The 224,949-nt window shown below is 65.6% G+C and carries 211 protein-coding genes, 6 pseudogenes and 2 riboswitches (2 of these 219 cut by a window edge); of the genes and pseudogenes, 134 read left to right on the forward strand and 83 right to left on the reverse strand.

Going from position 1 to position 224,949, the window contains the following annotated elements; translation table 11 throughout:
* From tgt to ACYX4P_RS08250, 3 genes are all read right to left on the reverse strand, one after another.
* Positions 1-208 carry the beginning of a tRNA guanosine(34) transglycosylase Tgt gene (tgt, locus tag ACYX4P_RS08240; RefSeq protein ID WP_248119826.1) on the reverse strand. Its footprint begins 908 nt before the window's first position, so only the first 208 of its 1,116 coding nucleotides appear in the window; the start codon lies at positions 206-208; its stop codon lies off the left edge, out of view.
* A complete protein-coding gene (locus tag ACYX4P_RS08245; RefSeq protein WP_248119639.1) occupies positions 205-678 on the reverse strand; it encodes a hypothetical protein in 474 nt (157 codons plus the stop codon). Before ACYX4P_RS08245 ends, tgt begins: the two co-directional genes overlap by 4 nt.
* A gap of 67 nt (positions 679-745) precedes the next feature.
* Positions 746-1,504 (reverse strand): tRNA1(Val) (adenine(37)-N6)-methyltransferase, encoded by a 759-nt coding sequence (locus ACYX4P_RS08250; protein WP_248119641.1) that lies wholly within the window; start codon positions 1,502-1,504, stop codon positions 746-748.
* Between the two features lie 196 nt (positions 1,505-1,700).
* Between ACYX4P_RS08250 and ACYX4P_RS08255 the strand changes: the two genes are divergently transcribed.
* Both ACYX4P_RS08255 and ACYX4P_RS08260 read left to right on the forward strand, forming a co-directional pair.
* Complete coding sequence (locus ACYX4P_RS08255; RefSeq protein WP_374321720.1) at positions 1,701-2,642, forward strand: polyprenyl synthetase family protein; 942 nt, start codon at positions 1,701-1,703, stop codon at positions 2,640-2,642.
* Positions 2,643-2,644: 2 nt separating this feature from the next.
* Positions 2,645-3,292 carry a squalene/phytoene synthase family protein gene (locus ACYX4P_RS08260; RefSeq protein ID WP_248119645.1) on the forward strand — a complete coding sequence of 216 codons (648 nt, stop codon included), beginning with the start codon at positions 2,645-2,647 and terminating at the stop codon, positions 3,290-3,292.
* A gap of 1 nt (position 3,293) precedes the next feature.
* On the opposite strand, the gene ACYX4P_RS08265 is transcribed toward ACYX4P_RS08260, so the two are convergent.
* Positions 3,294-3,785 (reverse strand): MarR family winged helix-turn-helix transcriptional regulator, encoded by a 492-nt coding sequence (locus ACYX4P_RS08265; RefSeq protein ID WP_248119647.1) that lies wholly within the window; start codon positions 3,783-3,785, stop codon positions 3,294-3,296.
* Between the two features lie 66 nt (positions 3,786-3,851).
* Between ACYX4P_RS08265 and ACYX4P_RS08270 the strand changes: the two genes are divergently transcribed.
* Complete coding sequence (locus ACYX4P_RS08270; protein WP_248119649.1) at positions 3,852-5,057, forward strand: MFS transporter; 1,206 nt, start codon at positions 3,852-3,854, stop codon at positions 5,055-5,057.
* A 65-nt stretch (positions 5,058-5,122) separates the two neighbouring features.
* Positions 5,123-5,434: a hypothetical protein gene (locus tag ACYX4P_RS08275; RefSeq protein ID WP_248119651.1), complete on the forward strand. Its 312-nt coding sequence runs from the start codon at positions 5,123-5,125 to the stop codon at positions 5,432-5,434.
* On the opposite strand, the gene trmFO is transcribed toward ACYX4P_RS08275, so the two are convergent.
* The gene (gene trmFO, locus ACYX4P_RS08280) at positions 5,427-6,833 is read right to left on the reverse strand and encodes a methylenetetrahydrofolate--tRNA-(uracil(54)-C(5))-methyltransferase (FADH(2)-oxidizing) TrmFO (protein WP_248119653.1); all 1,407 of its coding nucleotides are present in this window, start codon (positions 6,831-6,833) and stop codon (positions 5,427-5,429) included. The genes ACYX4P_RS08275 and trmFO overlap by 8 nt on opposite strands.
* A gap of 73 nt (positions 6,834-6,906) precedes the next feature.
* Here trmFO and ACYX4P_RS08285 point away from each other — a divergent pair, with 73 nt between their 5' ends.
* On the forward strand, positions 6,907-7,701 hold the full coding sequence (locus tag ACYX4P_RS08285; RefSeq protein ID WP_312571571.1) for a hypothetical protein: 795 nt from the start codon (positions 6,907-6,909) through the stop codon (positions 7,699-7,701).
* A 14-nt stretch (positions 7,702-7,715) separates the two neighbouring features.
* On the opposite strand, the gene ACYX4P_RS08290 is transcribed toward ACYX4P_RS08285, so the two are convergent.
* Entirely contained in the window at positions 7,716-8,366 is a 651-nt protein-coding gene (locus tag ACYX4P_RS08290) for a 3-oxoacid CoA-transferase subunit B (protein ID WP_248119656.1), read from the reverse strand.
* 2 nt (positions 8,367-8,368) lie between these two features.
* Positions 8,369-9,094 (reverse strand): CoA transferase subunit A, encoded by a 726-nt coding sequence (locus ACYX4P_RS08295; RefSeq protein WP_248119657.1) that lies wholly within the window; start codon positions 9,092-9,094, stop codon positions 8,369-8,371.
* A gap of 337 nt (positions 9,095-9,431) precedes the next feature.
* Here ACYX4P_RS08295 and ACYX4P_RS08300 point away from each other — a divergent pair, with 337 nt between their 5' ends.
* The 7 genes from ACYX4P_RS08300 (at position 9,432) to ACYX4P_RS08330 (ending at position 16,704) form a co-directional block, all read left to right on the forward strand.
* Positions 9,432-10,457, forward strand: a complete 1,026-nt coding sequence (locus tag ACYX4P_RS08300) for an SAM-dependent methyltransferase (RefSeq protein ID WP_248119658.1) — start codon at positions 9,432-9,434, stop codon at positions 10,455-10,457.
* Positions 10,458-10,467: 10 nt separating this feature from the next.
* Positions 10,468-10,881: a DUF2177 family protein gene (locus ACYX4P_RS08305; protein WP_248119659.1), complete on the forward strand. Its 414-nt coding sequence runs from the start codon at positions 10,468-10,470 to the stop codon at positions 10,879-10,881.
* A gap of 119 nt (positions 10,882-11,000) precedes the next feature.
* Positions 11,001-12,233, forward strand: coding sequence for an oligosaccharide flippase family protein (locus tag ACYX4P_RS08310; protein ID WP_248119660.1), 1,233 nt, complete (start codon positions 11,001-11,003; stop codon positions 12,231-12,233).
* On the forward strand, positions 12,217-13,365 hold the full coding sequence (gene glf / locus ACYX4P_RS08315) for a UDP-galactopyranose mutase (RefSeq protein WP_248119661.1): 1,149 nt from the start codon (positions 12,217-12,219) through the stop codon (positions 13,363-13,365). Before ACYX4P_RS08310 ends, glf begins: the two co-directional genes overlap by 17 nt.
* Positions 13,362-14,279: a glycosyltransferase gene (locus ACYX4P_RS08320; RefSeq protein WP_248119662.1), complete on the forward strand. Its 918-nt coding sequence runs from the start codon at positions 13,362-13,364 to the stop codon at positions 14,277-14,279. The genes glf and ACYX4P_RS08320 overlap by 4 nt, the downstream gene beginning before the upstream one ends.
* Entirely contained in the window at positions 14,264-15,499 is a 1,236-nt protein-coding gene (locus ACYX4P_RS08325; RefSeq protein WP_248119668.1) for an O-antigen ligase family protein, read from the forward strand. The genes ACYX4P_RS08320 and ACYX4P_RS08325 overlap by 16 nt, the downstream gene beginning before the upstream one ends.
* Complete coding sequence (locus ACYX4P_RS08330; RefSeq protein ID WP_292046803.1) at positions 15,496-16,704, forward strand: glycosyltransferase; 1,209 nt, start codon at positions 15,496-15,498, stop codon at positions 16,702-16,704. Before ACYX4P_RS08325 ends, ACYX4P_RS08330 begins: the two co-directional genes overlap by 4 nt.
* On the opposite strand, the gene ACYX4P_RS08335 is transcribed toward ACYX4P_RS08330, so the two are convergent.
* From ACYX4P_RS08335 to ACYX4P_RS08345, 3 genes are all read right to left on the reverse strand, one after another.
* Entirely contained in the window at positions 16,644-17,705 is a 1,062-nt protein-coding gene (locus ACYX4P_RS08335; protein ID WP_292046804.1) for a glycosyltransferase family 4 protein, read from the reverse strand. The two genes, ACYX4P_RS08330 and ACYX4P_RS08335, sit on opposite strands and share 61 nt — an antisense overlap.
* Complete coding sequence (locus ACYX4P_RS08340; RefSeq protein ID WP_248119673.1) at positions 17,698-18,795, reverse strand: glycosyltransferase; 1,098 nt, start codon at positions 18,793-18,795, stop codon at positions 17,698-17,700. The genes ACYX4P_RS08335 and ACYX4P_RS08340 overlap by 8 nt, the downstream gene beginning before the upstream one ends.
* A 72-nt stretch (positions 18,796-18,867) precedes the next feature.
* The gene (locus ACYX4P_RS08345; protein ID WP_248119675.1) at positions 18,868-19,329 is read right to left on the reverse strand and encodes a peptidylprolyl isomerase; all 462 of its coding nucleotides are present in this window, start codon (positions 19,327-19,329) and stop codon (positions 18,868-18,870) included.
* A gap of 108 nt (positions 19,330-19,437) precedes the next feature.
* Here ACYX4P_RS08345 and ACYX4P_RS08350 point away from each other — a divergent pair, with 108 nt between their 5' ends.
* A complete protein-coding gene (locus ACYX4P_RS08350) occupies positions 19,438-20,112 on the forward strand; it encodes an RlmE family RNA methyltransferase (RefSeq protein ID WP_409514513.1) in 675 nt (224 codons plus the stop codon).
* 28 nt (positions 20,113-20,140) lie between these two features.
* Here the strand turns inward: ACYX4P_RS08350 and ACYX4P_RS08355 are convergent, their stop codons facing one another.
* The gene (locus tag ACYX4P_RS08355) at positions 20,141-20,653 is read right to left on the reverse strand and encodes a DUF2061 domain-containing protein (protein WP_476070245.1); all 513 of its coding nucleotides are present in this window, start codon (positions 20,651-20,653) and stop codon (positions 20,141-20,143) included.
* Between the two features lie 125 nt (positions 20,654-20,778).
* On the opposite strand from ACYX4P_RS08355, the gene guaB reads away from it, so the two are divergent.
* From guaB to guaA, 5 genes are read left to right on the forward strand one after another with little or no spacing between them, the layout of a single operon-like run.
* The gene (gene guaB / locus ACYX4P_RS08360; RefSeq protein WP_248119681.1) at positions 20,779-22,236 is read left to right on the forward strand and encodes an IMP dehydrogenase; all 1,458 of its coding nucleotides are present in this window, start codon (positions 20,779-20,781) and stop codon (positions 22,234-22,236) included.
* Between the two features lie 4 nt (positions 22,237-22,240).
* Positions 22,241-22,642: an MAPEG family protein gene (locus ACYX4P_RS08365; RefSeq protein WP_248119683.1), complete on the forward strand. Its 402-nt coding sequence runs from the start codon at positions 22,241-22,243 to the stop codon at positions 22,640-22,642.
* A 1-nt stretch (position 22,643) separates the two neighbouring features.
* Positions 22,644-23,945 (forward strand): RsmB/NOP family class I SAM-dependent RNA methyltransferase, encoded by a 1,302-nt coding sequence (locus ACYX4P_RS08370; RefSeq protein WP_248119685.1) that lies wholly within the window; start codon positions 22,644-22,646, stop codon positions 23,943-23,945.
* Positions 23,942-24,649 (forward strand): 5'-methylthioadenosine/S-adenosylhomocysteine nucleosidase, encoded by a 708-nt coding sequence (locus ACYX4P_RS08375; RefSeq protein WP_248119687.1) that lies wholly within the window; start codon positions 23,942-23,944, stop codon positions 24,647-24,649. Before ACYX4P_RS08370 ends, ACYX4P_RS08375 begins: the two co-directional genes overlap by 4 nt.
* On the forward strand, positions 24,646-26,208 hold the full coding sequence (gene guaA, locus ACYX4P_RS08380; RefSeq protein ID WP_312572523.1) for a glutamine-hydrolyzing GMP synthase: 1,563 nt from the start codon (positions 24,646-24,648) through the stop codon (positions 26,206-26,208). The genes ACYX4P_RS08375 and guaA overlap by 4 nt, the downstream gene beginning before the upstream one ends.
* 171 nt (positions 26,209-26,379) lie before the next feature.
* On the opposite strand, the gene ACYX4P_RS08385 is transcribed toward guaA, so the two are convergent.
* Both ACYX4P_RS08385 and ACYX4P_RS08390 read right to left on the reverse strand, forming a co-directional pair.
* Entirely contained in the window at positions 26,380-26,973 is a 594-nt protein-coding gene (locus ACYX4P_RS08385; protein WP_066629161.1) for an alpha-ketoglutarate-dependent dioxygenase AlkB, read from the reverse strand.
* A gap of 4 nt (positions 26,974-26,977) precedes the next feature.
* Positions 26,978-27,241, reverse strand: coding sequence for a DksA/TraR family C4-type zinc finger protein (locus ACYX4P_RS08390; protein WP_066629162.1), 264 nt, complete (start codon positions 27,239-27,241; stop codon positions 26,978-26,980).
* 94 nt (positions 27,242-27,335) lie between these two features.
* Between ACYX4P_RS08390 and ACYX4P_RS08395 the strand changes: the two genes are divergently transcribed.
* Positions 27,336-27,707, forward strand: coding sequence for a hypothetical protein (locus ACYX4P_RS08395; protein ID WP_292046618.1), 372 nt, complete (start codon positions 27,336-27,338; stop codon positions 27,705-27,707).
* A gap of 9 nt (positions 27,708-27,716) precedes the next feature.
* Complete coding sequence (locus ACYX4P_RS08400) at positions 27,717-28,037, forward strand: hypothetical protein (RefSeq protein ID WP_066629165.1); 321 nt, start codon at positions 27,717-27,719, stop codon at positions 28,035-28,037.
* A 72-nt stretch (positions 28,038-28,109) separates the two neighbouring features.
* On the opposite strand, the gene ACYX4P_RS08405 is transcribed toward ACYX4P_RS08400, so the two are convergent.
* The 3 genes from ACYX4P_RS08405 to ACYX4P_RS08415 form a co-directional block, all read right to left on the reverse strand.
* Positions 28,110-28,712 carry a DUF4142 domain-containing protein gene (locus ACYX4P_RS08405; RefSeq protein WP_292046617.1) on the reverse strand — a complete coding sequence of 201 codons (603 nt, stop codon included), beginning with the start codon at positions 28,710-28,712 and terminating at the stop codon, positions 28,110-28,112.
* Between the two features lie 769 nt (positions 28,713-29,481).
* On the reverse strand, positions 29,482-29,733 hold the full coding sequence (locus ACYX4P_RS08410; RefSeq protein WP_244878395.1) for a hypothetical protein: 252 nt from the start codon (positions 29,731-29,733) through the stop codon (positions 29,482-29,484).
* Complete coding sequence (locus ACYX4P_RS08415) at positions 29,730-29,912, reverse strand: hypothetical protein (protein ID WP_066629178.1); 183 nt, start codon at positions 29,910-29,912, stop codon at positions 29,730-29,732. The genes ACYX4P_RS08410 and ACYX4P_RS08415 overlap by 4 nt, the downstream gene beginning before the upstream one ends.
* A gap of 120 nt (positions 29,913-30,032) precedes the next feature.
* On the opposite strand from ACYX4P_RS08415, the gene ACYX4P_RS08420 reads away from it, so the two are divergent.
* From ACYX4P_RS08420 to ACYX4P_RS08440, 5 genes are all read left to right on the forward strand, one after another.
* On the forward strand, positions 30,033-30,434 hold the full coding sequence (locus tag ACYX4P_RS08420) for a DUF6766 family protein (protein ID WP_066629181.1): 402 nt from the start codon (positions 30,033-30,035) through the stop codon (positions 30,432-30,434).
* Entirely contained in the window at positions 30,427-32,523 is a 2,097-nt protein-coding gene (locus ACYX4P_RS08425) for a glycoside hydrolase family 65 protein (RefSeq protein WP_314136598.1), read from the forward strand. The genes ACYX4P_RS08420 and ACYX4P_RS08425 overlap by 8 nt, the downstream gene beginning before the upstream one ends.
* Before the next feature lie 47 nt (positions 32,524-32,570).
* A complete protein-coding gene (locus tag ACYX4P_RS08430) occupies positions 32,571-32,741 on the forward strand; it encodes a hypothetical protein (RefSeq protein ID WP_157076477.1) in 171 nt (56 codons plus the stop codon).
* A 79-nt stretch (positions 32,742-32,820) separates the two neighbouring features.
* Complete coding sequence (locus tag ACYX4P_RS08435; protein ID WP_066629196.1) at positions 32,821-33,324, forward strand: YciE/YciF ferroxidase family protein; 504 nt, start codon at positions 32,821-32,823, stop codon at positions 33,322-33,324.
* A 66-nt stretch (positions 33,325-33,390) separates the two neighbouring features.
* A complete protein-coding gene (locus tag ACYX4P_RS08440; RefSeq protein ID WP_476070246.1) occupies positions 33,391-33,936 on the forward strand; it encodes a cysteine hydrolase family protein in 546 nt (181 codons plus the stop codon).
* Between the two features lie 12 nt (positions 33,937-33,948).
* On the opposite strand, the gene ACYX4P_RS08445 is transcribed toward ACYX4P_RS08440, so the two are convergent.
* From ACYX4P_RS08445 to ACYX4P_RS08455, 3 genes are read right to left on the reverse strand one after another with little or no spacing between them, the layout of a single operon-like run.
* Entirely contained in the window at positions 33,949-34,929 is a 981-nt protein-coding gene (locus ACYX4P_RS08445; protein WP_476070247.1) for an ATP-dependent DNA ligase, read from the reverse strand.
* Positions 34,930-34,939: 10 nt separating this feature from the next.
* The gene (locus ACYX4P_RS08450; protein WP_066629202.1) at positions 34,940-36,118 is read right to left on the reverse strand and encodes a zinc-dependent alcohol dehydrogenase; all 1,179 of its coding nucleotides are present in this window, start codon (positions 36,116-36,118) and stop codon (positions 34,940-34,942) included.
* 41 nt (positions 36,119-36,159) lie between these two features.
* Complete coding sequence (locus tag ACYX4P_RS08455; protein ID WP_292046921.1) at positions 36,160-36,732, reverse strand: SRPBCC family protein; 573 nt, start codon at positions 36,730-36,732, stop codon at positions 36,160-36,162.
* Positions 36,733-36,994: 262 nt separating this feature from the next.
* Here ACYX4P_RS08455 and ACYX4P_RS08460 point away from each other — a divergent pair, with 262 nt between their 5' ends.
* Both ACYX4P_RS08460 and ACYX4P_RS08465 read left to right on the forward strand, forming a co-directional pair.
* Complete coding sequence (locus ACYX4P_RS08460) at positions 36,995-37,663, forward strand: SDR family NAD(P)-dependent oxidoreductase (protein ID WP_476070248.1); 669 nt, start codon at positions 36,995-36,997, stop codon at positions 37,661-37,663.
* A 278-nt stretch (positions 37,664-37,941) separates the two neighbouring features.
* Positions 37,942-39,867: a hybrid sensor histidine kinase/response regulator gene (locus ACYX4P_RS08465; protein ID WP_292046918.1), complete on the forward strand. Its 1,926-nt coding sequence runs from the start codon at positions 37,942-37,944 to the stop codon at positions 39,865-39,867.
* Between the two features lie 685 nt (positions 39,868-40,552).
* Here ACYX4P_RS08465 and ACYX4P_RS08470 read toward each other — a convergent pair.
* From ACYX4P_RS08470 to ACYX4P_RS08480, 3 genes are all read right to left on the reverse strand, one after another.
* Positions 40,553-40,849: a helix-turn-helix transcriptional regulator gene (locus tag ACYX4P_RS08470; RefSeq protein WP_066629210.1), complete on the reverse strand. Its 297-nt coding sequence runs from the start codon at positions 40,847-40,849 to the stop codon at positions 40,553-40,555.
* Positions 40,850-40,957: 108 nt separating this feature from the next.
* Positions 40,958-41,146: a hypothetical protein gene (locus ACYX4P_RS08475; RefSeq protein ID WP_183195817.1), complete on the reverse strand. Its 189-nt coding sequence runs from the start codon at positions 41,144-41,146 to the stop codon at positions 40,958-40,960.
* Positions 41,147-41,318: 172 nt separating this feature from the next.
* Complete coding sequence (locus ACYX4P_RS08480; protein WP_248119773.1) at positions 41,319-41,831, reverse strand: hypothetical protein; 513 nt, start codon at positions 41,829-41,831, stop codon at positions 41,319-41,321.
* Between ACYX4P_RS08480 and ACYX4P_RS08485 the strand changes: the two genes are divergently transcribed.
* The 5 genes from ACYX4P_RS08485 (at position 41,818) to ACYX4P_RS08505 (ending at position 43,796) form a co-directional block, all read left to right on the forward strand.
* Complete coding sequence (locus ACYX4P_RS08485) at positions 41,818-42,477, forward strand: hypothetical protein (protein ID WP_248119776.1); 660 nt, start codon at positions 41,818-41,820, stop codon at positions 42,475-42,477. The two genes, ACYX4P_RS08480 and ACYX4P_RS08485, sit on opposite strands and share 14 nt — an antisense overlap.
* A gap of 53 nt (positions 42,478-42,530) precedes the next feature.
* Positions 42,531-42,701: an EAL domain-containing protein gene (locus ACYX4P_RS08490; RefSeq protein WP_244878404.1), complete on the forward strand. Its 171-nt coding sequence runs from the start codon at positions 42,531-42,533 to the stop codon at positions 42,699-42,701.
* A 219-nt stretch (positions 42,702-42,920) separates the two neighbouring features.
* Entirely contained in the window at positions 42,921-43,124 is a 204-nt protein-coding gene (locus ACYX4P_RS08495; protein ID WP_157076479.1) for a hypothetical protein, read from the forward strand.
* 41 nt (positions 43,125-43,165) lie between these two features.
* Positions 43,166-43,456 carry a hypothetical protein gene (locus ACYX4P_RS08500; protein WP_066629222.1) on the forward strand — a complete coding sequence of 97 codons (291 nt, stop codon included), beginning with the start codon at positions 43,166-43,168 and terminating at the stop codon, positions 43,454-43,456.
* Positions 43,457-43,517: 61 nt separating this feature from the next.
* The gene (locus ACYX4P_RS08505; RefSeq protein ID WP_084375439.1) at positions 43,518-43,796 is read left to right on the forward strand and encodes a DUF6766 family protein; all 279 of its coding nucleotides are present in this window, start codon (positions 43,518-43,520) and stop codon (positions 43,794-43,796) included.
* Here ACYX4P_RS08505 and ACYX4P_RS08510 read toward each other — a convergent pair.
* From ACYX4P_RS08510 to ACYX4P_RS08525, 4 genes and pseudogenes are all read right to left on the reverse strand, one after another.
* Positions 43,747-43,983, reverse strand: a pseudogene (locus ACYX4P_RS08510) (PAS domain S-box protein); the annotation flags it as partial. The gene ACYX4P_RS08505 and the pseudogene ACYX4P_RS08510 sit on opposite strands and share 50 nt — an antisense overlap.
* 49 nt (positions 43,984-44,032) lie before the next feature.
* On the reverse strand, positions 44,033-45,274 hold the full coding sequence (locus ACYX4P_RS08515; RefSeq protein ID WP_292046909.1) for an AsmA family protein: 1,242 nt from the start codon (positions 45,272-45,274) through the stop codon (positions 44,033-44,035).
* A 185-nt stretch (positions 45,275-45,459) separates the two neighbouring features.
* Entirely contained in the window at positions 45,460-46,083 is a 624-nt protein-coding gene (locus ACYX4P_RS08520; RefSeq protein WP_248119781.1) for an AsmA family protein, read from the reverse strand.
* A 92-nt stretch (positions 46,084-46,175) separates the two neighbouring features.
* A complete protein-coding gene (locus ACYX4P_RS08525) occupies positions 46,176-47,183 on the reverse strand; it encodes a L,D-transpeptidase family protein (protein ID WP_248119794.1) in 1,008 nt (335 codons plus the stop codon).
* A 274-nt stretch (positions 47,184-47,457) separates the two neighbouring features.
* Between ACYX4P_RS08525 and ACYX4P_RS08530 the strand changes: the two genes are divergently transcribed.
* The 4 genes from ACYX4P_RS08530 to ACYX4P_RS08545 all read left to right on the forward strand — a co-directional run bounded on the left by ACYX4P_RS08530 (position 47,458) and on the right by ACYX4P_RS08545 (position 51,172).
* Positions 47,458-48,759, forward strand: coding sequence for a mechanosensitive ion channel (locus tag ACYX4P_RS08530; protein WP_066629233.1), 1,302 nt, complete (start codon positions 47,458-47,460; stop codon positions 48,757-48,759).
* Positions 48,760-48,825: 66 nt separating this feature from the next.
* Positions 48,826-49,452: an OmpA family protein gene (locus tag ACYX4P_RS08535; RefSeq protein ID WP_248119796.1), complete on the forward strand. Its 627-nt coding sequence runs from the start codon at positions 48,826-48,828 to the stop codon at positions 49,450-49,452.
* 62 nt (positions 49,453-49,514) lie between these two features.
* Complete coding sequence (locus ACYX4P_RS08540; protein ID WP_248119799.1) at positions 49,515-49,901, forward strand: DUF3597 family protein; 387 nt, start codon at positions 49,515-49,517, stop codon at positions 49,899-49,901.
* Complete coding sequence (locus ACYX4P_RS08545; RefSeq protein ID WP_248119801.1) at positions 49,901-51,172, forward strand: serpin family protein; 1,272 nt, start codon at positions 49,901-49,903, stop codon at positions 51,170-51,172. The genes ACYX4P_RS08540 and ACYX4P_RS08545 overlap by 1 nt, the downstream gene beginning before the upstream one ends.
* A 560-nt stretch (positions 51,173-51,732) precedes the next feature.
* Here ACYX4P_RS08545 and ACYX4P_RS08550 read toward each other — a convergent pair.
* Positions 51,733-51,984 (reverse strand): SDR family oxidoreductase, encoded by a 252-nt coding sequence (locus tag ACYX4P_RS08550; protein WP_248119805.1) that lies wholly within the window; start codon positions 51,982-51,984, stop codon positions 51,733-51,735.
* 373 nt (positions 51,985-52,357) lie between these two features.
* Here ACYX4P_RS08550 and ACYX4P_RS08555 point away from each other — a divergent pair, with 373 nt between their 5' ends.
* The 4 genes from ACYX4P_RS08555 (at position 52,358) to ACYX4P_RS08570 (ending at position 55,572) form a co-directional block, all read left to right on the forward strand.
* Positions 52,358-52,969, forward strand: coding sequence for an SDR family NAD(P)-dependent oxidoreductase (locus tag ACYX4P_RS08555; RefSeq protein WP_476070249.1), 612 nt, complete (start codon positions 52,358-52,360; stop codon positions 52,967-52,969).
* Positions 52,970-53,078: 109 nt separating this feature from the next.
* The gene (locus tag ACYX4P_RS08560; protein WP_066629275.1) at positions 53,079-53,372 is read left to right on the forward strand and encodes a putative quinol monooxygenase; all 294 of its coding nucleotides are present in this window, start codon (positions 53,079-53,081) and stop codon (positions 53,370-53,372) included.
* Between the two features lie 461 nt (positions 53,373-53,833).
* Positions 53,834-54,973, forward strand: a complete 1,140-nt coding sequence (locus ACYX4P_RS08565) for a glutathione-independent formaldehyde dehydrogenase (protein WP_066629245.1) — start codon at positions 53,834-53,836, stop codon at positions 54,971-54,973.
* 209 nt (positions 54,974-55,182) lie between these two features.
* On the forward strand, positions 55,183-55,572 hold the full coding sequence (locus ACYX4P_RS08570; RefSeq protein WP_248119828.1) for a DJ-1/PfpI family protein: 390 nt from the start codon (positions 55,183-55,185) through the stop codon (positions 55,570-55,572).
* Between the two features lie 258 nt (positions 55,573-55,830).
* On the opposite strand, the gene ACYX4P_RS08575 is transcribed toward ACYX4P_RS08570, so the two are convergent.
* From ACYX4P_RS08575 to ACYX4P_RS08590, 4 genes are all read right to left on the reverse strand, one after another.
* A complete protein-coding gene (locus ACYX4P_RS08575) occupies positions 55,831-58,491 on the reverse strand; it encodes an excinuclease ABC subunit UvrA (RefSeq protein WP_292046900.1) in 2,661 nt (886 codons plus the stop codon).
* 392 nt (positions 58,492-58,883) lie between these two features.
* Positions 58,884-59,993, reverse strand: coding sequence for an S-(hydroxymethyl)glutathione dehydrogenase/class III alcohol dehydrogenase (locus ACYX4P_RS08580; RefSeq protein WP_248119807.1), 1,110 nt, complete (start codon positions 59,991-59,993; stop codon positions 58,884-58,886).
* A 215-nt stretch (positions 59,994-60,208) separates the two neighbouring features.
* The gene (locus ACYX4P_RS08585; protein WP_248119809.1) at positions 60,209-60,499 is read right to left on the reverse strand and encodes a metal/formaldehyde-sensitive transcriptional repressor; all 291 of its coding nucleotides are present in this window, start codon (positions 60,497-60,499) and stop codon (positions 60,209-60,211) included.
* 286 nt (positions 60,500-60,785) lie between these two features.
* Entirely contained in the window at positions 60,786-61,775 is a 990-nt protein-coding gene (locus ACYX4P_RS08590; protein WP_248119810.1) for a zinc-dependent alcohol dehydrogenase family protein, read from the reverse strand.
* Positions 61,776-61,871: 96 nt separating this feature from the next.
* Between ACYX4P_RS08590 and ACYX4P_RS08595 the strand changes: the two genes are divergently transcribed.
* The 3 genes from ACYX4P_RS08595 (at position 61,872) to ACYX4P_RS08605 (ending at position 65,415) form a co-directional block, all read left to right on the forward strand.
* Positions 61,872-62,492, forward strand: a complete 621-nt coding sequence (locus ACYX4P_RS08595; protein WP_248119813.1) for a TetR/AcrR family transcriptional regulator — start codon at positions 61,872-61,874, stop codon at positions 62,490-62,492.
* A 251-nt stretch (positions 62,493-62,743) separates the two neighbouring features.
* Positions 62,744-63,574, forward strand: coding sequence for an aldo/keto reductase (locus tag ACYX4P_RS08600; RefSeq protein ID WP_248119815.1), 831 nt, complete (start codon positions 62,744-62,746; stop codon positions 63,572-63,574).
* Between the two features lie 941 nt (positions 63,575-64,515).
* Complete coding sequence (locus ACYX4P_RS08605) at positions 64,516-65,415, forward strand: tyrosine-type recombinase/integrase (RefSeq protein WP_476070250.1); 900 nt, start codon at positions 64,516-64,518, stop codon at positions 65,413-65,415.
* 97 nt (positions 65,416-65,512) lie between these two features.
* Here ACYX4P_RS08605 and ACYX4P_RS08610 read toward each other — a convergent pair whose 3' ends face one another.
* Positions 65,513-65,665, reverse strand: coding sequence for a helix-turn-helix transcriptional regulator (locus tag ACYX4P_RS08610; protein ID WP_476070251.1), 153 nt, complete (start codon positions 65,663-65,665; stop codon positions 65,513-65,515).
* Between the two features lie 154 nt (positions 65,666-65,819).
* Here ACYX4P_RS08610 and ACYX4P_RS08615 point away from each other — a divergent pair, with 154 nt between their 5' ends.
* The 3 genes from ACYX4P_RS08615 to ACYX4P_RS08625 all read left to right on the forward strand — a co-directional run bounded on the left by ACYX4P_RS08615 (position 65,820) and on the right by ACYX4P_RS08625 (position 67,549).
* Positions 65,820-66,107, forward strand: coding sequence for a hypothetical protein (locus ACYX4P_RS08615; protein ID WP_292046897.1), 288 nt, complete (start codon positions 65,820-65,822; stop codon positions 66,105-66,107).
* Positions 66,108-66,296: 189 nt separating this feature from the next.
* Complete coding sequence (locus tag ACYX4P_RS08620) at positions 66,297-66,719, forward strand: hypothetical protein (protein ID WP_292046895.1); 423 nt, start codon at positions 66,297-66,299, stop codon at positions 66,717-66,719.
* A gap of 266 nt (positions 66,720-66,985) precedes the next feature.
* Positions 66,986-67,549, forward strand: coding sequence for a glutathione S-transferase (locus ACYX4P_RS08625; protein WP_409514502.1), 564 nt, complete (start codon positions 66,986-66,988; stop codon positions 67,547-67,549).
* Between the two features lie 18 nt (positions 67,550-67,567).
* On the opposite strand, the gene ACYX4P_RS08630 is transcribed toward ACYX4P_RS08625, so the two are convergent.
* On the reverse strand, positions 67,568-68,125 hold the full coding sequence (locus ACYX4P_RS08630) for a TetR/AcrR family transcriptional regulator (protein WP_292046892.1): 558 nt from the start codon (positions 68,123-68,125) through the stop codon (positions 67,568-67,570).
* A gap of 356 nt (positions 68,126-68,481) precedes the next feature.
* On the opposite strand from ACYX4P_RS08630, the gene ACYX4P_RS08635 reads away from it, so the two are divergent.
* The gene (locus ACYX4P_RS08635) at positions 68,482-69,342 is read left to right on the forward strand and encodes a ParB/RepB/Spo0J family partition protein (protein WP_312571630.1); all 861 of its coding nucleotides are present in this window, start codon (positions 68,482-68,484) and stop codon (positions 69,340-69,342) included.
* A gap of 225 nt (positions 69,343-69,567) precedes the next feature.
* Here the strand turns inward: ACYX4P_RS08635 and ACYX4P_RS08640 are convergent, their stop codons facing one another.
* Positions 69,568-69,975, reverse strand: a complete 408-nt coding sequence (locus ACYX4P_RS08640; protein WP_045318677.1) for a MerR family transcriptional regulator — start codon at positions 69,973-69,975, stop codon at positions 69,568-69,570.
* 77 nt (positions 69,976-70,052) lie between these two features.
* Here ACYX4P_RS08640 and ACYX4P_RS08645 point away from each other — a divergent pair, with 77 nt between their 5' ends.
* The 6 genes from ACYX4P_RS08645 to ACYX4P_RS08670 all read left to right on the forward strand — a co-directional run bounded on the left by ACYX4P_RS08645 (position 70,053) and on the right by ACYX4P_RS08670 (position 75,040).
* Positions 70,053-70,448, forward strand: a complete 396-nt coding sequence (locus ACYX4P_RS08645; RefSeq protein WP_021696242.1) for a mercuric transporter MerT family protein — start codon at positions 70,053-70,055, stop codon at positions 70,446-70,448.
* 12 nt (positions 70,449-70,460) lie between these two features.
* Positions 70,461-70,790, forward strand: coding sequence for a cation transporter (locus ACYX4P_RS08650; RefSeq protein WP_021696243.1), 330 nt, complete (start codon positions 70,461-70,463; stop codon positions 70,788-70,790).
* A gap of 153 nt (positions 70,791-70,943) precedes the next feature.
* Positions 70,944-71,186, forward strand: a complete 243-nt coding sequence (gene merF, locus ACYX4P_RS08655; RefSeq protein ID WP_476069267.1) for a mercury resistance system transport protein MerF — start codon at positions 70,944-70,946, stop codon at positions 71,184-71,186.
* A gap of 65 nt (positions 71,187-71,251) precedes the next feature.
* Entirely contained in the window at positions 71,252-72,607 is a 1,356-nt protein-coding gene (locus ACYX4P_RS08660; RefSeq protein WP_021696245.1) for a dihydrolipoyl dehydrogenase family protein, read from the forward strand.
* A gap of 67 nt (positions 72,608-72,674) precedes the next feature.
* Positions 72,675-74,159 carry a mercury(II) reductase gene (gene merA, locus ACYX4P_RS08665; protein ID WP_021696246.1) on the forward strand — a complete coding sequence of 495 codons (1,485 nt, stop codon included), beginning with the start codon at positions 72,675-72,677 and terminating at the stop codon, positions 74,157-74,159.
* Between the two features lie 254 nt (positions 74,160-74,413).
* A complete protein-coding gene (locus ACYX4P_RS08670; RefSeq protein ID WP_313015478.1) occupies positions 74,414-75,040 on the forward strand; it encodes a tyrosine-type recombinase/integrase in 627 nt (208 codons plus the stop codon).
* 71 nt (positions 75,041-75,111) lie between these two features.
* Here the strand turns inward: ACYX4P_RS08670 and ACYX4P_RS08675 are convergent, their stop codons facing one another.
* From ACYX4P_RS08675 to ACYX4P_RS08710, 8 genes are all read right to left on the reverse strand, one after another.
* On the reverse strand, positions 75,112-75,867 hold the full coding sequence (locus tag ACYX4P_RS08675) for a CPBP family glutamic-type intramembrane protease (protein ID WP_476069271.1): 756 nt from the start codon (positions 75,865-75,867) through the stop codon (positions 75,112-75,114).
* Positions 75,868-76,049: 182 nt separating this feature from the next.
* The gene (locus ACYX4P_RS08680) at positions 76,050-76,589 is read right to left on the reverse strand and encodes a hypothetical protein (protein WP_476069273.1); all 540 of its coding nucleotides are present in this window, start codon (positions 76,587-76,589) and stop codon (positions 76,050-76,052) included.
* Complete coding sequence (locus tag ACYX4P_RS08685) at positions 76,586-76,897, reverse strand: PadR family transcriptional regulator (protein ID WP_476069275.1); 312 nt, start codon at positions 76,895-76,897, stop codon at positions 76,586-76,588. The genes ACYX4P_RS08680 and ACYX4P_RS08685 overlap by 4 nt, the downstream gene beginning before the upstream one ends.
* 183 nt (positions 76,898-77,080) lie before the next feature.
* Positions 77,081-78,457 (reverse strand): transposase, encoded by a 1,377-nt coding sequence (locus ACYX4P_RS08690; RefSeq protein ID WP_476069277.1) that lies wholly within the window; start codon positions 78,455-78,457, stop codon positions 77,081-77,083.
* Between the two features lie 287 nt (positions 78,458-78,744).
* A complete protein-coding gene (locus ACYX4P_RS08695; protein ID WP_476069279.1) occupies positions 78,745-79,323 on the reverse strand; it encodes a rhomboid family intramembrane serine protease in 579 nt (192 codons plus the stop codon).
* Positions 79,324-80,108: 785 nt separating this feature from the next.
* Positions 80,109-80,582 carry an alpha-ketoglutarate-dependent dioxygenase AlkB gene (locus ACYX4P_RS08700; RefSeq protein ID WP_292049184.1) on the reverse strand — a complete coding sequence of 158 codons (474 nt, stop codon included), beginning with the start codon at positions 80,580-80,582 and terminating at the stop codon, positions 80,109-80,111.
* A gap of 42 nt (positions 80,583-80,624) precedes the next feature.
* On the reverse strand, positions 80,625-80,888 hold the full coding sequence (locus tag ACYX4P_RS08705) for a DksA/TraR family C4-type zinc finger protein (RefSeq protein WP_292049180.1): 264 nt from the start codon (positions 80,886-80,888) through the stop codon (positions 80,625-80,627).
* 214 nt (positions 80,889-81,102) lie between these two features.
* The gene (locus tag ACYX4P_RS08710; protein ID WP_374323115.1) at positions 81,103-81,396 is read right to left on the reverse strand and encodes a DUF4142 domain-containing protein; all 294 of its coding nucleotides are present in this window, start codon (positions 81,394-81,396) and stop codon (positions 81,103-81,105) included.
* On the opposite strand from ACYX4P_RS08710, the gene ACYX4P_RS08715 reads away from it, so the two are divergent.
* Both ACYX4P_RS08715 and ACYX4P_RS08720 read left to right on the forward strand, forming a co-directional pair.
* Entirely contained in the window at positions 81,397-81,900 is a 504-nt protein-coding gene (locus ACYX4P_RS08715) for a YciE/YciF ferroxidase family protein (protein WP_066629196.1), read from the forward strand.
* A 6-nt stretch (positions 81,901-81,906) separates the two neighbouring features.
* The gene (locus ACYX4P_RS08720; RefSeq protein ID WP_374322939.1) at positions 81,907-82,512 is read left to right on the forward strand and encodes a cysteine hydrolase family protein; all 606 of its coding nucleotides are present in this window, start codon (positions 81,907-81,909) and stop codon (positions 82,510-82,512) included.
* A gap of 15 nt (positions 82,513-82,527) precedes the next feature.
* Here the strand turns inward: ACYX4P_RS08720 and ACYX4P_RS08725 are convergent, their stop codons facing one another.
* From ACYX4P_RS08725 to ACYX4P_RS08735, 3 genes are read right to left on the reverse strand one after another with little or no spacing between them, the layout of a single operon-like run.
* On the reverse strand, positions 82,528-83,508 hold the full coding sequence (locus ACYX4P_RS08725) for an ATP-dependent DNA ligase (RefSeq protein ID WP_313432181.1): 981 nt from the start codon (positions 83,506-83,508) through the stop codon (positions 82,528-82,530).
* 11 nt (positions 83,509-83,519) lie between these two features.
* Positions 83,520-84,698, reverse strand: a complete 1,179-nt coding sequence (locus ACYX4P_RS08730) for a zinc-dependent alcohol dehydrogenase (RefSeq protein ID WP_292047106.1) — start codon at positions 84,696-84,698, stop codon at positions 83,520-83,522.
* Between the two features lie 41 nt (positions 84,699-84,739).
* The gene (locus ACYX4P_RS08735) at positions 84,740-85,312 is read right to left on the reverse strand and encodes an SRPBCC family protein (RefSeq protein ID WP_292047104.1); all 573 of its coding nucleotides are present in this window, start codon (positions 85,310-85,312) and stop codon (positions 84,740-84,742) included.
* Between the two features lie 120 nt (positions 85,313-85,432).
* On the opposite strand from ACYX4P_RS08735, the gene ACYX4P_RS08740 reads away from it, so the two are divergent.
* The 7 genes from ACYX4P_RS08740 (at position 85,433) to ACYX4P_RS08770 (ending at position 91,557) form a co-directional block, all read left to right on the forward strand.
* Positions 85,433-86,236 (forward strand): SDR family NAD(P)-dependent oxidoreductase, encoded by an 804-nt coding sequence (locus tag ACYX4P_RS08740; RefSeq protein ID WP_312571109.1) that lies wholly within the window; start codon positions 85,433-85,435, stop codon positions 86,234-86,236.
* Positions 86,236-86,805, forward strand: coding sequence for a YbhB/YbcL family Raf kinase inhibitor-like protein (locus tag ACYX4P_RS08745; protein WP_292047101.1), 570 nt, complete (start codon positions 86,236-86,238; stop codon positions 86,803-86,805). Before ACYX4P_RS08740 ends, ACYX4P_RS08745 begins: the two co-directional genes overlap by 1 nt.
* Before the next feature lie 48 nt (positions 86,806-86,853).
* Complete coding sequence (locus ACYX4P_RS08750) at positions 86,854-87,945, forward strand: catalase family protein (protein WP_292047099.1); 1,092 nt, start codon at positions 86,854-86,856, stop codon at positions 87,943-87,945.
* A 224-nt stretch (positions 87,946-88,169) separates the two neighbouring features.
* A complete protein-coding gene (locus ACYX4P_RS08755) occupies positions 88,170-88,571 on the forward strand; it encodes a DUF4142 domain-containing protein (protein WP_292047097.1) in 402 nt (133 codons plus the stop codon).
* A 43-nt stretch (positions 88,572-88,614) separates the two neighbouring features.
* Positions 88,615-89,028, forward strand: coding sequence for a hypothetical protein (locus ACYX4P_RS08760; RefSeq protein ID WP_292047095.1), 414 nt, complete (start codon positions 88,615-88,617; stop codon positions 89,026-89,028).
* Between the two features lie 60 nt (positions 89,029-89,088).
* Entirely contained in the window at positions 89,089-89,715 is a 627-nt protein-coding gene (locus ACYX4P_RS08765; protein ID WP_476069286.1) for an alpha/beta hydrolase, read from the forward strand.
* Between the two features lie 69 nt (positions 89,716-89,784).
* On the forward strand, positions 89,785-91,557 hold the full coding sequence (locus ACYX4P_RS08770; protein ID WP_312571112.1) for a YbhB/YbcL family Raf kinase inhibitor-like protein: 1,773 nt from the start codon (positions 89,785-89,787) through the stop codon (positions 91,555-91,557).
* A 21-nt stretch (positions 91,558-91,578) separates the two neighbouring features.
* Here ACYX4P_RS08770 and ACYX4P_RS08775 read toward each other — a convergent pair whose 3' ends face one another.
* Both ACYX4P_RS08775 and ACYX4P_RS08780 read right to left on the reverse strand, forming a co-directional pair.
* Positions 91,579-91,719: a hypothetical protein gene (locus ACYX4P_RS08775; protein ID WP_292047091.1), complete on the reverse strand. Its 141-nt coding sequence runs from the start codon at positions 91,717-91,719 to the stop codon at positions 91,579-91,581.
* 102 nt (positions 91,720-91,821) lie between these two features.
* The gene (locus ACYX4P_RS08780) at positions 91,822-92,022 is read right to left on the reverse strand and encodes a hypothetical protein (protein ID WP_292047089.1); all 201 of its coding nucleotides are present in this window, start codon (positions 92,020-92,022) and stop codon (positions 91,822-91,824) included.
* A gap of 138 nt (positions 92,023-92,160) precedes the next feature.
* Here ACYX4P_RS08780 and ACYX4P_RS08785 point away from each other — a divergent pair, with 138 nt between their 5' ends.
* Both ACYX4P_RS08785 and ACYX4P_RS08790 read left to right on the forward strand, forming a co-directional pair.
* A complete protein-coding gene (locus tag ACYX4P_RS08785; protein ID WP_313441487.1) occupies positions 92,161-93,198 on the forward strand; it encodes a hypothetical protein in 1,038 nt (345 codons plus the stop codon).
* 229 nt (positions 93,199-93,427) lie between these two features.
* Positions 93,428-93,637: a hypothetical protein gene (locus tag ACYX4P_RS08790; RefSeq protein WP_312571115.1), complete on the forward strand. Its 210-nt coding sequence runs from the start codon at positions 93,428-93,430 to the stop codon at positions 93,635-93,637.
* Between the two features lie 233 nt (positions 93,638-93,870).
* Here the strand turns inward: ACYX4P_RS08790 and ACYX4P_RS08795 are convergent, their stop codons facing one another.
* The gene (locus ACYX4P_RS08795; RefSeq protein WP_476069289.1) at positions 93,871-95,271 is read right to left on the reverse strand and encodes a sensor histidine kinase N-terminal domain-containing protein; all 1,401 of its coding nucleotides are present in this window, start codon (positions 95,269-95,271) and stop codon (positions 93,871-93,873) included.
* Positions 95,268-95,930 (reverse strand): response regulator transcription factor, encoded by a 663-nt coding sequence (locus ACYX4P_RS08800; protein ID WP_292047081.1) that lies wholly within the window; start codon positions 95,928-95,930, stop codon positions 95,268-95,270. Before ACYX4P_RS08800 ends, ACYX4P_RS08795 begins: the two co-directional genes overlap by 4 nt.
* Before the next feature lie 182 nt (positions 95,931-96,112).
* Here ACYX4P_RS08800 and ACYX4P_RS08805 point away from each other — a divergent pair, with 182 nt between their 5' ends.
* The 11 genes from ACYX4P_RS08805 (at position 96,113) to ACYX4P_RS08855 (ending at position 113,820) form a co-directional block, all read left to right on the forward strand.
* Positions 96,113-97,099: an ABC transporter substrate-binding protein gene (locus ACYX4P_RS08805; RefSeq protein WP_248121147.1), complete on the forward strand. Its 987-nt coding sequence runs from the start codon at positions 96,113-96,115 to the stop codon at positions 97,097-97,099.
* Between the two features lie 206 nt (positions 97,100-97,305).
* A riboswitch (glycine riboswitch) is annotated at positions 97,306-97,393 on the forward strand.
* 173 nt (positions 97,394-97,566) lie between these two features.
* A complete protein-coding gene (locus ACYX4P_RS08810) occupies positions 97,567-100,266 on the forward strand; it encodes a TonB-dependent receptor domain-containing protein (protein WP_248121145.1) in 2,700 nt (899 codons plus the stop codon).
* Positions 100,267-100,344: 78 nt separating this feature from the next.
* Positions 100,345-102,291, forward strand: coding sequence for a S9 family peptidase (locus ACYX4P_RS08815; RefSeq protein ID WP_248121143.1), 1,947 nt, complete (start codon positions 100,345-100,347; stop codon positions 102,289-102,291).
* A 15-nt stretch (positions 102,292-102,306) separates the two neighbouring features.
* Complete coding sequence (locus ACYX4P_RS08820) at positions 102,307-103,314, forward strand: amidohydrolase family protein (protein WP_476069293.1); 1,008 nt, start codon at positions 102,307-102,309, stop codon at positions 103,312-103,314.
* A gap of 154 nt (positions 103,315-103,468) precedes the next feature.
* Complete coding sequence (locus ACYX4P_RS08825; protein ID WP_248121139.1) at positions 103,469-104,023, forward strand: RNA polymerase sigma factor; 555 nt, start codon at positions 103,469-103,471, stop codon at positions 104,021-104,023.
* 68 nt (positions 104,024-104,091) lie between these two features.
* On the forward strand, positions 104,092-104,961 hold the full coding sequence (locus ACYX4P_RS08830; protein ID WP_248121138.1) for a FecR family protein: 870 nt from the start codon (positions 104,092-104,094) through the stop codon (positions 104,959-104,961).
* A gap of 103 nt (positions 104,962-105,064) precedes the next feature.
* Positions 105,065-108,094, forward strand: coding sequence for a TonB-dependent receptor (locus tag ACYX4P_RS08835; protein ID WP_248121136.1), 3,030 nt, complete (start codon positions 105,065-105,067; stop codon positions 108,092-108,094).
* Between the two features lie 79 nt (positions 108,095-108,173).
* A complete protein-coding gene (locus ACYX4P_RS08840; RefSeq protein ID WP_248121134.1) occupies positions 108,174-109,292 on the forward strand; it encodes a pectinesterase family protein in 1,119 nt (372 codons plus the stop codon).
* A gap of 143 nt (positions 109,293-109,435) precedes the next feature.
* The gene (uxaC, locus tag ACYX4P_RS08845; protein ID WP_248121132.1) at positions 109,436-110,851 is read left to right on the forward strand and encodes a glucuronate isomerase; all 1,416 of its coding nucleotides are present in this window, start codon (positions 109,436-109,438) and stop codon (positions 110,849-110,851) included.
* 20 nt (positions 110,852-110,871) lie between these two features.
* Positions 110,872-112,317 (forward strand): mannitol dehydrogenase family protein, encoded by a 1,446-nt coding sequence (locus ACYX4P_RS08850; RefSeq protein WP_292047073.1) that lies wholly within the window; start codon positions 110,872-110,874, stop codon positions 112,315-112,317.
* Positions 112,318-112,320: 3 nt separating this feature from the next.
* Positions 112,321-113,820, forward strand: coding sequence for a UxaA family hydrolase (locus ACYX4P_RS08855; protein ID WP_312571123.1), 1,500 nt, complete (start codon positions 112,321-112,323; stop codon positions 113,818-113,820).
* 89 nt (positions 113,821-113,909) lie between these two features.
* On the opposite strand, the gene ACYX4P_RS08860 is transcribed toward ACYX4P_RS08855, so the two are convergent.
* The 9 genes and pseudogenes from ACYX4P_RS08860 to kduD form a co-directional block, all read right to left on the reverse strand.
* Positions 113,910-116,687 (reverse strand): TonB-dependent receptor, encoded by a 2,778-nt coding sequence (locus ACYX4P_RS08860; protein ID WP_314136775.1) that lies wholly within the window; start codon positions 116,685-116,687, stop codon positions 113,910-113,912.
* Positions 116,688-116,897: 210 nt separating this feature from the next.
* Positions 116,898-118,349: an oligogalacturonate lyase family protein gene (locus ACYX4P_RS08865; protein WP_248121126.1), complete on the reverse strand. Its 1,452-nt coding sequence runs from the start codon at positions 118,347-118,349 to the stop codon at positions 116,898-116,900.
* Positions 118,350-118,377: 28 nt separating this feature from the next.
* Positions 118,378-120,660 carry a hypothetical protein gene (locus tag ACYX4P_RS08870; RefSeq protein ID WP_248121124.1) on the reverse strand — a complete coding sequence of 761 codons (2,283 nt, stop codon included), beginning with the start codon at positions 120,658-120,660 and terminating at the stop codon, positions 118,378-118,380.
* Positions 120,660-121,925 carry a sugar MFS transporter gene (locus tag ACYX4P_RS08875; protein ID WP_248121122.1) on the reverse strand — a complete coding sequence of 422 codons (1,266 nt, stop codon included), beginning with the start codon at positions 121,923-121,925 and terminating at the stop codon, positions 120,660-120,662. Before ACYX4P_RS08875 ends, ACYX4P_RS08870 begins: the two co-directional genes overlap by 1 nt.
* An 84-nt stretch (positions 121,926-122,009) precedes the next feature.
* Positions 122,010-122,309: pseudogene (locus ACYX4P_RS08880) on the reverse strand (SDR family oxidoreductase); the annotation flags it as partial.
* Positions 122,299-122,787: pseudogene (locus ACYX4P_RS08885) on the reverse strand (fumarylacetoacetate hydrolase family protein); the annotation flags it as partial. The pseudogenes ACYX4P_RS08885 and ACYX4P_RS08880, both read right to left, overlap by 11 nt.
* 212 nt (positions 122,788-122,999) lie before the next feature.
* Positions 123,000-124,628, reverse strand: coding sequence for a pectate lyase (locus tag ACYX4P_RS08890; protein WP_476069299.1), 1,629 nt, complete (start codon positions 124,626-124,628; stop codon positions 123,000-123,002).
* 168 nt (positions 124,629-124,796) lie between these two features.
* Positions 124,797-125,855, reverse strand: a complete 1,059-nt coding sequence (locus ACYX4P_RS08895) for a sugar kinase (protein WP_248121118.1) — start codon at positions 125,853-125,855, stop codon at positions 124,797-124,799.
* Positions 125,856-125,875: 20 nt separating this feature from the next.
* Complete coding sequence (kduD, locus tag ACYX4P_RS08900) at positions 125,876-126,634, reverse strand: 2-dehydro-3-deoxy-D-gluconate 5-dehydrogenase KduD (RefSeq protein WP_248117979.1); 759 nt, start codon at positions 126,632-126,634, stop codon at positions 125,876-125,878.
* Positions 126,635-126,776: 142 nt separating this feature from the next.
* Here kduD and ACYX4P_RS08905 point away from each other — a divergent pair, with 142 nt between their 5' ends.
* Entirely contained in the window at positions 126,777-127,439 is a 663-nt protein-coding gene (locus ACYX4P_RS08905) for an RpiB/LacA/LacB family sugar-phosphate isomerase (protein WP_248121116.1), read from the forward strand.
* Between the two features lie 42 nt (positions 127,440-127,481).
* Here the strand turns inward: ACYX4P_RS08905 and ACYX4P_RS08910 are convergent, their stop codons facing one another.
* Complete coding sequence (locus ACYX4P_RS08910; protein ID WP_292048379.1) at positions 127,482-128,531, reverse strand: LacI family DNA-binding transcriptional regulator; 1,050 nt, start codon at positions 128,529-128,531, stop codon at positions 127,482-127,484.
* Between the two features lie 135 nt (positions 128,532-128,666).
* Between ACYX4P_RS08910 and ACYX4P_RS08915 the strand changes: the two genes are divergently transcribed.
* From ACYX4P_RS08915 to ACYX4P_RS08925, 3 genes are all read left to right on the forward strand, one after another.
* Positions 128,667-129,503: a 2-keto-4-pentenoate hydratase gene (locus tag ACYX4P_RS08915; RefSeq protein WP_248121112.1), complete on the forward strand. Its 837-nt coding sequence runs from the start codon at positions 128,667-128,669 to the stop codon at positions 129,501-129,503.
* A 90-nt stretch (positions 129,504-129,593) separates the two neighbouring features.
* Positions 129,594-130,880 (forward strand): MFS transporter, encoded by a 1,287-nt coding sequence (locus tag ACYX4P_RS08920; RefSeq protein WP_248121110.1) that lies wholly within the window; start codon positions 129,594-129,596, stop codon positions 130,878-130,880.
* A gap of 82 nt (positions 130,881-130,962) precedes the next feature.
* Positions 130,963-131,961: an alpha/beta hydrolase gene (locus ACYX4P_RS08925; protein WP_248121108.1), complete on the forward strand. Its 999-nt coding sequence runs from the start codon at positions 130,963-130,965 to the stop codon at positions 131,959-131,961.
* Between the two features lie 142 nt (positions 131,962-132,103).
* On the opposite strand, the gene ACYX4P_RS08930 is transcribed toward ACYX4P_RS08925, so the two are convergent.
* Positions 132,104-133,657 carry a carboxylesterase/lipase family protein gene (locus ACYX4P_RS08930; protein ID WP_248121106.1) on the reverse strand — a complete coding sequence of 518 codons (1,554 nt, stop codon included), beginning with the start codon at positions 133,655-133,657 and terminating at the stop codon, positions 132,104-132,106.
* 328 nt (positions 133,658-133,985) lie between these two features.
* Here ACYX4P_RS08930 and ACYX4P_RS08935 point away from each other — a divergent pair, with 328 nt between their 5' ends.
* On the forward strand, positions 133,986-136,847 hold the full coding sequence (locus ACYX4P_RS08935) for a TonB-dependent receptor (RefSeq protein WP_248121104.1): 2,862 nt from the start codon (positions 133,986-133,988) through the stop codon (positions 136,845-136,847).
* Between the two features lie 86 nt (positions 136,848-136,933).
* The gene (locus ACYX4P_RS08940) at positions 136,934-137,623 is read left to right on the forward strand and encodes a LamG domain-containing protein (RefSeq protein WP_248121102.1); all 690 of its coding nucleotides are present in this window, start codon (positions 136,934-136,936) and stop codon (positions 137,621-137,623) included.
* Between the two features lie 14 nt (positions 137,624-137,637).
* Here ACYX4P_RS08940 and ACYX4P_RS08945 read toward each other — a convergent pair whose 3' ends face one another.
* Positions 137,638-139,902 carry a glycoside hydrolase family 88 protein gene (locus tag ACYX4P_RS08945; protein ID WP_248121100.1) on the reverse strand — a complete coding sequence of 755 codons (2,265 nt, stop codon included), beginning with the start codon at positions 139,900-139,902 and terminating at the stop codon, positions 137,638-137,640.
* A gap of 169 nt (positions 139,903-140,071) precedes the next feature.
* Here ACYX4P_RS08945 and ACYX4P_RS08950 point away from each other — a divergent pair, with 169 nt between their 5' ends.
* The 12 genes from ACYX4P_RS08950 (at position 140,072) to ACYX4P_RS09005 (ending at position 156,289) form a co-directional block, all read left to right on the forward strand.
* On the forward strand, positions 140,072-141,475 hold the full coding sequence (locus ACYX4P_RS08950) for a glycoside hydrolase family 28 protein (RefSeq protein ID WP_248121098.1): 1,404 nt from the start codon (positions 140,072-140,074) through the stop codon (positions 141,473-141,475).
* 29 nt (positions 141,476-141,504) lie between these two features.
* Positions 141,505-142,806, forward strand: a complete 1,302-nt coding sequence (pelA, locus tag ACYX4P_RS08955; protein ID WP_476069306.1) for a pectate lyase — start codon at positions 141,505-141,507, stop codon at positions 142,804-142,806.
* Positions 142,807-143,028: 222 nt separating this feature from the next.
* The gene (locus ACYX4P_RS08960; protein ID WP_248121094.1) at positions 143,029-143,589 is read left to right on the forward strand and encodes an RNA polymerase sigma factor; all 561 of its coding nucleotides are present in this window, start codon (positions 143,029-143,031) and stop codon (positions 143,587-143,589) included.
* Complete coding sequence (locus ACYX4P_RS08965; protein WP_248121092.1) at positions 143,589-144,584, forward strand: FecR family protein; 996 nt, start codon at positions 143,589-143,591, stop codon at positions 144,582-144,584. Before ACYX4P_RS08960 ends, ACYX4P_RS08965 begins: the two co-directional genes overlap by 1 nt.
* Positions 144,585-144,676: 92 nt before the next feature.
* Positions 144,677-147,181: a TonB-dependent receptor gene (locus ACYX4P_RS08970; protein ID WP_248121090.1), complete on the forward strand. Its 2,505-nt coding sequence runs from the start codon at positions 144,677-144,679 to the stop codon at positions 147,179-147,181.
* 472 nt (positions 147,182-147,653) lie between these two features.
* Positions 147,654-147,743: a potassium-transporting ATPase subunit F gene (locus tag ACYX4P_RS08975; protein WP_196066341.1), complete on the forward strand. Its 90-nt coding sequence runs from the start codon at positions 147,654-147,656 to the stop codon at positions 147,741-147,743.
* 18 nt (positions 147,744-147,761) lie between these two features.
* Positions 147,762-149,471, forward strand: coding sequence for a potassium-transporting ATPase subunit KdpA (gene kdpA / locus ACYX4P_RS08980; RefSeq protein ID WP_248121088.1), 1,710 nt, complete (start codon positions 147,762-147,764; stop codon positions 149,469-149,471).
* A gap of 18 nt (positions 149,472-149,489) precedes the next feature.
* Positions 149,490-151,556 (forward strand): potassium-transporting ATPase subunit KdpB, encoded by a 2,067-nt coding sequence (kdpB, locus tag ACYX4P_RS08985; RefSeq protein WP_248121087.1) that lies wholly within the window; start codon positions 149,490-149,492, stop codon positions 151,554-151,556.
* 23 nt (positions 151,557-151,579) lie between these two features.
* Entirely contained in the window at positions 151,580-152,326 is a 747-nt protein-coding gene (locus ACYX4P_RS08990; RefSeq protein ID WP_248121085.1) for a TorF family putative porin, read from the forward strand.
* Between the two features lie 10 nt (positions 152,327-152,336).
* Entirely contained in the window at positions 152,337-152,915 is a 579-nt protein-coding gene (kdpC, locus tag ACYX4P_RS08995) for a K(+)-transporting ATPase subunit C (protein WP_248121084.1), read from the forward strand.
* Positions 152,916-152,996: 81 nt separating this feature from the next.
* Positions 152,997-155,600, forward strand: a complete 2,604-nt coding sequence (locus tag ACYX4P_RS09000) for a DUF4118 domain-containing protein (RefSeq protein WP_248121083.1) — start codon at positions 152,997-152,999, stop codon at positions 155,598-155,600.
* A complete protein-coding gene (locus tag ACYX4P_RS09005) occupies positions 155,600-156,289 on the forward strand; it encodes a response regulator (protein ID WP_248121081.1) in 690 nt (229 codons plus the stop codon). The genes ACYX4P_RS09000 and ACYX4P_RS09005 overlap by 1 nt, the downstream gene beginning before the upstream one ends.
* A 176-nt stretch (positions 156,290-156,465) precedes the next feature.
* On the opposite strand, the gene prpB is transcribed toward ACYX4P_RS09005, so the two are convergent.
* Genes prpB through ACYX4P_RS09020 form a run of 3 tightly spaced genes read right to left on the reverse strand, consistent with a single transcriptional unit; the run spans position 156,466 to position 159,016 of the window.
* Entirely contained in the window at positions 156,466-157,389 is a 924-nt protein-coding gene (gene prpB, locus ACYX4P_RS09010; RefSeq protein ID WP_248121079.1) for a methylisocitrate lyase, read from the reverse strand.
* Between the two features lie 27 nt (positions 157,390-157,416).
* Positions 157,417-158,574, reverse strand: a complete 1,158-nt coding sequence (prpC, locus tag ACYX4P_RS09015) for a bifunctional 2-methylcitrate synthase/citrate synthase (RefSeq protein ID WP_248121077.1) — start codon at positions 158,572-158,574, stop codon at positions 157,417-157,419.
* A gap of 16 nt (positions 158,575-158,590) precedes the next feature.
* The gene (locus tag ACYX4P_RS09020; protein ID WP_248121075.1) at positions 158,591-159,016 is read right to left on the reverse strand and encodes an acyl-CoA thioesterase; all 426 of its coding nucleotides are present in this window, start codon (positions 159,014-159,016) and stop codon (positions 158,591-158,593) included.
* Between the two features lie 250 nt (positions 159,017-159,266).
* On the opposite strand from ACYX4P_RS09020, the gene acnD reads away from it, so the two are divergent.
* From acnD to ACYX4P_RS09060, 8 genes are all read left to right on the forward strand, one after another.
* Entirely contained in the window at positions 159,267-161,891 is a 2,625-nt protein-coding gene (gene acnD / locus ACYX4P_RS09025; protein ID WP_248121073.1) for a Fe/S-dependent 2-methylisocitrate dehydratase AcnD, read from the forward strand.
* Entirely contained in the window at positions 161,891-163,099 is a 1,209-nt protein-coding gene (gene prpF / locus ACYX4P_RS09030) for a 2-methylaconitate cis-trans isomerase PrpF (protein ID WP_248121071.1), read from the forward strand. Before acnD ends, prpF begins: the two co-directional genes overlap by 1 nt.
* Positions 163,100-163,224: 125 nt before the next feature.
* The gene (locus tag ACYX4P_RS09035; RefSeq protein WP_248121069.1) at positions 163,225-164,631 is read left to right on the forward strand and encodes a short-chain fatty acyl-CoA regulator family protein; all 1,407 of its coding nucleotides are present in this window, start codon (positions 163,225-163,227) and stop codon (positions 164,629-164,631) included.
* 71 nt (positions 164,632-164,702) lie between these two features.
* Positions 164,703-164,918, forward strand: a riboswitch (cobalamin riboswitch).
* A gap of 106 nt (positions 164,919-165,024) precedes the next feature.
* Entirely contained in the window at positions 165,025-166,011 is a 987-nt protein-coding gene (locus ACYX4P_RS09040) for a DUF1852 domain-containing protein (protein WP_248121067.1), read from the forward strand.
* A gap of 28 nt (positions 166,012-166,039) precedes the next feature.
* Positions 166,040-167,068 (forward strand): methionine synthase, encoded by a 1,029-nt coding sequence (locus ACYX4P_RS09045; RefSeq protein ID WP_248121065.1) that lies wholly within the window; start codon positions 166,040-166,042, stop codon positions 167,066-167,068.
* Between the two features lie 91 nt (positions 167,069-167,159).
* Positions 167,160-167,687, forward strand: coding sequence for a flavin reductase family protein (locus ACYX4P_RS09050; RefSeq protein WP_248121063.1), 528 nt, complete (start codon positions 167,160-167,162; stop codon positions 167,685-167,687).
* 120 nt (positions 167,688-167,807) lie between these two features.
* Complete coding sequence (locus ACYX4P_RS09055) at positions 167,808-168,527, forward strand: cytochrome c oxidase assembly protein (RefSeq protein WP_282438988.1); 720 nt, start codon at positions 167,808-167,810, stop codon at positions 168,525-168,527.
* Complete coding sequence (locus tag ACYX4P_RS09060; protein ID WP_248121059.1) at positions 168,524-169,243, forward strand: cytochrome b; 720 nt, start codon at positions 168,524-168,526, stop codon at positions 169,241-169,243. The genes ACYX4P_RS09055 and ACYX4P_RS09060 overlap by 4 nt, the downstream gene beginning before the upstream one ends.
* Positions 169,244-169,250: 7 nt before the next feature.
* Here ACYX4P_RS09060 and ACYX4P_RS09065 read toward each other — a convergent pair.
* Positions 169,251-169,709, reverse strand: a pseudogene (locus ACYX4P_RS09065) (c-type cytochrome); the annotation flags it as partial.
* 232 nt (positions 169,710-169,941) lie between these two features.
* Between ACYX4P_RS09065 and ACYX4P_RS09070 the strand changes: the two are divergent.
* Genes ACYX4P_RS09070 through ACYX4P_RS09085 form a run of 4 tightly spaced genes read left to right on the forward strand, consistent with a single transcriptional unit; the run spans position 169,942 to position 174,152 of the window.
* A complete protein-coding gene (locus tag ACYX4P_RS09070; protein WP_292048484.1) occupies positions 169,942-170,340 on the forward strand; it encodes a c-type cytochrome in 399 nt (132 codons plus the stop codon).
* Positions 170,330-171,307, forward strand: coding sequence for a cytochrome c oxidase subunit II (coxB, locus tag ACYX4P_RS09075; RefSeq protein ID WP_248121056.1), 978 nt, complete (start codon positions 170,330-170,332; stop codon positions 171,305-171,307). Before ACYX4P_RS09070 ends, coxB begins: the two co-directional genes overlap by 11 nt.
* Complete coding sequence (gene ctaD / locus ACYX4P_RS09080) at positions 171,304-173,850, forward strand: cytochrome c oxidase subunit I (protein ID WP_248121054.1); 2,547 nt, start codon at positions 171,304-171,306, stop codon at positions 173,848-173,850. Before coxB ends, ctaD begins: the two co-directional genes overlap by 4 nt.
* Positions 173,847-174,152: a hypothetical protein gene (locus ACYX4P_RS09085; RefSeq protein WP_292048491.1), complete on the forward strand. Its 306-nt coding sequence runs from the start codon at positions 173,847-173,849 to the stop codon at positions 174,150-174,152. The genes ctaD and ACYX4P_RS09085 overlap by 4 nt, the downstream gene beginning before the upstream one ends.
* Positions 174,153-174,165: 13 nt before the next feature.
* Here the strand turns inward: ACYX4P_RS09085 and ACYX4P_RS09090 are convergent, their stop codons facing one another.
* Genes ACYX4P_RS09090 through ACYX4P_RS09100 form a run of 3 tightly spaced genes read right to left on the reverse strand, consistent with a single transcriptional unit; the run spans position 174,166 to position 177,714 of the window.
* The gene (locus tag ACYX4P_RS09090) at positions 174,166-175,215 is read right to left on the reverse strand and encodes a copper resistance protein B (protein ID WP_248121051.1); all 1,050 of its coding nucleotides are present in this window, start codon (positions 175,213-175,215) and stop codon (positions 174,166-174,168) included.
* Positions 175,212-176,942 (reverse strand): copper resistance system multicopper oxidase, encoded by a 1,731-nt coding sequence (locus ACYX4P_RS09095; protein ID WP_248121048.1) that lies wholly within the window; start codon positions 176,940-176,942, stop codon positions 175,212-175,214. The genes ACYX4P_RS09090 and ACYX4P_RS09095 overlap by 4 nt, the downstream gene beginning before the upstream one ends.
* A 25-nt stretch (positions 176,943-176,967) precedes the next feature.
* Positions 176,968-177,714 (reverse strand): glutaredoxin, encoded by a 747-nt coding sequence (locus ACYX4P_RS09100; RefSeq protein WP_248121047.1) that lies wholly within the window; start codon positions 177,712-177,714, stop codon positions 176,968-176,970.
* A gap of 70 nt (positions 177,715-177,784) precedes the next feature.
* Here ACYX4P_RS09100 and ACYX4P_RS09105 point away from each other — a divergent pair, with 70 nt between their 5' ends.
* Positions 177,785-178,180, forward strand: a complete 396-nt coding sequence (locus tag ACYX4P_RS09105) for a MerR family DNA-binding protein (protein ID WP_248121045.1) — start codon at positions 177,785-177,787, stop codon at positions 178,178-178,180.
* Here ACYX4P_RS09105 and ACYX4P_RS09110 read toward each other — a convergent pair.
* Together ACYX4P_RS09110 and ACYX4P_RS09115 are read right to left on the reverse strand one after the other, a co-directional pair.
* Positions 178,170-178,496, reverse strand: coding sequence for an energy transducer TonB family protein (locus ACYX4P_RS09110; protein ID WP_248121043.1), 327 nt, complete (start codon positions 178,494-178,496; stop codon positions 178,170-178,172). The genes ACYX4P_RS09105 and ACYX4P_RS09110 overlap by 11 nt on opposite strands.
* 99 nt (positions 178,497-178,595) lie before the next feature.
* Positions 178,596-179,486: a LysR family transcriptional regulator gene (locus ACYX4P_RS09115; protein WP_248121042.1), complete on the reverse strand. Its 891-nt coding sequence runs from the start codon at positions 179,484-179,486 to the stop codon at positions 178,596-178,598.
* 117 nt (positions 179,487-179,603) lie between these two features.
* On the opposite strand from ACYX4P_RS09115, the gene ACYX4P_RS09120 reads away from it, so the two are divergent.
* From ACYX4P_RS09120 to ACYX4P_RS09185, 14 genes and pseudogenes are all read left to right on the forward strand, one after another.
* Positions 179,604-181,106, forward strand: a complete 1,503-nt coding sequence (locus tag ACYX4P_RS09120; RefSeq protein WP_248121039.1) for a CoA-acylating methylmalonate-semialdehyde dehydrogenase — start codon at positions 179,604-179,606, stop codon at positions 181,104-181,106.
* A 143-nt stretch (positions 181,107-181,249) separates the two neighbouring features.
* Positions 181,250-182,386 carry an isobutyryl-CoA dehydrogenase gene (locus ACYX4P_RS09125; protein ID WP_248121037.1) on the forward strand — a complete coding sequence of 379 codons (1,137 nt, stop codon included), beginning with the start codon at positions 181,250-181,252 and terminating at the stop codon, positions 182,384-182,386.
* On the forward strand, positions 182,383-183,432 hold the full coding sequence (locus ACYX4P_RS09130; protein ID WP_248121035.1) for an enoyl-CoA hydratase/isomerase family protein: 1,050 nt from the start codon (positions 182,383-182,385) through the stop codon (positions 183,430-183,432). The genes ACYX4P_RS09125 and ACYX4P_RS09130 overlap by 4 nt, the downstream gene beginning before the upstream one ends.
* Before the next feature lie 29 nt (positions 183,433-183,461).
* Entirely contained in the window at positions 183,462-184,364 is a 903-nt protein-coding gene (mmsB, locus tag ACYX4P_RS09135; protein ID WP_248121033.1) for a 3-hydroxyisobutyrate dehydrogenase, read from the forward strand.
* 379 nt (positions 184,365-184,743) lie between these two features.
* A complete protein-coding gene (locus ACYX4P_RS09140; RefSeq protein ID WP_248121032.1) occupies positions 184,744-185,808 on the forward strand; it encodes a LacI family DNA-binding transcriptional regulator in 1,065 nt (354 codons plus the stop codon).
* A gap of 50 nt (positions 185,809-185,858) precedes the next feature.
* A complete protein-coding gene (locus ACYX4P_RS09145; protein ID WP_248121030.1) occupies positions 185,859-187,451 on the forward strand; it encodes a TonB-dependent receptor in 1,593 nt (530 codons plus the stop codon).
* Between the two features lie 36 nt (positions 187,452-187,487).
* Positions 187,488-188,867, forward strand: coding sequence for a TonB-dependent receptor domain-containing protein (locus ACYX4P_RS09150; RefSeq protein ID WP_292048537.1), 1,380 nt, complete (start codon positions 187,488-187,490; stop codon positions 188,865-188,867).
* A gap of 74 nt (positions 188,868-188,941) precedes the next feature.
* Positions 188,942-190,408, forward strand: coding sequence for a glucoamylase family protein (locus tag ACYX4P_RS09155; RefSeq protein ID WP_292048541.1), 1,467 nt, complete (start codon positions 188,942-188,944; stop codon positions 190,406-190,408).
* 137 nt (positions 190,409-190,545) lie between these two features.
* A pseudogene (locus ACYX4P_RS09160) lies at positions 190,546-191,210 on the forward strand (extracellular solute-binding protein); the annotation flags it as partial.
* Between the two features lie 100 nt (positions 191,211-191,310).
* Positions 191,311-191,409, forward strand: a pseudogene (locus ACYX4P_RS09165) (hypothetical protein); the annotation flags it as partial.
* Between the two features lie 51 nt (positions 191,410-191,460).
* Complete coding sequence (locus tag ACYX4P_RS09170) at positions 191,461-191,673, forward strand: hypothetical protein (RefSeq protein WP_248121155.1); 213 nt, start codon at positions 191,461-191,463, stop codon at positions 191,671-191,673.
* Between the two features lie 17 nt (positions 191,674-191,690).
* Positions 191,691-192,608 (forward strand): carbohydrate ABC transporter permease, encoded by a 918-nt coding sequence (locus tag ACYX4P_RS09175; protein WP_313441499.1) that lies wholly within the window; start codon positions 191,691-191,693, stop codon positions 192,606-192,608.
* A complete protein-coding gene (locus ACYX4P_RS09180; RefSeq protein ID WP_248121015.1) occupies positions 192,605-193,420 on the forward strand; it encodes a carbohydrate ABC transporter permease in 816 nt (271 codons plus the stop codon). The genes ACYX4P_RS09175 and ACYX4P_RS09180 overlap by 4 nt, the downstream gene beginning before the upstream one ends.
* Before the next feature lie 45 nt (positions 193,421-193,465).
* Positions 193,466-196,675: a discoidin domain-containing protein gene (locus ACYX4P_RS09185; protein WP_248121013.1), complete on the forward strand. Its 3,210-nt coding sequence runs from the start codon at positions 193,466-193,468 to the stop codon at positions 196,673-196,675.
* Positions 196,676-196,708: 33 nt separating this feature from the next.
* Here the strand turns inward: ACYX4P_RS09185 and ACYX4P_RS09190 are convergent, their stop codons facing one another.
* Entirely contained in the window at positions 196,709-197,797 is a 1,089-nt protein-coding gene (locus ACYX4P_RS09190) for an ABC transporter ATP-binding protein (RefSeq protein ID WP_248121011.1), read from the reverse strand.
* Positions 197,798-197,969: 172 nt separating this feature from the next.
* Here ACYX4P_RS09190 and ACYX4P_RS09195 point away from each other — a divergent pair, with 172 nt between their 5' ends.
* The 3 genes from ACYX4P_RS09195 (at position 197,970) to ACYX4P_RS09205 (ending at position 203,540) form a co-directional block, all read left to right on the forward strand.
* The gene (locus ACYX4P_RS09195; RefSeq protein WP_248121009.1) at positions 197,970-200,591 is read left to right on the forward strand and encodes a TonB-dependent receptor domain-containing protein; all 2,622 of its coding nucleotides are present in this window, start codon (positions 197,970-197,972) and stop codon (positions 200,589-200,591) included.
* A gap of 64 nt (positions 200,592-200,655) precedes the next feature.
* Positions 200,656-201,375 (forward strand): hypothetical protein, encoded by a 720-nt coding sequence (locus ACYX4P_RS09200; protein WP_248121008.1) that lies wholly within the window; start codon positions 200,656-200,658, stop codon positions 201,373-201,375.
* A 788-nt stretch (positions 201,376-202,163) separates the two neighbouring features.
* On the forward strand, positions 202,164-203,540 hold the full coding sequence (locus tag ACYX4P_RS09205; protein WP_476069327.1) for a transposase: 1,377 nt from the start codon (positions 202,164-202,166) through the stop codon (positions 203,538-203,540).
* A gap of 516 nt (positions 203,541-204,056) precedes the next feature.
* Here ACYX4P_RS09205 and ACYX4P_RS09210 read toward each other — a convergent pair.
* Complete coding sequence (locus tag ACYX4P_RS09210; protein WP_292048560.1) at positions 204,057-204,497, reverse strand: hypothetical protein; 441 nt, start codon at positions 204,495-204,497, stop codon at positions 204,057-204,059.
* A 191-nt stretch (positions 204,498-204,688) separates the two neighbouring features.
* Between ACYX4P_RS09210 and ACYX4P_RS09215 the strand changes: the two genes are divergently transcribed.
* Positions 204,689-204,889 carry a hypothetical protein gene (locus ACYX4P_RS09215; RefSeq protein ID WP_248121006.1) on the forward strand — a complete coding sequence of 67 codons (201 nt, stop codon included), beginning with the start codon at positions 204,689-204,691 and terminating at the stop codon, positions 204,887-204,889.
* 1,275 nt (positions 204,890-206,164) lie between these two features.
* Positions 206,165-206,512 (forward strand): ArsC family reductase, encoded by a 348-nt coding sequence (locus tag ACYX4P_RS09220; RefSeq protein ID WP_248121234.1) that lies wholly within the window; start codon positions 206,165-206,167, stop codon positions 206,510-206,512.
* On the opposite strand, the gene ACYX4P_RS09225 is transcribed toward ACYX4P_RS09220, so the two are convergent.
* Positions 206,505-207,314 carry an endonuclease/exonuclease/phosphatase family protein gene (locus ACYX4P_RS09225; RefSeq protein ID WP_248121236.1) on the reverse strand — a complete coding sequence of 270 codons (810 nt, stop codon included), beginning with the start codon at positions 207,312-207,314 and terminating at the stop codon, positions 206,505-206,507. The genes ACYX4P_RS09220 and ACYX4P_RS09225 overlap by 8 nt on opposite strands.
* A 7-nt stretch (positions 207,315-207,321) precedes the next feature.
* Positions 207,322-207,561, reverse strand: coding sequence for a hypothetical protein (locus ACYX4P_RS09230; protein WP_248121238.1), 240 nt, complete (start codon positions 207,559-207,561; stop codon positions 207,322-207,324).
* Positions 207,562-207,737: 176 nt separating this feature from the next.
* Between ACYX4P_RS09230 and ACYX4P_RS09235 the strand changes: the two genes are divergently transcribed.
* The 8 genes from ACYX4P_RS09235 to ACYX4P_RS09270 all read left to right on the forward strand — a co-directional run bounded on the left by ACYX4P_RS09235 (position 207,738) and on the right by ACYX4P_RS09270 (position 214,430).
* Positions 207,738-208,127, forward strand: coding sequence for a DUF6249 domain-containing protein (locus tag ACYX4P_RS09235; protein WP_248121240.1), 390 nt, complete (start codon positions 207,738-207,740; stop codon positions 208,125-208,127).
* A gap of 25 nt (positions 208,128-208,152) precedes the next feature.
* Positions 208,153-208,707 carry an RNA polymerase sigma factor gene (locus ACYX4P_RS09240; protein WP_248121241.1) on the forward strand — a complete coding sequence of 185 codons (555 nt, stop codon included), beginning with the start codon at positions 208,153-208,155 and terminating at the stop codon, positions 208,705-208,707.
* Positions 208,697-209,098 carry a hypothetical protein gene (locus ACYX4P_RS09245; RefSeq protein WP_248121243.1) on the forward strand — a complete coding sequence of 134 codons (402 nt, stop codon included), beginning with the start codon at positions 208,697-208,699 and terminating at the stop codon, positions 209,096-209,098. The genes ACYX4P_RS09240 and ACYX4P_RS09245 overlap by 11 nt, the downstream gene beginning before the upstream one ends.
* Before the next feature lie 59 nt (positions 209,099-209,157).
* A complete protein-coding gene (gene panB / locus ACYX4P_RS09250) occupies positions 209,158-209,994 on the forward strand; it encodes a 3-methyl-2-oxobutanoate hydroxymethyltransferase (RefSeq protein ID WP_248121245.1) in 837 nt (278 codons plus the stop codon).
* A 127-nt stretch (positions 209,995-210,121) separates the two neighbouring features.
* Positions 210,122-210,844, forward strand: coding sequence for a tetratricopeptide repeat protein (locus ACYX4P_RS09255; protein WP_282438993.1), 723 nt, complete (start codon positions 210,122-210,124; stop codon positions 210,842-210,844).
* A gap of 23 nt (positions 210,845-210,867) precedes the next feature.
* Positions 210,868-212,247 carry a PQQ-binding-like beta-propeller repeat protein gene (locus tag ACYX4P_RS09260; RefSeq protein ID WP_248121249.1) on the forward strand — a complete coding sequence of 460 codons (1,380 nt, stop codon included), beginning with the start codon at positions 210,868-210,870 and terminating at the stop codon, positions 212,245-212,247.
* A gap of 31 nt (positions 212,248-212,278) precedes the next feature.
* Positions 212,279-213,898 (forward strand): ribosome biogenesis GTPase Der, encoded by a 1,620-nt coding sequence (gene der, locus ACYX4P_RS09265; RefSeq protein ID WP_248121251.1) that lies wholly within the window; start codon positions 212,279-212,281, stop codon positions 213,896-213,898.
* Between the two features lie 4 nt (positions 213,899-213,902).
* Entirely contained in the window at positions 213,903-214,430 is a 528-nt protein-coding gene (locus ACYX4P_RS09270) for an NUDIX hydrolase (RefSeq protein ID WP_248121253.1), read from the forward strand.
* A gap of 3 nt (positions 214,431-214,433) precedes the next feature.
* Here ACYX4P_RS09270 and ACYX4P_RS09275 read toward each other — a convergent pair whose 3' ends face one another.
* The 4 genes from ACYX4P_RS09275 to radA form a co-directional block, all read right to left on the reverse strand.
* The gene (locus ACYX4P_RS09275) at positions 214,434-215,186 is read right to left on the reverse strand and encodes an SDR family NAD(P)-dependent oxidoreductase (protein ID WP_248121255.1); all 753 of its coding nucleotides are present in this window, start codon (positions 215,184-215,186) and stop codon (positions 214,434-214,436) included.
* Between the two features lie 74 nt (positions 215,187-215,260).
* Positions 215,261-216,766, reverse strand: coding sequence for an amidophosphoribosyltransferase (purF, locus tag ACYX4P_RS09280; RefSeq protein ID WP_248121256.1), 1,506 nt, complete (start codon positions 216,764-216,766; stop codon positions 215,261-215,263).
* Positions 216,767-216,793: 27 nt separating this feature from the next.
* Entirely contained in the window at positions 216,794-217,390 is a 597-nt protein-coding gene (locus tag ACYX4P_RS09285) for a CvpA family protein (RefSeq protein ID WP_248121258.1), read from the reverse strand.
* A 31-nt stretch (positions 217,391-217,421) separates the two neighbouring features.
* A complete protein-coding gene (radA, locus tag ACYX4P_RS09290; protein WP_248121260.1) occupies positions 217,422-218,792 on the reverse strand; it encodes a DNA repair protein RadA in 1,371 nt (456 codons plus the stop codon).
* Positions 218,793-218,985: 193 nt separating this feature from the next.
* Here radA and ACYX4P_RS09295 point away from each other — a divergent pair, with 193 nt between their 5' ends.
* Positions 218,986-219,624 carry a Yip1 family protein gene (locus ACYX4P_RS09295; RefSeq protein WP_248121262.1) on the forward strand — a complete coding sequence of 213 codons (639 nt, stop codon included), beginning with the start codon at positions 218,986-218,988 and terminating at the stop codon, positions 219,622-219,624.
* Here the strand turns inward: ACYX4P_RS09295 and alr are convergent.
* The 5 genes from alr to ACYX4P_RS09320 all read right to left on the reverse strand — a co-directional run.
* Positions 219,618-220,679: an alanine racemase gene (alr, locus tag ACYX4P_RS09300; RefSeq protein ID WP_248121264.1), complete on the reverse strand. Its 1,062-nt coding sequence runs from the start codon at positions 220,677-220,679 to the stop codon at positions 219,618-219,620. The two genes, ACYX4P_RS09295 and alr, sit on opposite strands and share 7 nt — an antisense overlap.
* Before the next feature lie 76 nt (positions 220,680-220,755).
* Entirely contained in the window at positions 220,756-221,442 is a 687-nt protein-coding gene (locus ACYX4P_RS09305; RefSeq protein WP_248121266.1) for a phytanoyl-CoA dioxygenase family protein, read from the reverse strand.
* A gap of 4 nt (positions 221,443-221,446) precedes the next feature.
* Positions 221,447-222,934 carry a replicative DNA helicase gene (locus ACYX4P_RS09310; RefSeq protein ID WP_248121268.1) on the reverse strand — a complete coding sequence of 496 codons (1,488 nt, stop codon included), beginning with the start codon at positions 222,932-222,934 and terminating at the stop codon, positions 221,447-221,449.
* 128 nt (positions 222,935-223,062) lie between these two features.
* Positions 223,063-223,443, reverse strand: coding sequence for a hypothetical protein (locus tag ACYX4P_RS09315; RefSeq protein WP_248121270.1), 381 nt, complete (start codon positions 223,441-223,443; stop codon positions 223,063-223,065).
* Between the two features lie 150 nt (positions 223,444-223,593).
* On the reverse strand, positions 223,594-224,949 hold the 3' portion of the coding sequence (locus ACYX4P_RS09320) for a TonB-dependent receptor plug domain-containing protein (protein WP_248121271.1). 1,095 nt of this gene lie beyond the right edge of the window; only the last 1,356 of its 2,451 coding nucleotides appear in the window; its start codon lies beyond the right edge, outside the window; the stop codon is at positions 223,594-223,596.

Consider the following 224,949-nt stretch of genomic DNA (forward strand, 5'->3'; position numbering starts at 1 on the left):
GGCCGGGACGCAGCATCAGGTGATAGGTGTTGCCCAGCAGGATGTCGGCGCCGGTCGCCTTGACCTGATCCACCGTCATCGCCTTGACCGTCGCGGCGGTGCCGACCGGCATGAAGGCGGGGGTGCGGATGTTGCCGCGCGACGTCTTCAGCACGCCGGTGCGGGCGCGGCCCTCGGTGGCGGAAATCTCAAACGGTAAGGGCATCAGGCGATCAGTCGTTCAAGCTGCTCGACGCGCGCCAGGTCCTTGGGGCGGCCGAACAGGCGGTAAAGGGCGATGTGATCCCGGACATCGGGCACGAACAGCGCCGTGTCCTCCACAAAGACCTGACGGCGCGAGGCGAAGGCGGCCGGCGCCCAGTCGCCGCCGTCGCGCACCTCCAGTCCGGCCATCACCTCGATCAGGATCGGCTGGTCCGGCGCGCGGCCGAACACGGCGGATCGGAACAGGCCCTCGCCAGGATCGGCCACCACATGACCGTCCAGCGACGCCAGCAGGGCGCGGGCGTCGCGCGGCGCGCACAGCACGTCGATGTCGGGCACATGGATCTCGTCCAGGCCGTATAGCGCCATGGCCGCCCCGCCGAAGATCCACCACGGCGACTTCAGGTCGCGCGCGGCCTCTCCGACGGCGATCAGGCCTTCCTTGAGGTCGTCGGGCAAATGATCGGCGGGCACGTCGGATAGTCTTTCTGCTGAAGGGGAGGGCGCATTTAGGAGGTCTGGCGGCGAATGACCACCCGGCTCACCAATCCAGGGCCGTCTCGCCGCGCAGGATCGCCTCGGCTTGGGGGCTGTGTTTGCCGCCCTCTCGGTCGTGCAGCACCAAGGGCGGCAGCAGGCGCAGCGGCGCCCGTCCGGTCTTGATCGCCTGGACCAGCACCCGCTTCGCCGGTTTGTCCGCAAACGGATGAATGGGCCGGATGGCGAACGATCCCGCCTTGTCGCCGAGCAGGGCCAACAGGTCCGCCAGCCGATCCGCGCGGTGGATCACCACGATCCGCCCGCCCTCGCGCACCGCCTTCAGCAGAAAGCCGGTCCAGGCTTTCAGCCCGTCTTCGGCCATCCAGGCGCCGCGCTTGCCCTCGGCAGGGGCGCGCAGGCCGGCGGGGTCGTCGAAGAAGGGCGGATTGGACACGGCCCAGTCGCCTGGCGCCGCGTTCAACGCCCGAAAGCCCGCCGCCACGTCGCCGGGGTGGATCGTGGTCGTCGCCGCCACGCGGTTGAGGGCCGCGTTCTCGACCGCCAGTGCCGCCATGGCCGGATCGCGCTCGATCCCCATAAGCCGCACGCCCGGTCGTCGCGCCGCGATCTGCATCAGAACCGCGCCCGCGCCGCAGCCGGCCTCGATCACCGTCTGCCCCGGCAGGGCCGGAACGGCGGCCGCCAGCAGGGCCGCGTCCATGCCGGCGCGATAGCCGCGCGCGGGCTGGCGCAACCGCACCCGTCCGTTCAGCAGGCCGTTCTCCACGATCTGCGGCGGCGTCGTTTCGACCGCGTTCAAGCCTCAATCTCCTTGACCCTCAAGGGGGCGAACATCATTGTGCGCCGCAGTGCGCCGGGGCAAGTCGAACCGGCCGCCTAATCCTTCGACGCGGTCCGCCGCGCCAGTGAAAGAGTATCTCTTGGAAGTCGCTCTCGCCGCCGCTCCCCGCTCCAAGGGCGACGTCAACGCTCTTGTCCGGCTGGCCGAGCGCGACATGGCCGCCGTGGACGCGCTGATCCTGGATCGGATGCAGTCGGACGTGCCGATCATACCCAAGCTGGCCGAGCATCTGGTGTCGGCCGGCGGCAAGCGCCTGCGTCCCCTGCTGACCGTCGCCGCCGCGCGCGCGGCGGGCGCCGCCGATGAGATTCTGTCGCCCAAGAAGCTGGCCGCGGCGGTGGAGTTCATCCACACCGCCACCCTGCTGCACGACGACATCGTCGATGCGTCGGAACTGCGTCGCGGCAAGGTCGCGGCCCATCTGATCTGGGGCGCGCCCACCAGCGTCCTGGTCGGCGATTTCCTGTTCGCCCGCGCCTTCGAGCTGATGGTCGAGACGGATTCGCTTCGGGCGCTGGGTATTCTGGCCTCGGCGTCGCGCGTGATTTCGGAGGGCGAGGTGCTGCAGTTGACGCGCGCCCATGACCTGAACCTGGACCAGGCCACCTATCTGCAGATCATCTCGGCCAAGACCGCCGAACTGTTCGCCGCCGCCGCCGAGGCGGGCGCGGTCGGGGCCGGGGCTTCGGCCGAGGCCGTCACGGCGATGCGCGATTACGGCATGGCGTTGGGCATCGCCTTCCAGCTGGCCGACGACGCTCTGGATTACGGCGCCACGGCCGAGGCCCTGGGCAAGAACGCCGGCGACGACTTCAACGAGGGCAAGGCCACCTTGCCGCTGCTGCTGGCGGTCGCCCGCACCAGGGGGCGCGAGGACGCTTTCTGGGATCGCACCGTGACCAAGGGCGAACGCACACCCGAGGATTTCGCCCGCGCCCGCGAACTGGTGGTGGGCTCGGGCGCCATCGGCGCGACGTTGGATCTGGCCGGCGAATACGCCGACGCCGCCAAGGCCGCCCTGTCGGTCCTGCCCGCCGGCGACTGGCGCGCGGCGCTGGAGGACCTGGCCGATTTCGCGGTGTCGCGCGCGGCCTGACCGTGACCCAAGCCGCCCCGGCCCCCGCCGACACCCTGGACCAGCAGGTCCGCGCCGCCGATCAGGATCGCTGGTTGTCCAGCCGCCTGGTCGCGCAGCCCGCCGCGCGCGCCGACCTGATCACGCTCTACGCCTTCGAGGCCGAGTTGATGGCCATACCGACCCGCGTGACCCAGCCGCTGTTGGCCGAGATGCGCTACACCTGGTGGGCGGAACAGATGGACGGCGTCTTCGCAGGCGCGCCGCGCAAAGGCCATCCGGTGCTGGAGGCCCTGACCGATCTGGTTGCGCGTCACGGCCTGGACCGCGCGCCGTTCGACGCGCTGATCGAGGCCCATATCGGGCGCGTGCGCGAAGAGCCGCACGACCTGGACGCCTTCTACGTCGGGCCGATGCAGGTCGGGGTGCGTATCCTGGCGGGCGAGGGCCATGACGCGGCCGTCGCGGATGCGGGCCGTGTCCGGGGCCTGACGCAGACGGGCCGGGGCCAAGAGGCGACCGCCCTGCGATCCACGGCCAATGCGGCTTTGAAGCGCCTCCCGCCCGTCGGCTTCCCCGCCGTGGCCCACGCCGCCTTGGCCGACCCCGAACGGCCCGAGCCGTTGAAGCGGTTGCGCCTGCTTTGGGCTGTGCTTCGGGGGCGTATCTGACCTAGCCGTTCAGCCCGGCGATCAGGCGCGCCAGCAGGACGTTCAGCGTCTTCTGTTCCTCGACAGACAGACCCGAAAGCGCCTCTTGCGCCGTGTCCTGATGGCTGGGCATGATGGCGTCGATCAGGGCGAAGCCCTTGTCCGTCAGGCGGACCAGCGTGGCGCGTCGGTCGCTGGGATGCGGACGACGCTCGACCAGGCCCGCCTTCTCCAGCCTGTCGATCCGCGCGGTCATGCCGCCCGAAGACATCATCGCCGCCTCGAACAGGGCGGTCGGCGTCAGGCCGTCGCGCTCTCCCGAGCGACGCAGCGTGGCCAGGACGTCGAACTCGCCATGCTGCAGGCCGTGGCGCGCGAATAACGGTGTCTGACGCTCGCGGATCACCAGGTGCGACGCCTCGTTCAGCCGGCCCAGCACCTCCATCGGCAGCATATCCAGATCGGGGCGTTGCACAGCCCATTGGGCGGCGGCGCGAGAAGCTCTGTCGGGCATGGTTATCTTGACATCGAGATACTTGAGGTCGAGAGACTAACGCGAATTCCAGTGGGAGTCTTGACCATGAGCGTACGATCCGGCGCCGCGCCGACGCGCGGCGCGTCGCTGCTGTTGCTGGCGGCCATCGTGGCCCTGGCGCTGAACCTGCGTCCGGCGATGGCGGCGGTCGGACCTTTGCTGGACCTGATCGAACGGGCGACGGGCATGGGTTCGACCGCCGCCAGCCTGCTGACCACCTTGCCGGTTCTGATGATCGGTCTGGGCGCTCTGTCGATCCGGCCCCTGCGGCGGCGGCTGGGTGAGCGGCGCGGGGTCCTGCTGGGCGCGCTGCTGATCGGCGGGGCCTGTCTGGTGCGGGTTACGCTCAAAGATACGGCGGGGCTGATCGCCAGCGCGGCGGTCGTCGGCGTCGGCGTCGCATTGATCCAGGCCCTGGCGCCGGTCGTCATCAAACGGGCCTTTCCTGCCCGGTTCGGCACGGTCATGGCGCTATACACGACCGGCATCATGGGCGGCGCGGCGATCGCGGCGGCCACAGCGGCGGGTTTGGCCGAAACGGTCGGCTGGGCCGGGACGCTGGCGCTTTGGAGCGTGCCAGCCTTCGTCGCCGCGATCATCTGGCTGGCGGCGTCGCGCGATCCGGCGGCCGAGGAGCCGAACCGCGCGGCCCTGGTCGAGGCCACGGACCCGGAACTGCCTTTTTGGCGTCAGGGGCGGGCGTGGCGGCTGATCCTGATCATGGGGCTGGGGACGTCGGCCTATACGCTGGTGCTGGCCTGGCTGCCGCCCTTCTACATCGACCTGGGCGAGCCCCGGGCCACGGCCGGCTATCTGCTCAGCGGCATGACCGGCGCAGAGGTCGCGGCGGGCCTGCTGGTGTCGATGACCATCGGCCGCTTCCCGGATCGACGCGGACCGATCCTGACGGCGCTGGTCCTGGCCCTGCTGGGTCTGGCGGGGCTGGTGGTCGCACCGATCAGCCTGGCGGTTCCGGTGGTGCTGGTCCTCGGCCTGGGGATCGGGGCGATCTTCCCGCTCAGCCTGATCCTGGCGATGGATCAGATCGAAGATCCCGCGCGGTCGGGCGACCTGCTGGCCTTCGTCCAGGGCGGCGGATACATCATCGCCAGCCTGTCGCCGCTGGGCGCCGGCCTGCTGCGCGATCACATGGCCGACCTGACCCAGGCCTGGGTGCTGATGGGCGTCGGCGTGGTCCTGCTGGGCGTGATGACGCTGGGCTTCCGGCCGGGCCTGCCCAAGCTGCGCTGAAGGGCTTGTTCGCCTTTAGACAACGTGAATAGTAGTGCGAGACCTCTAAACGATGGGACAAGCATTTGGCGATGGCGCCCTATTCTCGGGATTACTGGCGAAATCCAGCGCTTGTCATTCTCGCGGTCGCGACCTTGTTCGGGCTGTTTGGAACATATGTCGCGTCGCTTGCCGTGCTTTTCGCGTTGGACGATCTCGAAAAAGGCGAAAGGTTCGGTTCGTCACTCGTTTTCGTGATCTTCTACGTTCTACTACTGGTCTGTCCGCTGGCAGGGTGGGTGACTTTTATTTTACGACGTTATCGCGTCGCCATAATGATCGCCATTGCGCCGTTGCTGTTGGTGATCATTTCAGGCTTAGTCTCAATCATTAACTAGAGACCGCTGCGTCGCGCCAGGCTTTCAGGCTTTCCATCGCGCGAATGCTCATCAGCCGCTTCTTGGCGCGGCCGCGTTCCTTGGGATGGATGCGCTTGCCGTCCTCGTCGACCTTGGGCGCCTCCAGCGGCGGCAGCAGGCCATAGTTGATGTTCATCGGCTGGAACTTTGCGCCTTCCAGATGGCCGCCGGTGATGTGTTCGACCAGGGCGCCGATGGCGGTTTCGGGCGGCGGGGCGGACAGGTCGCGACCCAGCGCCTGCGCGGCGGCGAGGCGGCCGGTCAGCAGGCCCATGGAGGCGCTTTCGACATAACCCTCCACCCCCGTCACCTGACCGGCGAAGCGCAGGCGCGGCATGGCTTTCAGGCGCAGCTGCTTGTCCAGCAGTTGGGGGCTGTTCAGATAGGTGTTGCGGTGCAGGCCGCCCAGACGCGCGAACTGGGCGTTCTGAAGCCCCGGGATCATGCGGAAGGTCTCGGCCTGCGCCCCATGTTTCAGCTTGGTCTGGAAGCCGACCAGGTTGAACAGGGTGCCCAGGGCATTGTCCTGACGCAGCTGGACGATGGCGTGCGGCTTGACCGTCGGGTCGCGCGGATTGGTCAGGCCGACAGGCTTCATCGGGCCGTGGCGCAGGGTCTCGCGCCCGCGCTCAGCCATGACCTCGATGGGCAGGCAGCCGTCGAAATAGGGGACGTTTTCCCAGTCCTTGAACTCCGCCTTGGGCCCGTCCAGCAGGGCGTCGATGAAGGCGTCGTACTGGGCCTTGTCCATCGGGCAGTTGACGTAGGCGGCGGCGTCCCCTCCGGGGCCTTCCTTGTCATAACGCGACTGACGCCAGGCGATGTCGAAGTCGATACTGTCGGCGTGGACGATGGGGGCGATGGCGTCGAAGAAGCTCAAGGACTCCTCGCCGGTCGCCTTCAGGATGGCCTCGGCCAAGGCGGGCGAGGTCAGGGGGCCGGTCGCGACGATGACATTGTCCCAGTCCGTCGGCGGCAGGCCCGCGATCTCCTCTCGGACGATGGTGACGAGAGGATGGGCCTCCAGCCTGGAGGTCACGGCGGCGGAAAAGCCCTCGCGGTCCACGGCCAGGGCGCCGCCGGCCGGCACCTGATGGGCGTCGCCGCAGGCCATGATGATCGAATCCAGCGCCCGCATCTCGGCATGCAGCAGACCCACGGCGTTGTACTCCCAGTCGTCGGATCGGAAGGAGTTGGAGCAGACCAACTCCGCCAGGCCATCGGTGTGGTGAGCGTCGGTCTTGACGCCGGGGACGCCGCGCATCTCGTGCAGGATGACGGGCACGCCGGCCTGGGCGATCTGCCAGGCGGCCTCGGAGCCGGCCAGGCCGCCGCCGATGACGTGAATGAGCGAGGGGGAGGGGGAGGAAGCGGTCATCGCGGCCTTCTAGCCACTGGCTGGCGCGGTGTCATGGTCCCCTGCTATATCCGCCGCCGGCAATCGGGGGCGGGTGTTGGACGGACGTCGGATTCTGCGACTGGGCGAGACGCTGTCGGCGGCGGGATCGGCCCTGCCTCGGCTTTGGCGGGGCGCCTGGGGCGCGATCCTGCTGGCGGCCGTGGTCTGGGGCGTCCAGCCGCTCGCGGCGGGCATGGCGGGGCTGGTCTGGGCGCCGTTCGCTCTGGCCGGGACGCTGGCGCTGGTCGGCGCATTGGCGCGGATTTCGATCGCCGATGACCTGATGCAGGCGCGCGGGCTGGGTCTGGGGCCAGCGGGGTTGCAGTTCGGGCGGCCGGAGATGCGACTGCTGGGCGCGGGCCTGCTGTGCGCGGTGTTCATGGCCATGATCCTGTCGGTCGTCGCCCTGGTCCTGCTGGCGGTGTTCGGCATGGCCGAGTTGAACGCTCAGGCCATCGAGATGCGCCGGTGGGGCGCGGTCGGGCCGGCTTGGAAGCTGACCCTGCTGGCGGTCGTCACGGCCTTCGCCCTGTTCGCAGTTGTGGCCTTCAGCGCGCGGCTGTCGCTGTTCGCGCCGGCGACGGTCGGGCGCGGCCACATGGTGTCCCTGAACAGCATGACCATCGCGCGCGGGGCATTCCTGTCTTTGCTGGCTGGTCTGATCGTGACTGGCGCGCCCGAGATGGGCCTGGTGCTGCTGTGGGGCGCAGGCCTGTTGTCCGGCGTGGCGGGCTGGGTCGTGTTCGTCGTGGTGCTGACCGCAATCCAGGCGCCGCTGACGATGGCCTTCGTCGGCGCCGCCTATCGCAGGCTGGATGGCTGGACGCCGCCCCAGGACCCAGCCTGAGGCGGCTGGTCCGATCAGGCGAGGCCGGCCGCGACCGAATAGGCCGCCTCGGTCTTGGCGGCGACCTCGTCCAGGGTGACGCCTTCGGCCAGTTCGACCAACTCCAGACCTGCGCCGTTCGGCTTGACGTCGAAGGTGGCCAGGTCCGTGATGATGCGGCTGACGACGCCGGCGCCGGTCAGGGGCAGGGTGCAGGCTTTCAGCACCTTGGACTGGCCGTGCTTGTTGGCGTGCTCCATGACCACGACCACGCGCTTGACGCCCGCGACCAGGTCCATGGCGCCGCCCATGCCCTTCACCAGCTTGCCGGGGATCATCCAGTTGGCGATGTCGCCGTTCTGGGCCACCTCCATCGCGCCCAGGATCGACAGGTTGATGTGGCCGCCGCGGATCATGGCGAAGCTGTCGGCGCTGCTGAAGTAGGACGACTCCGGGATCTCGGTGATCGTCTGTTTCCCGGCGTTGATCAGGTCGGGGTCTTCCTCGCCCTCATAGGGGAAGGGGCCCATGCCCAGCATGCCGTTCTCGGACTGCAGGGTGACGGTCATGCCCTCGGGGATGTAGTTGGCCACCAGGGTCGGGATGCCGATGCCCAGGTTCACGTAGAAGCCGTCCTGCAGTTCCCGGGCGGCGCGTTCGGCGAGTTGTTCGCGGGTGCGGGGCATGATCAGACCTCCGATCCGGCGGCGGCGCCGGCGGCACGTTGACGGACTGTGCGCTGTTCGATGCGCTTTTCGGACACGGTCTGGATCAGACGGTCGACATAGACGCCGGGCGTGTGGATGTGGTCGGGGTCGAGCGAGCCGACGGGAACGATCTCCTCCACCTCGACGACCGTGACCTTTCCAGCCGTGGCCATCATCGGGTTGAAGTTGCGGGCGGTCTTGCGGAACACCAGATTTCCGCGCTCGTCGGCCTTCCAGGCCTTTATGATCGACAGGTCAGCGACCAGGCCGGTCTCCATGACGTATTTGCGGCCGTCGAACTCGCGCACTTCCTTGCCTTCGGCGACCAGAGTGCCGACGCCAGTAGCGGTGAAGAAGGCCGGGATGCCTGCGCCGCCTGCGCGGATGCGCTCGGCCAGGGTGCCCTGAGGGTTGAACTCCAGCTCCAACTCACCGGCCAGATACTGGCGCTCGAACTCCTTGTTCTCGCCGACGTAGGACGAGATCATTTTCGCAATCTGGCGGGTGCCCAGCAACTGCCCCAGGCCGAAGCCGTCCACGCCTGCGTTGTTCGAGATGACCGTCAGGCCCTTCACGCCGCTGTCGCGCAGGGCGGCGATCAGGTTCTCGGGGATGCCGCACAGGCCGAAGCCGCCGGACATGACCGTCATGCCGTCGAAGGTCAGCCCCTCAAGCGCGGACGTGACGTCAGCGTAGATCTTTCCCATCGCTCTCCCTTTTTTCATCGCCTGGTGAATATCGGCTGTTGACCACGCCTAACGCGGGGGCGGGCGGGGGGCAAGTCGCGCCGTGGATCGAGTGTCGCGATTTTCAGACCCACCCCTTGTGAAAAACAGGGTGCAATTGGTGCACTTCGTCCAGAATTCACCCCGCATCGGCGTCAAAAAAACAGGGTGCAAAGTGTGCACTTGGTCCGAAATCGCGCCGCTTCGGACCTGATGTCGGCATCGGGGGCGCCGTGTTCAAGGGTGGATGCATCCGGCGGAGGCGAGGCGGCGTATTCCCCGAGACCTGCAAGCTTCGCCTGATCGCCAAGGACGCCCGATGAACTTGACCAATGTCGCCATTCGCCAGCTTCAGGATGCGCCCTTTCCCGACTTCATCACCCGTCCGGCGATCGACAGCCTGGTGACGGAGGCCAGGAAGCGGCTGGATCGCGACAGTCCGCATGACGAGGCGGCGTTCGCCCGAGACATGGCTCAGCGCGCCATCGCCGAGCATACGGAAGCGGCGAACCAGCAGCATTACGAACTGCCGCCCGAGTTCTTTCAGCTGTGCCTGGGGGAACGGCTGAAATATTCCTGCTGCCTGTATCCGACCGGCGCGGAAACCCTGGATCAGGCTGAGGCGGCGGCGCTGGCCGAGACCTGCGCCCATGCCGATCTGATGGACGGTCAGACGATCCTGGAGATGGGCTGCGGCTGGGGATCGCTGTCGCTGTGGATGGCCGAGACCTATCCCAACGCCAGGATCACGGCGGTGTCGAACAGCCACGGCCAGCGCGGCCATATCGAGGCCCAGGCGGCGGAACGGGGCCTGACCAATCTGACGGTCATCACCCGCGACATGAACGCCTTCGAGACCGACCAGCGGTTCGACCGCATCGTCTCGGTGGAGATGTTCGAACATATGGCCAATTGGCGCGCCCTGCTGACCAAGGCGCGCGGCTGGCTGAAGGCGGACGGGCGGATGTTCATTCACGTCTTCACCCACCGCGAAGCCCCCTATCGGTTCGACCATACCGACAGCGACGACTTTATCGCCCAGCACTTCTTCACCGGCGGCGTCATGCCCAGCCACGGCCTGATCCGGCAATTCCCCGACCTGTTCGCGGTGGAGCAGGAATGGACATGGAACGGCGGCCATTACGCCCGGACGGCCAACGACTGGCTGGCCAACATGGATCGGAACGCCAAGCGGGTCGCGGTGTTGATGCGCCAGACCTATGGCGACGACGCCAGGCTGTGGACCCGTCGCTGGCGGCGGTTCTACCTGGCGACGGCCGGCCTGTTCGGCAACGACGAAGGGCGGACGTGGGCGGTCAGCCATTACCGACTGAAACCTGTTTGAGGACACGAGCATGATCAAATATGTCGCGGCCTATCTGGGGGCCGGCCTGACCTTCGCCGCCATCGACTTCGTCTGGCTGACCACCATGACCGACCGGCTGTATCGGCCCGTGCTGGGGCCGATCATGGCCGACAGGCCAGACATGAAGGCGGCGGTGCTGTTCTATCTGATCTCCATCGCCGGGACGGTCTATCTGGCCGTCGCGCCCGCGCTGAAGGACGGCAACTGGACGCGGGCGGCGTTGAACGGGGCGGTGCTGGGGTTCGTGGCCTATGCGACCTATGATCTCACGAACCAGGCGACGCTGGCGGCGTGGCAGACGAGGCTGACGGTGATCGACCTGATGTGGGGCACGGTGCTGACCGCGACATCCGCGACCGGCGGCTATTTCGCCGCGCGCTGGGCCGAGGGCCGGTTCGGCTGAACCCAAGGCCGGGGTCGCACTTGCGGGGCTACGCGGTGCGTGTGTAACGTCGCGCCGGGGTTGAGTGTCGGGGGCGACAGGTGGGGCGAAACCGACGGCGAGGGCTGTCTGCGCGGAGCGTGGCCGACGCCGGTTGGCTGTATGTCGCCCACATCGCGCGGTACGCCGCGCCGCTGCTGATCTATCCGGTCCTGACGCGAAGGCTGGGGGTCGAGGGGTTCGGCGTCTATGCGGCAGGTCTGTCGCTGGCGCTGATCGTATCGGTGATCGTCGATTACGGTCTGTCGGTGTCCGGCCCGCGCGACATCGCGGCGGGCTGTGCGGACCGGGGCCGGATCATCGGTGAGGCGGTGGTTTTGCGGGCGGTGCTGATCCTGCCCGCGATCGGTGCGGGTCTGTGTCTGGCGAGCCTGACCCCGGCGCTGAGCGGGGCGGCGGGGGCGACGGCCATCGCCATCCTGCTGGGCGTCGGGCAGGGTGCCGGCCTGCTGTGGTATTTTCAGGGAGTCCGGGATCCGGCGCCGATGGCGATGCTGGAGGTCGGCTTCATGCTGGCGGCCGCCCTGTCGATCCTGGCGTCGCCGGGCCTGGGCGTGGCGGGGGCGCTGGCGATACAGGCGGCTGGCGTCTGGAGCGGGGCGGCGGTCGGCGCCGCGCGGGTCTGGCGACGCGAGCGTATCGCGTGGCCGTCACGGGCGTCCGTGGGCCGGGCGTTGCAAGACGGCGGACCGCTGTTCCTCAGTCGCGCGGTGATCGCGGCCTACACGGGAGCGGGGGTGTTCGCGGTCGCCGCCCTGGCCGGCCCGGCGCAGGCGGCGCTGTATGGGGTCGCGGATCGGCTGGTTTCGGCCGCCGGGTCGCTGATGCGGCCGCTGGCGGGGCTGATCGCGCCTCGGATCGCCGGCCTGCTGACCCATGATCCGGGCGCGGCCTTTCGCACCGCCCGCTGGACGCTGGCCAGCGCCTTTGCGGCGTCGACAGCTGTCTGCATCGGCCTGATCGCGGGGGCCCCGATCCTGGTGCGCGGCCTGTTCGGCGCGGCCTTCGTGGAGGCGGAGGCGAGCCTGCGGCTGCTGGCCGCGACCCTGCCGCTGGTGGCGGTCAGCCAGGTGATGGGCCTGCATCTGATGACCTCGCTCAGGATGGACGGCCGGTTCGCGGCGATGACGGCGGCGGGTTGCGCGGCGACCCTGGCGGCGGCGTGGTCTCTGGCTCCGGCGTTCGGCGCGACCGGCATGGCCTGGGCCAGGATCATGGGCGAGGCGGTGGTCGTCCTGATCTGCGTCGGGTGCCTGAAAGGCCATTGGGCCGCGCTGTTTCCCGCACGGAGCCGTCATGTCGCGTCGGTATGACTGGCTGGTCGTGGGGGCGGGCTTCACCGGGGCCGTCGTGGCCGAGCGACTGGCGCGCGGCCTGGATCAGCGTGTGCTGCTGATCGACCGGCGCGATCATGTCGGGGGCAACGCCCATGATCGCCGCGACGAAGGCGGGCGGCTGATCCACCCCTATGGCCCGCACGTCTTTCACACCAACAGCGCGCGGATTTTCAACTATCTGAGCCGCTTCACGGCCTGGCGACCCTATGAGCATCGGGTGCGGGGATGGATCGACGGGCGGCTGGTTCCGCTGCCTTTCAATCTGACCTCCCTGCGGCTGCTGTTCCCGGAGGCGACGGCGGCGCGATTGTCCGAGCGGCTGGTGCAGGCGTTCGGCCGCGACGCCCGGCCGACCATCCACGACCTGAGGGCGGCGGCCGATGATCCCGATCTGCGGCGCATCGCCGACTATGTGTTCGACAGGGTCTTCGCCCCGTATTCGGCCAGGCAGTGGGGCGTGCCGGTCGGGGCGCTGGACGCCTCGATCCTGGCCCGGGTGCCGGTGGTGGTGGGAGAGGACGACCGCTATTTCACCGACCGATATCAAGTAATGCCGCGCGACGGCTATTCGGCCCTGTTCGAACGGCTGCTGGATCACCCGAACATTCATGTGTCGCTGAACACGGCGATGGCGGGGGTCGAGCCGGCGACGTGGGACCGGATGGTCTATTGCGGGCCGCTGGACGACTATTTCGGGCGGTCGGCGGGCGCCTTGCCCTATCGCAGCGTTCGGTTCGCGCATAGGGCGGTGGATGTTCGCGAGGGCCTGCCGGTCGGGACGGTCAACCATCCGCAGGCGCCCGACTTCACCCGCGTCACCGATTTCCGCCATCTGACGGACGAGGCGGGCCCGACGACCGCCCTTGTCACCGAATATCCGACGGCCCATGCGCCCGGCGTGACCGAACCCCATTATCCGGTCCTGTGCGAGGCGTCGGGGCGGCTGGCGGACGACTATCGGGCGATGGCGCGGACGCTGGCGGGCAAGGTGTGGTTCGCGGGACGGCTGGCCGACTTCCGCTACTACAACATGGACCAGGCGGTGGGGCGGGCCCTGAGCCTGGTCGACAAGACGCTGGCGCCGGCCGTGGCGGGGATGGCGGCATGAGGTCGCCGGCTGTCTTCGCCGTGGTGGTGACATGGAACCGTCGCGCCCTGTTGGAACAGTGTCTGGCGCATCTGGCGGCCCAGACGCGGCCGTGCGACGGCCTGATCGTGGTGGACAACGCCAGCGACGACGGCACCGCCGAGATGCTGGCCGACGCCTGGGCAGGACGGGCGACGGTGGTGCGGATGGCGACCAACACCGGCGGGGCGGGCGGATTCAACGCCGGGGTGCGCGCCGCCATGCAGGGGGGCGCCGAGCGGCTGTGGCTGATGGACGACGACGTGATGGCCGCGCCCGACGCACTGGAGGCCCTGCTGGCGGCGGAAGCGTCGCTGGCCGGCGACGGCGCGTCGCCGGCCTTCCTGTGTTCCAGCGTCCGCTCGCCTGAGGGGCATCTGACCAACACGCCCGAGATCGACCGGCGGGAGAACGCCCTGGGCTATCCGGACTGGGGCGAGCGTCTGGATCGGGGGTTGATGCCAGTGCGGCAGGCGACCTTCGTGTCCCTGATGGTGGGGCGGGCGGCGGTCCTGCGGAACGGCCTGCCGCTGGCGCCGATGTTCATCTGGGGCGACGATACGGAATATACGCTGCGGCTGTCGCGCGACGGGCCAGGCCATCTGGTGGCCGCCAGCCGGGTGGTCCACGTCCGCGCCGCACCGGGGCGATTGAGCATCGAGACCGAGCCTGACGCCGAGCGCGAGCGGCTGCACCGCTATCTGACCCGCAACGTCATCCTGGCCAAACGAAGGCACGAAGGAGCGGGATCGGCGCTGCGCTATGCGGCGTCGCGGCTGAGGATGGCGGGCGGCCTGGCGGTGAGGGGGCGATGGCGGAAGGCTGGAGTTCTGGTCGCCGGAGTCCTGGACGGCGCGCGCTTCGATCCCGAGGTCGAGTTTTGCACGGGGTTGTAGCGGCCGGGCGGGCGCGCGGTCTGCGGTGGTCGCAGGTCAGGGCGGCCTATGGGCGGACGTGTCTGGTCCTGCTGGGCCTGGGAACGACGGCGCCCTTGTTTCTGACGCCAGGACCACTCAGCGGCCCGCGCCTGGGCGATCTGGCGCTCTTGACGGCGTTGCCGATGGCCGTGGTGGAGTTCAGGCGGATGACGCGGCCGCTGCGCGCGATAGGGTGGATCGCCGCCTTCGTTCTGACGGTCACGCTGCTGGTTCAACAGTCGGCGATCGGGGCGGGGTTCGATGCGGGGGACGCCGCCTTCTGGTTTCGCTGGATCGCCGCCAGTCTGGTCGCGCCGCCGGTGGCAGGGCTGCTGGTGCGGGATGCGACGTGCAGGCCGTTGTTCTTCGCGGCGGTCCTGGCGGGCGCGGCGGTTCATGTGGCGACGTCGGGGCTGTCGCTGCTGATCGGGCGCGAGGCGTTGCAGGCTGTCGGGCTGGCCTCGCCGCGCGCCATGGTCACGACCGTCGCGGCCCAGGTGCGGATCACCACCCTGGCCGAACATCCGAACGCCGCCATGGCCATGATCGGTCTGGCGGTTCCGGCGGGGATCGCCCTGGCGCGGGGGCGGTGGACGCGGGGCGTTGCGACTTGGGTGGGGGTCGGTCTGGCCTTGGCGGGGTTCGTGGGCACGCTGTCGCGGGCCGGTCTGGCGGCGGCGGGCGTCGCCTGGCTGGCCCGGATCGCGGTGGGCTGGCGATGGCGCGAGCGGTTCAACGTCCTGGGCGCGGTGCTGGCGCTGTGCGTCGTCGCCGCGGGCGTGCTGACGCTGCAAGGCGGCGCCGATCTGGACGACATGCGCTTCGCCGAGCGGTTCGACCGGTCGGCGCTGGCGGACAATCTGGCGGGCCGGGTCGAGACCTGGCGGCGCACGCTGGATCAGGTGGCGGTAGGACCCTGGGGTGCGGGCTGGACGACGGCCCGGGAAATGGGCGCCGATCGCGCGCTGTCGGTCAGTCATAACGGTTATCTGTTCATGGCGCGGACCGTAGGGATGGCGGCGGCGGTCGTGCTTTTCGCGCTGCATCTGGTTTCGGCGGCGCGGATGGACGTCTTCACCCCGCTGTCCGCCTATCTGCTGACGGCGATGTTCGCCGAGGACCTGACGCAGGGGGCGGGGTTCGTCTTTCTGTGTTGCCTGGTCGCGGCCCTGGCCTGGCGAGGGGCGACGCCGCCATGAGGGTGTTGATCGTCAACACCCTGTATCCGCCAGAGGACGTCGGCGGGGCCGAACGCAGCGTGGCGCAACTGGCCCAGGGTCTGGCGGCCGCGGGCGTCGAGACGTCGGTGCTGACGCTGTCGCCCAGCGATGTCGCGAAGCAGACCATCGGGGGCGTCGCCGTTCATCGGCGGCGGCTGAAGAACCTGTATTGGCCCTATGACGGCGAGCCCCGCGCGGCGGCGAAACGGGCGCTGTGGCATGGGCTGGAGGCGGCCAATCCGCTGATGGACGACGGGGTGGACCAGGTGGTGGCGCAGGTTCGGCCCGATCTGATCCATCTGCATCTGACGACCGGGTTTTCGCAGTCCGTTCACCGGGCGGCGGCGCGGCGGGGCCTGCCGCTGGTCCAGACGCTGCGGGACTGGTCGATGATGTGCGCGCGGGCGTCGCTGTTTCGACGGGGGCGGCGCTGCACGCGGCGGTGCGCGTCGTGCGTCGTCCTGACGGCCGGCAAGCGGGCGCGGTCGCAAGGGGTCGATCATGTGATCGGGCTGAGCGGCCCGGTTCTGGAGGCGCATCGGAGCGCCGGCTATTTTCGGCCTAGCGCCGGCTCGGTCATCGGCAATGCGGCGGCCCTGACGACGCCCAGCCGGCGGCCGGCCTGGTCGCAGGAGCCGAGATTGACCTTTGGCTTTCTGGGGCGGGTCGAGCCGGAAAAGGGGATCGAAACCCTGCTGCGCGCGACGACGCAGTTGAAGGGAGACTGGCGGCTGAGGATCGCGGGGCGCGGCGATCCGGCCTATGTGGCGCGGCTTCGGACCGGGTTTCCCGATCCGCGCATCGTCTGGCTGGGGCAGGTCGAAGCCGTCGATTTCTGGCCGATGGCGGATGTGCTGGTCGCGCCCGCGCTGTGGGCCGAACCGTTCGGGAGGGCGGCGGCGGAGGCGGTGCAGCAGGGGCGGGGCGTGATCGCTTCGCGTATCGGCGGCCTGCCCGAGGCGACGGACGGCGCCGGCGCGCTGGCGCTGATCGAAGCCGGCGATGTCGCGGCCCTGGCGCGAGCGATGCAGGGGGCGATGTCTGAGCCCGAACGCTGGCGGTTCGCCGCGTCGCGACCGCCGCGCTGGACCCAGGCGGCGGTGGTTCAGGCCCATCTGGAGCTCTATGACCAGGTGCTGTCCAGAAGGGCGTCGAGGATGGCCGCCGAACGGGACCAGCTGTAGAGGTCGGCGCGGCGTAGGCCCGTTTCGATACGCGCGGGGTTCGGGCCTTTCAACAGCGTCCCCATCCGATCGGCCAGGGCGGCGTCGTCGGTCGGGTCGAAATAGAGAGCGGCGTCGGCGCAGACCTCTCTCGTCGCCGGGATGTCGGAGGCGATCACGGGGCAGCCCTGAACCATGGCCTCCAGCGGCGGGATGCCGAAACCTTCGTACAGGCTGGGGAAGATCAGCCCCGCCGCGCCGCGCAGCAGGGCGGCGACCTCCGGGTCCGTGCGGCGACCGGCCAGAATTACGCGCGGGTCGTCGGGCGTCGGGGCGGCGCTGACCACGCCGGTCAGGCGGGCCCCGACGAACACCAGCCGCAGGTCTGGATCGGGAAGACGGATCAGGGCGCGGGCCGCGACGGCGAGGTTCTTGTTGGGCGTCAGATTGCCGACGGCGACGAAGTAGCGGCGTTCGAGCAGGTCCAGCGCCCGCAGGATGTGCGTGTCGGGCGGGATGTTCCGCAGATGATCGGCGCTGTTCGGCGCCACGGCTATGGCGTCGGGCGCCAGGTTCAGCACGGCCGCCAGTTCGCCCTGGGAGAACCGCGAGACCGTGGCCAGTCGCGCTCGTTTGGCCAGCCGTCGATCCAGAATCCGATGCGCCAGGGCGTAGCGGGGTCTGAACAGGTCGGGGCGACGAAAGACTGCGGCGTCGTGGATCACCACCAGCTGGCGCGAATGTCCAACCGGCCCGGCGCCGCACAGGGACAGCAGGCGATGGCTGTGCGTCGCATCCGCCAGGCGGACCTGCTCCCACAGATGGCCGCCGGGGCCGGACAGGCGGAATGTCTGAATCCGGTCCAGGGGCAGGGGATCGGCGCCGCTGGGGACCATCAGCCGATAGCGAAGGCCGGCGTGCGGCAGGCGGTCCAGGGCGCGGACGATCTCGCGAGCGTAGCGCTGCACGCCGCTGAGGGGCTGGGTCAGGAACCGCCCGTTTATCAGGATGGGTTCAGCCACCCAGTCGGCGCCGCTGGAAGGCTCGGCGATAGATGTCCGCCGTCTGCGCCGCCATCTGCGCGGCCGAGGGCAGGGTCGCCGCCGCGCATAGCCTGGGCGGGCGAGCCAGGGCGGCCAGCATCGCCTGGGCCAGATCTTCGGCGGGCGCATCCACGGGCAGGCGGTCGATCCGCGCGCCGGCCGCCATCAGCCGGCTGGTTCCGCCGACCTCGGTCGCGACGATGGGCAGGCCCAGGGCGGCGGCCTCGATCAGGGCGTAGGCGTCGGCCTCGTATCGGCTGGTCAGGGCGAACAGGTCGAATCCGGCCATCAGTCCGTTCGCGTCCGCCGCGCCCAGCAGGCGCACGGCCGCGCCGCCCGCGCTCGCCACGGCGGCCGCCAGATCGCCCTGCCCGATCATGACGCCCAGCAGGCGGGGATTGCACCGCTTGGCCAGCCGCACGGCCCTGGCGAAGCGCACTGGGTCCTTCTGGCGACACAGGCGGCCGACGAAGCCGACGATCTGGGCGTCATCCAGCGCGCCCATGGTTCCGCGGGCGGCGGCGCGGTCGGGCCGGGGAGGGGCGGCAAGACCATTTGGCACGACGTGCAGGCGGTCGTTCGGAAGGCCCCATTTGCGGGCCACGGCCGCTTCCTCGGTCGAGACGGCGACGACGGCGTCGGTCGATGCGTGGGCCAGGGCGCATTCCGCGGCGCCGGCCACGACCCTGGACAAGCCGGCGGCGCCCATCATCGGCAGGGCATGGGGGGTGTAGATCCTGGCGGCGCCGGGCGCCTGGGCCAAACGGACAACCGCCCCGGCCTTGGCGCTGTGGCCGTGCAGGATTTCGAACGGCCCCCGTCGGGCGATCAGTCGGTTCAGCGCCTTGAGGGCGGAAACGTCCCAAGGACCGACCGCGCGGCGCATGATCAGTCGATCGACGGCGGTGAAAGGCACGTCCGCGACCTCAGCCTCAAAACGCGGTTCCGCGCGCAGGGGCGAATAGGCCAGGGCGACCGAATGGCCGGCGTCGATCAGGGCGGCGCTCAGATCGATGACATGGCGTCCCGAGCCGCCGCTGGACGGCTCGATGACCTGAAGAATACGCACGCCAGCCGTCCCCCGACGATGGGTCAGTTTCGCAACTGAAGGCCATCGTCGGAAAACGTCAAGATTGTATTCCTAGTTGACCGTCGCCTTGATGATCTTGCCGGGGGCGCGCGGCGGCTCGCCCTTGGGCAGGGCGTCGACGTGTTCCATGCCCGATTCGACCTGGCCCCAGACGGTGTACTGGCGATCCAGGAAGGTGGCGTCGTCGAAGACGATGAAGAACTGCGAGTTGGCGCTGTTGGGGTCCGAGGTGCGGGCCATCGAGCAGACGCCGCGCACGTGCGGCTCGGCCGAGAACTCCTGCTTGAGGTTCGGCTTGGTGGAGCCCGAGGTGCCGGTGCCGGTGGGGTCGCCGCCCTGGGCCATGAAGCCCGGAATCACGCGGTGGAAGACCACGCCGTCGTAGAAGCCTTCCGAAGCCAGTTCAGTGATGCGGGCGACGTGGCCGGGGGCCAGGTCGGGGCGCAGCTTGATGACCACGTCGCGGGCTTCGCCGTCGCCGGTGTCCAGGGTGAAGGTCAGGGTGTCGGCCATTTCGGTCGTCCTCTTGGGGTTGATTTGAGGCGGGACATAGCCCGCAACGCCGGTCGGGGCTATGTGGGAACGATGAGCGACGACGAACAGCCCCAAGAGCGCCGACGGATGGTGCGTCCCCCCACGGGCGGGACCGCAGCCGGGCGCGGCATGGGCACGAAGATGAAGACGGCCGACACCAAGTCGATGTCCAGCCAGCAGTGGATCAAGCGCCAGCTGTCGGACAAATGGTCCGAGAAGGCGCGCGCCGAGGGCTGGCGGTCGCGCGCCGCCTTCAAGCTGATCGAGATCGACGATCGTTTCCGGCTGATCAAGCGGGGGTCGAAGGTCATCGACCTGGGCGCCGCGCCCGGCGGGTGGGTCCAGGTGGCGCTGGATCGCGGGGCCGGGGCGGTAGCGGGCGTGGATCTGCTGATGATCGAGCCGATCCCCGGCGCGACCCTGTTGCAGGCGGACTTCACCCATCCGGGCGTGGATCAGCAATTGATCGACGCCATCGGGGGGCGGCCGGACCTGGTGCTGTCGGACATGGCGCACAACACCGTGGGTCACCGTCAGACGGACCATTTGAAGATCATCGCCCTGATCGAGATCGCCGCCGATTTCGCTATCCGCACCCTGAGGCCGGGGGGAAACTTCGTGTCCAAGAACTTCCAGGGCGGAGACGCCGGCGGGGTTCTGGCGCGGCTGCGCGAGGAATTCGAGACGGTGAAGTACGTCAAGCCCGCATCCAGCCGCAAGGACAGCGCCGAGGTCTTCCTGGTGGCGCTGAATAAGCGCTGAGGCCTCAGGCGGCCGCCACCTGGGCGCGTCAGGCCTCGATCCGGGACCAGATACGATCGTGCAAGGTGAAGAAGCCCGTCTGCACCAGCGGTTCGATCATGCCAATGGCCAGGGCCGTGCGGATGTCGTGGGTCAGGGCGAAGGCGACGGTCACGGCCACGGTGAAATGCATGACGCCGTAGGTCAGCGTCTTCATCGCGATCTGCCGCAACGACCGGGGCAGGGCGTGGCTGTGGCCCGCGTGATCGTGGACCCGCGCCTGTTCGTCCGGCGACATGACGTCCAGACGCGCGGCGACGGCCTCGGTCGCCTCTTCCAGTCCCGAGGCTAGGCGACGCCGTTCGATGCGGTGCCAGACGCGGTCGTGGATGGAATAGGCCAGGGTCTGGAAGATCGGCTCGACAACCCCGACCGCCAGGGCGATGCGCCAGTCGCGCGTGATGACGAAGGCGGTCAGAATGGCCACCACCAGATGCATCAGCCCATAGCTGGCGATCTTCATCGCCAGTTTTCGCGCTGTGCTGAGGATCACGCCGACCATGCGATCAGAATGGTGAGCCGTCGTTACGGTTGCAAAGCAATAAAATCTATCCCGGTCATAAGCGCGGGCCTTGCCCCGCCCCCCCGCATCCCGTTATACGCGGCCCGCAAAACGGAGACTCCCCTATGGAGATACGCGAAGGACTGACCTTCGACGATGTTTTGCTGGAACCCGGCCCGTCCGAGTTCATGCCGGCGATGGTCGATGTCTCGACCCAGCTGACGCGCGACATCAGACTGAACATCCCCCTGCTGTCGTCCGCCATGGACACGGTGACGGAAAGCCGACTGGCCATCGCCATGGCCCAGTCCGGCGGCCTGGGCGTGCTGCACCGCAACATGACCATCGAGGAGCAGGCCGATCAGGTACGCGCCGTCAAACGCTATGAGAGCGGAATGGTGGTCAATCCGGTGACGGTCGGCCCCCGGACGACGCTGGGCGAGGTGCGCCAGATCGTCGAGGCCAAGAAGATCACCGGCTTCCCCGTCGTCGATCCGGCGACCGGAAAACTGGTCGGGATGCTGACCCACCGGGACATGCGGTTCGAGAGCGATCTGAACGTCACGGCCGCCTCGCTGATGACCACGGGCGACCTGATCACGGTGCGCGAGGGCGCCAGCCGTGAAGAGGCGCGCGAACTGCTGCGGACCCGCAAGATCGAGCGGGTCATCGTGGTGGACGAGGATTACCGCGCCGTCGGCCTGATCACCATGAAGGACATCGAGAAGGCCCAGGCCTTCCCGACCGCCGCCAAGGACGAGCAGGGCCGCCTGCTGGTCGGCGCCGCCTCGACCGTCGGCGACGCCGGTTACGAGCGGGCCATGGCGCTGGCGGAGGCGGGCGTGGACGTCGTGGTGATCGACACCGCCCACGGCCATTCCGCCTCGGTCGCCCAGGTGGTGGAGCGGATCAAGCGCGAGTCGAACCGTCTGCAGGTCATCGCCGGAAACGTGGCCACCTATGACGCGACGCGCGCCCTGATCGACGCCGGCGCCGATGCGGTGAAGGTGGGGATCGGTCCAGGCAGCATCTGCACCACCCGCATCGTGGCGGGTGTGGGCGTGCCGCAACTGACGGCGGTGATGGATGCGGCGCGCGCCGCCCGGGGCACGGGCGCTTCGGTCATCGCCGACGGCGGCATCAAATATTCGGGCGATCTGGCCAAGGCCATCGCGGCCGGCGCCAATGTGGCCATGATGGGTTCGATGTTCGCCGGCACGGACGAAAGCCCCGGCGAGGTCTTCCTGTACCAGGGCCGGTCCTACAAGTCGTACCGCGGTATGGGTTCGGTCGGGGCGATGGCGCGCGGCTCGGCCGACCGCTATTTCCAGAAGGAAGTCTCGTCCGAGAAGCTGGTGCCCGAGGGCATCGAGGGCCAGACCGCCTACAAGGGGCCGATCGCGCCGGTGCTGCACCAGCTGGTCGGCGGGCTTCGCGCCTCCATGGGCTATGTCGGCGCGGGCACGATCACCGACTTCCAGGAGCGCGCGCGCTTCGTGCGCATCACCGGCGCGGGCCTGCGGGAAAGCCATGTCCACGACGTGATGATCACGCGCGAGGCGCCGAACTACAGACAGGGTTGAGGCCATGACGACCGAACTGACCTATCTGGCCCTGACGCTGATCCTGGCGCTGGTGCAGGTCTTCCTGCCGGCGGGGGCGCGGACGGTCGAGTTCGGTTCGAAATGGAATGCAGGCGCTCGCGACACGACGCCGGCGGCGACGCGCCCGCTGACCGGCCGTCTGGAACGCGCGCAGGCCAATCTGTTCGAGACCCTGCCGCTGTTCATCGGCGCCGTGTTGATCGCCCATGTTATCGGTGCGGAAAGCCCCCTGACCCTGTGGGGGACGGCGCTCTATTTCTGGGCGCGCGTCGTCTATGTGCCGCTCTACGCCTTTGGCGTTCCCTATGTTCGGTCGCTGGTCTGGCTGGTCTCGCTTGCGGGACTGGTCATGGTGCTGGCGTCCCTGTTTTTCCTGAAAGCCTGACTTGACCCCAGCCGCCCGTCTCGCCGCCGCCGCCTCCATACTGGACTCCATCGCCCAGGGTCGCCAACCGGCCGAGGCCGTCCTGAAAGCCTGGGGCGGCGCCAATCGCTACGCCGGGTCCAAGGATCGTCGCGCCGTCGCCGACCGCGTCTACAAGGTGCTGCGCGCGCGCGGTCGCCTGTCGTGGATCATGGGCGGGCGCGAGGATGGGCGCGCCCTGGTGATCGGCTCGCTGCACGCCATCGACGGCCTGCCTCTGGAAGAGATCGAGGCGCTGCATTCGGGCGACGGCTATGGCCCGCGTCCGCTGTCGAAACAGGAGCGCAGCCGCATCACGGCCGGGCAGGGCGAACTGCCCGGCTGGGTCGCAGCCGGTCTGCCCGAGTTCGTGGTCGAGGATTTCAAGGCTGTCTTCGGCGAACGCTGGGCCGAGGAAGCCCACGCCCTGATGGCGCCGCGCGCGCCCATCGATCTGCGCGTCAACGGGGCGGTCGCCACGGTGCAAGAGGTCGAGACAGAGTTGCGCGAAGCCGGTCTGGACGTGTCGCGCACGCCGTGGTCCGAATGGGGCCTGCGCGTGCCGTCCGAGCCGCCCCCCAACATTCAGGCGCTGGAAGGGTTCAAGGCCGGCAAGTTCGAGATCCAGGATGAAGGCAGCCAGGTCGTCTGCTGGCTGGCGGGCGCCGAACCCGGCACGACGGTTGTGGATTACTGCGCGGGCGGCGGCGGCAAGACCCTGGGTCTGGCCCAGGCCATGGGCGGGCAGGGGAAACTGGTCGCCTCCGATGTCGTGAACAAGCGTCTGGAGAACATCCGTCCGCGTCTGCAACGCGCGGGTGTCGAGGCGGATCTGGTCCTGATCGGTCAGAACGGCGGCGGTCTGGAGGCCCTGAACGGTCAGGCGGATCTGGTGTTCGTCGATGCGCCCTGTTCGGGCTCCGGCACCTGGCGTCGTCGCCCCGAGGACGCCTGGCGTCTGACGGCGGAAGAGGTCGAAAAACTGCACGGCCTGCAGGTCCGCATCCTGGGGCAGGCGGCCAAGCTGGTGAAGCCGGGCGGCCGTCTGATCTATGTCACCTGCTCGATGCTGGCGCGTGAGAACGAGGCCAGCGTGGATGCGTTCGAGGCCGCCAACAGCGAGTTCAGTCCGGTCGCCGCGCCTGAGCTTCTGTCGGCAGGTCAACTGACCGACGCAGCGCGCGCGAAGTTCGCCGAACTGACGTCCGGCGCGCGTCTGAGGCTGTCGCCCCTGTCCGCCGACACCGACGGCTTCTTCGCCGCCGTTTACGAGCGCACGGCGTGAGGACGGGACGCCAGGAGCGATACGGCGACGTCTCGGTCCTGTGCGTCATGGCGGCCCCGGCCGAGTACGGCGAAGACCTGCGCGCCCGCATCCAGCCCCTGATGACCGGCGTCGGCCCCGTCGAGGCGGCGGTGGTGCTGAGTACGGCTCTGGCGCGGCTGGAGGCGGCGGGCGACCTGCCGGACCTGATCGTATCGCTGGGGTCATGCGGATCACGGGTGCTGGAGCACGCCGTCGTCTATCAGACCTCGTCCGTCGCCTATCGCGACATGGACGCCAGCCCGCTGGGCTTCCCCAAGGGCGTGACGCCGCTGCTGGATCAGCCTGCGGTCCTGCCCCTGCCGTGCCCCATCCCCGGCGTGCCGGTCGCGCGCCTGTCGACCGGCGGCGATGTCGTGTCCGGCGCCGCCTATGACGCCATCGACGCCGAAATGGTGGACATGGAGACCTGGGCCCTGGTCCGAGCCGCCCAGACGTTCGGCGTGCCGCTGATCGCCCTTCGCGGCGTATCGGATGGCCGCGCCGAGCTGAAGGCGCTGGAGGACTGGACCTCCACCCTGCATCACGTCGATCGGAACCTGGCCGTCGCGCTGGATCGCCTGATCGCGGTGCTCGAGACCGACGGCCTCGCCGCCCTTGAACTTTCGGCCTTACCCGGCCAAGACCCCGCGCAACTTCCCGCCCCGGATTCGATCACGCCATGACCACGCCGCAAGACCACCAAAAGGTCCTCATCGTCGATTTCGGCAGCCAGGTGACGCAACTGATCGCGCGCCGCCTGCGCGAGGCCAGCGTCTATTGCGAAATCCATCCGTTCCAGAAGGCCGAGGCCGCCCTGGCCGCCATGAACCCAGCCGCGGTCATCCTGTCGGGCGGCCCCGAAAGCGTCCACGAGGAAGGCAGCCCCCGCGCGCCGCAAGGCGTGTTCGAGGCCGGCGTGCCGGTGCTGGGCATCTGCTACGGCGAGATGACCATGTGCGAGCAACTGGGCGGCAAGGTCGAGGGCGGCCACACCCGCGAGTTCGGCCGCGCCGAGATCACGGTCGAAAAGGCCTCGCCCCTGCTGGCGGACCTGGCCCCCGTCGGCGAGAACGAAGAGGTCTGGATGAGCCACGGCGACAAGATCGTCGCGATCCCCGAAGGTTTCGACGTCGTCGCCTCCTCGGACGGTTCGCCCTATGCGGTGATCGCCGACGAGGCCCGCCGCTTCTATGGCGTGCAGTTCCACCCCGAGGTGATGCACACCCCGCGCGGCCATCAGATGCTGAAGAATTTCACGCACGGCATCGCGGGTCTGAAGGGCGACTGGACCATGGCCGCCTATCGCGACGAAAAGATCGCCCAGATTCGCGAACAGGTCGGCGACGCCAAGGTGATCTGCGGCCTGTCGGGGGGCGTGGACTCCTCGGTCGCCGCCGTTCTGATCCACGAGGCCATCGGCGACCAGCTGACCTGCGTGTTCGTGGACACCGGCCTGCTACGCAAGGACGAGGCCACCCAGGTCACCACCCTGTTCCGCGAACACTACAACATCCCGCTGGTGCATGTTGATGCATCGACGGAATTCCTGGGCGAGCTGGCCGGGATTTCCGACCCGGAGACCAAGCGCAAGGCCATCGGCCGCTTGTTCATCGAGGTGTTCGACCGCGAGTCCGCCAAGATCGAAGGCGCCGAATTCCTGGCCCAGGGCACCCTCTATCCGGACGTGATCGAGAGCGTCTCTTCGTCCAGCGGCAAGGCCCATGTGATCAAAAGCCACCACAATGTCGGCGGCCTGCCCGACTATATGAAGCTGAAACTGGTCGAGCCCTTGCGCGAACTTTTCAAGGACGAGGTTCGCGCCCTTGGCCGCGAACTGGGCCTGACCGACGCCTTTGTCGGGCGCCACCCGTTCCCCGGACCGGGCCTGGCCATCCGAATCCCCGGCGAGATCACGCCGGACGCCGTGGCGACGCTTCAGGACGCCGACGCCATCTATCTGGACGAAATCCGCAAGGCCGGCCTGTACGACGACATCTGGCAGGCGTTCGCGGTGCTTCTGCCGGTCAAGACCGTCGGCGTCATGGGCGACGCCCGCACCTACGAAAAAGTCCTGGCCCTGCGCGCCGTCACCTCCACCGACGGCATGACCGCCGACTTCTACCAATTCCCCTGGGACGTCCTGGCCAAGACCGCCACCCGCATCATCAACGAAGTCCGCGGCGTGAACCGCGTCGTGTACGATGTGACGTCCAAGCCGCCGGGGACGATCGAGTGGGCGTGAGGGTGACGGGCATGGAGGTACGGCTCTTTGGCGAAGGAGCGTTGATGACCCGGTGACATTAGCGGGCGGATTCGGACAGGACGACCCCGTATCCCTACGGTGGGACAACGGGTGGAAAGGCTGGACGTTTTCCGTTTGTGGCGCGACGCAGCTGGCGGACGGGTTGGAGCCTCACTGCGCCGGCCGGCGCAGCGTCCGGAAGGTCACCGAGTATCGGAGCAGATCGCCCGGAGCGATGCTGTGCTGCCAGTTGTCGCGGGCAGGACCGTCGAGGAGATAGGCGGAGCCGGGACGCAGGATCTGGGAGGCCCGTCGCCAACCGCCGGCTTCGGGACGCCTGAAACGGAGCACGCAGTGGGAGACAAACGACAAGCCGACGACCTTGCCGTACTCGGGGCGATCTCGATGCCAACCGATGCCGGCGCCTGGCGTGTACTCGGTGACGAGGGCCTGGACGAGTTCGGCCTCGGGGATGTCTGCGAAGCCCGCCGCCGCGGCCCGAAACGGGGTCAGCCAGTCGGGCAGAGGATCGGCGTATGCAACCCGGTTGAGTGTGAAGTCGTAGCGGGAGCCGAACGAAACCGTCCGGCGATTGCCTTTAAATCCCCGAAAGTCAAAAGGGGCGAAGTCGAACGTGCGGGCCCGATCGACCAAATCCTCCTGGACCTCCGGCGAGATGACGGCGTCAGCGTAACGCAGACCGCGCGGCTCGTGCTGGCTCGGCACGGGACCCGGCTCGGGGAAGAGCGCGAGGGTGTCGGTCATGGCTTCAGCGCAGTTGGCTGTCCTTGCTGCCGCGCCGGTTGATGCCGGTGACGACGACGCGGCTGTCACGGCCGGATTGGCAGGGCACGCAGGTGGTAACGCCAGGAATCGCCCGACGGCGCGCCTCGGGGATGGGATCGCCGCATTCGATGCAGTCCTCGGTCCCTTCGCCGGCGGGCATGCGGGCGCGAGCGGTCAACACGCCGTCGAGGATGGTGTCGTCGATTTGATCCAGGACCGCTCCGTCTCGGGTCCAACCTCCAGCCATGTGGGGCTCCGTGTTCGTCCGTTGAAACAACGAGATAGGAAATCCGGCGGCCAAACCAAGCGTTGCCGCCGGCGGAACGCGCGAGGGGTTTCTGGTGAATGTGGCTGATCGGCTGATCACCGGCTGGGGCGCTGGGCGATCCATTTGGCAACTCCGCCATGTGGAACGCCGTGCTCAAGCCGTCGATTTCCTCAGCACGGCATTAAGCCGTGAGGAAACCAACATGCCCGAGAAGAACGACAGCACTGAACGATGGGGCGGACCAGGGGCGAGCCACGAAGACCGTTCGAAACCGAAACCGGATGCCGTCGTCAAGGACGCGGACGCCCCCGATCATCTTTCCCCAAGGAGCCAGGTCTCCTCTGGCGGCGAGCGGGATATCCACCATGGCCATTCTCCGGAGGCCAAAGGCGCCCGGCAGGCGACCAGCGAAGAGAAGCGCCACGAGCGCGACAACCGGCACTAGGAGCGACCGATGGCTCATCAAAACACCACCTCATCGTCGGCGACCGCCCAAAACGCCGCAACCGATCCGCTCGCGCCGGGTGACAAATCGCGTGACGGCGAGCGCGGGGCCGAACCCCGGAGCTATACCGACGGCACGCCGGAAACATCCGCCGTCGCGCCGCCTGCCGCTGGTGAACTCGCGGACTATGCGGACGAGGGCGAGGCGCTGTCTGCGGACGACGTACAGCAGGGCCAGACCCACGCGGATCGGGCTGACCGGTTCGAACGGCAGTCTCCGCAGGGGCCGAAAACCGTCGCCGCCAACCGGGACAGGCTGAAAGGGGAATAGAGCGAAACGACCGGCCTGGCGGAAGGCAGGCCGGTCGTTTGCTTCAAGCGCCGCGATGGCTTTGGGCGAGCGTCAGTGCGGCCGATCCGCATCCGCCTCGTCGGCCTGATCCACCATTTCCTGGTGGGCGCGGACCACCGGCAAGGTCTTGGCGGCCCAGCCCTTGAGTGCGTCGTTGCCGCCCACTCGGCCGTAGGTTTCCAGCAACGCCGCCGTCTCGTTGTGGGCCGCCTCCTGCTGCTGCAGGTAGACGCGGTCGAAGTCCTGATCCGTCGCGCCGCGAAGGTTGTCGATCAGGCCTTGATGACGTTGGTCGAGCGCTGTCGGTACAGTGAGGCCGGCCGCCGTGGCGATCGGTTTGAGCTCGTCGCCGGCCTTGGTGTGATCGGTGACCATCATCTGGCCGATGCGCTTGATCGCCGGATTGGCGGACCGCTCCGCCGCGATCCTGCCGGCTTCGACCTCATACATACCGCCGATGGCGGCATTGGCGACGAAGCCGTCGTCGGTCGTGGCGCCGGCCGGACCGGCCGCTGTGCCGACGACGCCGGCGGCGTGATCCTGGGCGGCGTTGACGGCCTGGTTCTGCTGGTCCGGCGCGCCGCCGGTTTCTTGCTGACACGCTCCGGTGAAGAGGGCCAAGCCGCAGGCGCCAGCGAAGAGTATTCGTTTCATGGTGTCCTCCCTTTAGATGTGTCCAAAATGCGTGTCGTCAAACGGCGTTCCAAGCCGTCACCCCGTCCGTTCAGGCGACTCCATTCGGCGCCGGGATATGAATCGGCCGGCTGACGCCTGGGCTTTTGGTCATCACCTGACCGCTCCGCCGATCGAGTCAGGGCAGGCAGTAGGCATCTGGTGAAGCGGCCCGCTGCGGAGAGATCAGAACCCCTCGGCGAGCCGTGGAACCTTAGCCATACATGGTCGTTTTTCCCGCCGTATTTTGCGGGGAGAGGGCGTTATGCCGACCTATGTCTTCCATCTGCACGATGGACCCGAAACCCGCCACGGACGGAGACCGTGGAGGCAAGTGACGATCAGGAGGCCCGGTCTCTGGCCGAACTTCGGCTCACGCTGAGCTCGGCGTTCAAGCATGTTGAAGTCGAGCGGGACGGCGTCGAACTCGTTCGACTGCACCGCGACAGCGAGCAGCCACGCGAAGTCTGAGGGTCGCGTTTCGGATCGCGAGACTGTGAGTTGCGCCAAAATCGTCCCAGGCGTTTTTTCCCGCGCGGGAGGAAAGGAAATGAACACAGAGACGAAATCCGCATCCGGGTCTGAGTTCGGTCCCGACGACATGGAGCTGTTGAGTCGGCAACTCGCCGAGCGCGGCTTTTACGTTCTCGGGCGCATGTCGGCCGCAAACTGGAAGCCCGCGCCTTCGAGGATTCAGGGCTCCCGGTCCAACGCGCGCCATAGGCCTTGAGCCCGCGCTTCGACACTGGTTTTAGTGGTCAGGGGCCGCCGCGGCTCCGGGCGTAACCGGAGCCAGCTCGGCCGCCTGGGACTTGGCCGGCGGCCCATCGACGATGACTGTACCGTCGTCCTCGATCTCTTCGATGGAGAGGATCGACTCGCCTGCGCTCATCAGCGGAGCGGCGGCGTCTCCGGCCTGGACATCGGTCTCGGACATCACGTGGACTTGGCGGGAAGACCCGCCATCCCGTCCCAGCGCAACCTTGTAGAGGCGCAGGCTCATGTGCCGGTCCCGAAACCGTCGGGGCCGCCGGCGCCGGCCGCGCCTTCGCCGCCGCTGGCCGGGCTTTCTGGCGTCTGGCCGGGCTGGTTCGTGCCGCCTTGGTCAGGCCGGCGAACCCCGGCTCCGCTATCGTCGTCCGGGCCGTTCTCGTCGGGACGGTGGGTACTGGTATCGGTCATGGCGACTCTCCTCTGTGTCCAGAAGAAAGCGGGCGAGCCGACGCAGGTTCCAGTGTCGGCAAGCGAATGAAGAAACCCCGAACGTTCTTCAGCATTGAGCCAACGACCACGGAGGGATCGATGAAACGCTACGCCTATGCCTGGATCACCCTGGGCTTCTTCGCCGTCTCCATGATCGGCCACTGGCTGTTCGGCTGGTTCACGTTCGTCGACGACGCTCGCGAGCACGGCCAAGCGGTCGAGCTAACGCCCTATCTGATGATGATGGGTCGCGACACCTTCGAGAACTGGCAGTCCGAGTTCCTGCAACTGCTGTGGCAGGTCGTCGGTCTGGCCTACTTCCTCTATGTCGGCTCGCCCGCGTCCAAGGAAAACGACGACCGCACCGAGGCCAAGCTGGACGCCCTTTTGCAACTGGTCGGCAAGGAGCGAGGCGAGGCCATCATCCGCGAGATCGACGAGACCCATGAGCGGCGCGGGGGTCACGCCAGGATCCATGTGGACCCGCCCTTCAATGCCTAGGGCGCCTATTTCCGAGGCGACGACGCCGATCAATCCGCCCGCTGCGCGTGGCCCTCGAAACTGCGATCTACCGGCCTATGTCGGGAACGGACTGATTGGGCTGCGCGTGCGCGAACAGCCGCTGCAGGCCGGCATGACGATCGTCAGCGGCTTCGCGGGAGAACATCCGGAGCGCCGGATCGAGGCTGCTGCCCCGGCGCCCTATCCGCTGGCCGGCGATCTCGCCCTCAACAACGTCTGGCTCAGCGACCAGCCGTCGGCGGTCTCGAACCTGGTCCAGGCCTATGATTTCGCCACCGCGGAGTTGACCAGCAGCTTCCGCTACGAGGCGGCGGGCGTCGTCGCCGAGGTCGAGGTCGTGACCTTCGCCAGCCGGTCGGCGCCGTCCATCGTGTTGCAGGAGATCAGTGTGCGGGTCGACCAAGCCTGCGACCTCGCCCTGCGCGCCGTGGTCGAGACCAGCGGTTTGAGGGGACGGGTGATCCGACGCCGAACCGATACCCCGGGAGAGCCGGAGCCGGCGTGCGACGGTTCGATCCTGTGGGAGTCGGAGGGCGGACATAGCACTTGCGGCTTCGCCCTGGCCACGGAGCTGACGGGAGGTGAGGCGGAACGGTCGGTGCAGACCTGGGATATCTCCGGACCGCTGCGCACCGAGTACAGGGTACGGGCGCGATCTGATCGGCCCGTGCGGCTCCGCCAGCTGGTCGCCGTCCTGCCCTCGGTCCTGCACGACCGGCCCGACGAGGAAGCCGTCCGCCGCGTGGCTCGCGCCCAGGCCAGCGGCTTCGAGACCCTGCGCGGTCGCAACCGCGAGGCCTGGGCCGAGATATGGAAAGGCCGGATCGTCGTGCACGGGGCTGACCGCGAGCATCAGGCCCTAATCGATGCGGCCGTCTTCTACCTGAACTGCTCGACCCATAAGGCGTCGCCGTCCGCGACCTCGATCTTCGGCCTCGCGACCTGGCACGACTACAACTACTACTTTGGTCACGTGATGTGGGACGTGGACGCCTTCTGCGTCCCGCCTCTGCTGTTCTTCCAGCCCGATGCGGCGCGCGCCATTCTCGACTTTCGCACCCGAGGGCTCGACGCGGCCCGGTCCAACGCCCGGCTGTCCGGGCGCGACGGCGTGCAGTTTCCGTGGGAGGCGGCGCCGCTGTCGGGGCAGGAGGCCTCGCCCGGAGGCGGGGACGGGGCCGCCCATGAGGATCATGGATCCCTTCACACGGCGCGCGCCTTCGGCCTCTACGCCGACGTCACCGGCGACGAAGCCTTCCTGAACGAGGACGCCTGGCCGGTGCTGTCCGGCGTCGCCGACTGGATCGTCAGCCGCACGACCCGCACGAAGCGGGGGCTGGAAATCCTGCGCGCCACCGGGCCGGCCGAGGTGCCCGAGCCCCCGAACAACGACGCCTTCACCATCATGGCGGCGATCCAGGTCCTGCGCCGCGCCGTCCGGGCGGCCGAACAGACGGGACGCACGGTCCCGACGGAATGGGCGGCGACCGCCGACGACCTGTATCTTCCTGTGCGGTCGGACGGGGTGATCGCCGCCCACGACGACTTCCGTGTGTCGGAGCCCAAGGGGGCAACGCCGTCCCCGCTGGCGGGGCTGTTTCCCTATGATCATCCCGCTTCGGAGCGAGAGCGGCGCAACACGTTCGACTTCTATCTGAAGCACTGGGCCGAGTACGTGGGGGCGCCGATGTTCCCGGCGCTCTACACGACTTGGGCCGCCATGGCGGGCGATCGCGGCCTGTCGCTCAAGCTCTTCGAGGAGGGGTACGCCGCCTACGATCAGGGGCGCTTCCACCAGTGTCTCGAGTATCGCCCCGACCATCCCGACAGCCAGGTGAAGGCCGGCCCCTTCTTCGCCAATCTCGGCGGCATGTTGCTGGGCCTGATGCTCGGGCTGACGGGGATGGTCGTCGATGATGGCGATCCCCAGGCCTGGCCACGACGCCCCGTCGTTCTGCCAGGGGGCTGGACCGCGATCGAGATCGGACGGGTCTGGGTGCGGGGGCGTCCGATGAGACTGCTGGCGAGCCAAGGCGCGGACCGGGCCGAACTGACGCTGGCAGCCTGAACCGGAACCGGCATGGCCCACCTGGTTTTCCCATAGAGGAGAGCGAGATGAACCAGACCCCGACATCCCCGGAAACCTTTCCTGCGGCGGAGAAGCCGGCCGAAGCCACCCCGGCGCCCTTGTCGGACGAGGAGGCTCATCGTCTGGATGTGAAGACCGAACGGGATGCCCGTCGACAGGCCGAGGTCGGCCAGATCGTGCGTGGCGGCGGCGGTTGATCGCGTCCGGCATCGGACATTGGAACGCTGTGGCGGCGAACGTTTTTTATGGGCTCAACCTTCAACGTGGAGAGCCCAGATGGCTGAGAAGACCCTCGACAACCTGTTCTACGACACGCTCAAGGACATCTACTACGCCGAGCGGAAGATCGTGAAGGCGCTGCCCAAGATGGCGCGCGGCGCGAACTCGCCCGAGCTCAAGGCGGCGTTCGAAAAGCACCGCGAAGAGACAGAAGGGCAGATCGAACGCCTGCAGCAGGTGTTCGAAATCATCGGCAAGCGCGCCATGGGCAAGACCTGCGACGCCATCGAAGGCATCCTCGCCGAAGGCGACGAGATCCTCGAGGAATATGCCGGGACCGACGCTTTGGACGCCGGCCTGATCGCCGCAGCCCAGGCGGTCGAACACTATGAGATCACCCGCTACGGCACGCTCAAGCGCTGGGCGACCCTGCTCGGCTTCGACGACGCAGCGGCGCTGCTGGACGAGACCCTGCAGCAGGAGTCGGCGACCGACGAAAGCCTGACGGCCCTGGCCGACGCCGCCGCCAACGCCAAGGCCCAAGGCGCGGCGGCGGCCTGATCCGCGATGGCGGACGGGCTGATCCGCGGCGCGATCCCTGAGACCGCGGTCCATCTCTGCATCGACATGCAGCGGATGTTCGCCGAGGACACCCCTTGGCGAACGCCGTGGATGGAGCGGGTGCTGCCGGTCGTGGTCGGGCTCTGCGAACGCAAGCCGGAGCGGACGTGGTTCACCCGCTTCATCCCTGCTGCCGAGGTCGGCGAGGGGTGGGGCACCTGGCGCGGCTATTGGGAACGCTGGCCGGAGATGACGATCGAGCGGCTGGGGCCAGAGCGGATCGACCTGATCCCGGCGCTCGCCGCCTTCGTCCCGCCCGCCCGCGTGCTGGACAAGCGCATCTATTCGCCGTGGCCGGGCACCGGGCTCGACGACGCCCTGCGCGCCGGCGGCGTCGACACCCTGGTCATCACCGGAGCGGAGACCGACGTCTGCGTGCTGGCCGCCGTTCTGGGTGCGGTCGATCTCGGCTATCGGGTGATCGTGGTCACGGACGGGCTGTGCAGCTCGTCCGACGAGAGCCATGACGCCCTGCTGGGGCTGTACCGTGACCGCTATGGACAGCAGGTGGAAACGGCGGAGAGTGCGGAAGTCCTCGCCAACTGGGCCTAGGGCGGCGCCCGGCTAGCTCTCCAGCTGCTCCATGCGGCATTGGGCTGGCGCCTTGTCGGGACGAAAGCGGAGCAGCTTGGTGCCGTGGCGGAAGCGGTCGTCCGAGACCTGGTCGAAGCCGACCTCGACCACGCGTTCAGGCCGTAGCGGCTCCCAAGCCGCAGACCGTTCGGTGGACCATCGGCTCGGCCCGCCGGGCGCGCGGCCGCTGAAGCCATCACCGCCGCGCAGGGCCTCCAGTTCGCGGGTCAGGGCGATCTTGTCGACGCCCCCGAACCCCGAGGTATGGCCGACGTGGTTGAGCTTACCCTCGTGGTCGTAGAGGCCGAGCAGGAGCGAACCGACGACCGGTGCATCCGACGCATAGCGGAAGCCGCCGATGACGCAGTCCGCCGTGCGGGCGCGCTTGACCTTGATCATGGCGCGCTCGCCTTCGACGTAAGCGCCGTCTTTAGCCTTGGCTACCACGCCCTCCAGCTTGCCCTCGTCAAGCCACGTCCGCGCGAGGGTCCGGTCAGTCGTGCCGGGGGTGAGGGTGAAGTCGGCGGATTGGTGAACCTCGAGGAAGGCCTCAAGCCGTCCATGTCGCTTCGACCAGGGCCGGGGCCTGAGATCCGACCCATCGACATCGACCAGCATGTCGAACAGGGCGTAGATCGCCGGCGTTTCCTGGGCGAAGCGCCGGATGCGGCTCTCGGCAGGATGCAGACGCGCCTGCAACACCTCGAAGGAGAAGGCGTCTCCGTCGCGCGCCAGCAGTTCGCCGTCGAGCCCGAACCGCGTTTCCGGCAGGGCGGCGAGGCGATCGACCACCTCGGGGAAGAAGCGGTTCAGCGACTTTCCGGACTTCGCGATCAGGTGAATCTGGCCGTCTCGCTTGAAGGCGAGGCAGCGAAAGCCGTCCCACTTGGGTTCATAGATCCAGCCAGCCCCGTCCGGCAGGTCCGATTGAGACCGAGCCTCCATGGGGCAGGTGTCCAGATCGGCGTGCATCGGTGCGACCTCAACCGGGTTTCAGCACGACCTTGGTCCACTCGTTCTGATTTTCCTTGAAGTTCTTGTAGCCCTCGGCGGCCTGTTCGAGGGGCAGGCGGTGCGAGATCAGGTCGGTGGTGTCGATCTTGCCGTCGAGGATGAGTTGCAGCAGTTGCGGCAGATAGTTCTGCACGTGGGTCTGGCCGGTTTTCAGGGTTAGGCCCTTTTCCATGAAGGCCCCGATCGGCCATTTGTCGGCGAAGCCGCCATAGACGCCGGGGACCGAGACGGTGCCGCCCTTGCGCACCGCCATGATGGTCTCGCGCAGGACGTGGGGGCGGTCGGTGCCCAGGATCTTCGTCTCCTGCTTGATGGCGTCGACGATGTTGTCCGGTGAGAAGCCGTGGGCCTCCATCCCGACCGCGTCGATGCAACTGTCCGGACCGATGCCGGCGGTCATCTCCATCAGGGCCTCGCGCACCTTGACCTCGTGGTAGTTGAGGACCTCGGCGCCGTTCTGTTTGGCCAGCTCGAGGCGGCGCGGGTGGTGATCGATGGCGATGACGCGGCCCGCACCCATCAGGATAGCGCTTTTGATCGCGAACAGGCCGACGGGACCGCAGCCCCAGATCGCCACGGTGTCGCCAGGCTTGATCTGGGCGTTCTCGGCCGCCATCCAGCCGGTGGGGAAGATGTCGGAGAGAAACAGGACGCGCTCATCCTCGATGCCGTCCGGAATCTTGATCGGGCCATAGTCTGAGTAGGGGACCCGGGCGTACTCGGCCTGACCGCCGGCGTAACCGCCGGTCAGGTGCGAATAGCCGAAGGCGCCCGTCATGGCGTAGCCGTAGGCGATCTCGGACGCGTCGGCCTTCTCGGCCGGATTGGAGTTGTCGCAGGCGGCTGGCATCTTGTGATCGCAGAAGAAGCATTTGCCGCAGGCGATGACGAAGGGGACCACGACGCGGTCGCCGCGCTTCAAGGTCGTATTGGCGGGCCCGACCTCCTCGACCACGCCCATGAACTCATGGCCCAGGATGTCGCCGTTCGACATGCCGGGGATCATGCTGTCGTAGAGGTGCAGGTCCGAGCCGCAGATGGCGGTGGCGGTGATCTTGATGATGGCGTCGCGGGGATTGACGATCTGCGGGTCGGGGACGGTGTCGACCTGGACGTTGTGTTTGCCGTGCCATGTGAGTGCGCGCATGGGAATCTCGCTGTTTGGAGGGTGTGTTCGGACGGGGCCGATCAGAAGTGGCGACTGGCGCGGGGCCCGGCGTCGGGCGCCTTGGAGGTCGAGACCTCGCCGGTCTCCATCAACTGCTTGAAGCGGCGCAGCTCGCGCCGGGCCTGGATGCGAGGCTCGCGCTGCATCACCTTGGCGACGACCTTGCCCAGTGCCCCGGCAGGTGGGTCGTAGCTGATGAAGATCCGCACCTCCGTGCCGCGACCGAAGGCGTTGTCCTTGAACTCGATCCAGCCCTCATGATCGACGTCGGAGCCTTCGCTGGAGCGCCAAGCGATCCGCTCGCCGGGGATATCCTCGGTGATCTCTGACACCAGATCGATTTCGGCGCCGGCGGGTCCGGCGATGGTCCATTGCGACCGTTTGGCGTCGAGAATCTCGACCGTCTTCACGTTCTCGGTGAAGGACGGCAGGTTCGTGAAGTCGCGCCAGAACTCATAAAGCTCCTGGCGTGGCCGGTTAATCATGGCGGCGCGGATGCTGGCGGCGGCGTAGTCGCCCTCGACATTGTCCTTGTCGATAAAGGCGGGAGAGGCGACCTCGGCGTCGGTGGAAATCGGGTCTGATGAGGACATGGGGGATGCTCCGTCTGGTCGGCTATCCAATCCGTCCGACGCGGCTGTGTTCCAGCGTGGCGATACGGAACCGCATCAGAGCCCTTTGCTTTTGCCGAACAGAGCCTTGTCCGGAGAACCCCATGTCCAATACTGAACTTTCCGCCGCTGAGGCGGTCCGGCCCCTCGCCATCGGAACCGGAGCCTCCAGTGGGATCGGTTACGAGCTGCGAGGCTGTTCGCGGAAGACGGTTATCACCTGATCGTCGCCGCCGACACGCCGTTGGCGGAAGCCGTCCAAGGGCTGGAAGCCGTGGGCGCGACCGTTGAAGCTGTTCAAGTCGATCTCGCAACGGAGCAGGGCGTCCAGGCCCTTTACGGCAAGATCGGGGGCCGGCCGGTTGACGCGCTTGCCGCCAACGCGGGTCACGGTCTCGGCAAGGGCTTCCTCGACGAAAGCTTCGAAGACATCCTGCATGTGATCAACACGAACATCACCGGCACGGTGCGCCTCGCTCATCTCCTGGGCCGCGACATGCGCGAACGGGGACGCGGCCGGATCCTCTTCACCGGGTCGATCGCCGGCCTGATGCCCGGCAGCTTCCAGGCCGTCTACAACGCGTCCAAGGCCTTCGTGGACAGCTTCTCCTTCGCCCTGCGCAACGAGCTGAAGGATACGGGCGTCACCGTGACGGTCCTGATGCCGGGCGTGACAGACACCGACTTCTTCGAGCGGGCCGGACTGATGGACACGAAGGTGGGGCAGGACGACAAGAAGATGGACCCCGCCGACGTCGCCAAATACGGCTACGACGCGATGAATCGCGGCGACGGCGATGTGGTCGCCGGCTTGGGCAACAAACTTCAGGCGGCGATCGCCGCTGTGACTCCCCAGACCGTGTTGGCCGAGCAGCATCGCAAGATGGCGGAGCCCGGCTCCGGTCAGGGTTGAACCATGAAAAACCCAGACGACGAGAAACCAGGACCGGAGGATGATCTTCGCCAAGGTCCTCTGAACCCCCGAGGGGAAGATGGGCTCGTCGTCGTCGAAAATCCTCCGGGAAAGCCCATGCACATGTCACCGGATGAAGCGGACATATCGGGCATCCGAATGCTCGATGCGGCCCACGACGCGCGTCGCCGACCAGGCGACTAGCCGCTCGGGATTTCACGGCTGGCGCCGGAACAACGAGCCAAGCGGCACGTTGGGTCCCCGCGCGTGGGGGCTGCATGAAAGACTCGTTGGATTCAGAAGACCGTCGCTATCGACTGCTGGTCGATGCGATCACGGACTACGCCGTCTATATGCTGGACGAGAACGGCTATGTGTCCAGTTGGAACCCCGGCGCCCAACGCTTCAAGGGCTATCGCGCCGACGAGATTGTCGGTCAGCATTTCTCCCGTTTTTACACCCCTGAAGATCGGGCGTCGGATCTGCCCAAGCGCGCGCTCGCCGAGGCGGCCGAACAAGGTCGATTTGAACACGAAGGCTGGAGACTGCGCCAGGACGGGACCAGGTTCTGGGCTCATGTGGTCATTGATCCGATCCGCGACCCGGCGGGGAAGGTCATCGGCTTCGCCAAGGTGACGCGAGATCTGACCGAGCGTCGAGCGGCCGAGGAACAGCTTCGTCTGTCTCAGGAACAGTTCCAACTGCTGGTCAACGGCGTCACGGATTACGCCATCTATATGCTCGATCCGTCAGGGCTCGTCTCGAGTTGGAACTCCGGCGCCGAGCGGATCAAGGGCTTCCGCCGCGACGAGATCGTCGGCGAGCATTTCTCCCGGTTCTACACGGCCGAAGATCGCGAGGCCGGCCTGCCCGAACGCGCGCTGGAAACGGCGACGGCGGACGGTCGGTTTGAAAAAGAAGGCTGGCGTCTGCGCAAAGACGGCTCGCGGTTCTGGGCCCATGTCATCATCGACGCTGTCCGGAATGACGATGGCGCGATCATTGGCTTCGCCAAGGTCACCCGTGACATCACAGAACGAATGGAAAGCCAGCGTCAGCTGGAGGCGGCTCGTGAAGCACTCTTCCAGTCACAGAAATTGGAAGCTATCGGCCAGCTCACCGGTGGAATCGCGCATGACTTCAACAATCTTCTTTCGGCCGTTCTCGGAAGCCTCGACCTGGTCCGCAAGCGGCTGCCGTTCGATCCCCGCATCTCGCCACTGATCGACAACGCCATCCTCGGAGCCGAGCGGGGCGCCGCTCTGACCCAGCGGATGTTGGCCTTCGCCCGGAAGCAGGATCTGGAAACCCGACCGACTGACCTGCCGGCTCTGGTCGGCGGCATGCGTGATTTCCTCCAGAGGACGATCGGTCCACGGATTGAGATCGAGACCGAGTTTCCAAGGGGACTGGCGCCGATTCTAACGGATCCGGTCCAGCTGGAGACGACCTTGCTCAACTTGGCGGTCAACGCACGAGACGCCATGCCCGACGCCGGTGTGATCCGCATCGGGGCCTCGGCGGCCAAGGTCAAGGCGGGGGACCCCCTGCTTGCGCCGGGCGACTATGTGAAACTCTACGTCAGCGATACGGGCGAAGGGATGGATCCGGCGACCCTGGCGCGCGCCGCAGATCCGTTCTTCACCACCAAAGGGGTGGGGAAGGGGACTGGTTTGGGACTGTCGATGATCCACGGTCTCATGGCCCAGACCGGCGGGCGTCTTCAGATCGACAGTCAACCGGGCGAGGGTACGACCGTGACCCTCTGGCTCCGGGTTGCCGAGGGCGCCGAAGGACTGAGCGCGATCCCCACCGTCGATCCCGTTCAAGCCGGAAAGGCGTTGCTCCGGATCCTCGCTGTGGATGACGATCCCCGTGTGCTGATCAACACGACGGCCTTGTTGGAAGATCTCGGGCACGAGGTGATTACCGCCTCGTCCGGGAAGCAGGCTTTGGTGCACCTCAAATCGGACGTGCCGCTCGACTTGATGGTCACCGATCACGTCATGCCTCAAATGTCGGGTTTTGAATTGATCTTAGAGGCCAAACGGCTACGTCCGGGATTACCCGCGCTCATCACGTCCGGGTTCGCAGAGCTAGATACCGTCGATAACGACGAGCTTCTCCGGCTGCCGAAACCTTTCAATCAAGCGGATCTAGAGCGCGCGGTATGGTCAGCGGTTGAAGGCGATATCCAGTCCTGACGCCTCGCGTGGGGGACCGCATGAGGGGCTCCGACGCCTCGAAGGGCCATTGTTCGAAGATGGCGTAGTCGCCCCGACTTGCCTCCCGAAAGCCCGTAGCTCCTTCGGTATCCGCCAACCCGCCGCCAAAGCCGACACTGTGAGGTGTGCTTGTTGGAACCTAAGAAAGAACCTATGGGTCAGAGTACACCATATTTTCTATAGTGACGGTCAAATGGTGCGACGCGACGGGGAAGTTGATTCCTGCTGGTACATTGTCACTACATAGGGCGAATGCGGTAATAGACGTCGAAAGATGGCGACATCACGCAAATTTTATGATGAGGAATTCGCCAGTGTTTTCAATATCTCAGAATTTGTTCGGCCTACGGATCGGTTTGATCGATCAAAGTGAAGAAAAAACCCAGAACGTTCAACGTCCTGGGCCATTTTTCGCAATCGAGTGGGAATAACTCGGGGCTCTCGCTACCTTTCCGTATCGCTTCCGAAAACCTCGATAAGCGCCTGACAACATTGTGAATTCTGACGAGACCCTTCGATATCATTCGGAGGGTCTTTTTTCGTTTTACCGTCACTGGCGACGGTGTCGCCTCCTGTTGCGATGCAGGAAGCTCCCGGCGACCGCCATCCACGTCCGCGACATCGTCAAACAGATTTACGCCTGGCAGGCCCTTCACACCCGTGGTCACGGTGCAGGAGACCTCGGCTCCGCGTTTTGATCCGCGCGTCTGACAGGGCGCGAGCGCCGCAGGCGGACGTCCGGGCCGGCCGCCCTCGGAATTGGCCGATCCCGGCGAAGTTTCAGCCAGGCCTCGACCTCGGCGAGGTCCCACACGACGCAGCGCGGCGTGAGCAGGAAACGCTTGGGAAACTGACCCTTCTGCTCCATCTCCCAGATGGTGCTGTCGGCCAGCGGCACCATCTGACGAAGCTCAGGCTTCTTGATGGTTCGCTTGAGCGGCGGTGCGGCGGCTTGTGCCATCGGGCTCTCCTTTGAATACGACTCAAGGGAATCCGAAAGGCGACGACGGAGCCATCCGCAGGTCTCCTTGGGTGAAGTCGCCACCGTGTCGTTGCGGATTGCCGACCCTCAGCGGGGCTGGAAAGCTCTGCCCCGGTTGCCGATCATCACCCAGCCGGCGTTGGTCGGGCGGTAACCGCCTTTTGCGACGGCCTCGGCAAGTCCCAGCACCGTCAGTTCGCGTCCGCGGTTCTCGTTGCCGGCGCGCGCCGGATCCACGAGGTCCAGCAAGGCTTCGATGCGTTCAGCGTCAGTCATGGGTTCTCTATGGACGGATCGGCACCGAGTTCAAGGAAAGAGGGTGTGTTCGTCGAAGCCGGCCGGTCGGCGTGTCGGCGCGGCACGAAAGTTCGTGACCCCCAACAGACGCGGCTGCGCAAAGTATGCATGGAATTTAAATCAAAATCTTTGCATAAGCGTCGGACGCTTCCTATGTAGGTGGCGAAGGATTTTCCCAATGTCGGCGCTCAACGATGTGAGGAAACGACTGCGGCCTGGTCAGGTCTATCGTCGTCAGGATTTCGAGAAGTGGTCCAATGCCGTGGATCGGCATCTGCGCCAGCTCGTGGAGGAAGGGCGACTGGAGAAGGTCTCCGGCGGCCTCTATCTGGCGCCGCGCCAGACGCGCTACGGCAAGGCTCCCGCCCGGCCGGAGAAACTGGTGGAGAGCTTCCTCAAGGACGACCGCTTCCTGCTGGTCTCGCCGAACGCCTACAACGGCCTGGGGGTAGGGACGACCCAGCTGTACAACGAACCCGTTGTCTACAATCTCAAACGCCATGGCCGGTTCGACCTCGGCGGCCGCGTCTATGACTTCCGCAAAAAGCCCTCGGTCCCGGCCAAGCTGACCGAGGAGGTCCTTCTCGTCGATCTGTTGCAGAACCTGGACCGGCTCGCCGAGACCCGCACCGCCACAGTTACAGGCCGAGATGCGGTCGCTCATCCAGTTCAAATCCGCGACCCTCACAGACCTGGGCTTTCAGCGATCGGGTGTCTGGGGGCCGGAGACGGCCGCCCAGCGCGGCGAGCATCTTGCCCCGCTGTTCGGAGCCCTGGCCGCCCGTTCGGACGGCGAGGTGAAAGGGGCAGGGGCCGTGCCTGAAGATCTCTCGCTTGCCCTGTTGGTCTGCCCGCCAGTCTGGGACTGGTACATCCAGTGGCGTGAGCAGAGGCGAGGCTTCTTCACCGGTTGGGAGTCGGAGATGCTCCTGCTGGCGGCGGCCCTGACCCGGGTGGAGTTCGGTTGGCTGCGCCAATGTCCGTGGCTGGCCGAACGGCTCCGGCCGATCCCCGGCGTCCTGACGCAGGCGGACATCGAGACCGTCCAGGCTGACTGGGACATGGCCTGCGAGCGGATGAACCGGCACGCCCTGTCGCGGGCGCGAGAGGTGCAGCGGGTCGCGCGCGTCCACCGCGATCCATTCGAGCCGCTGCTTCCCATTCTCGAGGCCGCGAGCCCAGTGGGCGAATATCTCAAGATCGCCGAGGAGGTGCTGCGGTACATGCCGGATGCCCGTCGCCATCCGCGCGCGGCGGCCGAGACGGTGCGCGGGTTTCTCATGCTGCGGTTGACATCGGCACCCGGCTGAAAATCGACCAGTCTTTCGTCAGGAACGTCACAACGAACCGGGAAGACGCGGCGATCGTCCGCGCCGTGATCTATCTCGGCCGGAACTTTAGCCTGGATGTGATCGCCGAAGGTGTGGAGAGCGAAGAACAGCTGGCCTTCCTCGCCGAGAACGGGTGTCCGGAAGCGCAGGGCTATCTGTTCGGTCGCCCCGTCATGACCAAGACGTTCGACTTGGGTATCTGACGGCAGGAGAGATAGTGCCGCGCGAAGCTTTTCCGCCGCCGGCGCGGGTATAGAGCCCTAAGACGTTTTGACATGCCGAGGCGGTGTCGGCGCTCCGGTTCGTCGATAGCCGACATCCAGGGGTTGCGCGCTTCGAGCGTCCGTCAGCGGACTTTCGAAAAGCTGCATTTCCTCTACGACACCAAGGTGCTAAGCGTGGCCATTAGCTCGCGATGGCCGATGACCTCCTACCTTTTCAAGCTTTACACAACGCCCGACGGGGAGCCGGTCACCGAGTTGGCCAATGCCCAGGACGACGAAGAGGCGCGAGATCTGGCGGAACTGCGTCTTCTCTTGACCGGCGGGTTATTGCGGGTTTCTGTCCACCGTGATGGGGAAGAGGTCCTGATCCTGACGCGGGACAACGACGGGCGAGACCCCTAGTTCGGGGGCTCATTATGTCGGTGCGGCTGGAGATTATCTGAATGGCGGAGGCCGACGACGCAGGTCGCTTGCTTGATCTGGAGAAAGAAGTCGCCCGGCTGCACGGTTGTGTCGGGGTCCTTTCCGAAGGCTTGCATGTCACGCTCGTCGCGCTGGAAGTGCTCATGGACCCCGAGCGGCCCGAGGCTTTCATGCACCGGGCGCTCGTCGAAGGATTGAGGCCACGGATCGAGTACGATTACTCCGGCGAAGAACGAATGGCGGCGCTGGAAATGCTGTCATGGATCGAGTCGCACGCTGTACGGTCCGACGACGAGCAAGGCCAAGGCTAGGCCTCTCGCCGGGTCAGCTCAAATCGCCAGGAAAGCCAGGACCCGCGGGGCGGCGATCTCCGTGTCAACCGCTCGACCAGGCGGCGCCTTTCTGTCCTCCCTGTTCGAGAACTGGGAGAGCGAATTTCTGCAGATGAGGACCTATGTCGTCTTGACCGCCTATCTGATGCAGCGCGGGTCTCCGGAGTCCAAGGATCTCGACGAGCCTTCGCCCCAAGATCGCGACCCGGTCCTCGACGCCGATCGCAAGGATGCCACCGACTGTCTACAGCGCGCCCATCGCGGAGCGCGAGTTCGATCTCCTGGGCGGCGACGCCTGCGGCCCTGTCCGGCTTTGTGAACAGGATATCGAAGGAGCGGCCCACGATATCGCCCGCGGCGTAGCCCGTTACCGCCTGGGGTTCTCCCGACCATTCGGGCACGACGCCGTCTTCAGAAAGAACCACGATGGCGTAGGCCTTGACGTTGCGAACGATCAGGTCCGCCAGGTCAGGATGGGTGGACAAAGGCATCATCGACTCCGCCATTCCTTGTGAGCGCTCCGGCTCTCGATTGGATCAAACGCAGCCTCTGCGCTCATCGCGCACTGGCGATGAGCGCCCCGCAGTTTGCGTCCTTGGCTAGGCCGGGATCGACGAAGGCGAACAGGGCCGCGACCGGCGCCGCGACGGCCCCGACGATGGCCGCCAGACCGCCCTGCGCGACCACCTGGCCCGTATCGACACCGACCCGCGGCGAGGTCAGTGATCCTCTCACCAGAATGGGCGTCCAGAGCCGCAGCAGACGCGGCTTCTTGGAATCGCCGTCGATCTTCAGGTCGAGCGTCTCGGCGCCAAGATTGATCGATCCCGAGCCATTGGCCAGAACCACATCCGTATCGATCACGAGGGTCTGGGCCCGGGCGACGCCGTTGGAGACGTTGAAGTCGGCGACAGCGCAGCGGATGTCGGCCTTGGACTGGTCGCCGCGCAGTAGCTTGAGCAGTCCCGCGCTGGCGTTGATGCCGAGGAGTTCGGCGAAGGCTGAGCGCATCTCTCCGTTCGGCACCACCAGGCTGACCGAACCCTTCGACGCGGCGGCGAACCGATGGATCGAGTTTCCCGGTCCCTCAAGGAGCATCCGCCCGGTGGCCTGGCCTGTGATCGGCGCCGTGCCATTCTTCGCAGGCACGATGGATTCCAGCGGATAGCCGGTAAGCCGAAAGTCCATAGCGCTGTAGGGCATGTCCCGCGCGGCGTTGATCCGCGCCGTTCCGGTCAGGCTTCCTCGATTGAAGGTAAAGGCGACCGGATTGAGGTTAAGGACCCCGGCTTCAAGTTCTGCGCCCAGACGCACTGCACGAATGTCCATCTCGTTGGCCTTCACCGAAGCCGCCCGGTAGGTCAGGCTCCCGTCCATCGTCCGCAAGCGATCGACGTTCAAGGTGGCGTCAGGCAACAGCTTGCCCGGCGCGCCCGAACTGACCGTGGTGGTGTTGGTGCCGGCCGCATTCGTCTGGGTCCGGGCCCCGAAGATGGCCATGAGGTCGTCGATATCCAGCCTCTGCGAGGCGAGTTGCGCCTCCAATCGCAGGCGGCCGCCCGTCTCGGCCTTGACGTCTCCGGACAGGTCGGACGACCCGACCCGGCCGGTGAAGTCGTTGAAGGTCCAGGTGCTGTCGTCGCGCTTCAACGCCCCCGCCAGCCGGTAGGGCGGGGTATTGGGAAGGGTCACGCCGGTCAGCAGGTACAGGTCGCTGAGGTCTTGCCCCTGGAGGGTCAGGGTTGAGGTGAACTGGCCCAGGTGGAAGGGTCGGGTGACCGCGCCGTCGGCGGTCAACTTCGACCGCGCGCCCTCGATCAGGGCGTTGAAGTGATACGGGCGGTCACGGCGAATGTTGATGAAGGGTCCGCCCTCGATCCGCAGCGTCAGGGGCGAGCGATTAACCGAGCCCTCGCCGGCCAGAACAAAGCCGGCGTCGTCGTCGTTGGCGGTCTCGCGGGCGTCGACAGAGGCGTCGAGGGTCAGGCCCGTTTCTGTTCGTCTATGACGATATGGCCGTTCTGGATAATGAGTTGCTGGATGACCGGCAGCTTCATGCCTTCGCCGGTGTCGGGCTTGTTCGGCTCAAGTTCCCAGCTCTGGCGACCGTCTTTCGTGGCGAGGAGATAGACTTCGGGCTGGGTGAAGGAGAGCAGATGCATCTCGATCTGGCCCGCGAACAGTTTGCGCAGTCGGACCGAGGCCTCGATGCGCGAGACTGTGGCGGTGTCGCGCGACTTGGCCCACTGCGGGCCGCCGAACTTCAGATCGTTGACGATCACCGTAGGCGTCCAGGTGAACAACTTGACGTCCAGGTCGCCGCGCAAAGCGATCTCGCGATCATATTTGGCGGAGGCCCACCGGCCGATCGGCCCGCGCAGCCAGTTCCAGTCGAACAGGAGGAAGAAGATCACGATCGCGGCGATCAGCAGCATCACAATCGAAGCTGCGATCTTCTCCGTCCGCCCGGGATGACGAAAGCTGTTGTAGACGGGATCGTTGGCCTTGACCCAGTCGCGCCATTCCCCGGCCCGAACCCCCGCGCGCGCCAGGGTTCTCGTCCGAAAGGCGTCCCAGGACAGTCGAAGTTTGGATGTCGCGGTCAAGGTCGAAATCTCCCTACTCAGCGCTCCAACGCATCAGCGTAAGGTTGGTGTCAGGAAATCAAGACCTTAGCTGTGGCGTGCGGGGCGGCGGATCAGTTGCGGAAGATCACATCCATGCCGGGATTCACCGCCGCCGCCAGCTGCTGTGCGTCCCAGTTGGTCAGGCGCACGCAGCCATTGGACGCGGTTTTGCCGATCAGTTCGGGATCCGGCGTACCGTGGATGCCGTAGGTGTCGCGTGACAGGTCGATCCAGACCACGCCGACCGGATTGTTGGGCCCGGCGGCGACCACCAGTTTCTGTTTCCCATCGCCATAGCTCAGGCGCGACGGGTCGTAGGTGTAGTCGGGCGCTTTGGCCACGCCGACCACCTTCAGGTTCCCCGTCGGCGCCGGCCGCTCGCTGCTGCCGATGGTGGCGCGATAGACGGCGAGGACGCCGCCCGAGCGATCGAAGGCGGTGACCCGGCTGGAAGTCTTGTCGACCTCGATCCTCACGACTTCGGCCAGCGACGGCGTCGCCACCGCCGGCACCACGATGGTCTGCCCGGCCCGGCTGAGATCGACGCCGGGATTGAGGGCGTCGAATAGGGCCTCGGTCATATGGAACCGCTCCGCCAGCGCTTCCTTCAGCGTGGCGTATCCGAGCGCAGTCAGCCGCGCCTTGCCCTCAAGGTCGTCCGGCAGGGCCCCAATGTAGGGACCTGCAAGGTCCTGGGCGGTGATGACGTAGTCGCTCAGTACGGGCCGGCTGTCCGCCGCCAGGCGGCTGAACACTTCGGCGTCGAGCTGCCCATCGACGGTCAGACCATTGGCGGTCTCAAAGGCCGCGATCGCCTGCCGCATGTTTTCCCCGTCCAGACCATCGATGGCTCCGGGCGAAAAGGGCGAGCGATCCAGGAGAATCTGCGCCCGGATCAGGGCTGCGGTCGGTGCTGGTGTCGTGGGAACGACGTCCTCACCCGCTGGGACCTGCGTCGGCGTGCTTGCAAAAGGCGGCGTCGACCCTGGCGTCGCCGCGGGCGCGTTAGAAGGCGACAGCTTCGCCGGCGGCTCGAATGTCGCGGCCTCGATCGCCTGCCGCGACAGGCCCGCGGCCATCGGGCGCTCTGGCGCAGCGACAGCGACGGGCGCAGGTTCCGGCCGAGCCGCTTGGTCAGGAGACGGCGCGCCGCAGGCGGCCAGCCCTACCAACAGTGAAAGCGGGATGACGCGAATGAACATCATAATCCAGAACTGTGAGCGACGAGTAGCGATCGACCAACCCGACTGCTTATGGGCGGTTCCCCGCGTGAAAGCCATCGCCAGGCGGAACCCCCTCAGCTTTGCACCGTTAGTTCGGCGACGCTTGCGAGGGAGCGTCGTGGAGGGTTGAATGCAAACGGCAAACTACGAGTTCATCGGCTGGAACGCGCTCATTTACGAATGGGGCCCCAAGGCGCTCGGAGCCCTGGTCATCCTGGTCGCGGCCTGGTTTATCGGCAAGGCCGTCAAATGGGCGCTGGCCAAGGGCATCAACCGCATTCCGGGCGCCTCGAAAGCGACCGCCAGCGATAATCCCAAACATTCTATCGGCGCGAGCCTGGGCGACGTCGCCTTCTGGCTGATCCTGCTTTTCGGCGTCGTCGCGGCGCTCGGCGTCCTCAACCTCGGCCAGGTCGTCACCCCCCTCAACACCCTTCTGACCCAGGTCGCCGCCTTCGTCCCGAGCGTGCTGGGCGCCGTCCTGATCTTCTTCATCGGTTTCGTCGTCGCCACCCTGGCCAGGCGGGTCGTCGAGGCCGCCCTGCAGGCCGCCAACGCCGATCGCTGGCTTGAGAAGGCCGGTCTGACAAAGGCGACCGGATCGACCGGTGTCAGCACGGCCATCGGTACCCTGGTGTTCGTCCTGATCCTCATCCCGATCACCATCGCCGCCCTGGAACAGCTCGGCATCGAATCCCTCACGGTTCCCGCCGTGGCCGTCCTCTCGACCGTCCTGGCGGCGATTCCCCACGTCCTCGCCGCCGCCATCGTCCTCGCTGTAGGCTGGTTCATCGGTCGCTGGGTCGCCCACCTGATCGAACGCATCCTGCCGGCCACCGGCTTCGATCGCAGCATCTCCAGCCTGACCAGCCTCACGGCCACGCCCGAGAAGCCGGCCCAACCGACGCCTGCCGTCGCGCCCTATGCCGGGGACGTCACGCCGGCTACGGCGCGGGCGCTCGGGGGGGAGGCGCCGAAAGCCCTGACGCCGTCGTCCATCGTCGGCAAGATCGCCATGGCCGCCATCGTGGCCTTCACCGCGGTCGAGGCCGCCAAGCTGCTGCAGTTCGGCACGATCGCCGTCACCCTCCAGGAGATCCTGGCGCTGGCGGGTCATGTCATCGTCGGCGGGATCATCATCACCGCCGGCGTCCTGATCGGCGGCGTTCTGGCCAACCTGATCAACAAGGGGACTGGCGGCGCCGACGGTTTCGCGTCGACCTTGGTCCGCTGGGCCACGATCGCGCTGGCGACGGCCATGGGCCTGCGCTTCATGGGCATCGCCGACGACATCGTTCTTCTCGCCTTCGGCTTGATCCTGGGAGCCGCGGCGGTCGCCGCGGCCTTGGCCTTTGGTCTCGGCGGACGCGACGCGGCGGGCAAAGTGGCTCAGATGTGGGCCGACAAGGTCACGAAGATCCCGCCGCAATAACCCTCCCGGACCGGGCCGCATTTCGCGGCCCGGTCTTTTGACTTCGCTTCCAACAAGGAGCCCGACATGACCGACAACCGAGATCGCGATCCCCGCCTGGATCCTGTGGCGCCCTCTTGGCGCAAATACCTTCCGTGGATCATCGGAGCCGTGGTCCTTCTGCTTCTGCTTCTCCTGCTCACGCGCTGCGGTGATGATCGTGCGGCGGTCGATCCGGCAGTGACGGACGCCGCTGCGTTCCCCGTCGAAACCGGTCCCGTTCTGCCGCCGACCGCGGGTCCCGCCAGCCCCGCCAGCCCCGCCGGCGTCTCAGGCCTGGACGCCTATCTCGCCGGATCTGAGGCCGCGCCGCGGACCTTCGCCTTCGAGCGCGTCAACTTCGATACGGGTGCATCCACGATCCGTCCTCAGGATCGGCCCGAAATCCAGGCCGTGGCCGCCGTCCTCAGCCGCTATCCGAACGCGCACGTCCGGCTTTACGGCTACGCCGATGCACGCGGGTCCGATGCCGCCAATCGCACGCTGGCCCAGGCTCGGGCGGATGTGGTGCGGTCGGCTCTGATCGCTTCAGGCGTGGATGGACGACGTATCGAGTCGCTTTCGGGTGGCGAGACCAACCCGGTCGACAGCAACGCCACGGCCGGCGGGCTGGCGGAGAATCGCCGCACCGAACTGGTTGTCGTCCAACGCTGATCCCTATGACCCCGGGCGCGATGCGCGCCCGGGATCCCAACACACGCACATCGAGGTCGATCATGAGTATTTTCGGAAAAATCTGGGACAAGATCACAGGGCACAAGAAGCCTGAGACGCCGGCGGCGCCCCAGGCGCCCACACCTCAAGCCCCTCCTGTGCAGCCGACGGCGGCCCCTGTCGCTTCCCAACCGGTCGATGTCGAGCAGGTCCTGTCCCAGATGGCGGAGATGAAGGGCGGCGGCGGCAACTGGCGCACCTCCATCGTCGACCTCCTGAAGCTGCTGGATCTCGACTCCAGTCTCGACGCTCGCAAGGACCTTGCGGAGGAACTCGGCGTGCATGCCGGTCCTCACGGATCCGCAGAGCAGAACATCGCCCTCTCCGGTGCGGTCTGGGCCAAGTTGGCCGAGAACGGCGGGCAGGTCCCGGCAAGCCTGAGGGACTGATGGTCCGGCGGCGACAGGGCGACGTTGCGCGGTTAGGGGCCTCTGCAGCCCTGGCCGCCTTCGCCCTGGCGGCGTCCGCCTGCACGACGGCTCCGGCCTCTCTTCCCGATGACCCTGTTTCGACCGATGCGCCTGCGGTCAACGCGCCGGCCGATCTCAGCGGGCAAACGCTCGGCGTGAGGCTCTACGACCAGTTGCGCGCTGGAGACGACAATGTCGTCATCTCTCCGGTCAGCCTGATGGGGGCCTTCGGGGTGGTCTCGGCGGGAGCCCGGGGCCAGACGCGCACAGCCCTCCTGAGCAGCCTCAGTCTCCCCGACAGCCCCTCGCTCGACGCAGACCTGGGCGCACTGTTGCGTTCGCTCGAGCGCGAGGACGGACAGACCACGCTCAGCGTCGCCAACGCGGTGTGGGTGCAGGACGGCTTTGGCCTCAAACCCGATTTCGTTGAGAGCGTCCAGCGGGATTACGGCGCCCTGGCCCGGCCCGTGGATTTTCGGGACGCGCCTGATGAGGCGGCCGGGCGCATCAACGCCTGGGTCTCGGGACAGACGCGCAGGCGCATCCCGGAGTTGCTCAGCCCTTCCAGCATCAACGTCGCCACGCGCCTGATCGTCACCAACGCGGTCTATTTCCTGGGTGATTGGGCCCAGCCGTTCAACGCCTCCAACACAAGCGACCAAACATTCTACCTTACGGACGGATCGCGCCTGTCGACGCCGATGATGTATCAGCGCGGGTACCTGCGTCTGCTGGAAACCGGCGCCTTGCAGGCCATCGATCTTCCTTACAGGGGCGATCGGCTGTCGATGACTGTGATCCTGCCGCGCACGCGCGGCGGCCTGTCGGACGTGGAGGCTCAACTCAGCGCCAATCTTGCGGGCTGGCTCACTGCACTTGATGAGGAGGAGCCTCGGCGGGTCCTGCTTTATCTTCCAAAGACCGAGACGGCGCTCAGCTACGATCTCATCCCGCAACTGACCATGCTGGGCATGGGGATCGCCTTCACCGATGGCGCCGACTTCCGCGGCATCGCCGACGCCCCTCTGGCGATCGGCCAGGTGGTGCACAAACCCTTCTTGCGGATTGATGAGAAGGGGACGGAAGCCGCGGCGGCCACCGGGATCGCTGTCGAACAGACGAGCGCGCCTGTGACGCCCCCGCCGACCTTCCGCGCCGACCACCCCTTCCTCTTTCTGATCCGCGACAAGGAGACCAGCGCCATTCTCTTCCTCGGCCGCATCAGCCGCCCAGAGGCGCCGGCAACCTAGCGGCCACACGTGCATTCCCCGCACGCGCCATCCTCGCATGCGTTGTCCTGACGTTACTTTGACTTAAAGGATGACCCCCGTTTCTCATCCACCCATAACGAGAGTCCTTTGGTGATTTGACCTTGCCCCGATGTTGGACCGGGCCTTGCCGGAACATCTCGGTGTCTAGGCGCCGGGCGGGCCATGGGCCAAAGCATTCCAAAGGTCGGGCCTCGGCTGATGAACCCGCACACCCGTACTGGTATTTGTTTGTCGCACGGGGCTATCAAGATTGCGAGCCAGCCGCCGATGCGAGACCTTACGATCAAACTCTTGGGTAAGCCGGCGAAGGGGCCTGATTTGACGCGGTACAGGCCATCCCTCGCTATGCTTTTCCTGCGGCGCCGGACGTTCGTCGTTCCTCGGAAAATTGTGTCCCGAGCATCGTCGCCGGTCGGGAAACTGGCCCCCAAGGGGGCGCAAAGGCGGTTCGAACTCCCGAGCCAATAGCTAAGACCCACAGATCCAGGTCGGCGATCACATGATCCCTCTCTGAGCGTCGGTTGTGGCGCGTCAGCCGATTACGCGGGCTGCCCGCCTCGGCCGGTTGCTGCGAAGATCTGGCCGGTGGAATAGCTGAGCGCGGCATTGGCCGCGGCGACATCGAGGCCTGCGATCTCGGCGGGCTGGCAGGGGCGACCCAGCGGGCTCTGTGACCCAAAGCTCTGGAGCTTCTCGGTCGTGGCCCCGCCGCTGACCTGCAGCGGGGTCCAGGAGGGGCTTGGCGCCACGGCATTCACACGGATGCCTTTGGAGGCGAGTTGCTTGACCATGGACTTGGAATAATTCGGGGCTCTCGCTACCTTTCGGTATCGCTTCCGAAAACCTCGACAAGCGCCTGACAACATTGTGAATTCTGACGAGACCCTTCGATATCTTTCGGAGGGTCTTTTTTCGTTTTACCGTCACTGGCGACGGTGTCGCCTCCTGTTGCGATGCCGGAATCTCCCTCGTACCGTCAGCCTCATCGCAAGGCGGTGACGGTATTATTTTGGATCAACATATTGATCTTGAAGGAAAATACCGGTCGTGCATCGGGCAAATCCGCACTTGCTTGGATCGAGGTGTTTTTACCGTGCTTACTGACGTTGCACTGAAGAATTTGCGTCCGCAATCAAAGCCTTACAAGAGGCCGACAGGGACGGCTTGTATGTCTATGTCTCGCCCGGCGGAGCGATCTCGTTTCGCTACGACTATCGCTTCAACGGACGACGCGAGACGCTGACCCTGGGGCGGTACGGGCGCGGCGGATTGAGCCTCGCCCATCGCCGCAAACGGCGGCACGGCACGCAGCTACGCGCTCGACGTCACCGACAAGTCGGCGGTCCAGTCCGTCGTCGCCGCAATCATCGCCGACTTCGGCCGCCTCGACGTGCTGATCAACAACGCCGGGCTGATCCCGGCTTTCTTGAGCAGGGCAGCGGTCACATCATCAACTTGAGCTCGGTTGCGGGCATCAAGGTCTTCCCACCGGGCGGCACGGTCTACTCCGGCACCAAGTTCGCCGTCAGCGCGATCAGCGAGGGCTTGCGCCACGAGGTGGGTGAAAAGGTCCGTGTCACGTCAATCGAGCCTGGAGCTGTCGAAAGCGATTTGAAGTTCACGACGTCTGGCACGGCTGCCGAGACGGTGCTCGACTTCTACAAGCAGGCCATCCCGGCGGCATCGGTGGCGCGTGCTATCGCGTTCGCTGTAGAACAACCTGATGACGTCGACGTCAACGCGATCGTCATCCGGCCGACCGCACAGCAGTTCTGATTTCGACGAGGAGGCAGGGCCGCGTGTGCTCCGCCTCCTAGGAACGTTCCGGCCCGTTTGACCGTTACTTTGCCAAATGATATCTGTCCGTTAACTTGAGGAGTCGATGATGCCCAAACTTGCGCTGTATGTGCCACTGAAGGCCAAGCCCGGAAAAGAGCGCGATGTCGCCAATTTCCTGACCTCGGCATTGCCGCTCGTTCAAGCCGAGTCGGGCACTCTGACCTGGTATGCGATCGAGGAAGGTCCCGGTGCGTACGCGATCTTCGATACGTTCGACACAGAGGAGGATCGGCAGGCCCATCTTGACGGCAAGGTTGCCGCCGCGCTGATGGACAAGGCGGAAGAACTGTTCTCGGAACCGCCGCAGATTCACAAGTTCACCCTGCTGGCAGCGAAATAGCGGAGCGGTCGGCACCCCAAGCTGCCGTACGACTGCAAGGTTAGGGTCGCCTGCCCTCCGGAATGGACGGCCCGGCCGGCTCTGGAACTAAATAGAAGAATACGACAGGCCATCCGCGATAGTGGATGGCCTTGTCTTTTGCGCTTATCCCACCTTTCGATGCTGCTGCTGATAGGTCGGCGTTGATGTGTTGCGTCATCATGGCACCGTTGGTTTCGCAGGACTTCTTGAGCACATCAATCTGCCGCTTTTTTAGACCGTCCTGGCCCAGACAATCGAAAAGCCGCCGTAAATCGATCCGAGAACTGCCGAACGGGAAGGAACCGCTCAGGCGCCAGGCGGTTTAGGAGACAGACATCGGTTCGGAAGATGCGATGCTATGCGCCTTTGCGCTGGTTCAGATCATGAGCAAGCTCTCGATTTGATGACGCCAGAGCAGAGCTACAAAAAGGAGAAAATCCGTGAAAGCTGTCGTGTACAACGGGCCCAAAGACGTTTCCGTCGATACCATCGATGATCCCAAGATCGAAAAGCCCACCGATGTCATCATTCGGCTGACCACCACCAACATCTGCGGGTCCGACCTTCACATGTATGAGGGCCGTACCAGCTTTGAGAAGGGCAGGGTCTTTGGCCACGAAAACCTTGGCGAGGTCATCGAAGTCGGCGCCGCCGTGGATCATATCAAGAAGGGCGATCGCGTCTGCATGCCGTTCAACGTCGGTTGCGGGTTCTGCGAAAATTGCGAACGCGGTTTGACTGGTTTTTGCCTCACGACCAACCCTGGAACCGCCGGAGCAGCGTATGGCTTTGCCGAAATGGGTCCGTGGCAAGGCGGTCAGGCCGAGTTGATGCGCGTTCCTTATGCGGACTTCAATTGCCTTAAGTTGCCCCAGGACGCCGAAGAGAAGGAGGACGACTATGTTATGCTCTCCGACATCTTCCCCACAGGTTGGCATGGCGTCGAACTGTCGGGTTTCCTGCCTGGTGAAAGCATCGCGATCTACGGCGCCGGTCCAGTCGGTTTGATGGCCGCGCACTCAGCCGAAATCCGCGGTGCCTCTCAGATCTTCGTGGTCGATTCCCATGATGATCGCCTGCAGCTGGCCGAGGCAATGGGCGCGATCCCGATCGACATGCGCAAGGGCGATCCCGCTCAGCAAATCCTTGACGCGACCGGCGGCCTAGGGACCGACCGGGGGGTCGAGGCGGTCGGATACCAGTGTTGCGATCGCCACGGCAAGGAGCGCAGCAATTACACGATGAACTGCCTCGTAAAAAGCACGAAGGCCACCGGCGGCATCGGCGTCGTCGGCGTGTTCATCCCGGAAGACCCGAATGCGCCTGACGATCTCCAGAAGGAAGGCAAGATGGCGTTCGACTTCGGCAATTTCTGGTTCAAGGGCCAGAAGATCGGTACCGGCCAGTGCAATGTAAAGCACTACAACCGGCGACTGATGAAGCTGATCGAGCAAAACCGGGCTAATCCTGCCCAAATCATCTCGCACCGACTGCCGCTCGATCAGGCGCCAGACGCCTACAAGCATTTCGATGCGCGCGATGATGGATGGACAAAGGTCGTGCTTAAGCCGACCGCCTGACCTTAGTCTTCTCCGAAATAGGGAATAAGTGATGACGTTAGAGGGCAAATCAGTTGCCATTCTGATCGCACCCGCGGGACGGAAGAACCAGAGTTCTCGAAGCCCAAGCAAGCTGTCGAGGAGGCTGGCGGCAAAGTGACCGTGGTCAGTTTTGACCGGGCGAGGCTCACACGGTCAATAACGATCTCGACGAGGGCGGCAGCTATACTATCGACAGAGCATTTTCCGATGTCAGAGCCGACGATTTCGACGGACTAGTTGTGCCCGGAGGGACTGTCGGTGCCGACAAGCTGCGCGGCAGCGCCGAGGTAATTGACTTCATCCGGGCTTTTTTCGATCAGAAAAAACCGGTTGCCGCGATATGCCATGCACCTTGGACATTGATCGAGGCGGGCGTTCTTGAAGGTTGCACCTTGACGTCCTACCCGACGCTGAAGGTCGATATCGAGAACGCCGGCGCTACATGGGCCGATGAGGAAGTCGTGGTCGCCAACGGCCTTGTGACCAGCCGCGACCCCGATGATTTACCCGCCTTCTGTGGCAAGCTCGTTGAGAAAATCGCGGAAGGTGCGGGCGCTGGGCCTGCGGCCTCGAATTAATACGGGACGGTTTCGACGAACCATGTGAGGGCGCGCTCCCTAGTGAAGGTCCTCACAAACAGGCGTAGCGGATGGCCGACGATTGACTGTCCGCCACGCCTAGTATCAGACGAAAACGGCGCACTTCCGAGCACTCAATCCCCAAGCCGCGTGACCCGCGGTGACACCTCGCCGGCTCCCGTTTTCAGATTCGACCATTTCAGCGTGCGTACGTTGGAGATACGCCTGATCGAACGTGCGTCCGGCCAGGTTTACTACCTACAGCGCCGCTTTGAGATAGGGGGCGGTGAGACTGCCTTCTGCTTCCGCAACGACGCCAGGGACGCCGCTGGCAACGATACGGCCGCCATCTTCCCCAGCCCCCGGTCCCAGATCGATGACCCAGTCCACCTGCGTGATGGCGCGCATGTCATGTTCGACGACGACGACGGTATTGCCAGCGTCAACGAGGCCCTGCAGGTGTTGCATCAGCCGGTCGGCATCGGAGGGGTGAAGCCCCGAAGTGGGCTCGTCGAGGATGTAGATCGTGTTGCCGCGCTGGGCGCGTTGCAGTTCAGCCGCCAGCTTGATGCGCTGCGCCTCCCCGCCAGACAGCTCGGTCGCAGGCTGTCCGAGCCTCAGATAGCCAAGACCGATCTCCCGCAACACGTCGAGGGAGCGCATCACAGATGCCTCGCCAGCGAAGAAATCGCACGCGTCGTCGACCGTCAGTTCGAGCACCTGGGCGATATTGCGCCCGTTCCATTCGACTTCGAGCGTTTGCGGGTTGTAGCGAGAGCCATGACAGGTCGAGCACGGGGCAAAAACGCTCGGCAGGAACAGCAGCTCCACCATGACGTATCCCTCGCCCTCGCACACAGGGCAGCGGCCTTGCGCGACGTTGAACGAGAACCTTCCCGGGCTGTAGTGCCGCCGGCGGGCGAGCGGCGTATCAGCGAAGATCCGTCGCACATGGTCGAACATGCCGCTGTAGGTGGATAGGTTCGAGCGCGGCGTGCGGCCGATCGGTTTCTGATCGACCCGCACCAGCCTGCGAACATGCTCCATGCCTGCGACAATGCGTCCTTCAGTGTCGTTCTGCGCAACATCGAGCAGCGGATCGATATCCTCCTCCTCGGCCACGGGGGAGCCGCCGAGGTGTTCCGTGACGAGCTCGGGCAGCGCCTGACTGACAAGACTGGATTTACCCGATCCCGAAACGCCGGTGACAGCGGTGAAGCAGCCGATGGGAAACTCGACGTCGAGACCATGGAGATTGTTCCGCCTGATCCCTTCCAGGCGTAGCCATGCCTTGGGATCGCGCGGTGTGCGCTCACTGCGGAACGGCTCTGCGAACAGGTAGCGGCGGGTGATCGAATTCTCGACGTCGGCAAGCCCCTCTATCGGCCCGCTGTAGAGGACTTCACCGCCCTTTTCCCCGGCTCCTGGCCCGACATCGACGAGCCATTCCGCGCGGCGGATCACGTCGAGATCATGTTCGACGACGAACAAAGAGTTGCCCGCCGCCTTGAGACGCTCGAGGATGGTGAGCAAGGCTTCGCCATCTGCCGGGTGCAACCCTGCCGAAGGCTCGTCAAGCACATAGACCACGCCGAAAAGCTGTGACGACAATTGCGTGGCAAGCCGCAAGCGCTGCAACTCTCCGGAGGAGAGCGTCGGCGTGCTGCGGTCGAGCGAAATGTAGCCAAGGCCAAGATCGATCAGCGCCTCGAGCCGCTCGATCAATTCGCAGGCAAGGCGTTGGGCGGCGATCCGCTTCTCGTCGGAGAGATTGGACGTGCGGCGCACGTCGGGCGCGCTCTTGTGCGCAGAGCCGCCCGCCGCAACCCGTTGTTTGACCGCTGCATCGCGGGCCGCTTTTTCCAGAACATGGCCCTTTGAGGGGGCTGAGACCGCCCCATACGCGCCATGCGCGACGGGCATCAGCAAGTCCTTCAGCTTGAGCACCGTCAGGTCGCCGAACTCGGCAATGTCGAGGCCGGCGAATTTGACCGACAGGGCTTCGCGCTTCAGGCGCTTGCCGTCGCAGGTCGGGCAATCGCGGCCGATGATATATTGCGAGACGCGCTTCTTCATCAGCGCGCTTTTCGTGTTGGCGAAGGTTTCCAGCACATAGCGGCGCGCGCCGGTGAAGGTGCCCTGGTAGCTCGGTTCCATGCGGCGCTTCAGCGCCACGCGGGTCTGTTCGGGCGTCAGACCCGCATAGACCGGCACCGTCGGCGCCTCTTCAGTGAAGAGGATCCAGTCGCGATCCTTTTTCGGCAGGTCGCGCCACGGCGTATCGACGTCATAGCCGAGTGACACGAGGATATCGCGCAGGTTCTGGCCATGCCATGCCGCCGGCCAGGCGGCGACTGCGCGTTCCCGGATCGTCAGCGTGTCGTCGGGCACCATCGTTTCTTCGGTCGCGTCATAGACGCGCCCGATGCCGTGACAGGTCGGGCAGGCCCCCGCGACCGTGTTGGGGGAGAAATCCTCCGCATAGAGCATCGGCTGATGGCGCGGATATTCGCCGACGCGCGAATAGAGCATCCGCACCAGGCTGGAGAGCGTCGTCACGCTGCCGACCGAGGATCGCGCGTTGGCCGAGCCGCGCTGCTGCTGCAACGCCACCGCAGGCGGCAAACCGTCGATCGCGTCGACCTCCGGCACGCCGGCCTGGTCGATCAGGCGACGGGCATAGGGCGCAACCGATTCCAGATAACGCCGCTGGGCTTCGGCATAAAGGGTGCCGAACGCGAGCGATGACTTGCCCGAGCCCGATATGCCGGTGAACACCACGAAGGCGTCGCGCGGTACATCGACGTCAATATTTTTGAGGTTATTCTGGCGCGCGCCGCGAACCTGCACGCAAGCGGGCGGCCCCGTATGCCCATGATCGGTGGCCGGCGTCGTCGCGTGAATATCCTTGCTCTTCAATTCAGTCTTCCTGCCCTATACGCCTGTGCGGCCCGTGGTTCATCACAGTCGGGTACAGGTGAATGCATTTCCGACTCAATACATCCAACGGCCAGGCTGGCCCGATGTTCGGCACCTTTGAAATATTTTTCCAGCACTAGACAAAGGTTGCGACAAAACCATTGTCCCGTTGGGTCGCGCGACGAGGCCACACACACTCCGGCGGTAAGCGCCTGGGCCAAGCGGCCCTGGTCCGTGCCGCTATCGGCATGTAACGACCGCACTTCGGCGCTTGTTACCGCATCGCGACGCGTTGCCCATTTGCCAGAGCGCGCGTCATCATGGCCGGGGTCGAGCCATGATGACGGCCGAGTTGTCGATCCGAGCGCCTCGCGCCGCTTCTGATCGACGGGTCAGTAGTGAATGACCGTGCGGATCGACTTGCCTTCGTGCATCAGTTCGAAGGCCTCGTTGATCTCCTCCAAACCCATGGTGTGGGTAACGAACGGGGCCAGATCGATATCACCTCTCATGGCGTCCTCGACCATGCCGGGGAGCTGTGTACGTCCCTTGACGCCGCCGAAAGCAGACCCCTTCCAGACGCGACCCGTGACGAGCTGGAACGGGCGGGTGGAGATTTCCTCGCCCGCGCCGGCAACGCCAATCACGATCGACTGACCCCAGCCACGGTGCGCTGCTTCAAGCGCGGCGCGCATGACGTGGACGTTGCCGATGCACTCGAAGGTATGATCGATGCCCCAGCCCGTCATCTCGATCAGCACTTGCTGGATGGGCTTGTCATGGTCCTTGGGGTTAATGCACTCGGTCGCACCGAACTGGCGTGCCAGCTCGAACTTGGACGGATTGGTGTCGATGGCGATGATGCGACCCGCCTTGGCCTGGCGCGCACCCTGAATCGCCGCGAGGCCGATGCCGCCGAGGCCGAACACGGCGACCGAGTCTCCGGGCTGGACCTTGGCGGTATTGTGGACTGCGCCGATGCCGGTCGTGACGCCGCAGCCGAGCAGGCAGACATGTTCGGGGTTTGCCTCGGGATTGATCTTGGCGAGCGAGACCTCGGCGACGACAGTATATTCACTGAAGGTTGAACAACCCATGTAATGATAGAGCGGCTGACCATTGTACGAAAAGCGGGTGGTCCCATCGGGCATCAAGCCCTTGCCCTGCGTTTCGCGGACAGCGACGCACAGGTTGGTCTTGCCCGACAGGCAGAAGTCGCACTTGCGGCACTCGGCGGTGTAGAGCGGAATCACGTGATCGCCCGGCCCGACGCTGGTGACGCCTTCACCGACCTCGACAACGATGCCCGCGCCCTCGTGGCCCAGAACCACCGGGAAAACACCCTCCGGATCACTCCCCGCCAGCGTGTACGCGTCGGTGTGGCACACACCGGTGTGCGTCACCCGTATGAGGACTTCGCCTTTCCGGGGTGGGGCGACATCGATCTCGACGATTTCGAGTGGCTTGCCCGCCTCGAAGGCTACAGCGGCGCGAGATTTCATGTTGGGATACCCTCGTTGGACTAAACTGATTGCTGGCGCGAGGCCGTTGCGTCAGCGCAAAATCGTCGACATTCTCATACTGGCAGGGAGTATGTTTATCATACTCCCCAGCAGTATACAAGAGGTGTCCTGACGAGGATCTCAAACCAGAGAAGGCAGCAGGGGCTGGCTTCTAGGTGCGGGAGAACACGGGCAAGAAAATGAGCCTGAAATCGTCATTTGAGATAAGTACGCAGAATCTTCATTACGCCCTCCACGCCGTCATCGTGCTCGCCACCTGCGCCTCCGACGGCCCGATCCGCGCCCGCACCGAATGTTTCCCTGAGATGACTCTCCATCACTTCTGCCATCAGCCCGTTTGTCGCACCACGCATGGCGACAATTTGCTGCAGCAGGGGAGTGCAATCGGCCCCGGCTTCGATCGCGCGTTCCAGAGCGTCCGCCTGGCCCTTGATACGCCGCAAGCGTGTGATGGCTCGCTTTTTGTCCTCTGATGAATGTGGCATCGCGTTTTCCCGAGAAATCGCTTCAGCATACTATACAGGGGGGGAGTTTCAATCCTGTCCAGAGACTGGCGCTTCTGTAATCAGGCGAGGTTCCCTGGCCAATCTCCAAATTCGCCCCCAGATCGGGCAGGCATAGCCGCCATGTTGCCCTGAGACAGGTCTGGCACGCGGACGAGGAGCATCATGCTCTCAAGCCTGCGCCACAAGCAACGACGGCATGCGCGCTTAGGGTCCGATCCTGTGTCTGGGAGGGGGGAGCCATCGCTCGCTCCCCCGGGTTTGCCGGTCAGACCGTAACGACGACCTTGCCGATCTGGTCGTTCGATTCGAGGAAGCGGTGCGCGTCCTGGATGGCGTCGAGCGGGAAAGTGCGCGCGATCCGCGGCTTGAGCGCGCCCGATTCCAGACCCGCCACGATGAACGCCTTGGCGCGATCAAGGGCGGCGTCGTCCGAGACGATCTCGCTGTAGAGATAACCCTTGAGCGTGAGGCTCTTGCCCAGCACGGAGAACAACGGGAACGGCGTTGGCTCGCCGCTGAGCGCGCCATATTCGAGCAGGATGCCGCCGCGCGCCATGCTCGCGGTCAGCTGCTCGAACGACGGGCCTCCGACCGGATCGAGCACCACGCGCGCACCTGCACCATCGGTTATCTCCATCACCTTTGCTACCAGATCCTCTTCCCCGGTCGCGACGACATGATGTGCACCGGCATCAAGCAGGGCCTGGCGCTTGGCGCCGGTACGCGTCGTCGCGATCACCGTCGCGCCGACCATCCGCGCAATCTGGAAGGCAGCAAGCCCGACGCTGCTGGAAGCAGCGGTGATGATGACGAAATCGACCTTGCCGAGCTTCGCCTGCTCCACCAGCGCGCCCCAAGCGGTGACATACTGCATCCACACGGCCGCCGCTTCCTCGAACGACAGCGCCGCCGGATGCTTGACGACGAGGCGGGCGGGCACGTTGGCGACCTCGCCATAGGTGCCCCAGCGCGCGATATCGAGCGGGGGGATGACGTTGACGGCTTCGCCTTCCGCAAACCCGGTCACGTCCGCCCCGACCGTAACGACAGTGCCGGCAGCCTCGTAGCCGAGTCGGCTAGGGAACTCGGCTTCCTGAAGGTAGGCATGGTTGCGGAACATCACCTCGGCGCGGTTTATGCCTATCGCCTTCACCGCGATCTGCACTTCGTCGGCCGCGGGCGCGGGCACTGCCACATCTTCAATCCTGAGGACGCTGGCGTCGCCATATTCGTGGATACGGACGATGCGGCTCATGGGACACTCCTTGATTATTGAACGATCGTTCTGTATCGATGTCAGCGACAAGGTTCAAGCTATTATTTATCGATCATTCCATATCGGGCGCGAGACATGACAGACACGAAAGCCCGTCGTGGCGCAGGCCGCCCTCGAGAGTTCAACACTGACGCTGCGCTCGACAAGGCGGTACGGCTTTTCTGGCAGCGCGGCTACGAGGCGACGTCGATGGCCGATCTGGTGGCGGAGACTGGCGTCGCCGCCGCCAGTCTCTATGCGGCGTTTGACAACAAGGCGGGGCTGTTCGCGGCGGTGATCGAGCGCTATTCCGCCACGTTCAGCGTCCACCTCTATGCACCCATCAACGATCCGGCGTTGTCCACCTTCGAGGCTGTCACGGGCCTGCTGGAACGAGCGGCGTCAACGTTCTCCGAACCTGGAACGCCGGCCGGCTGCTTCATGTATTCGGCAGCGGCAGCCGTGTCGCCGGCGTCCGCCGCCATCGAATGCCTGCTGCGCGACAAGCGTATCGCGGCGGAGGCCCTCCTAGTCGAGCGTCTGCATCGTGGCGCCGCGCACGGCGAGCTTGCGGCCGATGCCGATCCGGCCGTCCTAGGCAAATTCTTCAATACGGTCATGGAAGGCATGTCCGTTCAGGCGCGCGACGGCGCTACGATCAACGAACTGCTCTCCATCGCCAAAATGGCACTCGATCGATGGCCGGCTGCGGTGTGATGGTCGAAGCGAGCTCGTCCTCGGTGTTCTTGCAATAAGCCTCTGTCGATCTGCAGCAATGCCCACTCCGACCGAAGTCCGCATGCCCAAATCATCATCCCATTCCGGGAGACCGCAGCGTTCGACAGGATTTTTGAACAGCCGCGGAAAGTTGTGACACCAAGTATCGATATTTATTTGTGCGTGCCGGGGATCTACCTATCCGCCTCGCTCGAACGAATATCCGAACACATCTGATAGGGTGAAAGCACATGAAACGCGTGACGCTGCCAGGCGGGGAAGTCGTTCCTTCAATGGGTCAAGGCACCTGGAAGATGGGCGAACGTGCCGAGCGGCGATCCGATGAGATCGCCGCGCTTCGCGCTGGTGTCGAGTTGGGCTTGACGCTCATCGACACCGCCGAAATGTACGGCGACGGTGCGGCGGAAACGCTGATATGCGAGGCGCTGGGCAGCTTTCGCGACCAGTTGTTCCTCGTCAGCAAGGCATATCCGCAGAATGCATCGCGCTCCCGCCTTGCCGGTGCGTGCGAGGCGAGCCTGAAGCGGCTCGGCACCGATCGGCTCGACCTCTACCTTCTCCACTGGCGGGGATCGGTGCCGCTCACTGAAACAGTGGAGGCATTGGAGGCGCTGAAATCGGCGGGAAAAATTCGGCACTGGGGTGTCAGCAACCTCGATACCGATGATATGGACGAGCTTGTCGCTGTCGGCGGGGGTGGCTGCGTGACCGATCAGATCCTTTACAATCTGGTCCGTCGGGGCCCCGAATTGGAACTTTTGCCTTGGCTCTCCGAGCACAAAGTGGCGGTTATGGCGTATAGTCCGGTCGAGCAGGGACGACTTTCTACGCACCCCGCTCTCGACAAAATTGCAGCCGAGGTTGGTGCAACCCCTGTGCAGGTCGCACTTTCCTGGACGTTGCGGCACGATGGCCTCATCGCCATCCCGAAAGCGAGTTCAGTCGCACATGTGCGGGAGAACCGCGCGGCCGCCGATATCGTTCTTTCCGATGCCCAACTTGCGACGCTCGACGCGGCATTTCCCAGGCCAGGCAACCGTCGTCCACTTGAAATGCTGTAGCGTCAGATGGCGATATTCTCTCTCGAAGGCACTGACGTGACCCGCGTGAGAGTTGGCCGCATTGATGATAGAGCTACGTCGTGAAATCGGCGGAATGCATGGATCGGATCGGATTGTTTCCTGTGTTTCTCACTTGACGATAGATCCCGAAGGCACGGTTTTTCGGGGCATCTCGGAAAAATGCAATAAACTCAAAAGCCGGCCCATTTTCCAGGATGTATGACGGTATACCGCCGCAAGAAATATTTTTAACTGCTATATTTCAAGGCTTTATGCTTTCAATCAATAATGAGTGGAATGATTCAGGCCTTTCTGAGCCTTTCGAAATCACTTCCGAAAGCGCCGATAAGTCACTGACGTTAAAGTGAATTCTGACGAGACCCTTCGAAGCCTTTCGGAGGGTTTCTTTTTTGTGATGACGGCTTTCCTGACGGTCTCGCGTCCGTTGCCTCCGCCGGCTCCTCCATACCGTCACCGCTTCTAGGGTGTCCTGACGGTCTTTTTTGAAACAAGCTTTTGAATTGTTTGCGGAAAATGACCGCGAAAGACCGCGAAAACGCCTGACGGTCTTTTGCAGGGGAAATGGCATGCTTACCGACGCAGAACTGAGAAATACACGAGGAAAATCAAAAGCGTATAAAAAGACCGACAGAGACGGTCTCTACGTGCTCGTGACACCGTCAGGAGGCATCGCGTTCACAGTACGACTACCGCTTCAACGGGAGGCGCGAGACGGTCACCTTCGGGTCCTACGGGCTGACTGGCCTGTCGCTCGCCAGGGCGCGGAAGAAGCTTAACGAAGCCAAGCGGATGATCGCCGAAGGCGTGTCGCCGGCTCTGGAAAAGCAGCGCGCCAAGAGGCGGCTGCGGGAGGCCCGCGACTTCGCCCATGTGGCGCAGAAGTGGATGGACGAGGCGCCCATGGCGGACAGCACCGCAACATGCGGCGGTCCATCTTCAACCGGGAGGTCCTGCCGCAATGGCACAACCGGCTGCTCACCGAGATCACGCCGGATGACCTGCGCGCCCATTGCAAGTCCATCGTGGAGCGGGGTGCTCCCGCTACGGCCATCCACGTCCGCGACATCGTCAAGCAGATCTATGCCTGGGCCATCCTCCACGGCGAGAAGATCGACAACCCGGCCGATGGGGTGGCTCCGGCGGCGATCGCGCGCTTCCGGCCCCGTGACCGGTCGCTGTCGCCGTCCGAAATCCGGATCATGTTCGACCTGCTGGGGGAGGTCGCCACACTGCCGACCATTCGCCTGGGTCTGAAGTTCATCCTGCTGAGCATGGTCCGCAAGAGTGAGTTGCAGGACGGGACCTGGGACGAAGTGGATTTCGACAATGCGGTTTGGTCGATCCCGAAGGAACGGATGAAGCGGTCGCGGCCGCACAACGTCTATCTATCGACCCAGATGCTGGACATCCTGATCGCGCTGAAGACCTGTTCCGGAAACTCCCGCTACATCCTGCCGTCGCGCTACGACGCCGACGCCCCCATGTCGCGGGCGACCTTCAACCGGGTGACCATGGCTATTGCGGACCGCGCTCGCGAGCAGGAGTTGCCGCTGGAGCCCTTCACCGTCCATGATCTCCGCCGGACGGCCTCGACCCTCCTGCACGAGATGGGCTTCAACTCGGATTGGATCGAGAAGGGTCTCGCCCACGAGGAACGATCGTCACGCGGCGTCTACAACAAGGCGGAGTTCGAGGCGCAGCGCCGTCACATGGCCCAGGAATGGTCCAATGCTGTGGAAGCCTGGGAGCAGGGGCGGTCCTATACGCCTGAGCTGGCTATCCCTGAGACGGCTGCTCCCCGCTTCGATCCGCGTCTCTGACGGGGCGCGAAATACGCTTGCGGACGTCTGGCGGCGCGGCGCGGTGGATCGGCGTGGTGCGGCGGAGGAGAAGCCAGGCCTCCACCTCGGCAAGATCCTAGACGACGCAGCGAGGGGTGAGGAGGAAACGGCGAGGAAACTGACCCCGCTTTTCCATTTCCCAGATGGTGCTGTCGGCGAGGGGCACCATCTGGTGGAGTTGAGGCTTCTTGATCGTGCGCTTGAGCGGCGGCGGGTCGGTGCTGGCCATGTCTCGTCTCCTCGATTTGCCTTTGAAGAATCGAACCCGATAGGCGGCGAAGGCGAAACCCGTAGGCCTGCGGCCGCCATCTCCACGGTGGCGCCCTTCCTGGAGCAGGGCGAGCGGGGCTTGTCTGAGGGCTCGCGTGCGCTACGACAGCCCCATGCAACGCTTCTTCGCCGCTCTCGCCGCCACTGCTCTTCTCTCCGGCTGCGCCGGGATCTTGCCCGTTCCGTCGGACGGCGCTCCGCTCAAAGTCGCCAGCTGGAATCTCGAGCACCTGGCAGAACTGGACGGCCAGGGGTGCAGGCCGCGCGTGGAGGCCGATTACGCCGTCCTGCGCCGCCATGCGGATGCCCTGGGGGCCGATGTGATCGCCCTCCAGGAGGTCGAGACCCAGGCCGCGGCGGAGCGGGTCTTCGAACCGGCAAAATACGATGTCGTCATGTAGACCCGCCCGGCGAGCGAGCGCGGCCCCGAATGCCGGGGAGGGCCTGGTCGCCACATCCAGAACCAAGCCGTTGGATTTGCGATCCGCAAGGGCGTCGTCTGGTCGCGCAACGGCGACCTTGCGGCTCTGGCTCTCGGCAATCCAAACCTGCGCTGGGGCGTCGACATCACCGTCGCCAAGGGGCGGCCCGTGCGGCTGCTGGCCGTCCACCTGAAGTCCGGATGCAACTCGGGTCGCGCCTCGACCGATCCCGATTGCCCTGTGCTGTTTGACCAACTGCCGGTCCTCGAGACCTGGGTCGATGATCGCGCTCAGGCGGGCGAGGCCTTCGTCGTTCTGGGCGACTGGAACCGGCGCATGGCGAGCCGGGGCGACGCCTTCTTGGACGGGCTCAATGACGGCGAGCCGGCGGCTGCGGCGCTGACCCTTGCCGGCGGCGACCGTCCAGCCGGATGTAAGGCGCGCTACCGGGAGTTCATCGACTTCATCGTCGTCGGCGTGGACGCCGCCGCGCGGGTCGAGCCGGAGTCGTTCCAGGAATATGTCTATGGCGCGCCTGAGGCCGAGCACCCTTCGGATCACTGCCCGATATCGGTGCGCCTTCTGGGCTGAGGGCGTCTAACGCGGGGCCGTATCGTCGGTGGATTGAGACGACTTGGGAGTGAGATCGAGCGTAGGGGCCTGAGAACGGATCTCGGCCTGGTCCGTTGAGCGATATGCGTCGTCATCGAGGGCCGGATGCCAAACTACACCCTCTACTATTGGGCCGTGCCTTTCCGCGGGCAGTTTGTCCGCGCGCTTCTGGCCTACGGCGGCGAGGCGTGGACAGAGGCGGGCGACGAAGCGGTCGGCGCTCTGATGGAGGGGCGTTGGAAGACATGCCGTTACCCTTCATGGGACCTCCGGTCTTGGTTGATCACGCTGCAGGCGTGGCCGTTTCCCAGATGCCCGCGATCCTTCTCTACCTGGGGGACAAGCTCGGGCTCTTTCCGGACGATCCCGGCGGACAGGCCTTGTCGATCAAGGTGGTCAATGACGCCAACGACGTGATCGACGATCTCACCCTGGATGGTGGGCGACAGATGTGGACCGAAGCCCGCTGGGTGACCTTTGTCCCGCGCCTGCGAAAGTGGATGGGTCTGTGGGAGGAACTCGGCCGACGTCACGGGCTGACATCTCAATCCGGTTTTCTGCTCGGCGGCGGGACGCCGGGCGTCGCCGATGTCGTCAGCGCGACGCTGTGGTCCACCATGGTCGAACGCTTTCCATCGATCGGGGCGATCCTGGAGGATGCGGCGCCTATGACGGCGAACCTCGCTGGTCGGGTTTCGCGCACCCCGGCGCTGGCCGATCTGGCGGCTCGTGCTCGTCGCGAATATGGCGAGGTCTACTGCGGCGGACAGATCGAACAGTCGCTTCGCAAGGTGTTGGGCGCGCAATAGGTCCTGATTGGCGTCGGCTCAGACCGAGGGCGATGAAGATAGAAGCCGTTCGATAGAGGCCTCAAAGGCCTGTGCCAGTGCGGCGGCTCTGGCGTCCTCCAGGGGAAAGTCGCCGCTCAGGTCGCGGGCGAACGCCATGCCGCCGATCAGGGCGATGAGCATGCGAGCTCGCACATCGGCCTCCGGGCCGCCCAGCCAGGCCTCGAGTTGGGCGAAGATGCTGGAGCCGAGCGTCTCGTCGACGAGATGTCGCGCGCGTTCCGAGCCGGTCACTCTCAGCATGACGAGAATGCCCTGGAGCACCTTCCCGTCGTTCCCTCCGTGAAGCACCTCTTTGACGACGCGGGCGGCAAAGTCCTGCTTGGCGCCCCACAGGTGACGCCAATCGGCGTGGCAGGCCTTCACCACTTCGATGAAGAGCTCCTCCTTCCCGCCGTAGTAGCGATTGACCAGTGAGGGATCGACCTTGGCGCGGAGTCCGATATCGCGGACGCCGACCGTCTCGAAGCCTTCCTCGGCGAAGAGGTTCAGGGCCGCATGCAGGATGACCTGACGGGTGATCTCGGCGCTTCTCATTCTGGAGCCACGGTCCTCATGGCTTCACTCTAGCTCGAATGCTGGTTCGATCCAGACGAAGCGCTTCAGGTCAGGCGCGCCGCGAAGGTGCGGCGCGGCGAATAGCAAGGCACAAGCGCTAAGGGCTCCGCCCTCGCGCGGGCCAGGGTGAAGCGGCTTCGCCGCCGGATCGACCGGTCTCCCCGGCCTTCCGCGCCGGTCATTCCTGGATGTTGGGCAAGGACGTCAGACTTGTGCAGGCCGGGTGATCCCCCTCCGGTCGATCCGCCCTGGCCCTTGCTACCCCGGTCTCGCCGACGGGCAGGGTTTCAGGCGCGCCTTTCGCGTGCCTGCAACCCTGCCCAAAGGAGGCAGACATGACTGCTCATGATGTTCAGACCGCCGCGACCGAGCCCCAGATTGGGGCGGTTCTCGAGCCTGCGCACGGCGCGGAGATCCTGGTCCCGCTCAACCGGCTCAAGGCGTCCCCGAGCAACGCCCGGAAGGTCAGGCACTCGGCGGCGGCTATCGAGGCGTTGGCGGCCTCGATCAGGGCCAAGGGCGTGCTTCAGGCGCCCGTGGTGGAGAGCGAGCGGGACGGGGAGGGCGCGGCGACGGGGAACTACCTCGTGACCATCGGGGAGGGGCGGCGGCAGGCCCTGCGGACGCTGGTGAAGCGCAAGGCGATCAAGCGGACTCATCCGGTCAAGGTGGTGGTGGACACGCTTAACGACGCCCATGAGATCAGTCTCGACGAGAACATCACCCGCGAGGCCATGCATCCCGCTGATCAGTTCGAGGCTTTCCGCACGCTGGCGGAGGAGAAGGGCTACGGCCCGGAGGAGATCGGGGCGCGTTTCGGGGTGTCGGCCCATGTGGTGCGGCAGCGCCTGAGGCTGGGCGCAGCGACCCCGGAACTGATGGCGGCCTATCGCGAGGGGACGCTCACCCTGGACCTCCTGGCCGCCTTCTGCGTCAGCGAGGATCAGGACCGGCAACGTCAGGTGCTGGAACAGATGGGGCCCTACACCTCCGTCTTCGCCATTCGTCGCGCCATGACCGAGGCCAAGGTCCGCGCCGACGACCGGCGCGTCGGTTTCGTGGGGATAGAAGCCTATGAGGCCGAGGGCGGGGCGGTGCTGCGCGACCTCGAGAAGGCGGCCTCCAAACTGGGGGTTCGCACGCGCATTGAAGCGGTCGTAGTCGGCGTAAGGCGAGGCCTTATCGAGGTGGATTGAGGGGAGGGGGCGGGCCAGGAACTTCTTTTCGGAAGCCCGGAGTTTCGGTCCTTGCCGCCGCCGACGCCTAAGCGTCCCCTGGCTCAAGACAATGACCTATCCGTTCCGGAACCCGCCGCCGCTACAATAGCCTAGGATATTCGGTTCAGGCGAGTCCGTGGGCTTTAATCGGCGCGAGGCCGCTTCTGACTCATTTCAGACCTTACCAGGGTCCGCTCTGCGCCCTCAGTCTGACGTAAGCGCCTCCAGAACCGGGCATTCCGGTACTTCCCCGCCCGAGCATTTCGCGGCGGCGTTGGCGAGGATCCGTTCCATCCGCCGCAGATCGGCAATCTTGGCGCGCACATCCTCCAGCTGCACTTCGGTCTTGTGTTTGACCTCGGCACAGGTCTGGGTCCCGGTGTCTGTCAGCGCCAGCAGCGAGCGGGTCTCCTCCATCGAGAAGCCGATATCCCGCGCACGCAGGATGAACCGTAACCGCTGCGTCAGGTCTGGCGAATAGACCCGGTAACCGTTGGCCGAACGAGGCGGCGGGGGCAGCAGTCCGACCTTCTCGTAATAGCGGATGGTTTCGAGGTTGCACCCGGTCAGCTTCGCCAATTGGGCCCGCAACAAGCCCGTCTGAAGCACCATGAAAAAAGCCCTTGTGTCTGTAGCAACTACAGGGATTACGCTGAAATCAGTCAGAAAGAAATCGAGAGAACTTATCGATGTTTTCAGCACCGGAGCCGGAGCCACCGGCATCAACGCCGGACGAGGGCGCGAAGCAGGGCCGATGGATCGCGGGCGGCGCGCTGATCGGCGCGGTGCTGGCGTCGGCCTGCTGCATCGTTCCGCTGGTGCTGGTCATGCTTGGCATTTCAGGGGCGTGGATCGCCAACCTGACGGCGCTTGAGCCGTACAAACCCTATGTCGCCGCCGTCACCCTGGCCCTGCTCGGCTACGGGTTCTGGCACGTCTATTTCAAGCCGAAGCCGCCCTGCGAGGACGGGACCTACTGCGCTCGCCCGCAATCGGCGCGGACCACGAAACTGGCCCTTTGGTTCGGGTTGGCCGTCGTCATCATCGCGCTCACCCTCAACTGGTGGGCTCCCTATTTTTACTGAGAGGAAAGACCCATGAAAAAGACATTTCTGATCGGCCTGGCCGTTGTGGCCGTGGCTGGCGTCGGTGCCGCCGTCGCGTTTGATGGACCGGCACAGAACCGTCCGGCGGCGACCGCCGCTGCCCAGCAGCAGACGACTTTCGCCATTGAGCACATGACCTGCGCCACCTGCCCGATCACGGTGCGCAGGGCGATGGAGAGCGTGCCGGGCGTCAACTCGGTCGAAGTGGACTTCGCCGCAAAGACGGCCCGCGCCACCTACGACCCGGCGCGCGCCACGGCCGCGCAGATCGCGGCCGCCTCGACCAATGCCGGCTATCCCGCCCGCGTCGTACAAAACTAGGCCCCGCAGGCAACAAGACGGCCTTCATCGGCGCCAGAGCTCCCGCCCCCCCGCATGGGGGTGGGACCAGGCCACCAACGCAATGCATCGCGTGCATCCCGGCCTCGGGCTGCAGCCGGGGAAGGCTGCGCGTCTTCAGGATCAAACGGCGTTATGGCTGACAAGGCTGACAAGACGGACGGGACCGACAGCCTGCTGCTGCGGATGGGGGTGATCGGCAACGTCATTGTGGCGCTGTGCTGCTTTGCTCCGGTGCTGGTGGTGCTGCTGGGCGTCGTCGGGCTTTCTGCGCTGACGGGCTGGCTCGATGTTGTGCTGCTGCCCGCGCTGGCCGTGTTCGCCGCGTTGACGGTCTATGCCGTCTGGCGGCGTCGGCGGCGGATGAAGACCACCTGATCGACGGCCCACCGGACAGCGCCGATCGTCAGAGGCTGCAGGCCCCCGAAATGGAGAAGACTGACATGACCGACACATATGACTACGACCTGATCGTGATCGGGGCCGGGACCGGCGGCAACGGCGTCGCCCGGATGACGGCGGCGGCGGGGTGGAAAGTCGCCAGCATCGACAGCCTGCCCTACGGCGGCACCTGTGCGCTGCGGGGCTGTGATCCCAAGAAAATGCTGATTGCCGTCACCGAAGGCGTGGACTGGGCCCACACCATGGCCGGCAAGGGCCTGGAGGCGCGGCCCTCGGTCAACTGGCCCGAGATGATGGCGTTCAAGCGCACCTTCACCGACGCCATGCCGTCGCGCATCGAAGCGGGCTTCCGCAAGGCCGGAATCACCCCGCTGCATGGCGAAGCACGCTTCATCGGGCGCGATACGATCACGCTAAACGGCGAGACCCTGCGCGCGAAGCATTTCCACATCGCCACCGGCGCACGGCCGATGACGCTGAACATTCCCGGCGAGGACCTGCTGACGACCAGCACGGAATTTCTGGAGTTGTCCGAGCGCCCCGACAGGATCGTCTTTGTCGGCGGGGGGTTCATCGCCATGGAGTTCGCCCATATCGCCCAACGCGCCGGAGCCAGCGCCGTCACGGTTCTGGAAATGGCCGGGCGGCCGCTCGGGCCCTTCGACGCCGATCTGGTGGCGATGCTGGTGGAGGCCTCGACCGAACTGGGCATCGACGTGCAGACCGAGGCGAAAGTCCTCAAGGTCGAGAAGCAGGGCGACGAATTCGCCGTGTCCTATGAAACGCCGTCCGGCATCCAGGTGCTGACCTGCGATCTGGTGGTCCATGCGACCGGTCGCGTGCCCAATATCGACCATCTGAACCTGCCGGCTGCAGGGGTGGACGCCGGGAAGCGCGGAATCAAGGTCGACGCCGCCATGCGTACCACCAATCCCGCCATTTTCGCCGCCGGGGATTGTGCCGACAGCGGGCTGAACCTGACCCCGGTCTCGGCCTATGAAGGGCGGATCGCGGGCAAGAACCTTCTGGCCGGGAAGGACGCACGGCTCGTGTCCTATCCGCCGATACCCAGCGTGGTCTTCACCCTGCCGCCGGTCGCGACCGTGGGGCTGTCCGAGACGGCGGCGACGGAAAAGGGTCTGGAGTTCGATACGCATTTCGAGAAGACCTCCGGCTGGTATTCGTCGATGCGGGTCGGGGCGACCACGAGCGGATTCAAGGTGCTGGTGGAACAGAAAACCGGCTTGATCCTCGGCGCGCATCTGATCGGGCCGGGGGCCGAGGAACAGATCAATCTGTTCGCCATGGCCATGGGCGCGGGGCTCACCGCCAACCAGATCAAGGCCATGATTTTTGCCTACCCCAGCTTCGCCTCGGACATCGGATCGATGGTCTGAGGCCACTCACGCGCGCGTCGGCTGAACCCATGACACTACTGGCCCACCCAACAGAACGGACTGCACGATGAACAAGCCCGCAAAGGACCTCGACTGCTGTTCGGGTACCGCGAAAAAATCCGGCCATGCGAGTTTCGACGTCGCCGTCATCGGCGCGGGGTCGGCGGGATTCTCCGCCGCGATCACCGCAGCCGATCTGGGTGCCCGGGTGGCGCTGGTCGGCCATGGGACGATCGGCGGCACCTGCGTCAATGTCGGCTGCGTCCCGTCCAAGACATTGATCCGGGCCGCTGAAGCGGTTCATGCCGGCCAGGCTTCCCGTCGGTTTCCCGGCCTGGGGGGCAGCCTCAAGCTGGAAGACTGGGCTGCGCTCGCGGCCTCGAAGGATGAGCTGGTCGCGGGTCTGCGGCAGAAGAAATATGTCGACCTGCTGCCGGCCTATCCGGGCGTGACCTATGTCGAAGGCCGGGCGCGCTTTGTCGACGGCAGGTTGCTCGTCGATGATGCACCGATGCCGGTCGGCAAGATTATTCTGGCGATGGGCGCGCGCGCCGCCGTTCCCGAAATTCCGGGGCTGGATAGCGTCCCGTGGCTCACTAGCACTTCGGCGCTGGCGCTTGAACGTTTGCCCCGGTCGCTGCTGGTGATCGGCGGTGGGGTAGTCGGTGTTGAACTGGGACAGATGTTCGCCCGGCTTGGCGTGGCCGTCACGATCTGTTGCCGCAGCCGGCTGTTGCCCGACATGGACCCGGAGTTCAGCGTCGCCCTTAAGACCTATCTGGAGGCGGAGGGTATCAGGGTGTGCACCGGGGTCGGCTACCAGCGGATTGTGCACGCGAAGCACGGGATCGAACTCACCTGCGACCGTCCGCCCGGCAAGGGCGCGGCGCGCGACCGGGATGCGGCGGTCGAGGTCATCGCCGCAGAGCAGGTGCTGATCGCGACGGGCCGCCAGCCGAACAGTGACGGCATGGGACTGGAGTCACGGGGCGTCGCATTGTCCCGCCATGGCGGGATCGTCGTCGATGCCCATCTCGAGACCACGGCCCCAGGCGTCTACGCAGCCGGGGACGTCACCGGGCGTGACCAGTTCGTCTATATGGCGGCCTATGCCGCGAAGCTGGCCGCGCGCAACGCCGTCGGCGGCAATGACCATCGCTACGACAACAGCACCATGCCGGCGGTGGTATTCACCGACCCGCAGGTCGCGAGTGTCGGCCTTACTGAAACGGCGGCGAGGGCGCGCGGACTGGATATCAAGGTGTCCTTGCTCGCACTCAATCAGGTGCCCCGGGCACTGGCAGCGCGCGACACACGCGGGCTCATCAAACTGATCGCCGACAAGACGACGGACCGCCTTCTCGGCGGGCAGATCATGGCCCCCGAAGGCGCGGACGCAATTCAGACGATGGTGCTGGCGATCAAACACGGCATGACGGCCGCCGAGCTGGGGGCGACGATCTTCCCCTATCTGACCACGGTCGAAGGTCTGAAACTCGCCGCACAGACCTTCGACATGGATGTAGCAAAGCTCTCCTGCTGTGCGGGGTGAAGCGAGCAATTTGGGCCGCTGCCTCACCCCCGAGCATCAGGTGACGGTCGGGTAGTGCATCGCGGCGGAGAATGTTGTTGTCCGCAATAGAGCGGATTCCCGTGTTTGGCACTCGGAGAGGTCACAGGCATTCGATAGCCCGGAGCCTCGATTGGAATGTCGTCTTGTTGGCGGGCAGTTGGTGTCCGCTCTTGGCGCATCTGCGCTGTTTGGAGCGTATCGTGCGGAGGGGGCGTTGATCTTGGGAGGTGGCCATGAGCCAGCCCGATCTATTTCGTTTACCCCGCAAACCCTGGAACGCTGGTCGAATGACCGGAGCGAAGGCCCCGCTCAAGCCAAAGCACATCTGGGCGATCCGTCAGCACCTGAAGTCCGTTGGATCGATACGGGATCTTGCGATGTTCAACATCGCATTGGACGCCAAGCTGCGGGGCTGTGATCTGGTGAAACTCCGCCTCGGCGATATTGCTCAAGGCGGCGTCATTCGGCAGCGGTCGACGATCATCCAGCAGAAGACCGGTCGGCCCGTGCCGTTCGAGATCACGGAGGCCGCTAGAGAAGCTCTGGCTCACTGGTTGGAGCGCCGAGGACGACGGCGTGACGACTGGCTGTTCCCCAGCCGCAGCCGAGATGGAGAGCACATAGGCACCAGGCAGTACGCTCGGCTGGTCGATACCTGGGTGAGAATGATCGACCTGAACCCCAGCGCCTATGGCACCCACAGCCTTAGACGGACCAAGGTGGCCTTGATCTATAAGAAGACCGGAAACCTACGCGCCTGCCAGCTCCTTCTCGGGCACGGAAAGCTCGAGAGCACCGTCAGGTATCTCGGCATCGAAGTGGACGATGCGCTGGAGATTTCAGAGCAGATCGACCTCTGAGCAGGCTTGGGGCGGCCCGCCGGAAAGCGGACTGCCCCTATGTCTCAGAGGGGTGGAAAGCGGACGTCTCCCTAACCGCCTTGCATCGTCGTCAACGCGATCATTCCGATAACCGCAGGAATATTGTAGGCCGCGTGGAGCAGGACGGCTCCTCCGAGACCGAGCACGATCCGCGCGTACCCCCAAAGCCATGCGCAGACGATCAGCGGCAAGGTCATGAAGACAGCCAGAATAGGGGAGGTCGCTGCAAAGTTCTGATAGTGCAGGAGTCCGAACACGATCCCCTGACCCCAGAACAGGAAGGGGAAGACTCGGTCATAACCCGTCACGCGGGGTCCGGAATCGATGGGACGCAACAGCCAGATCACAGCCATACCGAGAATAGCTATCCCAAGCTGTTTTATCCCCGGCGGTCCGACGTCCAGGTCGGTCGTCAGTGCTGCGCCGCCATAGAACATGGCGAGGAACAAGACGCTGCCGGCGAGAGATCTCCACGTCCCCGTCAGCCAACCTCGGAAGATAGTTTCTTCGACCAATGGGCCGACCATGACTACCGCGATCGCCACCGCCAGGATCGGATTAGAGAAGGTCTGGCGCAAAGTGCTAGACGGGCCAGCTTCTGTGAGCAGCATCAACGGCAGGGTCAGAATCGCAAAGCCTGCCGTGACGGCGAGAGAGATGACCAACAACCAAAGGCCTGTAGCAGTGCGTCGTGACCGAGCCCGATAAGCCGTTTCGTGAAGGCGAGGCTGTCGGGCGAAAGCCAAAAGCTCGCTGATGGTTTCGACCAGGGAGGCTTTGCCTTTGACGATCACGAGCTTGAACAACTCTTACCGCGGATGCTGCGATGTGAAAAAGCACTCAGCAGCGAAAAGCGACATAGCAAGGCCGCTGGCGCCAAACCGCAACTCCCCGAGTGAAAGGGCTCCGTAGATTGGAAGTGTCAGGGCCAGATGCAGGACGCCCAAGAGAAGGCCGATTGAGGCCCGGTACCATAGGGCTTTACCGGTCACGCGCTGCGCTCAAGGTGATTGGCGAGGGCCCGCGCAACGGCGGTTGCGCCCAGGAATATTGCTAGGATTAGATATGCCTCGACAGACAGGGCGCGGATAAATCCACCCGGTTCCGCGCTGCCGTCCGCCCAGACCGTCACCAAGACAGTGTTCAACGCGAGACCGGCCAGTGCGAATGCGGCCATGCCCGTAAGGCCCCACCGGGCAGTTGCAACGGCCCCGCCCGCATACGCGAGCCCGAGTCCGGCCATAACTGGACCAAGGTGGCCGAAGGTCCCGAGTAAGCTATTGACGGTGACAAGCGCGGCGAGCGAGGCGCTGGCCGCAACAAGGCCTCCCTGAGTGATCCTTCGCACACCTTGCGGCGTCCAAATGCGCCAAACGATTGCCGCCGCGAGACAGCCGGTCGCAAAACGAAACCGCTGCGAAGGCGGCATGAACTCGAACTCCCTCTGCATGGCCTTGAACCAGACTTCACGGTCGGCGGGGCTGACCCTGAGAGCGAAGTTGAACAGGATCGAGGTTGGGCCTGTCACGCCAAAGCCTGTCTGGAGCGAGGTTTGGGCGCTATGACTGCCTTGACGGATTGGGCTCTGGCAAACTCGATCCCCGCACCGGTGAGCCGGTAGGCATGCCTGGGGGGGCGACCCGGCTGCGACGATGCTCTCCAGTCCGACTCCAGAAAACCTTGGTCTGCGAGGCGGGCGAGCGTCGGGTAAAGGGTGCCTGACCCTAGTCCGGTCAACTTGGTCAGCTCGTAGCCATACTGCCACGCCTGAGGCTGGGCAGCGAAGTGAGCGAGCAAAGCGCGGGTCTGTGCGGATACGTTTGGAGGGCGGGGCATAGTCTTAACTCGCCATATGTCGAGTTATGAGTCAAGGCCTCTGGTTGCGGCTGCCCCGTTTCGTTTCGGGCTCTCGGGTTGGATGTCCGCAACGGGTCGATACCGTTGAAAAAGTCGCCAAACTGATCGGCTTGCACAGCGGCGTGGTCAGGCTTTGACGGGGTCGGCAAAGCCACAGGGCTTTCAGGCGGGCGCTGGGGCAGCCTGTAGCGGGATCAACCGGGCCATTTTGCGCAGGTTTTGGGCGGTGGCGGCGAGAAGGAACTCGTCTCGGGCGCCGCAGGGACCACGCAGGCGCAGACGGTCGAGCCTGAGGATGCGCTTGAGGTGTGCGAACAACATCTCGACCTTCTTTCGTTCGCGTCGGGAAGTGACGTAAGCGTCAGTCCGGGCGATGTCGCGAGCGACGTCCCGGGCGCCTTCGTGGATGGAGCGGGTCACCTTCCGGGCCGGCGCGTTAGGGCAGCATTTGGGCTTCAGCGGACAGGCGTCGCAGTCAAACTTTGAGGCGCGATACCGATAGGTGTCATCCGGCGGAGTCTCGGGGTGATCGGCGCGGAACGCTCGCCGATATTGCTTCAGTTCCTTGCCGGCCGGACAGCGATAGAGGTCGGCGGCGGGATCATAAGTGAAGTCGCCTCGGGAGAAGGTCCCGTCCGCCCGGCCAGACTTGTCGATGATGGGGATGTGAGGTGCGATCCCGCGATCATTGACCAACCATTCCAGCATCTCGGCCGAGCCATAGGCGGTGTCGGCGGCAAGGCGATCGGGGTGGAGATCATGCCGATCTTGCACCCGCTCGATCATGGTGCGAGCAGCGGTCAACTCGGCCGGACGTACGGCAGTGGAGGCTTCAACATCAACGATGACCGCGTGCTTCAGGTCGATCAGGTAGTTGGTGGCATAGGCGAAGAAGGCAGGGCCCTTGTTCGCAGCGGTCCAGCGCGCGGCCGGATCTACTGGCGAGATGAACTTGGGCGTCACCGGCGTGGCCCCGCCGAATGCCGCGTCGTCCAACACCGCCAGATACTCGTCAATCGCCCGGCTCGCCGCCTCGGGCGGCAGGCCGGGATCACCAGGCACGCTGCGCTCCCGGTTCGCTTCGGCCTTGATCAGGCTAGCATCTACCGCGAAGCCTTCACCGCCGACCAGACCTTCGGACATGCACCGGCTAAGTACCGTGTCGAACAACTGACGCAACAGGTCGCTCTCTCTGAAACGACCATGGCGGTTCTTTGAGAAGGTGGAGTGGTCCGGCACAGCGCCTTCCAGACCCAGCCGGCAGAACCAGCGATAGGCCAGGTTCAGGTGGACCTCTTCACATAGCCGACGCTCCGATCTGATTCCGAAACAATAACCGACGAGCAGCATCCGGATCAGAAGCTCCGGGTCGATCGAGGGGCGCCCCATCGCGCTGTAGAACGGCGCCATGTGCGCCCGCAGGCCTTCCAACTCCACGAACCGGTCGATCGACCTCAGCAGATGGTTCGCTGGGACATGATCCTCCAGCGAGAAGGTATAGAACAGGGCCGCCTGATCGACCCGCCGCTCGCCCATCATCGCGCTGCCTCCAGCCTCAATGACCAGAGTGAATCAGCCCGCGTCGTCCGTGGCAATTGCCGACTTTTTCAACGGTATCGGTCGTGTGCGGTCTTTGGCTTCGCCGCCGAAAGCGGACGTTGGCCTCCAGGCCGGAAAGCAGTCGTCGCCGTCGTCCGCCAGGGGTGGTCAGGAGACCGTCGCTAAACGGACTTTCGTTGCCGCCCAGGTAAGCAGCGGGCCGACAACCATCATGAGAACGACGAGGCCGAAATGCCCTCCCCATTCTGGTGGTGAGCGGACGTTGCCTATTTGCTGGCTGCTTTGCGGATGGCGACACCGCAGGCGACACCGAGCGCAAAGGGCAATGCATGACCAATCTTCACGAAAGCATGATCGCTGACGAAGACGTCGAGGCCGATCGCAGCTACCGTGCCCACGACGCTAGCCCACCAACCCAACGTCCGCGTCGGCAGCGTCAGCAGCCCCAATCCAGTAAGAGCTAGATACGCCTGAGACGCACCTGAAATATAGGCTTCTGGCATTACGAGCGCGCTTGCCAACTGACCCGCAGCGCCGCCGATTACGCCCACCCCCACCATGAACGGAGCGCCAAAACGGTTGATGAGCGATTGGCCAACAATTCCTATGATCAAGGCGTTGAAGAGCATGTGTGGAAACTTCACATGCAGCCACTGCGAAGCAATCAGTCGCCATGCATCGTCAGGCGAGATCGAACTACCTTTGAACGCCCCGTATTGAACCAAGTCGAGAGAGTGCTGCTGGGTCAACGGCTGTTGTCCCAAGGCGTAGGCTACCAGTAGCCAAACGACGACGATGGTTAGAGCCCAAATCCAGCTCCACGGCAGACGGGTGAGGGCGAGCATGACGGCGCCATTCTGCAAAAATCATAACTGTCTAGGTTACGCACAGACGCGTCAAATGTCGGCTAGGGGTCGTGAAGCGAAGTTCGCTTAAGGGTCGGGAACTTCCAAAGGTGCCGGATCGAAAAGCGGACGTTCCTAGGCTCAGACGGCATGGCTGAATGTCGTGTTTCCGGCGCTCAGTGAATGACCGATCCTGGCGCTTCGCCGACATGATTGGTCGATAGGAGCCGCGAGGGCGACATGGATTCTTTCGAGCCAAAGATGCTACGAATAGATGAGATGAACGCTGCAGCTCAGATTCGATTTAAATTACGCGTCGACTTGGCTGCCATGCCTCGAATGATCTCGAAAGATAGCGTCATCACTAAAATTTTATGACGCTATATTTCTTAGTGTTTTCAATAGCGTTATTGGGCGACGGTAGCCTAGTCGGCATGGGGTCGTCCTGCCAATAAAAAGAGCTTTGTAAACAACATTGTTGTTGTCATTAAGTAATCGAGTGGGAGTGAGGGGTGGCGGGCATACGGGTGCGGCCTCTGGCGAGGGGATTTCGTTGATGACCGGGCGACATTAGCGGTCGAGTTCGGACAGGGCGATCCCGTAGCCCTACGGTGGCAGAGGGTGGCAGAGGGTGGCAGAGGGTGGCAGAGCAGCTCGACCTTTCGGTTTGCTTGTGGCGCGACGCAGCCGGACGGATCGGCGGTTACTGCTCCGACAGACGCAGCGTCCGAAAGGCTACCGAGTATCGGAGCTGATCCCCGGGCGGAATGCTGTGCTGCCAGCTGTTACGGGGGGAGCCGTCGAGTAGATAGGCGGAGCCCAGACGTAGAAGCTGGGACGCGCGTCGCCAAACCACCGGCTTCGGGACGCCGGAAACGGAGCAGGCAGTCGGAGACGAACGACAGGCCAATAATCTTGCCGTACTCGGGGCGGTCCCGGTGCCAGCCGATGCCGGTGCCGGACTTGTATTCGGTGACGAGAGCCTGGACGAGTTCGGCCTCAGGGATGTCGGCGAACCCTGCCGCCGCGGCCCGCAGCGGGGTCAGCCAGTCGGGGAGCGGATCGGCCTGAGCAGCCCGGGTGTGAGCGAAGTCGTACCGGGGTACGAACGAGACGGTCCGGCGATTGCCCTTGAACCCCCGAAAGTCAAAAGGGGCGAAGTCGAGCGTGCGGGCCCGGTCGATCAAGTCTTCTTGGACCTCCGGCGAGACGACGGCGTCGGCGTAATGCAGACCGGGCGGCTCGTGCTGGCTCGGCACGGGACCCGGCCGGGGAAGAGCGCGAGGGTGTCGGTCATGGCTTCAGCGCAGCTGGCTATCCTTGCTGCCGCGCCGGTTGATTCCGGCGACGACGACGCGGCTGTCACGGCCGGCCTGGCAGGGCACGCAGGTGGTGACGCCGGGGATCGCGCGACGCCGCGCCTCAGGGATGGCGTCGCCGCATTCGATGCAGTCCTCGGTCCCTTCGCCGGCGGGCAGGCGAGCGCGCGCGGTCAAGACGCCGTCGAGGATGGTGTCGTCTATTTGATCCAGAACCGCTCCGTCGCGGGTCCAACCTCCAGCCATCTCGGGCTCCGTTTCCTATGTGGAGACAACGAGATGGGAAATCCGGTGGCCAAACCAAGCGTTGCCGCAGCGGATCGAGCGGCTCTCTCCGTAGAGGCCGAAAAACCGTGGCCGCCAACAGGTACAGGCTTAAAGGGGAATACCGCAAAATGACCAGCCTACCGCAAGGCAGGCCGGTCGTTTACTTCAAGCGACGCGACGGGGTCGGTGCGCCTCAGTGCGGCCGCTCCGCATCCGCCTCGTCGGCTTGATCCACCATTTCCCGGTGCGACCGGACCACGGGCAGGGTCTTGGCGGCCCAGCCCTTAAGTGCGTCGTTGCCGCCCACTCGGCTATAGGTCTCCAACAACGCCGCCGTCTCGTTGTGCGCAGCCTCCTGCTGCTGAAGGTAGACGCGGTCGAAGTCCTGGTCCGTCGCGCCGCGCAGGTTGTCGATCAGACCTTGGTGGCGCTGGTCGAGCGCCGTCGGAACGGTCAGTCCGGCTGCCGTAGCGATCGGAGAGCCCAGATGGCAGAGAAGACCCTCGACAACCTGTTCTACGACACGCTCAAGGACATCTACTACGCCGAGCGGAAGATCGTGAAGGCCCTGCCGAAGATGGCGCGCGGCGCGAACTCGCCCGAGCTCAAGGCGGCGTTCGAAAAGCACCGCGAAGAGACAGAAGGGCAGATCGAACGCCTGCAGCAGGTGTTCGAAATCATCGGCAAGCGCGCCATGGGCAAGACCTGCGACGCCATCGAAGGCATCCTCGCCGAAGGCGACGAGATCCTCGAGGAATATGCCGGGACCGACGCTTTGGACGCCGGCCTGATCGCCGCAGCCCAGGCGGTCGAACACTATGAGATCACCCGCTACGGCACGCTCAAGCGCTGGGCGACCCTGCTCGGCTTCGACGACGCAGCGGCGCTGCTGGACGAGACCCTGCAGCAGGAGTCGGCGACCGACGAAAGCCTGACGGCCCTGGCCGACGCCGCCGCCAACGCCAAGGCCCAAGGCGCGGCGGCGGCCTGATCCGCGATGGCGGACGGGCTGATCCGCGGCGCGATCCCTGAGACCGCGGTCCATCTCTGCATCGACATGCAGCGGATGTTCGCCGAGGACACCCCTTGGCGAACGCCGTGGATGGAGCGGGTGCTGCCGGTCGTGGTCGGGCTCTGCGAACGCAAGCCGGAGCGGACGTGGTTCACCCGCTTCATCCCTGCTGCCGAGGTCGGCGAGGGGTGGGGCACCTGGCGCGGCTATTGGGAACGCTGGCCGGAGATGACGATCGAGCGGCTGGGGCCGGAAAGGGTCGACCTGATCCCGGCGCTCGCGGTCTTCACGCCGCCCGCCCGGGTGGTGGACAAACACATCTACTCCCCTTGGCCCGGGACCGGGCTGGACGACGCCTTGCGGGCCGGCGGCGTCGACACCCTGGTCGTCACTGGTGCAGAGACCGACGTCTGCGTGCTGGCCGCTGTTCTGGGCGCGGTCGATCTCGGTTATCGGGTGATCGTGGTCACGGACGGGCTTTGCAGCTCCTCCGACGAGAGCCATGACGCCCTGCTGGGTCTGTACCGCAATCGCTACGCACAGCAGGTCGAGACTGCGGAGAGCGCGGAAATCCTGGCCAAATGGCTTTGACCTCCCGGGCGTCGGTCAGCTCTCCAGCTGCTCCATGCGGCACTGGGCTGGCGCCTTGTCGGGACGAAAGCGGAGCAGCTTGGTGCCGTGGCGGAAGCGGTCGTCCGAGACCTGGTCGAAGCCGACCTCGACCACGCGTTCAGGCCGAAGCGGCTCCCAGGCCGCTGACCGTTCCGTGGACCATCGGCTCGGCCCGCCGGGCGCGCGGCCGCTGAAGCCATCACCGCCGCGCAGGGCCTCCAGTTCGCGGGTCAGGGCGATCTTGTCGACGCCCCCGAACCCCGAGGTATGGCCGACGTGGTTGAGCTTACCCTCGTGGTCGTAGAGGCCGAGCAGGAGCGAACCGACGACCGGTGCATCCGACGCATAGCGGAAGCCGCCGATGACGCAGTCCGCCGTGCGGGCGCGCTTGACCTTGATCATGGCGCGCTCGCCTTCGACGTATGGTCCGTCGGCAGCCTTGGCCACCACGCCCTCCAGCTTGCCCTGGTCAAGCCAAGTCCGGGCGAGGGGCAGGTCAGTCGTGCCGGGGGTGAGGGTGAGGTCAGCCGCTTGGTGAACCTCGAGGAAGGCCTCAAGCCGTCGATGTCGCTCCGACCAAGGCCGGGGCCTGAGATCCGACCCGTCGACATCGACCAGCATGTCGAAGAGGACGTAGATCGCCGGCGTCTCCTGGGCGAGGTCCCGGATGCGGCTCTCGGCGGGGTGCAGACGCGCCTGCAGCACCTCGAAGGAGAAGGAGTCCCCGTCACGCGCCAGCAGTTCGCCGTCGAGCCCGAAGCGCGTTTCCGGCAGAGCGGCAAGACGATCGACGACCTCGGGGAAGAAGCGGTTCAGCGACTTTCCCGATTTGGCGATCAGCTGGACCTGGCCGTCGCGCTTGAAGGCGAGACAGCGAAACCCGTCCCATTTGGGCTCGTAGACCCAGCCCGCACCCTCGGGCAGGTCGGGTCGAGACCGGGCCTCCATGGGGCGGGCGTGCAGGTCGGTGCGCATCGGGCTCAGCCTCAACCCGGCTTCAGCACGACCTTGGTCCAGTCGTTCTGGTTTTCCTTGAAGTTCTTGTAGCCCTCAGGGGCCTGTTCCAGCGGCAGGCGATGGGAGATCAGATCGGTCGTGTCGATCTTGCCGTCGAGGATCAGCTGCAGTAGCTGCGGCAGGTAGTTCTGCACATGGGTCTGGCCGGTCTTGAGGGTCAGGCCCTTCTCCATGAAGGCGCCGATCGGCCATTTGTCGGCGAAGCCGCCATAGACGCCGGGCACCGAGACCGTGCCGCCCTTGCGCACCGCCATGATGGTTTCACGCAGGACGTGGGGGCGGTCCGTGCCCAGGATCTTGGTCTCCTGCTTGATGGCGTCGACGATGTTGTCGGGCGAGAAGCCGTGGGCCTCCATGCCGACGGCGTCGATGCAGCTGTCGGGGCCGATGCCGGCGGTCATCTCCATCAGGGCCTCGCGCACCTTGACCTCGTGGTAGTTGAGCACTTCCGCGCCGTTCTGCTTCGCCAGCTCCAAGCGACGCGGATGGTGGTCGATGGCGATGACCCGGCCGGCGCCCTGCAGGATGGCGCTCTTGATCGCGAACAGGCCAACCGGACCGCAGCCCCAAATGGCCACCGTGTCGCCCGGCTGGATCTGGCAATTCTCGGCCGCCATCCACCCTGTCGGGAAGATGTCCGACAGGAACAGGACGCGCTCATCCTCGATGCCGTCCGGAATCTTGATCGGGCCATAGTCTGAGTAGGGGACCCGGGCGTACTCGGCCTGACCGCCGGCGTAACCGCCGGTCAGGTGCGAATAGCCGAAGGCGCCCGTCATGGCGTAGCCGTAGGCGATCTCCGACGCGTCAGCCTTGTCGGCGGGGTTGGAGTTGTCGCAGGCGGCCGGCATGCGGTGGTCGCAGAAGAAGCATTTTCCGCAGGCGATGACGAAGGGGACCACGACCCGGTCGCCTCGTTTCAGCGTCGTGTTGGCCGGCCCGACCTCTTCGACGATCCCCATGAACTCGTGGCCCAGGATGTCGCCGTTCGACATGCCCGGAATCATGCTGTCGTAGAGGTGCAGGTCCGAGCCGCAGATGGCGGTGGCGGTGATCTTGATGATGGCGTCGCGGGGATTGACGATCTGCGGGTCGGGGACGGTGTCGACCTGGACGTTGTGTTTGCCGTGCCATGTGAGTGCGCGCATGGAAATCTCGCTGTTTGAGGGGGTGTCGGCTGCGGCCGAAATCAGAAATGGCGGCTGGCGCGAGGCGCGGCCTCAGGCGCCTTCGACGTTGAAATCTCGCCCGTCTCCATCAGCTGTTTGAAGCGCCGCAGTTCCCGGCGGGCTTGGATGCGCGGCTCACGCTGCAGGACCTTGGCGACCACCTTGCCGACGGCGCCGGCAGGCGGATCATAGCTGATGAAGATGCGGACCTCGGTGCCGCGACCAAAGGCGTTGTCCTTGAATTCGACCCAGCCCTCATGATCGACGTCGGATCCTTCGCTGGAGCGCCAGGCGATCCGCTCGCCGGGGATGTCCTCGGTGATCTCGGAGACGAGGTCGATGTCGGCGCCCGCCGGCCCAACGATGGTCCACTGCGACCGGGCGTCATCCAGGATTTCCACCTTCTTAACGTTCTCGGTGAAGGAGGGCAGGTTCCTGAAGTCGCGCCAAAAGGCATAGAGGTCCTGGCGCGGTCGGTTGATCATTGCTGCGCGGATGCTCGAAGCGGCGTGGTCGCCCTCGACATTGTCCTTGTCGATGAAGGCGGGGGAGGCGACCTCGGCGTCGGTCGAAATAGGGTCGGTGTCAGGCATGGCGAACTCCGTCTGCTCGCTCTTCCCAATCCGCTCGGCGGCCCGGCGTTCCAGCGTCGCAATACGGAACTTTGATTGCCGTGACCGATTTCCGGGTCTGACCAGAAATCGGAGATTCAGATGTCGGATAGCGCACTTAGCTCAGCGGAGACCGCCCGCCCTCTCGCCCTCGTCACGGGCGCCTCGTCCGGCATCGGCTATGAACTCGCCAAGTTGTTCGCATCGGACGGCTTCGATCTCGTGGTCGCCGCCGACACGCCTCTGGCCGAAGCGAAGCAAACCTTCGAGGCACTCGGCGCACGCGTCGAAACACTTCAGGCCGACCTCTCCACGGAGGATGGTGTCCAGTCGCTCTACGCCATCGTCGCCGGCCGGCCGGTCGATGCGCTCGCCGCCAACGCCGGTCACGGGCTCGGCCAAGGGTTCCTCGACCAGGACTTCGACGACATCCTGCACGTCATCAACACCAACATCACCGAAACGACGCGGCTGCTGCATCTGGTGGGTCGCGACATGCGCGCTCGCGGCAGGGGGCAGATCCTGCTCACCGGCTCGATCGCCGGCTTGATGCCAGGCGCCTTCGCGGCGGTCTACAACGCCTCCAAGGCCTATGTGGACAGCTTCTCCTTCGCCCTGCGCAACGAGCTGAAGGACAGCGGCGTTAGCGTCACCGTCCTGATGCCGGGACCGACCGACACCGAGTTCTTCCACCGCGCCGGCCTCGACGACACGGTCGTCGGCCAAGCCAAGAAGATGGACGCCGGCGATGTCGCCAAGATCGGATACCACGCCATGCAGCGCGGCGAAGGCGACGTCGTCGCCGGGGTGATGAACAAGGTGCAGGCGGCGATGGCGGCCGTGACGCCGCAGACGGTCCTGGCCGAGATGCATCGCAAACAGGCCGAGCCGGGGAGCGCGAACTGATGTTCCAGAAGCTTCCCGCCTTCCTCGGCAAGGCGCTCGACGGTGTCCGCGCCGGCCCCGACAAACTCCTCCTGAACGAGGAGGCCGCCGCCGCACCCGAGACGATCCGGGTCGAGAGCGCCGCGTTCGACGATGGACAGGCGATACCTGTCCGGTTCACCGCCGATGGCGAGGGCGTCTCGCCGCCGCTGGCGTGGTCGAACCTTCCAGCCGAGACCCGCCAAGTCCTGGTGGTGGTCGAGGACCCCGACATTCCCGCGCCTCAGCCCTTCATCCACCTGATCGCGGTGTTCGATGCGGCGACGGCCTCGGTCGCGGAGGGCGATCTCAAGGAAGGCTCAGGCTCCGGTCGCTTCGGCAAGCATTCGATGGGCGGGATCGGCTGGCTGCCAAACGACCCCCCGCCGGGACATGGGCCCCACCACTACCTGTTCCAGGTCTTCGCCCTGAACCGCGTCATCGACTGGGACGCCAAGCCCGGCAAGGACGAGGTCAAGGCCGCCCTCAAGGATGCGGTCATCGCCAAGGGCGTCCTGGTCGGCGTCTACGAACGGATTCGATCCGCCTGACGATCAGGCCGCCTTCGCTCGACCGCTACACCCCAACTTGGAATTCCCATGACCTACGTGCGCTACAGCTCCGCTCTTGAAGAGATCAAACCCGAGGAGGCGGAGACGTTCGCCCGCATCGCGGAGACCTTCACCGGCGTCGGCGAGAAGGTCAGGGAAAATGAAGGGCGGGCAACGCGGGTTTCCCACGCCAAGTCCACGGGACTGCTCAAGGGCGAACTGGAAATCCTCCCAGGCCTGTCGCCCGAACTCGCTCAGGGGATCGCCTCCACGCCCGCGCGCTTTGAGGTCGTCGCCCGGCTCGCCCAGGGTCCCGGGGAGCATCTGGACGACAAGATCTCGGCCCACCGAGGCTTCGCCCTGAAGATCCTCGGTGTCGACGGCCCCCGTATCGTGGAGGCGGTGGAGGCGGCGACGCAGGACTGGCTGTTCGAGGCCGAGGAAACCGGTTTTCTCAACAAGGACGCCGGCCAATTCCTGCTGAACCTGAAGGCCGGCGTCTCCCATGCGCCCGATCTGCCGGAGGGGGTCAAGAAGGTGGTCCGCGACGTCTCGGCCGCGACGCAGACGGCGCTGAAGGCGGTGGGCCTGCCGTCGCGAAGCCTGGGCTTCTTCGGCCACCCGCCACGCCACCCTCTGGCCGAAACCTACTTCAGCCAGGCGCCGATCCGGTGGGGCGACCATGTCGGCAAGCTCGGCCTCTACCCGACGCAGGAGACCGTGGACGCCCTGATCGAGACCGCGCTTGAACTCGGCGGCGATCCCGACGTCTTCCGCCACGCCATGGTGGAACAGTTCGCCCAGACCGGCGCCGCGTTCGAGCTCAGGGTCCAGCTCTCGACCGACATCGATAGCATGCCGATCGAGGACGCCTCTGTTCGCTGGGATGAGGACGACAGCCCTTATCGCACCATCGGCGTGATCCGGTTCCCCGCGCAGAGCGCGTGGAACGACGCCAAGGCGCAGGCCTGGGACGAGCGCATGGGGTTCAACCCCGCCAACAGTCTCGAGGCGCACCGACCGCTCGGACAGATCATGCGCGCCCGACTGTTCGTCTACAAACGACTGCAGGACTGGAGACGCGCCACGAACGCCGTCCAGAAGGTCGAACCCGTGAGCCTTGCCGACCTTCCCGACTGAACCGGTCGTCGGACCGCGTCGGCGAGCGAACAGTGGAACCAACGGCGTTCGGCCAAGTTTCCCAACCAACTAGAGACCTTACTGGAAAATTGACGATGAAACTCTTGCTCGCCGCGAGTGCGGCCGCTTGCCTTATTGCCGGCTCTGCCGCAGCCCAGGACTATGCCTATACCTGAACGCCCGCCGGCACCCTGGCTCCGACGCCGGCCTCTCCGGCCTTCCTGATGTTCGCCGGCGCTGGTGATCTCTACGAGGTCCAGTCGAGCCAGCTGGTGCTTGAAACCACCCAGAACCCCGACATCCGCCGCTTCGCCCAGATGATGGTCGAGCACCACACCAAGACGACCCAGGATGCCGCGGCCGCCGCGATGCGGGCGGGCATGACGCCGCCCACCCCGATGCTGGACGCGCCCAAGACGGCGATGCTGAACGCCCTGCGGCTGTACAACGGCGTCCAGCGTGACCGCCTGTACCTCACTCAGCAGATGATGGCGCACAAGGAGGCTCTGGGTCTGATGAAGACCTATGCCGAGACCGGAGAGACGCCGGAGCTCAAGGTCGCCGCCCAGGCGACCGTCGCGATCGTCCAGAGCCACCTGGCCATGGTCGAGCGACTGGCGCTCTGAACCGCGCCTCGCCTGCCTCTCCATTCACGATCAGAGACCCCACATGAAATCGACCCTGAGCCTCCTCGCGACTTGCGTCGCCTTCGCCGCCACCCTGACCGCCTGCGCGCCCGGCCTGGAGATGAACACGGACCGTGGCGGCTCATCCGCCCCGATGAGCCCGATGGCGCCCATGGGCATGACCGCCCGTCCCGACGCCGACATGCAGGCCGTGCTCGACGCCCACGCCGCCCTTGGCGCGCGTCCGATCGAAACGCTCACTGTCGAACAGGCCCGCGCCCAGCCGTCGCCGGCCGACGCCGTCAATCGCGTCAAGACGATGATGGGGATGTCGACCGCCCCGGACGCCAGCGTCACCACGCGCGACCTGACCTATCCGACCGGCGGCGCGACCCAGCCTGTGCGCGTCTACAAGCCCGCCGGCGCGACCGGATCGAACCTGCCGGTCGTCGTCTAGTACCACGGCGGCGGCTGGGTCATCGCCGACCTGAACGTTTATGACGCCACGCCCCGCGCCATGGCCAAAGCCCTGAACGCGATCGTGGTCTCGGTCGAGTACCGCAAGGGTCCCGAGCATAGGTTCCCGGCCGCCCACGAGGACGCCAACAACGCATGGCAGTGGGTGCTTCAGAACGCGGCTTCGTGGGGCGGCGACCCGATGAACATCGCAATCGCGGGAGAAAGCGCCGGCGGCAACCTTGCCGTCAACGTCGCCATCGCGGCGCGGGACAACGGCTGGACGGCGCCCAAGGCCATCCTCGCCGTCTATCCCATCGCGGACGCCAATCCTCAGCTGCCGGCCAAGATGGAGAACACCGCCAGCCTGCCCCTGCGCACCCCGACCCTCGGCTGGTTCGGCCAGTACGCCCTGCGCAGCCCCGCCGACCAGACCGATCCGCGCTACAACCTCGTTGCCGCCAACCTGCGCGGCCTGGCGCCCGTGACGATCGTCAACGCCCAGATCGATCCGCTGCGCTCGGACGGCGAGACCCTGATGGGAGCGCTGCGTTCCGCCGGCGTGCCGGTCGAGCGCCGCGTCTGGGATGGTTCGGTACACGAGTTTTTCTCGATGGCCGATGTCGTCGCCGATGCCCGCGAGGCCCAAACCTGGTCCTTCGGCCGTCTCCGTATGGCGCTTCGCTAAACCCGCCGATAAGCCGCCCCGGGTCCACCCTGGGGCGGTTTTCCTTCGATCCTTGCCTCCGGACATCGCATGAAACCGACCACCCTCGTCGTCTCGCTCCTAGCCCTCGCCGCCGCCTCGCCGGCTCTGGCCCAGGCCCATCCGGAAGAGCGGGACAACCTTGCGATCCTGACCCACATCCATGAGCCCACGCCGCGTGCGCCCCTGCCGGGCGATACGGCCGCTCTGCGTGTCCCCGAGGGATTCACGGTCTCGCGCTTCGCCGAGCATCTCGGCAATCTGCGCATGCTGGCGGTGGCGCCCAACGGCGACATCTACGCGACCCGTCGCGCCTCGGGCGACGTGATCCTGCTGCGGGACGCGGACGGCGACGGCAAGGCCGACGGCGATCCCGTGGTCGTGGCCCGTCGCTCGGGCGCTCACGGCATCGCCTTGCACGACGGCAAGATGTACCTCGTCACGGTCAAGGAGGTCTTCGTCGGCGACATCCTGGCGGATGGCATGGTCGGCCCGCTGACCCTGATCATCGGCGACCTGCCGGACTCGGGCCAGCACCCCAGCCGCACCATCGCCGTCGGGCCGGACGATATGCTCTACATCTCGGTCGGCTCGACCTGCGACGCCTGCCAGGAGAGCAACCCCGAGAACGCGACGATGCTGCGGGCCTCGCTTGATGGAAAGTCGCGGACGATCTTCGCCTCGGGCCTGCGCAACACGATCGGGTTCGGCTGGCATCCGCGCACGGGCGAGCTGTGGGGTATGGACCACGGCATCGACAACCTAGGCGACGAACTGCAGCAGGAGGAGCTCAACAACATGCAGGCCGGCAAGACTTACGGCTGGCCCTATATTTATGGCGTAGAAGAGGGCGTGAACCCGCAGGACGAACCGCCAGGCGGCATCCCGGCTGCGACCTGGGCCGAGATGAGCGAGGCAGCGGTGGCTGGCTACGCGGCGCACGCAGCGCCAATGCAGATGGCCTTCTATACCGGCGGCCCCTTCCCGAACACCTATGACGGCGACGCCTTCGTGGCGTTCCGCGGCTCGTGGGCGCGCGAGACGCCGTCCGGCTACGAGGTCGCGCGCGTGCGGTTCGAGAACGGCCGCGCCCGCGCCATCGGACCCTTCCTGACCGGCTTCCTGGTCGACGGCGGCCAGGCCGAGACGGCGCGTCTGGCCGGCATCGCCGTGGCCAAGGACGGTTCGCTGCTGGTCGGCGACGACGAGAACGGCGTCCTGTACCGCGTCAGCTACGGCGACGGCCGAGGCCAGGCGTCGCCTCTCAATCCGCCCGCGACGGCGATGCGCGAGCAAACCGCCCGGGGCTCGGGCGTGCCGCTGGCGCTGCAACGGGTCGAAGCGCGTCACAGTCTGGCGGTCCGCTCCGACGCCTTCACGCCTGGCGGCGTCATTCCCCGCATCCACAGCGAATACTATGACGGCGTGGCCCCGGCGCTGTCGTGGGACCGGGTCGAGGGTGCGGCGAGCTATGCGATCCTGGTCGAGGACCCGGACGCCGCCATGCCCAAGCCCTTCGTGCACTGGGTCGCTTGGAATATCGCCGAGCCCATGACGCCCGAAGGGCTGGAGGAGACGATCCGCCTGTCGAACGGCATCACCCAGGGTCGCACCTCGCGCGGTTCGGTCGGATATTTCGGACCGCGTCCGCCGGTCGGCGATCCGGCCCACCACTATCACTTTCAGGTCTTCGCCCTCGACATCCCGCTGGACGTCCTCCCGGGATCTGACCGCGACACCGTACTGGCGGCGATGGAAGGTCACGTGCTGGCCAAGGGCGAGGTCGTGGGGACCTACCAGCAATCCGATGCGCCGCTGAAATAAAGGACAGGCGCTAGACCGGCCTCAGGCTTCCGGTAGGTCCAGCATCTCGGCGACCTTGGCCGTCGGGGCGATCATGGGGAAGGGCTTGGTGATGACCGCGCCCAGACGGTTCACATGGTCGCCGGGGATCGAGCGTCTGGCGAAGCCTGCTCCGGCGGACAACCCCGACGACGAACAGTTTATCGGCAAGCCCTACGACTCCGCGGCCTTGGCGACGATCATCGGCGCCTGCCTGCAAACGCTGAGCCGGCCGGCCGGCCGCGTTCACAACGGCTCCTGGCTGTCCCGGTGCAGACGGAAGAGTTCGACGCCGTCTCTCTCGACCTCGATGTGGGTGAACCCGGAGCTCAGCGTCAGCCGCAGCTCGGCCAGCGTCCGCGCCTCCTCGTCGTCATAAGCGTCGATCCGTTCGACCCTGGGCGGGACGGCCGGTCCGTCGTGCAGATGGAAGGCGTAGGTCGGCATGACGATGTCCTCCTTCGAAAACTGGCCGAGAAAACACTTCGGGTATGGCCAAGGTTCCACATCCGGAAAGTCGCGCGACTGGCCGTTTGTCGCGTCGGCGGCGCGCGGCGGGAGCCGATATCCGCGCCAGTCGTTGGCTTGACGATGATCCTGGTCCTGGAATTCCTCCTCGGCGCGACGCTGGCGCTCGTCACCCTGAATGACGTCGTCGGCACCGTCGTCATTCCCGGGCGGGCGCGGGGCCTTTTTCAGGTCGTTCGCCGGCTCGTCCTCGTCAACCTCCCGGTCTGGCGTGCGCTTCGCCGCCGCGAGGACGGCTTGTCCGCCGCCTTCGCGCCCTCGATGCTGGTCCAGGCCTTCATCATCTGGATCGCCCTGCTCATCCTCGGCTTCGGCCTGATGACACACGCTCTGGCGGACTCGTTCGACCCGGCGCTTCCCAGTTTTCCGCAGGCGCTGTTCGTCGCCGGGAGCGGCCTGGCTACCGTAGGCCTCAGCGAGACGGACGCGACGGGCCTTGCGCGCTGGGTGGTCATGGGCGCGGGGTTCTGCGGTTTGGCCGTGATGACCCTCGCCATCACCTACCTTCTGATGGTCCAGGGCAGCGTCTCCGGACGGGACGCGGGCATTTTGAAGCTCCTCACCTCCGCTGGGTCGCCCCCGTCCGGCCTGGCGGTGCTGGAGCGGTACGCGGCGCTCGGCATGGTCCAACGGCTGCCGGCCCTGATGCACGACGCCCGCGACTGGTGCGCCGACGTGCTGCAGAGCCACGCCTCCCATCCTTCCCTGATCTATTTCCGGTCTGCGAGCGCCGCCTCTGGTTGGCCCGCGACCCTCGGCGCCCTGATGGACATGTCGTTGGCCACTGTTTACCTCCTGGATGAGCCGGCCCTGCGGGGCCCTGCCGTCCTGCTCGAGGAGCAGGGCGCTCGGATGGCCGACAGTCTCGTCGCCTTGATCACCCTGGAGCATGCCAAGGCGCCGACGCCGCGCGCCGAGGCTATGCGGCTGGTGGAGAGGCTGGCGGCGGCAGGTTACACACTACGTGCCGATCCCGACATCGATGGCTACTGCCACCGCCGGGCGCGGCACGCCGGATGCGTGCGGTCCCTGGCCGAGCATCTGGGGAGTGCGGAGGCGCCGCTAATCCCTAAAGCCGCACCCTCACCTGTGTGAGGGCGGCGAGGGCCGCCGCGGCGCCGCTTAGCCGAGCAAGAACAGCTTAAAAAAGGGCTGGCCATCGCTCCGCGCTTGGAGCGCCTCCCGGCGTGGGGACGTATGGTCCTCGTGCGTGATCGTTTCGCAAGATCCGTTGAGCGCGAGCGGACATCGGCATCAGCCCGAAAAGCGGACGTTCACTGGCTTAGACAGGATGGCTAAAGGTGGTGTCTCGGACGCTCAAGTAATGACCGCTTCTGGCGCACTGACGACATTGGCCGACCATTCAAATGACGGTATCGTCGAGTCCCGCCAGTTGATCGTGTCGGTATGGATCGTCGGTATACAAGCCGCTCTGAGGTCGGAGCCATTTGCGCTTGGCGGACTCGCCAGCGGCGGTTACGTGTCGATAGATGGCGAGATCACTGAAATTTTATATTGGCAAAATTCCCGTTAGTTTTCAGTAGTCGTGCATAAGTGTCGGTATCGCTGACGGCATATTCAGTAGATCAAAGAAAAGACGCTGATAAATCAGCGCCTTCGGGTCTATTGGACAATCGAGTGGGCATAATTCAGGCCTTTCGGGAGCTTTCGATATCGCTTCCGAAGTGGCAGGTAAGTCGCTGACTAAAAAGTTATTTCTTACGAGACCCTTCGAAGATTTTTGGAGGGTCTCGCTTTTTGTGATGCCTAATTGGACGTCAGGCCAAGATTGTTCTGCTGCTTTTTAAAAACAAGCCGGCCGACGAGGCCGCTTCGTCTGCCGTCGCGGTTGCGTAGTTCGAACTCGCCGCCTTGAGCCTTGGCGAGTGAGGAAACGATGGCGAGGCCTAGGCCTGATCCTGGAGTGTCTGTCGTGTTCGCGCGGAAAAAGCGGTTGGCGAGGTGGGGGAGAGCGGTTTCCGAGACCCCTTTACCATGATCCCAAACGCTGACCGAGCCTGCGGCGCGCACATGCACGAAAACGGGCGCGGCGCCGTGGTGAAAAGCGTTGTCGATGAGGTTGAGGATCTGCTCAGTGATCAGATCCTCCGCGCCGAGGACGATGACAGGTTCGGTTGCAAGGCGAAGGCGCAGGGCGTCGTCTGGAAAGTCTCGGCGCGCACGAGCGACCTGACACGCGCGCCGGGCGGCGCGGCCGAGGTCAGCGGACGTACTGATGCGGGCGGCGTCCGCTCGCGCCGTCGACAGCAACTGTTCGACGAGGCGCGTCATACGACGAACGGCGTCGCGAGAGTCGTCAATCAATCGTTTTTGCTGAGGCGTCCAAGGGTGATGCGAGTCAGTGAGCAGCGCAAGATTTGCGGAAACGACCGAGAGAGGGGTGCGCAACTGGTGCGAAGCATCCGCCGCGAATTTTTGAACGCCGGCGGTCGATGTCTCAAGCCGGGCGAGAAGATGATTGAAGGCGGTTAGGACGGGCCAGAACTCGCGTGGCGCCAAGTCGATGTCGGCCGGCGCGAAGGCCGTTGAAATGCCGGGGCGACGAGTCAGATCATCGATAAGACGCTTGAGCGAGTTCAGGCCCCATTGCAGCGCTGGCCAGACCAGAAGGGCAGCGAGCACGACCAGGAGAGCCGGCGGCAGCAAAAGGCTGCGGTAGAGTTCACGCAGGCTGGCGCTGCGGGAATCCAAGCTTTGTGCTACGGAAACGCTAATGGGCGCGGCGTGCCCGGGGATGTTCAGTGTCTGCTGAACCATCCGCACGGGAACACCCCTCACGGACAGGTCGGCGAAGACTGGTTCTTCTTGCTGGGCCTGAGGCAGGTTTGGCAAATCTGCATAGCCCGTGACCAACTGATCGCCGTCGCGGACGCTGTAAAAGACGGCGTCGCGTTCGGGGCCGTCCAAAAGCGCGAGTGTCCAAGGTGCGACATCGACGGTGATGTGTCCGCGTTCAACAGACACTGTCGCTCTTATGGTTTGAAGCGCGCCGGCCAGCAGGCGGTCCGAGTTGTCGGCCACGATGCGTTGGGCCGTCCAGGCGCCGACCGCCAGCACGACGATGGCCAGGATCGCCAGCGGAACGACCTGCGCGATCAACAGCCTTATGACCAGACTATGGGACGACTTGGACCCGGCGCTGTTCATGGATCGAGGCGATACCCGCGTCCCCTGATGTTCGTCACGGCAGGGCCATCAGGCTGAAGCTTGCGCCGAAGTCGGCCCACGTGGATTTCCAAGGCATTCAAGGAGGGGGCCTCATCCTGAGGGAAGACTTCGGCCGCCAGAAGGTCGCGATCCACCACCTGCCCAGGTCGGGACGCCAGCACGCGAAGGGTCGCCCATTCGCGGGGGCGGAGAGCCAAGTCGCGATCATTGACCGAGGCGCGCCCGGTTCGCCAGTCGCAGAAGAGGGTGCCGACGACAACGGCGCCCGCGGCCTGTCCTTGGCGGCGTCGCACGATGGCGCGAAGTCGCGCCGTCAGTTCGACGGGGGCGAAGGGTTTGACCAGATAGTCGTCGGCCCCCAAATCCAGCCCGGCGACGCGATCGCCCAGGGCGTCGCGGGCCGTGAGCATCAAGATCGGCATCGAAGATCCTCGGCGGCGAAGCGCCGCAAGAACCGCAAAGCCGTCGATGTCGGGCAGGCCTATATCCAGTACGGCGGCGTCGAACCCGCCGACGCTTTCCATCTGCAATGCCTGTTCGCCGCTGTGGGTGCATGTCGCTTGAAAGCCGCTCTCCACGAGGCTGGCCTCAAGGGAATGGCTTAGCGCCTTGTCATCTTCGACGACGAGTATTTTCATGGCGACGACAGGGGACGAAGGATCATGCGCAACACCATAGCCCGAAAGCTCGAAGGTTGAAGCCGGATCGCCGATATCTGCTTCGGGGGCTGGCCGGCGGCTTGGCGGCAAGCGGCGGGGGATTGAGCACAGCCTGTTCGTTCGAGCCGCAAGGCGTTGGTACGGCGGAGCGTGTCCGGTGGATGGCGCGTCGGGAAGGCGCGCTGAAAGTTATCACCAATACCAGCCTGATGGGGCCGGTGGTGGGTGCGTTTCGTCGGCGTTGGCCCCAGATCGCCGTGCATCTCCTGGACATCAATTCCACTCAGATCGCTGAGCGGGTGCGAGCGCTGGCGGACGCAGGACGAACGGGACCGGACCTAGTCTGGAGCACGGCGATGGACGTTCAGGTCAAGCTCATCAATGATGGCTATGCTCAAGTCTACAAGTCGCCGCATCGAGCCGCCATGCCGGATGGTTCGGTCTGGCGCGACCAAGGTTATGGGCTGACGGCGGAGCCGATAGTTTTCGTCTATAACCGAGAGCGGATTGCAGACGATGTCGTGCCGCGCAGCCATGCGGATTTGCTTCGTCTGCTCGATGCGCGCTCCGGCGTGTTGGATGGCCGCATCACGATGTATGACGCCGAGCAGAGCGGCGTCGGCTTGATGCAGTTGTCGGCGGACGTTCAGATCTATCCAGACGCCTGGCCGCTGATGGAGGCGCTGGGCGCGTCGCGGCCTAGGCTCGACACCTCGGGCAAGCGAATGATGGGGCAGATCGCGGATGGGCGGATGGCCTTCGCCTATAATATGAACCAGTCCTATGCCGCTTCGTGGGCTGCCGAAGCGCCGCAGATCGGATTGATCACGCCCAGCGATTATCATCTGTCCGTATCGCGGGTCGCCTTCATCCCGCGCAACGCCGGCCATCCCAACGCGGCGAAATTGTTTCTGGATTTCCTGTTATCCCGTGAAGGTCAAAGGGTGATTGGCGCGTTGGGTATTCGGCCAGTGCGCAACGATGTTGATACGCCCTTGCGTACAGCCGCGCCGGGCGCTCGGCCGATAAGGGTTGGGCCCGCCTTGCTGGCTAATCTGGATCAAGCGCGCCGCACGCGCCTCCTCGGCCGGTGGAGCGAAGCGATGCGGATGGCGACAAGGGCGCCTTCGGACATTTCCGCGCCTTAACGGTTTCTGTGGATAACTTCAAAAGTGCAGAGGCGGCGTTTGCTGTCACTATCCTGTCACGAGCCCGACATGCATGTGGGTTGCACAACTCACGGGAAGCGACTGGCTCGGGATTAGGGATTTTATCCCTAAAATTTGCGCGCTGCGGGAACGATTATACCAATTTTAGCTGATTTGACAGTCGCTATCGGGTCAATCTTACTCATGCCTGCAAGGCGGGAGAGATCGGTGCAGGCCGACGCCGAAGGCGCAACCGCCCCGGAAACGCTCAGGCAAACGGACCGCCTTGCTGATGAAACGCTGGAGAGCAGGTCCGTCCGGGGGACGCGACCTCGCCGAAGGAGAAAGGGCGTGCGCGCCCGAAGCTCTCAGGCCCGATGACAGCGGGGGCGAAACGGCGCCGTCAGAGCGTCGCTCGCAGCAGACACCCCTGGGGAGGGGCGTCGTTTCAAATGAGGAGTCTCGCCTTGTCTCGTTTCGCTCGTTCCTTGACCAGTTGCGCCAGCCTGGTTGCACTGATGGCCTGCGCCAGCGCCGCCGTCGCGCAGGAAGCTGATCCCAAACCGGCCGAAGCCGCCTCGGTCGATGATATCGTGGTCACCGCATCGCGCATCGACCGCGCCGGCTTCCAGGCTCCGACGCCGACCATCCGGCTGACGGCAGAAGACCTGTCCGTCGGCGCCCGCCCGAACATCGCGGCGGCGCTGAATGACATGCCCCAGTTCAAGGCGACCAGTTCACCGCAGACGACCGGCACCAACACCGGCGCGGGCAACGCTCCGGTCGATCTGCGCGGTCTTGGGATCAGCCGGACCCTGGTCCTGATCGACGGGCGCCGCGTGTCCAGCGAGAACGATCTGAACAGCGTCCCCGCAGTCTTGGTCAAGAGCGTGGACGTGGTCACCGGAGGCGCTTCGGCTGCCTGGGGCTCGGGCGCCGTGGCCGGCGTGGTCAACATCGGGATCGACCGCACCTTCACGGGCGGCAAGCTGGGCGCCGAGTATGGCATCTCGTCCTTCGACGATGCGGAGCAAAAGCGTTTCGAGGGTGCCTGGGGGACCGGGTTCGCCGGCGATCGCGGCCATTTCGTCATTGGTGGAGAATATCTGGATAATGCCGGTGTGACGCCTAAGGTCGCGCGCCCGGCGATCGGGCGCTGGGCTCAGGTTTCCGACGGCGCGGGCGGCTTTGTCACCGTGCCGAACGTCGGCTTCGCAAATGCGGCTTATGGCGGCCTGATCATGTCCGGCGTCAACGCGGGCAAGGTGTTCAATCCAGACGGCACCCTTCGGTCCTTCAACTATGGGCGGGTCGTCGGCTCCAACACCGTTGGCGGCGAGGGGCCTTCGAATGATGATCTCAGCCCGCTGGTCACGCCCCAGAAGCGTTACACCGGCTTGGCGAGCGTAACCTACGATCTGTCGGACAAGCTGCGCCTGACAGCCGACGTGCGTCATTCGCGGATGTGGAACGACTACATCTGGTTTGGCGACCACAACCGCGGCAATCTCAACATCAAGATCGACAACGCCTTCCTGCCGACCGCGATCAAGCAGCAGATGGCGGCGGCCGGTCAGACCAGCTTCACCATGGGCCGATTCAACTCCGATCTGGCCTTTTCGCGTATCGACTTCGAGCGCGTCACCACCCAGGCGACCTTGGCTCTGGACGGCGAGTTCGGCTCCAACTGGCGCTGGGGCGCCTACTACAGCCATGGCGAATATCAGAACAACATCGACACGCCCGGCTTCCTGCTGACCACGCCCTATGCTCAGGCCGTCGATTCCGTCATCGATCCGGTCACCAACAAGGCCGTCTGCCGCGTCACGCTCACCAACGCCAACTCCGGCTGCGTCCCGATCAACCTCTTTGGGGTGGGGGCGCCGTCGCAAGCGGCGATCGACTACGTGACGGGGACGCCGCAGATGCGGGCGACGACTAAGCTCGATGTCGCCGGCGTCAGCCTGCGGGGCGAACCGTTCAGCCTACCTGCAGGCGATGTGTCCGTCGCGGTCGGCCTGGAAGCGCGCAAGGAGCAGACGGATCAGCGCGTGGGCGACCTAGACGCCGCCAAGGCGTTCCAGAGCTTCAGCTTCTCGGCCATGGCGGGTGAGTTCTCGGTCAAGGAAGCCTTCGCCGAAATCCTGGTTCCAGTGGTTCGCGACATGCCCGTCTTCAACAATCTGGAGTTCAATGCTGCGGCCCGCATCTCGGACTACGACACCACAGGCTCGATCTGGTCGTGGAAAGTTGGGGCGACCAACGAATTCTTCCCCGGCTTCCGCGGGCGCGTCACCCAGTCTCGCGACATCCGATCAGCCAATCTGACGGAGCTCTACACGACGACGACCACCGGATATAACAACATCAACGACCCGCTGAAGGGCCAGACCGTCTATACGCTGAACAACGGAGGCGGGAACGCGAACCTCGCGCCCGAGACGGCGGACACCCTGACCCTGGGCTTCACCTATTCGCCGCCGTCGATCCCCAGCCTGAATCTGTCGATCGACTACTATGACATCAAGATCGACAATGTGATCGGCACGGTGGCGCCGCAGGATCTGGTCACGCGCTGCTTCAATGGCAACACGGCGCTGTGCGCCTTCGTTGATCGTGACGCCAACGGCAATCTGGTGCGGACCCGCTCCACATATGTGAACCTGGCCGAGTACCACACCGACGGGGTCGATGCGGAAGTCTCCTATTCGTCGCCGGCCGACCTTTGGGTTCCGGGCGCGACGGGCCGGTTGCGCCTGCGCGTGGTGGGCACCTGGGTGAACACCCTGACGACCAACGATGGCGTTAGCGAGATCGAATATGTGAAGTCGCAGGGCTACGCCTTCGGTCTGGGCGTGCCGGACTTCCGCCTGAACGCCAACCTGGGTTGGAAAGGGGAGGTGTTCGGCGTCGATCTGAGGGCGCGATACCTGTCTCAGGGTCTCTATAACCGCACCGTCAAGATCTCGAACAACGACATCCCGGCTTACACCTATGTCGACCTGGGCCTGACTGCGGATCTGGATCACTATGGTGCGCGGGGCGTGGAACTGTACGCCAACGCCACCAATCTCTTCGACAAGGCGCCGCCCAATGGCTCGCTCTATTCGCCCTATTACGATGTGATCGGGCGTTATGTCACGGTTGGCGCACGCTACCGCTTCTGACGTCCTGAACAGTGGGTCGCCGGCAAGGTCCGGCGGCCCATTACTTTTTTTTCCCTTAACAGAATGGTGCGGTCGCCGATGTCCCGTCTCACGCTGGCGCTTGTTTTGTCTTTCTCCGCCGTCGCCGGAGTTCCGTTCGCACTGGCCGAGGCGCCCAAGCCCGCCGCCATCGTTGCGGACGGCCTGCCGCCGGTTCCCGACGCTCTGGTGGCGGCGACCCAGCCCTATCTGCAGTCGCGCCGCGCCGCATTCCTTGGGTGGAATGCGGCCGACCAGTCGATGCTGATCAAGACGCGGTTCGGTGCGACCGACCAACTGCACGCAGTCTCGGCGCCTGGCGGCGCCCGCACCCAGATCAGCTTCGAAGGCGAGCCGATCCTGACTGGAGCCCCATCGCCGGATGGACGCACGCTGGTGGTGCAGAAGGACAGTGGCGGTGACGAATTCTACCAACTCTACACGCTGAAGGACGGACGTCTGACGCGCCTGACAGACGGGCGCAGCCGCAACTGGTTCGGAGCCTGGAGCCCGGACGGCCGCCTGATCGGTTATGCCTCGTCGCGACGCAATGGGGCGGACATGGATCTTTACGTCGTCGATCCGTCGAACCCCTCCAGCGAACGCTTGGTCGCTCAGGTGTCCGGCGGCGGCTGGAACATAGCCGACTTTTCCAAGGACGGGCGCAAGGCGCTGGTTCTCAATCGGATGTCCGTGAACAACGCTGTTGTCTATGAGTTGGATTTAGCCAGCGGTCGAATGACGGCTTTGACGGATCCCACGGCCCAGGTGTCCTACGTCGGTCCGCAATATGGTGCGGATGGCGGCGTATGGGTGACGTCCAACAAGCAGTCCGACTTCCTTCGCCTCGGACGCATCGGCAAGGACGGATTCGTGCCGGTCAGCCACGAACCGCGCTGGGATGTCAGTGACTACGCGCTGGCCCCGGATGGCAGTTTCGTCGTCTATGCGATCAACGACGCCGGCGTGTCGCGCGTGCGGATACTGGATACGGCGTCGGGCGTCGTCCGTCCGGTGGACGGATTGCCGGAAGGCGTCATCCCTTACAGCATCGGGTCGGCCATACAGGTTTCGCCGTGGGGCGCGATCGGCCTCAGTCTTTCGTCGGCTCGGGTGTCGGGGGACGCCTTCTCGATCGATCCCAAGACCCTGGCCGTGACGCGCTGGACCGCCAGCGAGACCGGCGGCCTGGACCCCGCTGTCAACATAGAGCCGCAGTTGGTCGAGGTGACAAGCTTCGACGGCGAGAGGGTCTCGGGCTTCCTCTATCGCCCCGATCCGGCGCGTTTCCCCGGCAAGAGACCGTTGATCGTGGATATCCACGGCGGCCCCGAAGGCCAGACCCGGCCCGACTTCCTTGGGCCGCAGAACTATCTGCTCAATGAACTGGGCGTGGCCCTGTTCTTTCCCAATGTGAGGGGATCTTCGGGATACGGGACCCGTTTCGTCAATCTCGACAACGGGCCGTTCCAGCGCGAAAATTCCGTCCGGGACATCGGCGCCTTCCTTGATCGGTTGCAGGCCGATCCCGGATTGGATGCGTCGCGGTTCGCCGTCACCGGCGTCTCCTACGGCGGCTACATGTGCTATGCCACAGCGGTGCATTACAGCGACAGGCTGAAGGGGGCGAACTGCTACGTCGCCATCTCCAACTTCGTCACCTTCCTGGAAAACACCCAGTCCTATCGTCGGGATTTGCGCCGCGTCGAATACGGCGACGAGCGCGACCCGGCACAGCGCGCCCAGCTCCAAGCCATCTCACCCCTCACCAGCGTGGACAAGATCAAAATACCGCTGCTGGTCGCGACCGGCGGCAATGACCCGCGCGTGCCGGCGTCAGAGGCGGACCAGATCGTCTCGGCCGTCCGGGCCAACGGCGGCACGGCCTGGCATCTGTTGGCGCAGAACGAAGGTCATGGCTTCCACAAGAAGGAGAACGAGGACTACTATTTCTGGACCAGCCTGCTGTTTTGGAAACAGACCCTGCTCGATGATGCGGCGCATTAGGTCCTGACCGGCGCCATGAACGTCAAAAGATTAGCCGCCAGGAGTGTGGTTCTTGCCGCGTTCCTGGCGGGGAGCAGTCTGGCGCAGACCCGAACTGCTGTCCGCACCGACCACCATGTCCACGTCCATTCACCGGCCATTCTGGAGATTCTGCCGGCCTATTGCAGCAGCCCTGGGCGCATCGGTGCGTGCGACCCTTCCTTCGTCAAGCCTCATCAGCCCGATGATTTGCTCGCGGATATGGACAAGGCTGGAGTCCAGACGGCCTGGATGATGTCCACCGCCTATCTGGCCGAAAGCCCGATGATGCTTCCGTCGCTGGCGGACGCGCCGATGCGCGTCCATGACGCCAACGCCTTCACCGTCGCCACAGCGGCTGCGCACCCAGGGCGGCTGGTCGCCTTCATTTCCGTCAATCCACTGGCGCCCGATGCCTTGGCCGAAATCGCGGCTTGGAAGGATCAGTCTGTCGCCAAGGGTCCGAAACTGCATCTGACCAACTCCGGCCTGGATTTTCGCAATCCCGACCATGTCCGTCGCTTGACGGCCATCTTCGACGCCGCCGCGGACGCGGAACTGACCATCATGATCCATATGCGGACCCGCGCGGAGGACTATGGCGCAGGCGACGTCCGCATCTTCCTCAATCAGGTTCTACCTCACGCTCGAGACGTGCCCGTCGTGATCGCTCATGCGGGCGGCTGGGGTGGGCTGGACAGCAACACCTGGGACGCCATGGATGCGTTTCGACGTCTTATCGGAGGCCAGCCCGACAAGGCGCCCAATCTGTATTTCGACCTGGCTCAGGTTTTCGACGCCGAAACGTCGGCCAGTAACCGCGCCCGTTTGGTCGAGGTCATGCGGGGCATAGGCCTGGATCGGTTCGTGCCCGGTTCCGACTGGCCCTTCTCCAGCGCATTGGACGACTATTTCAACCACGCCATGCTCCAACTGCCGCTTTCGCCCACGGAAATGACAAGACTGAGACAGCGCCAGATCGCCCTTCGGCGATTAGCCCACTAGTAACAGGCTATTTCTGCCAGTCTGCTCTCCGATGCGTGGGCCGCCAGCGCCAGTTCTGCATGTACACCTCGTCAAGCATCTTAGATTTTTGACGGAAGTTCAGGCCTCAAGCATCGATGTGAAAAAGGGGCGGTTTTCTGTGGAACGCGGGCGAGTGACGGATCACGCGCGGGTGCGGTGGTTGGCGCACGAGGTGCTGCCGCATGAGCAGGATGTTCGCGTCTGGCTGAAGCGGTCGCTGGTTACGTCCAGTGATGTGGATGACGTGATTCAGGAGGCCTATTGCCGGCTGGCCAAGCTGAAGGCGGTCGAGCAGATCGAGAGCCCGCGCGCCTACTTCTTTCAGACGGCGCGATCCGTGGTTCTGGAGCAGATGCGTCGCGCGCGGATCGTAAGAATCGAGGCGGTGACGGAAATCGACGCCCTGCGCGTCGAGTGGGATGAGCCGTCGCCCGAACGTATCGCCGGGGGACGAAAGGAACTCGAACGCGTGCTGAAGATCGTCGCCACCTTGCCCGAACGCAGCCGACGCATCTTCGAGATGCGTCGCATCTTGGGTATGTCCCAGCGCGAAATCGCGGTGCGGCTGGGCGTGACCGAGAACGTGGTCGAGAACGAGGCTGCGCGAGGACTGAAGGCGGTCCTGGCTGGTCTGAGTAAGACGGATGACGAAGGCCGCGCAGCGACGCCTCGAGGGCGGCAGGCATGAGCCGGGAAACCTCAAGTGAGATTGACGCGTACGCGGCGAGGTGGGCCGCTCAGCTGGATGCGGGGTCGATGAGACCTTCGGACGACGTTGCGCTGGAAGACTGGCTCGAAGGCGACAGCCGTCGTCAGGGCGCCTTGTGGCGGGCGAGGGCGGTCCTGGCCCTTATGGTCGAGCCGGTCGAAACCGTTGTGGATCGCGCGACGGCCAGACCTGACCGCCGCGTGTTGCTGGGCGGCCTGGGATTGGCGGCGGCGGTCGCTGCCGGCGTCGTTCTGGCTCCTGTCATGTCGGGTCAACGCTATCGGACGCTGGTTGGGGAGATCCGTCGTGTGCCGCTGGCGGACGGATCCATGGCGGCGATCAATACCGATACGACACTGGATGTTCGATTCCAGAAGACCGAACGCGCCGTGAAGCTGGATCGCGGCGAGGCCTGGTTCCAGGTCGCCAAGGATCGGACCCGTCCGTTCGTGGTGGCGGCAGGCGACATCCGGGTTCAGGCGGTTGGCACGGCCTTTTCCGTGCGTCGCAAGTCGGCCGGGGCCGAGGTGCGCGTGACGGAAGGCGTGGTCGAGGTGTGGAGCGACAAGGGCGCTTCCAAACAGCGTCGCCGCGTGGTGGCGGGCGAGCAGGTCTTCGTCAGCAACGAGGCGGGCGCTTCAAGCCCTGTCAAACGCCCGCTGGAGATGGATCGCGCCCTATCGTGGCGAGAGGGCCAGATCGTTCTGGACGGCGACACGATCGCCGCCGCCGCCGCCGAGTTCAATCGATACAACACCCGCAAGATCGTGATCGTCGATCCCGATTTGGAGGGCCGCACGGTCGTCGGCTGGTTCCGAACCAACGAGCCGGAGAGCTTCGCCGAGGCCGTTGGCGTCGCGCATGGGGCCGGGGTGAACGTCGGCGCGGACGTCATCATGCTGGGCGGTGCGCGATAGATTTTTTATCCGGCGACGGAAAACCTATCGTCGGACATCGAGACTTTAGGACCCCTCGAAGAAGGGGCCGGGAATCAGGAAACAGAAAAGGGAGGGCCGACACATGGCCATGTCGCGAAACTATTGCGCGCGAGCGTCGCTGATGATCGCCGTCAGCACGATGGCGTTGGCGGGCGCCGGCGCCGTTCAGGCGCAATCCAGACAGTTCAACGTTCCGGCGCAGCCTGCCGCCACTGGCGTCCCGGCCTTCGCCCGACAGGCCGACCTGCAAATCCTGGCCTCGACCGATGCAGTGGCCGGGCAGCGGACCGCCGCCGTGCAGGGTGTCTATTCGGTGAACCAAGGCCTCAACCAGCTTCTGCAGGGCAGCAATCTGGTCGTGGCGTCCAACAACGGGCGGACCGCTGTTCTGTCTGGCGCGATGGCGGCCCCGCAGACCATCGCCCAGGGGAGCGATGTCGAGAACCAGGCCGACGAAGTTGAAACTATCGTGGTAACCGGTTTCCGTGCCTCATTGGGTAGCGCCTTGATGGCCAAGCGTCGGGCCAATGGCGTGGTGGATGTCATTAAGGCCGAGGATATGGCCGACTTCCCCGACGCCAATCTTGCAGAGTCGATTCAACGGGTGCCGGGCGTCTCCATCGCACGCGACGCCGGCGAAGGCCGTCAGATCACCGTGCGCGGCTTGGGGCCGCAGTTCACGCGCGTGCGTATCAACGGCGTCGAGGGCCAGAGCACGGCGTCGGGCACCGACAGCTCGGGCGGCGCCAACCGTAACAGAGCGTTCGACTTCAACGTCTTTGCATCCGAGCTTTTCAACAGCATCACGGTGCGCAAGACCGCCTCTGCCGAGACGGAAGAGGGCTCGCTGGGCGCAACGGTCGATCTGCAGACCGGCCGGCCGTTCGACTACTCCGGCGCCAACCTCGTGCTGTCGGGCCAGTATGGCTACAATGACCTGTCGCAGGAATGGGATCCTCGGTTCGCGGCTCTGGCCAGCAAAACCTGGATGGACGGCCGTCTCGGCGCGCTGGTTTCTGTGGCTTACACCAAGCGTCGTCTGCTAGAAGAAGGTCATGGCTCCGGCGGCTGGCTGAATGGGACCGAGGCGGGCGGCTATAACCCTGCCTCACCGTTTGCGGCGGCCCGGCGCGCCGATGTCTACACGCCGCGCTTCCCACGCTACGGACGTCTGACCCACGATCAGGAGCGTTTGGGCCTGACGGGATCGGTGCAGTTTCGCCCGCAAGAGCAGACCCTGATCAACCTCGATATGCTCTATTCCGACTTCAAGGCGACCCGTCAGGAGAACTGGCTGGAAGCCCTGTCCTTCGCGCGAAACGCGTCGCAAGGCGGACGGCCGGAAATCATCGTACGCGACGGCGTCATCGATGCGAACGGCGACATGGTCTATGGCCTGTTCGACGACGTCGATGTGGAAAGCGAAACCCGTTTCGACGAGCTGGACACCAAGTATACGCAAGGTACGCTGAGCCTTGAACACCAGTTCAGCGACCGCTTCCGGATCAAGGGTCTGATCGGCTATTCGAAATCCGATTTCGACAATCCGATCCAGACGACGGTGATCCTGAACCGCGAAAACTCGGACAATTATTCATACGACTACCGCGACAACCGCAACGCGCCCCTGATCCGGTTCGGCTACGATGTCACCGACCCGCTGGCCTACAACTTCGGCGCGGCGCGTTCGGAAATCCGGCTGCGTCCGCAGGGAGTGACCAACACCATCGAGACGGCTCAACTGGACGGCGGCTATGACCTGACGCCGTCGCTGACGCTGAAGGCCGGGGTGAACTACAAGGAGTATGACTTCCACTCCTGGGCCTTGGCCCGGGTCAACGAAGGCGTCGTGCCCCAACTGCCTGCCGGCGTGACCCTGGCCAGCCTGACGGAGATGGTCAGCGGTTTCGGCCGCAATCTAGGCGCGCCCGACGGCACGGTGCGCAACTGGGTCGCGCCCAATCTCGCCGCCTTCGCCGATCTGTTCAACATCTACAGCGGCACGGGTCTGTTCGAACTGAGCGGCGCCTCAAACGCCAATGCGCGCGGCAATATCCGCAGCGTGACGGAAAAGGATTCAGCCGCCTATTTGCAGTTGGATTTCAATACCGAACTTGCTGGCGTTCCGGTGCGGGGCGACATCGGCGTGCGCTACGTCAAGACGCGCCAGAGCTCGACCGGCTATCAGCTGGTGGCGGGCGCTGCGCAACAGACGACGGTTGATCGTGACTATGACGACGTGCTGCCGGCGCTGAATGTCACTGCCGAGGTCACGCCGGACTTCCTGGTGCGTTTCGGTGCGGCCAAGGTGATGACCCGCCCCAATTTGGGCAGCGTCACGCCGGGCGGCAGCCTGAGCACCGTCGGCGTGTTCAGCGTCAGTTCGGGCAACCCCTATCTGAACCCCATTCGCGCAACGACCTACGACCTGTCTGCCGAATGGTATTTTGCGCCAGACGCCCTGTTGTCGGTCGGCCTGTTCTACAAGGACATCGACAGCTACATTCAGACCTCGCGGACGTCGCAGCCTTTCAACCAGTCTGGCCTGCCGCAAGATCTGCTCAACGGTCTGGGCGTGTCACCCAGCGATGTCTTCCTATTCAGCCGACCGGTAAACACCGAGGGCGGTCCGCTGAAGGGCGTCGAGATCAGCTATCAGCAGCCGTTCAGCTTCCTGCCGGGGCCATTCGACAATCTTGGCGCCATCTTCAACGTCACCATGGTGGATTCGAAGATCAGCTACATCTCGTCGCGGTCGCCGACCGGCTTCGTCGAGAACGACCTGCTTGGCCTATCGAAGACCGCCTATAACGCCACCCTCTATTACGAGGACGACCGGTTCAGCGCCCGTGTCTCGGCGGCCTATCGCGATCGCTATCTGACGGCGGTGCCCAGCGGCACCAGCACCAACGATATCGACGGGGTGCGCGACATCGTGACGGTGGACGCCTCGGCCTCCTACGCCTTGAACGACCGCATCAAGGTGACGTTCGAGGGGTTGAACCTGACCGACGCATTCAACGAACAGTACACCGATAGCCGGCGCGACAGCATCTACGTCTATTCGCACACGGGGCGGCAGTACAACTTCGGCGTTCGCTACACCTTCTAGGAACACTCCCAACTCCCCCGGGAGACTGGGCGCTGACCGGTTAGCCGGTCGGCGCCCTCTTTTTCCAATCGGAGCCGCCATGCGCTTGTCCGTTTCGCGTCGTCAGGCGCTCGTTTCCGCCGCCCTTCTGCCGATGATGGCGTCGACCCGATCCTGGGCCGCCACGAGGGGATACGACGCCGTCGTGGGCACGACCGAGGCCGGTCGGCGGGTCGGCGCACCCGCCTATCCTGCGCTTTCGGCCGCCATCGCCGCCGCGCCCGCGGATGGACGAAAGCCGTTCCGCATTCTGATCACACGCGGGATCTGGACCGAGCAGGTCGTCGTCGACAAACCCTTTATCCATCTGATCGGCGAGGATCGCGCCGGTTCGGTGATCAATCACCTGGCGGCCTCGGGACTGGCGGCGCCCGACGGCCGGATGTGGGGCACGTTTCGCACCCCGACCCTGTTCGTGCGCGCGCCCGATTTCCACGCCGAGACGCTGACGATCAACAACGCGTTCGACGGCCTGGCGGAAATGACCAAGCCCAACGGTCTGCATTCGCATAATGGAGCAGGGCCGCAGGCTGTGGCCCTGATGATGGACAAGGGCTCGGACCGCGCCGTCGTCCGCAACTGCGACATCCTGAGTTATCAGGACACCCTGTTCCCCGATGCGGGGGCAACCCTGTTCGACCGTTGCCTGATCACGGGCAGCTACGACTTCATCTTCGGTGGCGGGCGCGCTTGGTTCGAACGCTGCGAGATCCGGTCCAGACTCCGATCTGGCGATGCGGTGGAGGGCTATATCGTGGCCCCAAGCACGCCCATCGAACAGGCTTACGGCTTCATCTTCCACGAATGCCGACTGACCCGAGACGCGGGTGTGCTTAAACACTCGGTCTTCCTGGGACGGCCTTGGCGGCCGTCCAGCGCCTTTCCCGATGGACGATACGGCGATCCTAGGTTCGTCGGAGCGACGACCTTCCTGAACTGCTGGATGGACGATCACATCGCGCCGGCCGGCTGGACCGCGATGTGGTACACCGGAAAGGACGGCAATCCGCGCACCATGCTCCAGCCAGAGGACGCGCGCTTCGCCACATTCGGCTCTCGTGGTCCCGGCCGTGCCGCATTCGCGCGAGGCGCTCGGCTGACGGCGAACGAGGCGGCGAGTGTTCGACGGAGTGACGTTCTTGGAGGCGCTCTTGCCTGACAACCTTCCGCATTAGCGAGCCGCTTTGCCGCTTTCCATAGAGATCGAAGCCTAGAGGTAACCGGTGTCTTTTTGGCGCCAGGCGTTGTATTGATCGGCTTCGCCAGTCCGTTTCCGCGCCGTATGACGAGCCGATCAGAACCATGCCCAAGCCTCTCAGCCTTAATCCTGATCGCCTATTTCCGGCCGACGTCGATAGCCGCGCCGTCGCGCGCCGACTGTACGCCGAGATCAAGAACCTGCCGATCATCAGCCCGCACGGCCATACGGATCCCAGCTGGTTCGCGCTGAACGAGGCCTTCCCCAATCCAGCCGAATTGCTGATCACGCCCGACCACTACGTCTTCCGCATGCTGCACTCGCAGGGCATGGCGATGGAGGACTTGGGCGTGCCGCGCGCCGACGGTGGTTCGGTCGAGGCCGATCCGCGCACGATCTGGCGACGGTTTGCCGAAAACTATCATCTGTTTCGGGGCACGCCGTCGCGGATGTGGCACGACTGGGTCTATGCCGAGGCGTTCGGCATAGACGTGCGGCTGTCGGCCGAGACGGCGGATCACTATTACGACGTCATCGACGCGGCGCTGAAGGCCGACGCCTTCAAACCTCGCGCCCTGTTCGACCGCTACAATATCGAGGTCCTGACCACGACCGAGAGCCCGCTCGACACGCTTGAGCATCACAAGGCCATCAACGCCTCGGGCTGGAAGGGGCGGGTGCTGACCGCCTATCGCCCCGACCCGGTGCTGGACCCCGACTATGAGGGTTTCCGCGACAATCTGAAAATCCTGGCCGAACAGACCGGGCGCGATACGCTGAGCTGGGAAGGCTATCTTCAGGCGCTGCGTGATCGCCGGGCCTTCTTTATCGAAATGGGCGCCACCTCGACCGACCACGGCCACCCCACCGCCTTCACCGCAGACCTGTCCAAAGGTGACGCTGAGGCCCTGTTCCGTCGCGTATCGACTGCTTCGGCGACGCCTGCCGATGCAGAACTGTTCCGGGGCCAGATGCTGACGGAAATGGCCGCAATGTCGGTCGAGGACGGACTGGTGATGCAGTTGCACCCCGGGTCGTTCCGCAACCATTCGGCCGCTGTCTTCAACCGCTTTGGCCGGGACAAGGGTTGCGATATCCCGACCCAGACGGATTACGTCCGTGCGCTTAAGCCGCTGCTGGACCGGTTTGGGTCCGACACGCGCCTGACCCTGATCCTCTTCACCTTGGACGAGACCAGCTACAGCCGCGAACTGGCGCCCCTGGCCGGTCACTATCCGGCGCTGAAACTGGGGCCCAGCTGGTGGTTCCACGACAGCCCGGAGGGGATGCGCCGCTTCCGCGAGCAGGTCACCGAGACGGCGGGCTTCTACAACACCGTGGGCTTCAACGACGATACCCGCGCCTTCCTGTCGATCCCCGCGCGACACGATGTGGCCCGGCGCATGGATTGCGGCTTTCTGGCCAAGCTGGTGGTGGAACACCGGATGGAGGAGGACGAGGCCCACGACCTGGCCCGCGCCCTGACCTATGATCTGGTAAAAGCGGCCTACAAGCTGTGAGCCGCCTTTCAGAGGACGGCTTGTCGCGCCTGCCCGCCGACGTCGCCGTTCCCGGTTACGACCGCGCCCAGGTGAAGACCGGCGTGGTCCATCTGGGCATCGGAGCGTTCCACCGCGCCCACCAGGCGGTGGTGTTCGACGATGCGCTGGCGAGCGGCGATCTGCGCTGGGGGGTGCTGGGCGCCTCGCTGCGGTCGCCGGGCGTGCGCGACCAGTTGAACCCGCAGGACGGCCTCTATACCCTGGTCGTGCGCGATGGATCGGACGAGCGTTTGCGCGTGATCGGCGCGGGGCGTGGCGTTCTGGTCGGGCCGGAAGACCCCGCCGCCCTGGTCGCGGCCATGGCTGACGCGGATATCCACATCGTCACCCTGACCGTGACCGAGAAGGGCTATCGGCTAGACCCGGCGACGGGCGACCTGCTGATGGACGATCCGGACGTCGCGGCCGATCTGGCGGACATTTCTGCGCCGCGCACCGCGCCAGGCTTCATCGTCGCCGCGCTACGGGCGAGGCGCATTGCGGGCCTCAAGCCCTTCACGGTCATCAGCTGCGACAACCTTCCGCACAACGGCAAGCGGATCCGCGCCGGCGTCATCGCCATGGCGCGACGGATCGACCCGTCGCTGGCCGATTGGATCGAGGCCGAAGGCGCCTTTCCGCAGACCATGATCGACCGGATCGTCCCGGCGACTATACCCGACGATATCGAGCGGCTCCGGGCCCATCTCGGCGTCCAGGACCAAGGCATGGTCAAGGCCGAACCCTTCACCCAGTGGGTGATCGAGGATTGGTTCGCGGGCGAACGGCCGGACTTCGCGGCCTTGGGCGTGCAACTGACCGACGCGGTCGAACCGTGGGAGGACGCCAAGCTGCGTCTGCTGAACGGCGCCCATTCGGCCATCGCCTATCTGGGCGCCCTGTCGGGTTATCGGCACGTCCACGAGGCCGTCGCCGTTCCCGCTTTCCGCGCCTATGTCGAGGCTTTGTGGGACGAGGCGCAGGCTACGCTGAACCCGCCGCCGGGCCTGGACATCCCCACCTATCGCGAGGCTCTGATGGCCCGGTTCTCGAACGCGGCCCTCATGCACCGCACGCGCCAGATCGCCATGGACGGGTCGCAGAAGCTGCCGCAGCGTCTGCTGGCCGGGGTCGCCGAACGCCTGGGGGCCGGGCAGGGCGTCAAGGCCATGGCCTTGGGCGTCGCGGCCTGGATGAAATGGCAGTCGGGCGTGACCGAGAGCGGTGAAGGTTTTCTCGTGGACGATCCATTGGCTGCGCGGACCGCCGAACTGCTGGCCGAAGCCGACGACGACCAAGAGCGAGTTTTGGCCTTGCTGAGCCTATCCGCTGTCTTCCCGCCCGCACTCGCGGCCGACCACCGGTTCATCGCTGCGGTCACGGGCGGCTATCTGTCGCTCAGTCGGAACGGCGCGGTCGAGGCCGCGCGTCTGGTCGCGGAGTAGTCCATGTCTCGCGTTCTGATCCTAAACCCGGCCGACGATGTGGCCATCTCTCTGGTAGACATCGCGACCGGCGAGACGCCCGACGGTCTGGACGCGACGGCGCGCGCTGACATCCCAACCGGACACAAGATCGCCCGTCATGCGGTGGAAGAGGGCGGTCTGGTCCGTCGCTATGGCCAGGTCATCGGCCGCGCCCGAGCCGCCATCGCCGCTGGGGATCATGTCCACGTTCACAATCTGGCCATGGCGGAGGACGGGCGAGAGGCTGAGGTCGGCGCTGATCTGCGCCAGCCTGCGCCGCTGTCGGGCGCAACCTTCAACGGCATCGTTCGGCCGGACGGTCGCGTCGGCACGCGGAACTTCATCGGCGTTTTGACCAGCGTGAACTGTTCGGCCACGGTCGCGCGGCGCATCGCAGACGCCTTCCCTGACGCCAGCCTGCCGGAAGGCGTCGATGGCGTGGTGGCCTTCACTCATCAGGGCGGGTGCGGGGGGGCTTCGCTAAGCAGCGACGTGACCCTGCTCCAGAGGACATTGGCCGGCTATGCCCGAAACCCGAACTTCCATTCCATCCTGATCGTCGGCTTGGGCTGCGAAGCCAATCAGATACCCGCCTGGCTGGCCAACGAGGATCTTGAGGCTGGCGCGCAGCTGCGCACCCTGACCATCCAGGAGGCCGGCGGCACCGCGCGCGCCATCGAGGCCGGCGTCGAGATTGTGCGTGAACTGGTCGCCGAGGCGGCCAGGATCGAGCGCCAACCTGTCTCCGCATCCCACCTTACCGTCGGGCTTCAGTGCGGCGGTTCGGACGGCTGGTCCGGCGTCACCGCCAATCCGGCGCTCGGCGCGGCGGTCGATCTGCTGATCGCGCACGGCGGCTCGGCCATGCTGTCTGAAACGCCGGAGATCTGGGGCGCTGAACACCTGCTGCTGCGGCGTGCGGCGTCGCAGGAGGTGGCGGACAAGTTGAACGCCCGCCTGGCGTGGTGGCGCGACTATGCCGACCGGCATCAGATGGAGCTGAACAACAATCCCTCGCCCGGCAATCTGAAGGGCGGTCTGACCACGATCCTTGAGAAGTCCCTGGGCGCCGTGGCCAAGTCCGGTTCGACGCCGTTGAACGACGTGATCGGCTATGCCGAGCCGCTGACGACGGCGGGCCTGACCTTTATGGACAGCCCCGGCTATGACCCGTGTTCGGCGACCGGCCAGATCGCTTCGGGCGCCAATCTGATCGTCTTTACGACGGGGCGTGGTTCGGTCTTCGGCGCCAAGCCCGCGCCGTCGATCAAGGTGGCCTCCAACGCCAAACTGGCGCGATGGATGGACGAAGACATGGACATTGACGCCTCGCCCGTCCTGACCGGAACCAGCCTGGCCGAGGTCGGCGCGGTCATTTTTCGGAAGATGCTGGATGTCGCCTCGGGCGAACCGTCCAAATCCGAAGCGCTCGGCATCGGCGACAACGAATTCGTGCCTTGGCAGGTCGGAGCCTATCTCTGATAGATTGGGCGATCTTCAGAAAAGAAGGCCCGGAGCGGTTCGCTCCGGGCCTTTTAGTTTATCACGCTGGAGGCGTCAGGGAGGGAAGCTCAGTACTTCCAGCGCAATCCCACGGCGATCTCTCGGCCGGTGTGGCGGTAGTCGGACACGCGGTTCGTCACATCGACGTAACGGTCGGTATAGGCGTCCGTCAGATTGATGCCTTCGAGCGAGAAGGTCAGGTTCGGTGTGAACTCGTACGACATGGAGGCGTCGATGTTGGTCGTGTCGTTGACGCCTTCTTCGGAGTTGCCGTTCGCACCGGGGAAGGACAACAGATACTGGCTGCGGTGCGCGAGCGAGACTCGGGCCTGGAAGGGGCCGTCTTCGTAATAGAGGGTCGCGTTGGCGGTGTTCTTCGACTGACCCGTCAGGCGGTTCTTGCCGGCCGTGCCATAGCTGACCTCCGAGTCCACCCAGGTCACATTGCCGGTGAAGCCGAAATTGGACCACAGGCCCGGCAGGAAGGTGAAAGGCTGTTGGTATTGTATCTCGATACCCTTCAACGCTCCGCCTGCGCCGTTCAGACGGCGCGTGACCTGGAAGACGTCGGTCGGGGTCGCTGCGCCTTGGAGCAGTTCGTTGGGCAAGCCCAACTGGTTGTAGGGGATGCCCACCGTCTCCGAGGTGATGAAGCTGTCGATGTCCTTATAGAAGACAGCGCCGGCCAGCAGGCCTTCGTTCTGGAAATACCACTCGACCGAAAAGTCGTAGTTGGTGGCGCGGAAAGGATCGAGCAGCGGGTTGCCGTAAGAGACGGTTCGGGTCGTCGGCGAAACGCTGCCGCCCGGCGTCAGATCGCCCAGCGTCGGGCGCGACATCACCTTGGCGGCCCCCAGGCGAATGACGAGGTCCTCGCGCGGCTCCAGCGCCAGGTTGAAGGACGGCAGCACGTCGTCATAGTCATTGTCGGTCGTGACATAATCATAGGTCGTGACCGGCGGCGTGCCGACGGCGATAGTCTGCCATCCCTTGGCCGTAACCTCGGTCTGGGCGTAGCGAATGCCGGCGTTGCCGCGCAGGACCATGCCAGCGACGGTCGTGCTGAAGTCGGCCTGAACAAAGATGCCCTTGTCCGTTTCGTCCACCTCGCGCTCGCTGCGGTTGGCGACCAGCGGATCGTCATAGAAGCTCAGGAAGTTCGCGATCTTCGAGATGTCTGGGGCGATGAAGCTGAGGTCCGAGCCTGCGCCGGCCTTGACCCCGTCGCCGATGCTGACGACCCGGCCGATGCTGTCGACGCCCGTCAGGCGATCGGCGCCGGTCAGATTGGTCTTGGTGCGCGTCAGACCGAAGGTCTCGAAGCCATAGGTGCGGTATTCGCCCCCCACCTTGAAGGTGATCGAGTCGGACCAGTCGTAGGCCAGAGAGCCGGCGCCGACCTTGTTATCGAAGTTGCCGCCGCCATTGCTGCGCGTCGCATTGACCAGGGTGAAGCGCTGACCCGACGTGACGTCGAAGCCATAGTTGATGCGCGGCGCGCGATCATTCTCTCGGAAGTCGAACGTATAGCCGTTCACGCCCGCGGCCTCGAAGGCGTAGGCGACGTTCAGCGGCGTGCGGGCTTCCGACCGGTTGGCGCCGACCTTCAGATTGCCGTGCAGGCGATCGGTGAAGTCGTGGCGTAGGTTCAGCGACGCCTGATAGAAGTTGCTTTCGTTACGCGTGAAGCCGTTCTCGGCGCGAACCAGCATGTTGTCGAAGACGCCATACGACAGAATGTTCTTGTCGGCGTCGATCGCATAATCACGCACCACGACATTGTTGACGTTGGCGCGGCTGAAGGCCCAGGCCTCGATGTTCGGGCTTTCCAGTTCCGAGTTGAAGCGCGACCAAAGCACGTCCAGCACAGCCTCGGTGCGGTCGCTTGGCCGCCATTGCAGCGCACCCGTCATCCCCAGGCGATCTTCCTGAGTGTTGCCCAGGGTGTAGCGGGGAATGCGTGGGTAATAGGCGCTGAGCAGGGCGTCGCGCTGCGCCGTCGTGATGCAGGGGATGCAGCCCGCGAAGTTCTGGCCCAGGCCGTAGGGGTAGTTGGGATAGTCGGCGCGGGTCTTGCCGGCGGGGATAGGCGGATTGATCGCGCCGGACTGCCACCGCGTCGTGTTGAAGCTGCCCAAGATGGGCGAGCGCTCGGAATAGGCGACTGAGATCAGGGCGCCGAAGGTGCGGTCCTCGTTCGACCAGCTTAGCAGGCCGGCAAGTCGGGGCACGGACTTTTCGGACAGATCGTTGTACGAAGCCTGCACCGACAGCGCGGAGTTCAGGCCGCTGCCGCCGAAGTCCAGGGGGCGGCCGGTCTGCAGATCGACGGTGGCGCCCAGAGATCCTTCTTCGATCTCGGCCGACTGGGTCTTGCGGACCTTGATGCTGTTGAACAGCTCGGACGCGAACATCGAGAAGTCGAAGCTGCGGTTACGATTGCCGCCCGACGCGGCTTGGGCCTCCAGGCCGTTGATGCGCGTGCGGGTGAAGTCGGAACCCAGGCCGCGAACCGAGATCGTCGTGCCCTGGCCATTGACGCGGTCGATGGTCACGCCGGGAAGGCGCTGGATAGCTTCCGCCAGGTTCTGGTCGGGGAAGTCGGCCATGTCCTCGGCCAGGATGGCGTCGACGGCGCCGGCCTCGCGACGCTTGATGTTCAGCGCCTGCTGCAGGCTGGAACGGAAGCCGGTGACGACGATGTCGTCGACCGTGGCGGCGCCGGTATCCTGAGCGACGTTCTGTGTTGCAGGTTGGGGAGCAGGGGCAGTTTGCGCCATCGCCGCCGATGCGCCCGTCAAGGCGACCAGGGACACGCCGACGGCGCACAGAGTCCGGGTGGTCATCCGTTGCATTCGTTCTCTCCCTTATCCCGGAACCCGTATGGCACCGGTGTCATTTTTTGATACGACGTCACGCATAGTTAGACGACATTGTGCCGTTTATTGCAACGGCTTCCCGCATTTTGCAACCAATCTTATCTCGAACCGCGTCCACCGACCCTGAGCTCCTAGGCGAAAAGACTGGCGATTCAGACAGATGGAATGTCGATGTTTCTACGCCGCGCGCGCCACTTCGACCGCATAGACGTGATTGGCGCCGTGCATGTTCGACACGAAGACGATCCATTTGGCGTCGGGCGTGAAGGTCAGATTTGGTTCCAGCCGGTAGTCATGATTTGACAGGTCAACCAGTCTTTCAGAACGCAGATATTCTACGAAGATTTGGTCCTCCTTGTCACTCGACGGATCGGCGTCGACGATGGGTTCGGGACGTAGCAAGACAATCCATTTGCCGTCGGGCGCATGGGCGACCATGTCGCCGTCGCCGCCGTCGCCGGCGAAAAGACTACCGTCCGGCGAGACGGTGTAGTGGACGGACCAGTCGTTCTGCTCGACCCGGCGATAGACGCGGCGGCCCGTCTCCAGATCGACCGAGGCGACCCAGAAGACCTGACCGCGCGGCGTCTGCAGGTCATAGAGCACCTGTTTGCCGTCAGGGCTGAACCATTCGTGACCGAAGATCTCGAAGTTCATCGTCCGCTGGTGGGTCTTCCTCAGACCCGTGCCGTCGGCGCGGATGGCCCACATCCGGTCCACGCGGTGCCACGGCCCTTCGTGGCAGAAGATGATCTGCTGCGGATCGGTGGGCGAGAACTGGGTGTGGCCGATCCATTCCGTGGTCTTGTGGATCACGCGTCGTTCGCCCGTCGCCATATCGACGACGAATATCTCCATCGGATAGCCGGCGGCCCAGCGCTGGAGCATTCGAACCCCTTTGGCGCGGGCGAAGTTCAGCGGCTTTCCGTCCGGCCCGTTGGCTTCGTACTCCGCCTGATCGAAGCGGCGGTTGCGCGGGTCCGGCACGCTCGGCTGAAGCGGCTGACTGTCATAGGCGACGAAACCCAGCAGCAGAGTCTCGTCGGCGTTGACAGAGTTGATTTGGCCGTTCGGGATCCGGCCGATCTCGCGTCTCTGCCTGGTGTCGGCGTCGATGACGAACAGGGTCTTGGCCCGGTCCATCAACTGGCCCTCGCCAGGCGCCGTGACCGAATAATAGACGTTGCGACCCTTGCGGCCGGTGAACATCAGGTCGGCCTCGTGGTCTGGAACCAGGACGCTGACGGCCCAGGTGGCCAGATCGACGGTCGAGATGCCCTGGGGCGTGGAGATGACCATCAGGTCGGGCGCCCCAGCCTTCTTCGGCAGGAACATATTCTTGTAGAAGTAGGGCTTTCCGCCCCCGCCGTCGGGCGAGACACGGCGGATGCGATGGCCGGTTTTCGGATCGACCCACTCCTTCGGCACGGGGCCCTCCCAGCGCGGCGGCTCGACAGGCGTCTCTTGTGTCGAAGGCGGGGCAGTGTTGGGCGCCGGCCAGACCGGGGTCTGGCCCGGCGCCGGCGAGAGGGTGGGCGCGGCCTGCGCCTGGGCGTTCGTCGTGGCGAGGGCGCCGACGGCGGGGGCGGCGAGCAGGGCCTTCAGGGCGGTGCGTCTGGAGGTCGTCATTTTGGGGCGTTCCTCTCGGTTATCTTGATTACGGCGCGGGCGTCAGGCCTTCGACCCGGACGGTCCAGCCTTCCTTGGGAAAGCCCGGCGCGTGGCCGCTCGATCCGTCCCAGCCCGCCGCCATCAGGCCGACGGCCATCAGCAGCGACCCGTTGGACGGGAAATAGGTCTCGGCCGCGCGGCGATAGCCGGGACCGTCGGGATTGACCGCCATCGTCACCCCGCCGGCGCCGGCCGAAACGGGCACCAGTTCGTCGGCGTGCTCGTCCAGGTGAACACGCGGGGTCATGCCGGTGACGCCCCACTGATTGTTCTTCAAATCAGCGAACAGCCAGTCCACGGCCTTTTCGGGTTCGCCAAGGCGGGCCGCCGTCATGGCCATCATCGGGAAGTCCCAGCCCCAGGTCTGGCGCACGTCCCAGGTCTTCTCCACCGCCTCGAAGGTGCGGCGCATGGCGGCCGGATCGATCCGCGCGCCGGGGATGAAGCCATAAGCCATCAGGAAGGACGGATGGTCGCGGTTCTTGCACTGGGCTGCCGCTGCGTGTCTGCGACAGGCGTCTGACATGGCCGCCCCCCAGAAATCGGGCACGCTCTCGACGGGCAGATACAAGCCGTCCTTCATCGGCGGCGGTGCGATCTTCGCCAGAGCCTGATCCCAGTCGGCGCGGCGGGCCCGGCCCTTGCGTTCGCGCCAGGCTTGCGCGGTTTCCAGCGCCCAGCGGAAATATTCGACCTCGAACGTCGGGTTCACCGTGGTCAGGGGATCGTAGTTTTCCTGAGCCGGAATCATCGGCGCGCCCAGGTTCAGCCGGCCGTCGTGTTCGATGGGCCAGGAGGCCAGAAGATCAGCGGTGGCTTCGACCACCTCGCCGTATCTATCCAGCACTGCGGCGTCCTTGTCGGCGCGCCAGACCAGTTCGGCCAGAAGGATCGGATGCGGCTGCTGCCACATGATGAAAGGCGAGACGAGGCTGGGGCTATTGCGGCCCTCAGGCCCGACCATCTTGGGCCACCAGGCGCCTTTCACGTGATGGCGAGCGGCCTCTGCGCGGGCGTTAGCCAGATTGCCGACATACCAAGGCAGGCTGCGCTCCAGAATGTCGGGATGGCCCCACATGGCCTGCCAGCCGGAATGCCAAGGGTGCATTTCCAGGTGGAACTTGCCGTACCAACTGTTTGAGAACAGGCCCTCTTCCTGCGGCGGCAACTCGCCGGCGCCGTTCACGGCTGACAGGTATTGCGACAGGACTACGCGGCGCTCCAGCTCGGCCGCGCGGGGATCTGTCGAGCCGGTGAAGTCGACGGCGCCGCCGTGGGTCCAAAAGCCGTTCCAATGTGCGGCGGTCGCCTGGACGCCGGCGGAATAGGCGGGTGTTTTTTCGGCGGGCTCGTGCTGCTCGAAACGCACCATGACGGTCAGTCGATCACGACCTGACGAGGCGACGCGGAAGGCGTCGGCGCCGCTCTGCTCGATCTTACCGGAAGCGGTGATGCCGGAATAATAGGTGGTGTCGTCCAGGGTGCGACGAATATGGACATCGCCCGTGTCGGAGGCGACCATGGTCAGGCTTTGCGCGCCCGTGGCGTCAAAGCTTGTCGGATCTGGATTGATTGCGGGGTTCACGCCCGGATAGCGGACTTGGACGCCCAGGCCCTGCGACGCGACCAGGGGTGAGGCGATCTCGACCATGACCATGTCCAGCGTGGGGTGGACGCGGGTCACCACCTCGACCGGCTGGCCGTCATAGGTGAAGCGGCTGGTTAGGGCGCCGGTCCACAGGTCCAGCGTCTGGCGCGTGTCGGCGACCTTGGCGAAGTCCAGCGGCTTGCCGTCGGCGAAGGTCAGGCCGATGCGGCTGAGCGAGAACCGATGGGGATTGGCGCGCAGCCACGTGTAGGCGGGCTGGGTCTCGGCCACGGCCCAAGACTTCATCCAGGCATAAGGTTGTTCGCCCCGACCGGGCACCGGCACCTCGATCAGGCCGTCCTGCTCGGTATATGCGTTCGGATTGGGAAAGCTGTGCCACGCCCACTGGGCCATGGTCAGCAGGGGCGACAGTTCCGAATACTGCTCCGGGAAAGTCTGAAGCCCGGTGATGTCGGCGGTGAATCCCAAGTCGCCGTTGCCCAGCATGATCGGGGCGTGGCGATCGATGGCCGTCAGGCTGACGTTGTGGCGCGTGACCAGGGCGTGTCGGTCGATCGGCGCGGTTGGGGCGACGGCGGCCGTAGGCGTCACAGTCTGGGCGCAGGCGGCTGTGGGGCCGGCCAGCAGGGTGAAGGCGAGCAGAGCGTTGCAAAGACGCATTACTTCACCTCCGGTTTCGGCCCCAGTCCGGCGCCCTTCCAGCCATACCAGGCGACGACGGTGAAGCAGGCGGCGGGAAGGAGGAAGGCGACATTGGCGCCGTAGAGGTCGGCGATCCTGCCCATGGGCCAAGGCAGGAGCACGCCTCCGCCAATAGCCATGACCATCAGGGACGAGGCCTTCTTGGTCCCCGCGCCCAGGCCGGTGGTGCCCAGGGCGAAAATGGTGGCGAACATGGTGGACATGAAGAAGAAAACGGCCAGCAGGGCGATGGGCGAAACCTTGTCGATGCCCGCCGCCACGATCAGGGTCAGGGCGACGTTGATCACGCCATAGGTGGTCAGCAGGACGCGCGGCTTGATCTTAAGCAGCAGGGCTGTGGCGAAGAAGCGGCCGACCAGATAGCCGATGGCCGCCAGCGACAGCATGAAGGCACCTTGCTGCGAGGTCAGGCCCTGCCAGTTGTGGGTCACCAGATTGATGAAGTAGGCGCCGATGCCGACCTGGGCGCCGATGTAGAGCGCTTGGGTGATCACGCCGGCGATGAAGTGCGGCTGTCTGGACAGGGGCAGGTCGGAGGCGTCGCCCTCGATCGCGCCGCCGTGGTCGGACAGGCCGCTCTCGGGCAGGCGGGCGCGCCAGACGGCGATGGCGAACAGGACCACGCCGACCGCAATCAGCCCATAGACGACCTGGATCGAGCGCGTCGCGCCGCCCAGAGCTTCGGTCGTCGTCGGGCTGAAGAACACCGTCCCGCCGATCAGCGGGCCAAAAAACACGCCCAGCGCATTGAACGACTGGGCCAGGTTCAGCCTCTGTGACGCCTTGGCCGGATCGCCGAGGACGTTGACGTAGGTGTCGGCGCTGGTTTCTAGGATGCACAGGCCGGCGGCGAGAACGAACATCGAGCCGACGAAGGGCAGGAAGGCGCCCGCACCCGCCGCCGGGATGAACAACAGGGCGCCGATGGCGGTCACCGCAAGGCCCGAGACGATGCCGAACTTGTAACCGCGCGCGTGCAGCAACATGCCTGCCGGGATCGACAGCAGCAGATAGGCCCCGAAATAGGCGATCTGCAGCCACGCGCTGTCGGCCTGGCTGATGTTCAGCGTCTCCTGGAAATGCTTGTTCAGCACGTCCAGCAGACCATAGGCCAAGCCCCAGATCAGGAAGCAGGCGATGGCGAAGGCCAGCGGGCCCTTAAGCGAACCGGAAGGTTTGGCGAGCCCTCCGGGGGTGTGGGCGGCGTCGGTTTCGATGACCATGGGGTACTCTCCTGGATGTCCTCGGCGCCTCGCCGTCTTGATGCGGCTTCGGCGGTATGACGAGCGGGGTGTGCGCCGCTCCTTTCAGTACGTCGTTCTTCCGCCGGAGGTGTCGAAGGTGGAGGCGGTTGTGAAGCTGCATTCCTCGGAGGCCATGAAGCAGACCATGGCGGCGCTTTCGTCGACCTCGCCGAGGCGGCCCATGGGGATCTTGGAGCGCATGTAGTCGACCTGGCTCTGGGGCAACTGCTCCAGGATGGGGCTTTCGAAGGTGGCGGGGGTCAGGCTGTTGGCGACGACGCCCTTGCCGGCCAACTCCTTGCCCAGCGACTTGGTGAAGCCGATCACCCCGGCCTTGGAGGCGGAATAGGCGGATGCGATAGGCGCGCTCGGACACGTCGTTGATCAGCACATAGCCGGCGACGTGATCCAGGGCCTCTTCCTTGGTGACGTAGGACGCAGGCTTGCCGATGACGATGCCCAGCTCGACCTCCCAGTCGGTCTTCTCCGAGCCACGCGGAATGACCACGTCGTCGTTCGGCCCGTTCAGGCAGGTGATGGCCTTGGTGAACAGCACCGGCTCGGCCGGGATCGGCAGGTTGGATTCGGCGGCGTGGTCGGCGAAGTTCAGGCCGATGGCCAGGAACTTGCGCACGCCGTTTATCGGCACGCCATAGCGGGGCTGGCCTTCGACCAGGGGCAGGGTGGTCGGGTCGATGGCCTTCAGCGCCTCGAGCGCAGAGCCATGCAGTTGGTCCGGGGTGATGTCGGCGATGTGGCCCGACAGGTCGCGGATGCGCCCCTCAGTATCCAGCGTGCCCGGCTTTTCCTGGCCCCTGGGGCCGTAACGCAGCAGTTTCATGGTGGGGGAAGGGCTTTCGTCTTAACGCGCGTAGGGGCGATGCAGGGCGATGTCGCGGTTCAACTCGACGCCGAAGCCGGGCGCATCCGCTTCACCATAACGCGCGCCTTCCGCATTATGATATCTAAGACTACAAAATGGGATTATCGCCGTCAATGAGCGTGTCGATATGTCCCTGATCAGGGACATATCGATCTCATTGCTGCCGTACCCTACGCTCCCAAAGCCTCGATCAGGTCGCCCATGTTGCGCACGAAGACTGAGGTCGAGACGCCCTCGACCGGGAAGTCGGTGTGATAGGGCGAGGTGTCCCACAGGTCGCCGACGCGGGTCGTCTGGTACTCGCCGCCCGTGACGGCGGTTGGGGAGGGGCCATTATAGGGGTTCGACGTGGTGGTCAGGGGCGTGGGCCAATAGCCGCGCGCGTTCAGACCTGACATCACCTCGGCGGCGCGGCCGGCGGCCGGTCGGGCGGGGCGACGTGCGTCGGTCGACATGTCCCAGACATCCACGTCCTGCAGGGTGAAATACGTCGGCAGGTTCAGAGAGCCGGGCCGCGCCTTGAGCGGAGAGCCGTGCGTCGCCTCGCTGACCGGCATGACCGCCAACTGCTCGTATTCGCGGCGCAGGGCGGCGGTGTCGACATTGCGGAACGAACCGTAGTGGACGATCAGATTGGTGGGATTGTCGTCGGCGTAATACTGACCATTGGCGATGTTGGACCCGCGCCGGTGGATGTAGATCGGCATGTTGGAGCCTTCCAGGATGAAGGTCGGATGCGTCCGCCCCGGCGTGTTCAGCGGGGGCTTGGCCGCGACCTGATCCAGCCAGTCCAGCGCTTCCGGCAGGCGCGCCAGATATTTGCGGTCGCCGGTCAGGCGATAGAAGCCAAGCATTGACTTGATGTTGGCGCCGGTTGTGTGGGTGGCGAAGGCCTGGGGCTCGATGGTCCGGGCGCCCGCCGGCTTCAGGGTGTCCGGGAAATGCTGAAGGCCCCACGCCGGTTGGGGCTGAGGCTGCTGGGTCTTCACGAAGATGTCCATGCCGCGATTGATGGCGTCCAGCAGGCGCGGGTCGCCGCGACCGTTCCGCGCCAGGCCGTGATAGGCGTAGATCAGGAACTCCAGGTTCTCGCCCGCCACATCGTCGTTGAAGGTGATGTAGGGGGTATAGTCGGCGTGGCCGTGCAGGCCCCCGTTCTCGACGAACGGATAGCGTTGGGGCCAGCCGCCGTTCGGATACTGGCTCTCCAGCACGAAGCTGATCGCCTTGTTGAGGGGCGCCAGATATTTGCGGTCCTTCTTCTCCAGATAGACGCGCAGCAGCAGTTGCGACGCCTCCGACGTGCCCGCGTCGTCGAAGGTGGCGTTGCCGTAATAGTGATGGAATTCCTCCAGCCGCCAGGCGTTGGCGGCGACCGTCCCATACCACTGCTTCAGCGACTCCTCGCCGGCGGTGTCGATGACATAGTTCCAGCCGCCCAGCGGGTGCTGGCCCTTGACCAGGGCGTCGGCGGCCTTCTTGGCGGCCTCGTAATAGAACTCGTCGCCCGTGGCGTGATAGGCGTCCAGGAACAGGTGGCCCACGGTGCCTGTGCCCGGCGGCTGGACCCAGATCATGGTCGGATTGGCTTCCAGCTCGCCCCAGCGGCGCGAGAAGTCGGGAAGATACTGCCAGACATAGCCCCCATCGACGGCGGCTTCTTCGCTCATGAACCGGGCGGCGCGCTTCATGGCGTCCAGCACGGCGGCGCGCTCAGGCGACGCTTGGGCAAAGGCGGGGGCGGATGCGGCGACGAAGGTGGCGGCTGCGCCTGCGGCCAGCAGGGCGCGACGGTTCATGTGGCGGGCATGGGAACTCCTGGTGTGACCTCTCTCGGACGGTTCTTGGCGACCGTTTCGAAACATCAATCAAGCATGATTGACACCGGTTTCCTAGTCCCCCGACGCTGACGGGAAGGGCTGCAGGGACTTGTCGCCCCAGCCTCCTCCAAATCAGGATGCATCCGCCTATCGCCGGATATCGAACCCGCCGTCGCTCATGGCGGCGTGTACCTGGTCGGCGGTGAACAGGTTGAAGTCGCCGGGGACCGAGTGTTTCAGTCCGGCGGCGGCCAGGCCGAAGTCGAGCGCCTGCTGATCCACCCATCCGCTCCACAGACCGAACAGGACGCCGGAAGCAAAGGCGTCGCCGCCGCCGACGCGGTCGACGACGCCGGTCAGGTGGATGGCTTCGGCATGGGTCTCGATGATGCTGTCCCCGTCGCGGGTCAGCATGACCGCCGACAGGGCCTGGTCGGCGACGCTGTCCTGAACCCGCAGGGTGCAGGCGATGCGTTCCAGGCGGGGGAAGGCGGCGAAGGCGGCCTTGGCGGCCTGACGGCGGCGCTCGGCTGGGTCGGGGCTGTCGAACGTCGTCTTCAGCACCAAGGCGAAGTCGCGGTCGTCGGCGAAGGCGACGGTGGCGCCGGCCAGCATCCGGCCAAGGGTCGCGGGCGGATCGCCGTCCCACTGGTCCCACAGCTTGCCGCGGAAGTTGCCGTCATAGCTGACCTTCACCCCCTTGTTGGCCGCGGCCTCGATGATGGTGACAGCGGCGGCCGAGCCGTTGGGGCCGGTCGCGGGCGTGACGCCCGAGGCGTGCAGCCATTCGACGCCGTCCAGCAGTTGGTCCCAGTCGAAGGCGGTGTTCACATGCTCGACGAAGGCCGAACCCGCGCGGTCATAGAGGACTTCGGACGGACGGCGCACGGCGCCGGGCGTCAGGAAATACAGGCCCATTCGTCCCGCCGTGAAGACAATGGGGGTGGTGTCGACGCCGTGCCTTCGCACCTCGTCGCGGGCGGCGTGGCCGAGCGCATTGTCCGGCAGGACCGTCGCCATCCGCGTCGGCGCGCCGAAGCGGGCCAGGGCCACGGCGACATTCGCCTCGGCCCCGCCCGGACGCACGGTCAGGGCGGGGGACTGCATCAGCAGTTCATTCTGATTGGGCGACAGCCGCAGCAGCATCTCGCCGAAGCAGAGGATGGCGCGGGAGGCGGCCGAGGGACCCGAGGCGGTGTTGGTCATGTCGGAAGGCTAACCGTGTCTCAGCGCGCCTGCCAGCCGCCGTCGACCGGCAGGATGGCGCCCTGAACATAGTCGGAGGCCCGGCTGGCCAGGAAGACGGCGGCGCCGCCCAGGTCCGAGGGCTGGCCCCAGCGACCGGCGGGAATGCGGCCCAGGATCTCGGCCGACCGCACCGGGTCTTCACGCAGGGCCTGGGTGTTGGCCGTGGCGAAATAGCCAGGGGCGATGGCGTTGGCGGTGATGCCGTGCGGCGCCCATTCGTTGGCCATCAGCTTGGTCAGACCCGCCACGCCAGACTTGGACGCGGTGTAGGACGGCACGCGGATGCCGCCCTGGAAGGACAGCATGGAGGCGATGTTGATTATCTTGCCGCCGTCGCCCTGTTTGATGAAGTGGCGGGCGACCGCCTGGCTCATGAAGAAGACGGTCTTCAGATTGATGTTCATCACCAGATCCCAGTCGGCTTCGGAGAAGTCGACGGCGTCGGCGCGGCGGATCAGACCGGCGTTGTTGACCAGAATATCCACCCGACCCATGGCCTGAAGCGCCTCGGCCAGAACGCGCTCGACCGGTTCGATCGAGGTCAGGTCGGCGCTGACGGCGTGGGCGCGCCGGCCCATGGCCTGAACCTGGGCGACCGTATCGTCGGAATCGGACAGGGCGACCGAGACAATGTCGGCGCCGGCCTCGGCCAAGGCCAGGGCGATGCCCTGACCCAGACCCGTGTTGCCCCCGGTGACCAAGGCGACCTTGCCGGTCAGGTCGAACGGATTGCTCATGGTGTTTCCTCTCAGGTCGATTTCGAACGTCGGATCGGACCCGACTTGTCTCAGGTGGTAACCGGTGTCATATACAGATGTAAATGGTTAGATGATAACCACATCTGTCGGCTCGCCCGCACAGTCGCCACTGAGGATACCCATGAAGATCGCTCTCATCATCGAAAACAGCCAGGCCGCCAAAAGCGAGACGGTGAACGCCGCCCTGAACGCCGTCGCGGAGCCGCTGGGCCACGAGGTCTTCCACTATGGAATGTACGCGCCCGAGGACAAGGCGTCGCTGACCTATGTGATGAACGGCGTCCTGACCGGCATTCTGCTGAACTCGGGCGCGGCTGATTTCGTCGTGACGGGGTGCGGCACGGGCATGGGCTCGATGCTGGCCTGCAACAGCATGCCCGGAGTCTTCTGCGGTCTGGTGATCGATCCCACCGACGCCTTCCTGTTCGGTCAGATCAACGACGGCAACGCCATCTCCATGCCTTACGCCAAGGGCTTCGGCTGGGCGGCGGAACTGAACCTTCAGGATGTCTATCGCAAGCTGTTCGAGGGCGAGCGCGGCTTGGGCTATCCCAAGGAACGCGCCGAGATCATGCGCAAGAACCGCGGCGTCCTCAGCACCCTGAAGGCCGTCACCTGCCACGACATGCTGACGGTGCTGAGGACCATGGATCAGGACCTGTTGAAGGCCGCCATCGCCGGCGAGCGCTTCCAAGATTACTTCTTCGCCAACGCCACGGATGAAGGCATCCGCGACTATCTGAAGGGCGTACTCGCCGCCAAGCCCGCGCTGGAAACGGCTTGACGTCTGGAGGTCGGCGCACGACCGCGCGCGCCGACCGATTTTCTAGGACGCAGGAATCGCCGACTTGCGTACGACAAGGGCGGGGCGAACGTCCGGCTGCTGCATCTTCGCCGGATCGACGCCGCGCATCGGCGCCAGCAGCTTTTCGGCGGCCATCCGCCCCATGTCGCGGATCGGCAGACGGACCGATGTCAGATTGGGCCAGACCCGCGCCGCCATCGGCAGGTCGTCAAAGCCCACGACAGAAAGGTCGCGCGGCAACTCCAGACCGCGATCCCGCGCCGCCTGCATCACCCCTATGGCCATGTCATCGTTCAGGGTGAAGATGGCGGTCGGCGGCGTATCCAGCGCCAACAGGGCGTGCCCAGCCTCGACGCCCGATTCGAACGTATAGGCGCCCTTGAAGTCATAGGCCGGGTCCAGCGGAATGCCGCGCTCGGCCAGGGCGTCCAGGAAGCCCTGGCCCCGCACGGCCGACGACCGGAACAGGTCCGGGCCGCGCACCAGACCGATTCGACTGTGTCCCAGGTCCGCCAGATGCGTCGCCGCCTCGGCCGCGCCGATCCAGTCGTTGGTGACCACCATGGATTGCGGCTCGTCGAGCGCCACCGAGGCGATGCGGACATAGGCGCAGTCGAGATCGCGCAGCAGGTCGATGACCCGTTCATCCTCCGACACCGACGGCGGCATGACGACGCCATACAGCCGCTGCCGCTCGACAAAGCCCTGGATATCTTCCAGCAGGGTAGGGGAGTTGCGGTTGCAAGGGTGGACGACCAGTTCCAGGCCGGAGCCCTTAAGTGCGTCCAACACTCCCTGCTGCATGTTCACCACATAGGTCGGACTGGGGTTGTCGTAGATCAGCCCGACCAGGAAAGATCGCCGGAAAGCCAGGGCGCGCGCCTGGGGATCGGGGATGAAGCCCAGCGTCTTGATGACGGCGTTGACCCGCTCGCGCGTGTCTTCCTTGACGAACGGCGACTGGTTGATGACCCGCGAGACGGTCTTCTTGGAGACCTGAGCCTCCCTGGCGACATCGTTGATGGTGGCCCGCTTGCCCGGCTTGCCGGATCGCGGATCGTCTTGAGCCAAGGTTCGGCTCCTTCTCTATGTGGAGCTTCAACGCATAGACGCGACTCGTCGCCGACGCCATGGGTGTGCGCTAAACCGGATTGACACCGGTTTCCTTCCTCTTTCTTATCGCGCTCTATTCACGAGGCTACGATCTTGACTTCGACCCCTAATCTTGCGGACGAGACCGACACCACGGCCGCCGATGCCGCCGTGATCGCGCGGCGGTTCGTCGAGGCGCGGTTGGCTGCGCGCCATACGCCCGACTATCCGGGCGCCATTCCCCAGAGCATGACGGAATCCTACGCCATTCAGGACATCGCCATCGGACTGTTCCCCGACGCGGTGGTGGGATGGAAGGTGGGGGGCGTGTCGCCGGCGCAGCAGGAAACTCTGGGCGTCCATCGTCTGGCGGGGGCCATTTTCGCGCGCAATGTCTGGCCGGCCCCCGGCGACACGGTCGTGCCGCTGCCCGAGATCGAGGGCGGTTTCGCCGCCGTCGAATCGGAGTTCATCGCCCGCATCGGCGCCGACGCCGATCCCGCCAAGACGGACTGGACCATCGAGGAGGCTGTCGCCGCCGTCGACAAGGTGTTCGTCGGCGTCGAACTGGCCGGCAGCCCTCTATCGGCGATCAATGACCTGGGATCGGCCGTCGTCGCTTCCGACTTCGGCAACAACGGCGGCTTGATGATCGGCCCGGAGGTCGAGAACTGGCGCGAACGCCTGGACCACATCGAGGTCGAAACGGTCATCAACGGCGCCAGCGTCGGCACGGGCGGTTCGTTGTCCCTGGCGGGCGGCGCGATGGAATCCGTGCGGTTTCTTCTGGAGCATTGCGCGCGCTGGGGGCGTCCGCTGAAGGCGGGCGCGCTGGTCTCGACCGGCGCCGTCACGGGGGTTCACCGCGTCCATGCCGGCGACGAGGCCGTTTGCATTTTCAGAGGTATCGCAGAGCTTCACTGTTCGGTCGTCAAGGCCGAAGCCCAGTAAACATCATCGGACGTCAACCCCGCCGCCGTTCAGGGACGGAAAAGAGCAGGGGATGCGTCGAGGAAATAACAGGAACGGGTTTTCATAACCATGTCAGACGCTTCCGTCGCGCCGCCGATCCAGATCAAGGCGCCATCACCCGGCAAGTATCGCTGGATCATCATGTGGCTGCTGTTTGCGGCCATGGTCATCAACTACGTCGACCGTCAGATGATCGGCTTCCTCAAGCCGACCCTGTCGGCTGAGTTCGGCTGGTCGGAAACCGACTATGCCGACATCGTTTTCTGGTTCCAGGCGTCCTACGCCGTGGCCTATCTGTTGTGGGGCCGGATCATGGACCGGATCGGCGCCCGTTGGGGCCTGGGGATCGCCTTCGGCATCTGGCAGATCGGTCATATCATGCACGGTGCGGCGCGGGATCTGTCGCACTTCATGATGGCGCGGATGGTGCTGGGCGTCGGTGAGGCCGGCGGCTTCCCCGGCGGGATCAAGGCGGTCGCGGAGTGGTTCCCCAAGAAGGAGCGCGCGCTGGCCACCGGTCTGTTCAACGCGGGGACCAATATCGGCGCCATCGTCACGCCCCTGATCGTGCCGGGACTGGTTCTGGCCTTCGGCTGGCAGATGGCCTTCGTCATCACCGGCGTTCTGGGTCTGATCTGGCTGCCGATCTGGCTGTTGATCTATCGCCGGCCGCGCGAGCAGAAGAAGCTGTCTGCTGCCGAACTGGCCTATATCGAGCAGGATCCGGCCGATGTGGTCGAAAAGGTCAAATGGACCAAGCTTCTGACGGTCAAGGAGACCTGGGCCTATGCCCTGGGCAAGTTCCTGATCGATCCGATTTGGTGGATGTTCCTGTTCTGGCTGCCGGATTTTCTAGGCAAGACATACGGTCTGGATCTGAAGACGTTCGGCCCGCCGCTGGTCGCCATCTATCTGCTGTCGGACGTCGGCTCGGTCGGCGGCGGCTGGCTTTCCTCGCGCTTCATGCATCGCGGCATGAGCGTCAACAAGGCGCGCAAGATCACCATGCTGATCTGCGCCCTGTGCGCGGTGCCTGTGGCCTTCGCCGCCATGGCGTCCAACCTGTGGGTCGCGGTCGGCATCATCGGTCTGGCGACGGCGGCGCACCAGGGTTTCTCGGCCAACCTCTACGCCCTGCCGGGCGATGTCTTCCCGCGTTCCGCCGTGGGATCGGTCGTCGGCATCGGCGGGATGTTGGGCGCCATCGGCGGCATGGCGATGGCCAAATACGCCGGCTACGTGCTGGAGAAGATCGGCACCTATACGCCCATCTTCATCGTCGCGGCCTCGGCCTATCTGATCGCGCTGCTGGTCGTGCATCTGATCTCGCCGAGATACGAGCAGGCCAAGGTCTGACGGAGGGGCGTAGGACCTAAAGTCATTGAGGATTGCGGCCGGGCGAGTGATCGTCCGGCCGCGTTCCTTTCAGGATGTGAGCATGACGATGGATATCGAACGCAGGGCGCTTCTGGGTTTGGCCGCAGGGGCCGGGATGGCCTGGGCTGCGCCGCGTGCGTCGGCGCAGACGACAGCAGACGCGGGTCGCGCAGGCCCGCCCGACCCGGCCGAAGTCATACGTTTGTGGCCCGGCGGCGCGCCGGGCCGGCGGGGAGTGAGCGTCACACCCATCGTGCCAGAGCGTTCGACCGATCCGACTTTTCATGACCGATACGCCCAATATACGACCGATCCGATCCTGACCGTCTTCCGGCCCCAGCGCCCGAACGGATCGGCCATGCTGCTGATCCCTGGCGGCGGTTATCGCTGGGCCGTGCTCGACAAGGAGGGGTATGACGTGGCGCGGGTTTTCGCCGCCAGCGGCACGACCTGCTTCGTGCTGCGCTATCGCTTGCCCGCCGACGGCTGGGCGGCTGGCGCTGACGCGCCGCTACAGGACGCCCAGCGCGCCATCCGCCTTATCCGCAGTCGGGCCGCCGACTATGGCGTCTATCCGAACAGGATCGGCGTCCTGGGCGCTTCCGCCGGTGGACATCTGGCGGGTCTGGCCAGCGCGCGTGCGGATGCGACCTATGCGCCGACGGATGCTGCCGATGCTGTGTCGTTCCGCCCGGATGCGACCGTGCTGATGTATCCCGTGGCGACCATGGCGGACCCCTATGTTCACGCCGGATCGCGCACCCAATTGCTGGGCGAAGCGCCGTCGCCTGAGCGGATCGCGGCCTACTCCCTGGAGAAGATGGACTGGCGTGGCGCGGCGCCCGTCTTCCTGCTGCACGCCATGGACGACGCCGCGGTGCCGGTCGAGAACAGCCTGCAACTGCTGACCACGCTCAAGGCCGCCGACGTGCCGTCCGAAGCGCATCTTTTCCAAGAAGGCGGCCACGGTTTCGGCATCCGCCTGATCCAAGGCAAATCGGCCCAGGTCTGGCCTGATCTGGTCCGCGCCTGGGCCGCGCGGCTGGATTTCCCGCTTTAAAGGCTCCGTGGCCCAACGTCGGCTGCGCGTGTTCGGTCCGCCGAGGTGACATCCGCCCGGCATCTACCGCTGTCACTGGACTAGCCGCGATCGGAAGCTGGACCCATTGGGCTGCTTTTTCCGCGCGGGAGTCCAAGTGCGCTTACGTCCCCGGCTGGATATAGGGGATGGCCGAGAAGAAGGCGCGCTCGTCGCCGCGCGGGTCGTCGGCCATGCGCGGCTGCACGTCCATCAGCATGGTCTGGCGACGCGGCAACTCATAACGGTCCCAGCGTGGCAGGCCGGCATGGTTCGGGTCGCCATCGCGGGCCAAGGCGATGAAGGCGTCGCTCATTCTGTCTGATAGACTTTGCGCGCCCGGGCCCCGCGTGTGTGAGCCGGTCGCCTGAACGTTATCGAACACCAGAGGGATGTCGGCAGTGTGGAAAGCGCCCATGCGGCCCGAGGTCAACTCACCGGGGAAGTCCAGTTGATAGACCCAGGCGGGCGCTCTGGCCCTGGCGCGTTCTTCGGCCTCGATCACCGCTCCACGCCAGGATCGCCCCGCCGTCGTGGCGGCGATCAGCACTCGATCCGGCGACCAGTCGGGATGCATGGCGCGATAGCCGGCGATCACCGCCTCGGGGGTTATGTCGATCCGCATGACCCCCGGCGTCAGCCGCCCAGCCAGGGTGTCCCATGTCAGGCCCTGGTTCCTGGGATCGTCGCCCATGAAGCCCAGCGTCTCCTCGCGGGTATTGCCGATGATCATCGGGATCGGCCGACCCATCGGCGCTGCATCGGGATAGAAGGGGTGACGTGGCAGGCTGCGGAAATCGAGCACCGGCCCGAAGTAGAGGCCGCCGAAGCCCAGGATCGGATCCTCGGCGGTTTGCGCCTCCAACAGCCGTTCCACCGGCATCGTCGCCGCCTCGGCTGCGCGATCCGGCGTCAGGCCCAGCGCTTTCAGCCACGCCGTCGCCCGCGTCGTGGCGTTGATTGGCCCGGAGGCCGTGACCTGCTGACCGCTCATGGTCGCGGCGCGGTGGAACAGACCTTGGGCGGCCGGCATGGCCATCAGGGTGGCGATCTTGGCGCCGCCTCCCGACTGGCCGAACAGCATGACCCGCAAGGGATCGCCCCCGAACGCCGCGATATTGTCCCGCACCCATTGCAGAGCCAGGATCAGGTCCAACTGCCCGGCATTGCCGGAATCCTCGAACCCAGGCGCCAGCCGCGCGAGATAGGCGTATCCGAACACGTTCAGGCGATGATTCAGGGTGACCACCACGACATCCCCCCGCGTCGCCAATCGTGCGCCGTCATAGAGCGGGTCCGATCCCGAGCCCGCCGAATAGGCGCCCCCGTGGATATAGACCATCACTGGGCGACGCGCTGCGTCGGTCCCTGGAGTCCAGATATTCAAGAAGAGACAATCCTCGCTCTGGTTCGGCTCGTTTCCGCGTTGGGGACTGGCTGCTCCGTAAGTCCCGGCGCGGATCGGATCCCGCCAAGGCTCAGGTCTCCGAGGCGGTCTGAAGCGCTGCGTGGGCGCCCCGTATCGCAAACCCTTGAATACGCTCACGCCATCGTACCGAACCCCAATGACGGGACCGGCGGTGGTCTGCACCCGAGGATCGTTCGAACCTGCGCTGACGGAAAGGGGGAGGGCCGCGGCTGTCATCCCAAGCATGAGCGCTTTGCGACGTGTGATCATCGATATGGCTCCCGGCATGACGATGCGCGGAACGTGTGGTTTGAAGGAGATGGTGATGTGAACTCGACACTGACAGACATCTTCGTCTCCATTGCTGGGGCTGGTCGCCAAGGTTTGTGTCCGGCAGCCGACTTGGGACAGATTACAAATGGGCCATCGGCGCAGCCACGTTCTTGCCACACGCCCCCATCTGTGGCTAAACATTTATGACACCGGTAGCAGAGACTTGGCCAACAAGTCGTGACACCGGTGTCGCCCGCCAGCAGCGGGTGGCGTGAACGTGGACGTTTCGTTCCTAGCGACGCCAGATTTGGGAGGAGACACGAGAATGACCCAACGCCATAAATTCGCGCGAAACGCACTGGTCGCCACGGTTTCGCTGGGTGCGATCGCTCTGGCCATGATGGCCCACGATGCCGCCGCCCAGACCGCTGACGCTGCTGCGCCGCAGCAGGACGGCGCCGCCGAAGTCGATGATATCGTCGTCACGGGGTTCCGCGCCAGCCTGCAGAACTCGTTGAACATCAAGCGTCGCGAAGCGGGCGTCGTGGACGCCATTTCGGCCGAAGACATCGCCGATTTCCCCGACACCAATCTGGCCGAATCCATCCAGCGTATTCCGGGCGTGTCCATTGATCGCGACGCCGGCGAGGGGCGGTCCATCACCGTGCGCGGCCTGAGTTCCGAGTTCACCCGCACCCGCATCAACGGCATCGAGGCGCAAGCCTCGACCGGCGCGACCGACTCCTCAGGCGGGGTGAACCGCGGACGGGGCTTTGACTTCAACGTCTTCGCCTCCGAACTTTTCAACAATATCACCGTGCGAAAGACCGCCTCGGCCGAAACCGAGGAAGGCTCGCTGGGCGCCACGGTCGATCTGAGGACCAGCCGACCGTTCGACAAGATGGGTTTCCAAGGGGCGATTTCGGGTCAGTACGGCTACAACGACCTGTCGCAGGACTGGAGCCCGCGTTTCGCCGGCTTGGTGTCGAACACCTGGGCGGACGACCAGATCGGCGCCCTGTTCTCCATCGCCTACAGCGAGCGTGACAGCCTGGAAGAAGGCTTCAGTTCGGTGCGTTGGGGACCGGCCAGCACAGACGGCGGGTTCCAGAATGGCGGCGTGCTGCCGAATGCGGCGCGCACCTACCATCCCCGTATTCCACGCTATGGCAGCCTGGAACATAGCCAGGAACGTTTAGGGGCCACCCTGTCCCTGCAGGCCCGCCCCGGGAATGGTCCGACCCTGTTCACCTTGGACATGCTGTATTCGAAGCTCGATTCGACCCGCAGCGAGAACTTCCTGCAGGCGTGGTCGCTTAGCCGCGGCGCCGATCAGGGCGGAAAGCCTCAGGTCGATATCATGAGCTTCGAGATCGACCCTTCCACGGGTGAGATGATCTACGCTCAGCTCGACGACATGGATATCCGCAGCGAGCAGCGGTTCGATGAGTTGCAGACCGAATTCAAGCAGATGACCTTTGGGGTCGAGCATGAGTTCTCCGACCGTCTTCGCTTCAACGGCCTGATCGGTCGCGCGGAATCAAGCTTCGCCAACCCCGTGCAGGTCAGCGCGATCATCGACCGTCAGAACGTGGACGGCTATTCCTACGACTTCCGTCAGAACCGGAACCTGCCTGCGATCAACTGGGGCTTCAACGTTGCGGACCCGACCCAGTGGAGCGTGGTCGGCCCGACTGGGGCTCAACCGCGTTCGGAGCTGCGCATCAGCTCTAACTTTCAGGAGAATGTGTATACGACCGGGGAAGCCGGTTTGGAGTTCGACCTCAGCAGTTGGCTGACCTTGAAAGCCGGCATCAGCCGCAAAGAGTATGAATCCAGCAGTCGGGCCTTCGCCCGCCCCGCCAACGCCAATGGTTCGCCAGCGCTTCCGGCAGGCACGACCATGGCGTCCGTCACCAACCTGCTGGAAGGATTCGGTCGCAATCTCGACCTGCCTTCTGGCTCGGCGACGACCTGGGTTCGCCCTGACCTGGCTGCGCTTCAGTCGGTCTGGAACTACAAGTGCAACTGCGACACGGGTGTAGCGGGAGGCGATTTCCGGCTCATCGGCCTGAACGGCAACCCATCGACCTACGGCAACTGGCGAGAGGTGACCGAAACCGACACTGGGGCCTATGTTCAGGCCGATTGGGATACCGAAGTCATGGGCGTCCCGTTCCGAGGAAACGTGGGCGTCCGGCAGGTGAAGACCGAGGTCGACGCTTTGGGCTATTCAAACGTTGGCGGCGTTGCAACGCCGGTGAGGGGAGAGAACGAATACAACGACACCCTGCCGTCCTTGAACATGTCGATCGAGCCGATGAAGGATCTTATCGTTCGGTTCGGGGCGGCGAAAGTGATGGCGCGCCCGCCCGTCACCAGCCTTGTGCCGGTGTTCACGCTGAGCGCGGCAGGCGCGGCGACCAACACGGCCTCGCTGGGCAACGTAGACTTGGCCCCCTATCGGGCGACGACGTACGATCTGTCGGTCGAGTACTACTTCGCGCCCGAGGCCCTGCTGTCCTTCGCCTACTTCTACAAGGACATCTCGACCTATGTGCAGACGACGACAGAACCTCTGTCGTACAGTCAACTGACGGCGCTGAACCCTGTGGCCTTCCCGGCTGGCGGTCGACCTGCGGGTGACGTGTACCAGTTCAGCACCCCCACGAATACGCCCGGGGGTCCGTTGAAAGGGTTCGAGATCAGCTATCAGCAAACCTTCTCGTTCCTGCCAAGCCTTCTGTCGAACATCGGCACGCAGCTGAACTACACCCATGTCGAGTCCGAAATTCAATACTGTGTAACTGCCACTTGTGCGGCCTTCGTCACCGCCGATCTGGTGAATCTGTCGCCGAACGCCTGGAATGCGACGCTTTACTATGACGACGGCAAGTTCAACGCGCGGGTGTCGGCGGCCTATCGCGACACCTACTTCCAGAGCGTGCCCGGCGCGAACGGGGCCACGGGTCTGATCCCGTATCAAGGCAAGACCGAAACGACGACCATCGACGCCTCGGCGTCCTACAACCTCACGGACAAGCTGAGCATTTCCGTGGAGGGTCTGAACCTGACGGACGAGGCCAACCGCCAGAACCACGGCGACATCGGCGGGTCGCGCGACAGCACCTATGTCTACCATCACACTGGGCGTCAGGTTTATGTCGGCGCGCGTTATCGCTTCTGATCGCCTGATGACGAGATAGGCTTTGGAAAGGCGGCGCCGGATGTCAGGCGCCGTCTTTTCCTTATCTGCCAAGGGCTGATCCAACCATGATCACACGGCGTCTTCTGACCGCTGGATTGGGAATGACTGCAACCGGGTGCGCCGCGTTGGCTGCGCGTCCTGCGGGCGAACCACCTGTGCGTTGGCTCTTCGACAATCTTGATGAAATCGGCGGAAACCCCGTCCACCTGGAAGGCGCGCCGACTTTGGTGATGTCGCCCTGGGGCAAGGCGGTTCAGTTCAATGGACGCGACGACGGCGTGTTTTTGGACATTCACCCGTTGGCGGGGGCGACGACGTTCACCTTTGAGGCGTTATTTCGTCCCGATGGGGGCGCCTTCGAGCAGCGGTGGTTCCACCTGCAGGAGATCGGGTCAGAGGGGCTGGCGACGGATACCCGGATGCTCTTTGAAATCCGGACGCGCGACGGGGAGTGGTGGCTCGACGCCTTCGCCAAAGGCCAGGGTTACAACCACACGCTGATCGACCCGGAAAAGCGTTTTCCAGTCAACCGCTGGTTCCATGTCGCCCAGACCTTTGACGGCCGCATGTACCGCAGCTTTGTCGATGGCGTCGTTCAGGCCGAGGCGCCTCTAACCTATCGACCGCAAGGGACTGGTCGATGCTCCATCGGGTGCCGGTACAATCGTGTCAGCCCATTCAAGGGCGCGGTACGGGCCGCGGCCTTCTCGCGACTGGCGCTTGCGCCCGACAAGTTTGTCCTGGGCCAGACCTGACCCAGGCCTGGCGGTCAATCGACCTCCTGTGGGATCGGCCGGAATTCGAAGCTCTGGCCTGCCACGAAGTCTTCCCACGACTGACGACTGGAGAAGTCCAGCCCGCGGTCCCACGCTGAGCCCATATAATAAGTGAACGGCTGGCCGGGCGTGACACGTATAAGGATCAGATAGTTGTCGGCGTCTTCGGCAAAACCCTCGATGGTTGCGGGGTCGACCGAAAGGGCGATGCCCAGCGAGCCATGCTCGGGATTGTCGGGCTCCCAGAACATCAACCGACCGTGGTCGGCATCCCGGGTGACGAAGCCCCGCCCATTGTCGTTGCTGCGCTTGGAGATGCCAATTCCGACGATCAGAGGGGTGTCGGAATTGGAGCTCAATGTCGATGTCATACGGGTGAAGTTCGATCCGAGCGGCAGGCTGAACGTGCGAACTTCCGAAACCGTGCGGACCACGTCGACCGGCCAAGGACGGTAGGTCACGCTGAAGCGAGCCTCGTCACCGCCGGTTTTCTGGATGTCGTAGGTCGAGAAGTTCCGGCTGGTCCACAGCTTGTTGTCATACCAGACGCCAAGACCTCCCGCGCCGCGCCCGCGGCCGACATCGTAGTAGTCCAGACCTTCCCCGCGATCGACGTGGTAGTTCGGGAACTTCAACTGACGATCCATGAATGGATAGCGGACACGCTTCGCCCACACATCGACGCCTGAGCCTGACGGCGCCTCGCGCACCTCAAGCGCAGGACCGTAGATTCGGTGGGCCACGCGGTCATTTTCCCACAACAAATCGTCCAGACGATCCGGCGCGAAGCGCGCAACGGCGCGCGGTCGCCGCTGATCTTCGGGCGGCGGAGCCAAGGGCGCGATCGTGGAAGGTCGGTTCAGATCGGCCGGATCATAGGAAAGCGCGGAGGTGGCGCGCATCTCGGCATCGCGACGCCGGATCTCTTCGGGGCCGACGACCGTGACGGGGGCTGGGGGCACAGGGGTGGTGGCCGCGATGACCTCAGCGGCGTCTCGCGCGGGTTCGGCTAAGGGCAGAGACCGGATAGGATCGTTCAGCGCTGCGACTTCCAAGCCTGCCAGAATATAGGTTCCTGAAACGTAGAGGCCGACGTCTTGGGGGGCGGTCGATACGGGCTGATCGCCAGTCTTTTGCGCTGCGCCGACCAAGCCGTTGGGTAGAATATGGCGGTTCAGCGCCGCCCAGCCCTTCAAGACATGCGGCAGGTAGATGTCGCGATCCAGAAGTCCGTGATTGACGCCCCAAGCCAAGGCATAGACGTAGAAGACAGAACCCGAGGTTTCAGCCTCGGGGTAGGCTGAGGGGTTCAAAAGGCTTGCGCGCCACAGGCCGTCCTCCTGCTGGAGGCCCGCGATCCGGCCGGCCATCTTTTCGAAGAGATCGATATAAAAGCCGCGGCTGGCGAAGTCGGCAGGCAGGGCTTCCAACCATCGCGCCAAACCGCCCATCACCCAGCCGTTGGCGCGAGACCAATATATTCGGTCTCCATTGGCTTGGCGGTGTCCGTCGTCCTTGAACCGCTCGTCGCGCAGAAACAGTTTTTCATCCTCGACCCACAGTCGTGCCGCGGTGCGTTTCCATTCCTTGTCTGCGGCGTTCAGATATTTGGGGTCGCCGGTGAGCGCCGTCATCCGGGCGAAGACCGGCGGCGCCATGTACAAAGCGTCCGCCCACCACCAGACGAGAGCCGGCGTGTCGTCGGCCCTGGCCAGATAAGGGACCTGCCAGTCGAGCCGCTGACGTAGCGGCATCAGCACGCCTTCCTGTCCGCGACGAGCGTAGAGTTCCTCATAGAGATCGCCTATCGCGATATCGTCCGCATTCAGCATCGTCTTGCCCGAGCGCGCGCCGCGAAGGCTGTAGTTGTAGTGATCGGCCACGGCGCTCAGAAATCGCAGCGTCCGTCTGTCGTCCGAAATACGCGCAAGCCGCGAAGCGCCGACGTAAAAGGTCGCTGCGACCCAGTTCGAGGACATCTGCGTCAGATTGCTGCCCGTCGATAAGGCGAGGGGTTCGGAGGCCATGGCGGCGATTTGGGACGAGGCGACGTATTCGACTGCGGCCATGGTGCTCTGGCGCGACGGCACGGCGGCGATGTCCGTATAGAGCGCGGGGCGGTCGCGCGCCGTCAGCCATTCGCCCTCGACGCCTGGCGGAAGGGCGCCCACCGTCTGCGCCAGCACTGGGCCGGGCAGCGGCGCGGCGCTGAATAGAGCGGCGAGCAAGCCCACGCAGGGTCGGGTCGGCAGAACCATTCTTTTCCTCCGGCGACGCTGTAGGCGGCGCATTCCGGTCCGGACGACCTCAAAAGGCGAGCCGAACAGTAACCGGTGTCAATTTCTTTGTCAGTGGCTGTCTGTATCGCTTGCCAGCCTTATATCGTCCACTATTGTGAGACGAAAGAACAGAATGTGAGAAATCGAGATGGTAGCCGATCGCCGCACGCTGCTCCAGTTGGGCCTCGCCAGTGCGATTGCACAGGCGGCGCCGACGCCGACGTCTGCACAAGAGAGCCGTGGCCGCACCTTCGATACGTCTGACTACGGCGCGGTCGGAGACGGCGTGACGATAAATACTCGTCAAATCCAAGCCGCCATTGATGCCGCCGCAGGACAGGGCGGCGGCGTCGTTGTCCTGAAGCCCGGTCTATATCTGTCTGGCTCGCTGTTCGTGAAGTCGGGAGTGACCCTGGTGATCGACCGAGGCGCAACGCTGCGCGGTGTTCAGGATCTTGCCGCATATCCTCTGGTCCGCACCCGTGTAGCGGGTATCGAAATGCATTGGCCTGCCGGGTTGCTGAACATCTATCGGCAGGCAAACGCCAAGATCACGGGCGAGGGACTGGTCGATGGCGACGGCAAGGTGTTCTGGGATAGCTATTGGGCGATGCGCCGGCATTACGATCCTCGCGGTCTGCGATGGGCGGCCGACTATGATTGCCGTCGTCCGCGCCTGATCCATGTCTATGACTCTCAGCAGGTCGAGGTTTCGGGGCTGAATCTGGCGCGCTCGGGCTTCTGGACCGTCCACATCTGCTATTCGCGCGACATAACGGTCGCCGATTTGATCATTCGTAACAATGTCGGCGGCCGGGGTCCGTCGACCGACGGCATAGATATAGATTCGTCCGAGCGGGTCGTGGTCGAGCGCTGCGACCTCTCTGTCAACGATGACGCCATCTGCATCAAGGCCGGCCGCGATTGGGATGGGCTGCGTGTGGCGCGTCCATGCCGACAGGTGACGATCCGCGACTGTATCGTCCGCGACGCCCACGCAGGGATGACGTTCGGGTCGGAAACCTCGGGCGGTTTCGACGATATCGAGGTCTCGGGGCTCAGGATTGAATATCCGGTGCCGCTGGGGATCTTCTTCAAGTCGGGGCATACGCGCGGCGGCGTGATTTCCAACATCCGCCTGCGCGACATCCATTTGCAGGATGTGCGCACCCTGATGCAGGTCAATCTGAACTGGTATCCGAGTTACAGCTACGCCCAGATACCGGTCGGCATGGCCGACGTGCCGGACTATTGGCGTGCGCTCGCCACGCCGGTTCCGCGCGAGCAGGGTGTTCCCCGCATTCACGATGTCCGCCTTTCGAACATTAAGGCGGTCGGCGGCAAGGTCGGCTTCGCCGCCGCCGCCTATCCCGAGGCTCCGCTGAAGGACTTCACCTTCGACGGGCTGGACTGGGATGTGCAGGACGCGGGCGCCATCGCCAATGCCGAGAATTGGCGATTCCGCGACTGCAACATCGACACCTTGGACGGCCGAGGCCCGGGGGTGACAGAGTCGTCCGGCGTCATTGGCCTGCGATCTAGCCAAACATGAAAACCAAAAAAGTTGTGGGAGTCAGACCAATGAAAATCGTTTCCGCCTGTTCGATCTTGGCCCTTGGCGCCGTAGCGCTTGTGTATGGTGTTTCCGGCGGCGCCCAGGCTGAAGTCTTGCGGCTGAACACGCCAGCGGTCGGCCTGACGAGCGACAGGGTCGGGGCCTTCCCCGACGCGGAACGCGGCCCGTGGGCCGAGTATCTTGCACGGTCTCAGGCCCAGCACCTGGCCGACCGCGCCGCGCTCGCGGCCGAGCTTCCTGCCGGCGCGACCCCGCCGCCGCCGCCCCAGGCCGTCGGACCCAGCCATTACAATATGCCGCTAGATCGGCCCGTCGCCTGGTATGGCACGGCAGAAGCGCGGGCGATCGCCGATGCGATCGTCAGTTTCCAGACGCCCGCCGGCGGATGGAGCAAAAACCAGGATCGCAGCATCGCGCGGCTGCCGGGTCAGCGTTTTTCAAACGATGCGGAAACCATGGAGCAGAACCCGGCGAACTTTGATGCGCCGGGCGATCGGTTCTGGACCTTCGTGGGCACTTTGGACAATGAGGCGACGTGGTCGGAAATGCGGTTCCTGGCGAAGGTCGCCGCCCATGCGCCGGGACGCGAAGGCGATGGCTGGCGCGCGAGCGTCATCAAAGGCGTGCGCTACCTGTTGAGCGCTCAATATCCCAATGGCGGTTGGCCTCAAATCTGGCCGCTCGAGGGCGGCTTCCACGACTCAATCACCTTCAATGATAATGCAGTGGCCAACGCAGCCATGCTGCTGCGGGATGTCGCCCATGGCGCCGAAGGATTCGACTTCGTGCCGGTGGAGTTGGAGGCCCAGGCGGCCCAGGCGACTAAGAAGGCGATCGATGTGATCCTCGCTGCGCAAGTGCGTCAGGGCGATCGGCTATTGGGCTGGCCTCAGCAAGTCGAGCCGATGCGGCTAGTGCCCACAAGCGCGCGAAATTACGAACCACGATCAATCGCAAGCGGCGAAACCACGGACATTCTTATTTTCCTGATGGGCGAGCAGAACCCGTCGTCGGCGATCAAGGCGGCCGTGCGCGGCGGTGTCGAGTGGCTGGAGTCGGTGCGTGTCTACGACAAGTCGTTCGAAATGACGGATGACGGGCGAAAGCTGATCGACAAGCCAGGGGCGGGCCGCATCTGGTCGCGGAACTATGATCTGGTGACCGGGCGTCCAATCTTCGGCGACAAGGACCAGACGATCCACGACGATGTCAATGAAATCTCGATCGGGCGCCGCAATGGCTACTCGTGGTGGATTTCATCGCCTCAGAAGGCCTTAGATATCTATAAGAATTGGGCGGCGCTGTGAGCATGACGTCAAGCGATCCGTCTCCAGAGGCGCCGAGGAAAAGTCCGCTGGTTCGATATTCGGATATCGAAACATGGCCGTATCTGGAGTGATACATTCAGGGAGCCGCAAAGCGGCGGTCGTCCGGGCCGCCTTCGCCGTCAGACCGCTGAATGACAATCCGATATCGAACTGTCGCGCAATCGACATGCGGCGGTGAAGCTTGAGCGTCATTGGGCGCTCATGGATCGACGGTTGGACATGTGCTGCGAGACGGCGGAACTGGCGGGGCGGCCGTCGCCCGACGCGGCCTTCGTCGATCTGACGCGGCGGCTGCGGCGGCCGCTGATGCAGTTCTTCCTGCGCCGGGTCGGCTCGCCGATGGATGCCGAGGAGATGGTGCAGGATCTGTTCGTGCGCTTGCTGCGACGCGGCGACCTGTTCAGCCTGGACAATGTCGATGGCTATGTCTTCGAGGCCGCCGCCAATATCGCGCGCGACCGGGGGCGTTACGATCAGGCGCGGGGCAGGGGACGTCATGTCGACATCGACGACCTGTCGCCTGAAAGCGAGGAGCCAGGCGCCGAGCAGATTTTGGACGGGAAGCAGCGATTGAAGCGGATGCTGGCGGCGCTGGACGCCCTGCCGCCGAGGGCGAGGACGGTTGTGATCCTGAGGCGTTTCGAGAACCTGACCTATCCCCAGATCGCGCGCCGAATGGGGATTTCGGTCAGTGCGGTCGAGAAGCACATGGTGCGCGCAATGGCGGCGCTGAGGCTGGATCTGATAGAGGCGGACCACTGATGGCACCGCCCATTCCACGCACGGCTAACGACGACCACGCCGATCCAGCCGCCCTCTGGTTTGCGCGGATGAACGGCGGGACCACGCCCAGCCCTCAGGACGAGGCGGGTTTCCGCCAGTGGCTGGATGCGGATGCATCGCACATCGCCGCCTACCGCGCCTGCCAGCAGGCCTGGCGGATGCTGGAGATGGACGCCGGCGAGCCGGAGGTTCTGGCTCTGCGCGCCGAAGCTCTGGGCAGGCCGCGACCGGGCGTCAATCGCCGCGCCATGTTCGGCTTGGCCGGTGGAGCGGTGGCGGCCTCTTGCGGCGGGCTGTGGATACTGGGCGCGGCGTCGCCGGCGCGGGCCCTGATCGCGACAAAGGCGGGACAGAGGTTGAACGCGACCCTGCCGGACGGTTCGGAGGTGACACTGGCGCCCCTGACGCGGCTGAGGCTGGATTTCGTTGGCGGGCGTCGTGCGGCGGTTCTGGAACAGGGGCAGATCTATCTGAACCTCGTGGCGGGCGACCGACCTTTCGTGTTGCGCGCGGGTGATCGGGTGCTGACGGCGGACAGCGGACGGTTCCAGTTGAGCCTGTCGAGCGATCGGCCCGAGGTGGTGGTGGAGCAGGGCGGTCTGACCATCGGCGCGCGTCGGGGCGACAAGACATCGGTCCATGTCGGCGCGGGTCAGAAGGGGGATGCGACGGCGACGGGCTTTCGCGTGATGGCCGCCGATGTGGAGGCCGAGACGGCCTGGCGGGATGGCCGTCTGGTGGTGCGTGACCGGCCGCTGAGCGAGGTCGTCGCCGCCTTCAACCGCTATTCCGCCGAGCGCCTGTCGATCGAGGATGTCGAGGCCGGCGCCAGGCACATCTCGGGTTCGTTCCGTTACGACGGGGCGCGCGAACTCGCCCTGGCGCTGGCGACGGGTTTCGACCTTTCGGTCAAGCGGAGCGCGGATGGCGTGTGGCGCATCCGATCCTCTGAAGGATCAGCAAAGCTTCGATGAAATTTGCAAGACAGGGTGTGGGGTCAGGGGGGCGCTTCCGTTCCTGAGAGCGAGCCGGCCGGGGGCCGGTTGCTAGATTTCAGGGGCTTCCAATGACCATTTCCTCGCCATTTTCGGGCGTTCTGAAACGCGGGCTGCTGGCCTGCAGCGCCTTGGCTGTTTTAGCCGTCGCATCTCCGGCCCTGGCCCAGACCTCGACGGCGCAGCCGATCGCCTTCGCCATCGAAAGCCAGTCGCTGGAGACCGCCCTGACCGGGTTCGCGCGGGCCGCCGACGTCCAGGTGGTCTTCACGCCCGAACTGGTGCGCGGCAGGCGCGGCGGGCGCGCCGTCGGCGTGATGGCGCCTGCGGAGGCCTTGCGCCAGATTCTGGCCGGTTCGGGCCTGGTCGCCGCGCAGGTCGGCGAGCGCACCTTTTCTGTTTCGCAAGCCGGTCACGCCTCCACGGACGCCGCCACCCTCGACGAGGTGATCGTCACCGCCCAGAAGCGCGCGCAGCGTATTCAGGATGTGCCCCTGGCCGTGACCGTGATCGACGGCGACGATGCGGCGCGGCGCGGCATCGACAGCGTCACCAGCCTGGTGGACGAGGTTCCGGGCGTTTCGGTCAACTACGCCTTCGGGGGCACGAACTACGGCCTGATCAGCATCCGGGGCATAGGCGGCGCCGACGACTACAAGCCCAACGGCAATCCCTCGGTCGCCCTGCACGTGGACGGGGTCTATCAGACGTCCAACGCCTATCTGGGCATGCCCTTGTTCGACTTGGACCGCGTCGAGATCCTGAAGGGGCCGCAGGGCACCCTATATGGCCGCAACACGACGGCCGGGGTGATCAACGCCATCACCAAGGGGCCGGGCGATACGATCGAGGGTTACGGTCGGCTGGAGGTCGGCTCCTATGACTACACCGCAATGGAGGCCGCTGTCGGCGGGCCTCTGAGCGACAAGCTCGGGGTGCGCGTCGCGGTGCTGGCCGAACAGGGCGGGGGCTTCATGACCGGCGCGGGCGCCGGCGATCTGGCCGGCTTTCGCCCCATCATCGGCGGCGTGACCCAGACCCAGATTCCGCCGATCGTCGATCCGGGCCGCCGCGAAGGGTTCGGCGACAAGGATCTGTTCGCCGGCCGCGCCACCGTGTCGATGGACTTCGCCCCGCAGACCAATCTGACGGTCAAGCTGTTCGGCAGCCGCGACCGCGGCGACACCCGCCAGTACGACCGGATTTCCGCCGCCCTGGACACGAACATCGCCAACGCGGGCGAGAACGATGATCCGTACGAATTCTACTCCTCCGAATATCCGACGCACAGCATCGACATCTATGGCGTTTCCGCCATGCTGACCCACGCCCTGGGCGAGAACCTGAACCTGGCCGTCATCGGCAACGTCCAAGGCTCGACCCGCGCCATCCAGGGCAACGGCGACGGCTCGCCCTATCCCGCGTCGCGTTTCGACGCCGATGAGAAGATGAGTCAGACCTCGCTGGAAATGCGCCTGAGCGACGACAGCGGCGGTCGCCTGGACTGGATCGTCGGCGCCTTTTACGTCTCGGACGACATCGACTTCGACACCCACTGGACCAGCTATACGGCCCGGACCAAGTACGACAATCTTCACAAGCAGACGCGCAACAGCTTCGCCCTTTTCGGCCAGGTCGATTATGAGCTGACCCAGAAGCTGAGCCTGTCGGGCGGCCTGCGCTACACCCGCGACGAGGCGACGTTCAGCGGGCGCAACGACGACCTGAACCCGTGGGGCATCTCGACCTTCACAACCACCTTCGCCACGACCAATCCGTTCATCTGGGATCGGGCGTTCGAGGATGACAATGTCTCCGGCCGCATCACGGCCAAATACGCCTTCAACCCAAGCCTGAACGTCTTTGTTTCAGCGGGCACGGGCTATCGCGGCGGCGGTTTCGACGGCACCTCCATCTTCACACAGGCCGAGACCCTGCCGTTCGATTCCGAGACGGTCACCGCCTATGAGACCGGCCTGCGCTGGACCACCCCGCGCCTGCGCCTGTCGCTGGACGCCTTCAGCTACAGGTTCAAGGAACTGCAGGCGACGACGCGCCTGGCCAATGACACCAACGGCCGAGCCAATGTGGGCGAGGCCGAGAGCAAGGGAATAGAGTTCGCGATCAACGCCGTTCTGTTCGAGACCTCGAACCAGACGCTGGATGTCGATCTGGCCGCCGCCTTCCTGGACACCGAAATCCTGTCGTTCAGCTCGGCTCGCGTCGCCGAGGTGCTGCAGACGGTCGGCGATCCGCTGCCGGGCGCGCCCGACGTGACGGCGACCCTGGCGCTGAAGCATGGGCTGGTTCTGGACAACGGCTGGCGGCTGGATTCGCGCCTGTCTGTTTCGCATCATGGCGAGGAGTCCAATCGCCTGAACGCGACGCCGGGCAATACGGCCAAGGCCTACACCCTGTTGAACGCCAGGGTCGAGTTGGAGACTGCGGCGAACTGGTCCGTCTATGCGTACGGCCGCAACATCACCGACGAGGTCTATTTCCCGGAGATGAACGGCGCGTCGCGTCTGGTCGGCGCGCCGGCGACCTACGGCGTGGGGCTGCGTTACCGCTTCTGACGCTGCAGTGCGCCGCCGCCCGGATCCCCTCGGGCGGCGGCGCGATAAGGGCTGATAGCGCTCCATCAGAATGCGGGTGGCTCCGTTGATCCAGCTGAAGCTGCGCTGAAGAGCCAGTCGCCGCCGCCGTGGCGCGGCTCTTCGACGTCGTATTTTCCCAGCCTCCTGCCGGTCTGGTCATAGACGGAGCACGGCGACCGGGACGCAGGGCGTCAGCGCGCCGTGCGGCGATCCCATTCGCCGAACCGCCTTCGGATTGCATAGAGGCCGTTGCAAGGCGGGGCTGAACCCCCGCTTTTATGTTTCCTTTACGCCGAGGCGGGGAATCCACATCGCCCCGTTACGGCCGCCCATGATCTCTTCACGCTTCATCTGAGCTTGAGGAGGCCGGCTTGGCCGATGTGATTTTTCTGGCGACAGGGGCAGGGGCGTTCGTCGTCTTTGCGGCCCTGGCCGTTGCGTTGAAACGGGTATGACGATGATCGCCATGCTCTGGGGGGCGGGGGCGGTGGTCGTCGCCGTCTATATGGTCGCGGCCCTGCTGCGGCCCGAGCGGTTCTGACGGACCGGGACGAAACTCATGAACATTCAAGGATGGGGCGAGATCGCCCTGACTCTCGGGCTGGCCGTTCTGCTCGGCTGGCCCATCGGCGTTTACATGTCGCGTGTCTGGAACGGCGAGCGGACCTGGCTGGACCCGGTGCTGAAGCCGGTGGAGGCCGTCTTCTATGGCGCGGCGGGCGTCGATCCGAAACGCAGCCAGGGCTGGTTGGGCTATGCCGGGGCGCTGCTGGCCTTCAACCTGGCGGGCTTTGTGCTGCTGTATGCGATCCTGCGGCTGCAGGGCGTGCTGCCGATGAACCCCCAGGGGTTCGCGGGCGTCTCGCCGCACCTGGCCTTCAACACCGCCGTCAGCTTCGTGACCAACACCAACTGGCAGAGCTATGGCGGGGAGGCGACGATGTCGACCTTTACGCAGATGGTTGGTCTGACGGTGCAGAACTTCGTCTCGGCCGCGACCGGGGCGACCATCGCCGCCGCCCTGGCGCGGGCCTTCGTGGCCCATCGCGGCGAGGGGGTCGGCAACTTCTGGGCCGATCTGACGCGGACCACTCTCTATGTCCTCTTGCCCGCCGCGCTGATCCTGGCGGTCGCCCTGGCGGGGCTGGGCGTGGTTCAGAGCCTGGCCGCCAGTGTCCACGTCGTCGGGGTCGAGGGCGGGTCGCAGACCCTGCCGCTGTTCCCGGCGGCCAGCCAGGTGGCGATCAAACAACTGGGCATTAACGGTGGCGGCGTCTTCAACACCAATGGCGCCCATCCGTTCGAGAACCCGAACGCCATGACCAATCTGCTGACCGCCGTGGCGATCAACGTCATGGGCTGGGCCGCCTTCTTCGCCTTTGGCCGCACGGCGCTGGCGGGACGCGACATAAGGGCGCTGGCGACAGCGGCGCTGATCCTGCTGAGCGTCTCCTCGGCCGCGATGTACGTCATCGAAACCCAGCCGCCGCCGTCCCTGGTCGCGGCCCACGTGGACGCCTCGGTGAACATGGAGGGCAAGGAGGTCCGCTTCGGCGCCCCCGCCTCGACCGTCTGGTCCGTCGTGACGACCGGCGCCTCCAACGGCTCGGTCAACGCCATGCACGCCAGCTTCATGCCCCTGGGCGGGGCGCTGCAGATGTTCCTGATGCAGTTGGGCGAGATCCTGCCCGGCGGCGTCGGTTCGGGCATCGCCATCATGGTGGTCATGGCCCTGCTGGCGGTCTTCGTCGCTGGTCTGATGGTCGGTCGCACGCCCGAATATCTGGGCAAGAAGATCGAGGCGCGCGAAATCCAGTTCGCCATGATCGCGGTGCTGATCCTGCCGCTGGCCATACTGGGCTTTACGGCGATCGCGGCCGTCTTCCCCACCGCCCTCGCCGGTCTGCTGAACAAGGGACCGCACGGCCTGTCGGAGATGCTTTACGCCTACACTTCGGCGGCGGCGAACAATGGGTCGGCCTTTGCGGGCCTGAGCGCCAATACGCCTTGGTGGAATACAACCCTGGGTCTGGCCATGCTGTTTGGGCGGTTCATTCCCGCCGTCGCGGTACTGGCCATCGCCGGCAGCCTGGTCGCCAAGCCGAAGCTGGCGTCCAGCGTCGGCGCCCTGCCCACCGACAACAGCCTGTTCATCGGTTTGCTGATTGGCGTGATCCTCATCCTGGGCGGACTGCAGTTCCTGCCCGCCCTCGCCCTGGGGCCGATCGTCGAGCACTTCCAGGTGCTGGCGGCGGTCGCCGGCGCCTGATCCCTCGGACATCCTGACATGACACAACTCACTCTCGATCCCCGCGAGGGCTGCCGTGCGTCGCCCCTCGCGGGCGGGCTCTCCGGGGCGATGATCGGTCGCGCCGTGGGCGAGGCGGTGGTCAAGCTGAACCCCGTCAAATTGATCAAGAACCCGGTCATCTTCACCACCTGGATCGTGGCGCTGCTGTCCACGATCTCGGCGGCGGCGGCCGTCGCGGGCGGACAGTCGGCCGGATTTGCGGTGCAATTGGCCCTGTGGCTGTGGGCCACGGTCCTGTTCGCCAATGTCGCCGAGAGCGTCGCCGAGGGGCGGGGCAAGGCGGCGGCCGATTCCTTGCGCGCCACCCGCGTCACGACCAAGGCCAAGCTGATCGTCGACCCCGCGACCGGCACGGTGGTCTCGACCAACGCCTCGGAACTCGAAGTCGGGTCGATCATCCTGGTCGAGGCCGGCGACGTGATCGCCTCTGACGGCGAAATCATCGAGGGCGTCGCCTCGGTCAACGAGGCCGCCATCACCGGCGAAAGCGCCCCGGTGATCCGCGAAAGCGGCGGCGACCGTTCGGCCGTGACCGGCGGCACCACCGTCGTCTCGGACTGGATCAAGGTGCGCATCACCGCCAAGCCCGGCTCGACCTTCCTGGACCGCATGATCGCCATGGTCGAGGGCGCGGATCGCCGGAAGACGCCGAACGAACTGGCCCTGGCCGTGCTGCTGGCCGGCCTGACGTTGATCTTCCTGATCGCGGTCGTGACCCTGGTTGGGCTGGGCGCGTACTCGGGCGTCGATCTGGACCCGATGGTCTTGGGCGCCCTGTTCATCACCCTCATCCCGACCACGATCGGAGGGCTGCTGTCCGCCGTCGGCATCGCCGGGATGGACCGGCTGTTGAAGGTGAACGTGCTGGCCACCTCGGGCCGTGCGGTGGAGGCGGCAGGCGATGTGGACACCCTGCTGCTCGACAAGACCGGCACAATCACCTTCGGCAACCGCATGGCGACCGAGGTCATCCCGGTTCCGGGCGTCCGTCCCGAAGCCGCCCTGGCCGCCGCCGTCATGGCGTCCCTGGCCGACGAGACGCCGGAAGGCCGCTCCATCGTCGAACTGGGCCGCAATGCGGGCGTCTCGGTCGATCAGCCGGCCGGCGCCGTCGCCATCCCCTTCACCGCCGTCACCCGTCAGTCGGGTCTGGATGTCGGCGAGGACAGTTGGAGGAAGGGGGCGGTCGACGCCGTGCTCAAGGATCTCGACCTGACCGACGGCGCGGCCCCGGCCGAGTTCCGTCAGGCGGTAGACCGGATCGCCCGTTCGGGCGGCACGCCTCTGGCCGTCACTCAGAACGGCATGCTGGTCGGCGTCATCCACCTGAAGGACGTGGTCAAGCCGGGGGTGAAGGCCCGTTTCGCCGACCTGCGCCGGATGGGGCTGCGCACCGTGATGATCACCGGCGACAATCCGGTCACGGCGGCGGCCATCGCCTCGGAGGCCGGAGTGGACGACTTCCTGGCGGAGGCCACGCCCGAGGACAAGATGCGGCTGATCAAGGCCGAACAGGCCAAGGGCCGTCTGGTCGCCATGTGCGGCGACGGCGCCAATGACGCCCCCGCCCTGGCTCAGGCCGATGTCGGCGTGGCCATGCAGACCGGGGCCCAGGCCGCGCGCGAGGCTGGCAATATGGTTGATCTCGACAGCGACCCGACCAAGGTCATCGAGATCGTCGAGGTCGGCAAGCAACTGCTGATCACGCGCGGCGCCCTGACCACCTTTTCGGTGGCCAATGACGTGGCCAAATATTTCGCCATCATCCCGGCGATGTTCGTGGTGGCCCTGCCGTCGCTGGGCGCGCTGAACATCATGCGGCTGCACAGCCCCGAAAGCGCCATCCTGTCGGCGGTCATCTTCAACGCCCTGGTCATCGTCGCCCTGATCCCTCTGGCTTTGAAGGGGGTCAGATACCGGGCCATCGGCGCCGGCGCCCTGTTGGGTCGCAACCTGCTGATCTACGGCCTGGGCGGACTGATCGCGCCCTTCGTCGGCATCAAGCTGATCGACCTTCTCATTTCCGCGCTTGGCCTGGCCTGATGCGTGTTTCCAAGGACATCTTCATGCGTAAACCCCTCTTCAGAGCCTCGGGCCGCAACGACGCCTGGTTCGCCGCCGCCTGCATCCTGGGCCTTTCAGGCCTTGGTCTGTGCAGCCAAGCCAGGGCGCAGGACGGCTCCGCTCCAACACTGTCGGCTTCTAAGGTCTCGGCCAATATCGCCCTGGCCTCCGACTATGTCTTTCGCGGCGTCAGCCAGACCCGGGAGAGACCCGCGATATCGGCGGGCGTCGATCTGACGAACAATGGATTCTACGCCGGCGCCTGGGCCTCCAATGTCGATTTCGGCGACAGCACGGACGCCGAGGTCGATCTCTACGCCGGCTATCGACCCGAAGTCGCCGGCTATGCGCTCGACTTCGGCCTGGTCGGCTATCTCTACCCCGGCCAGCCGGAGGGCGCGGACTATGACTACGTCGAACTGAAAGCCGCCGCATCGCGTGCCGTCGGTCCCGCAACCCTGGGCGCCGCCGTCTATTATTCGCCGGACTTCTTCGGCGCGGCCGAGGATCAGGCGACCTATGCCGAGATCAACGGCGCCGTCCGCCCCGCCGACAAGTGGACGATCTCTGGCGCGGTCGGGCGTCAGTGGGTGTCTTCGGACCTGGACTATACGACGTGGAACCTGGGCGCGGCCTATCAGCTGACCCCCAATCTGGCGCTGGACGTGCGCTATCACGACACCGACCAGCACGGCTTCGGCGACGGCTACGGCGCGCGCGCCGCAGCCACGCTGAAAGCCGCCTTCTGAGGCGACGATCATGGTCAATCAACTTCGTCCGGCCGTCGTCATGATAGGCCTGTTCACCCTGCTGCTGGGCCTGGCCTATCCGCTGGCCGTCACCGGGATCGCGCTGGCGGTCTTCCCCGATCAGGCCGAAGGCAGCCTTGTCCGAGACGCCGCAGGCCAGGTCGTGGGTTCCGCCCTGATCGGTCAGCCGTTTGCGGGCGCGACCTATCTGCACCCGCGGCCCTCGGCGGCGGGCAAGGGCTATGACGCCGCCGCCTCGTCCGGCTCGAACCTGGGGCCGTTGAACCCGGACCTGGCCGCCCGCGTCGCCGAAAGCGCCAGGGCTATCCGCGCCGAGGACGGTCCGGGGATCATCCCCGCCGATGCGGTGACGACCTCGGGTTCCGGTCTCGACCCCGACGTGTCTGCGGCCTACGCTCGGCTTCAGGCCGCGCGGATCGCCCGCGCCAGAGGCGTTCCCGTGCAGCAGGTCCAGAGCATCATCGAGGCGCACATCGAGGGGGCCTTCTTGGGCTTCATCGGCCAGCCGCATGTTAATGTCCTGATGACCAACCGCGCGCTGGACGCCCGCTTCGGCGCGGAGGGCTGATTGCCCCAAACGGCGCCGGCAACCTCCGCTAATTCAGCCGTTCCGCGCCGCAAGCGCGGGCGGCTGAAGGTCTTTCTTGGCATGTCGCCCGGCGTGGGCAAGACCTACGAGATGCTGCGCGCCGCGCGCCGGCGAAAGGCCGAGGGGCTGGATGTCGTGGTCGGCGTGGTCGAGACCCACGGCCGCAAGGAGACGATGAGCCTGCTGCGCGGGCTGGACGTCATGCCGCGCGCACCCATCGAACACCGCGACCGCGCCCTGATGGAGTTCGATCTGGACGGCGCTCTCGCGCGGCGGCCCGAACTGCTGCTGGTCGACGAATACGCCCATTCCAACGCGCCCGGTTCGCGCCATCCCAAGCGGTGGCAGGACGTGGAGGAACTGCGCGACGCTGGGATCGACGTCTGGACGACGCTGAACATCCAGCATCTGGAAAGCCTGTCCGACGTCATCCTGCGCATCACCGGCGTTCGCCAGCGCGAGGCCGTGCCCGACAGCGTCCTCACCGGAGCCGACGACATCGAGTTCATCGACATCACGCCTGAGGATCTGCGGGCGCGCCTGGCCGAGGGCAAGGTCTATGTGCCTGAGACGGCGCGCGTGGCGTCGGAGAACTTCTTCAGGATCGAGAACCTGACGGCCCTGCGCGAACTGGCTCTGCGCCGGGCGGCCCAGACAGTGGACGACCAACTGCTTTCGCATCTGCGCGAGCGGGGCGTGTCGGGGCCGTGGGCGGCGAACGAGCGCATTCTGGTGCTGGTCGGCGGGGACGCCATGACCGCTTCCCTGGTGCGGACCGGGCGGCGGATGTCGGACATGATGATGGACGCCCCCTGGTCCGTGGCCCACGTCGAACGACCCAGCGGATCGCGCGCCGACGCCCGGTCGGCGGGGCGGCTGTCTGAGGCCTTCAAGCTGGCGGAGCAACTGGGCGGGCGGCCCGTGACCATCAGCGGCGACGATGTGGTGCGCGCCGTGCTGGATCACGCCCATCGCAACAACGTCACCCAGATCGTCATCGGCAAAACGCGCGGCGGGCGGTTCAGCGAATGGACCGGCCGGGCGCTGGCGACCGAACTGCTGCGCAAGGCGCAAGGGGTCGCCGTCCACGTCGTGACAGAGGGCGACCTGACCGCGCCCGAACCGGCGACACGGTCGGGTGTCCGGGCGGCGCTGGACTGGCGCGGCTATCCGGTCGGCGGGGCCTTCGTCCTGGCGGCGACAGGGGCGGCCCTCTTGCTGGACGCCCGGTTCGAGCGGGTCGATCTGGGCGTGATCTATCTGGCGGCGGTGGTGGCGGCGGGGGTGCTGAACGGGCTCAGGCCCGCTCTGGCGGCGGCGACCCTGGCCTTTCTGACCTATAACTTCCTGTTCCTCCAGCCGCGCTACAGCTTCCTGATCGGGTCGCCGACGGACGTCCTGACCCTTATCCTGTTCTGGGGCGTGGCCCTGGGGACGGGCGCCTTGGCGGGGCGCGTGCGCGAACAGGCGCGGGCGGCCCAGCGTCGCGCCGCCGCCGTTTCGGCGCTGCTGGCCGCCAGCCAAGCCCTGTCGGCCGGCCGGGATCGCGCCGCCACGGCCCGCAGCCTGGCCGAACAGGCCTCGGCCGCCGCCGGCGCGGGCGCCGTCGTCCTTCTGCCCGACGGCGAGGACATCGTTCTGACCGGCGCCAGCCCTGAGGGCGTGACCCTGGCCCCCGACGCCATGGCCGCCGCCCGCTGGGCCTGGACCCACGGCGAGGTCGCGGGCCACGGCACCGGCACCCTGCCGCAGACCTGTTGGCGGTTTCAGCCTCTTCAGGGCGTGCGCGCCCGGGCGGGCGTCGCCGGCATAGATGCGTCCGCCGTGGCGGCGGGCTCGGACGAGGAACGTCTGGCCATGGCCCTGCTGGACCAGGGCGCCGTGGCGCTGGAGCGGGCCGATCTGGCCGGTCAGGCGCTGGAGACCGAGACCCTGCGCCGCGCCGATCGTTTCCGCGCCGCCCTGATGAACTCGGTCAGCCACGATCTGCGCACCCCCCTGTCCACCATCCTGGGCTCGGCGACGACCCTGATCGACTATGGCGCGACTCTGAAGCCCGAGGTCCGCGACGACCTGCTGCTCAGCATCCGCGAAGAGGCCGAACGCCTGTCGCGCTATGTCGGGGATCTGCTGGACATGACCCGGCTGGAGGGCGGGGGGCTGAACGTCCGCACCGACTGGACCGATGTGCGCGACATCCTGAATGCGGCCGCCGAGCGGGTGTCGCGCCGTCTGGGCCGGCGCAGGGTCGCGCGCGACTTCCCGGCGCAGCTCAGTCTGGTCGAGGCTGATCCCGGCCTGCTGGAACAGGCGGTGGTCAATATTCTTGAGAACGCCATCGCCTACAGTACCGACGACACGAGCATCGAACTAGCGGCCTATGAGGATCGCGGCGCCGTCGTCATCTCCATCGAGGATCAGGGGCGCGGCATCCCGACCGCCGAGCTGGAACGGGTGTTCGACAAGTTCCGCCGCATGGAGGAATCCACCGACCGCGCAAAAGGAGCGGGACTGGGTCTGGCCATCGCCAAGGGCTTCGTCGAAGCCATGCGCGGCCGCATCGCCGCCGCCAGCCCGATCCAGGACGACGCCGCCGGCAAACGCGGCGCCCGCATCCTGATTCGCCTGCCCAAATCCATCGCCACCCACCCGGATCTGCTCTGATGTCCGCCGTTCGCCCCCAGGTTCTGGTCATTGACGACGAACCCCAGATCCATCGTTTCCTGGCGCCCGCGCTGGACGCCGCCGGCTATGAGCCCCGCCGCGCCGACAGCGGTCAGGAGGGCCTGCGCGCCATCGCCCTGTGGAGCCCCGACGCGGTGGTTCTGGATCTGGGACTGCCCGATATGGACGGCAAGGATGTGCTGACCCGCGCGCGTGCGTTCTATCCGGGACCGATCATCGTCTTGTCCGCCCGTGACCGCGAGGCCGAGAAGATCACGGCCCTGGACCTGGGCGCCAACGACTATGTCGAAAAGCCGTTCGGCGTGGGCGAACTGCTGGCCCGCATCCGCGCGGGTCTGCGCCAGGGCGCGCTGACGCCGATCGTGGGCGGCGTGGTCACGGCGGGCGATATGGTGATCGACCTGGACCGTCGCATCGTCTCCCGCGCGGGCGAGCGGGTGAAGCTGCGCCCCAAGGAATACGAGGTCCTGGCCTTTCTGGCCCGCAACGCCGGCAAGGTGCTGGGTCACGTCGATCTGCTGAAGACCATATGGGGCGCCGGCCATGCCGACGACGTCCAGTATCTGCGCGTCGTCGTCGGTCAGCTTCGGCAAAAGCTGGAGGCGGACCCGGCCCAGCCAGTCATGCTCGTGACCGAGCCCGGCATCGGCTATCGGCTGGTCGTCTAAGCGGCATCGGCCGACGTGTAGGTCAGTCGCTGAGCGAAGTAGCGCAGCTGATCGCCAGGCACGAAGTCGATGGGCTTTGAAAGGGACGGCTTCCGCCCGGCCCGGAAGACCAAAGGGCCTTCAGGCCGTCCTTGCCAAAGAAGACTGACGCACGCCGAGCGCGGCGCTTCGGCGGATCAGTCTTCCTGCGGCATGCCTTGGGGCACGATGGTCTTGATGATCGAGGCGTCCAGTTCCTCGAAGGTGTGCAGGCCGATGGTGTCGTACAGTTCTTGGCGGGTCTGCATGCGGTCCACATATTTGTGCGTCCCGCCATTGGCCTTGATCGAGGCGTACAGTTCCGACTGCGCTTTGTTGGCGACGCGCAGGGACGACACGGGCCAGATCACCATCTTGTAGCCCATCTGCTCGAACTCGGCGGCCGTGTAGAAGGGCGTCTTGCCGAACTCGGTCATATTGGCCAGCAGGGGGACGCCGGGCATGGCCTTGGCGAACTTCTCGAACATCTCGCGGGTGTTGAGCGCTTCGGGGAAGATGCAGTCGGCGCCGGCGTCGACATACATCTTGGCGCGGTCGACGGCGGCGTCGAAACCTTCCACGCCGGCCGCGTCGGTGCGGGCCATGATGACGATGTCGCGGCTGGCCTTCTTGGCGGCGGCGACCTTGGCGGCCATGTCGAGGGCCGGGACCAGGGCCTTGCCGTTCAGGTGGCCGCACTTCTTGGGCAGGATCTGGTCTTCCAGGTGTACGGCGCCGGCGCCCGCCTCCTCGAACGTCCGCACCATGTGCATGACGTTCAGCGCCTCCCCATAGCCGGTGTCGCCGTCCACCAGCAGGGGAAGGCCGGACGCGCGGGCGATCTGGCGGATGAAGAAGGCGACTTCGTCCACCGTGATGATGCCCAGATCCGGCAGGCCCATGGAGGCCGTCATCGCCGCGCCCGACAGATAGACCCCGTCGAAGCCGGCGTTCCTGGCCTGGATGGCCGCCTGACCGTTGTGGGCGCCGGGCAACTGCCAGATTCCCTCGCGGGCCAGGGCGGCGCGGAAACGCTTGCCGGCGGATTCGGTCGGCAGGTCGGCGGCGACAAGATAGGGCATGGAGACTCCGTAGGCTTTCAGGCGGTCTTAGGCGCGTTCGGCCAGCGGCGCGAACGTGAGGTTTTCCGGGCCGGTATAGTTGGCCGAGGGGCGGATGATCTTGTTGTCGGTGCGTTGCTCGATCACATGGGCGGCCCAGCCCGTGGTGCGCGAGATGACGAACAGCGGCGTGAACATCGCCGTCGGCACGCCCATCATGTGGTAGGAGACGGCCGAGAACCAGTCGAGGTTCGGGAACATCTTCTTCTCGTCCATCATGACGCTCTCGATGCGTTCGGCGATGTCGTACATCCGGGTCGAACCGGCCTCGTCCGACAGGGTCTTGGCGACACGCTTGATGACGACATTGCGGGGGTCGCTGATCGTATAGACCGGGTGGCCGAAGCCGATGATGACCTCTTTCGCCTCCATGCGACGGCGAATGTCGGCCTCGGCCTCGTTGGCGTCGGCGTAGCGCTTCTGGATTTCGAAGGCGACTTCATTGGCTCCGCCGTGCTTGGGACCGCGCAGGGCGCCGATGGCCCCGGCGATGGCCGAGAACATGTCCGAGCCGGTCCCGGCGATGACGCGGGCGGTGAAGGTCGAGGCGTTGAACTCATGCTCGGCGTACAGGATCAGCGAGGTGTGCATGGCCCGCACCCAGCTGTCGGACGGCGCCGTACCATGCAGAAGATGCAGGAAATGGCCGCCGATGGAATCGTCGTCGGTCTCCACCTCGATGCGGCGGCCGTTCTGGCTGAAGTGGTGCCAGTAGAGCAGCATCGACCCCAAGGAGGCGATCAGCCGGTCGGCGATGTCGCGCGCGCCGGGGTGGTTGTGATCGTGCGCCTCCGGCAGGGCGCAGCCCAGGGCCGAAACGCCGGTCCGCATCACGTCCATCGGGTGGGCCGCCGCCGGAACCGTCTCCAACGCCGACTTCACGGCGGCGGGCAGGCCGCGCAGGGCCTTGAGCTTGGCCTTGTAGGCCTTGAGCTGAGCGGCGGTCGGCAAGGCGCCGTGGATCAGCAGGTGCGCGATTTCCTCGAACTCGCTGGTCTCTGCGAAGTCCAGAATGTCATAGCCCCGATAATGCAGGTCGTTGCCCGAGCGGCCGACGGTGCACAGGGCGGTGTTGCCCGCCAGGACGCCGGACAGGGCGACGGACTTCTTCGGCTTCACGCCAGGAGCGGCTGCGACTTCGGACATGGATTTCCTCGAAAGCTTATTGGGCGGCCACGGAGACCGGGGCGCCGGAGCAGGGGTGAAGGGTGATCGGGCGCGGTCGGCCCTCGGCGTCGACGGCGACCATTTCGAAGCGGCCGTTCAGCGCGGGGCGGCGCGCGCCGGTTGACAGGGTTTCGGCGACGCCCTCGACCTCCACGGTCAGAGACGTGCGACCGACGCGGATCACGCGCGCCACCATGTCCAGAAGTTCGCCGACGCGGACGGGCGTGTGAAAATCGGTGGCCTCCGACCGCGCCATCACGACGTCGTTGCGGGCGCGGCGGCTGGCGGCGACGAAGGCGGCCTTGCTCAGCAGGGCAAGGGCCGAACCGGCGAACAGCGCGCCATAATGATTGGCCTGTTCCGGGAAGACCATTTCGGCGAACCGGGTCTCGTCAGGGGGAAGCGGCGTCGGCGACGACATGGGAGCCTCGGACAGCGGATCATCCGCGAGGCCCTTGAATATTCACGCTTCGATCGATCTCAGAAGGACTGAAAGAGCGGAAATCAGTGAAGGCGATGCTGCAAATCCGCGAAAGCTGCAAACTTGGATGTGTCCGCAAAGTTTGCTGATTTGCAGGCCGGCGTTCACAAATCTCCGCCCTTTCAGGCGTTCCGAAGCCCCCGTCGCGGGTCGATAATGACGCGATGAAGTTCAGGGGAATTCGGCTCAAATGAATGAAGCCTATCGTCGCCGGCTGCTCGGTACGTCAGTCGAATATTTCGATGTGCGCGCGGCGGTTCACGCCATTCAGCCGGGAGCCTATGACCGTCTGCCCTATGTGTCGCGGGTGTTGGCCGAGCAACTGGTGCGTCATTGCGATCCCGCTTCACGCGACGAGGCGCTGAGGCAGATCGTCGAGCGCAAGCGCGATCTGGACTTTCCCTGGTATCCGGCGCGGGTCGTCTGCCACGACATTCTGGGCCAGACAGCCCTTGTCGATCTGGCGGGACTGCGCGACGCCATCGCCGAGCAGGGCGGCGATCCGGCCAAGGTCAATCCGGTCGTGCCGACCCAACTGATCGTCGACCATTCCCTGGCGGTCGAGGCGCCGGGGTTCGATCCCGAGGCCTTCGCCAAGAACCGCGCCATCGAGGATCGCCGCAACGAGGACCGCTTCCATTTCATCGAATGGACCAAGCGGGCCTTCGAGAATGTGGACGTCATTCCCGCCGGCAACGGCATCATGCACCAGATCAATCTGGAGAAGATGTCCCCCGTCGTGCAGGTGCGCGATGGGGTCGCCTTCCCCGACACCTGCGTCGGCACCGACAGCCATACGCCGCACGTCGACGCCCTGGGCGTCATAGCGATTGGAGTTGGCGGGCTAGAGGCCGAGACGGTGATGCTGGGGCGGCCGTCGATGATGCGCCTGCCTGACATCGTGGGCGTCAAGCTGACGGGGCGGCGCCATGAGGGCATCACCGCCACCGACATCGTGCTGGCCCTGACAGAGTTTCTGCGCAAGGAGCGGGTGGTCGGCGCCTGGCTGGAGTTCTTTGGCGAAGGGGCGGACAGCCTGACCATCGGCGACCGGGCCACCATCTCGAACATGTGCCCGGAGTACGGGGCGACGGCGGCGATGTTCTACATCGACCAGCAGACCATCGACTATCTGCGCCTGACCGGTCGCGAGCCCGACCAGATCGAACTGGTCGAGACCTATGCCAAGACCATCGGCCTTTGGGCCGACGCGCTGAAGACCGCCGACTATGAGCGGGTGCTGGCGTTCGATCTGTCGACGGTCGAGCGCAATCTGGCCGGACCTTCCAATCCGCATCGTCGCCTGCCGACCTCGGCCCTGCAGGCGCGCGGCGTGGCGGTCGATCTGGACGGCGCCCTGGCCGAAGAGCGTGACGGCCTGATGCCTGACGGCGCGGTCATCATCGCCGCCATCACCAGCTGCACCAACACCTCCAACCCCCGAAACGTGGTCGCGGCGGGCCTGGTGGCCCGAAAGGCCAACGCCCTGGGTCTGGTCCGCAAGCCCTGGGTCAAGACCTCGTTCGCGCCGGGCTCCAAGGTAGCGCAGCTGTATCTGGAAGACGCAGGCCTGCTGCCGGAACTGGAGGCGCTGGGCTTCGGCATCGTCGGCTTCGCCTGCACCACCTGCAACGGCATGTCGGGCGCGCTCGATCCGGTGATCCAGAACGAGATCGTTGAGCGCGACCTCTATACGACCGCTGTCCTGTCCGGGAACCGCAACTTCGACGGTCGCATCCATCCTTACGCCAAACAGGCCTTCCTGGCCTCGCCGCCGCTGGTGGTGGCCTACGCCATCGCCGGGACGGTGCGGTTCGATATCGAGCAGGATGTCCTGGGTGTTGCGCCCGACGGTCGTGAGATCCGCCTGAAGGACCTGTGGCCCGCCGATGCCGAGATCGACGCCATCGTCGGCAGGCACGTCAAGCCCGAACAGTTCCGCAACGTCTATGAGCCGATGTTCGCCAAGCGCCTGCATGGCGGAGCGCCCGCCGCGCCGCTGTATGACTGGCGGCCCCAGTCGACCTATATCCGACGTCCGCCCTATTGGGACACCGAGGGACTGGGCGCCCTGGCGGCCAGCCCCCGCACGCTGAAGGGGATGCGGCCCCTGGCCATACTGCCGGACAACATCACCACCGATCACCTGTCGCCGTCGAACGCCATCCTGCCGACCTCGGCGGCGGGCGAGTATCTGACGGCGATGGGCGTGCCGGAAGAGGACTACAACTCCTACGCCACCCATCGCGGCGATCACCTGACGGCCATGCGCGCCACCTTCGCCAACCCGCAGCTGGTCAATGAGATGGCCGTGGTCGACGGGGCGGTGAAGAAGGGCTCTCTGGCGCGGCTGGAGCCGGATGGTCAGGTGGTGCGGATGTGGGAGGCGATCGAGACCTATCTGGGCCGTCGCCAGCCGCTGATCATCATCGCCGGGGCCGATTACGGCCAGGGCTCGTCGCGCGACTGGGCCGCCAAGGGCGTGCGTCTGGCGGGGGTAGAGGCCATCGTCGCCGAGGGTTTCGAGCGGATTCACCGCACCAATCTGATCGGCATGGGCGTGATGCCGCTGGAGTTCACGGGCGGCGTGACCCGGCTGGGGCTGAAGCTGGACGGCACGGAAACCTATGACGTCATCGGCCAGCCCGCGGCGGGCGCCGAACTGAGCCTGGTCGTTCACCGAGCTGACGGGACGCAGGAGACGGTGTCGGTCAAATGCCGCCTGGACACCGCCGAGGAGGTCTCGATCTATGAGGCGGGCGGTGTGCTGCAACGCTTCGCTCAGGACTTCCTGGAACAGGAGGCCGCCGCCTGATGTCGCACGGTCCGCAGATACGCATCCCCGCCACCTATATGCGCGGCGGCACGTCCAAGGGCGTCTTCTTCCGCTTGGAAGACTTGCCCGACGCGGCGCGCGCGCCCGGCCCAGCGCGGGACCGGCTGTTCCAGCGGGTGATCGGCAGTCCGGACGCCTATGGCAAACAGATCGACGGCATGGGCGGCGCGACCTCCAGCACGTCGAAATGCGTGATCCTGTCGCCCAGCGACCGACCCGACCATGATGTCGACTATCTGTATGGCCAGGTCTCCATCGACACGGATTTCGTCGACTGGTCGGGCAACTGCGGGAATCTGTCGACGGCGGCGGGGGCCTTCGCCATCCATGCGGGCTATGTCGATGCAGGAGCCGACGGCGTCCGCACCGTTCGCATCTGGCAGGCCAATATCGGCAAGACCATCATCGCCCATGTCCCGGTTTCGGGCGGCGCGGTGCAGGAGACCGGCGACTTTGAACTGGACGGCGTGACCTTCCCCGCCGCTGAGATCGTGCTGGAATTCCTGGACCCCGCCGATGAGGGCGAGGCCAGTGACGGTTCGGGGGGCGCCATGTTCCCGACCGGCAATCTGATCGACGAACTGGATGTGCCGGAGGATCTGGTCGCGGGCGGCAGGTTGAAGGCCACGCTGATCAACGCCGGCATCCCAACCATCTTCGTGGACGCCGCCGACATCGGCTATACCGGCACCGAGTTGCAGGAGGCGATCAACGGCGATGCGGCGGCCCTGAAACGGTTCGAGGCCCTGCGCGCCATTGGCGCGGTTCGGATGGGGCTGATCGCATCGGTCGATGAGGCTTCGCGACGTCAGCACACGCCCAAGATCGCCTTCGTCGCGCCTGCGCGCGATCATGTCGTCTCCAGCGGCAGGACGATCAAGGCTCAGGAAATCGACCTGTTGGTTCGCGCCCTGTCGATGGGCAAGCTGCACCACGCCATGATGGGCACCGCCTCGGTGGCCATCGCCGTCGCGGCCGCTGTGCCGGGGACGCTGGTCAATCGGGCTGCAGGCGGCGGCAAGCGAAGCGCCGTGCGGTTCGGACATCCCTCGGGCGCGTTGCAAGTCGGCGCAGAGGCGGTGGAGCGCAACGGCGACTGGACGGTGTCGAAGGCGGTGATGAGCCGCAGCGCTCGGCGATTGATGGCGGGCGACGTCTTCGTGCCGTCGGAGCCTTGGCCGGTCTGAGCGGCGGCAAGACGTCTTGACATCTTCGTGTTTGCAATATTTGCATCTGTCGGTCAGTCTTGAGCATTCCTGTTGTGGATGTTTGAGAAATCCTTTCCAACTTTATGCAAAAGTTGTAAAAGTCTATGAGCAAGACCTTCATGGGTGTTCGTCTGCGTCGGCTGCGCGAAGAGCGCAGCCTGACCCAGACCGCGGTGGCGCAGGCGCTGGGAATATCCAATAGCTATCTCAGTCAGATCGAGCAGAACCAGCGCCCGCTGACCGTGCCTCTGCTGCTCAAGCTCAACGCCGCTTTCGGCGTCGATGTTCAGTTGTTCTCGGAAGACGAGGAGGGGCGGCTGATCTCGGATGTGCGCGAAGCCCTGGGGGAGGGCGGAGCCGAACACATATCGACGGCTGAACTGCGCGAACTTGCGCTGAACATGCCTGCGGTTGGGCGGGCGCTGGTCGCGCTGCACCGCAAGTCGAGGCGAAGCGCCGACCGGGCCGAAGCCATGGCCTTGAGGCTGGGAGAGGAGTTCGCCGACGACACGCCCGCCCGTATGCCGTTCGAACAGGTGCGCGACTTCTTCTACTCGCGTCGCAATCATGTCGCCGAACTGGATGAGGCGGCCGAGCGTCTCTATGACGCCGCTGGTCTGGCGCCGCGTCAGGTCCGGCCGGGGCTGGCGGCCTGGCTGGCTCAAAGGCACGGCGTGCGCGTCGTCGTCGACGAGGGGGAGGAGGCGCAGCGTCGCTTCGACGCCGTCAATCGCACCCTTCATGTCTCGCCCTTCACCAAACAGGGGCAGCAGGCGTTCCAGATGGCGATGCAACTCGCCTATCTGGAGGCGGGCGCCGCCATCGAGACCCTGATCGACGGCGCGGGGTTCGACGACCGGGAGACGCGCGATCTTCTACGCATCGGCCTAGCCCAGTACTTCGCCGGCGCCGTCCTGTTGCCCTATCGTGATTTTCTTCAGCAGGCCGAAGCCTTCTCCTACGACATCGTGCGGCTTGGGCGACATTTCGGGGTGGGGTTCGAGACCGTCTGTCACCGGCTTTCCACGCTTCAGCGGCCGGGGGCGCTGGGCGTGCCCTTCTTTTTCGTCAGGGTCGATCGCGCAGGCAATATCTCCAAGCGCCAGTCGGCGACCGACTTTCACTTTTCCCGCGTGGGCGGTTCGTGCCCGCTCTGGAATGTTTACGAAGCCTTCGCCCAGCCCGGCCGCGTCCTGACCCAGATGGCGCAGATGCCCGACGGACGCACCTATCTGTGGATCGCACGAACCGTCGGCAGTCCCAGTCCGGCCTTTGGCGCGCCGGGCAAGAGTTTCGCCATCGGCCTGGGGTGCGACATCCGTCACGCATCGCGCCTGATCTATTCGCAAGGTCTGGACCTGTCAGACGTCGCCGCCGCCACGCCCATCGGCGCGGGCTGCAAGGTGTGCGAGCGCCCGGCCTGCCCGCAAAGGGCGTTTCCGCCCATAGGGCGCGCGCTGTTGATCGACCCGAACCGCAGCGCAGCGACCCCCTATCCCACGGCCGCCTGACGAGGTGGCGGTAGATCGTATAAGGACATAAAGATATCTTTATATCATTGTTGACTTCAGGCGTGGCTGTGGCAGTGTCCGCTTGTCGTGGTTCTTCGGGCGGTGTTCGAACTGTTCGGAGCTAAGAGGGAAGCCGGTGAGACTTCGGTCGAAGCCGGCGCTGCCCCCGCAACTGTAAGCGGCGAGCTGAGGGTCCATCGGATGTCACTGGGGGTTCGCCTCCGGGAAGGCCGGGCCGGAAGCCGTGACCCGCGAGCCAGGAGACCTGCCCCGACAGATATCGTCCTCCGGCGGGGTGTCGGTCAGGTCGCATGAACGCCGCGACGGAGGCTTCCGTGTGCGAGCGGTCGCGCGTTCCTGCCTGCTGTTCCGCCAGCATCAACGGCAGAGACCATGGCGAACAGCGCGTTCACATTCACCATCAAGCGCACCGCGCTCGACGAGAACTATGTTCCCGCCGACAACACGCGGATCACGACCAATTTCGCCAATCTGGCCCGGGGGGAAAGCCGACAGGAAAACCTGCGCAACACCCTGAGGATGATCGACAACCGCTTCAACTCCCTGGCGCATTGGGACAATCCGAGGGGGGATCGCTATGCGGTCGAACTGCAGATCGTCTCCGTCGAGATGAGCGTGGCGCCAGGCGAGGAGACGGACAGTTTCCCGCTGATCGAAATCCTTCAGACGACCATCGTGGACGGCCAGACCGGTCGGCGCATCGACGGGATCGTCGGCAACAACTTCTCCTCCTATGTGCGCGACTACGACTTCAGCGTGGTCCTGCCCGCGCATATGAAGGCCAATCCCGGCGCCTTCGCGCCTGCGGACTTCGGAGACCTGCACGGCAAGCTGTTCAAGCATTTCCTGAACTCGGCCGCCTATCGCGATAATTTCGGCAAGCCCCCCGTCATCTGCCTGAGCGTGTCGAGCAACAAGACCTACCACCGCACCGGCGGCGAGCACCCCGTGCTGGGCAGCGAATACGAGAACGACGAGTTTTCCCCGACCGATCAGTATTTCGCCAAGATGGGGATGAAGGTCCGCTACTTCATGCCCAAGGGCAGCGTCGCGCCCTTCGCCTTCTATCACATCGGCGACCTGACGGGCGACTACACCGATCTGGAACTGGTCAGCACCATCAGCACGATGGAGACCTTCCAGAAGATCTATCGGCCCGAGATCTACAACGCCAACTCCCCGGCGTCGGAACAGTATCGGCCCAGCCTGCAGTGCCAGGACTATTCGCTGACCCGCATCGTCTACGACCGCGAGGAGCGCAGCCGTCTGGCGGTCGAACAGGGCCGGTTCGTCGAAGAGCGTTTCATCAAGCCCTACCGGCAGGTTCTGGACCAATGGTCCGCCAGCTTCGCCGCCTGATCCGTCATTCCGTAAGAAGTCATCCGTCATGAAAACCCTGTTGCCCACATCCACCGCCGGAAGCCTGCCAAAGCCCGTCTGGCTGGCCGAGCCCGAGACCCTGTGGTCGCCCTGGAAGCTGGAAGGCGATGAGCTTGTCGAGGCCAAGCAGGACGCCCTGCGCCTGTCGCTGGACGATCAGCGCCGCGCCGGGATCGACATCGTCAGCGACGGCGAACAGACACGTCAGCACTTCGTCACGACCTTCATCGAGCATCTGGACGGGGTGGATTTCGAGGCCCGCAAGACCATGCGTATCCGCAATCGTTATGATGCGAGCGTGCCGGTGGTCGTCGGCGCCGTCAGCCGTCAGAAGCCGGTCTTCGTCGAGGACGCCAAATACCTGCGCCAGCAGACCGACCAGCCGATCAAATGGGCCTTGCCGGGGCCGATGACGATGATCGACACCTTGTACGACGACCACTACCAAAGCCGCGAGAAACTGGCCTGGGAGTTCGCTAAGATCCTCAACGAGGAAGCCAGAGAACTGGAGGCCGCCGGCGTCGACATCATCCAGTTCGACGAGCCCGCCTTCAACGTCTTTTTCGACGAGGTGAACGACTGGGGCGTCGCCACGCTGGAGAGGGCGGCCGAGGGGCTGAAATGCGAGACGGCCGTCCACATCTGCTACGGCTATGGCATCAAGGCCAACACCGACTGGAAGAAGACGCTGGGGTCGGAGTGGCGTCAGTACGAAGAGGCCTTCCCGAAGCTGCAGACCTCCAGCATCGACATCATCTCGCTTGAGGCCCAGAACTCGCGCGTGCCGATGGACCTGATCGAGCTGATCCGGGGCAAGAAGGTGATGGTCGGGGCCATCGACGTGGCGACCGACGTCATCGAGACGCCCGAACAGGTCGCGGACACCTTGAGGAAGGCGTTGCAATTCGTGGACGCCGACAAGCTGTATCCCGCCACCAACTGCGGCATGGCGCCCCTGTCTCGCCGGGTCGCCAATGGAAAGCTCGCGGCTTTGGGCGCGGGCGCTGCGATCGTTCGCCAGGAACTTTTGGTCTGAACCCTGACGATGGGGAGACGGAGTTGGCTCGCTGTGTCGTCGTGGAGCCATCCGACGCAACCCCCGTCCTGCGCCCGGAAGGCTTTTGATCATGCCGAACCTAGCCGCCATCACCGAGGAGGCCGATCTGCGCCGGCTTTTCGGTCTGTTTCCGACCGGCGTGACGGCATTGGGCGCCATGGAGGACGCCCGTCCCGTTGGCATGACGGCCAGCGCGTTCGTCGCTGTGTCGCTAAATCCGCCTCTCGTGTCGGTCTGCATCAAGCGTGGCTCGTGGACCTGGCGGCGGCTGCGCGCCCGTCCGCGCATCGGCATCTCGTTCCTTGGAGACAGCCATGCCGTCGCCGCGCGCCAACTGGCCCAGACGGGCGATAATCGGTTTTCCGGGCTGGACTATCAGGTCGGCCCGGAGGGTGCGCTTTTCCTGGCCGGCGCGCCGGCCTGGCTGGACTGTTCCGTGGAGAAGGAGGTCGAGGCGGGCGACCACGACATCGTCCTTTTCCGTCTCCACCGCGCGGCCGCGGCCAATGGAATTTCGCCGCTGATCTTCCATTCCAGCAGATTCCACACCCTTTCGCCCATCGAGCGATCGCTCACGCCGCTCTGCCCCGCCGAATGAGACGCCGGCCCGAGGAAAACGAGCCAGACCAATCGCCGCAGACGGATTTGCGAGAGGAACTGAGCCGGCCTTCGAGGTTTTGAACTTCATGCCGTGAGCGGGCGCGTGTGGGGGCGGATCATGAATGCAGGACCGATCTGGACGCCCTACTGCGGTCCGGCGCCGGAGGCGGGCGATTGGCGTTGGAACCTGGACCCGGTCCTGTTGGGCGTCATGCTGGTCGTTACGATGCTTTTGACAACGCGGCTGGACGGGCGGCGCCGGGTGTTCGGTCTGATGGGGATGGGGGTTCTGGCGATCAGTTTCGTCTCTCCTTTGTGCGCCCTAAGCTCGGCGTTGTTTTCGGCGCGGACGGTGCACCACGTGCTTCTGGTCGGCGTCGCCGCGCCGCTGCTGGCCTGGGCGACGCCCCGTCGTGACGGCGCCGGGCTGATCCTTGCGACGGCGGTGCAGGCGGTGGTGCTGTGGGCCTGGCACGCGCCGGGCCTGTATGGCGCGGCGCTTTCGAACGACGCCCTCTATTGGGTTATGCAATTAAGTCTGCTGGCGAGCGCCGTCTGGTTCTGGACCAGGGTCAGAGCCGCGTCGGCCCCGGCGGTGGTCGTGGCCTTGCTGGCGGCCATGCTGGCGATGGGATTGCTGGGGGCGGTGCTGACCTTCGCCGGGCAACCGGTCTATGCGCCGCACTTCTACACCACACTGGCCTGGGGCATGACGCCGCTTGAGGATCAGCAGGCGGCGGGGCTGATCATGTGGGCCCCGGCGTCGGCGCTCTATCTGTTCGCGGCTTTGGCGGTCCTAGGGCGGATGCTGGGGCCGACGCGAGAGGTCGCGGCATGATCGTTCGGCTGTTCCAGCAGGCTCTGGAATGGGCGGCGGGCCATCATGACGAGGGCCGCTATTCGCCGGTCGCCATCGCCTTTCACTGGACCATGGCAGGGCTGGTGGTGTTTCAGATCGGTTGGGGCTTCTGGATGGGGCGCCAGCCGGTGGGGGCGGCCATGGTCGCGGCCTATGACCTGCATTTCGCCATCGGGGTGCTGATGCTGATCCTGGTGATCGGCCGGCTGTCCTGGCGGCTGATGGCGCCGGATCTGGTCAACGATGCGGACAAGCCGGGCTGGGAAAGCTGGGCGGCGCACATCACCCACTACCTCTTCTACATCTGTCTGTTCGGCCTGCCGCTGACGGGCTGGGCGATGGTTTCGGCGACGGACCGGACGCGCCAGCTGGAGGCGCTGGGGTTCATTCCCTGGCCCTTGCTGCCTCTGCAGGATTTGTCGAACACTCAGCTATGGGCGATCGAGGCGGCGGCGGAGTGGATGCATTGGGGCATGGTGCTGACGCTGCTGCTGATGATCCCCATTCACGCGGGAGCCGCGCTCAAGCACCATCTGATCGATCGGGACGACGTGTTTCACGCGATGCTGCCGGTCGTGCCGCTGCGTCCACGGAAGCGGACCCGGTGGCAGCGGCGCTGGCGGGCGCTGGAGCGGCGGGTCGTGTCGACAGCCAAAGCGCTATTGCGCGGGCTTCTGGGTCCGAAAGCGGTTTGACGGCGGCGGCCATGACGCCGCGCGGGTCGTTACGGCGCTTGCCCGACTTCCAGCGGTTGATCTGCTCCAGAGTATAGGCGGCGGGCTGGCCGGCGATCTGGGGGTTGCCGCCGCGACCCGTCCCCTCGCCATCGACGCCGTGGCAAGAGGCGCAGGCCACTATGCCGCGGGATGGGTCGCCCGAAAGATAGACGGCCGGAGCGGGGGCGGGGTCAGTCTGGACCGAGGAAGCAGGCAGACCGGCGTACCAGGCGGCGACGGCGCGGCGATCTGCCTGGTTCAGCGCCTTCGCGATACGGGTCATCTGGTCGTCGGGACGGAGGCCAGAGGCGTAGTCCTCCATCTGCTTCTGCAGATAGCCGACATCCAGTCCGGCAAGGCGCGGAGCGGAAACCCCATCGCCCTGACCCTGCAGGCCGTGACAGGCGAAACAGGCGTTGGCAGCCCCGCCGGCGCCGCCGCTCATGGCGATGATCCGGCCATCGGCGCTGAAGGCCGCATCCGTCTGTCCGCGCGAGGAATCGCAGGCCGCGAGGGCCGCCAGGGCGAAAGACAGACCGATGAGGGGGAGGGGCGCGCGCACGCCCCTTCGAACCCGCCTCTATGGCGAAGGTTCCGGCGTGCGGCCGGGGCGGCGTGTCGCACCGGGGAACCCCGATCCCGGCAGCGGATTGTTTGGTCTGGCTTTTGGGGGCGGGATGACAGGGTCGACGCAGACGCGCCGAAGCAAGAGGGGGTGGCTGATCGCCGGCCTGCCCCTGATGCTGGCCGCTTGCGTGGACAAGGCCGATCTGCCCCGTCAGGTGGCGCAGGGCGATGCGGCCAGGGGGTTGGGCGTCGTGCAAGAGATCGGTTGCGCCGCGTGTCACAAGATCCCCGGCGTCGCCTGGCCCCAGGGTCGCAGCGGCTCCAACCTGGCCGGATTCGGCGCCCGGCCGATGATCGCAGGCCGACTGCCCAATCAGCCGGACGTGCTGATCCAATGGCTGATCGACGCCCCCTCGCTGGACCCCCAAACCGCCATGCCGCCCATGCCCCTGTCACCCGACCAAGCCCGCGATGTCGCGGCCTATCTGTACTCGCTCGATGACGACTGAACCGACGCCCGGAACCACCGGCTGGCCCCCACCCGTGTTGGACCCGGCAGGGCCGTTCGCGGCGCCGATCCACACCGTGGCCTGGGTGCTGTTCATCATGTCGGTGGTTGTCATGGCGATCGTGCTGGCGGCGCTGGGCGTGGCGCTGTTCGGATCGCGCAAATGGAAGCAGCGCGTGGGCGGCGAGCGGCTGATCTGGGCGGCGGGCCTGGTCTTTCCGGTCGTCGTCCTGACGGGGCTGCTCATCTATGGGCTGAACACCACCGCGCGGATCGCCGATGCGCCCCGGCCTGGCGAAATGCGCATACGCGTGACCGGCGAGATGTGGTGGTGGCGCGTGGCCTATCTGGACGAACAGGGTGGCGAAATCCTGCAGGACGCCAACGAGGTGCATATTCCCGTGGGCCAACCGGTCGTGTTTGAACTGGAAAGCGCCGACGTGATCCACAGCTTCTGGGTCCCCCGCCTGGGCGGCAAGACCGACATGATTCCTGGTCGTCGCAACTTCATGCGGCTGCAGGCTGACCAACCGGGGACTTATGGCGGCCAGTGCGCGGAATACTGCGGCGGGCCGCATGCGCTGATGGGGCTGGTGGTGGTGGCCCATGCGCCGGACGGCTTCGACGCCTGGAGGGCGCGCCAGGCCAGGGTGGCCCAGCCGGTGGTTTCGGCGCAGGAGACGCCGGCCCTGATCGACCAGGGACGTCAGGTGTTCGCGGCCTCCGGCTGCGCCGCCTGCCACACCATTCGCGGGACGGAGGCCAATGGGCTGGCAGGACCTGATCTGACGCATGTCGGATCGCGTCAGACCCTGGGCGCCGGCATCCTGCCCAACAATCAGGGCACGATGGCGGGCTGGATTTCCGACAGCCAGGCGATCAAGCCCGGCAACAGGATGCCTTCCTATCCGGTCCTGGCTGGGGAAGACCTGCGGGCCGTCGCCGCCTATCTGGAAAGTCTGAAATGAGTTCGGAAACTAGGTTCGACACCGAGCTCTACACGCGCTTTCCGACTTCCGAGCCCCGGCCCGAGGGCGAACTGGAACAGTTGGAGGAGGTCTGGTGCGGCCCGCGCAAGCCGTGGGAGTGGATCACCGCGATCAACAACAACTTCGTCGGCGTCTATTACGTCGGCGCGGCCATGTTGTTCTTCGTGCTGGCCGGGGTTCTGGCGCTGTTGATGCGCACGCAACTGGCCCTGCCGATGACGGGGTTCCTGGCGCAGGAGACCTACAACCAGATCTTCACCATGCATGGCACGGTGATGATGTTCCTGTTCGCCGTGCCGGCGGTCGAGGCGTTGGGCGTGCTGTTGCTGCCGCAGATGCTGGGGGCGCGCGACCTGCCGTTTCCGCGCCTGTCGGCCTATGCCTTCTGGGCCTATCTGATCGGGGGGCTGTGCTTCTTCTGTTCGCTGTTCTTCGGCCTGGCGCCCAACGGCGGCTGGTTCATGTATCCGCCGCTGACCTCGATGACCTATTCGCCGGGGATCAACGCCGACTTCTGGCTGCTGGGCATCGGCTTCATCGAGATTTCGGCCATCGCCGGGGCTATCGAGATCATCGTCGGGGTGCTGAAGACCCGCGCGCCGGGGATGACGCTGGACAAGCTGCCGATCTTCGCCTGGGCCATGCTGATCTTCGCCTGCATGATCATCATCGCCTTCCCGTCGATCATCCTGTCGACCCTGTTGCTGGAGTTGGAGCGCGCGCTGGGCTGGCCCTTCTTCGATGCGTCCAAGGGCGGCGACCCCATGCTGTGGCAGCACCTGTTCTGGTTCTTCGGACACCCGGAGGTCTACATCATCTTCCTGCCGGCGGCGGGGGCGATGTCGACCCTGATCCCGGCGGTGGCCCAGACCAAGCTGGTCGGATACCGGCTGGTGGTGCTGGCCATGCTGGCGACGGGCTTCATCAGTTTCGGCGTCTGGGCCCACCACATGTTCACCACGGGCATGCCGCAGATCTCGATCAACTATTTCAGCGCCGCCTCGATGGCTGTCAGCGTGCCAGCGGGGGTGCAGGTCTTCGCCTGGATCGCCACCCTGGCGGCCGGCAAGATGCGGTTCAACGCGCCGGGGCTGTTCGCGGTCGGGGGGCTGGTCACCTTCGTCATGGGGGGGCTGACGGGGGTTATGGTGGCCATGGTGCCGTTCGACTGGCAGGCCCACGACAGCTACTTCATCGTCGCCCACCTGCATTACGTCCTGATCGGAGGGATGGTGTTCCCGCTGTTCGCGGCCATCTACTATTGGCTGCCGATGTCGAGCGCGCGGCCCCTGTCTGAACGCTGGGGCAAGTGGATATTCTGGCTGATGTTCGTCGGCCACAACGTCACCTTCCTGCCGATGCATCTGACCGGGCTGATGGGGATGCCGCGCCGGGTCTATACCTATCTGCCGGATCGAGGCTGGGACCTGCCCAACATGATCTCGACGGTGGGATCGTTCCTGTTCGGCCTGGCCGTGCTGTTGTGGGTCGTGGACATGATCCGCAACTTCCGCCCGTTCCGCGCCAGGGAGGCGGGCAACGTCTTCGGCGGGGCGGGGCTGGAGTGGCTGCCGTCGGGCCGATACTCGCTGCGCTCGTCGCCGGTCATCCGAAGCCTCTATCCCCTGTGGGACCAGAAGGATCTGGCGCGGGACGTTGTGGCGGGCCGGTACTTCCTGCCAGGCGCGCCGCGGGGAGACCGCGAGACCTTGATCACCAGTCCGGTCAACGCCGAGCCGCAATATGTGCTGCGCATCCCCCGGCCTTCCAGCTGGCATGTGTGGGGCGCGATCTTCACAGCCGGCTTCTTCCTGATCCTGACCGTCCAGGCCTATCTGCTGTCGGTCATCAGCGGTCTTTTGGCGATCTATTGCATCTGGGAGTGGGCCTGGCGGCTGGATCGGCCGAACTCGCATGAGACCGTGGACGTCGGCGGCGGAGTCCGGCTGCCGACCTATGTGTCGGGGCCCTCCAGCCACGGCTGGTGGGCCATGGTCATCACCCTGATCGTCGGCGGCATGGTCGCCGTCATGGCCTGTTTCTCCTATGTCTTCCTGTGGAGCCGCCGACCCGACCTGTGGCAGGCCCCGCCGGACCTGGGTTCCCTGCCGTTGACGCTGGGCCTGCTGGTCCTGGTCGGCGTCGGGGGCTGGGCGGCGCAGGCCGCGCTGAAGCTGGATCGACCGCGCAGTCCGGTGGTCGCGGCGGCTGTAATGCTTTTGGCGAGCCTGGCGGCGGGCGGGGCCTGGGCGGCGGAGGCCTCGGCCTGGTGGGGCTCGGGGCTGCGGCCCGACGTCTCCAGCCAGGGCGCGACCGTCTTCGCCCTGCTGGCTTGGCAAGGGTTGTTCGCGGGAATCTGTCTTCTGATGGGGCCGTTCGCGGCGCTGCGCTGGATGTTCGGTCATCTGTCGCCCAAGCGGCCAGCCACGTTCGAACTGATCGCCCTGTTCCTGGCCTTCACGGCGCTTCAAGGGGCGGGCACGACCCTGCTGGTGCGCCTGTTCCCCGGCGTGATGTCGTGAGGTTCTGGGTCGTGGCCCTAGGCGGCCTGATGATCTGGGCCGTGCATTTCCTGGGGCTCTACCTGCTGGCCAGTTTCGCGGACGTGGCTTGGCGCGACGCGGCGGGCGGCAAGGTCATCGGCCTGGTCTTCAGCCTGGCGTGTCTGGGCGCCATCGCCGCCGGGGGCTGGCGCGCGGCGTCCCAGCTTCGCCGGGCCGAGCCGGACGACACCCGGGCCTTCGGCCTGAGGATGGCGGTGGCGGGGGGCGTCATTGCGGGTGTCGGCGTGGTGTTCCAGACCGCGCCCTTGATGTTGGCCTGAGCCGACCGTTCCTTCAGAACCAGGCCTTCAGGCCCACGACGACCTGGGTCTTGTCCGCTTCCCCGCCGCGCGCCGCGATCAGGTCGGTGGTCGATCCCAGGGCGCGGGTCCATTCTATCCCGAAATAGGGGGCGAACTCGCGCGTGAACTCATAGCGAAGACGCAGCCCTGCCTGGATGGACGACAGGCCCGCACCGAGATCCAGTTCCGGCGCGTCGCGAGCGGACAGGGCGGCCTCGACACGCGGCTGCAGGATCAGCCGCTGGGTGATGCGCTGGTCGTATTCGGCCTCGACCTTGGCGCTCAGGTCGCCCTTGGTGGACAAAAAGGCGGCGGCGTCGATCTCCCACCAATGGGGCGCCAGTCCCTGGAAGCCCAGCACAACGTGGGTCGCATCCGGTCCATCCGGGCGAATATCCTGACGCACGCCCGCCTGCAGGTTCCAGAACGGCGATATGGCGCGGCTGTACAGGGCCTGGATTTCCGCCTCGTGCAGACGGCCCTGCAGGTCGCCTTCGCCCTCGGTCTTCCACCATAAGCGATGAATGTCGCCGCCGGTCCAGCCCTGGGCGTCCCACAGATAGGCGTCGGCGCCGTCGCCCAAGCCGGCCTCAAGCCGGTCGATGACGACGCCGGTCGTGCGCACGTCGCCGTTCTCTGCGATCAGCAGGCTGCGCGAGGCGGCCATGGCCTGGGCGCCGAAGACGGTGTCGGCGGCATGGGCGGGGCCGGACAGGGCGGCGGAGGGGGGCGGAGCGTTGGGCGCGGCCATGCTCATGCCGCCCCTGTCGTGACCCGCGTGGGGATCGGCCGTCGCGCCCATCGTGCTCATGTCATGACCGGCGTGCGGGTCCGCCGGCTGAGCATCCATCCTGCCCATGTCGTGTCCCGCATGAGGATCGACGGAAGGGGGCATCGCATGGCCCGCGTGCGGATCAACGGTCGGTGTGGCGGCCCGCGCCGGCTGCGCCTGGTGATGGCCGGCATGGGGATCGACGGACTGGGCCTGTGCGAGGCCGGCCGCCAGCAGCAGGGGCGTCAGGGTCAGGAAAAGGCGGCTCATGCGGCGCCTCCATGCAGCGGGCGCACGGTCACGACGTTGAACATGCCCGCGTGCATGTGCATCAGCAGGTGACAGTGGAAGGCCCAGTCGCCCGGCGCATCGGCGGTCAGGTCGAAGGTGACCTTCGATCCCGGCGCGACATTGACCGTGTGCTTCAACGGCTGATGACCGGCCGGCCCGCCCGTGACCAGTTCGAAGAAATGGCCGTGCAGATGGATGGGGTGGGACATCATGGTGTCGTTGACCAGGGTCACGCGCACCCGCTCGTTGCGCTCGAACCGGATCGGCTGGACCAGTTCCGAGAACTTGCGCCCGTCGAAACCCCACATGAACCGCTCCATATTGCCGGTCAGGTGGATTTCCAGGCTGCGCGACGGCGGGCGGCGGTCCGTGTTGGGGTTCAGCGAAACCAGATCGGTATAGACCAGCACGCGGTGCGGCGCGTCCTTCAGCCCCAGCGGTCGCTCGCCCAGCCGGTCGGCAGGAGCGGGCGAGATCATGTCCACGCCGACGCCCACCGCCATGCCCGGCGGCGCCTTGGACGGATCGCGCATGGACATGCCGCCATGATCCATCCCGTCGTGGTCCATGCCGTTCGTGTCCCCCATGTCTCCCATGCTCCCCATGCCCATGTCCCGCATGGTCAGGTTCGGAACGGGTCTCAGCGACGGGACCTCCGCCGCCATGCCCAGGCGGGGCGCCAGGGTGGCGCGGCCCATGCCGGATCGGTCGATGGCCTCGGACACAATGGTATAGGCGCGGTCCTCGGTGGGGCGAACAATGACGTCATAGGTTTCGGCGACCGAAATCTGGAACTCGTCGGTCTCGACCGGGCGCACGTTCTGGCCGTCGGCGTTGACCAAGGTCATGGCCAGGCCGGGAATCCGCACGTTGAAGATCGACATGGCCGAGGCGTTGATGATGCGCAGGCGCACCCGCTCGCCGGGCCGGAACAGGCCGGTCCAGTTTTCCTGCGGACCATGGCCGTTGATCAGATAGGTGTAGGTCGCGCCATTGACGTCCAGGATGTCGCGCGGGTCCATCCGCATCGCCCCCCACATCCGCCGCTCCTCAGGGCTCATCCGGTCCGACCCGTCGATCAGGCCGGCCAGGGTGGTGCGCTGGCGGTTGAAATAGCCGGGGCTCTTCTTCAGCTTGTCCAGGATCTGGTGCGGATGCAGGAAGCTCCAGTCTGACAGGACCAGCACGTGTTCGCGGTCATAGGCGACCGGATCGGCGCCCGCCGGGTCGATGACGAGGGGGCCGTAGTGGCCCATCGCCTCCTGCAGATTGGAATGGCTGTGGTACCAGTAGGTGCCCGACTGGATGACCGGGAACTCATAGACGAAGGTCTCGCCGGCCTTGATGCCGGGAAAGCTGATGCCCGGCACCCCGTCCATCTGGAAGGGCAGCAACAGGCCGTGCCAGTGGATCGAGGTGTCTTCGTCCAGGGTGTTGGTGACGGTCAGCCGCGCGTTCTGGCCTTCGCGCAGGCGGATGAGCGGGGCTGGGAGGGTTCCGTTGACGGTCACCGCATGGCCCGTGCGTCCGCCCACGGTGAACGGCGAATGGCCCACTGTCAGGTCGATGTTCGGGCCGGTCAGGCTCGGCAAGCCGGGTGATCCCGTATGGGCCCAGGCGGGCAGGGCGGCCTGCAACGCCATCAGGCCGCCGCCGGCCGCGAACCCTCGCAACAGGCTGCGGCGGTCGAGGGGGAATTGGGTCATGCGTTCATACGTCCTTGGCCGCGCGTCATACGGCCATGACCAGCAGGGCGGCCGCCATGGCGATCATCATCAGGTTCTCGGTCAGGCTGACGAAGCCCAGCGGCACGTTGGACGCCCCTCCGACGCAGGCGCATTTCAGCTCCCGCTTGTCGACATAGACGGCCTTGAACACCGAGACGGCGCCCACGCCGCCGATGAACAGGGCGACCGGCGCCGACAGCCAGGTCAGCGCGCCCGCCAGCATCAGGACGCCCGCGCCCAGTTCCGCGAAGGGATAGACATAGCCGTAGCCCGGCCATTTCTGCGCGAGAAGGTCATAGTTCAGGAACATGGTCGAGAATTTCTCGACATCCTGCAGCTTCAGCATGGCCAGCAGGCACATGGCCGTCGCGATGAAGTTGGGCAGGATCGACAGGCTGACCAGGGTTCCGAACCGCAGCCAGGCGATGGCGGCGGCGATCAGCAGGGCGACGGCGAATACGGCGAGGACGGGCGTATAGCTGGTCTGCCCCGGCGCCGGGACGCTCTGTCCGAAAAACCGGCGCAGGTCGTCATGGCCGCCGATGCGCTGGCCGGCGATGAAGGTCTGGGGCGTGGTCTTGACGTCGTGCTGGGCCTTGAAGGCGTCGGTCTCGGCGCGGCTCGTCAGATGGCGATCATCGACCTGGTAGCCCTTGCGTTTCAGCAGCCACAGCGATTTCCGGCCATACGGGCAAACGTGTTCCGGCATGACCATTCGATACAGGATGGCGGTCTTTTCGGGGTGCGGCATCGAAGATCCAGACGGGCTGACAACGGGCTGCACCCCCTGTAGGGTCTGTACCATGGTACGGAGTCAAGCGATGGCGATGACGATCGGCGGGCTGGCCAAGGCGGGGGCGGTCGGGGTGGAGACGATCCGCTATTATCAGCGGCGCGGCCTGCTGGAGACGCCGGTGGGAGACGGCACGACGCGGCGCTATGGGCCAGCCGATGCGGACCGGCTGCGCTTCATCCGTCAGGCCCAGACGGCAGGGTTCACCCTGGCGCAGATCGGCGAACTGCTGACGTTGGATTCAGGCGCGGATCGAACCAGGGTCCGGGCCATGGCGAAGTCGCGCATCGCGGAACTGGATCGTCAGATCGCCGATATGCAGGCGGCGCGGGCTGCGCTTCAGCGCCTGGCGTCCGACTGCGCGCGCAACGAGGAGGGGCCGTGCCCCATCCTGAAGGCGTTCGAACGACCGATTACGGCGTAAAGTCGATCGTGCGTTCGAATTGGGCATCCACCGCGCGGCCCTGTTCGGTGATAGGCGTGACCTGCGCATCGTTCATCAGGGCCAGGGCCGCTTCGCCAAAGCCGTAGCCAGGCTTGGTTTCCTCCAGAACCACGCAGTCTGTGACATGACCGGACGCCAGGGCGGTGCAGCGTAGACGCACGCTGAAACGGTCCTGGGGCGCAACCGACGCCTTCTGTACTTGCGCCGGCCTGAAGCCGGCGCGCTCGCGCGGCAGGGCGTCGGCGGGTGCGCCCAGCAGGGTGGTCATCAGGGTCAGGCCGAGGATCAGGGTCATGGCGTGTCTCGCTTACGCCCTATTAAGATTTGACCGCGGCCGATGTTCCATCGCCTGACGAACTGTGTTCGGGTCGTGTCATCCGAAACACAGGCGGCGTCAGACCGAGGGAGTCGCGAAGGGCCGCAAACGGTCGCGGTGGTCGGCGCACAGCGTCTTCAGCCATGTTCGGACTGTGCGCAGGCGCGCGGTGTCGTGCACCTCGCGGTGGGTGGCCAGCCAGAATCGTCGCTCGATCAGCACGTCGGGCGCCACGCGCTGAAGTCCCGTCGCCATGAAACACGGCAGGACGCCGATCCCGCCGCCGGCCGCGATGATCTCTCTCTGCGCACGGATCGAGGACGACCCCAGGTGCGGCGTCAGGCCGGGTCGGATCTCGTCCAGATAGCGAAGCTCGGGCGCATAGATCAGATCGTCGATATAGCCCACGATGTCGAAGCCGCTCAGGGCCTCGACAGTATCGGGCGCGCCATGGTGGGCCACATAGTCGGGCGCGGCGTACAGGGCCAGTTGATAGGGCGTCAGCGGCTCCACGATCAGCCGCGCCGCATCGGGCGCCGCCAGGGTGATGGCCATGTCCACCTCGCGGCGGCTGGGCGACAGGAAGCCGGCGTTGGCGGCCAGTTCGATCCGAAGGCCGGGACTGGCGCGACCCAATCCGGCCAGCGCGGGGGCCATCAGGGTGACGCCGAAGCCTTCGGAGGCGCTGATGCGCACCACGCCAGCTAGGGTGTCCGGCTGGGTGACGCGCGCCACCGCCTCCATCGCCCCCTCGGCCTCCAGTCCAATGTCCAGAAGCTGGGCGCCGGCCGCCGTCAGATGAAGTCCGGTGGTGGAGCGCACCACCAGCGTCGATTTCAGCGCGCTCTCCAGCCGGGCGACCCGGCGGCCCACGGTCGCGGCGTCCACCCCCAGCCGTTGCGCAGCGCCCCCCAGCGACCCCGCCCGTGCGGCTGCGACGAAGATGCGCAGATCGTCCCAGTCGAACATGACCCTCGCTCATGCAAAAATGCAGATCGATTCCTGCAATTTCGCATTATCGAGCCTTGTGCGGCGATGCTAGCAAGAGAGGGCCACAAGAATAACGATCACGGGAGATCTGCAGCCATGCGCGACATCCGCCATTTCGTCGACGGCGCCGCCTTTGACGGCGCGTCCGGCCGTTTCGCCGACGTGTTCAATCCCAACACCGGCGAGGTTCAGGCCCGCGTGCAACTGGCCACGACGGGCGAGGTTGATCGCGCGGTTCAGGCGGCGCAGAACGCCTTTGACGGCTGGTCCAGCACCAACCCCCAGCGCCGCGCCCGCGTTATGTTCGAGTTCAAGCGCCTGGTTGAGGCGAACATGGACGAACTGGCCGAACTGCTGTCCAGCGAACATGGCAAGGTCATCGCCGACTCCAAAGGCGACATCCAGCGCGGGTTGGAGGTGATCGAGTTCGCCTGCGGCATCCCGCACGCCTTGAAGGGCGAATACACCTATGGCGCCGGGCCCGGCATCGACGTCTATTCGATGCGACAGCCGCTGGGCGTGGTGGCGGGCATCACCCCGTTCAACTTCCCGGCCATGATCCCGATGTGGATGTTCGGCGTGGCCATCGCGGTCGGCAACACCTTCGTCCTGAAGCCGTCCGAGCGCGATCCGTCGGTGCCGGTGCGTCTGGCCGAACTGATGCTGGAAGCCGGTGCGCCTAACGGCGTGCTGAATGTGGTGCATGGCGACAAGACGGCGGTCGACGCCATCCTGACCCACCCGCTGGTCCACGCCGTCAGCTTCGTCGGGTCGTCCGACATCGCCCACTATGTTTATCAGACCGGGGCGGCCAATCATAAGCGGGTCCAGGCCATGGGCGGCGCCAAGAACCACGGCATCGTCTTGCCTAACGCAGACATGGATCAGGTGATCAAGGACCTGTCCGGCGCGGCTTATGGCTCGGCGGGCGAACGCTGCATGGCCCTGCCGGTCGTCGTGCCGGTCGGCAAGAAGACGGCGGACGAACTGCGCGAGCGGATGGTCGCCGAAATCCCGTCGATGCGGGTCGGCGTCTCGACAGACGCGGGCGCCCACTACGGCCCCGTCGTCACCGCCCAGCACCGCGATCGCATCGCCGGCTGGATCGAGAAGGGCGTGCAGGAAGGCGCCGAACTGGTCGTGGACGGCCGCGACTTCAGCCTCCAGGGCCACGAGAAGGGATACTTCATCGGCCCGTCGCTGTTCGACCATGTGAAGCCCGAGATGTCGTCCTATCAGGAAGAAATCTTCGGTCCCGTGCTGCAGATCGTGCGGGCCGAGACGTTCGAGGAGGCGCTGGCTCTGCCGTCGAACCACCAGTACGGCAACGGCGTCGCCATCTTCACCCAAAACGGCCGTGCGGCCCGCGACTTCGCCGCCCGGGTCAACGTCGGCATGGTCGGGATCAATGTGCCGATCCCGGTGCCGGTCGCCTATCACACCTTCGGCGGCTGGAAGCGCTCGGCCTTCGGCGACATCAACCAGCACGGCATGGAGGGCGTCCGCTTCTGGACCAAGACCAAGACCGTCACCGCCCGCTGGCCCGACAGCGCGCTTGAGCATTCGGATTCGTCGTTCGTCATTCCGACGATGCGCTGATAGCAAACGCCGTGACCCTCGGGTTTGACCCGAGGGCCGGATTGTCCGCCGCTTGTGCGATAACGCGGACGCACAGACGCTCCCGCCTCCGATCCTCGGGTCAAGTCCGAGGATGACGGGCGAGGGGCGGGGAGTGACGAGATATGGATTTCGCCCTTACCGACGATCAGCGCGCCATTCAGGACGCGGCGCGCGTTTTCGCAGACGCCGAACTGGCGCCCCATTCGGCCCGCTGGGACGAGGACAAGTATTTCCCCGTCGATGTGATGAAACAGGCGGCCGAGATGGGCTTCTGCGGCATCTACACCGGCGAGGAACACGGCGGCATGGCCCTGGGCCGGGTCGAGGCGGCGCTCATCTTCGAGGAGTTGTCGCGCGGCGACGTGGCCACCGCGGCCTTCATCTCGATCCACAATATGGCGACGTCCATGATCGACCGTTTCGGATCGGACGATCTGCGGGCGCGGTTCGTGCCCTCGCTGGTGACGATGGACAGGATCGCCTCTTACTGCCTGACTGAGCCGGGCTCGGGCTCCGACGCGGCGGCGCTGCGGACGACGGCGTTGCGGGACGGCGATCATTTCGTGCTGAACGGCTCCAAGGCCTTCATCTCCGGCGCGGGCACATCGGATGTCTATGTCGTCATGGTCCGTACGGGCGGGGAGGGGGCTAAAGGCGTCAGCGCCATCGTTGTCGAGGCCGGCACGCCCGGCCTGTCGTTCGGCGCGCAGGAAAAGAAGATGGGTTGGAACGCCCAGCCGACCGCCGTCGTCCAGTTCGACGACTGCCGCGTGCCAGTCGCCAATCTGCTGGGCGAAGAGGGGGCGGGTTTCCGCTACGCCATGGCCGGTCTGGACGGCGGGCGGCTGAACATCGCAGCCTGTTCGCTGGGCGGGGCGCGGCTGGCGCTTGAGACGGCGCTGAGCTATGTCGCCACGCGCAAACAGTTCGGCAAACCGCTGGCCGAATTTCAGGCGCTGCAGTTCCGCCTGGCCGACATGGCGACGGACCTTGAGGCGGCGCGTCTGATGGTGCTGCGCGGCGCCTGGGCCCTCGACAACGACCACCCCGAAAAGACCAAATGGTGCGCCATGGCCAAGCGGCTGGCCACGGACGCCTGTTTCCAGATCGCCGACGAGGCGCTGCAACTGCACGGCGGATATGGCTATCTGAAGGACTATCCGCTGGAACGGATCGTGCGCGACCTGCGGGTCCACCGCATCCTGGAAGGCACGAACGAGATCATGCGCGTGATTATCGCGCGGGAGATGGCCAAGTGAGCGAAGCCGAGATCATCACACGTATCGAGAACGGCGTCGGCCGCATCACCCTGAACCGGCCCAAGGCGATCCACGCCCTGAACCGGCCCATGTGCGAAACGATGATCGCCACTCTGCTGAGTTGGCGCGACGACGCGGCCGTGCGCTCCGTGCTGGTCGATCATACGGGCGAACGTGGGTTCTGCGCGGGCGGCGACATCCGCATGATCGCCGAAAGCGGCGCGGGCGACGGTGTGGATGCGCGCGCCTTCTTCAAGGCGGAGTATCAGCTGAACGCGCTAATGTTCGGCTATCCCAAGCCGATCACCGCCATCGTGGACGGCATCGTCATGGGCGGCGGGGTCGGGATTTCCGAACCGGCGGATGTCCGCATCGCCACCGAACGCACCACCTACGCCATGCCGGAGACGGGCATCGGCCTGTATCCTGAGGTCGGAGGCGGCTGGTTCCTGCCCCGCCTGCCCGGACAGACGGGCGTCTGGATTGGCCTGACCGGCGCACGGCTGAAGGCGGCCGATACAGTGGGCCTGGGAATCCACACCCATTTCGTGCCGTCAGAGGGCATCGAGGCGTTGAAGACCGATCTGCTGGCCGACCCCGCCGATCCAGCATCGGTGGCCGCGCGCCACGCCAAGGACGCCGGACCTGCGCCGCTCGCGTCCCGCCGCGAGGCCATCGACCGGCTGTTCGCCTTCGACACCGTGGAGGAGATTTTCGCGGCGCTTCAAGCCGATGGATCGGACTGGGCGGTCTCGCAACTGGCGACGTTGAAGACCAAATCCCCGACCTCGCTGAAGGTCACGTTGCGTCACATCCGCGAGGGGACGAAGGCAGCGTCCTTCGACGCCAACATGGCCGTAGAATACGCCGTCAGCGGCCGGATCGGCGCGACGCACGACTTCCAGGAAGGCGTGCGGGCCGTGATCGTGGACAAGGACAATGCGCCGAAATGGTCTCCGGCGGACCTGTCGGGCGTTTCCGACGCGACGCTGGACGCGCTGTTCGCGCCGTTGGCCGACAATGAAAAATGGACGCCGCTGGCCTGACCTCGGCGCCGACAAAAGGGAGAGAGACCATGACCAAGATCGTCTTCATCGGCCTGGGCAATATGGGCGGGGGCATGGCGGCCAATCAGGCCAGGGCGGGCCATGCGGTCTCCGCCTTCGACCTGTCGCCCAGCGCGCTGGAGCGGGCCGCGTCCCAGGGCTGCACCCCCGTTGGATCGGTCGCGGAGGCGGTCAAGGACGCCGAGGTGGTCATCACCATGCTGCCCGCCGGTCCACATGTGCGATCCGTCTATTCCGAACAGATCGTCGGCGCGGCGCCGTCCGCCGCCCTGTTGCTGGACTGTTCGACCATCGACGTTGAAGCGGCGAGGACGGTCGCGGGCCTCGCCAAGGAGGCGGGTTACGCCTTCGCCGACGCTCCGGTGTCGGGTGGCACGGCGGCGGCGGATGCGGGCACGCTGGCCTTCATGGTCGGCTGTGAAGAGGGCGATTTCGCGCGCGTCGAGGCGGCGCTGGAGCCGATGAGCCGCATCACCATCCGCGCCGGCGATCACGGCGCGGGTCAGGCCGCCAAGATCTGCAACAACATGCTGCTGGGCATTTCCATGCTGGGCACCTGCGAGGCCATCGCCCTGGCTGAAAAACTCGGCCTGGATCCGGAGCGCTTCTTCGAGATCGCGTCCAAGTCGTCCGGCCAGTGTTGGAGCGTGACCAGCTATTACCCCTGGCCCGGCCCGGTGCCGACCGCCCCGTCCAACCGCGACTATCAGGGCGGATTCGCCACGGCGATGATGCTGAAGGACCTGAAGCTGGCGCAGGACGCGGCCGCCAAGTCCGGCGCCACCACCCCGCTGGGCGCCCAGGCCGAGGCCATGTACGCTCTGTTCGACGGCATCGGTCATGGCGGTCGCGACTTTTCGGCCATGCTGCAGATGCTGAGAGGGCGACTGGCCGAGCTGGACGCCTCCTGAACACCCCTCGATCCAGTTGCAAACCGCAAGTCGAAAGGTCCGCAACGTCGCCGCGTTGCGGGCCTTTTGTGGTTCAGAACGGGCGCGACATAGAGACGCCTCGTCGTCGGCCGACGTCTGATGACCATCAACGGTGATCCGCCACGCCCGCGTCCGATTAGCCGCTGAAAGCACGAGATATTCTATAGCGAAGCGGCTTCATTGGACCTGTCGTCAATGGAGCCGGCAACGGCGCACGTGCCGAAAATTGACGGAAATGCGACCTTGCAACGCTTGCGGCGCACATTACTCCTGTGTCATGTAACCGCTTACATTCTGTATCGACGGAACTTCGATAAGGAGCCGGCACGATAGGATTCAGGGAGACGATCGATTGGACATGGCCGCACCAACCACCGCGTCTTCTGCGGGGCAGGAGGGTTTGCTTTCCGCCAAGGCCGCCACCATGCGCGACGTGGCCGAACGCGCCCAGGTGTCAGTCGCCTCCGTCTCTCGTGTGCTGAACGGCCTGGGCGTGACGTCGGATGCGACGCGACAGCGCGTGCTCGAGGCTGTGGAGCATCTGCGCTACGTCCCCCATTTCGGCGCGCGCAGCCTGTCGACCAGCAAGAACGACACCATCGGCGTCATCCTGCCCGATCTGTTCGGCGAGTTCTTCTCGGAGCTGATCCGGGGCATGGATTTAGCCGCGCGGGCGCACGGCAAACATCTGATCGTCTCCAGCTCTCATGACGGCGCAGAGGACACGCTGGCGGCTGTCCGTTCCATGCGCGGCCGCGTGGACGGGATGATCGTCCTGTCGCCCCATGTCGACGCCGCCAATCTGGCCAATGAGTTTGTCGGGCGTATGCCGGTCCTGCTGATGAACGCCGGCACGGCCGAGGCTGGTCGCGCCTCCATCGTCATCGACAATCACGGCGGGGCGGTCGCGGCGGTTCAGCATCTGCGCGCCACGGGCCGACGCCGCATCGCCCACATTCGCGGCGCCGCCGCCAACGTCGAGGCCGACACCCGGGCCGCCGGCTATGTCTCGGCCCTGACTGATCAGGCCCCGATCATCGTGGAAGGCGACTTCTCCCAGGCGTCGGGCCACCGCGCCGCGACGCAGCTTCTGGCCATGTCGCAAAGGCCTGACGCCGTCTTCGCCGCCAACGACATGATGGCGGTCGGCGCCCTTCTGGCCTTTCAGGAAGCCGGCGTGCGCTGCCCCGAGGATATCGCCGTCATCGGTTTCGACGACGTGCCCATCGCCGCCCTGGTGCGGCCCGCGCTGACCACCATGCGCGTCAACATCGCCGAAATCGGCCGCCGAGGCGTGGAGCGCCTGATCGGCCTGGTCCAGGCCGGCGAGGCCGCCGACACCAGCTGCGAAATCGTCCGACCGGTTTTGGTCGAGCGCCAATCCACCGCGGCGGTCCCGACCGCCAGGTTCAACAAGGGGTGAGGGACGTCATGCCGACGCCAACCGATCCCAAAAGAAGGGGAGAACTCAGGATGAACCAGTTCAACACACGCAACCTGGCCCTGGCCGCCGCCTCGGCCCTGGCCTTGAGCATGGCCGTGGCGGGAGGCGCGTCGGCTCAGAACGCGACCACCACGCTTCGGGGTTCTGTCTATGACGGCCAGACCGCCGAAGCCGGCGCTACCGTAGTCGCGACCGAAGTGTCGACCGGCTATGCGACCCGGTCGCGCGTCGGAGCCGACGGGCGTTACGTCCTGTCGGGCCTGCGTCCCGGCACTTACCGCGTCCAAGTCACCAGCGCTGACGGTCAGACTGCGGAACAGACCGTTACCCTGTCGTTGGGCCAGGTTGGAACGCTGAACCTGGATGTCGCCGGCGGCGCCGCTGCGACCGGCCAAGCCACGGCCGGCGCGACCGAGCTGGGCGACATCGTCGTCACCGGCCGCCGCATGTTCGAAGTCCGTACGCCGGAAGTCGCCACCAATGTGACGCAGCAGCAGATCAACAACCTACCGCAGATCAGCCGCAACTTCCTGAACTTCGCCGCCTTGGCGCCGGGCCTGCGCGTGACCGAAGACGACACCGAGCGGACGATTTCCGCCGGCGGCCAGACCGCCCAAGCCATCAACGTCTTCATCGACGGCCAGAACCGCAAGTCGCTGATCAACGACGGCGGTGTCGCCGGCCAGGACGACAGCCGTGGAACGCCATTCCCGCAGGGCGCGGTGCAGGAGTTCCGCGTCATCAGCCAGAACTTCAAGGCCGAGTATGAACAGGCCGGTTCGGCCATCATCACCGCCGTGACGCGGTCGGGCACCAACGAGTTCCACGGCGACGCCTTCGTCTTCTACCAGGACCCCGACTGGGTGGCGCAGGACGAGATCTCTCGTCGTCGCGGCGCCGAAAAGGCCCCGGTGCGCCGTTTGCAGTACGGCGCCAGCCTGGGCGGGCCGATCATCCAGGATCGCCTGCACTTCTTCGGCGCCTATGAGCGCAAGGACGAGGATCGCATCGCCCAGTCCTTCCTGAACCGCACGGAATACAACGACTTCTTCGCCGCCGACCTGGGCACGGTGTCCACGCCCTATGAGCAGGACGTCTTCTTCGGCAAGCTGTCGTGGCAGATCGACGACCGTCAGCGGCTGGAACTCAGCACGGAATACAAGACGGAAGAGGACATCCGCGGCGCCAGCGGCCAGAACGCCCCCAGCCGCGCCGCCCGCAACAATGGCGAGACCCAGGCCTTCAACCTGCGTCACCAGTTCCAGGGCCAGCATTTCCTGAACGAGTTCTCGATCGACTATCTGAAGTCGAGCTACGAGCAATCGGTCATCAACGGTTTGGACTATGGCCGCGAGTATGTGATCTTCCGTGACGACAGTGCGACCACGCCTGGATTCCAATATAACATCAATAACCGAGACTCGACGGTCTTTACGGCTGGCGGTCGGGCGGACGCCCAGTTCCTGCAGCAAAAAAGCACCACGATCCGAAACGATCTGACGATCCCAGATCTGGCCTGGATGGGCACCCACACGATCAAGATGGGTGCGAAATATTCCATGCAGAACTACTTCGTGCAGAAGGACTTCGGGAGGAATCCGACCTTCGTGTACGACATTTAAGCGCGTCCAGAGATCAACGGCAGCCGCACCATCCCGGTGGCGGTAAACCTGGGCGTCGCCGTGCCGCCAGCGGATGTCGATAATAACGTCATCGGCCTTTATATTCAGGACGATTGGCAGATCACAGACAAGCTGGAACTGAACCTCGGCATCCGCTGGGATTATGAGGACAATGCGGTCAACAACGATTACCGCACGCCGGATTCCATCCGCAACATGCTGGCGGCGATCCAGAACCTGCCGGGTTACGACTTCCCGTCCTACTTCAACCCTTCGGATTACATCTCGAACGGTGATCGCAAGGCGTTCAAGGGCGCCTTCCAGCCGCGCTTCGGCTTCTCGTATGATGTGTTCGGCGACGAGCAGACGGTGATCTTCGGCGGCGCCGGTCGCTACTACGACCGGATCGGCTTCAACTTCGCATTCGATGAGCGATTTAAGCCGTTCCAGTTCAACAAGACGATCTACTTCTCAAACACCGGCGGTCCGCGCGGCGGCCAGCAGACGATCGCCTGGGATCCGCGCTATCTGACGCCGGCTGGTCTTGACCCGCTGCTGGCCGCCAGCCCCGGCGCCGGCGAAGTGTTCCTGGTGAAGAACGATTTCGAGCCGCCGCGCACGGATCAGTTCAACATCGGCGTTCGTCAGAAGTTCGGTCGCTGGCAGACCGCGCTGACGCTGGCCGCCGGCCATACGGAGGGTGAATCGGCCTGGTATATCGCCAATGCGCTCAACGAGACGGGCGGGCGCTTCAACGGGCCGACCCCAGGTTCGGTCGGCTTCTCGCAGTTCCGCAACCTGATCTTCTTCCAAAACACGGATAAGGAACGCGATTACAAGGCGATCTATCTGACTGCTGACAAGCCGTATAACGCCGAGGATCGGTGGGGCTTCAACGTCGCCTACACCTATATGGATGCGACACAGAACGGCAGTCGCGACAATGGCTACGGCGCATTCGACTTCGATTACAACACCCCGGGTCAGTCGCCCAAATATCGGTCGTCTACGGACGAGCGTCACCGCATCGTAGCTTCCGGAACTCTGGGTCTGCCGGCCGACTTCCTGCTGTCGGGCATCGTCACTCTGGGATCGGGCTTGCCGTACAACATCAACGATTGTCCGAACGCCCCGGCCGGGGGTCCCAACATCTGCTGGAACGCGGGCAATCCTGAGAAGCGAGCCTTCTTCCCGGGCTTCAACTTCGCCTATCGCCAGGTCGATCTGCGTCTGACCAAGGGCTTCGATGTCTTTGGGGGGCAGCGGGTCGAGTTCATCGCCGACGCGATCAACATCTTCAACTTCACCAACTTCAAGTCGTTCGATACCGGCTTCAATAACGCGCGCTACGGCGCTGGAACCGAAGTCTATCTGCCGACCCGCAGCTTCCAGGTCGGCCTGCGCTACTCCTTCTAAACCCTGAGCCTGGGCCGTCTTTCGCTTGTCGGGAGGCGGTCTTTCTTTTTGATGCAGACCCAGTGAGCCTGCCCATGAATCGTCGAAACTTCCTGATGCGGACCACCACAGGCGCGGCGGCTCTGGCCGTTGGATTTCCGGTGATGGCGGCGGCGCAGCAGGCGGCGATTACCGGGGCGGTCAATGGGACGCAGAGGCGGCCGATGCGGCTGGATCAGGAGATCGAGGAGCTTCAGGAGCGGACCTTCCGCTGGTTCGAGAAGGTCACGGATCGACGCACGGGCCTGACGCCGGATCGCTGGCCCACGCCGTCCTTCTGTTCGGTGGCGGCGGTCGGGTTCGCCCTGACTTGCTGGCCAGTGGGCGTCGAGCGCGGTTGGATGAGCCGGGCGGAGGCGCGCGAGCGGACCCTTACGACCCTGCGGTTCTTCCATGACTTGCCGCAGGGGCCGGAAGCGACCGGCACGGCGGGCCACAAAGGGTTTTTCTATCATTTCCTGGACATGGAGACCGGGCTGCGGTTTGCTCAGAATGAGCTGTCAACGGTCGATACGGCCCTGCTGATCGGCGGCATGCTTTTCGCCGCCCGATACTTCGACGGCCGTCACGCCGACGAGGCGGAAATCCGGCAGAAGGCGCAAGCCATCTACGAACGGATCGAATGGCCGTGGGCCGTGATCCGTGACAACCGCATCACCATGGGTTGGCACCCCGAGAGCGGTTTCATCCCCTCGGACTGGCACGTCTATAACGAGGGGATGCTGGTGCTGCTGCTGGCCATCGGCAGCCCGACCCATCCGGTGTCGGTCAATGTCTGGCACGAATGGGCCGCCAGCTATGATGAAAGCTGGACCGACCGCTGGGGCAGCTGGCGCCTGAATTTCGCGCCCATCTTCGGGCACCAGTACAGCCATATGTTCATCGATTTCCGCGGCATTCAGGACGCTTGGATGCGGGGACAGTCGGCCCAGTTGGACGAACAACTGGATTATTTCGAGAACAGCCGCCGCGCCGTCTACGCCCAGCAGAAATACGCCCACGACAATCCGGGCGGCTGGGCCGGCTATTCGTCTGATGTCTGGGGGCTGACGGCCTGCGACGGGCCGGGCGACTTCAAACAGGTGATCAACGGCAAGGAACGCGAGTTCTTCAGCTATTCCGCGCGCGGTCCGGGCGAGCGGGACGACGGCACCATCGCGCCGACGGCGGCGGCTGGGTCCATCGCCTTCGCGCCCGAAATCGTCGTGCCCTGCGTCAAGGCGATGAAGCGTGCATACGGATCGGACATCTATACGGAGTGGGGTTTCCTCGACAGTTTCAACCCGACCCTGACGGTGCGCGACGGGCCGCTGCAACACGGCAAGATCGTGGACGGCGTGGGTTGGGTGGACGGCGACTATCTGGGCATCGACCAGGGGCCGATCGTCATCATGACCGAGAACCACAGGTCGGAGTTCGTCTGGCGTCATATGCGCGGCGAGCCCAATATCCGCCGTGCGCTCGACATCGCGGGCTTCACCGGCGGCTGGATGAACGGATGAGTCTGACGGCGCACAGGCGTGGCGCATTGGCCCTGATGGCGGGAGGGGCGGCTGCGGCTTGCACCCCGCGCCGTGACGGCGAGACCGTGCTGCGCTTCTGGGCCATGGGCAACGAGGGTGGGACCGTCGGGCAGTTGATGCCGGAGTTCGAGCGGCGCAATCCGGGCGTTCGGGTCTCGGTCCAGCCTCTGCCGTGGACGGCGGCGCACGAGAAGCTGCTGACCGCCTACGCCGGCGCCTCGCTGCCGGACGTCAGCCAGATCGGCAATACCTGGGTGGCGGAACTGACGGCCATCGGCGCCCTGTCTCCGACCCGCCCGAGGCGGCGAACCTGCTGACCGACCAGTTTCCTGCGGTGCTGGAGACAAACGAGATCGCCGGTCGGGCCATGACCACGCCCTGGTATGTCGACACGCGGCTGCTGTTCTATCGCAAGGATCTGCTGGCGCAGGCCGGTTTCGGGGCGCCGCCCGAGGACTGGGCCGAATGGAAGCGGGCCATGCACGCGATCAAGCGCGTGGCGGGCGGCGGCGCCTATGCGATTCTGTTGCCGCTGAACGAGTTCGAGCAACTGCTGACGTTCGGGCTTCAGATCAACGAGCCGCTGCTGAGGGATCGGGATACGCGCGGAAACTTCTCCAGCCCCGGCTTTGTTGCGGCCCTGGCCTTCTACCGCAGCCTGTTCGCCGAGGGGTTGGCGCCGCTGGCGTCGTCGACGCAGATTTCCAACGTCTGGACCGAGTTCGCCAGGGGCTATTTCAGCTTCTATTTTTCCGGGCCGTGGAGCGTGGGTGATTTCCGCAGCAAACTGCCGGCGTCGTTCCAGCCGAACTGGGCCACGGCGGGCGTGCCGGGACCAGACGCCCCGGGGAGCGTCGGCGCCGGGCGGATCCAGCCTGGCGGTGTTCAAGTCCTCGCCGCATCAGGACGCGGCCTGGGCTCTGGTCCGATACCTATCCGAACCGGCGGTGCAGGCCCGGTTCAACACCATCGTCGGCGACCTGCCGGCGCGCCAGAGCGCCTGGGACATCGCAGGCGTCGAACGTGATCCGATGCTGGCGCCGTTCCGGGGTCAGCTGGCGCGGGCCAAGGCCGTGCCCAAGGTGCCGGAATGGGAGCGTATCGTCACCGAGATGCAGATCGTCGCCGAACGGATGGTGCGCGGCGAATACAGCCCCGAGACCGCCGCCGCCGAGATCGACCGCCGCGCCGACCGGCTGCTGGAAAAGCGGCGCTGGATGATGGAACGGGGCAGGGCCGTATGACCGTCGTCGATCCGACAATGGCCAGATCGGGGACGAAGCCGACGCGGGGACGCGGCGCCCGCGAAAGGGCGGCCTGGGCCTTCGTCGCCCCAGCCATGCTCGCCATCGGGCTGTTCTTCGCCATTCCGGTGATCGCAGCCCTGCTGCTCAGCCTGACCGATTTCGACATCTACGCCCTGGCTAACCTGGACAATCTGCGTTTCGTCGGGCTGCAGAACTACGAGCGGCTGCTGACCAACTCCCTGTTCTGGGGCGCGATGAAGAACACCCTGACCTTCGCCGTTCTGGGCGTGCCTCTGTCCATCGCCGCGTCGCTGGCGGCGGCGGTGATCCTGAATGCGCGGGTGGTGAAGTGGCGGCCGATCTGGCGGGTCATGTTCTTCGCGCCGTATGTCACCACTCTGGTCGCGACGGCCGTGGTCTGGCGCTATCTGCTGCACACCCGGTACGGCGTCATCAATTGGGGGCTGGAGAGCATCGGCCTTGCCGCCGTGGACTGGCTGGGCGACCCCTCGACGTCGATCCCCGCCATCCTGATGTTCGTGGTCTGGAAGATCTTTGGCTACAATATGCTGATCTTCCTGGCGGTGCTTCAGACCGTGCCGGACGACCTGTATGAGGCCGCCCGCATCGACGGCGCCGGGCCGTGGAAGCAGTTCCGCCATGTGACCTTGCCGGCCATCGCGCCGACCATGCTGCTGGTCTCGATCATCTCGGTGGCCAGTTTCTTCCAGCTGTTCGCCGAACCCTATGTGATGACGCAGGGCGGCCCGGCTCAGAGCACGGTGACGGTGCTTTACTTCATGTACGAGGAGGGCTTCAAATGGTGGAACCTGGGATCCGCCAGCGCGGTGGCCTTCGTGCTGTTCCTGTGCATCCTGGCCCTCACCCTGGTCCAGTTGGCGGTCGCCAAACGGGTGGGGGCGTATCAATGAAAATCCGCGCGATCCTGCTGAACCTCGCCGTCGCCCTCATCGCCCTGATTGTCCTGTTCCCCTTGGTCTGGATGGTGTCGGTCAGCTTCATGGCGACGGGAGAGGCCGCCGTCTTCCCGCCGCCGCTGCTGCCGTCGCACTGGACGCTGGAGCATTATCGCGACCTGTTCCTGAACCAGGGCATGGGGCGGTACCTGTGGAACAGCTTCGCCCTGGCGACGATGGCGACCATTCTGGCCCTTGGGTTCACCGTCCCGGCTGGCTACGCCTTCGCCAAGTTGAAGTTCAAGGGGCGTGAGCGACTGTTCCAGTTCTTGGTCGCCGCCCTTGTGGTGCCGGCCCAGATCGGCACCTTGCCGCTGTTTTTGATGCTGAAGGGGATGGGCCTGGTTAACACCTACGCCGGGGCGCTGGCGCCCTGGCTGGCGTCCATCTTCGGCCTGTTCCTGGTGCGCCAGTACGCGCTGAGTATTCCCGACGAGATGTTGGAGGCCGCGCGGATCGACGGCGCCAGCGAGGGCCAGATCTTCCGCCGCGTGGTCCTGCCGACGCTGCAGCCGATCATCGTGACCCTGGGCCTGTTCGTCTTCCTGGGCAGCTGGAACGACTTCCTGTGGCCCCTGATCATCCTGACGGATCAGTCGAACTACACCCTGCCGGTCGCCCTGGCCTCATTGTCGCGCGAGCATGTGCAGGACATCGAATTGATGATGGCCGGGGCCGTGGTGACGGTCGCGCCGGTGCTCATCCTCTTCCTCGCCCTGCAACGCTACTACATCCGCGGCATGCTCGCGGGCAGCGTGAAGGGCTGAGCTTTCCCTGTCCCCACGGGGACGACGACAAGGAACAGGCCTCCCATGCGCCTTGCCGCCTCTCTGTTCGCCATCGCCGTAGCGATTTCCACACCCGCTTTCGCTCAGCAGACACGGGTTCTGGACCCGATGGAAGACGCCGCTGCGTGGAAGGCCGACGCCTCTACCGACGTGTCCTCGGCCGTGTCGTCGGTCGTCGGACATGACGGGCGGGCGGTTCGGCTGAGCTATGACTTCAATGGCAAGGCGGGCTACGCCTTCGCCGCGCGGGACCTGCCTTTCGACCTGCCCGACAATTACGAGATCAGCTTCTGGGTGCGCGGCGAGGGGCCGGCGAACACCTTCGAGGTCAAGTTCACCGATGCGGCGGCCGAGAACGTCTGGTGGAAGCAGACGGCCCGCCATGACTTCCCCGATGGCTGGTCGCGGTTTGTCATCAAGCGGCGTCAGGTGTCCAAGGCCTGGGGGCCGGGCCCCGAGACCGAACTGCGCCGCGCCGAGCGGGTCGAGTTCGTGGTCGTGGCGGCCGATGGCGGGCGGGGCTTTATCGACATCGACGAACTGTCGATCCGCGAACTGCCCGTCGACCCGGTCGTGCCGCCCCAGCCCATCGCCAGCGACGGCCGCTCGCCCTCCACCGCGTCGCGCGCCGTGGACAATGACATCAGGACCGCCTGGACCCTGCCGGTTGGCGAGGCGTCGGTCCTGACGCTGGACCTGGGCTATGAGCGTGAGTTTGGCGGTCTGACCCTGCGATGGGGCGAGCGGGGCGCGGCCGCCGACTATCGCATTTCGGCCTCCCTGGACGGACGCGACTGGCGCGAACTGGCGACCGTGGCGGGCGGCGACGGCGGCGTCGACTGGCTGAGGACGCCCGAGGCGACGGCGCGCTGGCTGAGGCTGAAGCCGCTGCGGCCCGTTCCCGCGTCGGACGTGGTGGGTTCGTCCGGCGCGGGACAGAGGCTGGGCGCGGCGCCGGCGACGACCTATGTGTTGAATGAGATCGAGGTCGAGCCCCTGGCCTTCGGCGCCGACCCCACGGTCTTCGTCGAGGCGGTGGCCAAGCAGAACCGGCGCGGCCTCTATCCGCGCGGCTTCTCGGGCGAACAATCCTATTGGACCCTGGTCGGGGTCGATGGGGGCGGGGAAAGCGGCCTGATCGGCGAGGACGGCGCCATCGAACTGCGCCGCGCCGGCCCCAGCATCGAGCCCTTCGTGGTGGACAACGGACGGCTGATCACATGGGCCGACGTCAATGTCGAACAGGGACTGAAGGACGGCGACCTGCCGATCCCGTCCGTGACCTGGACCACCGACGACTGGACGCTGAAGATCACCAGCTTCGCAGACGGGTCGGCCGATCAGGCGCAGCTTTGGGGGCGTTACGACCTGACCAACACCTCCAGCCGGCCGCGCACCTTGACCCTGGCCCTGACCGCGCGGCCGATGCAGGTGAATGCGCCGCGCCAGTTCCTGGCCATTCCCGGCGGCGTGAGCCCGGTGGAAAAAATCGCCTGGGACGGCGCGCAACTGAGCTTGAACGATACGGTGCGGGTGCAGCCGCTGGCGACGCCCGATCATGTGGCGCTGGCCACCTTTGATGCGGGCAGCGACCCGCAGTCCCTGGTCCTGCCGTCCGTGCAACGACCGGCGGGCGATCCCGCGACCACGACGGACGCTGTCGGCCTCGCCGCGGGCGCCTTGACCTATGAGGTGACGTTGCAGCCTGGCGAGAGGCGAACGGTCGGTTGGGTTTCGCAACTGTCGGGAGAAACGTTGGCGCCCGAGCCGATGGGACAGGCGTCTGCGGTTCTAGATACGGTCGAGGCGCGGTTGGCCGCCGAGTGGCGAGAGAAGCTGGACCGGGTCGAACTGACCCTGCCGCCGGCCGCCCAGCGGATCGAGGACGCGCTGAAATCCTCCCTCGCTCATATGCTGATGTCGCGCCAGGGGCCGATCCTGCAGCCGGGCACCCGCAGCTATAACCGCTCGTGGATCCGCGACGGGGCGATGATGGCCGAGGGACTGAACCGGCTGGGCATGGCCGAACATTCGGCCGACTATCTGCGCTGGTACGCCCCCTATGTGTTCGAGAACGGCAAGGTGCCCTGCTGCGTCGATGCACGCGGCGCCGACCCTGTGCCGGAGAACGACAGCCACGGCGAGTTCGTCTTCCTGGCCGCCGAGACCTATCGGTACACCAAGGACGAGGCTCTGTTGCGCCAGGTCTGGCCGCAAGTGCAGAAGGCCATCGCCTATATGGACGACCTGCGCGCCTCGACCCGGACGGCGGCCTTCCAGGCGCCGGATCAGCGGCATCTGTATGGCCTGTTGCCGCCCACGATCAGCCACGAGGGCTATTCGGACAAGGCGGCCTATTCCTACTGGGACGATTTCTGGGGCCTGCTGGGTTACAAGGACGCGGTCTTCATCGCCGAGACCCTGGGCGATGCGGCCGCCGCCGTCCGCTATGCGGCGGCGCGAGATGAGTTCGCCGCCGACATCCGGGCGTCAATTACGGCGACGGCGGCGCATCATGGCATAGACTGGATCGCGGGGGCGGCGGATCGCGGGGATTTCGACGCCACCTCGACCACCATCGCCCTGTCGCCGGCGGGCGAGCAGGATAATCTGCCGCCCGAACTGATGGCGCGAACCTTTGATCGCTATTGGGAAAACTTCCAGAATCGGCGGAGCAATCGCACGGCGTGGAAGGACTACACCCCCTATGAATGGCGGCTGGTCGGCGCCTTCGTGCGGCTGGGCCAGAAGGAGCGGGCGCTTGAGGTGCTGGACTTCCTGATGGCCGACCGCCGGCCCGAGGCCTGGAACGGCTGGGCCGAGGTGGTCGGGCGCGAGAAGCGCGAGCCGCGCTTCATCGGCGATATGCCGCATGCCTGGATCAGTTCGGACTATATCCGCTCGGCGTTGGACCTGTTCGCCTATGAACGGGACCGCGATCACGCCCTGGTGCTGGCCGCGGGTGTGCCCGAGGCGTGGCTGGACACCAGGCAGGGCGTCGGCGTTAAGGGCCTGCGCACCGCCTATGGGCCGCTGACCTATGCCTATCGCAAGGAACGGCGCGGGTATGTGTTGACCCTGGGCGGAGAAGCGACGCCGCCGGGCGGCTTCGTGCTGCGATGGTCGGCGGGGCAGGGGCGGCCGGAACGGGTGCGGATCGACGGCCGCGAGACGACGTGGACGGGCGAGGAGTTGGCGATTCCGACCGGGGCGCGGCGGGTGGAGTTGCGCTGACGAAAACTCTCCCTTCTTCCGACGGGAGAGGGATCAGAGCCTTTGGAACGCCTTGCCAGCGGCGTCGAACAGGTGGGCCTGTTTCGCAGGAACGTCCAGCGTCAGACGCTCGCCGGCCCTGGCGCGCAGTTCGCCAGCCAACTGGACCGTCAGCGTGTCGTCGGACGCCGGGTGCTTCAGGTGCGCCATGGTCGTCGCGCCCAGGGTTTCCACGAACATGACCTCGGCGTTCAGCGCATCGCCGGCGCCGCCTAGGGTCAGGTGTTCGGGTCGGACGCCCAGTGTCACGGCATCGCCGGGCTTGGCCGAGGCGGCGTCGACGGCGACGCGGATCGTCTCGCCAGCGGTGGTCTTCACCGTCGCGCCGGCTGCCGACGCCCCGATGATCTGGGCCGCCAGCAGGTTCATCCTGGGGCTGCCGATGAAGCCGGCGACGAACAGATTGGCGGGGTGTTCGTACAACGCCATCGGTGCGCCGACCTGCTCTATCCTGCCCCCGTTCAGCACCACGATCCGGTCGGCCAGGGTCATGGCTTCGACCTGGTCGTGGGTGACGTAGATCATCGTCGTCTTCAGTTCGGCATGCAGCCGCGCGAACTCGTAGCGCATTCGCACCCGCAGGGCGGCGTCCAGATTGGACAGGGGCTCGTCGAACAGGAAGACCTCGGGCTCGCGCACGATGGCGCGGCCGATGGCGACGCGCTGGCGCTGGCCGCCCGACATGGCCTTGGGCTTGCGGTCCAGATAGTCGGTGATGCTGAGCGCCTCGGCGGCCGCGCGGACGCGGCGGTCGATCTCGGCCTTGTCCGTCTTGGCCAGTTTCAGGCCAAAGGCCATGTTCTCATAGGCCGTCATGTGCGGGTAGAGCGCATAGGACTGGAACACCATGGCGATGCCCCGGTCCGAAGGCGACAGATCGTTCACCATGCGGTCGCCGATCCAGACCTGGCCCGTCGTCGCCTCTTCCAGCCCGGCGATGGTGCGCAGGAGGGTGGACTTGCCGCAGCCTGAGGGGCCGACAAAGACGATGAACTCGCCGTCGGCGATCTCCAGATCGACGCCCTTCAGCACCTCCACGGCGCCGAACGCCTTCTTCACGTCGATCAGACGGACGTCCGCCATGCTTCCTGCTTCCCTAAGCCATTCTTCTTTCGCCGCACCGTAACCGGTTACATCTGCGGATCAATGGCGCAGGGCGTCGCGTCGCAGACTGAATTTGCAAAACTGCAAAATTACACTTTCGCAAAACGGCGGCGCTGGTTAGAAGCCGCTGCCAAACGCGGGGAGCATTCAGATGACGCAACGCAAAATCTTGATGATGACGGTTTCGATGGCCTGGCTGGCTGCGGCGGCCGGCGCCCATGCCGAGGAGCCGAAGGCGGCGCAGGTGGACGATATCGTGGTCACCGGATCGCGGATCGCCGGCGGCGACCGGATCGCGCCGGTGGAGACGGTCGGGCGCGAGGTCATGGAGGCGGCCGGGATCGCCGATGCGTCGCAGCTGGTGCGTCTGGTCACGGCCAACTCAGGCTCGGAAGCTCAGGTCGATCAGTTAAACCAGCCGCAAAGCTCGGGAACGGCCCAGTTCAACCTGCGCAATCTGGGCCTGGGTTCGACGCTGGTCTTGGTGGACGGCCAGCGCTGGACGACCAGCGCGGTCGTCGCCACCGACGGATCGGCCTTCGTGGACATCAACTCGCTCGTGCCGATGATCGCCTTGCAGCGGGTCGAGGTGGTCAAGGACGGCGCCTCGGCCGTCTATGGCTCGGACGCCGTGGCGGGCGTGGTCAACTTCATCACCCGCCATGACGTGGACCGGCCCGAGATCAGCGCCAAATACGCCGTGGCCGACGGGTCGGAAGAGAGCGTGGTCCAGGCCATCGGCGGGTTCGACCTGCTGGGGGGAAACCTGACGCTGGCGGCGTCGCACTTTCATCGTTCGGCCCTAGGGTCGGACGAGCGGGACTTCACCCAGGCGGAACGTTATGGCCGGGCGGCGTGGACGGCGGTGACCAGCTATGGCCAGCCGGGGTCCTATTTCCGGCCCAGCCGCAACGGCTTCTCGCCCGATCCGGCGTGCGGGAATCCGGCGTTTGGCAGCGCCTACAAGAACACGCCGACGGACAGCTTCTGCCGGCTGGACTATTCCGACTTCTTCGATCTGGCGCCGGAGGAGACGCGCAACCAGCTGTTCGCCGACTATCGTCGGCCTGTCGGGGACATGACCCTGTCGCTGCAAGGGGCCTGGGCGTCGACCGAGACGGTGGCGCGCCAGTCGCCGTCCTTACCGATCCTGGCCCAGTCGCTGACGGTCCCGGCGTCGCATCCCGACAATCCGTTCGGCGAGGCGGTGCTGTTCCGCGGGCGTCTGCTGGGGGCCGAGGCCGGGGCGTCCAAGGCCGATTTCGAATACCAGACCTGGCGGTTGTCGGCGGGTCTGGATGGGCGGTTCGCCGGCGGCTGGACCTGGAGCCTGGCCGCGACCAGCAGCCGCCAGCACGTGGCCTATGACAAGCCGGACGCCATCGGCAGCGCATTGCAGCGGGCGCTGAACGGCTTTGGCGGGGCGGGTTGCAACCCCGCGACGGGCGTGGCCGGTGTCGGGACGTGCCAGTATTTCAACCCGTTCGGCAGCGCCCATCTGGGGACCGGCACGGCCAATAGCACGGCCCTGATCGACAGTTTGATCGGCTACACGGGCCTGCGCGGCGCCGCGACCTTGACGACGGTCGACGCCTCGACCAGCGGTCAGGCCCTGGCGTGGGACGGCGGTTCGGTCGATGTGGCGCTGGGCGCCCAGTATCGGCGCAGCGGCTTCCGGCACGACTGGAGCGATCTGGTCAATGCGGGGGATCTGCTGACCGCCGGCTATTCCCCCGACTTCGAGGGCGAGCAGGAGGCGCTGGCCGCCTTCGCCGAGGCGCGGTTGCACCTGGGCGACCGGATCGAGGCGCAGTTGGCGGGCCGTTACGAGACCTACGACGGGGAGGGGCGGTTCAGTCCCAAGGCCGCCATCCGATGGGACGTGACCGACGCCGTGGCCGTGCGGGCGTCGTGGGGGCAGGGGTTCCGCGCGCCGTCGGTCTACGCCCAGTCCGGGGCGCAGGCGTCGCAGCCGTCGGTGTTCGACCGGGGCGCCTTCGTCTTCGTCAACACCCTGACTTCAGGCGATGCGGCGCTGAAGCCCGAGAAGTCCGAGAGCCTGAGCCTGGGCGCCGTGTGGCGGCCGCTGGACGGGCTGGAGTTCAGCCTGGACGCCTGGCGCTTCGACTACACGGACCAGGTGGTAAAGGAATCGGCCCAGGCCGTCATCGACCAGGCGGCGGCCGACACGGCGGCGGGACGGACGGGCACGCCGGCGCAGGGGCGGATCACCCGCTCGGCCAGCGGCGCCCTGACCTTCGTGCAACTGTATTTCATCAACGCCTCGTCCATCGAGACGCAGGGGCTGGACCTGGCGGCCCGCTATGGCCGCGACCTGTGGGGCGGCCGGGCGACGGCGTCGGCGACCTGGACCTATGTGGACGCCTATGACATCCGGCTGAACGACGGGGCGGCCCAGGTCTCGGGCGTCGGATCGACCAATCTGAGCAATATCGGCCGGTCGCTGCCGCGCAATCGCGGGGAGTTCGCCCTGGGCTGGAGCGGGGGCGCTAACACCGTGACCGCGCTGGTCCATTACACCGACGGCTATCGCAATGACCGCAGCGGGATCACCGATGCGACCATCGCCAGCCAGACCACGGCGGACCTGCTGTACAGCCGCACCATCGGCGCCGACATCGACCTGGCGCTGGGGGTGGTCAATGTGTTCGACAAGGCGCCGCCCCTGGCGCAGTTCGCCCTGGGCTATGATCCCGTCGTCGCCGATCCGCGCGGCCGGGTGTTCAGCGTTGGGCTGACCAAGCGGTTCTGAGGCCGTCGCGCGTTTGCGCGTTCAATCGGGCGGTGTATGCATCCCCCTTGCACGGGGGCGATCCATGACGACCGAAGGCGAAACGACGCGCAAACAGGCGTTCAAGGACCTGTCCGAGGACGCGCTGGGCTTTGGCGGGGTCGAAGTGCGGACGGCGCGGGACCTGCTGATACGCCCGCGCCTGGTGCTGCAGGCCTGGATGATCGAGGGGCCGACAGGCGGCGGGGTCTACGCCAAGCCGCTGAAACTCTATCTGGCGCTGAACGCCATCTTGATGCTGGTGGTGTTCCTGCGTGGCGGCCTGGGCGGGGTGCTGGATCAGATGCCTGCCGATCTGATGTCGTCGCTGGTCGCCCAGTCCGGCAAGTCCCGTGACGCCTTCATGTCCGACGCCGACGGCTGGATGTCGTTTCTGACCGTCCCGCTGATGGCGCCGCTCTATGCCCTGGCCGTGCTGCCATTTGTGCGCTGGTGGGACGCCGAGGACCTGGGGTGGCGTTGCGGCTTTCGCGCCGCCTTCGCCTATCTGAACGCCTGGACCGTGCCCATGCTGCCGTTGTTCTGGTTCATATACGGCACGGGGCCTGTAGCGATGATGGGCAGCGTGGCCCTGTTCATACTGGGCGTCGTGGTCTTTGTGCGGATGGGCCGGGGACGCTGGTATCGCGGCGTTGCGGCGGGGATCGGCAAGGGACTGGTGCTGCAACTGGCCATCAGCGCGGTGATGATGGTCGGAAGCCTGGCGTTGGCGGCGATCGGCGTCTTGGCCGGATTGCTTTTCTGAAGACGGGCGGCGGATAGAAAACAGAGTGCACTGTGTGCACTTCGTCTGAAATCGGCCTCCGGCGAAATTGCACTGCACCCGGAAAAACAGTGCAAAATGCAAGAAGGTGCAATTCGACGCGCCTGGATGTCAAAGACCGGACGACATCATACCGCACGTTACGGCCTGTATGGTCGATTGACGCTGCTGGCGACCAGGGGGCTGTAAACGCTGGAGATTGTTTGAGGCGATAGGATAGCTGGCTTGGCGCGATGACGCCGGACGCGCCGAATTTCTACCGAAACCCATCGTGGCGGTGAGGCCGGAAAGCGGAAGTCGCCATCCTCAGCTACGGGTGGAAAGCGGACATCGGTGCTAGGCATTCTTCGAGATCAGTAGTGGCTGTGACCCGAGGACACGATGGTCGCCAGCGCGTAAATTCCGATGCAGCTACCTGCTAACCCGACCGCGACTCCAATGATGCGTTGAGCCCTCGTCCTTCTCGGCCAAACAACAGCAAAGACGATTGGCACAAGGAATGCCACTCCGACGGAGGTGTTCATCGTCAGCTCGTCGGAGAGAAAAATGCCATCAACCACGAGGAGCCATACGGCCCCAACAATTGACGATGCGAGGCCGATGAAGAGGCAGCCCACATGCCAAACACTGATCCATTTCCGGCCGGTCATGGCAACAAGGCTACGCTTAATCTGAACGTCTGCAATGGGTGGATACCGTTGAAAAAGTCGGCAATTGCCACGGGCTTCAGGGGCTGATTCACTCTGGTCATTGAGACCGGAGGCAGCGTGATGATGGGCGAGCGGCGGGTCGATCAGGCGGCCCTGTTCTATACTTTCTCGCTGGAGGACCATGTCCCTGCGAACCATCTGCTGAGGTCGATCGACCGGTTCGTGGAGCTTGAGGGCCTGCGAGCGCATCTGGCGCCGTTCTACAGCGCCATCGGTCGCCCCTCGATCGATCCCGAACTGCTGATCCGGATGCTGCTGGTCGGCTACTGCTTCGGCATTCGGTCGGAGCGTCGGCTGTGCGAAGAGGTCCACCTCAACCTGGCCTATCGCTGGTTCTGCCGGCTGGGTCTGGAAGGCGCCGTGCCGGATCACTCGACGTTCTCCAAGAACCGCCACGGCCGTTTTAGGGAGAGCGACCTGCTGCGTCAGTTGTTCGACATGGTCCTGCGCCGGTGCATGTCGGAAGGCCTGGTCGGCGGCGAGGGCTTCGCCGTGGACGCCAGCCTGATCAAGGCCGAGGCGAACCGCGAGCGCAGCGTGCCTGGCGATCCCGGTCTGCCGCCCGAGGCGTCCAGCCGGGCCATCGACGAGTACCTGGCGGTGCTGGACGACGCGGCGTTCGGTGGGGCCACGCCGGTGACGCCCAAGTTCATCTCGCCGGTGGATCCGGCCGCGCGCTGGACCGCCGCCAACAAGGGGCCGGCCTTCTTCGCCTATGCCACCAACTACCTGATCGATCTGGAACACGCCGTCATCGTCGATGTCGAGGCGTCCACCGCCGTGCGGCCGGCCGAACTGACCGCGGCCCGCACCATGATCGAGCGGGTCCGGGATAGGCATGATCTCCACCCCGATCGCCTTGCCGCCGACACCGCCTATGGCTCGGCCGAGATGCTGGAATGGCTGGTCAACGACCAGGGGATCGCCCCGCACATTCCGATCATCGACAAGTCTGGCCGCACGGACGGGACCTTCTCCCGGGCCGACTTCACCTACGACCGTGCCGCCGACCTCTATCGCTGTCCGGGCGGCAAGGAACTGAAGCAATATCGGCGAGCCTTCCGCGCCGATCACCCCGATACACCGCCGGATGACACCTATCGCTATCGCGCCTCCAAGATCGATTGCGACGCCTGCGCGCTGAAGCCCGAGTGCTGCCCCAACGGGCCGGCTCGGAAGGTGACCCGTTCCATCCACGAAGACGCCAGGGACGTCGCCCGCGACATCGCCAGGGCCGACGCCTACGTCACCTCCCGACGCGAACGGAAGAAGGTCGAGATGCTGTTCGCACACCTCAAGCGCATCCTCAGGCTGGATCGGCTGCGCCTTCGCGGTCCCTGCGGCGCCCGAGACGAGTTCCTCCTCGCCGCCACCGCCCAGAACCTGCGAAAAATGGCCCGCTTGATCCCACTGCAGATCGCCCCAGCGCCCGCCTGAAGGCCTGAAGCGTCACGAACACCGTCACAGCCCGACCACGCAGCCGTGTTGTCCCGTCAGCCAGCCGACTTTTTCAACTGTATCGGTGCTTAGCGGACATTGTCGCCATAAGGCTCGAAGTAGACAGCCTCGCCCTCTCGAGCGTCTCTCTTTGCTCGGCTCACCCGTTCGACAACGTGCGCTCTCCAGTCCCGAGAACTGACGGCGTCCGGTAAGAGTTCGAACGCCATCGCTGGTCTGGTGGATTTCGTCGCGATGAACAGGCACTCGTATCCTACACGACCGTTCGGGTCGGAAACTCGTCGCGCCTCGATGTCCGCCATCAGACGATCTGCCGGAACTGCGAGTGGATAGTGCGCGAGTGCCATGCACTGACCATGCGTTGTCTGGATCGGTCGGGCAAGCAGCCTATCGAAGGTCCGCTAAGGGTCGATTTCAGTCCCTGGCTTCGCCGCCGAAATCGGACGTTGACCTCCACGCCGGAAAGCGGTCGCCTTCGACGTCCGCTAGGGGTGGTTAGCGGACTTTTGGCATCAACATCGCAATCAAAACCTCGACGCGCTTTCCGATGAGAACGCAGGCAGCAACAATTACGGCGGCTAGCGACACGTTGAGGATCGAATCACGAAGCCCCAATGCAGAAGCTTCGACGAATGAGTAGCGGCGTATCCCTTCCTCATCAGATGTAAAAAACCATGTCCCGTAGTTTATTGAAGCGAAAACGAAGCAACCGATAGCCATAGTGGTAATTGCGGCCTTGAATTCGAGCCAATCTCGCATCTGGTCTCGACCCAACCAGACTGCTGCTAACAATCCAGGCATACCAAAAACCAGATAGTTAAACGCTATACCCAACCACAACATCCCAGCCAGTCGCAGGCCAGCAGCTTGCGCCGTCAAAGCCATGAGGTAGCTGAGACCAATGGGACAAATGACGAAGATTAAAAGCCGACGCATTGCGCCCCCATAAACGCTGAGACTGTCGAGGTCCGCAATGGGTCGTTTCCAGCCTTAGCGCCAGGCGCCGTTTTCAGCCTTAGCGCCAGGCGCCGGAAGCGGACCTAGGCGATTGTGCCCGACAGCAGACGCGACGAACGACGCCTAGGGGTGGATTGCGGACGTTCGCTTGAGGCGTGTTAAGGGACGCTATGCGAAAGTCGATCCTCCTCTTGCTCGTGGGCATCGGTCTGGTCTCGTTGTGCGTAGCCCGCGCTCATACCGAGATGCAGATCGAGGCACTGGCTCTGATCCCCTTGGCCTTGTTGCTTTGGGTCATAGCTTTCTTCGGTGGCGCAACCCTCGTCGTCGTCGGATTGGTCGGCCTGCTCAAAGCGGTCAGACGAGCATAGCGGGGCACGTCCGCAATGGGTCGATTTCAGTCTTGCGCTTCACCGCCGAAAGAGGACGCAGGCCTCTCGGCCTGGAAGCGGTTGCGGTCGGCGTCAGCTAAGGGTGGTTTCCAGCCATTCCCTTGGCTATGCATTGGTCCATGCACAGGCACGGGGAGTGGCGAGAGGTCGAGGGTGACGAGGTCACGACCCTTCATGCAGAACTAAAGCGCGAGCTTTGTCCGGAACATCCACTTTACGGGTTAGACTTGATTCCGTGGCGGATCGCATGGCCGAACAAGGACGTTGCCTTCACCTTATCGGACGGCAGGGTCGCGCTCGTGCATTTGACCTTCAATGCCGAGACAAGCCCTACCTACCCCTTCTTCAAGGTGTTCGCCTCCAAGGCAGAGGCGCTGCCTCGCCTTGCCCTTCTTCAAAAGGGTAAAGCCTACGAGTAGCGAGGCTCGCGATAGGCAAGGTCCGGTACGGGTCGGACCACGACATCGACTCCAGCGCGGAAAGCGGACGTCGGCACCACAGCCCAAAAGCGGACCCGCCGGACTGCGGCTTGGGGCGGGAAGTGGACGTTGGAATCTATAGCGTGGAGGATATGAAGCAGCGGACACGCATCCTGTTGACCATCGCCGCCATCCTGTTGTTAACGTTTTTGATTTGGCGCGGGCCCTCGTTCTACCAGCTCTACAGAGATTGGCCGATAATCTCGGCTTGCGCGCAGGACGCCCAAGACTGCCCCTAAGCGGATGCTGCGAACGGCAGTTGTGGGTTGAACGCGGACGCCCGTTAACGGCGCGCTCTCCGGACAAAGTCCTGCTCAATCCCGGCCTCGTTACACTGGTAGAGGTCCAGCACGTCCGGCTCATTGAACACTCGCTTGAATGTGCCCGTTACGATGACGAAGCGATGGTTCAGGTCCGCTCTATGTTCAAGAAGGCGGTCGCCTTCGGATAGGGTGAGAACTCTCGATCCGTCGCCGTTGCGAACCCGGATTGCCTCCACCGAATCGAAAAGGCAGCGGGAATTCGTCCCTAAATCCACAACTCCGCCAACCGTCACCCGAGTCCCATCGAGCGTGGCGGCGCGGGAGAGGGCTTCCGATGGCGTCAAATAGCTTCGCGGCCCCGACGTGGTGGCGCACGCTGTAAGGCTGACCATCCCAATCAAGGCCACGTGGGTTCTTTTCATTGGGGAAGATTACGCCCTGCTCAAATGTCCGCAACGGGTCGATTTGCGCTACTGACTCTCGAACCCAAACCCGACATCCACCGAGGAACAATGACCTACACCCTATACGGCATCCCCAACTGCGACACGGTGAAGAAGGCGCGGGTGTGGTTGGAGCAAAACGGGGTCGACTATGTGTTTCACGACTACAAGAAGGCCGGGGCGGATGCGGGGCGGCTGGGTCAGTGGATCGACGAACATGGGTGGGAGACGGTGCTGAACCGGGGCGGGACCACGTTCAAAAAGTTACCGGACGCGGACAAGGCGGGGATCGACAGGGACAAGGCCATCGCCTTGATGTTGGCCCAGCCGTCGATGATCAAACGGCCGGTGCTGGACCTGGGGGACCGTCGTCTGGTCGGCTTCAAGCCCGAGCTTTACGCGGCGGCGCTCAGATAAGGCGGAGGGTCGCCGTCACGCCGAAATGGTCGGACGGGTATTCGCCGTTGGTCGCGATGTCGCCGAACAGATGGGCCTGGATGGGCGTGAAGTCTGACCGCTCGGCGAAGATGTGGTCGATGACGCGGTTGGGGTGGCCCTTTGCCGGGTTCAGGGTGGTGGCGACCGATCCGCCCGGCAGGGCGCTGAAGAAGCGAGGGCCGGTCAGGACGGACAGGCCGGAATCCTCCTGGGTCGCGTTGAAGTCGCCCATGACGACCAGGGGCGCGCCGTCGTGGGGCAGCCAGTCCAGCAAGGACGCGATCTGGCGCGCGCGCACCGGGCCCGCGTCGTCCTGCCAGGCCAGATGGGTGACGACGACGTCGACGGGGCGACCCCGAACCGAGACGCGAAGACGCAGGGCGGTGCGATAATCGTCCAGCGGCTCCAGCCGCGTCGAGGCCTCGGCCAGGACGGGCAGGCGGGTCAGAAGGGCGTTGCCGTAGCGTCGGGGCGCGCCCTCCGCGTCGGTCGAGACGAAGGCGACGCGATAGCCGCCCAGTTCGCGCGCCAGCATTTCCGCCTGATTCTCCAGCCCGACGGCGGCGTCCTGCAACACCTCCTGAAGGGCGATGACGTCGGCGTCCTGCGCCTTCAGCGCCGCGATCAGCAGCGGACGGCGCGCGGTCCAGTCGCCCTGATCGTGCCAGATGTTGAAGGTGGCCAGCGTCAGTTCGCCGCCGGGCCGGGCCGCCGGAGTGGTGGCGCATGCGGATAGCGGCGCGAGCGCCCCGGCGGCCAGCAGGGTGCGGCGCACGATCACGCGGCGATCAGCCCTCGACGTCCGTGCTGGGGCGGTCGTGCCCGTCGGCGCTTTCGGTGACCCATTCGCCGTTCGCCGTCTCGTATTCGATGGCGGCGGTCTGGTCCGGCACCTTCTGCTCGCGGGCCGCGCGGACGGCGGCGGCCTTGGCGGCGTCATGGCTGGCGAAGGTTTCGGAATAGGTGTCGCCGGACTGATAGGCCCAGCCGCCGTCGTGTTCGACGATGCGATAGGTGACGTGGGCCATGGCGTGCGCTCCTGTGGTTGATAAGGGCCGACCCTAGACCGAACCGGCGACGGCGGGAACGACGACCTTACGAAGATTTCACGTGAGGGGGCGCATCCGTGCGGGCATCCCGCAGCCTCTTGTCGTCAGAAGGCCGCCGCATCAGGCTGCCGAAATCGACCAAGAAGGACCGCGCCATGACCCCCGTCGTCATCGTTTTCATCGTCTTCGCCTCCATCGTCGCCGTGATCGTGGGGCCGTCCTTCCTGAAAAGTCGCGACCGGCGCGAGATGCAGCTGACCGTGCGCCATGCGGTCGATAATGGGCAGACCCTGCCGCCCGAACTGATCGACGCCATGACCAAGGATGTCGAAAAGAACCTGCCGTCGCGCACCAAGGATATTCGCAAGGGCGTTTTGAGCGTGGCGACCGGCCTGGGCATCGGCGGCTTTGGTTTGCTCAGCGATTTGAGCGGCAACCAGTGGAACGGGGGGATTGGCAATCCGCTGCTGGGCATCGCCTGCATTCCCATCGCCATCGGCATCGCCTTCATCGTCCTGGGCTTCTTCAACCCGAACAAGGCGTGACCTTCGCCTGAGAGGGGGGAGCGTCATGAGCAAATCCTTGCGCGATTTCCACGACGTCGAGCTGGCGGCCCAGGCGGCCGCCGGCGGACGGCGGGAGTATGGCGAACTGGTCCGGCGGCATGGTTCGGCGGTGCGCGGGCTGCTGCGCCGCATGGGCGCGGCGCCGTCCCTGGCCGACGACGTGGCGCAGGACGCCTTTCTTCAGGGCTTCCAGCGATGTTCGGAGTTTCGAGGGCAGGGGACGTTCGCGGGCTGGATCAAGAAGATCGCCGCGCGGCTTTATCTGAAGCGGGTGGCCAAGGAGGCGCGCTACGTCGCCGAGGTGGAGGCCGATCAGGCCGGGATCACGGTGGATCGCGGCGGGCTGATGGACCTGGACGAGGCGTTGAAGTCGCTGAACGAGACCGAACGGGTGTGCGTGTCCCTGTGCCACGGCGCGGGGATGTCCCACCCCGAAATCGCGGCAGCCATGAATTTGCCGCTCGGAACGGTGAAATCCCATGTCAAACGTGGTCTGGATAAACTCCGCGCCCGGCTTTCGCCGGCGCAAGGCGAAGGGAGGTCGGTGCATGTCGGCTGACGAATTCGATCCGGCGATCGAGCGGATGTTCGCGCAGAGCCCGCGCCTGGCCGACGAGGCCCTGTTCCTGGCTACGCTGCAGACGCGGCTGGAGAAGCGGTCGCGCTGGCGCACGCTGACGCTGACGGCGGCGGGGCTGGTCGGCGGAGTGCTGGCGGTGCGCGAGGGGGTCAACTTGGACTTCACCGCCGATGGCGACGCCACTCTGTCGCAGGGGATGCGGGCGGCCGCGGCGACCGCCCAGGGCGCGGCGCAGAACGGGCTGGACGCCCTGGGCGTTGGCGGTCTGGACCTGAGCGGCAGTTCGGGGATGCTGGCCTTCTGGATCGTGGCCGGCGCCATGGTCGCGGTGCTGGCCGCGGGGGCCGCGCGGCTGTCGCAGGACGTCTGAAGGTGACTTCGGCGGCCCGGCGGCCTATCTGAACCCCGTTCAGACAGGAGGCCCGCCGCATGTCCATCCACACTCAGGAGACCGTGAAGCGGATCTCGCCCCCCGATATCGCCGGGCGAAAGGGCGGCGAGCCGATCGTCTGCCTGACCGCCTATGATGCGCCGATGGCGGCGATGCTGGACCCGCATTGCGACGTGCTGCTGGTCGGCGACAGCCTGGGGATGGCGGTGCACGGTCTGCCCAATACGGTCGGCGTGACGCTGGAGATGATGATCCTGCACGGCCAGGCCGTGATGCGTGGGGCCAGGCGCGCCCTGGTCGTGGTGGACATGCCGTTCGGCTCCTACGAAGGCGGCAAGGAGATCGCCTACGCCAACTGCGTGCGGGTCATGAAGGAGACGGGCGCCCAGGCGGTGAAGCTGGAGACCAGCATCGAAATGGCCGAGATCGTCGCCTTTCTGGTCCAGCGCGGCATTCCGGTGATGGGCCACGTCGGCCTGCGACCCCAGGCGATTCTGGCCGAGGGCGGGTTCAAGGCCAAGGGCAAGACCGACGGCGAGCGTGAGAGGGTGCAGGCCGAAGCCAGGGCGACGGCCGAGGCCGGGGCCTTCTGCATCGTCATCGAAGGCGTGGCGGAATCGCTGGCGCGCGAGATCACCGAGACGATCGATGTCCCCACCATCGGCATCGGGGCCTCGGCCGCCTGCGATGGTCAGGTGCTGGTGATCAACGACATGCTGGGGATGTTCGACTGGACGCCCCGGTTCGTTCGCAAATACGCCGATCTGCGCGGCGAGATCGACCGGGCCGCCGCCGCATTCGCCGCCGATGTGAAAACCCGCCGTTTTCCTGCCGAAGTCGAGACCTACTTCTCGAAAAAGCCGGCGTCGCAGTAACGGACGACGTTGCGGCCCATGCGCCGACCTTCTAGGGTCCGCGCCGGTTTGCATTTCGCGATTTTGGGGCGACGTTTAAGTGGTTGATGTCTTCGAGCAGGTCGAGGAGGAGCTTCGCTCCGCTAAGTTGAAGCGCCTCGCCCGCACATGGCTGCCGGTTTTCGGCGTCGTGCTGGTCGTCGCCCTGATCGGCGCCCTGGGCTGGTGGGGCTGGGACAGCCTGAACTCCAACAAGGCCGCCAAGGCCGCCGAAGCCTATGATCGCGGCATGGAGGCGCTGCGCGCGGACAAGCCGATGGACGCCCGCGCCGCCTTCGAAGAAGCGGTCAAGGAAGGCAACGGCGCCTATAAGGTCCTGGCCCTGCAGCAGCAGGCCGGCCTGGCCGTGACCGCCAACAAGTTCCCCGACGCCGTTCGCCTGTTCGACGAGGCGTCCAAGGCGTCCAGCGATCCGATCCTGTCCGATCCGCCCGCGCTGAAGGCCGCCTTCCTGGTCATGGACACCGCCCCCCTGGCCGAGATCGAGAAGCGGCTTGAGCCGCTGGCCGACGACAAGCGCCCGCTGCACGCCTTCGCCCAGGAAGCCCTGGCCCTGGCGCGTCTGCAGCACGGCAAGACCAAGGAGGCGCGCGAGACCTTCGTCCAGCTGCAGCTGGGCCAGGACGTACCGGATTCTATCCGCCAGCGCGCCCAGATCGCGGTGGAAAGCATCGACGCCGCCACCGCCGGCGCGCTACCCGACATTATTCGCGACGCCGCCAAGGCCACGCCGCCCGCCGCCGGGGCCGCCAACGCCATGACCCCCTCTGCGGCTGCTGCGGCGCCCGCCGCCGCGCCCGCCCAACAGTGACGACCCCTTCTAGGACGCCCCAGATGAACCGAGTTCTGAAAGTCGCGCTGATCTGCGGCGTCGCTGCGACCATGGCGTCGTGCGGCACCGTGCGCCGCAACCTGCCGTTCGGCCTGGGCGGCAAGGACGCCCCCAAGGCGACGGCCTCTGCCGGCGACCGAATCTCGGTGCTGGAGTTCGAGCAGCAGCTGGCGCCGTCCGCCGCCCTGTCCGGCCGCGACTACTTCCTGCCCGGCCCGCAGGCGGTCACATCATGGACCCAGCCCGGCGGCACGGCCGAGAACCTGGTCGAACACGTCATCGCCGCTCCCAACTTCCAGGTCGCCTGGAAGCGCAGTATCGGCTCCGGCTCGGCGCGCGTCGGCAACGTCATGGCGCCGATCGTGGCCGCCGACGGCAAGATCTTCGTGCTGGACGGCGAATCGACCGTTTCGGCGGTGTCGGCCGACACCGGCGCGGTGCTTTGGAAGGTCAACGTCAAGAACGCCGAGCGTGATCGCAACGGCGGCTTCGGCGGCGGCGTCGCCGTCGGCGCGGGCAAGGTGTTCGTCTCTTCCGGCTATCGCTCCATGTCGGCGCTGGACGCCAACACCGGCGCAGTGGTCTGGACCCAGCAGGTGGACGCCCCGATCCACGGCGCGCCGACCGTTTCGGGCAACCGGGTCTTCGTGGTCGACGTGGACAGCCAGCTGTTCGCCTTTGACGCCACGACCGGCGCCCAGGACTGGACCTATCGCGGCATCGCCGAGCCGGCGCGGGTGATGCGCGCCTCCAGCCCAGCGGTCAGCGGCACCACGGTCGTCGCACCGTTCGCCTCGGGCCAGCTGGTCGCGCTCAGCACCCTGAACGGCCAGGCGGTGTGGGAGGAGACCCTGTCGCGCACCAGCCGCACCAGCGCCCTGTCCGAGGTTCGCGACGTGGCCGGACGCCCGGTCATCAGCCGCGGCATGGTCTTCGGCGTCAGCCATTCCGGCGTGATGTCGGCCCTGGACCTGCGTTCGGGCCAGCCCAAGTGGCAACTGCCGGTGACGGGCGTCAACGCGCCCCTGCCGGTCGGCGACGCCGTGTTCGTGGTGTCCAAGTCGGGCCAGCTGATCACCGTCAACCGCGATACCGGCCAGATCTACTGGACGCGCGAGTTGAACGAAGGGCGCGAACGCCGCGAGGGCGGGTTCCTGACCTTCGGCCGCCGCACCATCCGCCCGCAATGGTCGGGACCGCTGCTGGCGTCCAACCGGCTGGTGATGGTCAATTCGTTCGGCGAGGCGGTGGCCTTCGATCCCAAGACCGGCGCGGCCCAGGCCACGCTGAAACTGGGCGCGCCCGCCTATATCGCTCCGGCGGCCTATAACGGCGCCCTTTACGTGCTGACCGACAACGGCCAGCTGATCTGCATCCGCTGATTTTCAGCCCGAACTAAGCTAGAAAGCCGACATGGCTCTGAAGGTCGCCATCGTCGGCCGCCCCAATGTGGGCAAGTCGACCCTGTTCAACCGCCTCGTCGGCAAGCGTCTGGCGCTTGTCGACGATCGCCCCGGCGTGACCCGCGACCGGCGCTATGCCGACGGCAACATCGGCGACATGGACCTGACGCTGATCGACACGGCGGGGTACGAGGACGTCACCGACGAAAGTCTGGAAGCCCGGATGCGCGAGCAGACCGAGGCCGCGCTGGATGACGCCGAACTGATCATGTTCATGATGGATGCGCGAGAGGGCGTGACCTCGCTGGACCGCATCTTCGCCGAGCGGCTGCGCAAGGTGCACAAGCCGATCATCCTGCTGGCCAACAAGTCCGAGAGCCGCGAGAGCGGCGGCGGCGTGGGCGAGGCGCACGGCCTTGGCTTTGGCGAACCCGTCGCCATCTCGGCCGAGCATGGCGAGGGGATGGCCGATCTCTACGCCGCCATCGTCGCCGCCTCTCAGGACATCTTCGTCGAGGAGATCGACGAGCCGGACAAGCCGATCCGCATCGCCGTGATCGGCCGCCCGAACGCGGGCAAATCCACCCTGATCAACCGCCTGATCGGCGACGACCGCCTGCTGACCGGGCCGGAAGCGGGGATCACGCGCGATTCGATCTCGGTCGATTGGGAGTTCGAAGGCAAGAACATCCGGCTGGTCGATACGGCCGGAATGCGTCGCAAGGCGCGGGTGCAGGAAAAGCTGGAGAAGCTGTCGGTCGCGGACACCATCCGGGCCATCACCTTCGCCGAAGTGGTCATCCTGATGATGGACAAGGACGACGCCTTCGACACCCAGGACCTGCAGCTGGCCGACCTGGTCGAGCGCGAGGGGCGCGCCCTGGTCTATGTGGCGTCGAAATGGGACCTGGAGGACGAGCCGCAGTCCCGCATGGCCAAGCTGAAGGGCATGGCCGAGGACAAGCTGCCGCAACTGAAGGGATCGCCCTTCGTGGCCCTGTCGTCGCACTCAGGGCGTGGGGTCGAACGGCTGATGCCGGCCGTACTTCAGGCCTATGACACCTGGTCGGTCAAGGTGAAGACCAAGGACCTGAACACCTGGCTGTCGATGGCCACCCAGCGGCACCCGCCCCCCGCCGTGGACGGCAAGCGGATCAAGCCGAAATACATCGCCCAGACCAAGGCGCGCCCGCCGACCTTCGTGCTGATGGCCAATCGCGCCGAGTCGATGCCGGAGCATTACAAGCGCTATCTGGTCAACTCGATCCGCGAGAGCTTCGACCTGCCGGGAACGCCGATCCGCTTGAACGTCAAGTCCAGCGGCGTGAACCCCTATGCCGAGGGCGGCGCGAAGTCTGGGCCCGAACGCTACAAGGGCGACGCCAAGACCGCGCCGCGCCGCGTCAAGAAGGCCGAGAAGGAAGAGGCTCTGTCCAAACTGCCCGGCAAGGCGTTGGAGCAGAAGAAGACGCGCAAGGCGCAGCCCAAGGTCCTGGGCGGCCTGAAGGCCAGCGCGTCCAAGAAGGCCGGATCGTCCGTGGCGGTCCAGAAGGGCGCCCGGGGCGGCGCGCGGCAGGTCTCGCGTTCAGGCCGGGTGCGCACGGGCCAAAAGGGCGGCGCCAAGAAGTGACGGCGTGAGCGAGGCGGCTGCGCCCGTCCTGCCTGATCGACCGACCTCGCGCTGGCTGATCGTGGACCAGCAGGGGCGGGTGCTGCTGTTCCGTTTTGACTATGCCGAGGGGCCGCTGGCCGGCACAGCCTTCTGGGCGACGCCCGGCGGCGGGTGCGAGGCCGGCGAAACCTTTGAGGACGCCGCGCGCCGCGAGCTGTTCGAAGAGACTGGCCTGACGGTCGATGATCCCGGTTCGCAGGTCGCCCAGCGCATAGAGTGTTTCCGCCTGCCTGACGGACGCATGGCGCGGGTGGACCAGCGGTTCTTTCTGTTGCGGGCCGAGGCTTTTGACCTGTCCTCGGCCGGCTGGACCGAGGAGGAGCGCACGGTTCTGGGCGAGCACCGCTGGTGGACCGCCGCCGACATTCGGGCGAGCGCAGAGACGATCTGGCCGGACGATCTGGCGGAGATCCTGAAGGGTCTGACCCAAGATCCGCCCGCCCCCGCAGCGCCATCGTCCGGGGATGAACGAAGGCGGGCAGGGACGTAGTCCTCAGATCAGGGCTTCGACCGAGGGGCCGGACCGCCATTCCTGGAACTTGATCGTCAGCGGCGGCGTCGTGTCCGCGCGCGCCAGGTCCACCACCAGGGGGCCGATCTCGGACGGGTCGGGCAGGACGGACGGGTCTTCGCCCGGATAGGCCTGGGCGCGCATGGCGGTGCGCATGCGGCCGGGATCGACGATGCTGACGCGGACGGGCGTGCTCTCGATCTCGTCGGCCCAGGCCTTCACCAGGGCTTCGGCGCCCGCCTTGGTCGCGGCGTACATGCCCCAGAAGGCCTTGGGCGCGGTCGCAACGCTGGTGGTCAAGTGGATGGCGCGGCCGGCGTCGGAGGCGCGCAGCAAGGGCTCCAGCGAGCGGATCAGGCGATAGACGGCTGTGAAGTTGGTCTTCTCGACCTTTGCGAACTCGCGCGGGTCGGCGTGCGACACCGGCGTAAGGCCCGAGGGGCCCATGGTGGCGGCGCAATGGACCCAGATGTCCAGCTTCTTGAACCGTTCGAAGATGGCGCCGCCCAGCCGGTCGATGGCCCCGCCGTCCACCAAATCGAAGGGGATCAGGGTCGCATGGCGGCCGGTGGCGGCGAAGATGGCGTCGTCCAGTTCTTCCAGACCGCCCTGGGTGCGCGCCGTCGCGATGACGTGGGCGCCGGCCTTGGCCAGGGCCAGGGCGCTCTCATAACCGATGCCGCGCGAGGCGCCGACCACGAGGGCGATACGGTCGTTCAGGGGAAGTTCGGACATGGCCGCTGATAGCGCGGCCCGCCCCTTCAAGCCAAGAGCCGAGACCTAGAGCCTGATCGGTATCAGATTTGGCCCTAGGCGCTGACCAGCAGAGACAGCTGCTTGGCGCCGAACTCGCGGCCGCCTTCCTCGATCTCGCGATCCAGCAAGCGGGTGGGGTAGTCGCCGGTGAAATAATGGTCGGTGAACTGGGGGGCGGCGGCGTTGCGGCCGATCTCGCCCATGGCGCGATACAGGCCGTCGATAGACAGGAAGCCCAGGGAATCGACCTCCAGCATCTCCCGCATCTCTTCCAGCGTCTTGTTGGCGGCCAGCAACTGGGCGCGCTCGGGCATGTCGATGCCGTAGAAGTCGGGGAAGAGAATCTGCGGGCTGGCCGAACGCAGGTGAACCTCGGCGGCGCCGGCGGCGCGCACGGCGCGGACCAGTTTCAGCGAGGTGGTGCCGCGCACGATGGAGTCGTCGATCAGCACGACCCGCTTGCCGGCCAGGGCCGACTTGTTGGGGCTGTGCTTCATGCGGACGCCCTTTTGTCGGGCGCCCTGGCTGGGCTGGATGAAGGTGCGCCCCAGATAGTGGCTGCGGATGATGCCCATTTCGTAGGGGATGCCGCTTTCCTGGGCATAGCCGAGGGCCGCCGGAACGCCGGAATCGGGAACCGGCACGACGATATCGGCCTCGACGCCCAGTTCACGGGCGAGGCCGCGGCCCATTTCCTTGCGGACCTCATAAACCGAGCGGCCGTTCACGACCGAATCCGGGCGCGAGAAATAGACGTATTCGAACAGGCAGGGTCGGGCCGCGCGGGCCGGGAAGGGCTTGAGCGAGCGCAGTCCGCTGTCGTCGATGACGACGATCTCGCCGTGTTCGACATCGCGCACGAAGGTGGCGCCCATCATGTCCAGAGCGCAGGTCTCGGACGCCAAAACCCAGCCGTCGCCCAACTGGCCCAGCACCAGCGGACGGATGCCCAGCGGGTCGCGCGCGCCGATCATCTTGGTGCGGGTCTGGGCGACCAGGGCGTAACCGCCCTCGATCCGCGCCAAGGCGTCGATGAAGCGGTCCACGATCTTGGCTTTGCGGCTGCGGGCGATCAGGTGGAGGATGACTTCGGAATCCGAGGTCGACTGGAAGATGGCGCCTTCGCTGACCAGCTGGCTGTGCAGGAACTTGAAGTTGGTCAGGTTGCCGTTGTGGGCGATGGCGATGCCGCCCTGGTCCAGATCGGCGAACATCGGCTGGATGTTGCGCAGGAAGCTGCCGCCGGCGGTGGAATAGCGGGTGTGGCCCACGGCCGCGCGGCCCGGCATCCGCGTCATTAGATCGGCGCCGCCGAAGGCCTCGCCCACCAGCCCCTGGTGACGTTCGGTGTAGAAACGCTCGTCCTTGACGCTGGCGATGCCGCAGGCTTCCTGGCCGCGATGCTGGAGGGCGTGAAGGCCCAGAGCCACGACCGAAGAGCCTTCGTCCTCGTCCGCGCCCCACACGCCGCAGACGCCGCATTCCAGACGAAGCTGATCGTCCTCCGGCTCGCGCCAGTGTTCGCGGTGGACGACGGGATCGGCGATATGGTGGCGCATCGTGGGGCTCCGATGACCGGGGGAAACTTAACGGGCGGCTTCGCGCGGCGAGTTAGGCCGTGATTGCGTCGGGGGCAAGGCTTCGTCTTCGGAAAACCCCCTGCGTACGGACGAATCGACAACGGGTGTGATGGCGTCGGCGCCGCGCCCGATGCTGGGCAGGACGATCTGGATCATCCGCGCGCCCATGGCGCTGACTGGATAGAGGGCCGCGTCGGCCAGCCAGCGGGGCGTCCGCTCGCCCGGCAGGGCCGCCGCGATCACAAGATGAACCGCTCCGATAAGGACCAGGGCGCGCACCGCGCCGATGACGAAGCCGAAAACGCGGTCCAGCACGCCGAGGTGCGGATGGTCCTTGGCGCCCTTGGACAGCATGCCGCCGATCAGGCGCAGGCCGAAATAGACCACGAAGAAGGTCAGGACGGCGGCCAGGATCGACCCGGCCCACTCGGGATCGACGAAGGCGCGGGCGACGCCGGCCGTCCAGGGCAGGGCGATCAGGGCGACCAGAGCCGCCAGGGTGGCGCTGAGGAGGGTGATGATCTCGCGCACGCCCCCGCGCACCCAGCCGGCCGCGACCGAGAACAGGATCACCACGATGGCGAAGACGTCGTATCCGGTCACGCTTGCGGGATCCTGCGGCTGCTACGCCTGCCTAATAGCGGTTCTGCGAGATTCGTTCGACCACATCCGTCAGGCGGGTCGCGGACGTCACCTTAACCCCCTTGGTCTTGGCGGTCAGGGGCGGGGCTAGAACCTGGTCGAAGCCCAGCTTCTGCGCCTCGCGCAGGCGGGCCTCGGCGCGGCCGACGCTGCGGACCTCGCCGGACAAACCGATCTCGCCGAAGACGACGCAGCCCTGGGGCAGGGAGACGCCGGTCGCCGAACTGATCAGGGCCGCCGCCGCGACGAGATCCGCCGCCGGCTCGTTGATCCGCAGGCCGCCCGCGACATTCAGATAGACGTCCTGATCGCCAAAGCCGAAGCCGCAGCGGGCCTCCAGCACGGCCAGCACCATGGCGAGGCGCCCAGTCTCCCAGCCGATCACGGCCCGGCGCGGGGTGCCATAGGCGGATTTGGACACCAGGGCCTGCATCTCGACCAGCACGGGCCGGGAGCCCTCGATCCCGGCGAAGACGGCGGCGCCCGGCGCGCGCTCCTTGCCCTCGCCCAGGAACAGGGCGGACGGATTGGCCACTTCGCGCAGGCCGCTGTCGCCCATCTCGAACACGCCGATCTCGTCAGTGGCGCCGAAGCGGTTCTTGCCGGCGCGCAGGATGCGGAAGGGATAGCCGCGTTCGCCCTCGAAGGTCATGACGGCGTCGACCAGGTGTTCGACCACGCGCGGGCCGGCGACCTGGCCATCCTTGGTGACGTGGCCGACCAGGACGATGGCGGGGCCGTCGTTCTTGGCCAGACGCACAAGTTCGCCGGCGCAGGCCCGGACCTGGGTGATCGAGCCGGGGCCGCTGTCGTGGACGTCGGACCACAGGGTCTGGACGGAATCGACGATGACGATGTCGAACTTTTCGCGCTTCAGCGTGCCCAGGATGTCGCGAAGCGCCGTCGCGGCCGCCAGATTCACCGGCGCATCGGCCAGGCCCATCCGTTTGGCCCGCGCCCTGATCTGCTCCACCGCCTCTTCGCCCGAAATATAGGCCACGCGCGCGCCGCGCAGGGCCGCCTTGGCCGCCACCTCCAGCAACAGGGTGGACTTGCCCACGCCGGGATCGCCGCTGAGCAGAATGGCCGAGCCGGGCACCACGCCGCCGCCGCAGACGCGGTCGAATTCGGCCACGCCCGTTGTGATGCGCGGCGGCTCTGGCGTGTCGGACTGCAGGGTCTCGAACTGTATTCCGCGCGTGCGGGCCGAGGCGGCGGCCGAGGGTTTGATCGCGCCTGGCGGGGCCGAGCGGCTTTCTTCGGTCAGGGTGTTCCACTGGCCGCAGCCACTGCACTGGCCCGCCCATTTGCCATGCACCGAGCCGCAGGACTGACAGACATAGAGAGCGGAATCGCGAGCCATGAGCTTCCTTTAGCAGACCGACCGATTCGCCGGCCCATCGCAGCTCATTGCCGTCCATTCACGACAAAGACGGTCGCAGAGGCAACCTTCGCCATTACGAAGTATTTGAGAATATGTCGCACGGCGCTTGCGTTGGTGAGCGACGTAACATCAGTATTCGACCCGGCTTCCTATCTCAAAGGCATTTTGATTCATGACCGATCCGACGCCCCCCTCGTCGCAACCCGCCGTCGATCCAGCCCTGACCGCCCGCATCAAGGGAATACTGCTGCAGCCCAAGGCCGAGTGGCTGGTCATCGACCGCGAGTTCGCCACGGTCAACAGCCTCTACACGCGCTACGCCATGATCCTGGCGGCCATCGGTCCGATCGCGACCCTGATCGCCAGCCTGGTCTTCCTGCATCAAGGCGTCGTCGGCGCCCTGATTCTGGCGGTTCTGTCCTATGTTCTGGGGCTGGCCGGGGTCTTCATCCTGGGCGTCATCATCAATGCGCTGGCCTCCAGCTTCGGCGCCACGCCCAATCCGGTTCAGGCCCACAAGCTGGCCGTCTATTCCTACACCGCCGCCTGGATCGCCGGTATCGCCAACCTGATCCCGGTCGCCGGCGGCCTGATCGCCCTGATCGGCGCGATCTACAGCCTGGTGCTGCTGTTCCTGGGTCTGCCGATCCTGATGAAGGCGCCGGAGGACAAGAAGGTCGTCTATTACATCGTGATCCTGCTGGCCGGCATCGTGCTGGGCGTCATCATGGGCGTGATCGTCGGCATGGTCGCAGCAGCCTTCGTGCTGACGACGCACGGGGTCGCAGCGCTCGGCGCCAGCGGCTACTGAGAATAGGCCCGCGGCACCCGCGGCGTGATCGAGGTCAGCAGCTCATAGCTGATGGTCCCGGCCGCCGCCGCCGCATCGTCCAGAAGGCGGTTCGGTCCGAACAGTTCGACCGGATCGCCCACGGCGACGTCCAGGCCGGTGATGTCCACCGCGCAGACATCCATCGACACGCGGCCCAGCAGGGGGCGCGTCTCGTCGGCGACGAAGACCGCGCCGGTGGGGGAATAGGCGCGCAGCAGACCGTCGGCGTATCCCGCCGCCACCGTGGCGATGCGGATCGAACGGTCGGCGACATAGCCCTGGGAATAGCCGACGCTTTCGCCCGCCGGCACGTCACGGACCTGAAGCACGCGCGCGGTCAAGGTGGCGACGGCGGCGATGCGCGCATCGGGCCGCCCCTCGGGTCCGCCGCCATACAGGCATATGCCTGGCCGCACCGCGTCGAAGGCGAAATCCGCCCCCAGGAAACAACCGCTGGAGTTGGCGAAGGATTGGACCGCGCCGGGATAGCGACCGACCACGCCGGCGAACAGGTCACGCTGGCGCCGGTTCATCGGATTGGCCGGTTCGTCCGCGCAGGCTAAATGGGTCAAGACCAGCGCCAGGCCGTCGAACATCTCGGGCGCATCCTCGGGGCGGAGGCCCAGCCGGTTCATGCCGGTGTCGATCTGCAAGCCGCACGTCCCACCGCCGGCCGCTGTCCAGGTCTGCATCTGGGCGGGATGGTTCAGCACCGGCCGCAGGTCGGCCGCCTTCAGAGCCTGAGCCTCGCCCTCGCGACAGCCGTCCAGCACATAGATGATCGGCCCGCCCGCGCCCTGCGGCCCCAGCGCGGATCGCAGCCGCAGCCCCTCGGCCGCGCGCGCCACGAAGAAGGTGTCGGCCCCCTCGGCCATCAGCCGCTGCGCCACGGCCTGCGCCCCCAGGCCGTAGCCGTCCGCCTTGACCACCGGATGCACCGGCAGGCCGCTGACCTGGCCCAGGGTGCGATAATTGCGGGCCAGGGCGTCCAGATCGACGGACAGGAGGGCAGGGGCGGTGATCGGGTCGCGCATCAGGCTCTTATGCGCCAATGCCGCCCTGATGGAAGCCCCGAGCGGGTGACGAGACCAGAGGGGTTGTCGATTGGACCTAGACGCCCAGCCACTGAAGGCCGCCGGGCAGATCGTCGGCGGAATAGTCGATCTGCAACACCCTGCGCCTATCAGGCGTGTCGGCGGCGTTGGAGGCATGCAGGATTGGGGTGGAGTAAAGCCAGACGTCGCCCGCCTCGGCGTCGCAAGCCACGACCCCGCACGCCTGAACGATCTCGTCTATGCGGTCGATGGGCAGGCGGCCTTTTAGGTGCGATCCCGGCGCGATCAAAAGCGGAGCGTTGCCCGCCGGCACGTGATCCAGATGAACCCTGACCGTGACCATGCGGGCCAAGAGGTCGAAAGGCGGTGCGACGTGCTGCATCCCCGCCTTGGTCGACCACGGGCCAAAGCCGGGGGTATCCTCTCGCGCCTTGACGCAGATCGTGCGGTCCTGATGCCAACCCAGCGCCCAGTTATTCGCGGCGGATTTGTCAAAGAGCACGGCGCGGACCGGACGGGCCGCTTGGCCGAGCGTCTGCGCGGCGAGAGAGCCAATGGCGCCATCCCGACCTAATGCCCCTCTTAAGGCTTTGGCGTTCTGAATGCGAACGCCGGCCTGATCCTTGGGCAGGGCGGCCAGAGCCGTTTCGATGTCATGCAGATGGTGCGAGACGGCGGCCCGGCGGCGTTCGGCGCCGTCCGGCCCCAGCGTCAGCGTGTCCGCCCGAGCGGCGGCGTTCACATCCCTATTCGTAGCTGACTTCTTCATAGCCATGCGCCAGGTTGCCGAAGCGGACGGTGTCGGCGTCGAAGGCCAGTTTGACGATGCCGATGGGGCCGTGGCGCTGCTTGCCGATGACGACCTCGGCCTGGCCCTGCAGGCGGTCCATGTCCTGCTGCCATTGCAGGTGTTCCTCGGTGCCCTCTCTGGGCTCGGCCCGGCCCAGGTAGTAGCTTTCGCGATAGACGAACATCACGCAGTCGGCGTCCTGCTCGATCGACCCAGATTCACGCAGGTCGGACAGTTGCGGGCGCTTGTCGTCGCGCTGTTCGACCTGACGCGACAACTGCGACAGGGCGATGATCGGCACGGACAGCTCCTTGGCCAGGGCCTTCAGGCCGCCGGTGATCTCGGACACCTCCTGCACCCGGTTCTTCTGGCTGTTCTCGCCGGTGGTCACCAGTTGCAGGTAGTCGACGATGATAAGATCGAGACCATGCTCCATCCGCTTCAAGCGACGCGCGCGGGCGGCCAGCTTGGAGATGGACAGGCCGCCGGTGGCGTCGATGTAGAGGGGACTTTCTCCGATCTCGACCGCCGCATCGCGCAGCTTGCCGAAGTCCGAGGCGTCGATCTCGCCCTTGCGCAGCTTGTCCGACGATACGCCCGAGGCGTCGGCCAGAATACGCATGGCCAGCTGTTCGGCGCTCATTTCCAGAGAATAGAAGGCGACGACCCCGCCGTTGACGGTCTTGCGCCCCTCCGGCGTCGGCTCCCACTGATAGGCGCGGGCCACGTTGAAGGCCATGTTGGTGGCCAGCGCCGTCTTGCCCATCGACGGACGACCGGCCAGGATCAGAAGGTCGGACGGGTGCAGACCGCCCAGCTTGCGGTCCAGATCGTTTAGGCCGGTCGCCAGACCCGCCAGCTTGCCGTCGCGCTGATAGGCTTCGGCCGCCATCTGCACGGCGCCGGACAGGGCGTGCGAGAAGCTGACGAAGCCGGACGAGGGCTTGCCCGTCTCGGCCAGGGAATAGAGGGTCTGTTCGGCCTGTTCGATCTGTTCGTCGGCGGGCGTCTCCGGGTTGGGCGCCTCCTTGATGATCTCGCCGCCGATGCGGATCAGGTCGCGTCGCAGCGCCAGGTCATAGACGACCCGCGCGTAGTCGGGGGCGTTGGCGGCGGGGGGCGCCCGGTCCACCAGGTCGGCGAGGTAACGCAGGCCGCCGAACTCCTGGAACGCGGGGTCCTGCTTGAACCGCTCCATCAGAATGGTCGGTTCGGCCAGCATGCCCTGGCGGATGTGATCCTCGATCGCGTCGTACAGACGCTGGTGGAAGGGCTCGTAGAAATGCGATCCGCGCAGGCGGTCGCTCAGCCGTTCGAACACGGCGTTGTCGAACATCAGCGAGCCCAGCAGCGCCTGCTCGGCTTCCAGATTGTGCGGCATCGAACTGACGCCGCCGGTTTCCATGGGCGAGGACGAGAAGGGCATGGGGGCGAAGGCGTTCATCGATTAACGCTTTAGCCCTCTCACACGCCTGCGTCAGACCGGGACGCCGCCAGCGTCGTGGACAGATCGTCCCGGCTGGGGACGAACCGGAATTCCTCAATGGTAGCTTGTCAGCAGAAGGTCCGCCGTTAGCGACACGGATAGTCCGCCGCCATCCATTCTCGCATCGCCTGGGTCACAGTGATGCTTCGCCGCGCTGGCGGAATGGCGTTGAAGCGGGTCAGGATCTGGTCTGGCGAGAAACCGACCTTTTCGGGCATGCAGGTGGCTGGGGGACGGCCGGCCGCCGTGGCTGCGGCTTGCTCGGCCCGCACAGTGCGAGCGGCGCTGCGGAACTCGGCCATCAGCCGGCGCGTGTCGGCGCGCAGCAGAGCCGTGGGATTCTGAGGAATGCGGTTAGCGGTGGTCACGAACTCCTGCACCGTCATGGACTGCATCGCCATGGCCTGCATGGCGTTGGCTGTTAGCGAAAGCGCCAAGGCCCCCGCCGCAATCGTTCTGATCTTCATATCGGGCCCCGTAGGTTGAAGGCGAAGCTTCACCTTTCATCTGTGGCGCAATCAGGGCGAGAGGTGGCGCACAACTAAAACGGTCCCCAATCGAAGAAAAGGGCGCTCCGAAGAGCGCCCTTTCCCGTCTGATCGTTCAGCTTCGAGCGATCACCACTTCAGCGCGATGCGGCCGTAAACGAACCGTCCGTTGAAGCCGTAGGGCGAGAAGTTGGAGAAGGGGAAGGCGCCGGAGGTGTTGTTGGCCCGTTGGATCTGGCGCGGGTATTCGTCCAGCACATTGTCCGCGCCGACCGCGAGGGTCAGGCGGTCGTTCAGGGCGTAGCGGGCCTCGACATCGACGACCAGGCCGACGCCCAGTTGCAGGTCCGTGGCCTCTGTCGCGCCCGGCGCCAGGACGTCGCCATAGCCGGTGGCGCGGAAGGTGCCGCCCAGCTTGCCGCGCGTCCAGTCGGTCTGGAACACGGTCTTCCACGGCGGGGTGCCTTCCTCGAAGCGCAGGGTGGCCTGGCGCGCGAACAGGGAGGCCGGCGTCGGCAGGATGCCCGAACGGGTCTGCGGCGTCTTGGTCACGTCGAAGTCGTTGACGTTGGCCGCCAGGGTGAAGTCCAGCGAGCCGACGTCGGACAGCACCCGGTAACGCGCGACCACATCAAGCCCCGTCGTCTCGGTGTCGACGCCGTTGATGAAGAAGCGGGCGGCGGTGGCGCCATAGGGCTGCAGCAGGTCGAAGATGGCGCGGGCGTTGCTGCCCGCCGCCGCCGTGGCGCTGCCGGTCAGGGTTTCGGACAGGATGATCCGATCCTTGATGTCGATGCGATAGGCGTCGGCCGTCAGCTCGAACGCGCCTTTGCGATAGACCAGACCCAGCGAATAGTTGGTCGAGGTCTCGGCCTCCAGCGGCGTGCCGCCCAGGGCCGCGCCCACCGGGCTGACGGACGGGAAGGTGCCGGTCTCATAGGGCACGTTGTTGATGTAGAGGATCGCCGTCTGGGTGAAATACTGCTGTTGCAGGCTGGGCGCCCGGAAGCCGGTCGAGACCGCGCCACGCACCGCGAAGGCCGGCGTGAAATCGTAGCGCGCCGCGATCTTGCCCGAGACGTTGTCGCCGAAGTCGGAATAGTCCTCGTAACGGACCGCCGCCGAGGCGGTGAAGTTCTCGAACAGTTCGCCTTCCAGATCGACATAGACGCCGACGTTGTTCCGGTCCTTGTCGACCACATTGGCGGGGGTGAAGCCGGTGAAGCCGCGCGAGCCCCAGTTAAGGTCCGTGCCGTTGACGTTGAGGAAGGTCCCGCGCTGATAGGAGCCCGGTTCGCCTGCGCCGATCTGATAGGACTCACGGCGCGCCTCCAGCCCGAAGGCGACGTTCAGCGGGCCATACAGGCCGACGTCGTAGCCGCGGCTGGCGTCGATGCCGAAGACCAGTTGATCGTAGGTCAGAGAACCCGCGTAGAACTTGGTCGGCGAGGTCGGCCCAAGCGACGGATTCAGGGTGTTTTCGGC

It is taken from the genome of Brevundimonas sp. ABV4_179, from assembly GCF_056311945.1.

What these genes read in the sequence shown, in the direction of transcription:
- ACYX4P_RS08475 (WP_183195817.1), bottom strand. Translation starts at nt 41,146, where the DNA reads ATGACTGACGCTGAACGCATCGAAGCCTTGCTGGACCTCGTGGATCCG.
- ACYX4P_RS08600 (WP_248119815.1), top strand. Translation starts at nt 62,744, where the DNA reads ATGAAACGCGTGACGCTGCCAGGCGGGGAAGTCGTTCCTTCAATGGGT.
- ACYX4P_RS08935 (WP_248121104.1), top strand. Translation starts at nt 133,986, where the DNA reads ATGACCCAACGCCATAAATTCGCGCGAAACGCACTGGTCGCCACGGTT.
- ACYX4P_RS09195 (WP_248121009.1), top strand. Translation starts at nt 197,970, where the DNA reads ATGACGCAACGCAAAATCTTGATGATGACGGTTTCGATGGCCTGGCTG.
- ACYX4P_RS09175 (WP_313441499.1), top strand. Translation starts at nt 191,691, where the DNA reads ATGGCCAGATCGGGGACGAAGCCGACGCGGGGACGCGGCGCCCGCGAA.
- ACYX4P_RS08415 (WP_066629178.1), bottom strand. Translation starts at nt 29,912, where the DNA reads ATGACCGATACCAGTACCCACCGTCCCGACGAGAACGGCCCGGACGAC.
- ACYX4P_RS08960 (WP_248121094.1), top strand. Translation starts at nt 143,029, where the DNA reads ATGGATCGACGGTTGGACATGTGCTGCGAGACGGCGGAACTGGCGGGG.
- ACYX4P_RS08300 (WP_248119658.1), top strand. Translation starts at nt 9,432, where the DNA reads ATGAACTTGACCAATGTCGCCATTCGCCAGCTTCAGGATGCGCCCTTT.
- ACYX4P_RS08560 (WP_066629275.1), top strand. Translation starts at nt 53,079, where the DNA reads ATGCCCAAACTTGCGCTGTATGTGCCACTGAAGGCCAAGCCCGGAAAA.
- prpB (WP_248121079.1), bottom strand. Translation starts at nt 157,389, where the DNA reads ATGCCCTATCTTGTCGCCGCCGACCTGCCGACCGAATCCGCCGGCAAG.
- ACYX4P_RS08720 (WP_374322939.1), top strand. Translation starts at nt 81,907, where the DNA reads ATGGCGGACGGGCTGATCCGCGGCGCGATCCCTGAGACCGCGGTCCAT.
- prpC (WP_248121077.1), bottom strand. Translation starts at nt 158,574, where the DNA reads ATGTCCGAAGTCGCAGCCGCTCCTGGCGTGAAGCCGAAGAAGTCCGTC.
- ACYX4P_RS08545 (WP_248119801.1), top strand. Translation starts at nt 49,901, where the DNA reads ATGGTCCGGCGGCGACAGGGCGACGTTGCGCGGTTAGGGGCCTCTGCA.
- guaA (WP_312572523.1), top strand. Translation starts at nt 24,646, where the DNA reads ATGACCACGCCGCAAGACCACCAAAAGGTCCTCATCGTCGATTTCGGC.
- ACYX4P_RS08540 (WP_248119799.1), top strand. Translation starts at nt 49,515, where the DNA reads ATGAGTATTTTCGGAAAAATCTGGGACAAGATCACAGGGCACAAGAAG.
- ACYX4P_RS08805 (WP_248121147.1), top strand. Translation starts at nt 96,113, where the DNA reads ATGGCGCGTCGGGAAGGCGCGCTGAAAGTTATCACCAATACCAGCCTG.
- ACYX4P_RS08815 (WP_248121143.1), top strand. Translation starts at nt 100,345, where the DNA reads ATGTCCCGTCTCACGCTGGCGCTTGTTTTGTCTTTCTCCGCCGTCGCC.
- ACYX4P_RS08470 (WP_066629210.1), bottom strand. Translation starts at nt 40,849, where the DNA reads ATGGCACAAGCCGCCGCACCGCCGCTCAAGCGAACCATCAAGAAGCCT.
- ACYX4P_RS08860 (WP_314136775.1), bottom strand. Translation starts at nt 116,687, where the DNA reads ATGACCACCCGGACTCTGTGCGCCGTCGGCGTGTCCCTGGTCGCCTTG.
- der (WP_248121251.1), top strand. Translation starts at nt 212,279, where the DNA reads ATGGCTCTGAAGGTCGCCATCGTCGGCCGCCCCAATGTGGGCAAGTCG.
- ACYX4P_RS08255 (WP_374321720.1), top strand. Translation starts at nt 1,701, where the DNA reads ATGGCCGCCGTGGACGCGCTGATCCTGGATCGGATGCAGTCGGACGTG.
- ACYX4P_RS09170 (WP_248121155.1), top strand. Translation starts at nt 191,461, where the DNA reads ATGCTGGCGCCGTTCCGGGGTCAGCTGGCGCGGGCCAAGGCCGTGCCC.
- ACYX4P_RS08400 (WP_066629165.1), top strand. Translation starts at nt 27,717, where the DNA reads ATGGCTCATCAAAACACCACCTCATCGTCGGCGACCGCCCAAAACGCC.
- kdpC (WP_248121084.1), top strand. Translation starts at nt 152,337, where the DNA reads ATGGTCAATCAACTTCGTCCGGCCGTCGTCATGATAGGCCTGTTCACC.
- ACYX4P_RS08965 (WP_248121092.1), top strand. Translation starts at nt 143,589, where the DNA reads ATGGCACCGCCCATTCCACGCACGGCTAACGACGACCACGCCGATCCA.
- ACYX4P_RS08410 (WP_244878395.1), bottom strand. Translation starts at nt 29,733, where the DNA reads ATGAGCCTGCGCCTCTACAAGGTTGCGCTGGGACGGGATGGCGGGTCT.
- ACYX4P_RS08800 (WP_292047081.1), bottom strand. Translation starts at nt 95,930, where the DNA reads ATGAAAATACTCGTCGTCGAAGATGACAAGGCGCTAAGCCATTCCCTT.
- alr (WP_248121264.1), bottom strand. Translation starts at nt 220,679, where the DNA reads ATGCGCGACCCGATCACCGCCCCTGCCCTCCTGTCCGTCGATCTGGAC.
- ACYX4P_RS09180 (WP_248121015.1), top strand. Translation starts at nt 192,605, where the DNA reads ATGAAAATCCGCGCGATCCTGCTGAACCTCGCCGTCGCCCTCATCGCC.
- ACYX4P_RS09100 (WP_248121047.1), bottom strand. Translation starts at nt 177,714, where the DNA reads ATGCCGCACCCCGAAAAGACCGCCATCCTGTATCGAATGGTCATGCCG.
- ACYX4P_RS08875 (WP_248121122.1), bottom strand. Translation starts at nt 121,925, where the DNA reads ATGGTCATCGAAACCGACGCCGCCCACACCCCCGGAGGGCTCGCCAAA.
- ACYX4P_RS08930 (WP_248121106.1), bottom strand. Translation starts at nt 133,657, where the DNA reads ATGATCACACGTCGCAAAGCGCTCATGCTTGGGATGACAGCCGCGGCC.
- ACYX4P_RS09000 (WP_248121083.1), top strand. Translation starts at nt 152,997, where the DNA reads ATGTCGCCCGGCGTGGGCAAGACCTACGAGATGCTGCGCGCCGCGCGC.
- ACYX4P_RS08500 (WP_066629222.1), top strand. Translation starts at nt 43,166, where the DNA reads ATGGCGGAGGCCGACGACGCAGGTCGCTTGCTTGATCTGGAGAAAGAA.
- ACYX4P_RS09140 (WP_248121032.1), top strand. Translation starts at nt 184,744, where the DNA reads ATGGCCGCACCAACCACCGCGTCTTCTGCGGGGCAGGAGGGTTTGCTT.
- glf (WP_248119661.1), top strand. Translation starts at nt 12,217, where the DNA reads ATGTCGCGTCGGTATGACTGGCTGGTCGTGGGGGCGGGCTTCACCGGG.
- ACYX4P_RS08550 (WP_248119805.1), bottom strand. Translation starts at nt 51,984, where the DNA reads ATGGTCAAGCAACTCGCCTCCAAAGGCATCCGTGTGAATGCCGTGGCG.
- prpF (WP_248121071.1), top strand. Translation starts at nt 161,891, where the DNA reads ATGTCGCACGGTCCGCAGATACGCATCCCCGCCACCTATATGCGCGGC.
- ACYX4P_RS08605 (WP_476070250.1), top strand. Translation starts at nt 64,516, where the DNA reads ATGCGGCGGTCCATCTTCAACCGGGAGGTCCTGCCGCAATGGCACAAC.
- ACYX4P_RS09060 (WP_248121059.1), top strand. Translation starts at nt 168,524, where the DNA reads ATGATCGTTCGGCTGTTCCAGCAGGCTCTGGAATGGGCGGCGGGCCAT.
- ACYX4P_RS09260 (WP_248121249.1), top strand. Translation starts at nt 210,868, where the DNA reads ATGAACCGAGTTCTGAAAGTCGCGCTGATCTGCGGCGTCGCTGCGACC.
- ACYX4P_RS08660 (WP_021696245.1), top strand. Translation starts at nt 71,252, where the DNA reads ATGACCGACACATATGACTACGACCTGATCGTGATCGGGGCCGGGACC.
- panB (WP_248121245.1), top strand. Translation starts at nt 209,158, where the DNA reads ATGTCCATCCACACTCAGGAGACCGTGAAGCGGATCTCGCCCCCCGAT.
- acnD (WP_248121073.1), top strand. Translation starts at nt 159,267, where the DNA reads ATGAATGAAGCCTATCGTCGCCGGCTGCTCGGTACGTCAGTCGAATAT.
- ACYX4P_RS09040 (WP_248121067.1), top strand. Translation starts at nt 165,025, where the DNA reads ATGGCGAACAGCGCGTTCACATTCACCATCAAGCGCACCGCGCTCGAC.
- ACYX4P_RS08865 (WP_248121126.1), bottom strand. Translation starts at nt 118,349, where the DNA reads ATGACGACCTCCAGACGCACCGCCCTGAAGGCCCTGCTCGCCGCCCCC.
- ACYX4P_RS08650 (WP_021696243.1), top strand. Translation starts at nt 70,461, where the DNA reads ATGAAAAAGACATTTCTGATCGGCCTGGCCGTTGTGGCCGTGGCTGGC.
- ACYX4P_RS08610 (WP_476070251.1), bottom strand. Translation starts at nt 65,665, where the DNA reads ATGGCCAGCACCGACCCGCCGCCGCTCAAGCGCACGATCAAGAAGCCT.
- merA (WP_021696246.1), top strand. Translation starts at nt 72,675, where the DNA reads ATGAACAAGCCCGCAAAGGACCTCGACTGCTGTTCGGGTACCGCGAAA.
- ACYX4P_RS08830 (WP_248121138.1), top strand. Translation starts at nt 104,092, where the DNA reads ATGAGACCTTCGGACGACGTTGCGCTGGAAGACTGGCTCGAAGGCGAC.
- ACYX4P_RS08645 (WP_021696242.1), top strand. Translation starts at nt 70,053, where the DNA reads ATGTTTTCAGCACCGGAGCCGGAGCCACCGGCATCAACGCCGGACGAG.
- ACYX4P_RS08345 (WP_248119675.1), bottom strand. Translation starts at nt 19,329, where the DNA reads ATGGCCGACACCCTGACCTTCACCCTGGACACCGGCGACGGCGAAGCC.
- purF (WP_248121256.1), bottom strand. Translation starts at nt 216,766, where the DNA reads ATGCGCCACCATATCGCCGATCCCGTCGTCCACCGCGAACACTGGCGC.
- kdpB (WP_248121087.1), top strand. Translation starts at nt 149,490, where the DNA reads ATGACACAACTCACTCTCGATCCCCGCGAGGGCTGCCGTGCGTCGCCC.
- ACYX4P_RS08535 (WP_248119796.1), top strand. Translation starts at nt 48,826, where the DNA reads ATGACCGACAACCGAGATCGCGATCCCCGCCTGGATCCTGTGGCGCCC.
- ACYX4P_RS08580 (WP_248119807.1), bottom strand. Translation starts at nt 59,993, where the DNA reads ATGAAATCTCGCGCCGCTGTAGCCTTCGAGGCGGGCAAGCCACTCGAA.
- ACYX4P_RS09275 (WP_248121255.1), bottom strand. Translation starts at nt 215,186, where the DNA reads ATGTCCGAACTTCCCCTGAACGACCGTATCGCCCTCGTGGTCGGCGCC.
- ACYX4P_RS08590 (WP_248119810.1), bottom strand. Translation starts at nt 61,775, where the DNA reads ATGAGCCGCATCGTCCGTATCCACGAATATGGCGACGCCAGCGTCCTC.
- ACYX4P_RS09120 (WP_248121039.1), top strand. Translation starts at nt 179,604, where the DNA reads ATGCGCGACATCCGCCATTTCGTCGACGGCGCCGCCTTTGACGGCGCG.
- ACYX4P_RS09045 (WP_248121065.1), top strand. Translation starts at nt 166,040, where the DNA reads ATGAAAACCCTGTTGCCCACATCCACCGCCGGAAGCCTGCCAAAGCCC.
- ACYX4P_RS09215 (WP_248121006.1), top strand. Translation starts at nt 204,689, where the DNA reads ATGCGAAAGTCGATCCTCCTCTTGCTCGTGGGCATCGGTCTGGTCTCG.
- mmsB (WP_248121033.1), top strand. Translation starts at nt 183,462, where the DNA reads ATGACCAAGATCGTCTTCATCGGCCTGGGCAATATGGGCGGGGGCATG.
- ACYX4P_RS09240 (WP_248121241.1), top strand. Translation starts at nt 208,153, where the DNA reads ATGAGCAAATCCTTGCGCGATTTCCACGACGTCGAGCTGGCGGCCCAG.
- ACYX4P_RS09230 (WP_248121238.1), bottom strand. Translation starts at nt 207,561, where the DNA reads ATGGCCCACGTCACCTATCGCATCGTCGAACACGACGGCGGCTGGGCC.
- ACYX4P_RS08320 (WP_248119662.1), top strand. Translation starts at nt 13,362, where the DNA reads ATGAGGTCGCCGGCTGTCTTCGCCGTGGTGGTGACATGGAACCGTCGC.
- ACYX4P_RS08925 (WP_248121108.1), top strand. Translation starts at nt 130,963, where the DNA reads ATGACGATGGATATCGAACGCAGGGCGCTTCTGGGTTTGGCCGCAGGG.
- ACYX4P_RS09070 (WP_292048484.1), top strand. Translation starts at nt 169,942, where the DNA reads ATGACAGGGTCGACGCAGACGCGCCGAAGCAAGAGGGGGTGGCTGATC.
- ACYX4P_RS08820 (WP_476069293.1), top strand. Translation starts at nt 102,307, where the DNA reads ATGAACGTCAAAAGATTAGCCGCCAGGAGTGTGGTTCTTGCCGCGTTC.
- ACYX4P_RS08455 (WP_292046921.1), bottom strand. Translation starts at nt 36,732, where the DNA reads ATGTCCTCATCAGACCCGATTTCCACCGACGCCGAGGTCGCCTCTCCC.
- ACYX4P_RS08945 (WP_248121100.1), bottom strand. Translation starts at nt 139,902, where the DNA reads ATGGTTCTGCCGACCCGACCCTGCGTGGGCTTGCTCGCCGCTCTATTC.
- ACYX4P_RS08780 (WP_292047089.1), bottom strand. Translation starts at nt 92,022, where the DNA reads ATGCCGACCTACGCCTTCCATCTGCACGACGGACCGGCCGTCCCGCCC.
- ACYX4P_RS08425 (WP_314136598.1), top strand. Translation starts at nt 30,427, where the DNA reads ATGCCTAGGGCGCCTATTTCCGAGGCGACGACGCCGATCAATCCGCCC.
- ACYX4P_RS08760 (WP_292047095.1), top strand. Translation starts at nt 88,615, where the DNA reads ATGAAATCGACCCTGAGCCTCCTCGCGACTTGCGTCGCCTTCGCCGCC.
- ACYX4P_RS08365 (WP_248119683.1), top strand. Translation starts at nt 22,241, where the DNA reads ATGACGACCGAACTGACCTATCTGGCCCTGACGCTGATCCTGGCGCTG.
- ACYX4P_RS08440 (WP_476070246.1), top strand. Translation starts at nt 33,391, where the DNA reads ATGCAGCGGATGTTCGCCGAGGACACCCCTTGGCGAACGCCGTGGATG.
- ACYX4P_RS08585 (WP_248119809.1), bottom strand. Translation starts at nt 60,499, where the DNA reads ATGCCACATTCATCAGAGGACAAAAAGCGAGCCATCACACGCTTGCGG.
- ACYX4P_RS09245 (WP_248121243.1), top strand. Translation starts at nt 208,697, where the DNA reads ATGTCGGCTGACGAATTCGATCCGGCGATCGAGCGGATGTTCGCGCAG.
- ACYX4P_RS08295 (WP_248119657.1), bottom strand. Translation starts at nt 9,094, where the DNA reads ATGGGAAAGATCTACGCTGACGTCACGTCCGCGCTTGAGGGGCTGACC.
- ACYX4P_RS08465 (WP_292046918.1), top strand. Translation starts at nt 37,942, where the DNA reads ATGAAAGACTCGTTGGATTCAGAAGACCGTCGCTATCGACTGCTGGTC.
- ACYX4P_RS08695 (WP_476069279.1), bottom strand. Translation starts at nt 79,323, where the DNA reads ATGCTCGCCCTCACCCGTCTGCCGTGGAGCTGGATTTGGGCTCTAACC.
- ACYX4P_RS08435 (WP_066629196.1), top strand. Translation starts at nt 32,821, where the DNA reads ATGGCTGAGAAGACCCTCGACAACCTGTTCTACGACACGCTCAAGGAC.
- ACYX4P_RS09115 (WP_248121042.1), bottom strand. Translation starts at nt 179,486, where the DNA reads ATGTTCGACTGGGACGATCTGCGCATCTTCGTCGCAGCCGCACGGGCG.
- pelA (WP_476069306.1), top strand. Translation starts at nt 141,505, where the DNA reads ATGAAAATCGTTTCCGCCTGTTCGATCTTGGCCCTTGGCGCCGTAGCG.
- ACYX4P_RS08625 (WP_409514502.1), top strand. Translation starts at nt 66,986, where the DNA reads ATGCCGTTACCCTTCATGGGACCTCCGGTCTTGGTTGATCACGCTGCA.
- merF (WP_476069267.1), top strand. Translation starts at nt 70,944, where the DNA reads ATGGCTGACAAGGCTGACAAGACGGACGGGACCGACAGCCTGCTGCTG.
- ACYX4P_RS09145 (WP_248121030.1), top strand. Translation starts at nt 185,859, where the DNA reads ATGAACCAGTTCAACACACGCAACCTGGCCCTGGCCGCCGCCTCGGCC.
- ACYX4P_RS08525 (WP_248119794.1), bottom strand. Translation starts at nt 47,183, where the DNA reads ATGGCCGCGGGCCTGTCGCGGCAGGCGATCGAGGCCGCGACATTCGAG.
- ACYX4P_RS09185 (WP_248121013.1), top strand. Translation starts at nt 193,466, where the DNA reads ATGCGCCTTGCCGCCTCTCTGTTCGCCATCGCCGTAGCGATTTCCACA.
- ACYX4P_RS08385 (WP_066629161.1), bottom strand. Translation starts at nt 26,973, where the DNA reads ATGACCGACACCCTCGCGCTCTTCCCCGAGCCGGGTCCCGTGCCGAGC.
- guaB (WP_248119681.1), top strand. Translation starts at nt 20,779, where the DNA reads ATGGAGATACGCGAAGGACTGACCTTCGACGATGTTTTGCTGGAACCC.
- ACYX4P_RS09110 (WP_248121043.1), bottom strand. Translation starts at nt 178,496, where the DNA reads ATGACCCTGATCCTCGGCCTGACCCTGATGACCACCCTGCTGGGCGCA.
- ACYX4P_RS08975 (WP_196066341.1), top strand. Translation starts at nt 147,654, where the DNA reads ATGACGATGATCGCCATGCTCTGGGGGGCGGGGGCGGTGGTCGTCGCC.
- ACYX4P_RS08265 (WP_248119647.1), bottom strand. Translation starts at nt 3,785, where the DNA reads ATGCCCGACAGAGCTTCTCGCGCCGCCGCCCAATGGGCTGTGCAACGC.
- ACYX4P_RS08390 (WP_066629162.1), bottom strand. Translation starts at nt 27,241, where the DNA reads ATGGCTGGAGGTTGGACCCGAGACGGAGCGGTCCTGGATCAAATCGAC.
- ACYX4P_RS08445 (WP_476070247.1), bottom strand. Translation starts at nt 34,929, where the DNA reads ATGCACGCCGATCTGGACACCTGCCCCATGGAGGCTCGGTCTCAATCG.
- ACYX4P_RS09090 (WP_248121051.1), bottom strand. Translation starts at nt 175,215, where the DNA reads ATGAGCCGCCTTTTCCTGACCCTGACGCCCCTGCTGCTGGCGGCCGGC.
- ACYX4P_RS08755 (WP_292047097.1), top strand. Translation starts at nt 88,170, where the DNA reads ATGTTCGCCGGCGCTGGTGATCTCTACGAGGTCCAGTCGAGCCAGCTG.
- ACYX4P_RS08640 (WP_045318677.1), bottom strand. Translation starts at nt 69,975, where the DNA reads ATGGTGCTTCAGACGGGCTTGTTGCGGGCCCAATTGGCGAAGCTGACC.
- ACYX4P_RS08750 (WP_292047099.1), top strand. Translation starts at nt 86,854, where the DNA reads ATGACCTACGTGCGCTACAGCTCCGCTCTTGAAGAGATCAAACCCGAG.
- ACYX4P_RS08725 (WP_313432181.1), bottom strand. Translation starts at nt 83,508, where the DNA reads ATGCGCACCGACCTGCACGCCCGCCCCATGGAGGCCCGGTCTCGACCC.
- ACYX4P_RS08835 (WP_248121136.1), top strand. Translation starts at nt 105,065, where the DNA reads ATGGCCATGTCGCGAAACTATTGCGCGCGAGCGTCGCTGATGATCGCC.
- ACYX4P_RS08735 (WP_292047104.1), bottom strand. Translation starts at nt 85,312, where the DNA reads ATGCCTGACACCGACCCTATTTCGACCGACGCCGAGGTCGCCTCCCCC.
- ACYX4P_RS08705 (WP_292049180.1), bottom strand. Translation starts at nt 80,888, where the DNA reads ATGGCTGGAGGTTGGACCCGCGACGGAGCGGTTCTGGATCAAATAGAC.
- kdpA (WP_248121088.1), top strand. Translation starts at nt 147,762, where the DNA reads ATGAACATTCAAGGATGGGGCGAGATCGCCCTGACTCTCGGGCTGGCC.
- ACYX4P_RS09235 (WP_248121240.1), top strand. Translation starts at nt 207,738, where the DNA reads ATGACCCCCGTCGTCATCGTTTTCATCGTCTTCGCCTCCATCGTCGCC.
- ACYX4P_RS08330 (WP_292046803.1), top strand. Translation starts at nt 15,496, where the DNA reads ATGAGGGTGTTGATCGTCAACACCCTGTATCCGCCAGAGGACGTCGGC.
- ACYX4P_RS08485 (WP_248119776.1), top strand. Translation starts at nt 41,818, where the DNA reads ATGCGGTCGCTCATCCAGTTCAAATCCGCGACCCTCACAGACCTGGGC.
- ACYX4P_RS08595 (WP_248119813.1), top strand. Translation starts at nt 61,872, where the DNA reads ATGACAGACACGAAAGCCCGTCGTGGCGCAGGCCGCCCTCGAGAGTTC.
- ACYX4P_RS09210 (WP_292048560.1), bottom strand. Translation starts at nt 204,497, where the DNA reads ATGCGTCGGCTTTTAATCTTCGTCATTTGTCCCATTGGTCTCAGCTAC.
- trmFO (WP_248119653.1), bottom strand. Translation starts at nt 6,833, where the DNA reads ATGACCGCTTCCTCCCCCTCCCCCTCGCTCATTCACGTCATCGGCGGC.
- ACYX4P_RS09190 (WP_248121011.1), bottom strand. Translation starts at nt 197,797, where the DNA reads ATGGCGGACGTCCGTCTGATCGACGTGAAGAAGGCGTTCGGCGCCGTG.
- radA (WP_248121260.1), bottom strand. Translation starts at nt 218,792, where the DNA reads ATGGCTCGCGATTCCGCTCTCTATGTCTGTCAGTCCTGCGGCTCGGTG.
- ACYX4P_RS09020 (WP_248121075.1), bottom strand. Translation starts at nt 159,016, where the DNA reads ATGTCGTCGCCGACGCCGCTTCCCCCTGACGAGACCCGGTTCGCCGAA.
- ACYX4P_RS08450 (WP_066629202.1), bottom strand. Translation starts at nt 36,118, where the DNA reads ATGCGCGCACTCACATGGCACGGCAAACACAACGTCCAGGTCGACACC.
- ACYX4P_RS09035 (WP_248121069.1), top strand. Translation starts at nt 163,225, where the DNA reads ATGAGCAAGACCTTCATGGGTGTTCGTCTGCGTCGGCTGCGCGAAGAG.
- ACYX4P_RS08890 (WP_476069299.1), bottom strand. Translation starts at nt 124,628, where the DNA reads ATGAACCGTCGCGCCCTGCTGGCCGCAGGCGCAGCCGCCACCTTCGTC.
- ACYX4P_RS08940 (WP_248121102.1), top strand. Translation starts at nt 136,934, where the DNA reads ATGATCACACGGCGTCTTCTGACCGCTGGATTGGGAATGACTGCAACC.
- ACYX4P_RS08765 (WP_476069286.1), top strand. Translation starts at nt 89,089, where the DNA reads ATGGCCAAAGCCCTGAACGCGATCGTGGTCTCGGTCGAGTACCGCAAG.
- ACYX4P_RS08635 (WP_312571630.1), top strand. Translation starts at nt 68,482, where the DNA reads ATGACTGCTCATGATGTTCAGACCGCCGCGACCGAGCCCCAGATTGGG.
- ACYX4P_RS09205 (WP_476069327.1), top strand. Translation starts at nt 202,164, where the DNA reads ATGATGGGCGAGCGGCGGGTCGATCAGGCGGCCCTGTTCTATACTTTC.
- ACYX4P_RS08895 (WP_248121118.1), bottom strand. Translation starts at nt 125,855, where the DNA reads ATGACCAACACCGCCTCGGGTCCCTCGGCCGCCTCCCGCGCCATCCTC.
- ACYX4P_RS08690 (WP_476069277.1), bottom strand. Translation starts at nt 78,457, where the DNA reads ATGATGGGCGAGCGGCGGGTCGATCAGGCGGCCCTGTTCTATACCTTC.
- ctaD (WP_248121054.1), top strand. Translation starts at nt 171,304, where the DNA reads ATGAGTTCGGAAACTAGGTTCGACACCGAGCTCTACACGCGCTTTCCG.
- ACYX4P_RS09200 (WP_248121008.1), top strand. Translation starts at nt 200,656, where the DNA reads ATGACGACCGAAGGCGAAACGACGCGCAAACAGGCGTTCAAGGACCTG.
- ACYX4P_RS08950 (WP_248121098.1), top strand. Translation starts at nt 140,072, where the DNA reads ATGGTAGCCGATCGCCGCACGCTGCTCCAGTTGGGCCTCGCCAGTGCG.
- ACYX4P_RS08615 (WP_292046897.1), top strand. Translation starts at nt 65,820, where the DNA reads ATGCAACGCTTCTTCGCCGCTCTCGCCGCCACTGCTCTTCTCTCCGGC.
- ACYX4P_RS08745 (WP_292047101.1), top strand. Translation starts at nt 86,236, where the DNA reads ATGTTCCAGAAGCTTCCCGCCTTCCTCGGCAAGGCGCTCGACGGTGTC.
- ACYX4P_RS09220 (WP_248121234.1), top strand. Translation starts at nt 206,165, where the DNA reads ATGACCTACACCCTATACGGCATCCCCAACTGCGACACGGTGAAGAAG.
- ACYX4P_RS08630 (WP_292046892.1), bottom strand. Translation starts at nt 68,125, where the DNA reads ATGAGAAGCGCCGAGATCACCCGTCAGGTCATCCTGCATGCGGCCCTG.
- ACYX4P_RS09125 (WP_248121037.1), top strand. Translation starts at nt 181,250, where the DNA reads ATGGATTTCGCCCTTACCGACGATCAGCGCGCCATTCAGGACGCGGCG.
- ACYX4P_RS09005 (WP_248121081.1), top strand. Translation starts at nt 155,600, where the DNA reads ATGTCCGCCGTTCGCCCCCAGGTTCTGGTCATTGACGACGAACCCCAG.
- ACYX4P_RS08715 (WP_066629196.1), top strand. Translation starts at nt 81,397, where the DNA reads ATGGCAGAGAAGACCCTCGACAACCTGTTCTACGACACGCTCAAGGAC.
- ACYX4P_RS09050 (WP_248121063.1), top strand. Translation starts at nt 167,160, where the DNA reads ATGCCGAACCTAGCCGCCATCACCGAGGAGGCCGATCTGCGCCGGCTT.
- ACYX4P_RS09295 (WP_248121262.1), top strand. Translation starts at nt 218,986, where the DNA reads ATGACCGATCCGACGCCCCCCTCGTCGCAACCCGCCGTCGATCCAGCC.
- coxB (WP_248121056.1), top strand. Translation starts at nt 170,330, where the DNA reads ATGACGACTGAACCGACGCCCGGAACCACCGGCTGGCCCCCACCCGTG.
- ACYX4P_RS08795 (WP_476069289.1), bottom strand. Translation starts at nt 95,271, where the DNA reads ATGAACAGCGCCGGGTCCAAGTCGTCCCATAGTCTGGTCATAAGGCTG.
- ACYX4P_RS08270 (WP_248119649.1), top strand. Translation starts at nt 3,852, where the DNA reads ATGAGCGTACGATCCGGCGCCGCGCCGACGCGCGGCGCGTCGCTGCTG.
- ACYX4P_RS08530 (WP_066629233.1), top strand. Translation starts at nt 47,458, where the DNA reads ATGCAAACGGCAAACTACGAGTTCATCGGCTGGAACGCGCTCATTTAC.
- ACYX4P_RS08790 (WP_312571115.1), top strand. Translation starts at nt 93,428, where the DNA reads ATGACCGCTTCTGGCGCACTGACGACATTGGCCGACCATTCAAATGAC.
- ACYX4P_RS08290 (WP_248119656.1), bottom strand. Translation starts at nt 8,366, where the DNA reads ATGCCCCGCACCCGCGAACAACTCGCCGAACGCGCCGCCCGGGAACTG.
- ACYX4P_RS09105 (WP_248121045.1), top strand. Translation starts at nt 177,785, where the DNA reads ATGGCGATGACGATCGGCGGGCTGGCCAAGGCGGGGGCGGTCGGGGTG.
- ACYX4P_RS09155 (WP_292048541.1), top strand. Translation starts at nt 188,942, where the DNA reads ATGAATCGTCGAAACTTCCTGATGCGGACCACCACAGGCGCGGCGGCT.
- ACYX4P_RS09315 (WP_248121270.1), bottom strand. Translation starts at nt 223,443, where the DNA reads ATGAAGATCAGAACGATTGCGGCGGGGGCCTTGGCGCTTTCGCTAACA.
- ACYX4P_RS09310 (WP_248121268.1), bottom strand. Translation starts at nt 222,934, where the DNA reads ATGAACGCCTTCGCCCCCATGCCCTTCTCGTCCTCGCCCATGGAAACC.
- ACYX4P_RS08685 (WP_476069275.1), bottom strand. Translation starts at nt 76,897, where the DNA reads ATGCCCCGCCCTCCAAACGTATCCGCACAGACCCGCGCTTTGCTCGCT.
- ACYX4P_RS08480 (WP_248119773.1), bottom strand. Translation starts at nt 41,831, where the DNA reads ATGAGCGACCGCATCTCGGCCTGTAACTGTGGCGGTGCGGGTCTCGGC.
- ACYX4P_RS08350 (WP_409514513.1), top strand. Translation starts at nt 19,438, where the DNA reads ATGGTGCGTCCCCCCACGGGCGGGACCGCAGCCGGGCGCGGCATGGGC.
- ACYX4P_RS08670 (WP_313015478.1), top strand. Translation starts at nt 74,414, where the DNA reads ATGAGCCAGCCCGATCTATTTCGTTTACCCCGCAAACCCTGGAACGCT.
- ACYX4P_RS08430 (WP_157076477.1), top strand. Translation starts at nt 32,571, where the DNA reads ATGAACCAGACCCCGACATCCCCGGAAACCTTTCCTGCGGCGGAGAAG.
- ACYX4P_RS08495 (WP_157076479.1), top strand. Translation starts at nt 42,921, where the DNA reads ATGACCTCCTACCTTTTCAAGCTTTACACAACGCCCGACGGGGAGCCG.
- ACYX4P_RS08970 (WP_248121090.1), top strand. Translation starts at nt 144,677, where the DNA reads ATGACCATTTCCTCGCCATTTTCGGGCGTTCTGAAACGCGGGCTGCTG.
- ACYX4P_RS09055 (WP_282438988.1), top strand. Translation starts at nt 167,808, where the DNA reads ATGAATGCAGGACCGATCTGGACGCCCTACTGCGGTCCGGCGCCGGAG.
- ACYX4P_RS08905 (WP_248121116.1), top strand. Translation starts at nt 126,777, where the DNA reads ATGAAGATCGCTCTCATCATCGAAAACAGCCAGGCCGCCAAAAGCGAG.
- ACYX4P_RS08420 (WP_066629181.1), top strand. Translation starts at nt 30,033, where the DNA reads ATGAAACGCTACGCCTATGCCTGGATCACCCTGGGCTTCTTCGCCGTC.
- ACYX4P_RS08405 (WP_292046617.1), bottom strand. Translation starts at nt 28,712, where the DNA reads ATGAAACGAATACTCTTCGCTGGCGCCTGCGGCTTGGCCCTCTTCACC.
- ACYX4P_RS08740 (WP_312571109.1), top strand. Translation starts at nt 85,433, where the DNA reads ATGTCGGATAGCGCACTTAGCTCAGCGGAGACCGCCCGCCCTCTCGCC.
- ACYX4P_RS08920 (WP_248121110.1), top strand. Translation starts at nt 129,594, where the DNA reads ATGTCAGACGCTTCCGTCGCGCCGCCGATCCAGATCAAGGCGCCATCA.
- ACYX4P_RS08770 (WP_312571112.1), top strand. Translation starts at nt 89,785, where the DNA reads ATGAAACCGACCACCCTCGTCGTCTCGCTCCTAGCCCTCGCCGCCGCC.
- ACYX4P_RS09095 (WP_248121048.1), bottom strand. Translation starts at nt 176,942, where the DNA reads ATGACCCAATTCCCCCTCGACCGCCGCAGCCTGTTGCGAGGGTTCGCG.
- ACYX4P_RS08355 (WP_476070245.1), bottom strand. Translation starts at nt 20,653, where the DNA reads ATGGTCGGCGTGATCCTCAGCACAGCGCGAAAACTGGCGATGAAGATC.
- ACYX4P_RS08305 (WP_248119659.1), top strand. Translation starts at nt 10,468, where the DNA reads ATGATCAAATATGTCGCGGCCTATCTGGGGGCCGGCCTGACCTTCGCC.
- kduD (WP_248117979.1), bottom strand. Translation starts at nt 126,634, where the DNA reads ATGAGCAATCCGTTCGACCTGACCGGCAAGGTCGCCTTGGTCACCGGG.
- ACYX4P_RS08990 (WP_248121085.1), top strand. Translation starts at nt 151,580, where the DNA reads ATGCGTAAACCCCTCTTCAGAGCCTCGGGCCGCAACGACGCCTGGTTC.
- ACYX4P_RS08840 (WP_248121134.1), top strand. Translation starts at nt 108,174, where the DNA reads ATGCGCTTGTCCGTTTCGCGTCGTCAGGCGCTCGTTTCCGCCGCCCTT.
- uxaC (WP_248121132.1), top strand. Translation starts at nt 109,436, where the DNA reads ATGCCCAAGCCTCTCAGCCTTAATCCTGATCGCCTATTTCCGGCCGAC.
- ACYX4P_RS08855 (WP_312571123.1), top strand. Translation starts at nt 112,321, where the DNA reads ATGTCTCGCGTTCTGATCCTAAACCCGGCCGACGATGTGGCCATCTCT.
- ACYX4P_RS08730 (WP_292047106.1), bottom strand. Translation starts at nt 84,698, where the DNA reads ATGCGCGCACTCACATGGCACGGCAAACACAACGTCCAGGTCGACACC.
- ACYX4P_RS08870 (WP_248121124.1), bottom strand. Translation starts at nt 120,660, where the DNA reads ATGCGTCTTTGCAACGCTCTGCTCGCCTTCACCCTGCTGGCCGGCCCC.